We start from the raw sequence: 230686 nt of genomic DNA on the forward strand, positions 1-230686 counted from the left end.
AGTTTTCCAACTGTTGTAATCAACAATTTAGAACGCTGTTCATCAGTGAATGTGACATTCTTCAACGAGCTAGCTGCAACAGCTACACGTGTATGAAGATGTACATATCCATTTTGATAGGCTAGAAGGGCTTCGTCAGTATCTTTGAAGACCATACCTTCTCCGATAGCACCTTTACGCTCAAGTGTGAGGTAGTAGTTACCAAGCACCATATCCTGAGATGGCGTAACAACAGGTTTTCCATCTTTCGGGTTCAAAATGTTTTGAGCAGCAAGCATTAAGATACGAGCTTCAGCTTGAGCTTCAGCAGATAATGGTACGTGAACCGCCATTTGGTCACCGTCAAAGTCAGCGTTGTAGGCTGTACATACAAGTGGATGCAGACGAATTGCGCGGCCTTCCACAAGTGTAGGTTCAAACGCTTGAATACCAAGTCTGTGAAGAGTTGGTGCGCGGTTTAGTAAGACTGGATGCTCACGAATCACTGATTCTAAAACATCCCAAACTTCCGGCTGCACACGCTCAATCTTACGCTTCGCACTCTTAATGTTGTGAGCTAATCCTTTTTCAACAAGCTCCTTCATCACGAATGGTTTAAATAATTCAAGAGCCATTTCTTTCGGAAGTCCACACTGATACATTTTCAAATGTGGTCCTACGACGATAACGGAACGTCCAGAATAGTCAACACGTTTACCAAGCAAGTTTTGACGGAAACGTCCTTGTTTCCCTTTCAGCATGTGAGAAAGAGATTTCAATGGTCTATTTCCTGGTCCTGTTACTGGTCGGCCTCTACGTCCATTATCAATCAAGGCATCGACAGCTTCTTGAAGCATACGCTTCTCGTTCTGTACGATGATGCTTGGCGCGCCAAGATCTAATAAACGCTTCAGACGATTGTTACGGTTAATGACACGACGATAAAGGTCGTTCAGGTCAGAAGTAGCAAAACGTCCACCATCAAGCTGAACCATTGGACGTAATTCTGGTGGAATCACCGGAAGTACATCAAGGATCATCCAAGATGGCTTATTTCCTGAGTTACGGAAGGCTTCCAACACTTCAAGGCGTTTGATCGCACGTGTACGACGCTGTCCTTGAGCTGTTTTCAGCTCTTCTTTGAGTGTATCTACTTCTTTCACAAGATCAATGTCTTGAAGAAGTTTGTTAATCGCTTCTGCGCCCATAGCTGCTTGGAACGTATTACCGTATTTATCTAAATAAGCACGGAATTCTTTCTCAGAAAGAAGTTGTTTCTTCTCAAGCGGAGTGTTGCCCGGATCTGTCACGACGTAAGAAGCGAAGTAAATCACTTCTTCTAACGCACGTGGTGACATATCAAGAACAAGACCCATACGGCTTGGGATACCTTTGAAATACCAAATATGGGAAACTGGGGCAGCCAGTTCAATATGCCCCATTCTCTCACGACGGACTTTTGCCCGTGTTACTTCTACACCACAACGGTCACATACAACACCCTTATAACGAACGCGTTTATACTTTCCACAATGACATTCCCAGTCTTTTTGCGGTCCGAAGATACGTTCACAAAAGAGACCATCTTTTTCAGGTTTCAGTGTACGATAGTTAATCGTTTCAGGCTTTTTCACTTCACCAAAAGACCAAGAACGGATTTTATCAGGTGATGCGAGACCGATGTTCATATACTCAAAATTGTTCACATCTAGCAAGGGGCCTACCTCCCTTTTAATCTTCGGGTTATACCCTAGTCACTTGCTCTAATCGTTTCTGCTATTCTTTTGTGACTGCGTCACGTTCAAGATCGACAGGTGCGAGGTCTGCAGCATCTTCGTCATTAGATAACGCTAATCCGTCTGCTTTCTTCGTTTCCTCATCGTCTTCTAAATCTCTCATTTCTATCTCTTCTTCATCGCCAGATAGGATTTTCACATCCATACCTAAACTTTGAAGTTCTTTAATTAATACTTTGAATGATTCAGGGACACCTGGTTCAGGTACGTTATCCCCTTTGACGATGGCTTCGTATGTTTTCACACGACCCACAACGTCATCCGATTTAACAGTTAAGATCTCTTGAAGTGTGTATGCTGCACCGTAAGCTTCAAGTGCCCATACTTCCATCTCTCCGAAACGCTGTCCGCCAAACTGTGCTTTACCACCAAGTGGCTGCTGCGTAACAAGTGAGTATGGTCCAGTTGAACGTGCGTGAAGTTTATCGTCAACCATGTGAGCCAGTTTGATCATATACATGATTCCGACAGATACACGGTTGTCGAATGGTTCACCAGTTCGACCATCATAAAGGACTGTTTTCGCATCACGGGACATACCTGCTTCTTCAAGCGTTTCCCACACATCTTCCTCACGAGCACCATCAAATACTGGTGACGCAATGTGGATGCCTAGGTAACGTGCAGCCATACCCATATGAAGCTCAAGTACCTGACCGATATTCATACGAGATGGTACCCCTAGAGGGTTTAACATGATATCAATCGGTGTTCCATCTGGAAGATACGGCATATCTTCTTCTGGAAGGATTTTAGAGATAACCCCTTTGTTACCATGTCGTCCGGCCATTTTGTCACCTTCAGAAATTTTACGCTTCTGAACGATGTATACGCGGACTAACTGGTTTACACCTGGAGGTAATTCATCTCCATCTTCACGGTTAAAGACTTTGACATCGTGAATGATTCCGCCGCCGCCGTGTGGTACACGTAGAGACGTATCACGCACTTCACGAGCCTTTTCACCGAAGATTGCATGTAATAGACGTTCTTCAGCTGTCAGTTCTGTTACACCTTTAGGCGTTACTTTCCCTACAAGAAGGTCTCCGTCTTTTACTTCTGCACCAATACGGATAATTCCACGTTCGTCAAGGTTGCGTAAAGCATCTTCCCCAACGTTTGGAATATCACGCGTAATTTCTTCTGGTCCAAGCTTTGTATCACGAGCTTCTGATTCATATTCTTCAATATGAATAGACGTGTAGACGTCATCTTTTACAAGGCGCTCACTCATAATGATCGCATCCTCATAGTTGTAACCGTCCCAAGTCATGAAGCCGACCATGACGTTACGTCCTAGAGCCAATTCACCTTTTTCCATAGAAGGACCGTCTGCAAGGATTTCTCCTTTCACGACCTCATCTCCAACACTTACGATTGGACGCTGGTTGTAGCAAGTCCCTTGGTTAGAGCGGACAAATTTCAGCAAGCTGTATTTGTCTAGGTTTCCTTTGACTTTTTGTCCGTCAACATCTTCATAACGGCGAACCCAAATATTCTTCGCTTCAACACGTTCTACGACACCTGGGTAACGGCAGATAACAGCAGCACCAGAGTCTTTACCTGATACATACTCCATACCTGTACCAACAATCGGTGATTCCGGCTGCATCAAAGGCACAGCCTGACGTTGCATGTTCGCTCCCATTAGAGCACGGTTAGAGTCATCGTTTTCTAAGAATGGGATACATGCTGTCGCTGCAGAAACAACCTGCTTAGGCGAAACGTCCATGTAGTCAACGCGGTTTCGAGGCACAACGGTGTTTTCCCCTCTGAAACGAGCGATAATGTTATCATCGATAAACGAACCATCTTCAGCTAACTGAGCGTTCGCTTGTGCTACAACGTAGTTATCCTCTTCATCAGCAGTTAAGTAATCAATTCTCGGTGTCACTTTACCTGTTTCAGGGTCAACCCGGCGGTAAGGTGTTTCAATAAAGCCAAAACGATTCACTTTCGCAAATGAAGATAGAGAGTTGATCAAACCAATGTTTGGACCCTCTGGTGTTTCAATTGGACACATACGGCCATAGTGAGAATAGTGAACGTCACGAACTTCCATTCCTGCACGCTCACGTGTCAAACCACCCGGTCCAAGCGCTGACAGACGACGTTTGTGCGTCAATTCAGCAAGCGGGTTTGTTTGATCCATGAACTGAGAAAGCTGAGAGCTACCAAAGAACTCTTTGATAGAAGCGATCACAGGACGAATGTTGATCAGCTGCTGAGGCGTGATCGTGTTTGTGTCTTGAATTGACATTCTTTCACGAACAACACGCTCCATTCTGCTTAAACCAATACGGAATTGGTTTTGCAGAAGCTCACCTACAGAACGCAGACGACGATTACCAAGGTGATCGATATCATCTGTGTCACCTACTCCATGAAGAAGGTTAAAGAAGTAGCTGATCGATGCAATGATGTCAGAAGGCGTGATATTTTTCACAGTTTCCTCTACATATGCATTTCCGATCACGTTGATCACTTGTTCGCCTTCTTGATCAGTCGGTGCATAAATCTTGATAGATTGAAGTTCTACTTCATCCTCTACTACGCCGCCATTCGGATATAGCTTTCTAAATCCGATGCCGTTTTCTAAGTATGGAAGAACTTTATCAAGCACTCTTCTATCTAAAATTTGACCTTTTTCTGCTAGGATTTCACCTGTTTCAGGATCAACTAGCGTTTCAGCCAATTTTTGATTGAATAGTCTATTTTTAATATGAAGCTTCTTATTAATCTTGTAGCGTCCAACATTTGCTAGGTCATATCTCTTCGGATCAAAGAAGCGAGAGTCTAGCAAGCTTTTCGCATTTTCAACAGTTGGCGGCTCTCCAGGACGAAGACGCTCGTAGATTTCGAGAAGGGCTTTATCGGCATTCTCTGTATTGTCTTTTTCCAACGTGTTGCGTAAGTATTCATTCTCGCCAATGAGGTCAAGAATCTCTTGATCAGAGCTAAAGCCGAGAGCACGCAAAAGAACCGTAACCGGCAACTTACGTGTGCGATCGATGCGTACATAGACTACATCCTTCGCATCAGTTTCGTATTCTAACCATGCGCCACGGTTTGGAATGACAGTCGCAGTAAAACCTTTTTTACCGTTTTTGTCTACTTTACCACTGAAATATACACTTGGAGAACGTACTAACTGAGAAACGATTACACGTTCCGCACCATTAATAATAAAAGTACCTGTGTCAGTCATGATTGGGAAATCACCCATAAACACATCTTGGTCTTTTACTTCTCCAGTTTCTTTGTTAATTAAACGAACTTTTACTCTTAGTGGAGCAGAGTAAGTTACATCACGTTCTTTTGATTCTGCTACAGGATACTTAGGATCCCCTAGGCTGTAATCAATGAATTCAAGAGAAAGGTTACCAGTAAAATCCTCAATTGGGGATATATCTTGAAACATCTCTCTAAGACCCTCATCAAGAAACCACTGATAAGAAGAGGTTTGAATTTCAATGAGATTTGGTAATTCTAACACTTCGCTTATGCGTGCGTAGCTTCTGCGCTGGCGGTGTCGTCCATACTGAACTAGTTGACCTGTCAACTGATTCACCCCTCAAATCATGCGTATTATATGTGTAAAAAGTATTTCTGTCTTTCAAATGTCAGTAAAGAAATACTTTTACAAGACAAAAGAAAAAAGGGTTTCTAAAATAAGAAAACCACATCCAAAAACAAATACCGATTTTATTAGTTTTCCCAAGTATGCATAATTTATACAAAATAGTTGTTTTTTAAGCCTATCAAGCAAAATATACACATTGGCATTTTATAATGTTAACACAGCTAGGAAACTGCGTCAAACTTTTTTAGCTTTGATAATATAGTAGCCCTTTTTTTTCATAACGACCGTGACTTCTCCAAAAAGCTGCTCTAATTTCTCAATCGCAGATGGTCCACCTTGCTTTTTTTGAATAACCACCCACAACTCACCTTCCGGCAATAAATGATCAGCACTTTTTTCAAAGATCGCATGTACAACTTTCTTCCCTGCCCGTATTGGGGGATTGGTCAGTATAGAGGCAAAAGCAGCTGATGAATGAACATTCGAGAACAAATCACTTTGATAGATGCGGACATTATCAATGCGATTATGTTTAGCGTTTTCCTTTGAAAGTTCGACTGCTCTTTCGTTCACATCAATCATATGAATGGTGCGGCCTGTCATTTCGTTTGCTAACGATAGGCCGATCGGTCCATAACCGCAACCGACATCTAAGACGTCGCCATCCAAGTCAGGTTCTTCAAAAGCTTCAATTAAAAGCCTTGAACCATAGTCGACTTCTTTCTTAGAAAACACTCCACTGTCACTTGTAAAAGTAAAGGTACGGTTTCTCAAGGTGAAGTCCCATGTCTGTTTATCGCTTTTCACTGATGGCTTTTCCGTATAATAGTGGTCACTCATGGTGAATGGACCTCCTCTGGATTCAATCGTTTCAGGAGATTAGAAAAGAAAAAGCCCGCCAGTAAAAGCGAGCTTTCCCAAAAGATTAGGCGAAGATTACTTAACTTCTACAGAAGCGCCAACTTCTTCAAGCTTAGCTTTAAGTTCTTCAGCTTCTTCTTTAGCAATACCTTCTTTAAGTGGTTTTGGAGTGTTGTCAACAAGTTCTTTAGCTTCTTTCAAGCCAAGACCAGTGATTTCACGTACCACTTTGATTACTTTGATTTTTTGGTCTCCAGCACCAGCAAGTACTAGATCAAAATCAGTTTTTTCTTCAGCAGCAGCACCGCCACCAGCAGCTACAGCTACAGGAGCAGCAGCAGTTACGCCAAATTCTTCTTCGATTGCTTTTACTAAGTCGTTTAACTCAAGTACAGTTGCTTCTTTAACTGAAGCAATGATTTCTTCGATATTTAAAGCCATTTGTAATTCCTCCATTTTAAGTTTTTTTACGTCAAGTACGCATTAAGCGCCTTGTTCTTCTTTTTGTTCTGCAACTGCTTTAGTAGCAAGAGCAAGGTTACGAACTGGAGCTTGAAGAACGCTAAGCAACATAGAAAGTAAGCCTTCGCGAGACGGAAGTTCCGCAAGAGCCTTCACTTCTTCTACAGTCGCTACGTTTCCTTCGATAACACCAGCTTTGATTTCTAAAGCTTCGTGGCTTTTCGCAAAATCGTTGATGATTTTCGCAGGTGCGATAACATCTTCGTTACTGAATGCGATAGCGTTTGGACCTGTTAAGAAATCGTTTAAACCCGTTAGTTCAACTTGTTCAACTGCGCGGCGAGTCATAGTGTTTTTGTAAACTTTGAATTCTACGCCAGCTTCACGAAGCTGTTTACGAAGTTCAGTCACTTCAGAAACTGAAAGACCACGGTAATCTACGATTACAGTAGACACACTGTCTTTAAATTTAGAAGTAATTTCATCAACGACAACTTTTTTAGTATCGATTGCATTGCTCATGGTTACACCTCCTGTACATTCTTTGTGTAACACTTATACCGATCAGGCCATCACGTTCCTAACGAACGGTTCTCCATATAAAAAGCCTCCATTAAGACATGGAGGCTGTATATACAAGCATACGTTAACGTAAGACTGTGACATATACACCTCGGCGGGTTATTTAAGCCATAAGGCCCCTGCTGTCTACGGTATAAATGGACATTATTTTATTTTACAACATTTTGATATTATCAAAATGGTTGTGATAAGTCAAGAATTATTTAGCAGAGAAAGAAGATGGGTCCACTTTCACGCCAGGGCCCATAGTAGATGTAACAGAAACGTTTTTCACGTATACACCTTTAGCCGCTGCAGGTTTTGCTTTAAGGATTGTGTCATAGATTGTTGCAAAGTTCTCAACAAGCTTTTCGTCCTCGAAAGAAACCTTTCCGATTGGCGCGTGGATGTTACCAGCTTTATCAACGCGGTATTCAACTTTACCAGCTTTGATTTCATTGATTGCTTTTTCTACTTCGAATGTTACAGTTCCTGTTTTAGGGTTTGGCATAAGACCTTTTGGTCCAAGTACACGACCGATCTTACCAACTTCACCCATCATGTCAGGTGTCGCAACGATGACATCGAAATCGAACCAACCTTGTTGGATTTTAGTGATGTAATCAGAATCTCCAACGTAGTCTGCTCCAGCAGCTTCTGCTTCTTTTGCTTTTTCGCCTTTAGCGAACACAAGAACACGTTGAGTTTTACCAGTTCCGTTAGGAAGTACAACTGCACCGCGGATTTGTTGATCGTTTTTACGAGGGTCTACGCCCAAACGAAAAGCAACTTCTACAGTCGCATCAAATTTCGCTGTATTTGCTTTTTTTGTAAGAGAAACGGCTTCAGCTACATCATACGCTTTTGTACGATCGATTAGCTTAGCAGCTTCTACATACTTTTTACCTTTTTTAGCCATTATAAAAATCCTCCTTATGTGGTTTTAGCGGAATAACCTCCCACGAATAAGGGTTGCGAACTTGTCAAAACCAAACTCGCAACCCAACAAGACAAAAAATTAATCTTCGATGACAATACCCATACTGCGTGCAGTACCTTCAACCATGCGCATAGCTGATTCAACGCTAGCAGCGTTTAAGTCAGGCATTTTTGTTTCCGCGATTTCGCGTACTTTATCACGCTTAACAGTTGCCACTTTATTACGGTTAGGTTCACCAGAACCAGACTCAATACCAGCTGCTTTTTTAAGTAATACTGCAGCAGGTGGAGTTTTAGTAATAAATGTAAATGAACGGTCTTCAAAAACCGAAATTTCAACAGGAATGATAAGACCAGCTTGGTCAGCTGTACGAGCGTTAAACTCCTTACAGAATCCCATGATATTAACACCGGCTTGACCTAGTGCAGGTCCAACTGGTGGAGCTGGGTTAGCTTTTCCAGCAGGAATTTGCAATTTAACAACTTTTACTACTTTTTTAGCCACGAGACACACCTCCTTAAAGTCCGTGATGTGGTAATAGGGGAATCCCCCTCCCACTCAACAACTTCATTCTTTATATGAATGACGAAATAACTAGCTAGCGATCTTGAGTGAACTCAAGACGTACCTTTGCTATATTACCACTTCTATACACTCATTTCAAGCTCTTTTGAATTACAATTTATCGATCTGTGTGAACTCAAGTTCAACAGGTGTTTCTCTACCAAACATATTAACGAATACTTTGACTTTGCTTTTATCGTAATCAATCTCTTCGATAGAGCCTGTGAAGTTAGCAAATGGTCCATCGATGACTTTGACTGTTTCTTTTAGTTCAAAGTCGATTTCTGTCTTGCGCTCTTCAAGTCCCATTCTCTTCAGAATGGTTTCCGCTTCGCCTGGCAGCAGCGCTGTCGGCTTAGAACCTGAGCCAGCTGATCCAACGAATCCTGTCACACCTGGTGTATTACGAACGACATACCAAGAGTCGTCAGTCATGACGATTTCTACTAGCACATATCCAGGGAATACTTTCTTTTTGACGACTTTTTTCTTACCGTTTTTAAAATCCGTTTCTTCTTCTTCTGGTACGACGACGCGGAAGATTTTATCCTGCATGCCCATTGATTCAACACGCTTTTCCAGATTTGCTTTTACTTTGTTTTCATAGCCAGAGTACGTATGCACAACATACCAATTCTTTTCCATTTTCGTTCAGGACTATTCAGTCCTTCCCTCCCCACATTTCGTAATGTCTATTTGACGAATCTCGAGTACCGGTAAATATTTTCAAGCAATTGAAAAAACCCGTAAAACGGGTTTTTTGGCAAGTCATATTATGATCTATTATAGCACGTTCAGCAGACCATTATTCAAGTATTAATGAATTAATTCGATTAATTGTGAGATTCCTATATCAAGAAAAGAGAAAAAGATGGCAAAAAATACGACTGTTAGAATAACAGTGATCGTGTAGCGGACCATTTCGTTTTTCTTTGGCCAGCTGACCTTTTTCATTTCTTTCCCGACACTTTTTAAGAAACTGATAATACGCATGTAAAAGACCTCCACAGATTAAAGAACGCAAATCCTACTTCGTTTCTAAATGTGTTTTATGTGAATTACAAGTCTTGCAATATTTCTTCACTTCTAATCTTTCAGCTGCTGAAGCAACACTTTTCATTGTCGTATAATTGCGGCTTCCGCAGTCTTTACAGGCTAGAGTAATCTTTTTCCTCATATTTACACCTATTTTCTCGACATCATTTCCTTAGTACCTTATCACAGTGTCGAAAAAGCTGTCAATATAGGTTTGATTAGAGACTGATCTCGCGCAGTTCTAAATATTTCTCTAATTTTCTCTTTACTCTTTGAAGTGCGTTATCAATTGATTTCACATGACGGTTTAAATCTTCAGAAATCTCCTGATAAGATCTGCCATCAAGATAAAGCACAAGTACCTTTCTTTCCAGCTCGCTTAGTAATTCACCCATTTTCATTTCAATATCATCAAATTCTTCTTTGCTAATGATTAAATCTTCTGGGTTAAGCGCTTTAGCGCCGGAAATGACGTCCAATAATGTTCTGTCCGATTCTTCATCGTATATCGGCTTGTCTAATGATACATAGGAATTTAACGGGATATGTTTTTGGCGAGTAGCTGTTTTAATTGCGGTGATAATTTGGCGGGTAATACATAATTCTGCAAAAGCCTTAAATGAAGTAAGCTTGTCCTCTCTGAAATCGCGGATAGACTTATAAAGTCCGATCATTCCCTCTTGGACAATGTCCTCTCGATCCGCTCCAATCAAGAAATAAGATCTTGCTTTCGCACGTACAAAGTTGCGGTATTTCGTTATTAAATAATCTAGCGCATCACTATCTCCGACATGAACCCTTTCAATGACTTGTTCATCTTCCAACTGGCAAAATTGCTCTCTGATGGACTTACCCTTGCTGTTGTTTAGATTCACTTCGATCCCCCCGACCGCACCTAGATAGCAATATTATACAATAATGGTTGAAATATCGTCAAGCTATTCCAAATTCCCCCGCCGCCATTTTTCAAACGTTTTCAATACATCTTCTGACAATTCAATTTTGGATGAAGGTTTATCCGACATAATCTTTTTGACACGCGTTTCAATTTTTCGTTCAATCACTTCTATCTCTCTTAAAAGCTCTCGAGCCGACTTACGAAGTGCACCCTGTCCAAAAATGGCCCATTGTTCTGTATAATCAGAGGTCGCCACATGAATTTGCGTCCGAATATTATTCAAATCTTGAGCCAGCTTTTCAATCCGCTCATCAGCCGTTTCATTCTCTCTCGTAAAGATGACCTCTACTCGGTGGTTTGTCCGCTTTTTTTCGATTCCTTTGACCATATGGGCATCGAATACAACAATGACTCGATACCCTGTATATGCTTGATATTCTGCTAAATGTTGAATCAGCACGTCTCTGGCTTCTTCAAAGCTGTTTTCCTTTAAGTGCTGCAAACGAGGCCATGCACCTATCATGTTGTACCCATCGACTAAGAGGATGTCCATCTCTATTCTCCTAACGGATAACGTTTTCGATAAACTTCATACATCAATAAACTAGCTGCAACGGATGCGTTTAATGAAGTGACCTTCCCGGCCATTGGCAATTTAATCAGAAAATCACATTTTTCCTTGATCAATCGGCCAATTCCTTTTCCTTCACTGCCAATCACAAGGGCGAGAGGCATGGTGCCATCAAATTGTCTGTAGTCCTGCTTAGCAGACGCATCTGTTCCTGCGACCCAGATTCCTCTTTCTTTCATCTCATCAAGAGCTCTTGAAAGATTGGTTACTTTCGCGACAGGGATATGTTCAATGGCCCCAGTGGATGCCTTCGCAACAGTTGTCGTCAAGCCAACCGCTCGTCGTTTTGGAATGACAATCCCATGTGCACCAACAGCATCTGCCGTACGCATAATCGACCCTAAATTATGCGGATCTTCAATTTCATCTAAAATAATGAAAAATGGCTGTTCGTTACGCTGTTCGGCAATTTGATACAGATCGTCCAATTCCGCATATTCATATGCTGCTACTTGTGCAACGATTCCCTGGTGCTGTCCTGATACCATCTGATCAAGCTTTTTCCTCGGAACATACTGAATGGTGATATTTTGCTTTTTAGCGAGTTCAATGACCTGCTGGGCTTGTCCTTTTACAGTGTTTTCTGCCATCCAGAGCTTGTACAACTCTCGATCTGACTTCAGTGTTTCAATCACTGCATTTTTCCCAATCACATAATCATGTTGCTGACTCATTTGTCTTCCTCCCTGACGTTCCGATTTCAATCGCCTGACTAATCAGCTCTTCTAAGCGTTCGTCCTGCTTTTCAATAAACAAATAACCCATGAGCGCTTCAAACGCTGTACTATAACGATACGTTTGAACGTCTGTGTTTTTAGGCACTGTGCCTGATTTTGCATTTCTTCCTCTTTTCAGCACCGCTTCTTCCGCTTCTGTGAAAAAGCCCTTCTGCTGCAGCTCAAATAAAATGGCGGCCTGAGATTTAGCTGAAACGATCTTACTTGCTCGTTTATGAAGTTCATTTGGTTTGGTCGCCCCCGTTTGGAGGAGGTGATGCCTCACATATACTTCAAAAATGGCATCACCCATATAAGCAAGCGCCAGTCCGTTCAACTGTTTTCCGTCTTTCAGCTTTTCAAAATTCAACATGACCTACTCTCCTCTTTTCCAGCGCGTACCTTGAGGAGTATCCTCCAATACAATATTCATGCTCTTTAACTGGTCACGAATTTGATCAGACAATGCGAAGTCACGATTTCTTCTAGCTTCATTCCGCTTCTCGATTAACGCTTCTACCTCTTCGTCAAGCGTGTGCTTTTCTTCTAATGAAAATCCAAGGACGGATGTGATTTCTTGGAACAAGCCAATAAATGCTTTGATCACTTCTTCAGAAGTATGATCATGTTCCATGTAGTAATTCGCCTGCTTCGCTAGTTCAAATAAAACAGAGATGGCATTTGCCGTATTGAAGTCATCATTCATTTCAGAAATAAATGTCGCACGCTGTTCTTCAATCTTTGTCAGCCATTCGGCGTTATCCTCTGTTAAATTGGTACTGCTCTCAAGGCGGTGATGCAGATTAGCATAGGATGTTTTCAGTCTGTTAAACGCACTCTTTGTACTTTCTAATAAATCAATTGAGTAATTAATGGGATGACGATAGTGAACAGATAACATAAAGAAGCGAAGCACATCTGGATCCTGTTCTTTAATAATGTCATGCACCAGCACAAAGTTACCAAGCGATTTTGACATTTTTTCATTCTCAATATTAATATACCCGTTATGCATCCAATACTTCGCAAAAGGTTTCCCTGTCAAAGCCTCGGATTGCGCAATCTCATTCTCGTGGTGAGGGAACGTTAAATCCTGTCCGCCCGCATGAATGTCGATCGTATCGCCCAAATATTTTTTGACCATGGCCGAGCACTCAATGTGCCAGCCTGGACGTCCTTTGCCCCATGGGCTATCCCACGAGATTTCCTGATCCTTTGCAGCCTTCCATAAAGCAAAGTCCAGTGCGTCTTTTTTCTTTTCACCTACACGAATGCGAGCACCCGTCTTCAGTTCATCAATTGATTGGTGAGAAAGCTTTCCGTAGCCTTCAAAAGAACGTGTGCTGTAATATACGTCACCATCCGCTTCATAGGCGTATCCTTTTTCGATCAACGTAGCGATAAACGCAATGATATCATCCATATTTTCCGTCACTCGCGGGTGAAGGTCTGCCTTTTTGCAGCCGAGTGCACTGACGTCCTCAAAGTATGCTTGAATAAATCGATCAGCAATCGTTGGAACATCTTCCCCTAATTCATTGGCTGCTTTGATGAGTTTATCATCCACATCCGTAAAGTTTGATACAAAGTGCACATCATAGCCGCTGTATTCTAAATACTTACGTACTGTGTCATATACAATGGCCGGTCTGGCATTCCCGATATGAATGTAGTTGTAGACGGTTGGTCCGCACACATACATTTTGACCTTTCCTGGTTCAAGCGGGACAAACGCTTCCTTCTTACGTGTCAATGTATTATAAATATTGATTGTCATGATTGTTCTTCCTTTCTGCTCAATGAAGCCAGCTCACGTTTTAGCTTTTCCATTTCTCGCTCCAATTCTTTGAAACGATCAGAAACTGGATCTGGCAAATCTTGATGATTGAGATCACGATTGATTTTCTTTCCATTTTGAACGACCACTCGCCCAGGTATACCTACAACGGTGGAATGGTCTGGGACGTCTTTTAACACAACAGACCCCGCACCAATCTTGGACCCTTTTCCAACGGTAATGGAACCAAGCACCTTAGCACCAGTCGCAATCAGGGCATCGTCTAAAATGGTCGGATGACGCTTTCCCTTTTCTTTCCCTGTTCCCCCTAAGGTCACGCCTTGGAAAACGGTGACGTTATCGCCAATTTCACATGTTTCTCCAATCACGACGCCCATGCCGTGATCAATGAAGAACCGTCTGCCGATTGTCGCTGCTGGATGAATTTCAACCCCTGTGAAAAACCGGCTGACCTGAGAAATGACCCGCGCAATAAAATAGAGCTTACGCTTATAAAATGCGTGCGCGATACGATGAGCCCAAATCGCATGAAGCCCTGAATAGGTTAGCACTACTTCAATATAGCTTCTAGCAGCAGGATCTTGATCAAACACAGTATCAATATCTTCTTTCAGCATTTTGAAAAACACATGCTCCCCCCGTTCTTCCCCATCAATCTCTCTTAGGACTTGCTCTCTTTTTTTGGACAAATAAAAAAACGCCTCTGCCATATGACAGAGACGTTTTGAAAACGCGGTTCCACTCTGTTTAGAAAGCCTCTTATCACAAGCTTTCTCAACTCAATCCCATAACGGAGGGTACCGCCCTTGCATACTAACCTGCGTGTTCCTCAAGGGTCTTGAGGGTGCATTTCCAACGTCTGCCCATAAGTCTCTTTCAGCCGATGAAGACTCTTTCTGTGATGGACGAAAACATTGTACTTCTCCCTCGCAACGATTTTCCTTATATTTGTTTAATACGGTTTAATACCGTTTCTTTACCTAGCAGTTCAATACTTTGTGGAAGCTCTGGGCCATGCGTTTGTCCTGTGACAGCCACACGAATTGGCATGAATAGTTTCTTGCCTTTATGCCCGGTTTCTTTTTGTACCGCTTTAATGGCCGCTTTGATTTCATCAGATGTGAAAGACTCAAGACGTTCAAGCTGACCTGCAAACGAGGCCATCACTTCTGGCACCTGCTCCTCTGCAAGAACTTCCTTTGCCTCTTGATTATACTCAATTTGCTCCTTAAAGAACAACTCTGTTAACTCAACAATTTCTGCTCCGTAGCTCAATTGCTCATGATATAGAGAAATGAGTTTGCGTACCCATGTGTTTTCTTCTTCTGTCAGCTGCTCGCTTACTTTGCCTGCCTTTTGAAGATGTGGAAGTGTTAATGCCACAACTTGATCGAGATCAAGTGCTTTCACATATTGGTTATTCACCCATTTTAGTTTATGCATATCGAATAGAGCTGGTGACTTAGAAAGTCGATTGACATCAAAAATATCGATGAATTGCTCTTTTGTAAATAATTCTTCTTCGCCGACTGGAGACCATCCAAGTAATGCAATGAAGTTAAACAGAGCTTCTGGTAAATAGCCCAAGTTCTTATATTGCTCGATGAATTGAATAATGGATTCATCACGCTTACTTAATTTCTTGCGGTTCTCGTTTACAATCAGCGTCATATGTCCGAACAGCGGAACATCCCAGCCAAATGCATTGAAGACCATGATTTGTTTAGGTGTATTCGAAATATGATCCTCTCCGCGAAGAATGTGAGTCATTTTCATCAAATGATCATCCACTGCTACAGCGAAGTTATAAGTCGGTGTACCATCTTTCTTCACAATGACAAAGTCACCAATGCCGTCAGTTTCAAACGAAATATCACCTTTGACCATGTCGTTAAATTTGATCATTTCTCCTTTTGGAACACGGAAGCGAATGCTTGGCTCTCTTCCTTCAGCAATGAGCTTGTCCTCTTCTTCTTTTGATAAATGACTGCATTTACCAGAATATCGAGGCATTTCACTGCGGGCGATTTGTGCTTCACGCTCTTCTTCTAGTTCTTCAGCCGTACAATAGCACTTATACGCCAAATCCTTCTCTAGCAGCTCATCATAATATTTTTTGTAAATGTCATTACGCTCTGATTGTCTATAAGGACCGTAGCCGCCATCTTTATCAATGCTTTCATCCCAATCAATACCGAGCCACTGCAAATGACGAAGCTGGCTTTCTTCTCCGCCTTCTATATTACGCTTTTGATCTGTATCTTCAATTCGAATAATAAATTTGCCGCCTTGGCTACGTGCGAACAAATAGTTGAAAAGAGCCGTTCTAGCATTCCCAATATGTAAATGACCAGTTGGACTCGGTGCATAACGAACACGCACTTCATTTCCCATGAGTTTAACTTCCTTTCATCTGCATCATGTTGCCTGACACCATTTTTTATAAACGTATTTTATCATCAAAACCCATTCTCATCAAAATGGATTTTACTTTTTCTGAAGAAGCACTGTTGCCTGAGAGGCAATTCCTTCGCCTCTTCCTGTAAATCCAAGTTTCTCTGTCGTTGTTGCTTTGACATTCACCTGTGTGACATCCGCCTCAAGGGCTTCCGCGATTTTCTCACACATTGGCTGAATGTATGGTGCCATCTTTGGCTTTTGCGCCATAATGGTACAATCGATATTCACAAGTGTATAGCCTTTTTCTTTCACAAGTGCCCATACATGCTGAAGTAACTTAAAAGAATCTGCATCCTTAAACTCTGGATCCGTGTCTGGGAAATGTCTACCGATATCTCCTTCAGCAATCGCACCAAGGCAGGCATCTGCCACAGTATGAAGCAGTACATCAGCGTCTGAATGCCCAAGCAGTCCCTTTTCATAAGGAATGGTCACACCGCCGATAATAAGAGGCCTTCCCTCTGTTAATTGATGTACATCAAAGCCTTGTCCTATTCTAAACATGATCTAGTACCCTCTTTCCGCATCCATAATTGCCTTGGCAACCAATAAATCATCCGGTGTTGTCAGTTTAATATTGGTATAGTCTCCTTGGACAATATACACATCCTCACCGTGTAATTGTTCAACAAGGCTGGCGTCATCTGTTCCAAGAAAGCCTGTCCGCTCCGCATATTCATGCGCCTCTTTTAAAATAGAATGACGAAAAGCTTGTGGGGTCTGGACTGCCCACAAGCTCTGACGTTCAATGGTTTGTTCCACTCTGCCTTCTTGAACGCGTTTGATTGTGTCTTTCACTGGTACCGCTACGACTGCGGATCCTTTTTCAATCGCTGCTTTAACGAGCAAATCAATCTGTGTATGCTTAATAAAAGGCCTTGCACCATCATGAACAAGCACGATGTCCGCATCTTGCACAGCCTTCAATCCTTCATATACACTTTGCTGCCGTTCTTCACCGCCAGTGACAAGTGAAACAGGCGTTTGAAAAGCGTGTACCTTTAGTAGCCTTTCAAAGTCACGACGCTCCTCTTCATTGATCGCTAAGATCATGCGTTTGCATTGCGCGTGAGCGTCAAACACCTTCAGTGTGTGGATGATGACCGGCATTCTTTTCAACTCAATAAAAAGCTTATTGCGGCCGGCCTTCATTCGCTTCCCCTGCCCCGCAGCCGGAATAACTACTTCATAATACATGTTCGTTCTCCCTTTAGAGCGCCTTCTCCAGAAGTTTTGGCTTCGCAAAAATCATTCTTCCAGCAGCAGTTTGCAGCACACTTGTGACCAGCACATCAATGTCTTTCCCAATGTAATTGCGCCCTTCTTCAACCACAATCATCGTACCGTCATCTAAGTAAGCAACACCTTGGTTATGCTCTTTTCCATCTTTAATGACCTGTACCTTCATTTCTTCCCCAGGCAACACAACCGGTTTGACCGCATTGGCTAGATCATTGATGTTTAACACTGCTACTTTTTGAAGTTCGCATACTTTATTTAAATTAAAATCATTTGTCACAACAACACCTGAAGTTAACTTAGCGAGCTTCACAAGCTTGCTGTCAACCTCTTGAATGTCTTCGAAGTCACCCTCGTAAATTTCAACTTTGATATCCAATTCTTTTTGAATACGATTTAAAATATCAAGCCCTCTTCGGCCTCTATTTCTCTTTAATACATCAGATGAGTCTGCAATATGCTGCAATTCCTCTAGCACAAATTGAGGAATGACCATGACTCCTTCTAAGAATCCAGTTTGGCAAATATCTGCGATTCTTCCATCAATAATAACACTTGTGTCTAAAATTTTCAGCTTTTTATCTTCTATTTCAGGTTCGTCATCAGCCGCTCCTTTTTTCTTGCTGACCTTTGCAGATCGAGAGAACAGCCCCATCATTTCATCCTTCTTCTTAAACCCTACCTGAAATCCAAGGTATCCTAAAAAGAAAGCCAGGAAAATCGGAATAATGGTACCAAAAATATGATATGGGATATTGTTTAGCGGGATCACGTTTACAATAAGATATGCTAGAATAAGTCCAAATACTAAACCGAAACTTCCAGATATAAGATCAGGAAGAGGCGCCTTCAATAGAGAATCCTCGATCCATTTCACCCAATTAACAACATAGCCTGTGCACCATTTACCGATGATAAAAAACACAGCGGCTCCTATTAGTGCTGAAGAGTAAGCATTTGTTACGAAAGGTATGTCCTTTACATTTAACAGCAGAAATAACTCTGGAATAATAAAAATCCCCACAACTGCACCGAAAATGATAAAAAACGCCTGAACGATTCTTTTTAACATACCTTCACCTCCTTTATTTTCCATCTGTCAATCCACCTTCACCTGACATTGATATATGTTTAAGTTTCCTATTATGATAAACAGAAAACAAAAAGCATCATTAATATACCCATATTCATCCATTTTTAACCGTGATTGAGAAAAATTTCTCGTTTTATAGCTGTCGGTCGATATAATGTTTTTCTTGCAGTCTTTTTAATCCTTTTTTTATCTTTTTCGCTCTTACTTCTCCAATTCCTTCTACTTCATCCAATTCTTGCACATCTGCTTCCATAATTCGATCTAACACACCAAACGCTTCAACCACGTTTTCAACGATTGGCATAGGCAGTCTAGGGATTTTGTGAAGTAATCTGTACCCTCTTGTGTACACATAATCGTCAATATTTGTAGATGCTGGATAGCCGAGTAACTTGTACAAAATGGCATCATCTAAAAGTTCAAAGCTAGACATATCTTGGAGCTGTTTAAGCAAAACATATGGATCTTTGATTTTTTCTTTCACGTAATCTTTAATAAATAAGGCCGCTTCCTGCTCCATATCTGTAATCAGCTCATTGACCTGCAGACGAATCAAGTGTCCTTCTGTTCCGAGCTCTTTGATATACATATTGATTTCATTTTTGATTCTAAGCACCATTTCATAGCGATGCAATACAGATAATACATCACCAAAGGTCACAAGCTCTTCAAATTCAAGGGCACTTAACGCAGAAATGGCGTGATCTAAAATGGTTTTATATTTTTCAAGCGTTTGTATGGCTTGATTGGCCTTTGTTAAAATAAAACCAATATCTTTCAGCGTATAACGACGATTCCCTTGGTATAAGGTAATGACGTTTCTCCGTTCAGAAATGGCAATGATTAAGCAGCCTGTCTGCTTGGCTACACGCTCAGCTGTTCGGTGCCTCATGCCGGTTTCTGATGAATGAATGGTTGCATCTGGCATTAGCTGTGTATTCGCATACAAGATTTTTTGACCAGAATCGCTTAAAATAATGGCCCCATCCATCTTCGCCAATTCATATAAATGTGCTGGGGAGAATGCGGAATTAATATGAAATCCGCCATCTACCACACTTTTTACTTTGTCGTTATAACCAACAACAATCAGTCCGCCAGTATTGGCTCTCAGGACGTTTTCAATCCCTGCTCGCAAAGGTGTCCCTGGTGCCACAAACTGTACGATATCTAAGAGATCGACTTCTTTCGCTCCTTTTTTCTCTTTTTCCATTTCTATGCTCCCCCTAGTGAAATACGAAGTGCCTCCGCTACATTTTCTACACCGACTAACTCAATCCCTCTCGGCTTTTTCCATCCATCTATATTCGCCTGAGGAATAAACATTCGCTTAAATCCTAGTTTAGCAGCTTCCTGCACACGCTGTTCAATTCTTGAAACTCTTCTGACTTCTCCCGTCAGACCAACTTCTCCTATAAAGCAATCCGCTTGGTGCGGCGCTGCGTCTTTAAAGCTTGATGCAATACTGACGGCAATGGCCAAATCAATCGCTGGTTCGTCAAGCTTTACACCACCTGCGACCTTTAAATATGCATCTTGATTTTGCAGAAGCAGCCCTACACGTTTTTCTAACACAGCCATGAGCAATGACACACGATTATGATCAAGGCCTGTGGCCATTCTCCGCGGGTTTCCAAAGCTTGTCGGCGAAATTAATGCTTGTATTTCCACAAGAACGGGTCTTGTTCCTTCCATTGAGGCAACAACACACGATCCAGATACACCTGCTGACCGCTCTTCTAAGAAGATTTCTGATGGGTTTAAAACTTCTGAGAGCCCTTCCTCTCTCATTTCAAAAATCCCTAATTCATTCGTTGAACCAAAACGGTTTTTTACCGCTCGTAAAATGCGAAACGTATGGTGCCGCTCCCCTTCAAAATAAAGAACCGTATCCACCATATGCTCTAACAGGCGCGGGCCTGCAATCGAGCCTTCTTTGGTCACGTGACCAACGATAAAAATCGGAATACCATTCGTCTTAGCAATTTTCATCAGCTGTGCTGTGCATTCCCTCACCTGAGAAACAGATCCAGGTGCTGACGTAATATCGCTTTGATAAACGGTTTGAATTGAATCCACCACCACAAAAGCGGGTTTCATCTCTTGTATAGCAGACGTTATATACTCCATATCGGTTTCAGCCAAAACATGTAAAGAGGCACTTTCAATGCCAAGGCGGTCCGCTCTAAGCTTCGTTTGTTTAATCGATTCCTCACCAGATATGTATAACACATTCTGATTCTTGTCTGAGAGCTGTGCTGAAACTTGTAATAATAGTGTGGACTTTCCAATCCCAGGATCACCGCCAATAAGAACGAGAGAGCCTTTGACAATTCCACTTCCTAATACTCGGTTAAATTCTTCTAAATTCGTTTTAATTCGGGGTTCTTCGGATGTTTCAATGGCAGATATAGGTGAAGGTTTTTGAATGGTTTGAACAGAATGATTAAAAGCACTTCGACGGTTTGCCGGCTCTTTACGAACGACCTCTTCTGTCATACTGTTCCACGTGCCGCAGCCTGGACATTTCCCCATCCATTTGGCTGACTCATAACCGCACGATTGGCATATAAATTTTGATTTTGTCTTAGCCATAGATTGAAGAATACAACTCCTTATACTGGTCAGAAAATAAGTAAAGGGAGGCATACAATTTACTGGTATGCCTCACGCTTTTTTCTTACTATATTAGTTCGTAGCAGCCGTAGCTTTTACGACAATTTCCCCATCTTCTACATCTAATACAATATGTTGACCCTTTTCAATATTGCCCTTCAGCAATTCCTCAGAAAGTCGATCCTCAACGTGCTTTTGAATCGCTCTTCTTAACGGACGAGCACCATACTCAAGGTCTACGCCTTCCTCAGCAATCTTCGCTTTTGCTGCTTCCGTCAATTCGATTGAAAGGTCTTGCTCTTTTAATCGTTTTGTTAATTGATCAGACATGAGAGACACAATCTCTTTTAGATGTTTCTTTTCAAGTGAGTGGAAGACAATGATTTCATCAATACGGTTGATGAACTCTGGTCTAAACGCACGTTTCAACTCGCCCATCACTTTGCCTTTCATATCTTTGTAATTTTGACCTTCATCCTGCACGTTAAAGCCAACATATTTATTGCGCTTCAATTCACTAGCTCCAACGTTTGAAGTCATGATCAAAATTGTATTTCTAAAGTCAACAGTACGTCCTTTAGAATCAGTGAGACGGCCATCTTCTAACACTTGCAGTAAGATATTAAACACATCAGGATGCGCCTTTTCAATCTCATCTAACAGCACGACAGAATACGGCTTTCTTCTCACTTTTTCAGTCAGCTGGCCGCCCTCATCATAGCCAACATAGCCTGGAGGTGATCCAACAAGTCTTGAAGTAGAGTGTTTTTCCATGTATTCAGACATATCAATACGGATCATCGCTTCTTCATCACCGAAAATAGACTCGGCGAGTGCTCTTGCAAGCTCAGTCTTACCAACACCTGTTGGACCTAAGAAAATAAAGGAGCCAATCGGACGCTTCGGATCTTTTAGACCAGCACGGGCACGTCTCACTGCTTTTGCTACAGCGACAACCGCTTCATCCTGTCCAATGACGCGGGAGTGGAGCAATTGTTCCATATTTAGAAGCTTATCTGTTTCCGTTTGGGCAATTTTTGAAACAGGCACTCCCGTCCAGCTAGAGACAACCATCGCAATATCATCTACAGATACCTCTGAATTCTCTTGTCCCTGCTTTTCTTTCCACGATTTCTTTGTCACTTCTACTTTTTCACGCAAGCGCTGCTCTGTATCACGAAGAGAAGCTGCTTTTTCAAATTCCTGACTTTGAACAGCCGCATCCTTTTCCTTACGAACTTCATCCAGCTTTTGCTCAAGTTCCTTTAGGTTCGGCGGTGTTGTGAAAGAACGCAAACGGACTTTCGAACCTGCCTCATCAATTAAATCAATCGCCTTATCTGGAAGGAAACGATCAGAGATATAACGGTCAGAAAGCTTTACCGCCGCTTCAATGGCTTCATCTGTAATCGACACACGGTGATGTGCTTCATAACGGTCTCTAAGCCCTCTTAAGATTTGAATACTTTCTTCAACAGACGGTTGATCGACTTGAATTGGCTGGAATCGGCGTTCAAGCGCAGCATCCTTCTCAATGTATTTACGGTACTCATCTAACGTTGTAGCCCCGATACATTGAAGCTCACCACGTGCCAAGGATGGTTTCAGAATATTAGACGCGTCAATCGCACCCTCTGCTCCACCTGCACCGATCAGTGTATGAAGCTCATCAATGAAGAGAATGATATTTCCAGCCTGACGAATTTCGTCCATGACTTTTTTCAAACGATCCTCGAATTCCCCGCGATATTTCGTTCCCGCAACTACGGTTCCCATATCAAGTGTCATCACTCGTTTATCACGAAGGATTTCAGGCACTTCGTTGTGAATAATTTGCTGCGCCAGACCTTCTGCAATGGCTGTTTTACCAACACCAGGCTCCCCAATCAGCACAGGGTTATTCTTTGTTCTTCTACTTAAGACCTCAATAACACGTTGAATTTCTTTGCTTCGTCCAATGACAGGGTCCAAGCTGTCCTCTTTCGCAATAGCCGTTAAGTCTCTTGCAAGACTATCTAAAGTTGGTGTATTTGCATTGCTATTAGATCCTGCCGCAGATGCACCCGTTTCATTGCTGCCAAGAAGCTGCAATACTTGCTGGCGTGCTTTATTTAAGCTCACTCCGAGGTTATTTAAGACACGGGCAGCTACACCCTCTCCCTCGCGAATAAGACCTAAAAGAATATGTTCTGTCCCTACATAGGAATGACCAAGCTTTCTTGCTTCATCCATAGAAAGCTCAGTGACCTTCTTCGCTCTAGGCGTATAATGAGGAATCGCTTGAGACACCTCTTGCCCTCTTCCAATCAAGCTCTCGACTTCTTTTTGGATTTTATCTGAAACAAGGCCCAGTGCTTCTAATGCTTTTGCGGCGATGCCCTCACCTTCACGTACAAGACCAAGTAAAATGTGCTCTGTTCCAATATTCTTATGGCCAAGGCGAATGGCTTCTTCTTGTGCAAGTGCTAATACCTTTTGAGCTCTTTCAGTGAATCTTCCAAACATCATATCGTTTCATCCTCCTGTCCATTCCTATGCATTTCTAGACGCAGCCTTTCTCTAATAATGGCTGCTCGTTTTATATCTCTTTCATTTGGTTCCAAGGCTCCCCCTGAATATTGCTGCAGGAAGCCAGGCTGTGTCAAAATCATGAGTTCATTCAGTATATTACTTGAAAGCCCCTTAATGATACCTAAATCTATTCCAAGCCGCACATCTGACAAACACTTCGCCGTTTCCTTGGATTCAATCATGCGGCAATTGGCCAAAATCCCCAAGGAACGGTACACTCTGTCCTCAAGTTCAATTTTAGACGTTTGATATAATGCTTTTCGTGCAGATCGCTCTTGCTCAATAAGCTGTGCCGTCACACTATTCAAATCATCGACAATATCTTCTTCTGATTGACCAAGTGTCATCTGATTTGAAATTTGAAAGATGTTCCCTATTGCTTCGCTACCCTCACCATAAATTCCTCTGACCACAAGACCTAATTGATTAATTGCAGGAATAATACGATTCATTTGTCTTGTCAGAGCCAATGCCGGCAGGTGCATCATGACTGAAGCCCTAATACCTGTACCTACATTGGTCGGACAGCTCGTTAAGTATCCTCGCTTTTCAGAAAACGCATAATCGACTTGCTCTTCAATCCAGTCGTCTATCTGATTAGCCACTTTTAGTGCATTAGCCAGCTGGAATCCTGGGAACAAGCATTGAATACGAATATGGTCTTCTTCATTCAGCATCACACTGATTTCTTCATTTTCTGAAAGCAAACAGCCGCCAAATCTTGATTCAGCTAAATGGGGGCTAATCAAATGCTTTTCAACAAGTACCCTCTTGGCCAAAGGCTGCGTTTCATTCATTCGAATCAGAACAAAATGTCCAATGTCCTTTACTTTCTGGCTCGCAAACTTTTGCTCGAATTGCTGGAGAACAGCTTCAGCCTCCTCCTGAGAAAACTGAGTTGGGAAACGAACATGCTCTAGATTGCGTGCCAGCCGAATACGACTGCTTAGAACAATGTCACTTTCTGGTCCTTTTTGTTTCATCCACTGACTTAATGCGTCTTGAATAAAATGTTGGAGCGACATGTCGTTATTCTCCCTCCCTCTGCTGAGATTGCTCATGCTCTAATGCACGAATTTGATCTCGAACTTCCGCTGCTTTTTCGAACTCTTCCTGTTCAATCAGCTGCTTCAGCTCTTGCTGCATTAACTCAAGTTTCCGGCGAACATGCAGACTGCCGGCAATCCGTTTAGGGATTTTTCCATTATGGACTGTATTTCCACTATGGACTTTTCGCAGAACAGGATTTAAATACTGATCAAATGTTCCATAACATTCTGAACAGCCAAAACGGCCTGTTTTTCTGAACTGCTGAAAGGTTAAGCCACACTTAGGACATTGATCCACTTCTCTCGCTTCTTGAAAAATAGATGATCCTTTATTAGCACTTGTGGTAAAGCTAGGATCAATATTCAATAAGCCCGATAATAAGTTGTGAATCGAGAAACCTTGGTTTCCACTCATAGCATATGAATCACTGTTTTCTTTTGCACATTGTTCACATATGTGCATTTCTTGTTTTTCTCCATTTATAACTTTCGTAAAGTGAAAAGTGGCTGGTCTCTCATTGCATTCTTGACAAATCAATCTTTTCACCCGCTTTACTTTAATTTTAAAGCATTTAACATCGCTTTCATCATCCTAGCCCGCAGTTCATCTCGTTCAGGTAAATCAATGTGTAGAACAGAACGGTCCATGACACTAATCATCATCTTTGCTTCTCTTTCGGATAAAATGTTGTTTTCAACAAGACGCATGATGATATGATCAGATGCAGCTTGTGATAAACGATGACGTATTTGGGAAATGATGTTGTTCAATAAATCGATTTCATCATTCATTTTGACTTTAATGATTCGGATATAGCCACCGCCGCCACGCTTACTTTCGACGATATAACCTCTTTCGCTCGTAAAGCGTGTATTGATAACATAGTTAATTTGTGAAGGTACGCATTGAAACTTATCTGCAATCTCATTGCGTTTAATTTCTAATATTTCTCGACCATTCTGATCCAAGACTTCCTTCAAATACTGTTCGATGATATCAGAAATATTTTGTGCCACTCCGCCTCCTCCTCCATTGACTTTGACTATATTTGACTTTAATCTTACTATAAATTTTTTCGGTCGATTTTTCAAGATAATCGCTCAACTAACAATATTATTTCCACATTTATCTGGTGCCAAACCTTCCAAAAACACAAAAAAGACCAGTTCCAGACGGAACTGATCCTTAGAAAAGCTTGGCGGCGTCCTACTCTCACAGGGGGAAACCCCCAACTACCATCGGCGCTGAAGAGCTTAACTTCCGTGTTCGGTATGGGAACGGGTGTGACCTCTTCGCTATCGCCACCAAACCTGATGGAGAGAATGTTCTCTCAAAACTAGATAACAATGTTCATGCTTCACATTAAATATAGGTTAAGTCCTCGATCTATTAGTATCTGTCAGCTCCACGTGTCACCACGCTTCCACCTCAGACCTATCAACCTGATCATCTTTCAGGGATCTTACTTCCTTGCGGAATGGGAAATCTCATCTTGAGGGGGGCTTCATGCTTAGATGCTTTCAGCACTTATCCCGTCCGCACATAGCTACCCAGCGATGCCCTTGGCAGAACAACTGGTACACCAGCGGTGCGTCCATCCCGGTCCTCTCGTACTAAGGACAGCTCCTCTCAAATTTCCTGCGCCCGCGACGGATAGGGACCGAACTGTCTCACGACGTTCTGAACCCAGCTCGCGTACCGCTTTAATGGGCGAACAGCCCAACCCTTGGGACCGACTACAGCCCCAGGATGCGATGAGCCGACATCGAGGTGCCAAACCTCCCCGTCGATGTGGACTCTTGGGGGAGATAAGCCTGTTATCCCCGGGGTAGCTTTTATCCGTTGAGCGATGGCCCTTCCATGCGGAACCACCGGATCACTAAGCCCGACTTTCGTCCCTGCTCGACTTGTAGGTCTCGCAGTCAAGCTCCCTTGTGCCTTTACACTCTGCGAATGATTTCCAACCATTCTGAGGGAACCTTTGGGCGCCTCCGTTACATTTTAGGAGGCGACCGCCCCAGTCAAACTGCCCACCTGACACTGTCTCCCTGCCCGATAAGGGCAGCGGGTTAGAAGGTCAATACAGCCAGGGTAGTATCCCACCGATGCCTCCACCGAAGCTAGCGCTCCGGTTTCCAAGGCTCCTACCTATCCTGTACAAGCTGTACCAACATTCAATATCAGGCTGCAGTAAAGCTCCACGGGGTCTTTCCGTCCTGTCGCGGGTAACCTGCATCTTCACAGGTACTATAATTTCACCGAGTCTCTCGTTGAGACAGTGCCCAGATCGTTGCGCCTTTCGTGCGGGTCGGAACTTACCCGACAAGGAATTTCGCTACCTTAGGACCGTTATAGTTACGGCCGCCGTTTACTGGGGCTTCAATTCGCACCTTCGCTTACGCTAAGCGCTCCTCTTAACCTTCCAGCACCGGGCAGGCGTCAGCCCCTATACTTCGCCTTACGGCTTCGCAGAGACCTGTGTTTTTGCTAAACAGTCGCCTGGGCCTATTCACTGCGGCTTCTCGGGGCTTTAACACCCTAAGAAGCACCCCTTCTCCCGAAGTTACGGGGTCATTTTGCCGAGTTCCTTAACGAGAGTTCTCTCGATCACCTTAGGATTCTCTCCTCGCCTACCTGTGTCGGTTTGCGGTACGGGCACCTCTCACCTCGCTAGAGGCTTTTCTTGGCAGTGTGGAATCAGGAACTTCGCTACTAAATTTCGCTCGCCATCACAGCTCAGCCTTCACGGGAAACGGATTTGCCTATTTCCCAGCCTAACTGCTTGGACGCGGATATCCATTACCGCGCTTACCCTATCCTCCTGCGTCCCCCCATTGCTCAAATGGTGAGGAGGTGGTACAGGAATATCAACCTGTTGTCCATCGCCTACGCCTTTCGGCCTCGGCTTAGGTCCCGACTAACCCTGAGCGGACGAGCCTTCCTCAGGAAACCTTAGGCATTCGGTGGACGGGATTCTCACCCGTCTTTCGCTACTCATACCGGCATTCTCACTTCTAAGCGCTCCACCAGTCCTTCCGGTCTGGCTTCACAGCCCTTAGAACGCTCTCCTACCACTGTTCGTAAGAACAGTCCGCAGCTTCGGTGATACGTTTAGCCCCGGTACATTTTCGGCGCAGAGTCACTCGACCAGTGAGCTATTACGCACTCTTTAAATGGTGGCTGCTTCTAAGCCAACATCCTGGTTGTCTAAGCAACTCCACATCCTTTTCCACTTAACGTATACTTTGGGACCTTAGCTGGCGGTCTGGGCTGTTTCCCTTTCGACTACGGATCTTATCACTCGCAGTCTGACTCCCAAGGATAAGTCATCGGCATTCGGAGTTTGACTGAATTCGGTAACCCGGTAGGGGCCCCTAGTCCAATCAGTGCTCTACCTCCGAGACTCTTACCTTGAGGCTAGCCCTAAAGCTATTTCGGAGAGAACCAGCTATCTCCAGGTTCGATTGGCATTTCACCCCTACCCACACCTCATCCCCGCACTTTTCAACGTGCGTGGGTTCGGGCCTCCATTCAGTGTTACCTGAACTTCACCCTGGACATGGGTAGATCACCTGGTTTCGGGTCTACGACCACGTACTCATGCGCCCTATTCAGACTCGCTTTCGCTGCGGCTCCGCATCTTCTGCTTAACCTTGCACGGGATCGTAACTCGCCGGTTCATTCTACAAAAGGCACGCCATCACCCGTTAACGGGCTCTGACTACTTGTAGGCACACGGTTTCAGGATCTATTTCACTCCCCTTCCGGGGTGCTTTTCACCTTTCCCTCACGGTACTGGTTCACTATCGGTCACTAGGGAGTATTTAGCCTTGGGAGATGGTCCTCCCGGATTCCGACGGAATTTCACGTGTTCCGCCGTACTCAGGATCCACTCTGGAGAGAATGACATTTCAGTTACAGGGCTGTTACCTTCTCTGGCGGGCCTTTCCAGACCTCTTCGCTTATATCATTCCTTTGTAACTCCGTATAGAGTGTCCTACAACCCCAAGAGGCAAGCCTCTTGGTTTGGGCTGTTCCCGTTTCGCTCGCCGCTACTCAGGGAATCGCATTTGCTTTCTCTTCCTCCGGGTACTTAGATGTTTCAGTTCCCCGGGTATGCCTTCTCATACTCTATGTATTCAAGTATGGATACTACTCCATTACGAGCAGTGGGTTTCCCCATTCGGAAATCTCCGGATCAAAGCTTGCTTACAGCTCCCCGAAGCATATCGGTGTTCGTCCCGTCCTTCATCGGCTCCTAGTGCCAAGGCATCCACCGTGCGCCCTTTCTAACTTAACCATTTCTTACTTTAGAAAGAATCACTATGTGTGATGAACTTTGCATTGCATTCAATGTGAATGTATTACTTATTGTTATCTAGTTTTCAAAGAACAATCCTGTCTCGCTAGAGACATGTTTTGAAGGAATGATCCTTCAAAACTAAACAAGACCAAAACGCACACTGCTCCATATATCCTTAGAAAGGAGGTGATCCAGCCGCACCTTCCGATACGGCTACCTTGTTACGACTTCACCCCAATCATCTGCCCCACCTTCGGCGGCTGGCTCCATAAAGGTTACCTCACCGACTTCGGGTGTTGCAAACTCTCGTGGTGTGACGGGCGGTGTGTACAAGGCCCGGGAACGTATTCACCGCGGCATGCTGATCCGCGATTACTAGCGATTCCAGCTTCACGCAGTCGAGTTGCAGACTGCGATCCGAACTGAGAACAGATTTGTGGGATTGGCTAAACCTTGCGGTCTCGCAGCCCTTTGTTCTGTCCATTGTAGCACGTGTGTAGCCCAGGTCATAAGGGGCATGATGATTTGACGTCATCCCCACCTTCCTCCGGTTTGTCACCGGCAGTCACCTTAGAGTGCCCAACTGAATGCTGGCAACTAAGATCAAGGGTTGCGCTCGTTGCGGGACTTAACCCAACATCTCACGACACGAGCTGACGACAACCATGCACCACCTGTCACTCTGTCCCCGAAGGGAAAGCCCTATCTCTAGGGTTGTCAGAGGATGTCAAGACCTGGTAAGGTTCTTCGCGTTGCTTCGAATTAAACCACATGCTCCACCGCTTGTGCGGGCCCCCGTCAATTCCTTTGAGTTTCAGTCTTGCGACCGTACTCCCCAGGCGGAGTGCTTAATGCGTTAGCTGCAGCACTAAGGGGCGGAAACCCCCTAACACTTAGCACTCATCGTTTACGGCGTGGACTACCAGGGTATCTAATCCTGTTCGCTCCCCACGCTTTCGCTCCTCAGCGTCAGTTACAGACCAGAGAGTCGCCTTCGCCACTGGTGTTCCTCCACATCTCTACGCATTTCACCGCTACACGTGGAATTCCACTCTCCTCTTCTGCACTCAAGTTTCCCAGTTTCCAATGACCCTCCCCGGTTGAGCCGGGGGCTTTCACATCAGACTTAAGAAACCGCCTGCGAGCCCTTTACGCCCAATAATTCCGGACAACGCTTGCCACCTACGTATTACCGCGGCTGCTGGCACGTAGTTAGCCGTGGCTTTCTGGTTAGGTACCGTCATGGTGCAAGCAGTTACTCTTGCACTTGTTCTTCCCTAACAACAGAGCTTTACGATCCGAAAACCTTCATCACTCACGCGGCGTTGCTCCGTCAGACTTTCGTCCATTGCGGAAGATTCCCTACTGCTGCCTCCCGTAGGAGTCTGGGCCGTGTCTCAGTCCCAGTGTGGCCGATCACCCTCTCAGGTCGGCTACGCATCGTCGCCTTGGTGAGCCGTTACCTCACCAACTAGCTAATGCGCCGCGGGTCCATCTGTAAGTGACAGCCGAAACCGTCTTTCATCCTTGAACCATGCGGTTCAAGGAACTATCCGGTATTAGCTCCGGTTTCCCGGAGTTATCCCAGTCTTACAGGCAGGTTACCCACGTGTTACTCACCCGTCCGCCGCTAACATCCGGGAGCAAGCTCCCTTCTGTCCGCTCGACTTGCATGTATTAGGCACGCCGCCAGCGTTCGTCCTGAGCCAGGATCAAACTCTCCGAGGTATGCAGGATGCATATCACACATGCGTTGCTACACGATGTAGCGAACTTAGCATGTGATCATTTCCTGCCTCGTCAGTTTGACTGACTACCTATGATGTTTCATAGGATTTTTTTATTAAAACTCGAATTAACAGGTACGTTTTGTCTTGTTTAGTTTTCAAAGATCATATTGGTGGAGCCTAGCGGGATCGAACCGCTGACCTCCTGCGTGCAAGGCAGGCGCTCTCCCAGCTGAGCTAAGGCCCCATAAAAAGATGGTCGGGAAGACAGGATTCGAACCTGCGACCCCTTGGTCCCAAACCAAGTGCTCTACCAAGCTGAGCTACTTCCCGATCTTAATGGCGCGCCCGAGAGGAGTCGAACCCCTAACCTTTTGATCCGTAGTCAAACGCTCTATCCAATTGAGCTACGGGCGCTTATTTCATAATGCCGAGGGCCGGACTTGAACCGGCACGGTAGTCACCTACCGCAGGATTTTAAGTCCTGTGTGTCTGCCAATTCCACCACCCCGGCGTGGATGGTATAAGCGGAAGACGGGATTCGAACCCGCGACCCCCACCTTGGCAAGGTGGTGTTCTACCACTGAACTACTTCCGCATTACAGGATTTCTTTATGTTGTTTGGCTATGCGGGTGAAGGGACTTGAACCCCCACGTCATAAAGACACTAGATCCTAAGTCTAGCGCGTCTGCCAATTCCGCCACACCCGCATGAACATGGTGAGCCATGAAGGACTCGAACCTTCGACCCTCTGATTAAAAGTCAGATGCTCTACCAACTGAGCTAATGGCTCGCTTTTAAAGCGACTTGTCTATCTTACCATATGAAAGTGGTGCCGGCAAGAGGACTTGAACCCCCAACCTACTGATTACAAGTCAGTTGCTCTACCAGTTGAGCTACACCGGCTTTATCTATCCTAACATTATGTAAGAATAAATATGGTGGAGGATGACGGGCTCGAACCGCCGACCCTCTGCTTGTAAGGCAGATGCTCTCCCAGCTGAGCTAATCCTCCATATTGTGTCGTTTCGAATGTCTCTCGATCTGACAAATAGTATTATATAACGATAAGATATTGTTTGTAAAGACTTTTTTAAAATAATTTTTGGATTTATTTTAAAGTTGTTTCTTTCATCTCTTCGTTAAGGCACCTAAAGAAGTTTACCACTTGTCTTATCATTTTAAAAGTCTTTTTTTCATTTTTTTATGTTTTTTGCTCTGATGAGGCTCTGCCGTTGTCAAAACATCATTTCAAAAGCTGTCATATGTTTGTTTCTATTCAGAATATCCTCGCATATAGCAGACTCAGCGATCAATTTCTTTTATTATTTTATTTTTCCGAGAAAATATTTTCGTATCAATGATGATCGCCATCACTACGTTTCAAAAAACCGTCTTATCTCATTTTTTCTGTTCCATCAAATGCTGGATGGACTTAGCACCATTATTAAAGTTTTAACAAGAGATACAAGCTAGTACGAACTCATCCTGTGCCTCCTCTCATTAGCAATAATAGATGACCTGTGTTCTCTTTGAGGAACTTAATGTTCTATTGGCACTATACTGCAGTTTTCTTTGTCTGGCTGCCGAACGGGAGAATCCTTTTTAGACATTTTATATTTTTGAGATTGACCATTAACAAGTTGAACTGCGGGCTTAGATGCTAAAAACAATGTTATCCGCTTTGAAATCAAAGTGTAGAGGAAGAAATAATATTTATCAAGAATGCAATGAGAAACCTGTCACTTTTCAATAGATACAGAAGCAAATTTCACGAAACACAAAAAAGACCAGTTCCAAATGGAACTGATCCTTAGAAAAGCTTGGCGGCGTCCTACTCTCACAGGGGGAAACCCCCAACTACCATCGGCGCTGAAGAGCTTAACTTCCGTGTTCGGTATGGGAACGGGTGTGACCTCTTCGCTATCGCCACCAAACCTGATGGAGAGAATGTTCTCTCAAAACTAGATAACAATGTTCATGCTTCACATTAAATATAGGTTAAGTCCTCGATCTATTAGTATCTGTCAGCTCCACGTGTCACCACGCTTCCACCTCAGACCTATCAACCTGATCATCTTTCAGGGATCTTACTTCCTTGCGGAATGGGAAATCTCATCTTGAGGGGGGCTTCATGCTTAGATGCTTTCAGCACTTATCCCGTCCGCACATAGCTACCCAGCGATGCCCTTGGCAGAACAACTGGTACACCAGCGGTGCGTCCATCCCGGTCCTCTCGTACTAAGGACAGCTCCTCTCAAATTTCCTGCGCCCGCGACGGATAGGGACCGAACTGTCTCACGACGTTCTGAACCCAGCTCGCGTACCGCTTTAATGGGCGAACAGCCCAACCCTTGGGACCGACTACAGCCCCAGGATGCGATGAGCCGACATCGAGGTGCCAAACCTCCCCGTCGATGTGGACTCTTGGGGGAGATAAGCCTGTTATCCCCGGGGTAGCTTTTATCCGTTGAGCGATGGCCCTTCCATGCGGAACCACCGGATCACTAAGCCCGACTTTCGTCCCTGCTCGACTTGTAGGTCTCGCAGTCAAGCTCCCTTGTGCCTTTACACTCTGCGAATGATTTCCAACCATTCTGAGGGAACCTTTGGGCGCCTCCGTTACATTTTAGGAGGCGACCGCCCCAGTCAAACTGCCCACCTGACACTGTCTCCCTGCCCGATAAGGGCAGCGGGTTAGAAGGTCAATACAGCCAGGGTAGTATCCCACCGATGCCTCCACCGAAGCTAGCGCTCCGGTTTCCAAGGCTCCTACCTATCCTGTACAAGCTGTACCAACATTCAATATCAGGCTGCAGTAAAGCTCCACGGGGTCTTTCCGTCCTGTCGCGGGTAACCTGCATCTTCACAGGTACTATAATTTCACCGAGTCTCTCGTTGAGACAGTGCCCAGATCGTTGCGCCTTTCGTGCGGGTCGGAACTTACCCGACAAGGAATTTCGCTACCTTAGGACCGTTATAGTTACGGCCGCCGTTTACTGGGGCTTCAATTCGCACCTTCGCTTACGCTAAGCGCTCCTCTTAACCTTCCAGCACCGGGCAGGCGTCAGCCCCTATACTTCGCCTTACGGCTTCGCAGAGACCTGTGTTTTTGCTAAACAGTCGCCTGGGCCTATTCACTGCGGCTTCTCGGGGCTTTAACACCCTAAGAAGCACCCCTTCTCCCGAAGTTACGGGTCATTTTGCCGAGTTCCTTAACGAGAGTTCTCTCGATCACCTTAGGATTCTCTCCTCGCCTACCTGTGTCGGTTTGCGGTACGGGCACCTCTCACCTCGCTAGAGGCTTTTCTTGGCAGTGTGGAATCAGGAACTTCGCTATATTTCGCTCGCCATCACAGCTCAGCCTTCACGGGAAACGGATTTGCCTATTTCCCAGCCTAACTGCTTGGACGCGGATATCCATTACCGCGCTTACCCTATCCTCCTGCGTCCCCCCATTGCTCAAATGGTGAGGAGGTGGTACAGGAATATCAACCTGTTGTCCATCGCCTACGCCTTTCGGCCTCGGCTTAGGTCCCGACTAACCCTGAGCGGACGAGCCTTCCTCAGGAAACCTTAGGCATTCGGTGGACGGGATTCTCACCCGTCTTTCGCTACTCATACCGGCATTCTCACTTCTAAGCGCTCCACCAGTCCTTCCGGTCTGGCTTCACAGCCCTTAGAACGCTCTCCTACCACTGTTCGTAAGAACAGTCCGCAGCTTCGGTGATACGTTTAGCCCCGGTACATTTTCGGCGCAGAGTCACTCGACCAGTGAGCTATTACGCACTCTTTAAATGGTGGCTGCTTCTAAGCCAACATCCTGGTTGTCTAAGCAACTCCACATCCTTTTCCACTTAACGTATACTTTGGGACCTTAGCTGGCGGTCTGGGCTGTTTCCCTTTCGACTACGGATCTTATCACTCGCAGTCTGACTCCCAAGCATAAGTCATCGGCATTCGGAGTTTGACTGAATTCGGTAACCCGGTAGGGGCCCCTAGTCCAATCAGTGCTCTACCTCCGAGACTCTTACCTTGAGGCTAGCCCTAAAGCTATTTCGGAGAGAACCAGCTATCTCCAGGTTCGATTGGCATTTCACCCTACCCACACCTCATCCCCGCACTTTTCAACGTGCGTGGGTTCGGGCCTCCATCAGTGTTACCTGAACTTCACCCTGGACATGGGTAGATCACCTGGTTTCGGGTCTACGACCACGTACTCATGCGCCCTATTCAGACTCGCTTTCGCTGCGGCTCCGCATCTTCTGCTTAACCTTGCACGGGATCGTAACTCGCCGGTTCATTCTACAAAAGGCACGCCATCACCCGTTAACGGGCTCTGACTACTTGTAGGCACACGGTTTCAGGATCTATTTCACTCCCCTTCCGGGGTGCTTTTCACCTTTCCCTCACGGTACTGGTTCACTATCGGTCACTAGGGAGTATTTAGCCTTGGGAGATGGTCCTCCCGGATTCCGACGGAATTTCACGTGTTCCGCCGTACTCAGGATCCACTCTGGAGAGAATGACATTTCAGTTACAGGGCTGTTACCTTCTCTGGCGGGCCTTTCCAGACCTCTTCGCTTATATCATTCCTTTGTAACTCCGTATAGAGTGTCCTACAACCCCAAGAGGCAAGCCTCTTGGTTTGGGCTGTTCCCGTTTCGCTCGCCGCTACTCAGGGAATCGCATTTGCTTTCTCTTCCTCCGGGTACTTAGATGTTTCAGTTCCCCGGGTATGCCTTCTCATACTCTATGTATTCAAGTATGGATACTACTCCATTACGAGCAGTGGGTTTCCCCATTCGGAAATCTCCGGATCAAAGCTTGCTTACAGCTCCCCGAAGCATATCGGTGTTCGTCCCGTCCTTCATCGGCTCCTAGTGCCAAGGCATCCACCGTGCGCCCTTTCTAACTTAACCATTTCTTACTTTAGAAAGAATCACTATGTGTGATGAACTTTGCATTGCATTCAATGTGAATGTATTACTTATTGTTATCTAGTTTTCAAAGAACAATCCTGTCTCGCTAGAGACATGTTTTGAAGGAATGATCCTTCAAAACTAAACAAGACCAAAACGCACACTGCTCCATATATCCTTAGAAAGGAGGTGATCCAGCCGCACCTTCCGATACGGCTACCTTGTTACGACTTCACCCCAATCATCTGCCCCACCTTCGGCGGCTGGCTCCATAAAGGTTACCTCACCGACTTCGGGTGTTGCAAACTCTCGTGGTGTGACGGGCGGTGTGTACAAGGCCCGGGAACGTATTCACCGCGGCATGCTGATCCGCGATTACTAGCGATTCCAGCTTCACGCAGTCGAGTTGCAGACTGCGATCCGAACTGAGAACAGATTTGTGGGATTGGCTAAACCTTGCGGTCTCGCAGCCCTTTGTTCTGTCCATTGTAGCACGTGTGTAGCCCAGGTCATAAGGGGCATGATGATTTGACGTCATCCCCACCTTCCTCCGGTTTGTCACCGGCAGTCACCTTAGAGTGCCCAACTGAATGCTGGCAACTAAGATCAAGGGTTGCGCTCGTTGCGGGACTTAACCCAACATCTCACGACACGAGCTGACGACAACCATGCACCACCTGTCACTCTGTCCCCGAAGGGAAAGCCCTATCTCTAGGGTTGTCAGAGGATGTCAAGACCTGGTAAGGTTCTTCGCGTTGCTTCGAATTAAACCACATGCTCCACCGCTTGTGCGGGCCCCCGTCAATTCCTTTGAGTTTCAGTCTTGCGACCGTACTCCCCAGGCGGAGTGCTTAATGCGTTAGCTGCAGCACTAAGGGGCGGAAACCCCCTAACACTTAGCACTCATCGTTTACGGCGTGGACTACCAGGGTATCTAATCCTGTTCGCTCCCCACGCTTTCGCTCCTCAGCGTCAGTTACAGACCAGAGAGTCGCCTTCGCCACTGGTGTTCCTCCACATCTCTACGCATTTCACCGCTACACGTGGAATTCCACTCTCCTCTTCTGCACTCAAGTTTCCCAGTTTCCAATGACCCTCCCCGGTTGAGCCGGGGGCTTTCACATCAGACTTAAGAAACCGCCTGCGAGCCCTTTACGCCCAATAATTCCGGACAACGCTTGCCACCTACGTATTACCGCGGCTGCTGGCACGTAGTTAGCCGTGGCTTTCTGGTTAGGTACCGTCATGGTGCAAGCAGTTACTCTTGCACTTGTTCTTCCCTAACAACAGAGCTTTACGATCCGAAAACCTTCATCACTCACGCGGCGTTGCTCCGTCAGACTTTCGTCCATTGCGGAAGATTCCCTACTGCTGCCTCCCGTAGGAGTCTGGGCCGTGTCTCAGTCCCAGTGTGGCCGATCACCCTCTCAGGTCGGCTACGCATCGTCGCCTTGGTGAGCCGTTACCTCACCAACTAGCTAATGCGCCGCGGGTCCATCTGTAAGTGACAGCCGAAACCGTCTTTCATCCTTGAACCATGCGGTTCAAGGAACTATCCGGTATTAGCTCCGGTTTCCCGGAGTTATCCCAGTCTTACAGGCAGGTTACCCACGTGTTACTCACCCGTCCGCCGCTAACATCCGGGAGCAAGCTCCCTTCTGTCCGCTCGACTTGCATGTATTAGGCACGCCGCCAGCGTTCGTCCTGAGCCAGGATCAAACTCTCCGAGGTATGCAGGATGCATATCACACATGCGTTGCTACACGATGTAGCGAACTTAGCATGTGATCATTTCCTGTCTCGTCAGTTTGACTGACTACCTATGATGTTTCATAGGATTTTTTTATTAAAACTCGAATTAACAGGTACGTTTTGTCTTGTTTAGTTTTCAAAGATCATTTTCGTTATCGCTCGGAAGCGACTTTAATATCTTATCATTTTGTCTTGGTTAAAGTCAAGAAGTTTTTTCAATTTCTTTTTTAACCTTGTTGCTGTTTTGCGGCAACGAATAATAATATACCACCTGAATTCTCTTCTTGCAATAGTTTTTATAAAAAAAGTTTCATTTTATGAAAAATAAAAAGCGCCACAGTTAAAATGGCGCTTTTGTTGATGTATTAACGGTTTCTCATTTGAGGGAAAAGCAGTACATCTCTGATTGATGGAGAGTTTGTTAGTAGCATGATTAATCGGTCGATACCGATTCCTAGTCCGCCGGTTGGCGGCATTCCATATTCCAATGCTTCAACAAAATCGTCATCCATGAGATGCGCTTCGTCATTTCCTTCTTCACGTTCTTTTAATTGAGCTTCAAAGCGTTCTCTTTGATCGATTGGATCGTTCAGCTCTGTGAATGCATTTGCGTGTTCACGGCGCACAATGAATAGCTCAAAGCGGTCCGTGAAGCGCGGATCTTCAGGGTTTTTCTTAGCTAATGGAGAAATCTCGACTGGGTGTCCGTAAATAAAGGTAGGCTGAACCAGCGTTTCTTCTACTTTTTGCTCGAAGAACTCATTGATAATATGTCCTACTGTCATGTTTTTCGTGATTTCAATACCGTGATCAGCAGCATGCTGTTTCGCTTCTTCTACAGACATCTCCTGCCAGAAGTCTACACCTGTTGCTTCTTTGACCGCTTCAACCATATGAAGTCTCTTCCACTCTGGTTTTAGATCAATTTCATCTTCACCATATTGAATCGTTGTTGTCCCTAACACCTCTTGGGCAATATGAGCAATCAGGTTTTCGGTTAAGTTCATGATGTCTTTATAGTCTGCGTATGCTTCATACAGCTCGATCATTGTAAATTCCGGGTTATGACGAGTAGATACCCCTTCGTTACGGAATACGCGGCCAATCTCGTATACTTTCTCTAGGCCGCCGACAATGAGACGTTTTAAATGCAGCTCGATCGCAATACGCATATAAAGCGGCATATCAAGTGCATTGTGGTGAGTAATGAAAGGACGAGCTGATGCACCGCCAGGGATGCTATGCATTGTTGGTGTTTCAACTTCTAGGTATCCTTTAGAATCTAAGTATCTTCTCATTGATTGAATGATTTTGCTTCGCATGATGAACGTCTGCTTACTTTCTGGATTGACAATTAAGTCAAGGTAGCGCTGACGATAGCGTTGTTCTACATCTTTTAAGCCATGATATTTATCAGGAAGCGGGCGAAGTGCTTTTGTGAGAATCTCAAATCCGGTTGCTTTAATTGAAAGTTCTCCCACATTCGTTTTAAATACTGTTCCTGTCACACCGATGATATCGCCTAGGTCTGAGCTCTTGAATAGTTCGTAAGCTTCTTCCCCTACACTATCTTTACGCACATAGATTTGAATTTGTCCTTCTAAGTCTTGAATGTGCGCAAAGCCAGCTTTCCCTTTTCCGCGCTTTGTCATCATACGACCTGCGATTGTGACTTGAACCGCTTTTTCTTCTAGGTCTTCTTTTGAAAACTCGTCATATTCAGCAATAATTTGCGCAGATTGATGAGAACGGTCATATCGTTCACCGAATGGATCGATACCTTCTTCTCTCATTTTATTCATTTTGTCACGTCTAACTTGAAATTGGTCATTTAATTCTTCGTTATTAAGCCCTTCATTACTCATTTATATCACTCCAATAATGTATTTTGCAGAGAAAAGCAGAAAAACTGCCAGTATGCACTAGCAGTGAGCTACAAAAAGAAAGATAGAGTTATCCTACTTTTATTCTTTGAAGCTCTTTTGCCTCGGCTTCGATCGTAAAGTCATCAAGAACTTGTACAAGCTCCGCTCTCGTTTCACTTTGATTGATTTGGTTTCTTACGTCTGCATTGCCTCGCACACCTTTTAAGTACCATGCTGCATGCTTTCTCATTTCTCTGACAGCGACATGCTCACCTTTCAGATCAATGAGTCTGTCTAAGTGAAGTTTGCACACTGACATTTTTTCACGTATGTTTGGTTCTTCTTTCAGTTCTCCCGTTTCTAAATAATGAACCGTCCGGTAAATCATCCACGGGTTTCCTAGTGCGGCTCTTCCGATCATCACAGCATCCACACCGGTTTCATCAAGCATACGTTTTGCATCTTGAGGGGTTTTGACGTCTCCATTCCCGATAACAGGAATTGAAACAGATTGTTTTACTTCTTTCACGATATCCCAATTCGCTGTTCCTTCGTACATTTGCACACGGGTCCGTCCGTGAAGTGCAACGGCTTGTCCGCCTGCTCTCTCAACAGCACGGGCATTTTCGACAGCGAAAACATGGTCTTCGTCCCAGCCCATTCTCATTTTGACAGTAACAGGTTTATCTACAGCTTCTACGACAGCAGATACCATTTCATAAATCTTGTTTGGATCAAGCAGCCATTTTGCTCCTGCGTCACATTTCGTGATCTTCGGTACAGGACAGCCCATGTTGATATCAATGATGTCTGCCGTTGTATGCTGGTCGACAAACTTTGCCGCTTCTACAAGTGTGTCTTTTTCTCCTCCAAATATCTGAAGGCTCAACGGCTTTTCACGTTCATCAATGTACAGCATACCCATCGTTCTGGCATTATTAATCAAGATCGCTTTATCACTGACCATTTCAGCGCAGACTAAGCCCGCTCCAAACTCTTTCACAGTGAGTCTGAAAGCAGAGTTACACACACCAGCCATCGGTGCGAGCACCACTTTGTTTTTAATCTCGATATCTCCGATTTTAAACATCATGTCCCCTCCTTTCCTCTTCAATTATTGGTGAAAGTTCTTCCACCGTTATATTTAAAGCATCTGCTATTTGACCAACCATTTGGTTTGTTGGTAATCGATTGCCTCGCTCAATTTCTCCTAAGACAGAGACAGAGATACCCAGTCTTTTGGCGAACCCTTCCTGAGTATACCCTTTTAGCTTACGGTATGCACGAATTCTTCTACCCCACATGTCTTTTTCCATATGCTTACACCTTCTTGGTCTGTTACGGCGTTTATCTGAACTTCGCCGATTTCTGGGCAAATCTCACTCATCGGAACAAGAACGAATAAACGTTCGTACATTCTAGGATGTGGAATCACAAGTTGTTCTGTTTCAATATTTTCACGATTATAAAGTAAAATGTCAAGGTCAGCCGTTCGTGGACCCCACCTCACTTCTCTTGTTCTACCTAACTCTTGTTCGATTTTTTGAGTAAGAGCCAAGAGTTCATTTGGACGAAGCGAGGTGGAAATCTTCACTGCCATGTTTAAAAAGTCATCTTGATTTTCGTAGCCTACGGGTGTTGTCTCATATATAGATGAAATTAATTCCACTTGAACATCCGGATGTTCGTGAAGTTTTTTGACAGCTTCTTTTAGGTAGGTTTCTTTTTTTCCTATGTTTGAGCCTAAGGCGATATATGCTGTGTTGTTCATGCGCGCGATCTCGTCATTTCAATGGCAACGGACTGATAGTGTCCTGGAATTGGCGGATCTGGCTTAATCACTTTTACTGTACATTCCTGAACTGCTGGAAAGTCTGTTAACACTTGGTTTGCAATTCTTTCTGTCAGTGTTTCAACGAGGTTCACCGGCTCACCTTCTACAATGTTTTTGCAGATGTTGTAGAGCTCAGCATAGTTAATGGTCTCATTCAGGTCATCCGTTTGTCCTGCCTTACTTAAATCAAGTGAAGCTGTCAGGTCCACACGAAAGCGCTGGCCTAGTTTATTCTCTTCTGCAAATACGCCATGATAGCCGTAAAATTCCATTCCGTTTACATATACTTTATCGATGATAAGCGCCTCCCTTATTCAGCATGGCATCCATCATTTTTGCCATTCTTGCGATTTCTTTCACATCATGTACTCGGACCATTGCACTGCCCTTTTGAATCCCTAGACAGACCGTTGCCCCCGTTCCTTCAGTACGTTCTTCAGGCGGAAGGTCTAAGACTGCCCCTATAAATCGTTTTCGAGATGTTGCTAGAAGCAGTGGATAGCCAAGGCGGCAAAAATGTTCAAGTTCATTCATGACCATCAGGTTGTCTGTTTTATTTTTCGCAAATCCTACACCTGGGTCTAATATAATCATGTCATCACGGACACCCGCTTGTTTGACGATTTGAACACTTTCCTTCAAATCTGCGATCATATCTGAAATCAAATGTGTGTAATTCCGCTCTGGTCGATTGTGCATTAAGATAATTGGCACGTTGTGCCTCGCTGCCACATGCGCCATTTGAGGATCAGCTTTCGCCCCCCATACATCATTAATGATTGAGGCTCCTGCCTTCACCGCCTCATCTGCGACATGGGCTTTATACGTATCAATAGAAATAGGTATGTCCAATTCTTTTGTGATCTTCTCAATGACAGGAATGACCCTTGAAAGCTCCTCTTGCTCTGAGACAAGCGACGCTCCCGGCCGAGTCGATTCTCCGCCAATATCAATAATATGCGCCCCATCTTCCACCAGCTGCTTAGCATGAGCCAGCGCTTTATCGATTTGATTGAATTTTCCTCCATCTGAAAAAGAGTCAGGTGTGACATTTAAAATGCCCATGACCAATGTCTTCTCTTCATAACTAAGGGTATGGTGCTTGGCTTGTATGATTTTAGGCTGTTTTATCACTTGTTGTGTCATTGTGTCCACCTACTCTTTATGTTCTAGACGTTCTTTTGTATATTGTGTTCTCAGCTTTGTTGAGATCGTTCGCTTGTTTTTTGGCAGGATGATGTCTCCGATACTCTTAAAGGGCACAATTCCTTGAACCGAATTGGTCATCCACGCCTCATCAGCTGACAGCAAGTGTGAGAGTGTAAACCTTCCTTCTATTAGCGGAATCCCCAAAGCGTGCAGTGTTTCGATACAATACCGGCGGGTGATCCCATTTAAAATACCTGTATCAAGTGAAGGTGTATACACCGCATCTTCTTTTCGCCAAAATAGATTCGACGTAATCCCTTCTGCCACATCATCTTCTTTTGTTAAAAAGATGCCCTCTACCGATGGATCATTCCCTACTTCTCTTTTAGCCAGCAAGTTGTTCATGTAATGATGCGACTTAAGCCGCCTTAGACCTTCTGGTGTGTTTCTTCTTGTGTCAAGAGTGACTCCCTGCTTTTCATCTAATATAGATTCAGGCCGGAATGGAGAGATCATTACAAAAATGACAGGCTCCTTATAAGGGTCTGCAGAAAAGCCATTACCTCTGCCCGCAGAAACATTGAAGCGAATTCTCGCATGACCATCGGCTATACGATTTTGAGTTAATAATGTATGAATGATGTCGAGTACAAATGGTTTCTCTATTGTGGATTCGATGCAAAGGTCGAGTAATGCTTGATTGAGCCTTTCAAGATGCCAATCTAACAGGAAGACTTGTCCCGCCAGGCTGGTAAATGTTTCAAATACACCGATGCCATATAGAAAACCATGATCAAAAGGAGAAAGAGTCGCGTCTTTCTCCTCTATATACTGACCGTTCAGGTAAATGATCATGCGTTTACTTCATTCCCCTTTTTACGATAGGTTTCAATGAAATTCTTGAGCATTTCTTTACCGAAGGACGTCATAATCGATTCGGGATGGAACTGAACACTTTCAATTGGCAGTTCTTTATGGCGAATGGCCATGAGTTCGCCTTCCTTTGTGCTGGCTGTTCTGATAAAGCACTCAGGCAGCGTCTCGTCTTTGACAATTAATGAATGATATCTCGTTGCGACGAGTGGATTTTGGAGTCCAGTGAAAACTCCTTTGCCGTCATGTTCAATCTCTGACGTTTTTCCGTGCATTAACCGCTCTGCGCGAACCACATCTCCACCAAATACTTGTGCAATGGATTGATGACCTAAACACACACCAAAAATCGGAATCTTCCCAGCAAAATGCTTAATCGCTTCCATACTAATTCCCGCTTCATCCGGACTGCATGGTCCTGGAGAAATCATCAGAAAGTCTGGCTTAAGCTGTTCGATTTCTTGAATGGTGACTTGATCATTTCGTTTCACAATCAACTCTTCTCCAAGCTCACCTAAATACTGGACCAGGTTGTACGTAAATGAATCATAGTTATCAATCATTAATATCATACTCTGCTCACCTCTAACTCAAAATAGTCTCTTCTTTGCTCAACTGTAATGCTTTTTTCACTGCATAGGCTTTTTTAATGGATTCTTTAAACTCGTGTTTTGCTACAGAATCAATGACAATGCCCGCACCTGACTGCATGAAGGCTTTGCCCTCTGTACAATAAGCCGTACGAATGACGATATTGAAGTGCATATCTTGATTGAATCCAAACCAGCCTATAGATCCAGTATAAAGCCCACGTCTTGTTGGCTCAAGTTCTTCTATGATTTCCATTGTTCTCACTTTTGGCGCACCTGTGATTGTTCCGCCTGGGAATACAGCTCTCATGACATCGACCGCATCACAATCATCACGGAGTTCCCCTTGTACATTCGAGACAATGTGCATCACGTGTGAATATTTCTCAATGGCCATGAATTCGTTCACCTGTACGGAGCCGTAAGTAGACACTCGGCCAAGGTCATTCCGCTCAAGATCAACGAGCATGACATGTTCTGCGCGTTCTTTTTCATTTTCAATGAGTTCTTTTGCCAGCGCTTGATCCTCTGCGTCGTCCTTGCCTCGTGATCTTGTGCCAGCAATCGGTCTTGTTTCTAGATGAGTGCCTTTTTTCTTAATAAGCAGCTCTGGAGATCCACAAACAATCTGGAAATCTGGCGTGTGCAGATAGGACATATAAGGAGATGGGTTCACTTGACGTAATGTTTTGTATAAATGATATGGGTGCGTATGAAGCTGTTCATCTTGTCTAATGGACAGGTTCACTTGGAACACATCACCGCTAGCGATATATTGCTTAATTTTCTCTACAGCTTCCCCGAAAGCTTCTTCAGTAAAAGGCGCAGCCGGTACAAATTCCGAAGAAGACACGTTGACAGGTGAATGATGTGCTGATTCTTCTGATGTGCTTGTCCAGCTTCGCTTCCATTCTTCTAGTCTTTGATGAACTTCACTCACAGGTTCGTCTCCCTCTGTATGAGTGATCAGCCAGAGCACGTTTTCTTTATGATCAAAGACCGCAACATCATTAAACACGAGAAAATACAGATCCGGTGTTTTGAGATCATCAATTGACAGCATTTTAAAATGCTCGATATATCTTGCATAATCATAGCTTAAAAACCCAATCGCTCCGCCTTGAAAGTCAGGATATTCCTCATTCGTTTCCGTTTGAAGGGTTTGAAACCAATCTGCAAAGGCTCTAAATGGGTCGCCTTCTTTGAACAGAACCTCATCTTGATAATGAATGGTTGTCATTCCATCTTTCCCTTTCGCTTTAGCGATCGGGTGAATGCCAGCAATACTGTATGCTCCGCCACGTGCACTTTCAAGAAGAACATGGTGCGTTTCACGCGCCGTTAATTGTTCGTATCTTTTCAAGAATGCATCTTTCGTAAAAGGAATTTTGATGCCCATCGGCCTGCGTTGTGTCATGTTATCATCCTTTTTCATTTTCATTAATCTTATTGTAATGCAATCCTATTTATTTAGAAAATAGTATTTGCTTTCCATCTTCAGAATTCATGAAAAAACCCCAGCAAATGCTGGGGTGTATCGTTTAATCGAATTGATAAAGAGGAGTACTGAGGTAACGCTCTCCGTTACTTGGGATGATCGCTAGAACCTTTTTCCCTTTACCAAGCTTCTTCGCTGTTTGAAGCGCTGCGTAAATGGCTGCTCCTGAAGAAATACCGCCAAGGATTCCTTCTTCTTTTGCTGCCTTTCTTGAAAGCTCAAATGCATCTTCGTTTTTCACTTGGATAATGCCGTCATAAATTTCCGTGTTCAAGATGGAAGGCACAAATCCTGCTCCAATTCCTTGGATTTTATGCGGACCTGGCTTTCCTCCTGATAATACAGGGGAATCTGTTGGTTCTACCGCATAAAGCTGAATAGATGGGATGGCTTCTTTCAGAACTTCACCAGCACCCGTAATCGTTCCGCCCGTACCAACTCCTGCAATAAATGCATCAAGCTCGCCATCAAACTGTTCAAGAATTTCTTTCCCCGTTGTGCGGCGGTGAATTTCAGCATTAGCTTCGTTGCTAAACTGCTGCGGCATGAAATAACCATGCTCTTCAGCGAGTTCCTCTGCTTTTTTGATCGCACCTTTCATTCCTTCAGCACCTGGTGTTAATACAAGCTCTGCACCATAAGCACGTAATAGGTTGCGGCGCTCCTGACTCATGGTATCAGGCATAACCAAAATCGCATTGATTCCTTTCGCTGCGGCTACCATTGCGAGGCCAATTCCTGTGTTTCCACTTGTTGGCTCAATGAGCGTGTCGCCAGCTTTTAATTTACCTTTCGCTTCAGCATCCTCGATCATAGCTAACGCAATACGATCCTTTACACTGCTGCCCGGATTCATATATTCGAGTTTCAAGTAGACATCCGCACTGTCTTCATCTACTATACGGTTTAATTTAACGACTGGTGTATTTCCTATAAGTTCAAAAATTGAATTTGCAATACGAGCCATCACTAACACCTCTATCTCCGAGTAATTTTATTGTATTAATATTAAATTATCAATTTCGAAAAATTTTGTCAATGCTTTTAGTCCTGCTCTCCATCGTAAAACCATGTGACGTTTGCTTCTTTCCACAGGGTTTTGACATTCGCCTTTTCACCTAGATCTTCCATTGCGATCTGTCTTTTGATCTGATCTTTGACCTCTTTATAAGAGAAGGAGCGGCCATTTAATTTTTCTTTTAATTGTATGATGGCATAGCCATTTTTGATCTTTATTGGCTCTTTCGTCCATTCATCTAGTTGAAGCTTTTGGGCTTCTTGTATGTATAGGGCCGGGATGCTCTCTTGTTCTTCTGTCACAAACCCAAGATCTCCACCGTAAGGAGAGGTATATCGGTCGATGGATCGTTCAGCTGCCACAGCTTCGAAGCTAGATCCTCCTTTTAAATCCTTCAATACACTTTCTGCCTCGTCCTTTGTCTTCACGACAATATGGCGAATACGGTATGAGTCATCATATTGATATAAGTCCTTATTTTTTTCATAAAAGGATTTGGCTTCTTTTTCAGAGACGACCGCATCTCTTGTTAAGAGCTGCTCTAATAAAATTTGATAACGAATCTGCTCTTTCCATTCCTTTTCACTCGTATGACCATCTTCGTAGAAATTATTAGACACCGCTTTAAGCATCAACAACTCACGATTGATCTCTTTTGAAGACACCTCCAGCTTGTTTTCTTTCGCAAGCTGATTGACTACCTTCTGATTAATCATTTGTTCAAGTGTTGCCTTTCCATAGCGGTCTTCCATTTTCTTTAACCATTCTTGACGTGTTACCTTCTCTTTTCCAATGGACGCGATTTCTTCACCGCTCTTGCCGTTTGAAGAAGCCTGCGACATTTGTGACTTTGTTAATACATATGCAATGACAACGGCATTGATCATGAGCAAAACGAGGATAAATGTCCATACCACTCTTGCTTTCAGTCTCATCTTTCGTCTCCTTTCCATTCTAAAAAGAAAACCCGCTGCTTAGAGCTTAGCGGGTCATTTCTTCACGTAGCTCTTCTAGCTCTTCTTTTGTAAATACATACGTTTCGTTACAAAAATGGCATTGAGCTTCTGCTTGTCCGTCTTGTTCAATCATATCGTCAATTTCGTTTTGTCCTAGGCTGATAATGCCATTAGCAAACCGTTCTTTTGAGCAGTTACAAGAGAATTCGACAGGTACAGTTTCTAAGATTTGAGGTTTTTCACCGAGCACTTCTTCTAAAATTTCTTCGGGGGTCATTCCTTTTTCAATGAGTTTAGAGATCGGTTCGATGGTCGATAATCGCTGTTCGAGTCTATCAATGACAGCGTCTTCTGTTCCAGGCAGCAATTGAATGATGAAACCGCCTGCTGCGAGGATCGAGTTATCTGGATTTACAAGAACACCTACACCTACAGAGGACGGTACTTGCTCAGATGAGACGAGGTAATAAGTGAAGTCATCTCCAATTTCACCTGAAACGATTTCTGTTTGTCCTGTAAAGTGTTCCTTCATTCCGATATCTTTGACAACACTTAATGTTCCATTTGTTCCAACAGCACGTCTGACATCCAGTTTACCATGTTCATTTAAGTCAAAGTGAACTTGTGGGTTTGAGACATATCCGCGCACCTGACCTTTTGCGTTTCCATCAGCGATGATGGCTCCGATTGGTCCACCGCCTTCAATTTTGACAGTTAGCTTATTCTCGCCTTTCAGCATAGCTCCCATCATGACTGTAGCTGTCATGGTTCTGCCAATTGCTGCTGAGGCAGTTGGCCACGTATGGTGTCTTCTCTGTGCTTCGTTGATTGTATCTGTTGTGTTTGCAGCGTATGCACGGACTTTCCCGTCATATGCTAACGCTTTAACTAAGTAATCCATTTCGATTAAACCTCCTATATTACACCGACACGGTTACGTTCATAAATTAATTGAAGTCCTTTTAATGTTAGGAACGGATCGACAACATCAATACAGTCTGATTCCTTTCCAATCAATGTAGACAAACCGCCTGTTGCAATAACTTTCGGTGTTTGTTTGGCTTGCTGCTTCATCCGTTTCACTATTCCCTCGACTTGGCCAACGTATCCATATAGAATACCTGATTGCATCGCACTGATGGTGTTTTTTCCAACGATATGATCCGGGCGGACGATTTCAATTCTTGGCAGCTTAGCCGCTCTTGTATATAAAGCCTCAGTTGAGATGGTAATACCCGGTGCAATGGCTCCACCCATGTATTGTTTTTGTTCATTGATATAGCAGTAAGTTGTCGCTGTTCCAAAGTCTACCACAATGAGAGGTGCACCATATAGATGAATGGCTGCTACCGCATTGACAATTCGATCGGCGCCGACTTCCTTTGGATTGTCACACATGATGTTTAATCCCGTCTTCATTCCAGGCCCTACGATTTGGGGTGTAATGTGAAAATACTTTTCACACATTCTTTCTAGTGCAAACATCATTGGCGGGACAACAGATGAGATGATAATCCCTTCTATTTGGTCAAACATCAGCCCTACATAGTCGAATAAGGACCTGATCGACATACCAAATTCATCTTCTGTTTTATGACGGCTTGTTTCAATTCGCCAATGGTAGTTCAATTCGCCATTATGATAAACACCTAAAACGGTATTTGTGTTTCCTACATCTATCACGAGTAACAACTTCATCACCACTTTGAATAGTTTCTCAAAAAGAGCATTTTTCGACTTTCTATCATACCATACACGAATGGAGTTCCATTTGTAAACAATTCGAAACCGATCCATTCATGAATCGAAATAAAAAAAGCCGCCGGTGATCCCGACAGCTTTCACAGAAGGAGATTAGATCTCCTCATCTTCTTTTTTCTTGATGTTGACTTTCACATCATCGTTTTTCTCTTCGTCATCTGCGTATACACGCTCTGGAAGCTTTCCAGTTTCGTAAAGAGATTTAATTTGCTCAGCATCTAATGTTTCAACTTCTAGAAGAGCTTGTGCGATGATTTCTAGCTTATCTTTATTCTCAGTGAGAATTTGTTTCGCACGTTCGTAGCTTTCTTTAATGAAACGCTGAATTTCTTGGTCAATTTCGTAAGCGATCGCTTCACTATAATTCGGCTCGTTGTTGAAATCACGGCCAAGGAATACTTGACCTCCTTGTGATTGACCGAATTGCAGCGGACCAAGTTTATCAGACATACCAAATTCTGTTACCATTCTTCTTGCAATGCTTGTTGCACGCTGGAAGTCGTTGTGTGCGCCTGTACTTACTTCACCAAACGTAATTTCCTCTGCAACACGCCCGCCGAGCAAGCCGACAATTTTATCAAGAAGCTCTGGCTTCGTTTGGAAATAACGGTCTTCTTTCGGAAGCATGACCGCATATCCGCCTGCCTGACCACGAGGAACGATCGTTACTTTATGCACCATGTCTGCTTCGTCAAGGACAAGTCCAATGACGGTATGACCCGCTTCATGGTATGCCACGATATTACGTTCTTTCTTCGAAATGACGCGGCTTTTCTTCGCCGGCCCAGCGATGACACGGTCAGTCGCTTCGTCGATATCACGCATATCGATTTTCTTTTTGTTTTGACGGGCAGCAACGAGCGCTGCTTCGTTTAGTAAGTTCTCAAGATCTGCTCCAGAGAACCCTGGTGTTCTGCTTGCAATGGCTTTCAAGTTAACTGTATCATCAAGCGGTTTGTTTTTCGCATGAACCTTCAGTACTTCTTCACGGCCAATGACATCTGGGCGGTCAACCGTAATTTGACGGTCAAAACGTCCCGGACGCAGCAACGCAGGATCTAGGATATCTGCACGGTTCGTCGCAGCAATGATAATAATACCTTCGTTAGCACTAAAACCATCCATTTCAACAAGAAGCTGGTTAAGCGTTTGTTCACGCTCATCATGACCACCGCCAAGACCTGCTCCACGCTGACGACCTACTGCATCAATCTCATCAATAAAGATTAAGCAAGGTGCATTCTTTTTCGCATTTTCAAACAAATCACGTACACGTGATGCACCGACACCGACGAACATCTCGACGAAGTCAGAACCACTGATGCTGAAGAAAGGAACGCCTGCTTCTCCTGCAGATGCTCTCGCAAGCAATGTTTTACCTGTACCTGGAGGTCCTACTAGTAAAACCCCTTTAGGGATTCTTGCGCCAAGCTCCGCAAATTTACGAGGATCCTTCAGGAATTCAACCACTTCTACGAGCTCTTGCTTTTCTTCATCCGCACCGGCAACATCTTTAAATTTCACACGTTTCTTCTCTTCTGTGTAAAGCTTTGCCTTACTCTTACCAAAGTTCATGACACGGCTTCCACCGCCTTGAGCTTGGTTCAATAAGAAGAAGAACAGGATAAAGATGATGATAAACGGAATGATGGTTGTCAGAACTTGCAGCCATCCATTTGTTTCAGGTGCTGGTTCTACTTTTACATCTGTATTCTTCAGCGCACTGTAAATTTGGTCAACACCTTGACCATCTGGAACATGGGTAATGAAGTATTCATCTTTTTTCGCGCCATTTAATTGACCACGAATTTCATAAACCCCTCTTACAGGCTGGATGGAGATACTCTCCACTTTTCCCGCACTTAGATTTTGCGAAAATTTGCTGTAAGACATGTTCTCAGGCTTTTGATTAGGGGACCCTAAATAACTCACAACCCCTATCACAAGTAATAAAATAAGTATATAAAAAATCGTATTACGAAAAACCCGATTCATTCCTTACCTCCTCCCACAGTAAGCACAACTATGTTCAATAGTATCATAGAAAATCATTCCAACACAACCAATAACCTCATGTATACGTATGCTGATTAGCCTTCGTAAACAGATGGTTTTAACACTCCAATATACGGGAGGTTTCGGTAACGTTCAGCGAAATCCAATCCATAGCCGACAACAAATGCATCTGGTACTTCAAACCCAACATAATCTGCTTTGATGTCTGCTTTGCGGCCGCTTGGTTTATCAAGCAACGTCACAATTTTGATGGAGTTTGCTTTACGGTATCGGAAAAGCTCTACCAGATAGCTCAAAGTTAACCCACTGTCGATGATATCTTCCATAATTAGAATATCTCTTCCTTCAACAGAAGTATCTAAATCCTTAATGATCTTCACTTCTCCAGAAGATACGGTAGATTTTCCGTAGCTAGATACATCCATAAAATCGAGCTCTAAATATGTATCAATGTGTTTGATCAGGTCTGCCATGAATGGAAGAGCCCCTTTCAAAACACCAATAGCCAGGGGAAATTTACCATCATAATCGCTGGTTAATGTTGCGCCCAGTTCCTTTACTTTTTGCTGGATCTCTTCTTCTGAGATCAAAATCTTTTCAATATCTTGTTTCATGCTTTTGCTTGCCCCCTACAAATTTTCGTGCTGTCTATATTGTAATACAATGAGATCGCTGTTTGTCATATCAATTTCTTCAAAAACGGATTTTTTCAGACCTGGGATCCAGATGATTTGATGATCCGAGTCAGTGACGATCGGCCAGCTGTCTCTTTCTGCAAGAGGCACTTTTTTATCAATAAATATATCTTTCACCTTTTTTGATCCATTCATCCCTTTAAGTTTGATTCGATCACCTTTTTTTCGTGAGCGAATGATCAAAGGGAATCGAACATGATCTTTTTGAAGCAAGAAAAAATGGTTCCCGTTCCGTGCATCCTTCGGAACATGATTTGATACCACGATAGACTGTCCATTCGGGAGAAAAAGTTCTTCGCCGATCTCACCCTTTAAAAGATGAGCATAAGACTGATCTATGACTAGCGAGCGTTCAAAGGTAAACATACAGTGATCATAAGATTTGACAGCTTGTAAACCTTTTGGCAGATCTAATGATCCAGACGGTTGATCAGTATGAGATAACCAGTCCAAAGTCCCTAGAATATGCTGGTTTGAAAACGCTGATTGAGTGTTTTCATAAAGATAGTTTAATATTAGTTGAATGCCTCTTCTTTGTAAAGGCAAAGGCAGGTCAAGCAAAGGCTTCGTTTTGATCTCAATTTGCTTAGGCGTTTGACTCGTAATGACTTGGTTCATTTGCTTCTTTGTTAATGCCTGCAAGTAATGCTCATCCTCAGTCAGCATGTCACTTACAAACTGAAAGCTTTCATGCACATGAGGTGCCTCTTCTTTTAACACGGGAAGAATGTGTCTTCTTATCCGGTTTCTCAAGTAGTCATCTGTGTGATTGCTTTGATCAATGACATAGGGAACATGTTCTTTTTCGCAAGCTGTGAGCACGTCGTCCTTAGAATATCCAATGAGCGGACGAATGAGCCAACCTTCTTGAAAAGGACGTTTTGCTTGAATACCTGCGAGCCCTATTCCAACAGTCCCTCTTGTCAGCCTCATCATCATTGTTTCTACTTGATCGTCTCCATGATGTGCAAGCGCTATAAATTGAGCGTTGTACTGTTCCATCAATTGACGAAAGAAAGCATATCTGCACTCTCTTGCAGCTGCCTGTTTGTTTAAGCGGTTTTCTTTTGCATATTGGGTGACCTGTATGCGTGCCGATTCAAAAAGGATCTCATGCTCTTTACAGTACGCTTCAACAAATGCCAAATCAGCAAAGGATTCTTCTCCTCTGAACATGTGATCTACATGGGCTGCAATCAGCTGAAAGGAACCTTTTTGACGCTTGTTTAGTTCATGCAGCAAGAGCATAGAATCTGGTCCGCCAGAAACCCCGACAATGACTGTCGTATTTTCAAGGGAAACATCATGTTTTTTCAAAAAAGATTCAATTCTATTCACAACTTCCTCCTCACAAAGAGCAGGTAATTTAAAGATATACATATCCTATCACTTTCAGTAGCTCCAAGCAAAGAAGAAGCCTGCTTTTTTACAGCTCTACAACAGGAATAAAACCACATATGCACAGTAAAGAGCGAGTACACTGCAAACGATGAGAATGGTTTCAAAAAGTCCGCCTGATTTTTTGCGTACTGATGTTCTTTTCGACGAAGCCACTCTCGATCGTGAAGTCACCTGCTGGTTTTGATGAACAGCAGGCTTTTGTCTGTTTGGCTGCGTTTGCTTCTTTTGGCGTGTTTTGCTTGAAGCAAGCAGCTGGCCTTCTCTCAGCATCGCACGTTTCATATCTTCCGCTGATAGATACTTACCTTGAAGAGCAGCCTTTAACACCCTCTCATATCGCTTTAATAAAGGTTGTCCCTCAATAGCCCGATAAAGCTGTTTTTCTGGTTCTGTCCCTTTTTTGAATTCTTTTTTATAGGCACAGTTCACCATGATCATACTTAAGGCAAATAGATCATAAGATGGTTCTGCTTTTCTTGTACCGAATCCCCAGTAGCCGCGGTCAAAAAACTCTGTATACTCCTTAATTGCCCTTCCTGCCTTCGTTGTTCCTCCAACATCAATACATCGAATCGTGGCTGGGGGACCTGAAACGATGAGATTATCAGGTTTCAAGTCACCGAATATCCAGCCTTCTTTATGTAGGTGAGACAGGTTAGACAAAAGTTGAATCATAAGAACAATGATCCACTCATCGCCTTTTTGTTTCACAAATTCGAGCAGTAACGGTCCTCTGACATACTCCATCACATAAAACGAACGCTTTTGTAACATGCCAGGATAAAGGGCATCATCCATATCATAAAAAGAAGGCCCCATGGTTTTCACAGGAGCCTTTGAAAAGGATTTTAATACATTGACTTCAGATGCAATGAGCATACTGTCATCACTCACTTTAAGGGCCACTTGCCCATTTGGCGATTCGGCCAGATAGACAACACCGTTCGCCCCTTTTCCCAGCTCTTTTACAATGCGGTAATGATGGTGATGCCATTTCCCTTTGATCATCGTACCTAGCGGGATGTTAGAAGCCGAATTCATCATCATGCTCTTCCTTTGCTTCAAGCAGCCCTTTACGTGAACGAACTGATTTGAAATGCTGAAGTGCTTCTCGGATTGCTGGCCCAGTTGGTGTAATCCCTCCGGTAGTCAGCTTTGGAAAAATAGATGATAACGAATCGAACCGAGGCGTCCAGTTCAACACAATTTCTGCATCTGAGTGTTTCCCGGGAAATACACACATCCCAAACTGATTTTCACCAATTCTCGAATTTAAACTAATAGAGAGATCAATCAGTGCTTCTTTGACAGTTGGCAGCTTCGGTTTCATACTTGCACTTGTATCTACAAGCACGAGCACTTGAAGATGAACAGTCTCACCTAACTCATCGACAACTTCCATCACTTCTCCACGCTTATCTGGCGGAAGCTCTTCAATTTCAGTATCTTTGCCAAGAATTTGCTGCAATTCTTTATTCACAACACCTTGTAACGTTTGTGTCATCGCCTTTTTTGTGACCATTTGTACCGTTTGAGACAATTGCTGGACGTAGACAACCTGATGGATGCCTCCGCCTGCGAGAGCGATCCCCTCTACTTCTTTCATCGCTTCATGATCGTGTCTGTTTTCTTCCATAATGCCAATGACATTGACTGTGATCCCTTGTTCCTTTGCCAATGCGGCAATCGCAAGTGGGTCTTCCCCATGATTTGAGCAGCCATCTGTAATCAATAAGATTTGGTTTACGTGACCTTTTCGCATCTTCATTCCTCCTGGGATTGTAACTGAATGCTTATATCCCCATCATCGCCAGAAGAAATTCATATTATACGATATGTTAAGAAATCTCTTGTTTCTCCAGATAGAATGTACCTGTCGGAATGGATGCCCATTTTGGTGTGTTATGGTCGAGCCTAATGACGACAACCGTCATATCGTCATCAATTTGACCTGATCTTGTTCGAATGACTTCCTCCATTAATAAATCAGCAATCTCTTGTGGATCCTCTGTTTTAAAACTCTTCATTTTTCGTTTGACCCATAAATCATGATTTTCGATATGCTTTGGCCCTTCAAAAATACCATCGCTCATCATGATGAGCAGATCTCCAGCCTTCATCTGTTCACTCACAACCTCTAATTCGAACTCATCAATAATGCCAATAGGCAAGTTGCTGGCTTGTACTTTCATCACTTGATCACCCCGTTTAATAAAGCTAGGGGTTGAACCAATCTTTAGAAACTTACAGCTTGCATCCTGTAAATCAATGATTGATAAATCTAACGTTGAGTAGATTTCATCTGTCGTCCGTAAAGATAAAATGCTATTAATCGTTTTAATCGCCACTTTTTCATCGATACCAGACGCCAAGATTTTTTCTAACAGCTTGATCGTTTCATTGCTTTCAAAGTGAGCTCTTGCTCCATTTCCCATCCCATCACTAATCGCTGCGGCATATTTACCTGCCCCCAGCTCCATCATACTGTAGCTGTCTCCAGATACTAACCCTCCGCCTTTCGCTGCATGCGCTACGCCTGTAGCCACTCGATACGATTTAGCTGAACCAAATACAACATGACAATAGCCTGTTGGATGCTCGGCGCATTGCTCTGTTTTCACTAAAATCTGTTCTTCTAAAATATCTGAAAGCATTGGGGCGATGATTTTTTCGCATTCCCCATGACCTTGGCAATACGGGATTCTCATTTCTATATCGACATTCCCCTGTTCTAAGCTATAGATTTCTACTTGCTGAATCTCAATGCCAAAATGCTGAAGTGCTTCTATCATCTGCTCTTCCTGAATAAAATGCTGTTCTCTTTCTCGTTTTATTTCCCGGGAAAAATCCTCCATGACTTGTGAGACCCCCATAAGCTGTTCTGCCACAAGACGCCTGCTGTCTTGGACCTTTTTCTTCAAGGTCTGGTTCGCTTTGTAGTAAGCGATCTCCTCTTCAATCAATTCTTCGACATGCTTTGATTTTGAGCAGTGCTGACTGAATTTCTTTTTTAACTTCCGGTTATGCTCATACGTTTTTTCATCAGATTCATGCATAACTTGTTTCATGAGTTCATAGGTTGTATCAAAGTTCTGCACCCAGCATTTATTTTTCTTATAGCACGTTTGACAGGATCGTTCTGTGATCGTACTTAAAAAAAGATCTACATCCTCTTCCTGCTTCTTCTCCTCAGGAATGGACTCGTAAAATGTCGCAAAACTCTCAGACAGCGCATGAAATACATGAGAAAATTGATCTACTTTTTTGGCTGTCACATCTCGTACTTTTCTGGCATATTGCTGCTGTTCCTGCACATGCTCTACCGTACCAGGAATATATTTTGCCACCTTGGACGTCACCGACTGCGGTGTGAGCAGAAACAGCGCAACTGCGATGAGTGATTCATATAGCGTAGTCATGAGCCCCGCTGACCCTTCTCCGTAGAGGGAGATCAGTAAAGAACCTACAATTAAGCCAATGGCTGCTCCTGCCTTCTTTCCTTCTTTTAATAATCCGCCTAATAAGCCTGAAAAGGCAAGAAGACTCATCTGATAAAGGTTGCCAATGTTGGCGAGACCGAGAATTAAACCAGTGACTACCCCCACCGTACAACCAATACTGGCCCCGCCAATAAAGGCAAAAGTCAGTACTACATATCGCGACAAAATATGCTCTGCCTGCATCCCTTGATAGGTAATGCCTGCTAGGCCTGTCAAAACCGATGCAATTAAAATCATAAAACAAATGATTTCTTCGACCTTTAAAGAGTGTTTTATTTTCCTGACTGTAAAAATAGGGAGACTTTGCAGGAAAATCAGTGTCAGGATGAAGGCTAGTCCTGCTTCGACCCCAGCCATCACATAGTCATAGCTTTGTACAGCACCCTGCTCTAAGTAAACAAAAGCTCCCCTAGTCATCAGCATCGAAAGCACAATCACAACCGGTAATGTTTTCACCGGGTCTTTGATGATGAAAGACGCCACTTTCGACATGATCAGGAACACGATCAATGACGCAAACACGAATAGTGCATTTTGAGGTGATATCGTCATCGCCCCAGCGAGTAAAGCAAGACAGGCAAGCATGGCCTTATCCCTTTTAATGAGCAGCATGGAGCCAAAGAAAGGCAAAGCAAACGGCATAATTTCAGATAAGATAAAGGCTCGTCCTAATAAAAAGCCAAGAACAACATAAATAAACCCTTTATAGAAAAAAAGAGAATGTGTATGATGAAGAAACAGGTTTTTCATCTTTTTCAAACCTGCACTGATTCTTTCAAACCCGGCTCCAGTTAAATCAGTTCTTCTTTCTAGTTTTTCCATCTTCTCATCCCCCACCTAATATTCGTTGCTTGTCATTATAGCGAAGGTGAAAAAGAAATTTTGTCAAAAGAAGTTGTCGTTTCCATAAAACGTTCGACGCTTTATTCGTCAAAGAGGCATACTTTCATGAAAGTCGATGTCTTTCATCAGAATCTTACGGAAGCACAAAAAAACAGCTTTCTATAGAAAGCTGTTTTGAAGATGACCCGTACGGGATTCGAACCCGTGTTACCGCCGTGAAAGGGCGGTGTCTTAACCGCTTGACCAACGGGCCTTGCTTAATGTTCTATTTAAAAGGATAGCGGCGGAGGGGATCGAACCCCCGACCTCACGGGTATGAACCGTACGCTCTAGCCAGCTGAGCTACACCGCCATAATGAAATATGCGCTAAGAAGCACAAGAACTATAATACAAAGGATTCGCTTGTCCGTCAATAGAAAGTTTTAAATTAAATGGCGAAATCTCAAAAAACGTTGTATTTGTATCGAAAGAAAAGCACCCACTGAACAGCAGGTGCTTTGTTGTGAAAAATATATAGAAAGCAGCAACAAGTTAACCTCTTCTTGCTCCGCGCCCCCCACGTTTTGATTCCGTGTTTCGTTTTAAAGATGTTAAGCGATCTTCGCTATCTTTTAAGAATTTGTTCATTTTTTGCTCAAACGATTCCTTCGGACGGAAATCATTTCTGCTCGGTCTTGATTGTTGTTGAGGACGATCTTTTGCTTTTTTAATGGACAAGCCGATTTTACCGTCTTTTTCAACGTTAATCACTTTCACTTCAACTTGTTCACCGACTTTTAAATGCTCATTAATATCTTTTACATAGTTATCGGCTACCTCACTGATATGAACGAGACCAGTTGAACCGCCTGGCAACTCCACAAAAGCTCCAAAATTTGTAATGCCCGTAACTTTCCCTTGTAACTTGCTGCCAACTTCAATCGACATAAAAAAAGTGCTCCTCCTTAGACTTATAAAAAAATCTCATTTGTTCAATTATACATAAACTGAATTTTAAGTGTCAACAAGGCTAATCGCTCTTATTGCCCACATCAAAGATTTTTTCGCCTTTTTTGGACATATAATAGTCCCGTCGTGCCAGTTCGAGTACGTATTCTTTGCTTTTCAGCTTCTTAATTTCATCAGAAATATCTTCCTGCTTTGTTTGTAATTGCTTCAATTCTTTTTCTAGCGCAACCTTCTTCTCTTCTTTTTCTTTCAATGCAGACGATTGCGACCAGAGGGCACTTGTCACCAAGACAGCAAACATGAGCACGATCACACCAAACACGGTCAGCCTTCTAAGGAGTCCGCGGCGTTTGCGTTTTAGGCGCTGTGCTTGCTGTTCCATTTGTTTTTGATAATCGTTTTGAATTTGTGCGATATTTCTTTTTCTCTCGTTCAAGGATGAAGGCCTCCTCTCTTACTTTGTCCAGAATTGTTTCCATTTCGTTTTGATGATACGAGATAATTTCTTGATCCCTTGTAAAATTCCTGCTCCTTTTGAGAAAAACAACCTTAATGATGTTCGCCATTTTTCGGGAATCCGATGAATAATGGTCACATTGAGTAACCAAATAAGCGGATAACAAACAATTGACAGCACCTTCCACACGAGTCGAAATGTAAAATGAACAAGACGTAAGAGCGAGTGGAACAAGAACAGAATAGCACTTATGACCAATGTAACGATCCAGCGAATTGGCTGGAAGACGATCAACATGATCAGCCTTTTCAAGACGAGAACAGTCTGATTTATACACATCATCATAAACTTGAGGATGCTGATATACAGCTGTTTCATCAATGCCTGGTACATCGAGAAACCTAAAGCAACAGCTAGAAAAATATAAAACCTGAATTCTCCCTCATTTGTGAGCAGCAGCACATAAAAGAATAAGAGCCCCTGCACCATCCAAAAAATGAGATCGTGAATGACCAGAAGCCATTTTGCTGTTTTTTCCCGATTCACAAACAGCTTGTACGTATCCAGCGATGCGCCCAGCCAGATGCCCATCGCCGCCATCGAAAGCATCGTATAAAACTGGACTGTCAGCGTCATTTAAACAGCTTGCTAAAAATCCCTTTAGCTTTCTCCCCGTGCTGTTCATCTACATAGATTAAGTCAAAGACACGCCCTTTGATGGACACTACACCTTTTTCTACGTCTAAGTTTTTCATTTGCAGATTTTCTCCGCGAATGGCGAGAACCCCCATGACCGTCTCAAGCAGAAACTCTTCATTATCGAAGCTTTCTACTTGTTTGACCCCGGTAATATCTAAATGCTTTCTGTTGCGCATTGTGATATTGTGCTCCGCTTCTGATGACAGCTTCGTGCCTTGAGGTTGATTATAATATTGATTCATTTATACATCCCCCATATCTCATACTTGCATTGTTACTGCATTGTATGTGACAGGCGGGATATTTAGAACAAGCCCTATTCTGCTGTTTTCTCTTCTTTCAGCACGGTATACATGCCAGCAGCTTCTTCTTTTTTCGTTGTGTCCTTTAACTCGTTGACTTGAACGGTCACAAGCTTTTGACCAAAACGGATTTGAAGCTCGTCCCCTTCTTTGACGTCAGAGCTGGCTTTCGCCTGCGTTCCATTAATGGAAATTCTACCTTGATCGGCTACTTCTTTTGCCAATGTTCTTCTTTTGATCAAACGAGACACTTTTAAAAATTTATCTAGTCTCACGTGTGTTCACCTCTTTCAATGCGTTTGGCATCGTTCCACAGTTCGTCCATTTCTTCTAGCGTCATGTCCTCTAGTGAACGTCCCATGTCCTTTGCTTTTTGTTCGATATGCTGAAAGCGCCGCATGAATTTTGTGTTAGCAGATGAGAGAGCCGTTTCAGGCTCTAGCTGATAGAACCTACCTATGTTGACGAGAACAAACAAAAGATCTCCAAATTCATCTTTCATGTGCTTTGTTGCACCTTCCTGCGTCTTCTCTGCCACTTCCACAAGGAATTCCTGCTTTTCTTCTTCGTATTTGTTCCAAATATCTTCTACTTCTGTCCAATCGAAGCCCACCTTAGCAGCTTTCTTTTGGAGCTTATAGGCTTTTGTTAGAGCGGGAAGTGTCGCTGGGATGGACTGCAAAATAGATGCTGCCCGCTCCGGCTTCTCCTGCTGCTTAATTTTTTCCCAGTTGGCTACCACATCTGATGCTTCAGACACATTCGTATCACCAAACACATGCGGATGTCGTCGAATCATCTTTTCTGTCACCTGCTGGATGACGTCATCAATTGAGAAATAGCCATCATCTTCACCAATTTGAGCATGGAGTAAAACTTGAAGCAGCACATCTCCAAGCTCCTCTACCATATGATCTGGGTCGTCTTCATCTATGGCTTCAAGCAGCTCATAGCATTCTTCAATTAAGTAAGGCTTGAGCGACTCATTGGTTTGTTTTTGATCCCACGGACAGCCGCCTGGTCCCCTTAATGTACGAATGACTTCGCGGAAAGTGTCAAATTGTTGATAGAGCAGCTTTTCATCTTGAATCGGAGGTACATAAACACTCGTTAAGTTATTTATCGACACATCTCGATCAAGTTCAAATAAAGGAACAGCTTTCAGCTGCTCCTGACTGCTTCCCGCCGCAGTCACGATGTAGACTTCATAATCGTCTGGCAATTTTTCCATAAGTGTGAGCTTCACATTGGAAGCTGTCATTTGATCATACACCTGACAGATCAGCACGTGCTGGGTGAACTTCAGATCATCCGCTTTCATATCCCCTGCATCAACAAATTGCAGCCCTTCAATCGGGTCAATTTGCAGTAAATTAAAGGTCGCATCTAGAAAACTTTGTCCACCAGCAACATACACCTCAACCCCGCGCTCCTTCTGCTGCGAGACGAGCAGCTGCACTGTCTTTTCCGCTACAAACGGGTGTCCTGGTACTGCATAGACAATATCTTTTTCCGCAGCCTCTGCGAATAGAATATCTGTGATTTCCTCATACACCGAATCAAACTCATCGTGTTTTTCATAAATCTCGTCAAAAAAGATCAGAGACGGGACCTCCTGCATCAACTCTGCTGTGAGCGGATGATCCTGTGTTCTCATGTATACTTCTTTCGCCTGCTTCAACTGCTTATATACACCGAGCGTCAGCTGATCCATGTCGCCTGCCCCAAGACCGACGACTGTCATCTTACCTGCCATTTTGATTCCCTCTCATCTGTTTAAAATATAAAATCTTTTCTCCTAATGGAATGAGTCTCCATTCCTCGTCCGTAAATACTTCTAGCTTAAGAATACTATATAAAAAGGCGAAACCACCAATAAAAACTGATGTCAGACTCTCCAAAACGGAAAACGGACGTTTTTCAAAGGGAATGACCCAAGAAAACAATACCTGATATCCTATTAAAACGATGGCCATAAAAGCCGCTGATAAAAGAATTTTTACCGGGAACAGCTCTCTGATTGAAATCCATCCTTTATGCTTCAAATAAACCGCATTGAGCACAGCCGCGGCGAAAAAACCACAGACAGTTGACCATGCAGCACCGTAAATACCGAATACCGGGACAAGGGCAAGCGTCAGCCCCCATTTCACCATCACACTCAGAATCACCACAACAGCTGGATACACGGTATGCCCTAGTCCTTGAAGTAAAGCTGTTTGCGTGATCGCAATCGACGTAAATGCGATTGATATACAAAATATTTGCAGTGCGCCTGTCCCTAAGTCATTACGAAAAAGCATTGTATTGACTGACGATAAAATACAAATAAGCCCGACTGCCGAACCAATTCCCAGCACCGCCGTTGTCTTAAACGACGTACGAACTTTTTGACGAATCGCTTCGTGCTGTCCTTTCCTCAAAGCTGACGACAAAAATGGAACAAGAGAGGTTCCGATACTAATCGCAAACACCGTCCCTAGTTGCAAAAATGGCTGACCTCGGTCATACACGCCTTTTGCCGCCTTTGCAGCCGTTTCACTCAATCCCTCGCTGCGCAGCAAAGCATAGAGGTGAAAGGCATCAATCATTTGCATCCATAGGATAAGCAAACCACTCACACAAATCGTCAATGTATACAGCACCAGACTCTTCAGCACATCTTTTTTCCGCAGCGCAGCCTGTTTGAATATCTTGCCCGATGCAGACCGCTTTCGATAGGTCAGCCAAAGGAAAAGAAGGAGAATGAGTGAGGCCGCACTTCCCGCTATAGAGGAGAACACCGCACCCGCTCCTGTTTCATAAAGCGAATAGCCGTGTCTCACAAAATAAAAGGATAAAACAAGCAGGACGCCTACTCTGATTAGCTGCTCAACCAATTGGGAGACCGCAGTGGGAAGCATCATGCCGTCACTCTGAAAAACACCCCTCAGCATAACGGTAAGCGGCAAAAATAGAAAAACAAACGCACTCATCTGGATGAGCAAAATTAATTGGCTGTCTGCCATGAGGTTCGCAATGCTGCCTGCTCCTATGTATAGACAAAGAAATAAGACCAAGCTCAGGAAAGTGATATACACCAAGGATACCCTTGTAATGATTCGGCGATTCTCTTCACCATGCTCGCTCAAGAGCTTGGACACCATGACAGGAAACCCTGTTGTTCCGAGCATGATCGCAATGCCAAGAAAGGGATACACCTGCTGATAAATATAAAAACCTGTGTCTCCTACGATGTTTTGAAAAGGGACACGATATACGGCACTTAGTACCTTTGATAACAAGCCTGCGATGGTTAAAATCACCGCACCTTGTAAAAGCCGATGCGACTGATTCACAGCATTTTTCATGGATGACTCCTTTATGTTCAATCAAAAAATAGATCTGCATTTAAACGCACTCATTATATCATACGTCAATCACAAGCCGTTTCTTTCTAAGGAGTAGACGACACATTCGCCCTTTTGTTTCACCTATATAAAAAACGCCGATAAAATCAAATGATTTTATCGGCATTCTTCGTTTCATCAAAATGATATAGAATTATTAGACCTAATGTTCCATTTGACGGGCTAAGAAGCCAGCTGCCGTTTCTGCCGCTTTATGCTCCACTTCCCCCATTGAACGCTCTTTAGAAAATAAGACGACGGCGCCAATTGGATCTCCGTTTGCAACAATAGGTGCAATGGTATAAGCAGATACGTCATCATCAATACCATCGACAAGTTGAATCTCTTTCTTGCTGTCCTCTAACACAGAATTTCGCTGATCTATAGTTCGTTCAATTAAGTCACTAATGGATTTGTTTAAGTATTCTTTTTTCGAACTGCCAGATACAGCAATATACGTATCACGATCACAGATGAGGATGGAATGGCCCAAACTGTCGAATAATGCATCAGCATATTCCTTCGCAAAGTCTCCTAGCTCACTAATCGGTGAATACTTCTTCAAAATCACTTCTCCATCGCGGTCGACAAAAATCTCAAGCGGATCTCCTTCCCGGATACGCAATGTTCTGCGAATTTCCTTCGGTATAACCACTCTACCTAAATCATCGATACGGCGTACAATTCCAGTTGCTTTCATTCACTGCTGCCTCTCTTTCGTTTGATGATGTGTTGGGTGAATGGAACAAAAGCGTCCACTTTATGCAACATTCACCACTTGACCCTGAGTTTAGTATCCGTCACATCAAACGTAATATACATGAGAGACCAACAAAATTTTATGAAGATGGAATGGTTTCTTTTTTCACATCTTGAAGACCTCGAAGCATACGAAGAACCATCTCAAGCCACTCCTCGGTTTTCTTCCCTTTCGTTTGGACAGAAATAATCAGCTTGCTGCCTTCCATTCCAAGACCGATATCACGTCCATATTGGCTGCCGAGCTCAAATAATTTTTGACCATCGATTTCACTGCTTGCTTTCTCATCAAGGGTGAGTCTGACAATCCCTTTCTCCATCTTGATCAGCTCGACACGTTCTTGCACAGCGTACACTTTCATCGTCGCGATCGTGAACAAATCAGCCACTTCTTGCGGATATTCACCGAATCGGTCAATCATTTCTTCTTGAAGCTCTTTCCGTTCTTCAATGGAACTAATCGCTCTAAACTGTTTATACATCTCGATCTTTTGCTTGCCATCCGAAATATAGCTATCTGGAATATAGGCATCAATTTGGAGGTCAATTTCCGGCTCAAATTTTTCTTGAGCAGTCGTATCGCCCCTTCTTTCTTCAATCGCTTCTTTCAGCATTTGAGAGTAAAGATCGAATCCAACAGAATCAATAAATCCATGCTGCTGTGCACCAAGTAAGTTACCTGCTCCACGAATCGTTAAGTCACGCATCGCAATCTTAAATCCTGATCCAAGCTCAGTGAATTCTTTAATGGCCTGAAGTCTTTTCTCTGCTACTTCAGAAAGCACTTTGTCTTTTCGATAAGTGAAATAAGCATAAGCAACACGATTCGAGCGCCCAACTCGTCCTCTTAACTGGTACAGCTGAGAAAGCCCCATTTTATCTGCATCATGTACAATGAGCGTGTTCACATTTGGAATGTCTACGCCCGTTTCAATAATCGTTGTACTGACGAGTACATCCGATTCACCTTCAAGGAAATTGATCATGACGGATTCCAGCTCGTTCTCACTCATTTTCCCGTGTGCATAGCTAACTTTCGCGTCTGGAACGAGCATTGAGATTTCATCCGCTTTCCGTTCAATGTCCTCCACACGGTTGTAAAGGAAATACACTTGGCCACCTCGTGCTAGTTCCCGCTCTATCGCCTCTCTGACTAAAGCGCCATTGTACTCGACAACATAGGTTTGAACAGGAAAACGGTTTTCAGGCGGCGTTTCGATAACGGATAGGTCACGTACGCCAAGCATTGACATATGGAGCGTACGCGGAATGGGCGTTGCCGTTAATGTCAGTACATCAATATTGGCTTTCATTTGCTTAATTTTCTCTTTATGCGTCACACCAAAGCGCTGCTCTTCATCAATGATCAACAGCCCTAAATCCTTGTAGACGATGTCTTTTGAAAGAAGACGGTGTGTCCCGATGACCATATCAATCGTTCCGTTTTTCAGCCCTTTTAATGTTTCTGTTGTTTCTTTTCGTGTACGGAAGCGGCTAAGTTGAGCGATTTTGACAGGGTAGTCTTGGAATCTGTCCATAATCGTGTCAAAATGCTGCTGCGCTAAGATCGTTGTTGGTACAAGGAGTGCTACCTGCTTCCCGTCTGCAATGGCTTTGAAGGCCGCTCGAATCGCCACCTCTGTTTTTCCATATCCCACATCTCCACAAAGCAGGCGATCCATTGGACGCTCCCGCTCCATGTCTTGTTTGATTTCATGAATCGAACGAATTTGATCTTCTGTTTCTTGGTAAGGGAACGCAGATTCAAACTGGCGCTGCATCTCATGATCAGGCGAGAAGGCATACCCTTTGCTCGCTTCACGTTCTGCATACAGCTTAATGAGATCATCTGCAATGTCCTGAACAGATGATTCCACTTTTTTCTTTACGCGTTTCCAGTCACTGCCGCCCAATTTGTACAGCTTGGGCTCTTTTCCTTCAGATCCTACATACTTCTGCACCTGATCAATTTGTTCAACCGGTACATAAAGCTTGTCGCTTCCTTGATAATGAATATTTAAATAATCCTTATGAATGCCGCCGATTTCAAGCGTTTCAATTCCTAAATACTTACCGATCCCGTGGTTAATGTGCACCACATAATCGCCCACTTGAAGCTCTGAGTAGCTTTTGATTCGCTCTGCGTTCGTCAGCTTTTGCTTGCGTGCCTGCTTCTTCACACGTTTCTTGAAAAGCTCACCTTCTGTGATGACTGCAATTTTTGATAAAGGCAGTTCAAAGCCTGTTTGCAGCTCACCTTGTAAAATATACACTTGCCCGCTTACAAGCTCAGCGTCCGGTTTGGCAAGAGCCGCTTCAATGTCATAATCATGTAAGACAGATGACAGCTTCTCTGTGCGCTCTTCATCCGCACCTAAAAAGACAACCGTATAATTCTGCTTTTTGTAGCGTTCGATTTCGCTTGCAAGCACATTCATCTGCCCATGGAAATTCTGCATTTGCTTACTAGATACATTGACGATATTTTGCGGATTCGTCTGCTGAACATGTCTCAAAAACAAGGAATAGTACAGAATCGATCTTGATTGCTGATTGATCAGCTCTTGGAATGGGAAGGAAAGTGTTAAATCATGCAGAATGTTCCCTTCTTCAAGCAGACCAATTGTCCAATCTGCTTCTTCCTGTTCAAGCTGTTCTTCCATCTCCTGAATTCTGCTGATTTCATCTAGAATAATAATCGTATCCTGCGATGTATAATCTAGCAAACTAGCAGGCTTTTCATAGAAATAGGACAGGTACTTCGTCATTTCTTGTGTCACAATGCCTTCTAGCAGCTTCTCTCGATCAGCAGAAATATTTTGATGCAGCAGCTCTTTTTGTTTATCAGAGTTGAATTTCTTTAAGCTTTTCGCAAGTCCTTCGTCAAGCTGTTCAATCGCTCTCACTCGTTCTGGACCTCTTACAATCAGCTCTTTCGCTGGACCAATATTGATTTCCTGAAGGGACTCCAGTGAACGCTGCGTGTCAGAGTGGAAGGTCCGAATAGAGTCCACTTCTGTATCAAACAGCTCAATACGAATCGGATGATCTTCCGTTAACGCATAAATGTCAATGATTCCTCCGCGCACACTAAAATCTCCAGGCGCAGCAACCATAGATGTCCGGTCATAACCAATTTGAACAAGCTGTTTTGAAAACGCCTCCAAATCAATTTCTTCACCGATCTTTAAATGGATCTGACTCTCCTTCCAGAGTTCAACTGGCGGAAGCATTCTACGCACCGCGGCTACCGGAGCAACGACGATCGGGTTTTCTCCATTTGCAAGCCGATTCAGGACATCAAGACGCTGTGCTCTAAGCTCAGGACTTGCCACAGCAATCTCAGATGCAATAAGTTCATTGACAGGATAAAGAAGAACTGAGCGATCCGGCATCACACTTGTGAGATCATCTGTCACCTTCTGCGCCTGATATAAGTTGTGGGTCACAATAAACATCGGCCGCTTTAGTTCGTCTGATATGGTGGCTGTAAATAAAGATCTGACGGAGCCTGATAATCCGGCGAGCAGCTGTTCTTTTAACCCTTCCTTTAGCCCATTAAAAATGGACTGAAAATCATCACTTTGTTTGATAAATGTTTGTATGTTTTTCATTTGGCTCCTCCTCCCTGCTTGTTTAAAACAGAAAAACGCTTTGGTCTAATATCTACACCAAAGCTTTTTTATTGAATAAAGGTATGATACTGATGGTAATCAGGATTTCTTTCGAGCGCCTCTTGGCAATCCTCACAAATGGTTTGTACATGTAAATCACCATTTTCCCTATAAGAAATCATATCGTTTCTTTCCTCATTTGTTAAGTGATGAAATCCAAGTGCTTCACTTTGGACAGCAGATTCATCTAGACTGCCAACCTTTACACCACAGTGCCGGCAGTAATAGTGCAAAGCCATACGTGATCCTCCCATGCTGAGATTTTATGATCAGTATGTGCTTTGCTTATCATTCTTATACCTTCTTGTTAAAATCATTCATCACTTCTAAAAATGGCTTTGTTAAAGCCGCCTCACAAGCCTCAACAGACGCTTGAATAGCTGATGAGATGTCAGGCTGTTCCTCATCAGAGAATCGTCCTAGTACGTAATCGACGACCTTCATGCCGTTTTGCGGCCGGCCAATGCCAATGCGAAATCGGTCAAACTCAGGTGAACCTAAATGCTGAATCAACGATTTGATTCCATTATGTCCGCCTGCACTTCCCTTTGTACGCAAACGAATCCGCCCAGTTGGCAAATCAAGATCATCATAGATGACCTTCAAATTCTCAAGGGGAATATCATAATAATCCATCAGCGGACGCACGCATTCCCCTGATAAGTTCATATATGTAAGAGGCTTAACAAGTAGAACCTTTTGCCCCGAAACAAACCCAGTTCCATATTGTCCATGGAATTTTGATTGATTTAATGGGATGTCCCATTTTTTTGATAGTTCATCTATTGTCATAAACCCGACATTATGTCTTGTTTTTTCATATTCTCTTCCTGGATTGCCCAATCCGACGAACGCAATCATGAAACCAACAACCTCCTTTGTCGCACATGCACACGCCTAAAAAATGAGCCAATGTGATTGCCTCATCCAAAAACGTATGAATTCTTTTCATTCTAGCACAAAAGACGCAACCGCGGGAGGGTTACGTCTCTAATTGACCAGTTATTCTTCGTTGTCGTCTTTTTCTTTAATTGCCTCAGGCTCTTGCGTTTCATCTTCGCTATCTGGCTCTGGAACCTTGGATTGCTGAGGCGGTAAGATAGAAGCAACAACTTCTTCTGGATTATTATTAATTTGATACGTAGACTGAACAGGCAGATCACCGACTGTTAGTACGTCATTTACTTCTAAGTTTGTAATATCAGCTTCGATATTTTGCGGGATATCCTTTGGTTTCGCTGTAATAGATAACTCAAATAGTGGCTGCTGAAGCACACCGCCATCTTTTACACCTTTGGATTCACCAATGAGTTGTACCGGTACATCTGCCTCGATTTCCTGCTGTAAGTCGACCACTTGGAAATCGGCGTGGACGAGCTCATTTTTAAGCGGATCTGTTTGTAATTCTGTGACCATCACAGATTTTGTTTCACCGCCAACATCTAATGTGATGATTGTATTTTTCCCTTCATCACGTAATGTCTTTAATAAATCAATGCTGTCTAATGAAACAGCTAGGTTGTCTGTATTTTTTCCGTATATGACACCAGGAACATGTCCTGAATGACGGATTTTTTGCAGTGTGGAACGTTTGAAATCAGTTCTTTTATTTGCTTTTAAAGTTGCCATATTCAGCACCATCCTATTTCTTTTTTGTCACTACTTTCATAAATACCCATAACTGAATCATTTTAAACATGTTTGGCTTTCATTTATTAAAGCAAAAAGACCCTAAGTTTATCCCTAGGGCCTTTTTGATAAGAGAATTAGCTGAAAAGGTAGCTAACAGATTCTTCTTCATGCACACGGATGATGGCTTCTGCAAGCAAAGGCCCAACTGAAAGTGGAATGAATTTATCTACTTTCTTGTCATCTGTTAAGTGAATACTGTTGGTGACAACCAATTCTTTGATTTTAGAGTTTGTGATGCGTTCTACCGCTGGTCCAGACAATACTGGGTGAGTACAGCAAGCATATACTTCAGCCGCTCCATTTTCAACGAGCGCATTTGCTGCTAGTGTAATCGTTCCAGCTGTGTCAATGATATCATCAATGAGAATCGCTGTTTTGCCTTCGATGTTACCAATGATGTTCATCACTTCAGCAACGTTTGGCTTCGGACGGCGTTTGTCGATAATGGCGATTGGCGCTTTCAGGCGGTCTGCCATTTTACGTGCACGCGTCACACCACCGTGGTCTGGAGACACGACGACGATATCATTCAAGTTTTTCTGTTCGAAATAGTTTGTTAAGATTGGCACTGCCATTAAGTTATCGATTGGAATATCAAAGAAACCTTGGATTTGCGGCGCATGCAGGTCAAGTGCAATCACACGTGTAGCACCTGCTGTTTCTAGTAAGTTTGCAAAAAGCTTCGCAGTAATCGGCTCACGAGGTTTTGCCTTACGATCTTGACGTGCGTATCCATAATAAGGGATGACAATGTTGACAGTTTTCGCAGACGCACGTTTTAGGGCATCAACCATAATAAGCAGTTCCATAATGTGCTCATTCACTGGCGCACTTGTTGATTGAATGACATAACAGTCACAGCCGCGAATACTTTCTTCAATATTAATTTGGACTTCACCGTCACTAAAACGTTTAACAGAGCTCTTTCCTAGATCAACTCCGATACGCTCGGCAATTTCTTTAGCAAGTTCAGGGTTTGAATTCAAAGAGAAAATCTTTAAATTCGCATCAGCATAACGATTAGACATGGTAAACCTCCGGGTATTTGGATTATTTTTTATGAATATTTTTCACATAATCTTCTTTATTGACTTGTCTTGCTCTAGCAATAGACAGTGCATCCTGCGGAACATCTTCTGTTACCGTTGAACCGGCTGCAACATATGCCCCTTTTCCGACAGTGACTGGTGCAACGAGATTTGAATTGCAGCCAATAAAGGCGCCATCTTCAATCTTTGTTAAGAATTTGTTCTTCCCATCATAATTAACTGTAATGGATCCACAGCCAAGGTTTACATCCGTTCCGACCTCTGCATCTCCAATATAGCTTAGGTGAGACGCTTTGCTTCGGTCACCGAAAACCGTTTTCTTGATTTCGACAAAATTCCCGATCTTCACTTCATTGCCAATTTTCGACAATGGGCGAATATGAGCAAACGGTCCAATTGTCACATCTACTCCAACTTCACTATCGCAGACAACAGATTGCTTAATCACTGTCCGATCTCCGATTATGCTATCAACAATTTCAGTATTCGGCCCAATTGTGGCGTCTGTACCAATTTTTACATTCCCTTTGATAACCGTCCCAGGATAAATGATTGTATCTTCACCGATGACAGCATCTGGCGAGATATACGTGTTCTCAGGATCAATCAAGGTCACACCATTCTTCATATGCTGATGATTAATACGGCGCTTCATGAATTGCTCTGCTTGTGATAGAGCGATACGATCATTGACTCCAAGTGTTTCTTCAAAATGCGGTGTTTGATAAGCTGCAACTGTTTGCCCTTCATTTTTTAAAATCTCAATGACATCCGGCAAATAGTATTCACCCTGTGCATTTTCATTTGACACCTGCTCAATCACACGGAAGAGATCTTCATTTGAAAAGCAATAGGTCCCGGTATTAATTTCATTCACTTGACGTTCCGCATCATTTGCGTCTTTATGCTCCACAATTTTCACAACAGCACCGGTTTCATCACGAATAATACGACCATAACCTGTCGGGTCTTCCGCACGCGCTGTTAAAATAGTGACTTTCGCTTGATGCTTTTGATGCTCGCTTAGCATGGCTTCCATTGTTTCCGCTGTCAATAATGGCGTATCTCCACAAATGACAATGGTTGTTCCCTTTTCCTTTGCGAGAAACGACTTTGCTTGTTTGACGGCATGTGCTGTTCCCAGCTGTTCTTCTTGAAGTGCATATTCACTTCTATCCCCAAGCTGCTCTTTGACGTCCTCTGCCCCATGACCGACAATCGTCACTAGCTTGGCTAAAGAAAGCTTTAACACTTCATCAGCCACATGCTCGACCATTGGCTTTCCGCAAACTGGATGAAGTACTTTGTATAGCTTTGACTTCATTCTTGTTCCTTTTCCCGCTGCTAAAATCACTGCGAACCGCTTATCCATTGATTGGCCTCCAATATCCCTATTATCCATAGAAAAATATATCCTAAATAAGGACTGATTTCAAGGATACAAGAGGAAGTACAATAATTTTCTAACGGTTCAAAACCAGAAGAAATATGAGGAAAAACGCAAAAAAGACAGCATTTAAAAGAAACATTCCATTTTCTCTTAAAGCTGTCTTTTTAGATTCACATATGATTAAGAAGCCCCAGCTTCTTCATATTCAATTGTTTCTTCTTCTTCGCCTAAGCGATGATATTCATTTAAAACAGCATCCTGGATTTTACCCCGAGTGCTTGAGTTAATTGGATGTGCAATATCACGAAACTCTCCATCAGGCGTGCGTTTGCTAGGCATTGCAACAAACAACCCATTATTTCCATCAATCACACGAATATCATGAACAACAAATTCGTGGTCCAGCGTGATGGATGCAATCGCCCTCATGCGACCATCGGTATTCACGCGGCGTAATCTTACGTCAGTAACTTCCACAGTAGTTCACCACCTTTTCCCAATATAAAAGCATTAATTAGGTATTCAACGATTGTAGTGATTCTCCTGCTCTTTTTTTAAACTTTTTTTGAAATATCGGGATATTTATACATTTTTTGTCATTTTGATGACGGCGCTTACATTTTCTGTGCAAAAAAAGACATCATGATGATGCCTTTTCGTGCATAAAATCAAACCAAGCGGCTTTTATTGAGACTGCCTGTTTATTTCACTAATGCGACCACTTCAATTTCTACAAGCGCATCCTTTGGAAGTCTTGCTACTTCTACACATGAACGAGCTGGCTTATGCGTATGGAAGTATTCACCGTACACTTCATTCACTTCAGCGAATTGTTCCATATCCTTAATGAAAACCGTTGCTTTCACGACTGTTTCAAAGGAAGCACCCGCTGCTTCAAGGACGGCTTTAAGATTATGGAACACTTGATGTGTTTGTTCTTTAATATCTCCATTTACAAAATCTCCAGCTGGCGTTAATGGAATTTGGCCTGAGCTGTAAAACATGTTATTGACGATGATTCCTTGAGAGTAAGGTCCAATGGCTGCTGGTGCGTTTTTCGTTTGAACAACTTTTGTCATATCAATCTCTCCCATTCAAATACATGTTTGATTTAATGCTTAAGCTTTCGAATGAAAAAACTCGTGAAAATTGCCTTCATTGATCTCAATGATCTTCTGCTTCATATCAATCGTTGAAAGTTTTAATAGCGATACATATTCATCAACCAGGCGTTCATCTACGCCCTCATCTTCTAAAAGAACACCGATCCCTGCAACATTCGCATTAAATTCCTCAAGCAAATTCATCATGCCATTAATGGTTCCGCCCGCTTTCATAAAGTCATCAATGATCAGGACATTCGATCCTTTATCTAAGCTTCGCTTTGCAAGTGACATGGTTTGAATACGGTTAGAAGAACCTGATGCGTAGTTAATACTAACAGTCGATCCTTCGGTTACCTTATTGTCTTTTCTCACGATCACAACAGGCACATTTAAATAACCTGCAACAGAATAGGCAATTGGAATGCCTTTCGTCGCAACGGTCATGACCACATCAATCGCACGATCCGCAAAGATGGTCGCAAAAAGCTTACCGATTTTCGCAAGAATTGATGGATTCCCTAAAACATCGGTTAAATATAAATAACCGCCAGGAAGCACACGTTCAGGAGTTGATAAAGCCTCTCCGATATCGTTTACTACTTCGTCTGCTTCTTCTAGGTGAATCTTTGGAATATATTTCACTCCGCCAGCAGCACCAGGTACAGTAAGCAAAGTTCCTATTCCCTGCTGCTCGAAGGTCTGTTTGATAATCGTTAAGTCTTCACTAATGGAGGACTTCGCAGATTGATATCGTTCTGCAAAAAATGTTAACGGCACTAGTACGTGCGGGTTTGTTAGCAAATAATTTGTTAAGTCCACCAATCTGCCGCTTCGACGAAACTTCATGAACTTACCCCCAGAATCCGAATAATTTATGAATAATATAACTTAATATACGGATTTAATCAAGGGCATTTTGTTCGCCGATCAATCGGACAGCGTAAACTTGATCACAAAATCCTCTCAGTCCGTTATATATTCTTTGCACCTTCGATTCATATTGAATCAAGCCAAACACAGTGGGTCCGCTACCACTCATTAATACAGCATCTGCTCCGAAACGTTTCATCTGTCTCTTAATCATATCGACTTCTGGATACATCTTTAATGTTACAGATTCCAGAACGTTACCGAGTGAGTTACACATCTCTTTATAATCTTTCGCTTCAATGGCTTCAATCATACGCTGTACATTTGGGTGTTCTACTTTGCTTGCGTCATATTGTCTGTAGACCTCAGCTGTAGATACCCCTATCACCGGCTTCGCTAAAATCACCCAGCAATGCGGTGGTGTCGCAATATGTTTCAGTTTCTCTCCACGTCCTGTTGCTAGCGCTGTCCCTCCGTGTACACAAAAAGAGACATCTGAGCCGATCTCCGCTCCAAGCTCAGCTAGTTCATCTAACGTAAGATTTAACTTCCACAAACGGTTTAAGCCGCGAAGTGCTGCAGCGGCATCACTGCTGCCCCCAGCTAAACCTGCTGCGACAGGAATTGCTTTTGTGATGACAATCGATACGCCTTTTTGGATACCGAATCTCGTTTTTAGTAATTTAGCCGCCTGATAAGCCAAATTCCGTTGATCATCCGGCACAAACCGATTATGAGATGATACACGGATTTCGTCTTTGTCCAGCTCCGTCAGCTCTAGTCGATCTGCAAGATCTATTGTTGTCATCACCATCTCCACTTCGTGATATCCATCCGGTCTTTTTCCATGAACATCAAGTGAGAGATTAATTTTTGCCGGTGCTTTTTCTAAAATACGCAAACATTTCACCTACTTCTCCATCTAAACATAAGTATCAATATTGTATCACATTTGATGGTTCTGATGAATATTGGCTTTTACGCCTTAGCACACTTCATTTTCAACAAAAAAGGCCAGAGACACCCAAGGTATCCCTGACCAGTTCTTTATCGTTGATTCTCATCCTGAGCCATGTGCTGTTGAGCTAATTCGATGGCACGTTTGACCATATTACCTGCGTCACGCGCGCGAATGTCTCCCCAGCCCCCATTTTTGACGGTATCATAAAATCCAAGATCCTTCGCCAGCTCGTATTTGAACTCTTCTGACATAATGCCTCGGCGTCTACCCAAACGAAACAGCCCCTTTAGTCGAGAATTCGAATCATTGCCACTGAGGTCGTGGCTTTCTTATTTTGTATCGAACCCTTTCTTTTACCCCTTTCAAATAATGGACAGAGTCCCATACGAAAAAAGGCAAAACAAAAAGCAGTAAACAAGAAGTTTACTGCCCATTAATAGGCGACTGAGCTAGCGGTATCATCGAACGTTAATTCGACCGTCTCAGTCAGTATATCTGCATAACTGTAAGAAACTCTTTCAAACGAATTCTCATCTTGATCTAATTGAATCACAAAAACAGAAGGGTACGTTTCAGCTAAAATGCCCGAACGCTCAATTGTTTTTCGGCGGCCTCCGTTAGCCTTTAACGTCAAACGTTTACCTAAGTTACCATCAAGCGATCTTTTGATGTCGGACAAAGTCTTCGCCATTGCATCCACCTCACTGAGATAATTATACAACAACGGCCCATTTTTGTCAAATAAAAATTAAATTATATCAACCAACACGAGCCATTGTCAACAAAATATTTTTGACAAACTTCTACCTTTTCTTCTCCCTATTTTTCTCAAATTCCGGTGAATTATGTATTGATATGAAATTTCTTTTAGAACATAAAAAAAACCAGACTGAAATCAGTCAGGTTATGTCGATTCATGGTCTCTTTTATATGGCATACCTACCCTTAAAACACCCCTCGTTTCAATTCCTCCGAGGCCTTTTTCTCTTGTTAACGTATTTCGGAGCACATCCCACACGTTGATTCGATCTACAAATGGAGTGAAGCTGATCTTCGCAACAATATAGACGGGATCGAGTGCATGGATGTTAACACGTGAGGGTGAGCTTGCAAAATTAGCACCAGCTTGGATTAATGATTCAAAATGAGATTGACAGGCTCCTGCAAAGATCACGAGCTGATCTAAATGTGGAACCTTCCTTCTTGCCTTTTGAACCGTTTCAACAAAATGACGAGAATGACGATATGCACCGATATCTTGTACGCCGCCCTTTTGCTTGGAATATGCATCATGTCCTGTGATGACCAAAATATCAGGTCGATATTGATCAATTAACGAGTCAATCATGCTTGGCATTTTCTTCTCGTGGCAATGCACACCATACACAGGTACACCAATTCTCTCATATACATCTAAGCATTTCTTTAAGTATGAAGCATCTCCATCTAAATGAAGGACCTTTCCTGGCATGTGAAAATACTGTTCCTGATGCTGATATTGTCCAGACGTATAATACTCTTGTTTTTCACGAAGCAGCTGATAATCCTGCCTGAGTAAGTCGAGCGATTCGTTAATTTTCCGTTCATCGTCCTTCTCTCTTGTCAGCTGCTCCTCTTTTTGAATCAAGACCAAGTCTGACATCTTTGCATCCGCAATCAGCCTTACTTCATTCCCATGCAAAATGGCGGTGGCTTCGTGCTGGTCTGTCTCATCAATTCGAATAATACGAAACATAATATCCATCTGATAGGATGCCCTCGTCACCATATCTCCTATTTGAAATTGCATGCTTTTCACTCCACAATCAGGCTCATATCCTGTTGGTATCGTCTTGCGCTAAACATGTTCGTCTTTCATGTGTGTTGTTCTTTCTAGCCTATGCCCGAACAGCTGAAGTGGTGAAAACCAAAAGAAAAAAGCCCTTAAAATAGGGCTTTGTGTAGAACGTTCGATAAACGGGCAAATTCATCAATGGATAATGATTCACCGCGGCGCTTTCCATCAATCTCGGCTGTTTGTAGCGCTTCTTCAATGATGGCTTTATGCTTCTTACCATCAGGCAGATTGTTCATCAGATTATTCATCAATGTTTTCCGGCGCTGGCCAAAGCTCGCACGAATCAATTGAAAGAAAAACGCATCATTGTCTACTGAGACAGCAGGTGTTTCACGAACGGTTAGTTTGATAACAGCTGAATCCACATTTGGCTGTGGGACAAAAACCGTTTTCGGCACAACCATCACTGTTTTCGCTTCCGTATAAAATTGAACCGCAATAGACAACGAGTTATATTCCTTTGATGAAGGGGCAGCTGCCATCCGATCTGCTACTTCTTTTTGCAGCATGACCACAATCCCTTTTAATGGAAGGTTTTCTTCAAGCAGTTTCATAATAATCGGTGTTGTCACGTAATATGGAAGGTTTGCTACGACCATGACTTCTTTACAGTCAGCAAACTGTTCTTCCATCACCTTTCTTACATCCGCCTTCAACACATCTTGATGAATGATGGTGACATTATCATATGGAGAAAGCGTGTCGTTTAAAATCGGCAATAGGCGCTGATCAATTTCGAACGCTGTGACTTTTTTTGCCCGCTTAGCGAGCTGTTCTGTCAATGCACCGATACCAGGCCCAATTTCAATCACGCCGGTCTCATCCGTAATCTCTGCATGATCGACAATGCGATCCAAAATATTCGTATCAATTAAAAAGTTCTGTCCTAAGCTCTTTTTAAAAGAGAAACCGTACTTCTTCAGTATTTCCTTCGTTCTGATGGGTGTCGCAATATCTTTATTCATCGGCTTCCTCCTGCATGACGGTCTTTAAGGCCGCAATAAAATCCTGTTTGGTTATTTGAAACATGTGAAGGCGCTTTTGCAGCTGCTTCGCATTGGTATATCCTATATTTAAAAGCACACCTAGTCGTTCACGGCGACGTTTCGATGCATCGCTTCCGATAAGGCCTGCGTCAAATAAGTCGTCTAATGTAATGTCGCTCTCGGATTCTTCCATTTCCTCATGGACATGGGCAAGACAATCCCGAATACTGTCCAAGGAAGCATGTTCGACACCAATTCCTTTGTCCCGCTTCGCTTTTGCAAGGTGTTTTGGCAAAAAAGCGTGCTTACAGCCAGGAACCGCTTCTGCGATGGTTTTACGGATCTTCTCACCAGGAAAATCAGGATCTGTTAAAATAATGACCCCTCTCGTCTTTTGAGCAAGGCGCACTTGTTGAATGACGGCATCGCCAATGGCAGATCCGTTTGTCTCGATCGTATCTGCATCAACCGCCATCTTCACTCTAGCAGTGTCATCACGACCCTCCACCACAATAATTTCTTTGATTTTCATTTATTCCTCCGCTTGCAAAAACAATCTACATTTTTTTGTCAAAAAATGAAACCTTCCATGCTGTTTTTGCGTCTAATTAATTAGAAAACAGTGCTTCTATTATAACCAAAAAAACAGAGGGTGCGCAAAGCCCTCTGTTCATATAAATGATTTGATGCGTTTATTTGAGCACTCTAATTTTCACTCGTTTATTTCCCCATTGATAAGCTGCCGACTTACTTGGAACGAACACATCAATTTTATTTCCTTTTATAGCAGATCCAGTGTCTGACGCAATGGCATATCCATAGCCTTCCACATACACTTTAGAGCCTAGCGGAATGACACTCGGATCAACTGCTATAACCTTTGCACCTGGATTTGCTTTTAAATTATAACCTGTAGACGTTCTGCCCGTACATCCAGCACAGCTCGCTGTATAGGCTGTTGACGCCACATAAAACTCTTTTCCTGACGATTCATTACTTCTTGAAACCGCAGGGGACGCTTTAGGCTCCTTCTTGGACACTTGTGTACCAATGGCCACTAAACGATCCTTACTGTCTTTTTCAGTTACTTCTTTCATTAATTCTTTAGACACCACTTTGCCGTTTTCTTTCACAATGGCATAGTGCTTCTTCAATTTACCTTCTTCACCTTTTTCAAGTACCTTCTCTTTTCCTTGTTCTAGAGATTGATCCTTTTTATGTTTGGTATCAAAAGCAATTTTCTCTTCCACTACATCGGTGACTTTTTCCACCCGAGTGATCTGAACATCTGCGCTTTTTTTAGAAAGACTGCTATGTAACGCAGGTTTGATCTTATCGTGCTTCTTGAGCCTCAGCTCTTGTTGCTTTAAAAAGTCAGCGACCGTAGTCGAAGTGGTCCACACTTTTTTATCCTTCCCTCCATCATTTAAGCTGACCTGAAAGGCCTGCTGAACCACAAGATCCATATTCTTTTTAATCTTGTCATTCTTTCCTGGAGTGACTTGATCGTGCTCCCCAATATCTATCTTCTCATTCTTCAATAATGCTCCAACCGTCTGATCTGTTGTCCATATCGTTTTCTTTTTCCCATCTAGGGTAAGATGAACCGGTATAGCCGCATCATACACAATGTTCATGTTGTCTTTAATCTTTGTATTTAGACTTGGAGAGATATGATCCTCCGCCCTGGTCCTTATTCCAAGGTCTGAAAGCAGCTGTGCTACTGTCTCTTCATGTGTACGAATTGTCTTCTCTTTGCCATTGATTGAAATGGTAATAGACTGCTTAGTGAACTCATGCGCACCGTAAGCCGTCCCAGTTCCAGCTAAAAGCAAGCAAGCGACTAACAATAAAACCTTGCTTTTTCCTAGCCTGACAGAAAACAGATTTTTCATTTTTTGTACGATGAAAAACGCCTCCTTCTCCTCGGAGAGATTATATAGAGTATCTCAAAACCTGTCAACCCTTCCACCCACTGTACAAAAATGCACGATTGTAAACCTATTATGGGAGATTTATGGAAGGAAGGGAAGAAAGACTTATCGACAACTTATCCTATGAGGAGGCGCAAACGTGTAGAACTTTTTGGTTATGTTTCACCAATGGACAAGCTTAAACAAGGATTGACATCATATACTGTCAGTTTATACGGAAAACTTTTTTCGCATTTTCTGTTGTCAATTCAGCAAGCTCTTCAAAGCTGATGTCTCGTAATTCCGCAATTTGTTCTGCGATATATTTCACATAGCTCGGCTCATTGCGTTTCCCTCTAAATGGCGCCGGAGTTAAATACGGACAGTCTGTTTCAATCAATAGACGATCACTTGGTATGTCCTTTACAACTTCCTTCGGTTTTTTGGCATTTTTAAATGTCACAGGTCCACCGAATGAAATATAAAAGTTCATTTCCATACACGCTTTTGCAATTTCAAGGCTTCCTGTAAAGCAGTGCATAATACCTCCAACTTCCGCTGCTCCCTCTTCTTTTAAGATCGTCACCACATCTTCCGTAGCGTCACGGTTATGAATGATGATTGGCAAGTTCACTTCCTTTGCAAGAGCAATTTGACGTCTAAAGACTTCTTTTTGCACATCTTTTGGCGACTTGTCCCAATAGTAATCTAGACCCATCTCTCCAATGGCTACGACCTTTTCATGTTGAGATAATTCTTTGATCCAAGCCAAATCTTCATCTGTCATATCAATGGCATCAACGGGATGCCAGCCGATAGCAGCATAAATAAAGTCATACGCCTCAATTAATTCCATCGCTCTCGTAATGGTTGGTCGATCAAACCCGACTACCACGATTTTCTCTACCTTTTCACTTTTTGCTCTTTCAATCACCTGTTCTAAGTCTTCTTTATATTGTTCAGCATTTAAATGGGCATGTGTATCAAATAACATCGTTGATGGCTCCTTTCGACAATTCCCCTAAAAAACAAAAGGTGTTCGACGAAATGTTACACGTGGAACACCTTTGTTGATTTATAAAATTTTTGTTCCATTTGCTAGAGATTGATCCACTTCAAGAACCTGCAATTTACCACCAGTTTCTCCGGTTAAAATCATTCCCTGGGAAATTTCCCCTCTCAACTTAACCGGCGTGAGATTCGCTACGCAAACGAGCTTTTTCCCTACCAATTCATCTGGCTGATAATGCTTGGCAATCCCTGAAACAATTTGTCTTTTTTCAAATCCAAAATCAAGCTGAAGCTTTAAGAGACGATCAGCTTTTTTAACTGGGGCTGCTTCCAATACTTGTGCGACCCGGAGATCGACTTTCGAAAAATCATCAAATGCAATTTCAGCTCCCAGCTCTGGTAATTCTGTTTCTTCTATTTCAATCTTCTCTTCTTCTACCTTAGGTGCACTTCCTTGCATTTTCTCTTTAATGTATGCCACTTCTTCTTCAACCTCTAAACGAGGGAACAATGGCTCACCTTTTTGCACCGTCGTTTTTTGGATCGCACCGAAAGAAAGAATGCTTTCCCAGCTTTTGAGTTTTTCATCTTCAACTCCAAGCTGGAAGAAGATTTTCTCTGGTGTTTTTGTTAAGAATGGTGTTAATAGCACTGCTGTCATTCGAAGGGACTCTGCTAAATGGTACATCACAGAATGCAGTTCTTTTCGTTTTGTTTCATCCTTCGCTAACACCCATGGAGCTGTTTGATCAATATATTTATTCGTTCTGCTGATTAATGTCCAAACATTTGAAAGAGCCACCGAGAATTCGAGGTTCTCCATCGCTTCTTCATAAGCTTTCACCGTTTGTTCAGCCACAGCCTTCAGTTCTTCATCAAACTCATTGATAGGACCCTTATAGCTGCTTAATGTACCGTCAAAATATTTTTGCACCATCGCCACTGTGCGGTTAAGCAAGTTGCCTAAATCATTGGCAAGGTCATAGTTTACACGTTCCACGAATCCTTCGGGTGTAAACACACCGTCAGCGCCAAATGGGACTTCACGAAGCAGATAATAACGAAGGGCATCAAGACCATAGCGGTCAATTAATGTGACCGGATCTACGACGTTCCCTTTTGATTTAGACATTTTGCCATCTTTCATCAGAAGCCAGCCGTGTGCGAAAATTTGTTTCGGCAGCGGCAGATCAAGTGCCATCAGCATAATCGGCCAGTAAATGGTATGGAAACGTACAATTTCTTTCCCTACAAGGTGCACGTTGGCAGGCCAATATTTTTTATATTTTTCATCCTGGTCGGTTCCATAGCCAATCGCTGTTAAATAGTTGAATAGCGCATCAATCCATACATAGATGACGTGTTTCGGATTATTAGGTACTTTAATGCCCCAATCAAAGGTTGTTCTTGATACAGCTAAATCCTCTAATCCCGGTTTAATGAAGTTATTGATCATTTCATTCTTTCTTGATTCAGGCTGAATGAACGATGGGTTCTTTTCATAATAGTCCAGTAAACGATCCGCATACTTGCTCATACGGAAGAAATATGACTCCTCTTTAATCAATTCAACAGGGTGTCCACTGTCTGGGCTTTTCCCGCCAATGACTTCCCCTTTCTCATTTCGCTCAATATCAACAAGCTGTGTTTCCGTATAGAACGTTTCATCAGGAATACTGTACCAGCCCTCATATTGATCTAAATAGATATCTCCTTGATCAAGCAGCTTTTGGAAGACTTGTTCAATGATTTTCGTATGTCTTTTTTCCGTTGTACGAATGAAATCATCATTTGAAATGTCGAGTTTCTTCCATAAAGATTTAATATCTGCAACGACTGGATCTAAATACTCAATCGGTGTAATATTTTGTTCTTCAGCTTTTTGCTGAATTTTTTGTCCGTGCTCATCTGTACCAGTTAAATACATCACATCATAGCCTTGAAGACGTTTATAACGAGCCAGGGCATCCCCTGCCACCGTCGTATAGGCATGTCCAATATGTAATTTTCCGCTCGGATAGTAAATAGGTGTTGTCAGATAAAACGTTTTTTTCTTTTCCGGCATGTCGGAACCTCCTGCGTGTGTAAATGTCAAAAACTCCCGCCCAATGGACGAGAGCGGTTATCATTACTTGATTAAAATGTGGCAGATCATTTCATTATGTTTTGAACTTGTGCTTTCTCTATGATACCATCTTAGCCTTTAAGATCAAGCATATATACATAGAAGAGAATGAAATGATCGAAAAAGATGAGTTTTTCGAAAAAAACGACAAACCGCTCGACATTTTGTCGAATATTGTCGTATGATATCTATTTCCAGATTTACAATTGTCTAAATTAGGGCAAAAGTCTCGTTAATCTGTTATCGTCATTTATCATATTTTTATTGATGAAGTTCAAAAAATCCTTATAAACCAAGAGTTTCACGGTCCTTTAACTTTAAGAGTCATATTTTACAAACAATAGTAAACAAAATGATTGACGATTTATGGAAACCTTGTTATGCTAGGAATGTAAGGAATTTGTCGAATAATGACGAAGATAATATTATATTAAGAATAAGAACTTTTTGGGAGGAGAATGAAGATGAAATCTACAGGTATTGTACGTAAAGTTGACGAATTAGGGCGCGTGGTGATTCCAATCGAACTTCGCCGTACGTTAGGAATTGCTGAAAAAGACGCTTTGGAAATCTATGTTGATGATGAAAAAATTATCCTAAAAAAATATAAGCCAAATATGACTTGCCAAGTAACAGGTGAAGTATCAGACGATAACCTTAAACTTGCTAATGGTAAATTAGTTCTTAGCCGTGAAGGTGCAGAGCAAATCATTAACGAAATCCAAAATCAACTTCAATCACAAAAATAAGTTTCATATAAAAAGGTTCTTGCACCGTTTGCAAGAACCTTTCTTTATTGTTCAATATGATAAGCATCGTATAGTGTGCGCTTTGGCACACCACGTTCGACTGCTGCACGTTTTATGGCTTCCTTCGACGTTAATCCTTCCTCTATGTAATGGATCACGTGTTCTTTTTCAGATAAGGACTTCCACCAAGCTTCTTCATTCAGCTCTTCTTCATCCTGATCATTCCCTTGTACAACAAGACAGAACTCACCTCGGATTTGATGCTCCGCCGCCCATGTCAGCACGTATTCTAAATCTCCACGAATAAACTCTTCGAATTTTTTCGTCAGTTCTCTCGTAATGGCAATATTTCGGTTTCCCCATACTTCCTTCATCACAGTCAGCGTTTCTTTTAACCGGTGGGGCGCTTCATAGAAAATAATCGTTTCTTTTCGTTTCTTCAATGCTTCCAGTTGTTTTTTCTTTTCCTTTTTTTGTCGATCAAGAAAACCGTAAAAGAAAAATGGCTGTGGTGCGATCCCTGATGCAATGAGCGCCGTTAGTGCTGCGTTTGCACCAGGTAACGGAATGACATAGCCTCCGATGCTTGTAAAGTCTCGAACCACTTCAGCTCCTGGATCAGAAATCGTCGGCAAACCCGCATCGCTCACGAGTGCAATATTTTTTCCTTCTTTTAACCATTCGATTAACTTGTGGCCGCTGCTCTCTTTATTATGCTCATGATAACTCGTTAACGGTGTATCAATTTCATAGACGTGACAAAGCTTTTTCGTTTGTCTCGTATCTTCTGCGGCAATATAGTCTACATCTTTTAACGTTTGTATCGCTCGAAACGTCATATCTTCTAAGTTCCCAATCGGGGTTGGAACGAGATAAAGAATGCCCATCTCTGATTGACCATCAAAGCTTTTCTGTGTCTTGTTCATGTGCCGCCTCCTTTTTCATTCGCATGTCCTCTATATACATGTCTTTCTTTCGACGTGTCCAAGTCTTAAAACGATATTCCTGCTGCATGGCTTCTCTTTTGGTTGGAAAGCATTCATGGTAATAAAGCTCGACCGGCCGTCTCGCTCTTGTATACTTTGCACCCTTTCCGCTATTATGGGTAGTCAGTCTTTTTTGTAGATCATTTGTATACCCAGCATACAAACTGCCATCTGCACATTTCAATACATAGAAGTAATGATTATGCTTCTCCATACAGTATCGTCCTGATTTCTTCTGTATACTCTTGGTCTTCTCCATAAACAAAAAGCGGTGGCAGGATTTTCAAATCTGGTTTTCCATCCTTTATGCCTTCTACTAAGATGGTATTGGCTTCTTTTCCTTGTTTAGGGTAAACAAATTGAATTCGTTTTGGCTCAATTCGGTATTTCTTCATCATTTCAACAATTTCAAGCAACCGTCCAGGGCGGTGAACCATTGCCAGTTTGCCCCCTTGCTTCAGCAACGTGGAAGAAACACGAATGACATCCTCTAATGTACAATGAATCTCATGTCGTGCGATCGCCAAATACTCATTTTCATTGATTTCATCCTTAGAAGGCGTTTTAAAATATGGCGGGTTACATGTAATCACGTCTACTTTGTGGTTTCCGTACCGTTTTGGCATATCATTCAAATCACCATGAATCAATTCAATCTGATGCTCTAGTTGATTATGCTCAACAGACCTCTTGGCCATATCAAAAAGGCGCTCTTGAATTTCAACCCCTGTAATAGAAGCTTTAGATCGAGTCGAGAGCAGCAATGGAACGATGCCATTTCCTGTACAAAGATCGATGATCTCCCCTTTTTGAATCGGCACATACGCAAATTTTGCTAATAATACCGCATCCAATGAAAAGGCGAACACTGTTTTACTTTGAATAATTTTCATATCTTCTGCAAGCAAGTAGTCTAAACGTTCATCTTCTCTTAACGAAACCATGATGTATCCTTTCTTTTCCTGTGAAAAAGGCTCCCGATTCAGCGGAAGCCTTTTCTCATTTTTTATTTAAAAATGACAGACAGAACAAACAGTCTCCCTCTTTGCGAATGCTCCCATAATGTACATTACAAATATGGAAGCCCTCCTGATATAACCGAGCCAGGTTATCATGACCTTCTCCTATATCAGAATGACTTGGCTTCTGGGCAGGATCATCCCCCGCCTCAGACGATTTGTCTCGATCGGATTGATCCAGACGTTCACGCAAATGCTGATTCTCCATCTGAAGCTGATGATTTTCTTCAATCACTTCACCAATATGATTTTTCAAATCACCTAGCTGTCGATAAAGAGAACCGATTTGTTCTTCTAGATTAATCACCGTATCAAATAGTTCCTTTTTATCCAAGGTGGCACACCTCGTTACTCAGTTGTTTGTGCAGATACAACGCCTTCTTGTAATAATTCTTCCCAAGTATATTCTATCACTTTTTCTTGCCCGGTTAATTCAACTTGCAAAATTCGTTCTAAAATATTGAGCCCTACTACCTTTGCAGAGCCATTAGACGTCTGAATCGTTTCACCGATATCCGGTAATTGTTCTTTTGCTGTTTCATACTCATCATTCTCATATTTCAAGCAGCACATCAAACGGCCGCAAAGTCCTGAAATTTTCGTAGGGTTTAACGAGAGGTTTTGATCTTTTGCCATTTTAATGGACACAGGTTCAAAATCTCCTAAGAATGTTGAACAGCAAAGCATTCGTCCACAAGGACCAATACCACCCAGCATTTTCGCCTCGTCTCTTACACCGATCTGGCGAAGTTCAATTCGCGTCTTAAAGATAGATGCAAGATCCTTCACCAGCTCACGGAAATCGACTCTGCCGTCCGCTGTGAAATAGAAGATGACCTTGTTTCTGTCAAATGTAAATTCGACATCGACTAGCTTCATTTCCAGGCCGTGTTCACTGACCTTCTGAAGACATGTATCAAAGGCTGCCATCGCTGCTTCTTTGTTCTCCTCAACGATGAGCCGGTCACGTTCATCAGCTACACGAATCACCTTACGCAAAGGGAGCACCACATCATGTTCATCTACTTTTTTATTCGCGATGACCACTTGTCCGTACTCAACACCTCTGACCGTTTCTACAATGACACAACTATCATTTTCTATATGAAATCCATTAGGATCGAAATAATAGATTTTGCCCGCTTTTTTAAAGCGAACACCAATTACGTTGTACAAGCTTATCCCTCCTGCAACATCAACACCAATTGCTCCATTAGCCCTTGGGCATTCACGTTGGATTGAAGTCTCTTTTTCGCTTCTAATACAGCGAGGATCTGATTCGTCACCATCTGCTGTGTGGAATGCAGCGCGTGCTGCTTCATTGTCTGGAATAAGTCTTGATAAATGACTTTATCTTCATTTCCTATTTGAATCGACAATACATCACGATATATAAATAAAAGCATATCCAGACCTGTTTCTTGAAGGTCTTTCTCTTTGAAAAAAGGCACCCATTGATCTTGTATATAAAAAAATGCATGTTCTTTTCGCTGGTGTAAGACTTCATACAATTTTATCACTTTCGCTCTAGACTCTGCAAACTGATCATTTCGACTTAATTCGAGTGCTTCTGCCAAATTATTGGTTAAATTCGACAAAAGCCTTGCAAGATGCTGAGATACACCTTCCTGTAAAAGCTGCTGCTCTAAGGATTGTGGCTGAAGCGGCTGAAAGCTAAGCATCTGACACCTTGAAATAATCGTATCCAGCATTTTATGCGATTGCTCAGTGATTAAAACCGCCATCGTTTCCCGGTTAGGCTCCTCTAGGAACTTTAATAAACTGTTCGCGGCATTGACCGTCATTTTGTCCGCATGAAGAATGATATACATTTTTCGGTGCGACTCTACACCTGCTTTTGTAAATTCCTCCTGCAAAGCCTGCACTTGCGCTTTCTTAATTGATTGGCCATCAGGCTGCACTAGATGTAAATCTGGATGGTTACCAGACTGAATCCTTTTGCAGTTTTGACAGGACTCACATGGTTTCACTCCTGCTTCCAAGCAAAAAAAGCTCTTAGCCAAAAGCAGCGCAGCATCTAGCTTTCCTGTCCCTTTCTTCCCTTCAAATAAATAAGCATGAGCCAGTCGGTCTTTATCAATACTATTAAAAATCAGCCGCATGACGCGCGGCTGCAAATCATTCATGTCATCCCAGCTAATTGCCATGTTATCACTCTCTATGTGTAAAGGTTAATCAATAAACCTTTTATTTCTCCAATACGTTCAAGCAAATCAAGAGAGGGCTTCTCTTGATTCATCATATCCTCTGTTAATTCAATAAGTTTTTCATCTAATGCTTTGACTAAAGCAAGTGTTCGCGTGTTGCCATAAAGGTCAAAGCTCCTTGATGTCTCTATATTTAATCCATTATCGACTGTCTCTTTCACAAAGCGCTTCACCAGCCCTTTAAATCTGGCTAAATCCTTTAGATTTCGTGACTTTGTCAGCTTTTTACCGAACACTTCGATATCACTCAGCATGACGGTCAGCTGCTCTAAACGCATCTTTCCGCTTTGTGTTTCCATAGATGATTTAAATGAAGAGGAAGTTTGGCTTCCTTTCATCGCCTGAAGTTCACGTTTTTCCAAAAGCAGCCGCATATCTTGATTAATTTTCACAGCAACCCATCCTTAAAATTGATGAAATTGTTCAACTGGTAGAACAAAGACTGTGGCTCCACCAACTTCAACTTCAACAGGGTATGGTACGTATGAGTCAGCATTTCCACCCATTGGCGATACAGGTGCGATCATTTGATCACGTTTACGGCAATTTTCCTTGATAAGCTGCAATGCTTTATCTACTCTGACATCATCACAACCAATGATAAAAGTCGTATTTCCAGACTTTAAAAACCCGCCAGTTGAAGCTAATTTTGTCACGCCGAATTGATGTTCAGTCAATATCTTCAACAACTTGCTGCTATCTTGGTCCTGTACAACGGCAACAATTAATTTCATTTGATTGGCCTCCTTCGTTTTAGGCACAGGTGACATGCCGATGTCTTCCTCTATATTATAACAACGATTGGGAATCAGGTCATATTTGATTTTTCTTTAATGTGTCCTGAATCAACTGAAGGACTTCTTCAAAGACATCCTGTATCGGCAGAGACGCATCTACTACACGGAATCGTTCTGGTGATTGCGCAATGAGCAATTCATAACCTTCTCTGACCCGCTGGTGGAAATTCAGCGTCTCCAAATCTAATCGATTTTTTTCTCTTCCTTGATTGGCGTTAATTCGCTTTAGACCTTCCTCCGGTGTAATGGAAAAGTAAATGGTCATTTGCGGCATCGTGCCATTAATGGCAAACTCGTTAATTGATTTGACTTCTTCAATTCCAAGCCCTCTCGCATAGCCTTGATAAGCAAGGGAGCTGTCTACAAAACGATCACATAAGACAGTGTCCCCGCGCTGCAATGCCGGTTCTACTTTCTCAGCCAAATGCTGCCTTCTGGCTGCTGCATAAAGCAATGCCTCTGTTTTTGCGTCCATTTTTGTATTGTTTTCATTTAAAATGACTTCACGAATCTGCTCTGCAATGTCAATACCGCCCGGCTCACGTGTTGCCATCACTGCATATCCTTGGCGTTCCATTTCTTCGTATACTTTTCGAATCACTGTCGTTTTTCCAGCACCCTCCGGCCCTTCAAACGTAATAAACATACCGCTCATAGTGTCTCCTCTTCTATATAAACATATAATTTTCTTTGGTGAATCACCTGACTTGCTTGCACATGAACTTGATGCCCTAGCAAACGGCTTAACGTCGCAATTTGATTTGATTCAATCGGTTCTCCCTTAATCATCAAAGGAATGCCAGGCGGATAAGGAATGACCGATTCTGCACTGATCCGGCCTGCTGCTTTTTCGAAAGGAACGACTTCTACACCTTGCTTTTGCTGATCGTCGTCTATTAAGGCCGATCCCTTTTGAAGCTGCTCTTTTTTTTCAAGCAATAAATCACTTTGCTGAAGAGCCCGCTTTATGGTTGTAAAAGGAATATCCTTTGTCTGTCCTAGACCAAAAACGAGTAAGACTTGATGTTCATCCGCAAGCTCTGGATGAACATCCACCGATTCAAGCACCTTTTTTAGTTCATAGCCTGTCAGCCCTTTTGTTGAACGAATGACGCATTTTAATGGATCAGTAGATAACGAGTCAGACTCGACCACTTCGAGACTAGGTATCCTGTTAAACTGTTCTTTCAGCCTTGTCAGCCCTCTTATGATTCCGTCCACATTCCCTTTTCCCTTGATCTCCTCCACATAAGCTCTCGCCAGATCTAACGAGGCCATAATTGGATAAGATGGAGAACTGCTTTGAAGCATCGTTAACAATGTCTTCATACGCTTCGCATCGATCCGATCTCCTTGAAGATGGAGATAAGAACCCATCGTCATCGCAGGCAGGGTTTTATGTGCTGATTGTACCACCACGTCTGCTCCGTAGGAAAGGGCAGATGGAGGAAAGGCACCGCCTAATACAAAATGCGCGCCATGCGCCTCATCAACCAAAACAAGGATGCCCGCTTCATGACACATTTGAATCAGCTTTGATAAATCAGCTGCATGTCCGTAGTAGTTCGGATACGTCAAAACGATTACTCGGCAGTTAGGATGTTGCGCAATGGCTTTTTCGACTGTTTTGTCAGTAACATGGGTTGGGACGTGCAAGTATGGATCGCTCTCAGTTTCTACTATAATAGGCGTTGCTCCTGCAAGCTCAATCGCATGGAAAACAGACTTATGACAATTTCGCTGAACAAAAATCTCGTCTCCAGTACGGCATGCCGCCATCACCATCGCCAAATTTCCAACTGTTGTACCATTCACAAGGAAAAAACTTTGTTTTGCCCCATATAACTTTGCCAACAAGTCCTCTGCATCTTCTATCACACCAGTCGGGTGATGGAGGTCATCTAGACCTTCAAGCTCCGTTACATCCAGCTGAAGAATGGATGCATAGTAGGACCGTGCCTCATCAAAAAAGACATCTCCATTGTGATGTCCTGGAACGTGAAAAGAATAGGGCTTCTTTTCCGCATGTTGTGATAATGCTGTATATAAAGGTGTTTTCAAACAAATCGACCCTTTTCACTTAAACGATATCTTATGTCTATTATAACGTTCAAACAAGTGAACTGAAAGGTGGATTCTCATTCCTTTATTGGTTTATGATTCACCAGCTTCTGCTCTGCCTCGTACATGCTATTTTTTAATTGAGCTCGCTCTTGGCTTCCATGTTCTTTCACCTGTAACGTTTCCTGTAATGTTTCGGCTAATTGGAGTTGAACCTTTTTCAGCGCATCTATCGGCGTTAATGAGGCGTCTTCAAGAAGCTGTCCTTGCTGCTTGGAGACCTTTTCATACGTTTGCTGAATACGCTGCTCAAGCGCTGAATTGGCTCGCTGCTGAATATGAGTAAACGCAATCGACATTTGGTTGATCCATAAAGGAATCGATGCGGAGACAGTTGATTGAATATGGTTGGCTAATGTATGGTTTGTATGCTGTATCATTCGAATTTGAGCATTACATTGCAGAGCAATTTGACGGCTTAACAGCAAATCATACTTCCTTTCTTTCAATCTCTCCATATATTCTTCCTCATTGACTTCCTGACTCATCAATTGCTCCTCTAATGTCCGATCATTTGACCGTTTCGTTCCTGATAGGGCCTGCTGCTGCTCTAAAAGTGCCAATTTTGCTTCAACTGCTGCAACCTGTAACGTCATCTCTTGAAAATATGATTGATTTTCTTCAAATAAACGCTCTAATAACTTATGGTCGGAAATCAATACGCCCCTTGCGTATCGGAGTCTCGCTGACAATCTCTCTATCTGTGCTTCGGCTTGTTTAAATCGAGAAATGATCTCCTGTGTAGAACGTCTTTCTCGCTGAAACAGCCTTAAAAAAAAGCCCCGTTTCTTTGGCAGCAAATCCTCTGGTTCCACTAAATGCAGCTGCTGTAAAAAAGCCTCAAGAATGTCTCCTATTTGATCAATATCTTTTTTCTCAACATATTGCATCATTTGCTTTGATTGTTCTAATAATCGTTCCTGCACACGTGTGCCATAGAAAAGCAGTTTTTGTGGATGATCAGGAATCTTTTCAGCACGCTGTAAAGCCTCCTGTTTTTCCTCATCAGATAAGGTATCAAACACCCGAAACTGAAGATCTGTAGTAGATGGTGATGGTGGTGTGACTGGATCTTCTGGTTTCATCTGAGTTTGACTCCTTTCATCTATTTTTTGATCATTTTATCGGCCACTTCAAGTTCGATATGAAGTGCTTCTATGTCTCTTCCTAAAATTTGCTGTAAATCATTCGTCAATTGTTTTTGCAGCTCGGTCAGTGTGACTCGAGTCTGGCTTAGTGTCATTTCAAGCTCATGACTGCGATTAGGCTGATTATACAGCAGTGCATATTTTTCAGTTAATTCAACAACAGAATCCAAACTTTCGAAATAAAATCGCTGAGCATCATAAAATCGGTTCGGCTCCTTTTTGGTTATCGTATAAATGCGGCGCGCAAGCCGAAGGATTTCATAATTATGTTTGATCGTCTGTACGTTCTTCACAGCAAATAAAGCTTTCTTCAAACGAACCAGCTTTTGCCCTGCTTCTTTCAAGTGCTGTTTAATATATACATAATCACTGCGAGACAATCCATGTTTCTTCAAAAATAACTGGAAGGCAGCCCATCGACTCCCTGCAAACATCACACCCCACCCAATCATCGCATACAGTATCGACAATCCAACATGGTGATGGAAAACCGCAATACTGACAGTTAAAATCACCAGCGAAAAAAAAGTAGAGAGAACGGCCCATATAAATGTATAAAAAATTGATTTCATGTTCATCGACTCCTATGAATAATCAGGCTCTCTGTTTATCTTATTATTTATTACGGTTGATGTCCAAACTAAGTTCCAAAAAACAGGCCCCATCCTCCATAGGTCATAAAAAAAGACCATCTAATGGTCTATGAATACAAAGGCGGTGTATGAAGATTTTTAAGCTTTCTTACATAGTCGGCATAGCTAGGATCCGAGGTCGATGTAGAAATTAACTTTCGCTCACAATCTTGGCACAAAAACTGATGATATAAATAAATTCCCTTTGTTTTTTTCTCTTCACAAATCAAACAAATCGCTTCTCGCTCTTTTTTGCTCATTGTGACACCTCCACTTATAGCTTCAGTATGCCCTAGCGCTTTCAATTGTATACAAAATTAAGAATGTTTTAGATGGTAGTTTAGTATATGTATCCATACCAGATCGAGTGTTTGTTCCTTTTTTAAAACACAAAAAAGACCAGTTCCAAATGGAACTGATCCTTAGAAAAGCTTGGCGGCGTCCTACTCTCACAGGGGGAAACCCCCAACTACCATCGGCGCTGAAGAGCTTAACTTCCGTGTTCGGTATGGGAACGGGTGTGACCTCTTCGCTATCGCCACCAAACCTGATGGAGAGAATGTTCTCTCAAAACTAGATAACAATGTTCATGCTTCACATTAAATATAGGTTAAGTCCTCGATCTATTAGTATCTGTCAGCTCCACGTGTCACCACGCTTCCACCTCAGACCTATCAACCTGATCATCTTTCAGGGATCTTACTTCCTTGCGGAATGGGAAATCTCATCTTGAGGGGGGCTTCATGCTTAGATGCTTTCAGCACTTATCCCGTCCGCACATAGCTACCCAGCGATGCCCTTGGCAGAACAACTGGTACACCAGCGGTGCGTCCATCCCGGTCCTCTCGTACTAAGGACAGCTCCTCTCAAATTTCCTGCGCCCGCGACGGATAGGGACCGAACTGTCTCACGACGTTCTGAACCCAGCTCGCGTACCGCTTTAATGGGCGAACAGCCCAACCCTTGGGACCGACTACAGCCCCAGGATGCGATGAGCCGACATCGAGGTGCCAAACCTCCCCGTCGATGTGGACTCTTGGGGGAGATAAGCCTGTTATCCCCGGGGTAGCTTTTATCCGTTGAGCGATGGCCCTTCCATGCGGAACCACCGGATCACTAAGCCCGACTTTCGTCCCTGCTCGACTTGTAGGTCTCGCAGTCAAGCTCCCTTGTGCCTTTACACTCTGCGAATGATTTCCAACCATTCTGAGGGAACCTTTGGGCGCCTCCGTTACATTTTAGGAGGCGACCGCCCCAGTCAAACTGCCCACCTGACACTGTCTCCCTGCCCGATAAGGGCAGCGGGTTAGAAGGTCAATACAGCCAGGGTAGTATCCCACCGATGCCTCCACCGAAGCTAGCGCTCCGGTTTCCAAGGCTCCTACCTATCCTGTACAAGCTGTACCAACATTCAATATCAGGCTGCAGTAAAGCTCCACGGGGTCTTTCCGTCCTGTCGCGGGTAACCTGCATCTTCACAGGTACTATAATTTCACCGAGTCTCTCGTTGAGACAGTGCCCAGATCGTTGCGCCTTTCGTGCGGGTCGGAACTTACCCGACAAGGAATTTCGCTACCTTAGGACCGTTATAGTTACGGCCGCCGTTTACTGGGGCTTCAATTCGCACCTTCGCTTACGCTAAGCGCTCCTCTTAACCTTCCAGCACCGGGCAGGCGTCAGCCCCTATACTTCGCCTTACGGCTTCGCAGAGACCTGTGTTTTTGCTAAACAGTCGCCTGGGCCTATTCACTGCGGCTTCTCGGGGCTTTAATACCCTAAGAAGCACCCCTTCTCCCGAAGTTACGGGGTCATTTTGCCGAGTTCCTTAACGAGAGTTCTCTCGATCACCTTAGGATTCTCTCCTCGCCTACCTGTGTCGGTTTGCGGTACGGGCACCTCTCACCTCGCTAGAGGCTTTTCTTGGCAGTGTGGAATCAGGAACTTCGCTACTAAATTTCGCTCGCCATCACAGCTCAGCCTTCACGGGAAACGGATTTGCCTATTTCCCAGCCTAACTGCTTGGACGCGGATATCCATTACCGCGCTTACCCTATCCTCCTGCGTCCCCCCATTGCTCAAATGGTGAGGAGGTGGTACAGGAATATCAACCTGTTGTCCATCGCCTACGCCTTTCGGCCTCGGCTTAGGTCCCGACTAACCCTGAGCGGACGAGCCTTCCTCAGGAAACCTTAGGCATTCGGTGGACGGGATTCTCACCCGTCTTTCGCTACTCATACCGGCATTCTCACTTCTAAGCGCTCCACCAGTCCTTCCGGTCTGGCTTCACAGCCCTTAGAACGCTCTCCTACCACTGTTCGTAAGAACAGTCCGCAGCTTCGGTGATACGTTTAGCCCCGGTACATTTTCGGCGCAGAGTCACTCGACCAGTGAGCTATTACGCACTCTTTAAATGGTGGCTGCTTCTAAGCCAACATCCTGGTTGTCTAAGCAACTCCACATCCTTTTCCACTTAACGTATACTTTGGGACCTTAGCTGGCGGTCTGGGCTGTTTCCCTTTCGACTACGGATCTTATCACTCGCAGTCTGACTCCCAAGGATAAGTCATCGGCATTCGGAGTTTGACTGAATTCGGTAACCCGGTAGGGGCCCCTAGTCCAATCAGTGCTCTACCTCCGAGACTCTTACCTTGAGGCTAGCCCTAAAGCTATTTCGGAGAGAACCAGCTATCTCCAGGTTCGATTGGCATTTCACCCCTACCCACACCTCATCCCCGCACTTTTCAACGTGCGTGGGTTCGGGCCTCCATTCAGTGTTACCTGAACTTCACCCTGGACATGGGTAGATCACCTGGTTTCGGGTCTACGACCACGTACTCATGCGCCCTATTCAGACTCGCTTTCGCTGCGGCTCCGCATCTTCTGCTTAACCTTGCACGGGATCGTAACTCGCCGGTTCATTCTACAAAAGGCACGCCATCACCCGTTAACGGGCTCTGACTACTTGTAGGCACACGGTTTCAGGATCTATTTCACTCCCCTTCCGGGGTGCTTTTCACCTTTCCCTCACGGTACTGGTTCACTATCGGTCACTAGGGAGTATTTAGCCTTGGGAGATGGTCCTCCCGGATTCCGACGGAATTTCACGTGTTCCGCCGTACTCAGGATCCACTCTGGAGAGAATGACATTTCAGTTACAGGGCTGTTACCTTCTCTGGCGGGCCTTTCCAGACCTCTTCGCTTATATCATTCCTTTGTAACTCCGTATAGAGTGTCCTACAACCCCAAGAGGCAAGCCTCTTGGTTTGGGCTGTTCCCGTTTCGCTCGCCGCTACTCAGGGAATCGCATTTGCTTTCTCTTCCTCCGGGTACTTAGATGTTTCAGTTCCCCGGGTATGCCTTCTCATACTCTATGTATTCAAGTATGGATACTACTCCATTACGAGCAGTGGGTTTCCCCATTCGGAAATCTCCGGATCAAAGCTTGCTTACAGCTCCCGAAGCATATCGGTGTTCGTCCCGTCCTTCATCGGCTCCTAGTGCCAAGGCATCCACCGTGCGCCCTTTCTAACTTAACCATTTCTTACTTTAGAAAGAATCACTATGTGTGATGAACTTTGCATTGCATTCAATGTGAATGTATTACTTATTGTTATCTAGTTTTCAAAGAACACGTTGGTGGAGCCTAGCGGGATCGAACCGCTGACCTCCTGCGTGCAAGGCAGGCGCTCTCCCAGCTGAGCTAAGGCCCCGATTTATAGAAGATGGTGGGCCTGAGTGGACTCGAACCACCGACCTCACGCTTATCAGGCGTGCGCTCTAACCAGCTGAGCTACAGGCCCATCTTTCATATCGAAGATATGATGTTGTAGGATCTTTTCCAAGTTCCTTCAAAACTAAACAAGACCAAAACGCACACTGCTCCATATATCCTTAGAAAGGAGGTGATCCAGCCGCACCTTCCGATACGGCTACCTTGTTACGACTTCACCCCAATCATCTGCCCCACCTTCGGCGGCTGGCTCCATAAAGGTTACCTCACCGACTTCGGGTGTTGCAAACTCTCGTGGTGTGACGGGCGGTGTGTACAAGGCCCGGGAACGTATTCACCGCGGCATGCTGATCCGCGATTACTAGCGATTCCAGCTTCACGCAGTCGAGTTGCAGACTGCGATCCGAACTGAGAACAGATTTGTGGGATTGGCTAAACCTTGCGGTCTCGCAGCCCTTTGTTCTGTCCATTGTAGCACGTGTGTAGCCCAGGTCATAAGGGGCATGATGATTTGACGTCATCCCCACCTTCCTCCGGTTTGTCACCGGCAGTCACCTTAGAGTGCCCAACTGAATGCTGGCAACTAAGATCAAGGGTTGCGCTCGTTGCGGGACTTAACCCAACATCTCACGACACGAGCTGACGACAACCATGCACCACCTGTCACTCTGTCCCCGAAGGGAAAGCCCTATCTCTAGGGTTGTCAGAGGATGTCAAGACCTGGTAAGGTTCTTCGCGTTGCTTCGAATTAAACCACATGCTCCACCGCTTGTGCGGGCCCCCGTCAATTCCTTTGAGTTTCAGTCTTGCGACCGTACTCCCCAGGCGGAGTGCTTAATGCGTTAGCTGCAGCACTAAGGGGCGGAAACCCCCTAACACTTAGCACTCATCGTTTACGGCGTGGACTACCAGGGTATCTAATCCTGTTCGCTCCCCACGCTTTCGCTCCTCAGCGTCAGTTACAGACCAGAGAGTCGCCTTCGCCACTGGTGTTCCTCCACATCTCTACGCATTTCACCGCTACACGTGGAATTCCACTCTCCTCTTCTGCACTCAAGTTTCCCAGTTTCCAATGACCCTCCCCGGTTGAGCCGGGGGCTTTCACATCAGACTTAAGAAACCGCCTGCGAGCCCTTTACGCCCAATAATTCCGGACAACGCTTGCCACCTACGTATTACCGCGGCTGCTGGCACGTAGTTAGCCGTGGCTTTCTGGTTAGGTACCGTCATGGTGCAAGCAGTTACTCTTGCACTTGTTCTTCCCTAACAACAGAGCTTTACGATCCGAAAACCTTCATCACTCACGCGGCGTTGCTCCGTCAGACTTTCGTCCATTGCGGAAGATTCCCTACTGCTGCCTCCCGTAGGAGTCTGGGCCGTGTCTCAGTCCCAGTGTGGCCGATCACCCTCTCAGGTCGGCTACGCATCGTCGCCTTGGTGAGCCGTTACCTCACCAACTAGCTAATGCGCCGCGGGTCCATCTGTAAGTGACAGCCGAAACCGTCTTTCATCCTTGAACCATGCGGTTCAAGGAACTATCCGGTATTAGCTCCGGTTTCCCGGAGTTATCCCAGTCTTACAGGCAGGTTACCCACGTGTTACTCACCCGTCCGCCGCTAACATCCGGGAGCAAGCTCCCTTCTGTCCGCTCGACTTGCATGTATTAGGCACGCCGCCAGCGTTCGTCCTGAGCCAGGATCAAACTCTCCGAGGTATGCAGGATGCATATCACACATGCGTTGCTACACGATGTAGCGAACTTAGCATGTGATCATTTCCTGCCTCGTCAGTTTGACTGACTACCTATGATGTTTCATAGGATTTTTTTATTAAAACTCGAATTAACAGGTACGTTTTGTCTTGTTTAGTTTTCAAAGAACTTGTTTACCGCTTCAGAAGCGACTAGAACATCTTAACATCTCCAAATTGTTAGTGTCAACAACTTTTTTTGTTATTATGTTTTTTTGTTTCTTCGTCATCAGCGACGTATATTAATTTACCACCATATATAATCAAAGTCAACAATATTTCGCATTAAATAATAAACTTTTCAATTACGACTAAAGCCGCTACGCCTGGAACGCCCAATAAACCACTAATTCCGCTCGTTACAGGATTAATGGAGACATGAAGCCCTAAGCTCTCACCGAATAAATTGAGGCAAAATAAAAAAAGAGCACCTGCTACAAATTTAACTCCGATAAGTCCTAACCATTTGAATGGATTCGCTTGAACACCTGACATAAACAACAATAATACAGCTAGCAGAATTGAACCAATCACAATAACAGGTTCCATAATCCTCTCATCTCCTCTTCATATGAATAGTACAAGCATATGAGAGGACTATGTAAAATAGACCTGCTATCTCCAGTTGTTTAAACGTATATTCCTCTTTTTCGCTTCTCTAAGATAGAAAAAGTACTTTGCTTGAGCAAGCTTTAATTCGAATAGAATGTCCGGTGAAGGCTCAACGCTGTTTGCGACAAGCTTTTTTTGTCTGTTCCATTCTTCCTTTTGCTTAAAAAGCTGTTGAATTAATTTCTCATCGAATTCTTTTCGAATTGATTTTCTGCGAAGAAAACCCATGTACCGTACTTCTCCTTCCTACATCTCACGTCTGCCTTCTAGAGCCTTAGAAAGTGTGACTTCATCCGCATACTCTAAATCTCCACCTACTGGGAGTCCGTGAGCAATACGAGAGAGTTTAATTCCTGATGGTTTCAACAATCTAGAGATATACATGGCTGTCGCTTCTCCTTCAATGTTTGGGTTGGTTGCAAGAATGACCTCTGTTACTTGATCGTCTTGCAATCTTTTTAATAGATCAGGGATTTTAATATCCTCTGGTCCAATCCCGTCCATTGGTGAAATGGCACCATGAAGCACATGATATAAGCCGTTGTATTCTTTCATTTTTTCCATTGCAATCACATCTTTTGGATCCTGTACTACACAGATAACCGATTGATCTCTTCTTGTATCTTCACAAATATAGCAAGGATCCTGATCAGTGATATGGCCGCAAACAGAACAATAAGTTAAATTACGCTTTGCATTTACAAGCGCCTTCGCAAAATCTAGTACGACATCTTCCTGCATACTAAGAACAAAAAAAGCCAGACGGACCGCGGTTTTAGGTCCGATTCCTGGCAATTTCATAAAGCTATCAATCAGCTTTGATATTGGTTCAGGATATTGCATTTTCAGTTATTCCTCCTAGAATAAACCTGGCATGTTCATTCCTTTTGTGAATTGACCCATTGTTTCATTTGTTAGCTCATCAACTTTTTTCAATGCATCATTTGTCGCTGCAAGCACAAGGTCTTGAAGCATATCGATGTCTTCAGGATCAACAACTTCTTCATTAATTGCTACATCCACGACTTCTTTTTGTCCATTCACTTTTACAGTGACCATACCGCCACCTGCCGTACCTTCAAGGACTTTTTCTGCAAGCTCTTCTTGAGCCTTAGCCATATCCTTTTGCATTTTTTGCATTTGTTTCATCATTTTTTGCATATTTCCCATTCCACCGCGCATATGAACACCACTCTCTTTCAATTTGTTAATCTTTAATTTCAATCAAATCGGTTCCTACTAACTTCTTTGCTTCCGCAATTAATGGATCCTCTTCAGCAGAAGCGGCCTGACCATCTGCCTGTTCATCCGGCTGATGATCTCTTAAAAATTCTTCTCTTATTTTACCCCATTGAGCGTCAGGAACGCCAACTAATTCCACTCTTTTTCCTAGCATAGATTCTAGCAGTTGCTCAAGGTTGGTCCGAACACCACTTTTATCTTCAGCCACCATCTTACAATGTATTTCAAACTTAAATTTTAAAACAAAGGCATGAGATGCAGCCGCAACAGGTTCACTGTCTGTTAATAGCGCAGCGTGAGATACCTTATTTTGCTGTTTCAATTGGGCAAGAAGCTCTCCCCATTTGCCTTTTATTTTTTCTAGCTCCGGCCGCTTCGCTTCTTTTAAAATCTCATGAATGCGGCCGACAGGTGCACGATAGCCATTTTTGTTACTCGTTTGCGGTCGAGGGGCTTCCCTTTTTTCTTGAGGGCTTTGAGCCTGAGACATCGGTACACCCTCAGCTCTTAGCCTAGAGAGCTCCTGTTCCAGTCTGTCTATTTTATCCGTTAACGCTGTTAAATCAGAATCAGCATAAGATGGTGTCGCACCAGCCGTTGACTGGCAAAGCTTCACAACAGCAACTTCAAAGAAAATTCTTGGATGATTTGTCCATTTCATTTCTTGATGGCTCTTATTCAGTACTTCAATCGTCTCATAAAGAAACTGAGGTGTCACACGTTCTGAAAGCGAAACGAACTTTTCGTCGACCTTGACTTTTTCAAGGACACCTTCAAGGTCTGGTGCTGTTTTATAAAGAAGCATATCTCTAAAGTAAAAGATCATATCCTCTATTAATTTTGCAGCATCTTTCCCCTGTTGAAGCAATTCATTTAATGTATCTAACGCTATCGCGATATTTTGTTCGAAAATCGCTTCAGCAAGCTGACTAATGAAATGCTGAGATACAGCACCTGTAATGAGTAGTGCATCATCAATTGTCAGCTGTTCACTACTAAATGAAATCGCTTGATCCAAGAGGCTTAGTGCATCACGCATACCACCATCTGCTGCACTAGCAATAATCTCGAGTGAACCCTCTTGTACATTTAGGCTTTCTGCATCTACAATTTTCTCCATTCTTCCAACAATATCTTTTGTCGTAATCCGTTTGAAATCAAATCTCTGACACCTTGATATGATGGTAAGAGGAATCTTATGAGGCTCTGTGGTAGCCAAAATAAAGATACAATGAGCTGGCGGTTCCTCTAGCGTTTTAAGGAGTGCATTAAATGCCCCAATAGAGAGCATATGTACCTCATCTATAATATAAACCTTATATGTAACCGCTGAAGGAGCAAATTTCACTTTATCACGTATATCTCGGATTTCATCTACCCCATTATTCGAGGCAGCATCTATTTCAATCACGTCTGAAATCGAACCGTTTGTAATTCCTCTACAAGCATCACATTCATTACATGGTTCACTAACAGGTGACTTTTCACAGTTCACTGCCTTTGCAAAGATCTTGGCAGCACTTGTTTTACCTGTTCCTCTAGGACCTGAAAATAAGTAAGCATGAGAAAACTTTTTCTGCAAAAGGGCATTTTGCAACGTTTTTGTGATGTGTTCTTGTCCAACAACATCCTCAAAAACTTGAGGTCTGAACACTCGGTATAAAGCTTGATAACTCACAAATACGCCCTCCTCCATTTATCATCATTTTCATTATACATGAAGCAACGATCAATTCAAAAGTACACCTTTATTTTCTAATAAACGAAAAAGGGCGTTCCATGTAAAGATTCTTTACTTTTCTCGAATGAAAAACGTATTTTCCAAATTTCTGACATGACTCGTCAGACCAACAAGAACACCAGTTCTCTTTGTGGTTGTTGAAAAAATAGCTCACTTCAAAAAAGACTTTTTCGCTATTTGTTTAAACAAAGCAAAAGATGTATTCTTTCAACAGCAACAAAAAACTCACCTAGATAAACTAGATGAGTTACATTTAATATTGATTTACCGTGCACCTTCTGTCGATTCGCTACCCCAAGCGTTACTTAAACAGTTAGCTCGGCCCAGGCAACCCTGCGGCACATGAGAGATTTCACTTAATGCTGCTTCCTTCCGGACCTGACATGGTTCATGAATTCCCATTGCGCAGGACCCAGACGTCAACACCACTTATTTAAGGCAGACCTTGAAGTAAACGAACCTCGAGAAGGGATTCGGCCTCGCTAGAGCGGATTGCGAGTACAGGGCACCGCTACCTCCCCGCTTAGCACGGCAAAATGAATATTAAATTGTTAATGACGCAGACATAAGTATACCTTCTTACTGCTGAAATTGCAAACGACATCCATTCATTTACTTTTCGCCTGCTTCTTACGCTGACGGAGGTCTCGAAAGAACTGACTTAACAGCTCACCACATTGATTTTCAAGCACACCACCAACGACTTCAGACTGATGATTGAATCGCTCATCATCCAATAAATTCATTAAAGTACCTGCACATCCACCTTTAGGATCATATGCGCCAAAAACGACCTTTTTCACTCTAGAAAGTACAATAGCGCCTGCACACATTGGGCATGGTTCAAGCGTAACGTAAAGTACAGCATCTTCTAGACGCCAGCTTCCGATCGTTTTACACGCTTCATCTATGGCAAGTAATTCTGCATGGGCAATGGATCGCTGCTCACTTTCCCTTAAATTGTGAGCACGGCTAACAATTTGATCATCAAGAACGATAACGGCACCGATTGGCACTTCTCCTATTTGTCCTGCTTTCAAAGCTTCAGAAATGGCTTCTTGCATAAACTGTTCATCTTTCGTCATGGCACAGCTCTCTTTTCATGTTTTTTTAAAGGATATTGAGGTTAACATATTACCACAATCTTTTGAAGGGGGTCTTATATTGTCAAAGCACCAAAAGGCGCTGCTTATTATCGACATGATCAATAATTTTGATTTTGACATGGGACATGTGCTCGCTGAAAAAACAGAGCATATGACCAATAAAATTTTAGCCCTTAAACAGCACGCTTTCAAGAAAAATTGGCCAATCATCTATATCAACGATCACTACGGACTCTGGAAGGCTGATATTCAAGCTGTCATACAAACATGTAAAAACGAAAGAAGCGCCCCTATTTTAGAGCAAATGGCACCATCAAACGATGATTACTTCTTAATAAAACCTAAACACTCTGCCTTCTATGGTACAGCACTAGAGACACTCCTAAATGAACTAGGTATTCAAGATCTTATTTTAACTGGAATTGCTGGAAACATTTGCGTTCTGTTCACCGCAAATGACGCTTACATGCGAGAATATAACATGATTGTACCTAAAGATTGTATTGCTTCAAACGATGAGAGAGATAACGAGTACGCTTTAACGATGATGGAGAACGTTCTTCTTGCAAATATCACAACTGCTAAAGAGATCACGAATGAAAATCAAACATGATTTATCCATCACCCTCATAAATTGTTAGCAATAACAAAGGGGGCGTTGACTATTCAAATTTATGTTGTCAAAAGAGGAGATACTTTAAATGAAATTGCCATGCGCTATAAAACAACAGTAAATGAAATTATCCGTACCAACGACATCGAAACACCTAATCAACTTGTCGTTGGACAAACAATTGTAATTCCAATTAGAGGTCAATTCTACGAAGTTAAACAAAATGACACACTTTATCAAATTGGGAAGAAATTTCAAATTTCAGTGGAAGAATTGGCACGAGTGAATCGGATTCGACCTGAAGCGATACTGCCTATTCGTTTCTTGCTTTATATTCCACAAAGACCGAAAAGAAACATTAATTCTAATGCTTATATTGAACCACGTGGAAATCAAGTGAGCGAGAATTTAAAACAAGCAGCCAGAGAGGCATCTCCATATTTAACGCACCTAGGCGCCTTTAGTTTTCAAGCGCAAAGAGACGGAACACTTCGAGAACCGCCGTTAGATCAACTACCTCAGATTGCCACTCAAAACAGAACTGTATTATCCATGGTGGTCACAAATCTAGAGAATGAAAAATTTAGTGATGAACTTGGACGAATTCTTTTAACAAACCAATCTGTCAAAACGACATTTTTAAATGAAATCGTCCGCGTTGCTCAAAAGTATCAATTAAAAGAAATCCATTTTGACTTTGAATATTTACGTCCTGCTGATAAAGATGCCTATCTTCAATTTTTAAGAGAGGCAACCACTCGTTTTCACCAACAGGGATGGACCATTTCCGTTGCACTTGCCCCTAAAACAAGTAGTGAACAGAAGGGAAAGTGGTATGAGGCTCATGACTATGAAGCGATCGGTAAGATCGTCGATCATGTTGTGTTGATGACCTACGAGTGGGGATACAGCGGCGGGCCTGCACAAGCCGTTTCTCCGATTGGACCTGTCCGTCAAGTCATTGAATATGCACTGACTGTCATCCCAGCCAATAAAATTGTGATGGGTCAGAATTTATATGGGTATGATTGGACTCTTCCTTATGTTCAGGGTGGCCCTATCGCCAAAGCTGTCAGCCCTCAACAAGCAATCGCAATTGCTAGAGAGAATAATGTATCCATTCTATACGACGAAACAGCACAAGCACCTTATTTCCGCTATACCGATGCCAACAACAAAGAGCATGAGGTTTGGTTCGAAGACGCAAGGTCCATTCAAGCCAAGTTTAATCTCATCAAAGAGTTAAACTTAAATGGGATAGCTTATTGGAAATTAGGTCTATCTTTCCCACAAAACTGGCTCTTGTTATCAGATCAATTTAATATTGAAAAAAGAACGACAACGTAATTCATTCGCTCTATCTCTCAGAAGGGGTATGGTACAATATACATTGGTTTGACAACTTTACAGATAGAGGAGAACGCCTATGTATCCTGCCCCTTTTATTGCAGTGGAAGGCCCAATCGGAGCCGGAAAAACAACTTTGGCTACAATGCTTTCGAAGGAATTTCAATTCCCTTTAGTGAAAGAGATTGTAGAAGAAAATCCATTCTTAGATAAATTTTATGAAGATATGGAGCAATGGAGCTTTCAGCTTGAGATGTTCTTTCTATGCAATCGGTTTAAACAGTTAGAATCTATAGAAGAAAACTATGTGAAAAAACAGCAGCCGATCGTCACTGATTATCATGTCTATAAAAATATGATATTTGCAGAAAGAACCTTATCAAAAAAACACATGGATAAATACAGAAAGATCTATCACTTGCTAACAGATGATCTTCCTAAACCCAATGCCATGATCTATATAAAAGCCAGCCTTCCCACCTTACTGAATAGAATAAAGATGAGAGGACGCTCTTTTGAAGAAGACATTGACCCAGCGTATTTAAAGACCCTGATTGAAGATTATGAGCTGGCCATTGAACATTTAAAACAAACTGAGCCAGAGCTTCCTATCATTACAATTGAAGGAGATCATACAGACTTCGTTTCCTCACAGCAAGATTACCAGCAAATTTTACAGAACATAAAGGAGCAAGTGCTATGAAAAATATCGAAATTCCAAAAGATGCGGTCATTACAATTGCCGGGACAGTCGGTGTCGGAAAATCAACCATGACGAAAACAATAGCGGACAAGCTAGGATTTCAAACCTCTCTTGAGAAAGTAGATGATAATCCATACTTAGAGCCTTTCTACTCAGATTTCCAACGATGGAGTTTTCATTTACAGGTCTATTTCCTAGCTGAACGCTTTAAGGAGCAGAAGAGAATCTTTGAGTCGGGTGGAGGATATGTACAAGATCGGTCCATCTATGAGGACACTGGCATTTTTGCTAAAATGCATGCTGACAAAGGCACAATGTCAGAGGTAGATTATGAAACGTATACGAGTCTATTTGAGGCAATGGTGATGACGCCTTATTTCCCTCATCCTGACGTCCTTATTTATTTGCATGGGGATTTAGATCATATATTGCATCGTATCGAAGAGCGCGGAAGAGAAATGGAAACTCAAACCGATCGAGCATATTGGGAAGAAATGTACACTCGATATACAGAATGGATTGAACAATTTGATCTGTGCCCAGTGATTAAAATTAATATCGAAGATTATGACTTATTTCATGATGAAAGCTCACTTGATCCCATTCTTCACGAAATTGCTTCTGTTATTCAAAAAAATCGTTCTAAAACAAAATAAAAAAACCGCTGCATTTCGAATGCAGCGGTTTGACAATTTCCAATTTTTATGCTTGCGTTTCAATTCAACTAAGGTAAAATCAATATGGCGGAGGAAGAGGGATTCGAACCCCCGCGGGCTTTGACACCCCTGTCGGTTTTCAAGACCGATCCCTTCAGCCGGACTTGGGTATTCCTCCGTATCGACAAGAGTTAATATATCATATCATCTTATTTGAAGTCAACATCTTTTCAAAAAAAATTAAAAGGTTATCCTGACTTGATCAATATCATAAAAAAACAACCCACTAGGGACTGACCCCCGTTTTTGAGACAGGGATCAAAACACCTTTACGAAACAGCCAGTTGCCGATAGTTTATCGGTGATTGGTTGTTTAGTTTCGTTTGAATACGAATGTTGTTATAATAATAAATGTATTCTTTGACAGTGCGTTCTACGATGGTGTTCGTAGTTCGATCAATCCTGTTAAGATAGAACGTTTCAGACTTTAGTGAGGAATGAAACGATTCGATGGAGGCATTATCAGCGGGCGTCCCTTTACGGGACATGCTCATGGTAATGCCTTTCTTATGAACAGCTTTCTGATACTCGTAAGATGTATACACAGAACCTTGGTCGCTATGTAACACGCAGTTCTCAGGCAGTGATGGGAGCTGATTAAGTGTGTTTAAGATAAAGTCTGTGTCCTGCTTATCACCAATATTAAAAGCAATCACTTCTCCATTATATAAATCCAATATACTGGAAAGGTACAATTGTTTCTGTCCATAAGGCAAATACGTGATGTCCGTTACTAGTTTTTCAAGAGGGCGATCAGACTGAAAGTTCCGATCCAGTATATTACCAGCCACGGCATAGGGCTGTCCATTCTTCTTACGCTTTTTCATTTTAACTCGGCACTGCCACTGGTTTTTCTGCATGATACGTTGAACAGTTTTATGGTTAATACGCATGCTCATTTTTAGTATGGCGGTGATTTTTCGATAACCATATCGATACTTGTGCTCTCGGCACAACGTGCCGACCTGTTTCTCTAGTTGTCTTTTAGAGTGATTCTGAGTCAGATCCTTTTTCCATCTATAGTACGAAGTGCGTGAGATACCTAAATGGAAACAGATGTCCTGTATCGTCATCGTTTCGCACAATTCTTCTACCAGTTTGATTGACGTTTCCTTATCAACTTCCTTTCCAATTCGTTGTACTTTTTTAAAACTTCATTCTGTTGACTCAAATAGCGATTTTCTGCCTGAAGTCTCTCTAATTCGGAAGAGTACTCAGGACCCTTTCCATAGGTATATTGTTTTCCAACAGGCTGTTCAAACCGGTGTGTATCCCCAGCCTTATGCCACCTCACCCATGTCTGAACCTGCGTCTTATTCTTGATATTCAATTTTTGCATAATCTCTTTCATAGGTACGCCTGCCAATCTCATTTCTACAGCCTTCTGTTTGACTTCAACCGGATAACTCACTCTTGTCCCCATAGAAAAAACACCTCCATGTTTTATTTCGGATCACAACGATCCATTTTCAAACTTGAAGGTGTTTTTTATTTGTCTCATCTGATGGGGTCAGTCCCCTAGAGGCTGCTTTTTATATTCTGTAAATATAAATACATTATAAAACGACACCTTCACCAAAAATATCTGGAATTTGCAGAAGTTCGAAGATATCTTTCACTTCTTTCTGAACATGAGAAATGGTAACTTTTGTCCCTTTTTCTCCAAGTGATTGGACTGTATTCATTAAAAGTCCAATACCAGATGAGTCAACAAAAGGTACTTGCTCGAAGTTTAAGTTAACTGTTTGATAAGTTTCTAAAAGCGGGAGAAGTTGCTCATCAAAAATTTCGGTACTATCAATGTCAAGATCCCCCTGAATTTTGACTTCAAGATCCCCATTTTTTTCTTCTGTTGAATATATAATCATGACGCATTCCTCCAAGAACTAATTAATAATGTAGTACGAGCTTTCCATCTCTATCCAGTCGAGCACAAACGTTGTCAGTTGTTTGATTAAAAATGTGTTTCATGGTTCCAAGTTGAATGACGGTGCCTTCCATGGCCTTTTTGATGATGATTGTTTGATCGTCTGGAACAGAAATAAGAGTTGGTCTTCCACTTTCTGCACCGACTTCATTCACTTCTACTCCCAATCTTCCATAGGCCTCCCCTCCACGAATATTACCGCTGATCATTAATTTGCCTCCTGAATGAATTTTGGAGTTCACCGTTCCTTGTCCATGTACCATGATATTGCCGCTACAATATAATTGGCTGTTTAAAACATTAGGAATCGCAATATACGTGTTAGAATCTACTGTGTCCTGACTTTGTTCGTAGAGTTCTTTCATTTTTAATGTTAAATCTTTTATTCTATCTATAGATATCACTTCTTTGGTGATTGACAGAAATAACTGCGTCATCGCCAAAGATACCTCTTTCCAGTCATCATCGAACAGGTCATTTTCATTTTGGCGTACCATCTCGACATAATTTTTAGCTCTCAACTGAAAATTCTTAAACTTCTTTTCGAGCAGTATACGAATCAATGGCTGCAATCCACCTCTTGCGAAATCACTTGATTTGAATCCTGGTGATAAGGTTAGCTGCTTGATGACAGAAATAATCTGTTCTGTATCTCGATAAAGAATTCCTAGCAAATCGCCTAGCTCAACTACTAAAAGATTGTTTTTGCCCGCTGAAACTTCGGAACTAATGATGTTACTATAAGTGACGATCGCTCCAGCGGAAGTGATTGTAGCGTTTGTAATGGTCTTATGAACCGTTACGTCCCCTTCTGCTTTCACAACCATCCGTTCATCCACTTCACCAAAAATTTCAACGTCTCCTTTAAACCGAATATTCCCTGATGCCAAATCGACATTCCCTTTATGAATCAGTTTTGGAAGAATAGCTACTCGAACCAATTTACCCCGTTTTTCTAACAGAGGACGTCCAGATAAAGTCGCGACTATTTTGTCATCTACCACGTTTATACCATTACCCGCACGCACGGTAATTGGATGTGTCTGTTTTGCCGGAAGCGGCTCATTGGTAACGGTATAACCCATTTTTCCAGGTTCAGGAGGATGGATGATTGCCACCACCTGTCCTCGTTCCACACTTGAAAGCGTCTTGGTTTCACGAAAATCTACTCGACCACCTGTTGTCTCCTTAGGTCCTTCATCTATATCGTCTACATTCACTTTTAACTCAACCCAACCATCTTTTCCTGGCTGTGCTTTAATCCCTTCAGCAATGAGAAACGTTCCTTCAGTATTGGTCTGAGTTGCTTTGATGATTTCATCTTGATAAAAACCATGGATCACTCGTAGTTCTTCAAGCTTCTTCATAATATCAGCATATTGTAGAGTGTTGACAATCTCTTTCTTTTCTTCTACCTTAAGATCAATATGTTGTTCGGGCGCAGTATCTTTAATTGATCTTCTAAGCGTATATCCAGGATCTATCTTCAATTCTACTATTAATTTACTAGCATCCATCTTGATGGACCAGCGGGTTTCTCTTGCTTCATCTTCCACTTTCACAGCATAGTTGTTCGCTTCTGAAACAATGAGTGTTTTGTCTTTTACAAGTTGATTATCTTTAAATAATTGAATACCTTCTCCAATGGTAACCATTGGAAAATTGTTAGGGGAAGATTTGCATTTAAGTTGACCTTCTTCCACCCATACTTTTCCTGATAATTCCTCCATTTGAAGTTTTCTCTTTCTATATATCTCAAGCTCAGATAATGGAGATGATTCCTCCTCAATTCCCTTTTCAAATTCCGGTAACGGAGACTGTTCATTTTCAATCATTTTTTCAAACTCATCCAACACATTCAGTTCAGGTTTCGGGGTTTTTGCGGTCATCCGTGTCAATTTGACAACAGCTTGTTTTCCTAAAATGCCCATGAACCCCTTGGTCTCTTGCTGAAGTATTTCAATATTCACTTCTTGTTTTGTCGCATCCATTAGTTCGAGCCCAATCGAGATGGCTTCCTTTATATTTTTCCCTTTTGATATGATGTTTTGCACAAAATCACCCCCGTTTATTTCCTACATTTAGATGCATTCAGACTGGGATTGTCTGATTGTTCTCTTTCAACTTTTAAAATGACCATTGTGATATCATCTTTCTGCTGCGTACCATTAGTAAATTGATGAATTGAATTCATCACGCATTTCTCTATCTCACTCACAGGCTTTTTCTGATTCTCAGTTAACGTTTCAATCAATCGTTCGATCTGATACTGCTCACTGCTACCATTTTGGGCTTCTACAATTCCATCTGTATAAAAAAAGATCGTATCGTGGTCACCAAGTTTTATAGATTCTTCTTGGTACACTTGATTCGGAAGGCCTCCAACCATTATTCCTTTTGTTCTCGGAAGTTCAGAGACCTTTTTTGTTTTAGCACTTATCCACAACGGAATATTATGACCGGCATTCGCATACGTCAGTATTCTCGTATTCGGATTCCAATCTGCACAAAATAACGTAACAAATGACTTTAGAGCACGTAAATCCTTATAAATTGCCTGATTCATCGCCGTAAGGTTATCACCTGGTCCTTGAGTTCTTTCGGCAGCACTTCGAAAAGCACCACGAGTTAGAATCATGAGCATTGCTGCGGGAATGCCTTTTCCCATCACATCTCCAATCACAATTCTTATTTTCCCATTCAATAGCGGATAAAAATCATAATAATCACCGCCTATTAGCCGTGCAGGTACCGTTGAACCAACTACTTTTCCTCCTGCGAAAGAAGGAACCTCCCCATTGAGGAGAGTCGATTGAATGTTTCGCGCCATATTTATTTCACGCTGGAGCGTTCGATCTTCAGCATCTTGCTCTTTTTTCTTATGGGAGCTTTTTAGTTTATTCATATACGACTAAACAACCTCCCCGTTGAGGGCTTCTAGAATCTGATACAGCCCGACCATTTCAAACACTTGATGTGTGAGTTCATCAACACCTTGTAGCCGCAAAGTAAAATCTTTTTCTTGTGATAGATATATCGCATTCATGATTGAACCTATTCCAGTAGAATCAATGAAATCTAGCCCACTGAAATCAATCACTAGCAGTTTAACCATTGTCATATCCTCTAAGAAAGGGTCAATCGAACCTGTCGTAGAGATGTCCAATATACCGTGTAAATACAAAGTAGTCGTCGATTCATGCACTTCTTTTTTAATTTGTAATCCGGTCACCAGTATCTCCTCCTTATAATTTAAATTTGCCCATATAATCAAGTAGTGACCTAGAAATATCTGATAACTCACTCGCCTGTTCATGCAGCGATTGAATAAGGTCAGAAAGTGTAATTGTCATATCTGTTGTAGCTGCCGTTTTATCTTTTGCGATTTTCTTAAGCTCATCCACTTTATCTAGTATCTCTTTTACATTTCCTTGTTGAGGTGCATTTTTCATAAAAGTTCCTATTTCATCAAGGAAATTCATGATTTCATTTAGCTGTTCTCTGGACTTAATCGTTGATTCCGTCGATAATGTATACATTTTTTCTACAGAATTAGACGCTTCCGATTCAAGCATCACAGATAGTCGTTGAGTCTTGTTAGCTTGTTCTCGGGTGTCAGTGATCAGTTTATTAAGTTTATCTACCATCCGATTCGTGCTTTTAGATAAAACCTCTAGTTCACTGCCGTCTTTGATCTCACTTTTCACCGTCAAATCCCCTTCTTTAAGTGAGGCAATCTGCTTTTCAATCTTTTGAATATTTTCATATATTCGGTTAAAAAATCTAGCTGTTAAAAGGAAGAGCACGACAAGTGATGCAAGACCGGAAATAATGAGAATGATTGAATAACGGTAAAGAGGTCCACTCATTTTGTTATAGTCGAGTGCAATATAAATAACACGATTTTCATTCAAAGGGATAAACATTTTATACAATTTTTTATCTTTCACAGTCTCAATTAAAGTTTGCGTTTTCAAATTGGATTGTGTCAGCATTTGCGTATCTTTCTCTGTGGCAAATTTAAAATTTCCAGCTTCGATTTTTTTTAATGGAGGATATATTTGCTTTTCAAGAGAAGGGTTAGCAATTACTTTTGGATTCAAGACGCCAATTTCTTCAACAAATTCACTGTCTTTCACCAATTTCTTGATTTCTGTGTCAGGTCCCACATTCTCCATGTAGTGATTGACTTCATTCGCTTCTATAAACGGGTTAATAATAAAATCAGTTCCCTCTTCATAGTAGTATGCATATTTGAAAAACTTTGATTGATCAGTGTGAGAAGCTGATTTGGCAATTGGCAATACAAGTGTATATGGATTGGTATACGTAGCTCCCGGTACTTCAGGTAATTTACCGCTCATCAAGAGCTTTCCAACTTCGAAGTACCCATATTCTTTAAAACTAAAGCCAATCTCTGCTTTCTGGGTCGATTGAATGGCAACAAAATCGTCTGGTGTCTCTTTTAAAATTGAAATTCCAGCTAATCCGAGCTTTTTTTTGATTCGATTTAATTCATCTTGTTTGATTTCTTTTGCCTTTTTCCCCTTTAAAAGAGTACCGATATGACTCGCATAAGAAACCAACTTTGAATCAATCTGGTTTTCAATTGTAGATGTTGCCAAGTCCGTTTGTTCTAACCCTCTTATCATTGTATTTGCTACTGCTGTCGCCTGAATATGTGACTGTTTAACGATTTGCTCTTTCATATAGTAAAGTTGTGCTAGTCCAGATATGATGGCGATGATAAACAAAATGGAAAGCACTTTTATTAGGAATTGTTTCCTTAAGGTGATCTTTTTACCTTTCATCATTGCTCCTCTTTCATGTTGAATTCTCCTGAAAACCAGCTACAGGCAATGTCTCTTATTTCTTTTAGCTTGTGATTGCATACATGTCCTTCTTCTTTATATTCAACCAACCATTTTTCAGACGAAATATTTTCATAAAGTCTGCTAAACTCATTTTTGGTGATCATCATATCCTGACTTCCGTAAAAAACAAGTACAGGTGCTCTATACTTGATGTCATCGAATTTTGGAATCGATCTTTCTGTTTCCTCTTCGTCGTTGTCATCTACTATGCATGAACATTCCATACGTTTCATGAAATAACTAGGCATATTCATCCGCTCTAGTTCTACTGCTGGACTAACAGCTACAACTTTATCTACATTTTTATTAGAGCTCCCGTATAGCACCCATGATGCTGCTAGGCTTGTTCCAAATAAATAGATAGGCAGATGAGGATAGGTTTTCTTAGCATGATCGATCACTTGATGAATAAAATTCTCCCATCTGGCTCTTGTTCCGATTACACCATTCACCATAAACGTCTCTCCCTGACCAGGGCCATCAAAACTCATAGTGATAAACCCCTTTTGCAAGAAATCCTTTTCATACAAATAAAGCTCTTCCTTCGTTGAATCGATAGGGTTTACAATGATGATGACCCCTTTTTGGTTTTTCGGAACCCTAATTCGGCCAGAACAAATGATATGATTTTTTAATAACAGTTTCTGATACACTGTTGTTGTATCTGAAAGAGAATCTGCTTTCCTCATAAAATCTAAACTTTTTTGATACCAACCCATTTTAGCGTCTGAGTAAGAGGGATCGATCCAATAGTTTAGAATGTAATAAAGTGCTGCTTGGCGATAATTCTTTTCCGCTTCCCTATAGTTTTGTAGCACTTCCAATTCTCTTCCTCTTTTTTCTTTGTCTTCTGCAAGCTTTGACCATGTCGTATACCATCCTTCTAAAGAATGGATATCGGATCTGGCCCCTTGCAGATCATTTTCATCTAAACCATGCACGAGCCATCTTTCCCAAAAAACATCAAATAATCTTGCCGTTTTCAATGTTCGATGAATGGTTTTTGAAATGACAACGGAATCCATCTTTATCATTCATCTTCACTCCTTTTAAAATATGATAGGGATAGGCAGTGTGCTCTATCCCTCTACCTTTACATCCCCTGAAAATTCTTCTCTATTAAAAGATAGAATGATCGTGGAGCCTTCAGATGTCGTATACAAAGAAACCTGTTTTGACATTTTCATCATTAATGTAAAGCCTTGTCCCATTGATTTCTTAGTAGAATAACCAGCAAGCAATGTCATCTTAGGTAGTTCTTTTAGTGAAAATCCGGGTCCGCGATCTTCAATGATAAACCGAATTTCATTTTGATCTTTATCCTCTATAAGTGTCATCTTTCCTTCTTCACCGTGCTTAATTGTGTTGGTAATGGCTTCTGAGAGAACAAGCAGCCATCCCATAGTCGTAGAATTTTTATACCCCATGGCTTCAAGGCTATCCCGAGCCATATGGCGACAGTTCGGAATATCAGAAAGCTGTTTGATTTCTCCTTCACAAAATATCCTGCCTTTTTTAAAACCTACGAGGTCCTCTTCTGAAGCCAGAAGAAATTTCCCTTGAGTAGAAGCCAAGATGACATCTCTGTATACTTTCCATTCTTCCCACATGGAGGACTGAGGTGCGGGTCCACTTTTTTCAGGTGCTAACAAATCTTCTTTAAATATTTCATAGGCCTTTAACATCGCATTTTGAAAATTGGCCTTAACATTCATCCTTAAAATGTTCTCTCGTATATTGTGATCTTTCTCTTTTGCCCATGTCAGCATCTGTTCGCTCATAAAAAGAAAGTATTCTTGTCCATCGCTTTCCTCATCACACACAGAACGCGCCAGAGATTTATAAAATACATCCTCACCATCTGCCACCTTTGTACCTGTGTAGTAACAAAGTTTTCTGGCGAGAAACCCCCTCTTCGTTCGATACTCAACCTCTTTATATGAAAGATCGAGGGGAAGAGACTGAAATCCTCTTTCAACCGTGTGATCTTTGAACACTTTATCTATCAGCCGCCTCATAAAGCTCCCTCCCTATAGAATGCCTAATGGTGGCATAATCGTGATTTCATCAACGTATGCACCTGGAGGCTGAGCAATTAAGCCGAGTAGATAAGCTGCCACCGTTTCAGTCGGAATCATAGCATCGAGATCTGGTTTTGGTTCAATGTTTTCCCAAAAATCACTACTGACAGCGCCGGGAATGATGGCCGTTACCTGCACACCATGCTTCCTCCATTCAGCTTGCATCACTTTCGTTAAACCAAGCAAACCAAATTTAGAAGAGGAATATCCACCACAGTTTGGAAGAGCCGTTGTACCTGCTACAGATACAAGATTGATGATATGACCATTTTTTCTTTCTACCATATGTTTTCCTATACATTTGGACATGAGAAAAGATCCTCGTAAATTGGTTGATATCATTTGATCAAATGCTTCAATGGACGTATCAAGAATACTGTCAAATACACCCAATCCTGCACTGTTAATCAGGACATCAATACAACCAAATTCATGAATAGCCCTTGCTGCAAATTGTTGAACAGACTGTTCATCCCTTACATCAAGCGGTAGTTCGAGTACGTTTTGTCTACGTTTTTCTTGATAATTACGACTTCCAAGTACAAGATTTGCTCCCTCATTTTCAAGGAGAAGAGCCGTTTTCTGTCCTATTCCTTTACTGGCACCTGTGATTAAAATTGTTTTACCTTTTAATCGTTCATCATGCGCCATACTTCATATCCTCTTGTGGGCCGCAATATTCAAAGTAATTCTTTTCTGTTTCATAAAGACCAATCTTAAATAAATTAGTCAGTTGGGGAGATAACAGATCCCAAATTACGACAGCTACATTCTCAGACGTCGGATTCAGGTCTTTAAATTCTTCCGTATCTAAATTCAAATGTTTATGATCAAATTTCTCCATGATCTCTTTCTCTACGACACTGTCGATGTCACTTAAATTTGCGATCATTCCTGTCACTGGATCAGGCTCCCCGTTTACAGTGACTTCTAAATAATAGTTATGACCGTGACCGTATGGATTGTTGCACTTCCCGAAGAGTTCCTGATTTTCCTCTTCGCTAAGTTGTTCACTATGCAAACGGTGTGCTGTACAGAAATGATATTTACGTGTTAATCGGACCATTTGTCCATCCTCCTTTTCGGAATATAAAAAGTTGTTTTCATGAAGGCGAATTTTATGAATCTGACAGTGATCGATTTTCCCGTCTAAAGATTCCCAAAGATAGGTTGCGATATTTTCAGTTGTAGGAATGTGATGTTTAAAATAATCGTTCTCCATGTTCAGAAATTTCCCATCTAGATTTTCAGCTACAAATGATTTAACTACCTTATCAATATCTGTGATATTCACGACAATCCCGGATTGTCTATTAAGTTTCCCTTTGACCATTACTTCAAGTGTATAATCATGGCCGTGTCCGTTTGGGTTACTGCAAGGGCCAAATACTTGCTGATTATATTCATCACTCCATTCTTTCACCCTATAGGAATGAAGTGATGAGAAATACATCTTCCTAGATAAATAAAGCATGTGATACCCTCCTTTTAATCTCTTATCAAAGCCTGCTCAAACTCATGAACCAAAGATTGTTGTTCTTTGAATAAACCTTTTTTAATAGTTGTGACTGTGGAACTACCTGGTTTTTTCACTCCCCTAGCGCACATACATAGATGTTGTCCTTCCACACTTACGATAACGCCTTCTGGCTGCAAGACATTCATAATGGCATTCGCCATTTGTTGTGTCATACGCTCCTGAACTTGCGGGCGCTTTGAAATCAATTCGACCAGCCTTGCAAATTTGCTTAATCCTACGACTCTCCCTTTTGGAATATAGCCAATATGTGCTTTTCCAAAGAACGGTATAAGATGATGCTCACAAAATGTGTAATAATTGATGTCTTTGACAACTACCATACCTTCATATTCTTCTTCAAATGTTGTTGTTAAAGCCGTTTCAGGATCTACTCCGATCCCTTCAAACACTTCTTTATACATTTTTGCTACTCTCTTCGGTGTATCACGTAAACCCTCTCGAGTTGGATCTTCCCCGAGCAATTCCAGCATGTTTCGAATCTGATCCTCCAATAGACCCATTCTCAAATCATCATTCATAGTACTTTCCTCCTATTTTTTACGCACAAAAAAGACCCGACTAAAAGATTGTCGAGTCTCTCTGAAGAGGAGTAGCAATTTGTCATGCTATTCCTCTCACTTCTCAATCCTTTTTCGGTAACCCGGCGATCGTAGCTTTTCAGCCTTAGACCCGTAGCTTTGCGTCCTTATCTTTCAACAAGTTTGCCATTATCGAAGGTATTCTTCTCTAATATATTTATTTATAATTTTATAGAGACGTTAGAACACGTCTTTTTATTCAATCGCTCTATCTCCCTTGGCACTAAAATCATCAATTCAACTACTATGACAAAAAACAGCAATTAATAGGTATAAAATCCTGTTTAATCTTATTTTTAAAATAGGCCTATAATCCCATTATCCGATCAATTATAGAAATAATCAAGAAAAAATTGATTTTTTTAGTTTTTTTTTAAAAAAATGCAAAACTGACTTCATATATTTATTCTAGATTTTTCTCCATATCTCATCTTTCCCTTCATTTAGCACAAAAAAAAGATCGTCAATTCAATGACGATCTTTTTTAAAAGGCATAGATATTCATGCTCATTATATTAGGTTGCAATGATTCTCACGTGATGATTGATCTATTTCGTATCCTGTCTAATTTCTTCAATAAAATGATTCATCTCTTCTTTAAAATCATTTAATGATTCGATAATCTTAGTAAAGTCTGTCACTTGTTTGGCCTGTTCGTTTGTTGAGCTGCTGATTTGTGAGATGTTTTCAGACAAAGTTCCTATGCTGTCTTGGATTTCTTTTAAAAATGTATTAATGGTTTCAGCTGCTTCCTTCGATCCATCTGATAACTTACGTACCTCATCTGCAACAACAGCAAAGCCTTTTCCATTTTCACCTGCTCTTGCCGCTTCAATTGCAGCATTGAGCCCTAGCAGGTTTGTCTGTCTCGCGATCCCGCCAATGGTTTTGACGACTTCTTCAATATTCGCCGATTTCTCTTCTGCTCTTCCAGCCTGCTCGCTTATTTCTAAGCTCGTAGCAGCCAGCTCTTGTGAATGTGCAGCAATTTGCTCAATTCCACCTTGTAGTTCTTTCGCTACTTTATTGATATGTTCCATATAGCCGCTTAATTGCTTTTCACGATGATGTGAAAAAGCCACTAAAAAAGAACCAATCACCTTTTTATCTTCATCAAAAATAGGATAACCTTTTACAGCAATTTCATAGCCATATAAAGACTCCGGTAAATAACCGTCGTATTCTTGTCCACTTAATGTTGTCGCCACGTTTTGGTCTTCTGGGTTCAATGGGTCCCCTGCTTTAATGCCAAAATCTACTGTACTCGACGGGTAATAACAAAGCACCTTTTCTGTATCAGAGATGCAGAAAAGGATACTGTCATCTAGAACTTTTCTGAGTAAATGCGCCATTTCAACATAATAGTCAAGCCTATTCAAGATTATTCCTTCTTTCCTAGAAGCTTTTAGTCTTTTTATCGGCTTATTTTATAAAAGCTGTAGAAGTTTAGGTAAAAAGAATAAGATGCCAAGGCGGCATCTTATTTGATCACATCTTTATTACCCATATAAGGACGTAGTACTTCAGGAATAATCACTGTTCCATCCTCTTGTTGGTAGTTTTCTAAAATGGCTGCCACTGTTCTTCCTACCGCTAAACCAGATCCATTTAATGTGTGGACGTGTTCTGGCTTTGCTTTAGGTTCTGGGCGGAAACGAATATTTGCTCGTCTTGCTTGGAACGCTTCGAAATTACTGCAAGAAGAAATTTCACGATACGTATTTTGGCTCGGAATCCATACTTCGATGTCGTATTTCTTCGCAGCTGTGAAACCTAAGTCTCCCGTACACATGCTCATGACACGGTATGGCAGGTTCAATAATTGAAGAACTTTTTCTGCCTGATTTGTTAGTTTTTCTAATTCTTCATAAGACTCTTCTGGTCTGACAAATTTCACGAGCTCTACTTTGTTGAATTGATGCTGACGAATGAGTCCTCGTGTATCTCTGCCGGCAGATCCAGCTTCAGATCTAAAGCAAGCACTGAATGCTGCATAATTGATTGGTAGCTGATCCCCTTCAAGGATTTCGTCACGGTGCATGTTGGTAATTGGCACTTCAGCCGTTGGAATGAGGAAATAATCTTCTTCCCGAATTTTAAAAGCATCCTCTTCAAATTTTGGAAGCTGTCCAGTCCCCGTCATGCTTGCTCTGTTGACCATGTAAGGTGGAAGTACTTCAGTAAAACCAAACTCATCCACATGTAAATCGAGCATAAAGTTATAAAGTGCACGCTCTAAACGTGCGCCCAGTCCTTTATAAAAAACAAAGCGGCTTCCTGTCACTTTTCCTGCTCGTTCAAAATCCAAAATATTTAGCTCATCTGCTACGTCCCAATGCGGCTTTGGCTCAAATGAAAATGCTGGCTGTTCGCCCCATTTTCTCACTTCAATGTTGTCGTCTTCTGTTTCACCAACTGGTACAGAGTCATGAGGGATATTTGGAATGGAGAACAGGATGGTTTTCAGGCTTTCCTCTACTGTTCTTAATTCATCATCCAGCTTCTTAATCTCATCGCCTACCTCGCGCATTTCTTGAATAATGTGATCGGCGTCTTTCTTTTCTCTTTTTAGAACAGCCACTTGCTGTGATACTTCATTTCTTCGGCTCTTCAATTCTTCTGTTTTACCGATTAATTCTCTTCTTTTTTGATCCAGCTCACCAAATTTATCAAAATCCGCCAAATCTTCGCCTCGGTGTGCTAATTTTTCTTTGATTTGATCAAAGTCCGTGCGCAGTTGTTTAATATCCAGCATGTGTTACACTCCTTTTTTTATCGAAAAATAAAAAGAGCCCTCATCCCATGAAAGGGACGAGAGCTCTCGCGTTGCCACCCTGATTGAAAACATGCAAAAGCATGCTTTCCTCTTTCCTCTATAACGGCATCACCGTAAATGCTTACTTCTCGTGTTTCAGCATTTCGCTCAAGGATGGATTCAGAATGCATCTTTCACCGATTCACACCAACCATCGGCTCTCTGAGAAAGAGGGGCTTCTTACTATTTCCCGTCAACGCTTTTTCGATCTTTGATTGTGATTTTAATGTACTATAAGTTTTATCTCTTTTCAACCGTTTTATACAGCTTGCTTCGTTTTGTAGGACTTCACCATCTCAACAAACAGCTTTGTTAACCGGGGGTCGTCTGTCAGCTCTGGATGAAAAGAGCAACCTAAAATATTGTTTTCTTTCGCCATTACAATCCTGCCATCGTACTTAGCCATGATCTCTACGCTGTCATCTGCGCTGATAATATGAGGCGCACGGATGAACACCCCTGTAAACGGTGCATCCAGCCCTTTCACTTCTACATCTGCTTCAAAGCTGTCTACCTGTCTGCCAAACGAATTACGAGCAACAGATACATTTAACAGTCCAAGATGAGCATCTTCTCGATCTTCTATATGTTTTGCCAGCATAATCAAACCAGCACATGTCCCAAAAATCGGTTTCCCTTGAGCTGCGAACGCTTTGATCGGTTCAATAAATTGGTACGTATCCATGAGTCTTCTCATCGTCGTACTTTCTCCACCAGGGATAATCAGACCGTCAACAGTTTCTAGCTCCTCTACTCGTTTGATGACCTTTCCCGCTGCGCCACAAGCTTCAATCGATTGAATATGCTCTCTCACCGCTCCTTGAAGCCCTAGTACACCAATTGTTAGCATGTTCATTTGCGCTCCCTTACTTACCAGCCACGTTCTTGCATACGTTCTTCTGGCAGTAGATTTGAAATTTCAATTCCTTTCATAGCTGTTCCCAGCTCTTTAGACAGTTCTGCAATGAGACGATAATCTGTGAAATGAGTCGTTGCTTCTACAATCGCTTTTGCGAATTTAGCAGGATTTTCTGATTTAAAAATTCCTGATCCGACAAATACACCATCTGCCCCTAGCTGCATCATTAACGCCGCATCAGCTGGTGTCGCAACGCCTCCAGCTGCAAAGTTCACGACTGGCAGCTTGCCGTCTTTTTTAATCTGAAGCAATAATTCATAAGGTGCTCCCAGATTCTTTGCTTCAGTCATCAGTTCATCTTCACTCATCGCCGCTACTTTTCGAATTTGAGCGTTGACCTTTCTCAAATGACGTACAGCTTCTACAATGTTTCCTGTTCCTGGTTCACCTTTTGTACGCAACATGGATGCGCCTTCTGCAATACGGCGGGTTGCTTCGCCTAAATCACGACATCCACATACGAAAGGTACTGTGTATTCCTTCTTATTTAAATGGAATTCCTCATCTGCGGGCGTTAGCACTTCACTTTCATCAATATAATCGACACCAAGTGCTTCAAGAACACGAGCCTCCACGATGTGGCCGATACGTGCTTTTGCCATGACTGGAATCGTTACTGCATTCTGCACTTCTTCCACGATTCTTGGGTCTGCCATACGGGCAACACCGCCTGCTGCACGGATATCAGCTGGCACTCGTTCTAGCGCCATCACTGCCACTGCACCTGCTTCTTCTGCGATTTTTGCCTGCTCAGCATTGACGACATCCATAATGACGCCACCCTTTTGCATTTCTGCCATTCCACGTTTTACTCGTTCAGTTCCCTTATTGCTCACAATTGTTTCCTCCCATTTGTCTATTCGATTGATTCAACATCTTTATCATACAAGCGAGGTAGTATAACAATAAAGAGAATAGTATAACAATTCAATTAGCTGATAAAAAAGGATAAACCTTTATATATCAAGGTTTTAAAGCTATAAAGGTATCATTTTCTCTTTTAAGTGTGATTTACATGCTATAATGCAACTATAACAATCCAACACAATGTATAACAATTTTGCACTCATTGGAGGATTCTCATGCATATTGATATCCATCGACACTCAGATACATCTCTTTCAAATCAGATTTACTTTTCCATTATTGATCACATTCAATCTGGACTTCTTCAGCAAGGAGATAAGCTGCCAACTGTACGTGATTTAGCAAAACAGCTCAATGTGAGTCTTGTCACGGCAGCAAAGGCATATACACGGCTTAAGGACGACGGATATTTAACGACTGTACAAGGGAAAGGAACATTTGTAGATGAACTGCAAGAGCACACAGACACCCCTGTTCAACCATCTACTTCTTTCGATTGGCAATTGTCGATTCCAGATTATTTACCAAGGTCTCAATTCGCTCAGTATCACTATGTAGAAGAAGCCATTAACCTTTCTTCCTCTATGATTGATCCTGGTCTTTTACCTAACCGTTATCTAGAAAAAGAAATGCAGCATGTACTGGCACGCCATCCTCAAATTATGTCGAAATACGGGGAAATACAAGGTGATCTTCAGCTTCGTCAGGTCATTCAATCTTTTTTAGAAAAATTAGATGTGCCTTCTACTCCTGACAATATTCTTGTGACGAGTGGTTCTCAGCAAGGGCTTGATTTAGTAGCCCGGACGTTCATCGGACCGGACGATGTCGTCGTCATGGAGGCACCAACCTATCCAGGCGCGATTGACGTCTTTATGGGCAGAGGGGCAAGAATCATTACAGTTCCTGTAGATCATGAAGGAATGAACATGAAGCAGCTGCAAAGCATTTGTGATAAATATAAACCGAAGCTCATCTATACAATTCCTACTTTTCACAGTCCAACAGGCGCCAGTATGTCCATGAAACGAAGAAAACAGCTTCTCTTATTGGCACAAAGCATCGATTGTCTTATCGTAGAAGATGATCCCTACCGTGAACTTTATTTTGAGAAAAAGCCGCCGGCTCCTATTAAAAGTCTGGATCACGATGGACATGTCATTTATTTAAGAGGCTTAAGTAAGACATTGGCTCCAGGGTGCAGAATTGGAATTATTACAGCGTCAGGTTCTATATTTAACCGTTTACTTGCTGCAAAGGCCAATAATGATTTAGGCAGTCCACTTCTCACACAGAAGGCCATTTTACCGTTTCTCACATCGAAGAAAATGATTGATCATACAAAAAAATTAAGAACAGCCTTGAAGGTCAGACGTGATTTAATGATGGATGTTTTAACGAAGCATGCGCCAAAGGACGTCACTTGGCAAATTCCTCAGGGCGGGCTCAATTTGTGGCTCAGCTTTCCTTCCTGGGTCGATACACGTGCATTGTTACATGAGGCACGAAAGAAGCAAATTACCTTCCTGCCAGGCTCTGTCTGCTATCCTGGGGAACCAAAACAGAATTATATCCGCCTCAGCTTTTCATATGTGAATGAAAAGGCACTGACTGAAGGGGTGGAAAAGCTATGTGGTATTTTTCAGCAAGCCTTGTCCACACCTCATAACCACAAACAGTCCCTTTTCTTTTAATATAAAAAAAACTGCCCTCCATGTAGACTGACATAGCAGAATGAGACACAAATAAAACACCCTTATTAGGCTGACATGCTACCAAATGTTTTTGGTGCGTGGTAGCCTAATTTTTCTTGGATACGCTCTTCATTATCATATTTGATGTAACGGTCGACTCGTTGCCTGACATCTTTTTCTGATATAGAGTTGAATTTAGTAAACATAAATTCCTCTGATTTTAAGCTAGAATGGAATGATTCAATCACTGCGTTATCCCAACAGTTACCTCGCCTAGACATACTGCTTGTGAGGTTCCTTGCCCCCAGCTCCTTTTGATATGCATACGAACTGTATACACTCCCTTGATCTGAATGTACAAGTACACCTTTAGGCAAATTCCTTTTCTCTAAAGCTGCCCTCAATGTGTCCAATATGAGTGATGTCTGTTGGTGATCATCTAGGGTATAGGCAACAACTTCGTTGTTGTACAAATCCATAATGGTCGAGAGGTAGAGCGTTCTCGGTCCATACTGAATATAAGTAATATCTGTTACCCATTTTAAATTCGGATGTATTGCAGTGAAGTTTCGATTTAATATATTTGGGGCAATGACGACAGATTCCCCTTGTGATTTCCATTTCCTTTTACGCTTCACACGACATTGAAGATGGTATTTTTGCATGATGCGCTGTACAGTATTTCGGTTTCGTTTGATATCATATGACACTGAAGCAGCTTTCGGATTTTACGGTGGCCGTACCGGAACGACGTTTCGGTGCATAAGGAAATAACAGCCTTCTCCACTTGTGATTTTTTACATATTCCTTCGGGTACCCAACGATAATAGGTCGATCTGGCGATCTGCAAAATACTTAAGACAGACGTTACTGTATAGTTCTTCCGTAATCCCTCGATCAAACACAAGGCTACTCCCTTTTCAACTCCTCTACGATCTCCAAATACTTTTTTAGAATGTCATTCTCCATCTTAAGGTGTTCAATCTGCCTATTCACTTTTTCCTCTTTGGATACATTGTCAGGTCCATGCCCAAAGCTATATTGTTTTCCAATTGGCTGATCGAATCGATGTAGCTGATTTCCTCGATACCACTTCATCCATGTTTTAATCTGAGATACATTCTTTATATGATATTTATCCATAATTTGTTGATTGGTAAACTGTCCGCTTAATTTATCTTTTACAACCGCCCATTTTATTTCAGCTGAATATCTGTTTTTTTTCATAAAAAATACCCTCCAAATTAGCACTTAGTTTAAGTGTACCACTTGAAGGGTGTTTTTTTATGTCCCATTTGACTAGGTTAGTCTAATGCATGAGAGCAGTTTTTTATTAGAACCAACCTTTTACTGTGTCAACGATTCCGCCCCAAATGCCGGCGAAAAATCCACCTACACCGCGCATTGCAAGGATAAACCAGTTTGCTTTTTCATCGCCTGTTTTCGTCACAAGCTCGACACCTGATTGGTCTTTATTCAAATAGCCGTAGTCCTTCTCATCACCAGAATAAGAAGTCGTCAGCATGCCAACTTTCGTTCCTTTTTTAATAGGAGCTTCTAAGTTCTTTTGATCAAAATTCACTTTTGCTTTATAGCTCTTCTCGTCTCCATTTTTGACTGGCACAGAGAAAGCTTCTTTCGTGACAACGGGCACTTCTTTATCTTTCCCTTTATCGACTTCGATGTTTTCATGTCCTTTGATCTGTTGACCTTTTTTGTACATTTCTTTCATCGTAAAGTTTTTAAAAGCATAGTCGAACAGTTTTTTCGCCACGTCGAAACGAGCTGTATGAAGATTACCTTTTGCATTCAGAATAACTGCGATCACGCGCATGTCACCGCGTTTTGCTGTACCTGTGAAGCTAGAACCTGCTGAATCAGTAGAGCCTGTTTTCAGACCGTCTACTCCTTCATATTCTTTCACAAGTCCTTTCAGCATGAAGTTCCAGTTTGGCATGTCCATTTCATCATCTGTGCCTTCTCTGAACTTTGTTTTTGCGATGCTTGCTGTTTTAAGAATTTCTGGATGGTCTTTGATGAGATGCTGTGCAAGCAATGCCATATCCTTTGCAGATACTTCACTTTCTTCATTAGGACCCGTACCCTTTGGCTGTTTGCCATGCAAGTCTTTATTTTCTAGTCCAGTTGCATTCACGAATTTGTAATTGGTTAAACCAAGTTCTTTCGCTTTTGCGTTCATTTTTTCAACAAACTTCGATTCTGAACCAGCGATCACCTCTGCTAAACCAATTGCTGCGGCATTTGCTGAATAGATAGCCGTTGCTTGATAAAGTTCTTTCACTGTATACGAGCCGTCTTTTCTCAAAGGAACATTTGATAAACTGCGATCCTGAGAAATTTCGTACACATAATCATCTGGCGTATATGTTTGATCCCATTTCACTTTGCCTTCAGAAATAGCCTCTAGCAATAGATACTCTGTCATCATCTTTGCCATACTTGCAATAGGCAGTCTTTGTTCTGCGTTTTTACTATAAAGAATTTTACCTGTAGAAGCTTCAATAAGGATGGCTGCTTTCGCATTCACATTGAATGGATCTTCAGCCGCTTTTGCTTTGGACATTGGTGTAAACGCTGTAACAATCAATGTCAGTGCAAGGATAGAGACCATAAGCTGTTTCAACATCTTGCTGTTCAATCGTCATACCTCCGTATTCATCTTTTTTCGACGTTTTTCATATATATTTAATCCACAAGGGCTTATTTCAACACAACAGTATAAATTTTATCACAATAAAGACAAAAAAAATAGACAGAGTCATAGACCCTGTCAAATGTAATTTGATTGTCACAATTTATCAAGAAATTGTGTAGTTTGGTGATTCTTTTGTAATTTGTACATCATGTGGATGGCTCTCACGAAGACCAGCACCAGTCATGCGAATGAACTGAGCTTCTTCTCTAAGTGAGCGTAAGTCCTTTGTTCCACAATAGCCCATACCAGAACGAATTCCGCCAACAAGTTGGTACACAGTATCAACAACTGGTCCTTTGTATGGTGTACGGCCTTCGATACCTTCTGGAACGAATTTTTTATTATCTTCTTGGAAGTAACGATCTTTACTGCCTTTTTCCATTGCAGCCACAGAACCCATACCGCGATAAACTTTGAAGCGTCTACCTTGGAAAATTTCTGTTTCTCCTGGGCTTTCAGATGTACCAGCAAGAAGGCTTCCTAACATAACAGCATGTCCACCAGCGGCTAATGCTTTCACGATATCACCTGAATATTTAATTCCACCATCTGCAATAATAGCTTTACCATGTTTTCTTGCTTCTGTTGCACAGTCATAGATCGCTGTGATTTGTGGCACACCAACACCTGCAACAACACGTGTTGTACAAATGGATCCTGGTCCGATACCAACTTTCACAATATCTGCTCCTGCTTCAAACAATGCTTTTGTTGCTTCAGCTGTTGCAACATTACCAGCAATGATGTTAAGAGAAGGATACGTTTCACGGATTTTCGATACAGTGTCTAGGACACCTTGAGAATGACCGTGTGCTGTATCAATAACAATCACATCAACATTGGCTTCTACTAATTTTTTCACACGAGTCATGGTATCGCCAGTGACACCAACAGCGGCACCAACAATTAAACGGCCATGTGCATCTTTAGAGGAGTTAGGGAATTCAATCACTTTTTCAATATCTTTGATGGTGATGAGACCTTTTAACGTTCCTTCGTCATCTAAAAGAGGTAATTTTTCAATTTTATATTGCTGTAGGATTTTTTCAGCTTCTTCTAATGTTGTTCCAACAGAAGCTGTCACAAGTTCCTCTTTTGTCATCACGTCGCTAATCTTCATTGAATAATCCGAAATAAAACGAAGGTCACGGTTCGTAATAATCCCAACAAGCTTTTGATCCTGTTCGTTATTGACAATCGGTACACCAGAAATACGATATTTACCCATTAAATGTTCTGCGTCGAATACTTGATGATCTGGTGTTAAGAAAAATGGATTGGTAATAACGCCACGCTCTGAGCGTTTTACTTTGTCCACTTGTTCTGCTTGCTGCTCAATGGACATGTTTTTATGAATGATTCCAAGACCACCTTGACGTGCCATTGCAATCGCCATTTGTGATTCGGTCACAGTGTCCATTCCCGCACTAATAATCGGAATGTTCAGCTTTAAAGTGCTTGTTAACTCAACTGATAAATTGACGTCGCGCGGAAGCACCTCAGATTTTGCTGGAACAAGCAACACATCGTCAAACGTCAAACCTTCTTTTGAAAATTTACTTTCCCACATTAGTAAATCCCCCTCTTTTCGGCAAAATATTATATGTAGATTATCAACTAGGAAACAGCATGTCAAGGAAGCAACAAACAGTTGCAATTTTTAGAAAATAATTAGAGAGTTGAGGAAGAAGATGAACAGTTCAGGATGGAAGGATTTAAAACGTTTTTACTCACTCGAAACTTCCCAAAAGTTTCTATTTCAACAGTACGAGAAACGGAACATTCAGGATGCAAATCAACACGCCTATAAAAACTGTGAACGATTTATTTACTTTTTAAAGCATGGCCATACATTTTATGACCAAGCCGCATCAGCTCCACTTGAACTAAAACCGATTTTATTATTTTATGGAATGGCACAGCTGTTAAAGGCATGTTTACTGACAGTAGATCCCTACTATCCATCTCAAACCTCTGTCTTAGCTCACGGTGTAACCTCAAGAAAAAGAAAGAAGCAACATTATCGTTTTAGTGAGGATGAAGTAAAGATTCAGCGAAACGGATTATGTATGCATGTATTAAAGCACTTATTTCATTTAAATGGTCTTGAAGATGAGCGATTTACGATGATCAATCTCCTTTCAAAAATACCAGAAATGAGTCATGTTCTTGAGTTCCAAAAGCAGCCCTCAACATTAGTGAAGGTAGAACAAGCAAATGGCATGTTGATTCAAGACCATATTCCATTGCTTTATAACATGTCGGCTGAACGCTTTATTGAATATTTTGAGTTTCATACAAGTTGGAAGCTTAAACAGAGAGAAGCAAAGAAACTGACATTTGACGTATTTTCAGAAGAAAATCCTGCTCTTGCTACTCATCTTCATTATGATTTAGAAATGAATCAGTGGTTTATCCCATCAACACGAGATGCCTTTTTAGGGATTCCTGAGATCATCAGCCATTACTTGTTAATGTATAACCTCAGTATGATTGCCCGCTACGAAACAGAATGGTGGTACGAGCTTTTATCTCAATACATTAGTGATGATTACGTCATGATTGAACGCTATATGGAGATTGCAGAGGACAAGTTTCCAGCTTATATCATGATGCTGCTAGAAGAAAACACAAAAAAGACCAGTTCCAAATGGAACTGATCCTTTTCCAAATGGAACTGATCCTTAGAAAAGCTTGGCGGCGTCCTACTCTCACAGGGGGAAACCCCCAACTACCATCGGCGCTGAAGAGCTTAACTTCCGTGTTCGGTATGGGAACGGGTGTGACCTCTTCGCTATCGCCACCAAACCTGATGGAGAGAATGTTCTCTCAAAACTAGATAACAATGTTCATGCTTCACATTAAATATAGGTTAAGTCCTCGATCTATTAGTATCTGTCAGCTCCACGTGTCACCACGCTTCCACCTCAGACCTATCAACCTGATCATCTTTCAGGGATCTTACTTCCTTGCGGAATGGGAAATCTCATCTTGAGGGGGGCTTCATGCTTAGATGCTTTCAGCACTTATCCCGTCCGCACATAGCTACCCAGCGATGCCCTTGGCAGAACAACTGGTACACCAGCGGTGCGTCCATCCCGGTCCTCTCGTACTAAGGACAGCTCCTCTCAAATTTCCTGCGCCCGCGACGGATAGGGACCGAACTGTCTCACGACGTTCTGAACCCAGCTCGCGTACCGCTTTAATGGGCGAACAGCCCAACCCTTGGGACCGACTACAGCCCCAGGATGCGATGAGCCGACATCGAGGTGCCAAACCTCCCCGTCGATGTGGACTCTTGGGGGAGATAAGCCTGTTATCCCCGGGGTAGCTTTTATCCGTTGAGCGATGGCCCTTCCATGCGGAACCACCGGATCACTAAGCCCGACTTTCGTCCCTGCTCGACTTGTAGGTCTCGCAGTCAAGCTCCCTTGTGCCTTTACACTCTGCGAATGATTTCCAACCATTCTGAGGGAACCTTTGGGCGCCTCCGTTACATTTTAGGAGGCGACCGCCCCAGTCAAACTGCCCACCTGACACTGTCTCCCTGCCCGATAAGGGCAGCGGGTTAGAAGGTCAATACAGCCAGGGTAGTATCCCACCGATGCCTCCACCGAAGCTAGCGCTCCGGTTTCCAAGGCTCCTACCTATCCTGTACAAGCTGTACCAACATTCAATATCAGGCTGCAGTAAAGCTCCACGGGGTCTTTCCGTCCTGTCGCGGGTAACCTGCATCTTCACAGGTACTATAATTTCACCGAGTCTCTCGTTGAGACAGTGCCCAGATCGTTGCGCCTTTCGTGCGGGTCGGAACTTACCCGACAAGGAATTTCGCTACCTTAGGACCGTTATAGTTACGGCCGCCGTTTACTGGGGCTTCAATTCGCACCTTCGCTTACGCTAAGCGCTCCTCTTAACCTTCCAGCACCGGGCAGGCGTCAGCCCCTATACTTCGCCTTACGGCTTCGCAGAGACCTGTGTTTTTGCTAAACAGTCGCCTGGGCCTATTCACTGCGGCTTCTCGGGGCTTTAACACCCTAAGAAGCACCCCTTCTCCCGAAGTTACGGGGTCATTTTGCCGAGTTCCTTAACGAGAGTTCTCTCGATCACCTTAGGATTCTCTCCTCGCCTACCTGTGTCGGTTTGCGGTACGGGCACCTCTCACCTCGCTAGAGGCTTTTCTTGGCAGTGTGGAATCAGGAACTTCGCTACTAATTTCGCTCGCCATCACAGCTCAGCCTTCACGGGAAACGGATTTGCCTATTTCCCAGCCTAACTGCTTGGACGCGGATATCCATTACCGCGCTTACCCTATCCTCCTGCGTCCCCCCATTGCTCAAATGGTGAGGAGGTGGTACAGGAATATCAACCTGTTGTCATCGCTACGCCTTTCGGCCTCGGCTTAGGTCCCGACTAACCCTGAGCGGACGAGCCTTCCTCAGGAAACCTTAGGCATTCGGTGGACGGGATTCTCACCCGTCTTTCGCTACTCATACCGGCATTCTCACTTCTAAGCGCTCCACCAGTCCTTCCGGTCTGGCTTCACAGCCCTTAGAACGCTCTCCTACCACTGTTCGTAAGAACAGTCCGCAGCTTCGGTGATACGTTTAGCCCCGGTACATTTTCGGCGCAGAGTCACTCGACCAGTGAGCTATTACGCACTCTTTAAATGGTGGCTGCTTCTAAGCCAACATCCTGGTTGTCTAAGCAACTCCACATCCTTTTCCACTTAACGTATACTTTGGGACCTTAGCTGGCGGTCTGGGCTGTTTCCCTTTCGACTACGGATCTTATCACTCGCAGTCTGACTCCCAAGGTAAGTCATCGGCATTCGGAGTTTGACTGAATTCGGTAACCCGTAGGGGCCCCTAGTCCAATCAGTGCTCTACCTCCGAGACTCTTACCTTGAGGCTAGCCCTAAAGCTATTTCGGAGAGAACCAGCTATCTCCAGGTTCGATTGGCATTTCACCCCTACCCACACCTCATCCCCGCACTTTTCAACGTGCGTGGGTTCGGGCCTCCATTCAGTGTTACCTGAACTTCACCCTGGACATGGGTAGATCACCTGGTTTCGGGTCTACGACCACGTACTCATGCGCCCTATTCAGACTCGCTTTCGCTGCGGCTCCGCATCTTCTGCTTAACCTTGCACGGGATCGTAACTCGCCGGTTCATTCTACAAAAGGCACGCCATCACCCGTTAACGGGCTCTGACTACTTGTAGGCACACGGTTTCAGGATCTATTTCACTCCCCTTCCGGGGTGCTTTTCACCTTTCCCTCACGGTACTGGTTCACTATCGGTCACTAGGGAGTATTTAGCCTTGGGAGATGGTCCTCCCGGATTCCGACGGAATTTCACGTGTTCCGCCGTACTCAGGATCCACTCTGGAGAGAATGACATTTCAGTTACAGGGCTGTTACCTTCTCTGGCGGGCCTTTCCAGACCTCTTCGCTTATATCATTCCTTTGTAACTCCGTATAGAGTGTCCTACAACCCCAAGAGGCAAGCCTCTTGGTTTGGGCTGTTCCCGTTTCGCTCGCCGCTACTCAGGGAATCGCATTTGCTTTCTCTTCCTCCGGGTACTTAGATGTTTCAGTTCCCCGGGTATGCCTTCTCATACTCTATGTATTCAAGTATGGATACTACTCCATTACGAGCAGTGGGTTTCCCCATTCGGAAATCTCCGGATCAAAGCTTGCTTACAGCTCCCGAAGCATATCGGTGTTCGTCCCGTCCTTCATCGGCTCCTAGTGCCAAGGCATCCACCGTGCGCCCTTTCTAACTTAACCATTTCTTACTTTAGAAAGAATCACTATGTGTGATGAACTTTGCATTGCATTCAATGTGAATGTATTACTTATTGTTATCTAGTTTTCAAAGAACACGTTGGTGGAGCCTAGCGGGATCGAACCGCTGACCTCCTGCGTGCAAGGCAGGCGCTCTCCCAGCTGAGCTAAGGCCCCGATTTATAGAAGATGGTGGGCCTGAGTGGACTCGAACCACCGACCTCACGCTTATCAGGCGTGCGCTCTAACCAGCTGAGCTACAGGCCCATCTTTCATATCGAAGATATGATGTTGTAGGATCTTTTCCAAGTTCCTTCAAAACTAAACAAGACCAAAACGCACACTGCTCCATATATCCTTAGAAAGGAGGTGATCCAGCCGCACCTTCCGATACGGCTACCTTGTTACGACTTCACCCCAATCATCTGCCCCACCTTCGGCGGCTGGCTCCATAAAGGTTACCTCACCGACTTCGGGTGTTGCAAACTCTCGTGGTGTGACGGGCGGTGTGTACAAGGCCCGGGAACGTATTCACCGCGGCATGCTGATCCGCGATTACTAGCGATTCCAGCTTCACGCAGTCGAGTTGCAGACTGCGATCCGAACTGAGAACAGATTTGTGGGATTGGCTAAACCTTGCGGTCTCGCAGCCCTTTGTTCTGTCCATTGTAGCACGTGTGTAGCCCAGGTCATAAGGGGCATGATGATTTGACGTCATCCCCACCTTCCTCCGGTTTGTCACCGGCAGTCACCTTAGAGTGCCCAACTGAATGCTGGCAACTAAGATCAAGGGTTGCGCTCGTTGCGGGACTTAACCCAACATCTCACGACACGAGCTGACGACAACCATGCACCACCTGTCACTCTGTCCCCGAAGGGAAAGCCCTATCTCTAGGGTTGTCAGAGGATGTCAAGACCTGGTAAGGTTCTTCGCGTTGCTTCGAATTAAACCACATGCTCCACCGCTTGTGCGGGCCCCCGTCAATTCCTTTGAGTTTCAGTCTTGCGACCGTACTCCCCAGGCGGAGTGCTTAATGCGTTAGCTGCAGCACTAAGGGGCGGAAACCCCCTAACACTTAGCACTCATCGTTTACGGCGTGGACTACCAGGGTATCTAATCCTGTTCGCTCCCCACGCTTTCGCTCCTCAGCGTCAGTTACAGACCAGAGAGTCGCCTTCGCCACTGGTGTTCCTCCACATCTCTACGCATTTCACCGCTACACGTGGAATTCCACTCTCCTCTTCTGCACTCAAGTTTCCCAGTTTCCAATGACCCTCCCCGGTTGAGCCGGGGGCTTTCACATCAGACTTAAGAAACCGCCTGCGAGCCCTTTACGCCCAATAATTCCGGACAACGCTTGCCACCTACGTATTACCGCGGCTGCTGGCACGTAGTTAGCCGTGGCTTTCTGGTTAGGTACCGTCATGATGCAAGCAGTTACTCTTGCACTTGTTCTTCCCTAACAACAGAGCTTTACGATCCGAAAACCTTCATCACTCACGCGGCGTTGCTCCGTCAGACTTTCGTCCATTGCGGAAGATTCCCTACTGCTGCCTCCCGTAGGAGTCTGGGCCGTGTCTCAGTCCCAGTGTGGCCGATCACCCTCTCAGGTCGGCTACGCATCGTCGCCTTGGTGAGCCGTTACCTCACCAACTAGCTAATGCGCCGCGGGTCCATCTGTAAGTGACAGCCGAAACCGTCTTTCATCCTTGAACCATGCGGTTCAAGGAACTATCCGGTATTAGCTCCGGTTTCCCGGAGTTATCCCAGTCTTACAGGCAGGTTACCCACGTGTTACTCACCCGTCCGCCGCTAACATCCGGGAGCAAGCTCCCTTCTGTCCGCTCGACTTGCATGTATTAGGCACGCCGCCAGCGTTCGTCCTGAGCCAGGATCAAACTCTCCGAGGTATGCAGGATGCATATCACACATGCGTTGCTACACGATGTAGCGAACTTAGCATGTGATCATTTCCTGCCTCGTCAGTTTGACTGACTACCTATGATGTTTCATAGGATTTTTTTATTAAAACTCGAATTAACAGGTACGTTTTGTCTTGTTTAGTTTTCAAAGAACTTGTTTGTCACTCTCTCAAAGCGACCACTTAAATATATCATATATCTCTATTAACAGTCAATGTTTTTCTTGAAAAACATTTTATTTTTTTAAGAAGTTTTGCTGTGAAAGAGATAAAAAATAGAGCCTCTTTTTGCTCCTTTGAAAGATTAACACATATCTATGAAAAAAGCATTATAAATTTCAAAAAAAATCATGTTTCTTCAAAAAAAATAAAGCCGGTGAAAACCCGGCTTTATTTTTACTCAGATTGCTCTTGATCTGACTCTACATTTTCTATGTTTTCTTCAGTGTTCTCTTCAGTGCTTTCTTCATCGTCTTCTTGTGATTGTTCAACTAATGCCACTGTAGCGACATGTTCATCATCACCTAGACGGATCAGGCGGACACCTTGAGTGACTCGGCCTGTTGTGGAGATATCTGAAACGGCCATACGGATGATGACACCGCTGCCTGTAATGATCATTAAGTCTTCTTCAGCTTCAGCGTTAGTCGCCTTCACTGCAACAAGCGGACCGTTGTTGTCAGTGATCTTGCATGTTTTAAGACCTTTACCGCCACGGCTTTGAACACGATATTCTTTTTCAGGCGTTAATTTACCATAACCTTTTTCAGTTACGATCAATACGTTTGCATCTGGCTCAAGGATTTCCATTCCAACGACGATGTCGTCTTCAGAAAGTGTGATCCCTTTAACCCCAGCTGCCGTACGTCCCATTTCACGAACATCTGTCTCGTCGAAACGAATGAGCATGCCCTTTTTCGTTCCGATGATGATTTGTTTTTCACCATTGGTTAAACGAACGGCCATCAGCTCATCTTTTTCACGCAGGCTCAGTGCAATCAAACCGTTGTTCCGGATGTTTGCAAATTGAGACAATGATGTTCGTTTTGATACACCGTGTCTTGTTGTAAAGAAGAGATACGAATCTTCATCAAATTCGCTCACCGGAATGATGGCGTTAATCCACTCTCCCTTTTCTACTTCAAGAAGGTTAATAATCGGAATTCCTTTGGCTGTTCGTCCGAATTCAGGAATCTCATATCCCTTCGCTCGATAGACCTTCCCTTTATTAGAGAAGAAGAGAATCGTATCGTGCGTAGATGTTGAGATCAGCTGTTCAACGAAATCATCCTCGTTGGTTCCCATTCCTTGGACACCTTTACCGCCTCTTTTTTGACTGCGGTATGTTGATGCAGGTAGGCGTTTAATATAACCATTATGAGTCAGCGTAATCACAATATTTTCAACAGGAATCAAGTCCTCGTCTTCGATTGTTTCTATACCCGCTGTCACAATTTCTGTTCGACGCGTATCATTGAAGCGTTCTTTGATTTCTGTTAATTCTTCTCTAATGATTTCAAGAACTTTCTCATTATCTGCTAAAATGGCTTTCAATTCAGCAATCAATTCAACAAGTCCTTTGTATTCATCTTCTATTTTCTCTCTCTCTAAACCAGTCAGACGCTGGAGTCGCATATCGAGAATAGCCTGTGCTTGTTTTTCAGACAAGGTATAGTTTTCCATCAAACCATTTCTCGCGATTTCAGCAGTTTGAGAGCCTCTAATTAAAGCAATGACCTCATCTAAGTGATCAAGAGCGATTCTTAAGCCTTCTAAAATATGAGCTCTTGCTTCTGCTTTACGCAGCTCATACGCTGTTCTTCGACGAATGATCACTTTCTGATGTTCGAGATAATATTCAAGACATTGTTTGAGAGACAAAACTTTCGGCTGTCCATCAACAAGTGCAAGCAAGTTAATACCGAATGACGTTTGAAGTGTTGTTTGTTTATAAAGATTGTTTAATAGAACATGAACATTCGCATCTCTTCTAAGTTCAATGACAATACGCATTCCATTACGGTCAGATTCATCACGAAGATCTGTAATGCCATCAATCTTTTTATCGCGTACAAGGTCCGCAATTTTTTCGATCAAACGAGCTTTATTGACCTGATAGGGAATTTCATTGATGACGATTCGTTGTTTACCGCTAGATGTTTCTTCGATGTCTGACTTTGCACGTAATGTAATAGAGCCACGCCCGGTTTCATAAGCCTTACGAATACCGCTTCGGCCAATGATTTGTCCCGCAGTTGGGAAGTCTGGGCCTGGGATAATCTCCATTAATTCTTGCGTTGTGATTTCTGGGTTTTGACTGACTGCCAGTACCCCATCAATGACTTCACCTAGTTGGTGAGGCGGGATGTTGGTGGCCATCCCAACAGCGATTCCTGTTGCTCCGTTGACTAATAAGTTCGGGAATCTAGCTGGCATGACGACTGGCTCTCTTTCACTGCCATCGTAGTTATCTTGATAGTCAATCGTGTCCTTTGTGATATCACGCAGGATCTCCATTGAGATTTTAGAAAGACGTGCCTCGGTATAACGCATCGCGGCTGCACCGTCTCCATCGACTGAACCAAAGTTTCCGTGACCTTCAACCAGCATATTCCGATAGTTGAAATCTTGCGCCATCCGAACCATTGCTTCGTATACAGCGCTATCACCGTGAGGGTGGTACTTACCAATAACTTCCCCAACGATACGTGCAGATTTCTTAAATGGTTTATCACTTGTCATACCTAGGTCATTCATCGCATACAAAATTCTTCGATGGACGGGCTTCAATCCGTCTCGTACATCTGGTAATGCACGCGAAACAATAACACTCATTGCATAATCTAAAAAGGACGTACGCATTTCTTGACTAATATTCACTTCACGTACATTTGGTGTATGTTGTTCACTCACTATAAGAACCTCCCTTTACGTATCACATGAAATAAATTATGTGGGAGTAAAATATGTATTTATCTTCTCAAGACTATTCTCCATTATATCAATAATCTTGCCTTTATACACATTTATTTACTAGAAAATCAGCGAAACGTGGAAAACCAGGACATTCGTTTCACGCCCCTGTTTCTTGAAAAACAACCTTATTCCAAACAAGAAATAAGGTTGTTCTTAAGGGGGTACCTATCTAAATATCAAGATTTTTCACGTATTGTGCATTTTCTTCGATAAAGTTTCGTCTCGGCTCTACTTTATCTCCCATTAGCATTTCAAATGTCTCATCAGCATCGATTGCATCCTCAAGCGTGACTTGAAGAAGTGTTCTTGCGTCAGGATCCATTGTTGTTTCCCAAAGCTGAGAAGCATTCATCTCTCCAAGACCTTTATAGCGCTGAAGTCCAGGCTTTGGTGTTTGAGGCAGTGTCTTTAACAGCTCATCTAGCTGTTTATCGTTATACACGTATTCAACACGTTTTCCTTGCTGCACTTTATATAAAGGCGGCTGCGCAATGTACACATAACCGTTTTCAATGATTTCACGCATGTAACGATAGAAGAATGTTAAGAGCAGCGTTCGGATATGCGCTCCATCAACATCGGCATCTGTCATGATCACAATTTTGTGATAGCGTGCTTTCTCTAAATTGAAGTCTTCTCCGATTCCAGTCCCAAGCGCTGTAATCATTGAACGAACCTCGTTGTTAGATAGAATTTTATCTAATCGTGCTTTTTCAACGTTTAGGATCTTCCCTCTTAGCGGTAAGATCGCTTGGAAGTGGCGATCACGACCTTGTTTAGCAGACCCGCCCGCAGAATCTCCCTCTACGATATAGAGCTCAGAGATGGAAGGATCTTTAGAAGAACAGTCTGCCAGTTTTCCAGGCAAACTGGAGACTTCAAGTGCACTTTTACGTCTTGTAAGCTCACGTGCCTTTTTGGCAGCCATTCTTGCACGAGCTGCCATCAGTCCTTTCTCCACAATTTTCTTCGCGGCATCAGGATTTTCTAATAGAAATTTTTCTAATGCTTCAGAGAAAAGAGAGTCTGTAATGGTTCTCGCTTCTGAGTTCCCAAGCTTTGTCTTCGTTTGTCCTTCGAACTGAGGGTCTGGATGTTTGATCGAAATAATCGCAGTTAAGCCTTCTCTCACATCTTCACCGCTCAAATTCGAGTCTCCATCTTTGAATACGCCATTTTTACGAGCATAATCATTGATGACACGTGTCAGACCCGTTTTAAAGCCCGCTTCGTGTGTTCCGCCTTCATACGTGTTGATATTGTTGGCAAAAGAATAGATATTGCTTGTATAGGAATCGTTGTATTGCAGCGCAACTTCAACAGTAATTCCGTCTTTTTCACCCTCGATGTAAACCGGTTCTTCATGAACGACTTCTTTCGAGCGATTTAAATGTTCTACATAGCTCTTAATTCCGCCTTCGTAGCAGTATTCGTTTCTACGTTCTTTGCCTTCACGTAAGTCTTCAATAACGATGTTCACGCCTTTTGTTAAGAAAGCTAACTCACGTACACGATTGGCCAGTGTATCGTAATCAAATTCAGTGGTTTCAGTGAAAATTTCTGGGTCTGGCACAAAATGAGTGGTTGTCCCCGTTACGTCTGTTTCGCCAATGACCTTTAAATCTCCAACTGGCACGCCGCGTTTGAATTGCTGATAATGAATTTTTCCATCACGGTATACTGTCACGTCTAAGGTAGTAGATAACGCATTTACAACAGATGCCCCTACACCATGCAGACCGCCAGATACTTTATAACCGCTGCCATCGAACTTACCGCCAGCGTGAAGAACAGTCATAATGACCTCTACGGCAGGACGTCCCATTTTCTCATGAATCCCAACAGGAATCCCGCGGCCGTTATCTTTCACTGTAATGCTATTATCTTTTTCGATTTGCACTGTAATGTCTGTACAATACCCAGCTAATGCCTCATCAATACTGTTGTCGACAATTTCCCATACAAGATGGTGAAGTCCTTTTGCATTGGTTGACCCAATGTACATTCCTGGACGTTTTCTAACAGCTTCTAGTCCTTCGAGCACCTGTATCTGATTTTCATCATAACTATTATGTTGCTGTTCCATTGCCACGTACATTCACCTACACTTTTCTTAAACGATATATTTATATGAATTGAGCTTTTAGACTTCAATTTCAATCACAAATGAAGCACGTTTTTTGAGCGTGCTTGAGGAAAGAGGAGAGTAATACACGGATTCAGTTGTGACGACGATGGATTTGGGTGTTCCTTGTGATAACGAAATGATTTGCTCCTCTTGTTTTTGAAGAAATTCCTCTACGACAGAAGATGACCTCATTTTGTAATCAACAATTGCGACAATCTCTCGTGTAGAAACAACACAATCATCACCTAAATGAATATACAAGACTCACACCTCATTTATCAGTCAATTACTTTTCCACTGGCTACTCTGAAAATTTCCGCTTCTTTCAGGGTGGCGTGATCAATGCCTTCAACACTTGTTGTGGTGACGAAGGTCTGTACACGTCCCTGAATGGTATGGAGCAAATGAGACTGTCTGTAATCATCAAGTTCAGATAACACATCATCGAGTAGAAGAATTGGGTATTCACCGATTTCTTCATGGATCAGATCAATTTCTGCCAGCTTTAGTGAAAGAGCTGTTGTTCTTTGCTGCCCTTGAGAGCCATATGTCTGAACATCACGACCATTCACAAAGAAAAGAAGGTCATCTCTGTGAGGTCCCCACAGCGTCACCCCTCGGTCTATTTCTCTGTCTCTTAATTTTCGAAACGATTCTTCATAGCTATTCTTTATTTTCGACAAGTCTGACGCTTCTGATACCTCTATCGCCGTCTGGTATTGGAGCGTGAGTGTTTCTAGTTCTCTAGAAATCCCAAAATGCAACGGCTGCGCCCATTTTTCAAGTTGTTTCGTAAAAGTAAGTCGTCTTTTGACAACCTTCGCTGCCGCATCAATCAATTGCTCTGTTAAAACCTCCAGCATCGCTTGATCTGTTTGCTTTCTTGTTTGCAATTGTTTCAAGTAATGATTTCGCTGAGAGAGGATTTTTTGATAGAGCGATAAATCATGTAAGTAGACAGCAGAAACTTGTCCAATCTCCATGTCGAGGAACCTTCTGCGGATTTGCGGGCTGCCTTTCACAAGACTGAGATCCTCTGGTGCAAACATGATGGTGTTTAAAGCACCAACATAATGACTGAGTTTCTGTTGTTCAATATGATTGACTTTTCCCTTTTTTCCTTTTTTTGAGATCACAAGCTGCATGGGGAGTGGACCGTTTTTTTTGATGACTCTACCTTCTATTTTAGCATAGTCTTCGTCCCATCGGATAAGTTCTTTATCATTTGACGTACGATGAGACTTTGCCATCGACAATACATAGATTGCTTCCATCAGGTTCGTTTTACCTTGGGCGTTCTCACCGATCATGACATTCACCTTATTGTCGAATTGAAGCTCGGTGTGTTCATAGTTTCGGTATGAAGTTAACGCCAGACTTTGAATGTACATGTATTGTCACCCGTTTCTAATTCACAACTTGAAATGTGCCATAACCTTCTATCTCGACAACATCTCCTGGGTATAATTTGCGCCCCCGTCTATTATCTGGCTCTTGATTAATGAACACCTCATGTTCACTCAAAAACCACTTCGCCATCCCGCCAGATTGAATGACTTCAGCTAATTTCAAAAACTGCCCTAATGTAATCATTTCTGTTTCAATGGTTATAAGATTAGGCATTGTATCGACCTCTTTCAATATCACTAATATCTAATTGTACTAAAAAACAAGACAAGAAGGAAAGGGGGAAAGCGAACTGTGATGAAAGAAAGCATGGGAAACGAGAAGAAAAGCTGCTGTGCACTCACACAGCAGCCATTTTAGATTGATTTAATATGTTCTCACCGGAAGAATTAATTGCAAGATAGAATCATCATTCGGTGTGCGCAAAAGAAATGGTCTCATTGCGCCAGTGAAGCTTACATGAATATCTGTTCCCTCTAATACTTTTAAAGCATCAAGCATATATTTCGGACTGAAGGAAATTTTTAGGTCTTCCCCCTTAATTTCATCGGCTTCAACAGTTTCAACCACTTTACCGATTTCCGGCGAATTAGAAGAAATTTCAAGACTTTGCGCAGGATCAGCAGACAGCTTCACGACGTTATTACGTCCCTCTCTTGCTAAAAGCGAGGCGCGATCAATGGCTTGAAGAAACTCTTTCGTATTCACGACTACATCCGTTTTACTTTCTTGCGGGATCAGGCGAGCTGTATCTGGATAGTTCCCATCCAGCAACCTTGAGAAGAACAGTACGTTCTGTGCTTTAAAGAGAACTTGTGTCTCTGTAATGACGATGCTCACAAGGTCTTGTACATCATCAAGAATTTTACTGAGTTCTGTTAAACTTTTCCCTGGAATGACCACATTATACGAGCTATCCTCGTTAATATCTAATTTCGCTTTTCTTAAAGCGAGACGATGGCTATCCGTTGCAGTGCATATTAATTCACCCTTTTCGACCTTCCAGTTTACACCTGTCAAGATAGGTCGTGTTTCTGAGGTGGACACTGCGAAAACGGTTTGGCGAATGAGGTTTTTAAGCAAATCTGTTGGAATCTGAAATGCATGATGCTCTTCAATTTGTGGCAGATGCGGATATTCTTCAGCATCTAAGCCATTTAAATTAAATTCTGCCGAACCAGAGCGGATGATTGTTAGATGATTTTGTTCTACCTCAATTTCGACAGTAGACATTGGCAGCTTCTTAACGATTTCGCTAAAGAAGCGGGCCTGCAGCACAATACTTCCTGGTCGATCAATTGTAATGACTTCTAAATCTCCATCTCTTTGAGGAATAAAAGATTCAATTGAGATATCAGAGTCGCTCCCTGTTAAAGATACCCCTTCATCAGATGCAACAATTTTAATTCCCGTCAAAATAGGAATCGTCGTTCTAGAGGATACGGCCTTTAATACATCTTGGACACTTTCAACAAGACGATCTTTTTGAATCGTGAATTTCATAGTGGTCCTCCTAATTTTTCTTAGTGACATGTATATATATTTATTTAATAAAAATAGTAGAAGTAATAGTAGGGCTTGTGAATATGTGGATAAGTCGGTAAAAAGAAAGGAAAGACAGCCTATCCACATGTGGACAGACTGTGTATGACTATGCTGAAGTTATTCACATTTTCCCGTACTAACAATATCAGCGTATTTATTTTAATTGTTCTTTGATCTCTTTCACATGCTGCTGAAGTTGTTCATCTTCAACGATTAATTTCGAAATTTTCTCGTGAGCATGAATGACAGTCGTATGATCTCGTCCGCCAAATTCTTCTCCAATTTTAGGTAGAGAGGAATCGGTCATTTCTCTAGAGAGGTACATGGCAATTTGTCTTGGATAAGCAACTGATTTCGTACGTTTCTTCGCTTTGAAATCCTCTAATCTAATATTAAATTGCTGTCCTACAATTCTTTGAATATCTTTAATCGTAATAACCCTTGGTTTCGATGAAGGAATGATATCTTTTAGAGCTTCAGCTGCTAGATCAGCATTAATGTCTTTATTAATTAAAGAAGAGTAAGCAACGACACGAATCAAAGCACCCTCCAGCTCACGGATATTGCTGTCGATTTGATTGGCAATATAAAGCATGACTTCATTCGGAATGTCTAAACCTTCTGCCTTTGCCTTTTTTCGTAAGATCGCGATACGTGTTTCTAAATCTGGCGGGGTAATGTCTGTAATTAAGCCCCATTCGAATCGAGAGCGTAATCTGTCTTCAAGTGTCGGAATTTCTTTTGGCGGCCGGTCACTAGAAATGACGATTTGCTTACTTTCTTCGTGAAGTGTGTTGAATGTATGGAAAAACTCTTCTTGTGTTTGTTCTTTTCCTGCTAAAAATTGAATATCATCTATCAAAAGCACATCTACATTCCGATAGCGATTACGAAAGTCGACTGCTTTGTTGTCTCGGATTGAGTTGATAAATTCATTTGTAAATTTTTCAGATGATAGATAGACCACTTTTGCTGATGGATTATGGTCTATGACGTAATGACCAATTGCATGCATCAAGTGAGTCTTTCCTAAACCAACGCCCCCATAAATAAAGAGCGGATTATATGCTTTTGCTGGTGCTTCTGCGACTGCAAGTGAAGCGGCATGAGCAAAACGGTTACCTGAACCAATAACAAAAGTGTCAAATGTATATTTTGGATTCAGCATATTTTGTGGAATTTCAACAGGTTCTTCTTTCGACATTTTTTTGATTGGAGACTTTGGCATTGCTTCCTCTTCGTCCTGATTTTGAGGAATAATGAATTTGATGCTGAGCTCTTCGCCTGTCAGTTCATAGATGGTATCTGCAATTAAGTGAAGATATCTTGACTCCAGCCAGTCTCTAGCAAATTCATTAGGTGCAGTGATAGTCAGCGTATCTCCTTGAAGAGAATGTGCTTTTGTCGACTTCATCCATGTTTCAAAACTAGGTTTGCTCAATTTTGTCTCAATTTTTTGAAGTGCTTTATTCCACAGATCCAAAATATTTTCCATAAGGCTTCTCCCCCCTCCTTTTCTTTTTAAAATGACCAGTATCAAACTGTTATAGAACACGAAAAAGAGAAAATGGTCAAGACCATTCGTGCACATATTTTGTTGAAAACAATTAATATAGTAGAAAAACGTCTTTTCGACAAATTACACAAGTTGTGGATAAACAATTCAACAAGCTGTGTAATAACTTTCCACAGGTTATCCACAAATTGTGGATAATATAAATAGGTCAGATAAGTAATTAAGAGTTAAAACACAAATATAATATCAAAATAAACAAGATGGTGCAATGGGTGTTGCAAACTTATCCACATACTTTACATCCTGTTGAAAAATAATTATCCACATAGGTGATTTGTGTGAAAAAAATGTCGATAATGAGTGTGGATAGTCTAAATATGCTAGAAAAATATCCACACCCTTGTTGAGAAGGTCTTTTAGGAAGAAAAAAAGAATAAAATGCTGGAAACTGAAAAAGAAGGTTTCTTCGCTTGATAACTTGTGTTATGCTAATAAGGTTGATAATAAGAGTTTTATCATTGATATTGACAATCGATGGGTTACACAAATATAATGAGTTAGACTGTCTTAAACAGCTATTCCTCAGGGAGGTGTCATAAATGAAAAGAACGTTTCAACCAAATAACCGTAAGCGTAGTAAAGTTCATGGCTTCCGCAGCCGTATGAGTTCTAAAAACGGACGTCTAGTTTTAAAGCGACGCCGCAGCAAAGGTAGAAAAAAATTATCAGCTTAGGCCACTGAATAATGTCAGTGGTCTTTTTTACATAAAATCGTAAATGAACTGTCAGTTTTTATCGGAGTGGAAGAAAACATGAAGAAGCGAAACAGGCTAAAAAAAAATGAAGAGTTTCAAAAAGTGTTCAAAAAAGGTCAATCAATGGCGAACCGCCAATTCGTTATTTATCAGCTGGATCAACCAAATCAAGATGAGCTGCGTTTAGGATTGTCTGTCAGTAAGAAGATAGGTAATGCAGTGATACGAAATCGAATTAAACGACTGATCCGCCAAGTGTTTTTAGAGGAAGGTCATAAGTTAAAGCAAGAAAAAGACTACATAGTCATTGCACGAAAACCAGCAAGCGAATTGACCTTTGAGGAAACTAAGAAGTCTCTCCAGCATTTATTTAGAAAATCCGCTGTTTATCAACAACAACCGAAAAAGTCTTCGTAATAGAAACTTTCGTTGAATCAATTTTTAAAAGCGCTTCCTTCATCTAGTGAATTAAAATGAAACCACCACTTTGTAATGAAAAAATGTTACCATACTGATTAGGTGAGTCACTTTCGTAATCAATTCCAACTTAAATAAAGTTTGAAGTAATGGGAGGAATCTTGTTGAAAAGGCGATTATTACTAATATTTAGCTTGATTGGTGTGTTGGTTCTATTGGCAGGATGTACACAAATCAATGAACCAATTACATCAGATAGTAAGGGATTCTGGAATTCTTATATTGTTTACCCGCTATCTCAATTAATTACGTACATGGCAAACTTGACTGGTGAAAACTATGGTGTAGCGATTATTATCGTGACCATTTTGATCCGTTTGCTCATTTTACCATTAATGATTAAACAGTTAAGAAGTACAAAAGCAATGCAAGCACTGCAGCCAGAATTGAAGAAGCTTCGTGAAAAATATAGCTCAAAAGATCAAAAAACGCAGCAGCAGCTCCAACAGGAAACAATGGCTCTTTTCCAAAAGAATGGTGTAAACCCATTAGCAGGGTGTTTCCCAATTTTGATTCAAATGCCAATCCTCATTGGTTTTTATCATGCGATCATGAGAACAGCTGAAATCAAAAAACATACTTTCTTATGGTTTGACTTAGGTAGTCCAGATCCATTATTCCTATTACCGATTATTGCGGGTGTAGCTACTTTTGTTCAGCAGAAGCTGATGATGGCTGGAAACCCTTCGGACAACCCTCAAATGGCGATTATGCTTTGGGTTATGCCGATCATGATCGTTGTATTTGCCATCAGTTTCCCGGCTGCACTTTCACTGTACTGGGTTGTAGGTAACATTTTCATGATCATTCAAACATTGGTCATTCGAACACCTCAAGTACAAGTTGATACAAAAGAAAAAGCCGGCGGGAATAAAAAATGAAGGAAATAACTGCTGTCGGTCGCACAATCGAAGAAGCAGTAGATTCCGGACTTAAACAAATTCAGCTACTACAAGAAGAAGTAGATATCACAATAGTAGATGAAGGTAACAAAGGCTTTTTAGGATTATTCGGTAAAAGACAAGCTGTTGTCAAATTGGTAGAAAAGAAAGATGCTCTAAAATTAGCCACACAGTATTTGGATAGAATTGTTAAATCAATTGATCCTAAAGCAAAAATTGTGTCGAAAAAAGAATCGAAAAAGATTTCTTTCCACATTGATGGAGACAAAACGTCATTAATGATTGGGAAAAGAGGACAAACGTTGTACTCTTTAGAAACATTGGTACAGTTAGTGTTTAATCGTTATTCCGATCAGTATCATCATATTACGATTGATATTGGAGATTATCGGAAGAAACGTCAAGAAGCACTCGAACAATATGCCATCAAGACGGCAAACCGTGTTTTGAAAACGAAGAGAAAGGTTCATTTAGAGCCTATGCCTTCAAATGAACGAAAAGTCGTTCATGATACGATTGCCGCATTTTCTAAAGAACTCGCTACGGCATCTGAAGATACAGGCAGCAAACGTCATGTTGTTGTGATGTATAAAAAATAGCAGAAAGGCTAAGATTCAGCAAAGCTGGATTTTAGTCTTTTTTTATTGAAAAATACTCTTTCTATAGAAGATTCATCCTCAATTTCTAAAAAATTAGTGTATGAATTGCGTGGAAAATGTTATTTTCCGCAGCTAGTAACGGGATCAAGACGTTTTAATTTATTGGATTTAGGTGTAAGATGTGAAGACAAGTTTAGAACGTCGTTATTCACATGTGGATAAGTTAAGTGTTAAAATAGACAGGGTGCAAAGCTGTGGATAATTAGATGTGGGGCACTTTCGCTTCGCATTCATTTGTGGTATCTTTAAATTTTGGATTAAGCGTTTTTGATATAGAGATGGACAACGTCCATTTAATAGATAAAAGACTGTCTATTAAGCAGAGAAAGAGGTGAACGTTCGGTGGATACAATTGCAGCAATTTCTACGCCAATGGGTGAAGGGGCAATTGCAATTATTCGTTTAAGTGGGCCTGATGCGGTACAGATTGCTGATCGTATGTATAAGGGGCCTAAGGAGAAAAAACTTGTATCGGTGGATTCTCATACCATTCATTATGGTCATATTGTGGATTCGAGTACTGAGCAAGTGATAGAAGAGGTCATGGTGTCTGTTTTAAGAGCGCCAAAAACATTTACGAGAGAAGACGTTATTGAGATTAACTGCCATGGCGGAATTGTGACGGTCAATAAAGTATTGCAGCTTGCTTTAAGAGAAGGAGCAAGGTTAGCGGAGCCAGGTGAGTTTACAAAACGTGCTTTCTTAAATGGGAGGATCGACCTTTCACAAGCAGAGGCAGTAATGGACTTGATTCGTGCAAAGACAGACCGTGCGATGAATGTAGCGATTACTCAAATGGAGGGACGTCTCTCCGGTTTGATTAAACGACTCCGTGGTGAGATATTGGAGACACTTGCCCATGTTGAAGTGAATATTGACTATCCAGAGTATGACGACGTCGAAGAAATGACACATCGAGTCTTAGTTGAAAAGGCGACATCTGTGAAAAAGGAAATTGAATCGCTGCTAATGACTTCGCAGCAAGGGAAAATTCTACGTGAGGGCTTATCCACTGTTATTATCGGAAGGCCGAATGTTGGGAAGTCATCCTTGTTGAATAGTCTTGTACAGGAAACAAAGGCGATTGTGACGGATATTCCTGGAACAACGAGAGATGTCATCGAGGAATATGTGAATGTAAGAGGTGTACCTCTCCGTCTAGTAGATACTGCGGGTATACGTGAGACTGAGGACATAGTTGAGCGTATAGGAGTTGAACGATCAAGACAGGTCTTAAAAGAAGCTGACCTGATTTTACTTGTGCTCAATTATAGTGAGGAATTATCTGAAGAAGATATTAAGCTTTTTGAGGCTGTCTCAGGTATGGATGTCATTGTGATTATAAATAAGACAGATCTTGAGCCTAAACTCGATGTAGAAAAGGTCAAGCAGTTAGCAAAGGATCGTCCAGTCGTGACGACAGCATTATTACAAGAAAAAGGGATTGATGAGCTCGAAATGGCGATTCAATCATTATTCTTCACAGGTTCAATTGAAAGTGGAGATTTAACGTATGTGAGCAATACGAGGCATATTGCGCTCCTTCAGGCAGCAAAACAATCCATTGAGGACGCTCTTGAAGGAATTGAAATGGACGTACCGATCGACATTGTTCAAATAGATTTAACGCGCTGCTGGGAGCAGCTAGGTGAAATTATTGGGGATGCTGTTCATGAAAGCTTAATTGATCAGTTATTCTCTCAATTCTGTTTAGGAAAGTAAAGGGAGGAACATAAGAAATGGGTTATGAAGCTGGCCAATATGATGTAATCGTCGTCGGTGCCGGTCATGCTGGTGTTGAGGCTGCTCTTGCTTCTGCAAGACAGGGCGCCAAAACACTTGTATTGACCATTAATCTCGATATGGTTGCTTTTATGCCATGTAATCCGTCCGTAGGTGGTCCCGCAAAAGGGATTGTCGTCAGAGAAATTGATGCGCTGGGCGGAGAAATGGCACGAAATATAGATAAGACGCATATTCAAATGCGCATGCTGAATACCGGGAAAGGACCTGCTGTCCGTGCGTTAAGAGCGCAAGCAGATAAGTTCCAATATCAGCACGAAATGAAAAAAACAATGGAAAATGAACCAAACCTGACAATGTTGCAAGGTATGGTAGATCATTTAATTGTAGAAGATGATCAATGTAAAGGTGTCGTGACTCAAACAGGCGCGAATTATCGTGCGAAAGCGGTTGTCCTAACGACAGGAACTTTCTTAAAAGGCCGCATTATTTTAGGGGACCTTTCTTATTCAAGCGGTCCTAATAACCAGCAGCCTTCCATTAAATTATCGGATCATCTAGCAGAATTAGGATTCGATTTGGTTCGTTTTAAAACAGGAACACCGCCTCGAGTGAACAGCCACTCGATTGATTATAGTAAGACAGAAATTCAACCAGGTGACGAGGTACCACGTGCGTTTTCCTATGAAACTGTTGAATATATTACAGACCAATTGCCATGCTGGTTAACATACACGAGTTTAGAGACACATCAAATTATTGATGAGAATCTTCACCGTTCTCCAATGTATTCAGGTATGATTAAAGGAACTGGTCCGAGATATTGCCCTTCCATTGAAGATAAGGTGGTTCGTTTTAATGATAAACCGAGACATCAAATTTTCTTAGAGCCAGAGGGCCGTAATACGCAAGAGGTGTATGTTCAAGGCTTATCTACAAGTCTTCCAGAGGATGTACAGCAGCGTATGCTTTCAACCATCCCAGGACTTGAAAATGTACAAATGATGCGGGCGGGTTATGCGATCGAGTATGATGCGATTGTGCCTACACAACTTTGGCCGACACTTGAGACGAAGAAAATTTCCGGTTTATATACGGCCGGCCAAATTAATGGTACGTCTGGTTATGAGGAAGCAGCAGGTCAAGGAATTATGGCAGGGATTAATGCAGGAAGAAAAGCATTGGGTAAAGAAGAAGTCATTTTAAGCCGATCTGATGCATATATCGGTGTTCTCATTGATGACCTTGTCACGAAGGGGACCAATGAACCTTACCGCCTGTTAACCTCTCGCGCAGAGTATCGTTTACTTCTACGTCATGACAATGCTGATTTAAGATTAACTGAACTTGGATATAACATTGGTTTAATTTCTGAAGAAAGATATCAAGCATTCATGCAGAAAAAAGAAGCTATTGAAGCAGAGAAAAAACGTTTATATTCTGTCATCATTAAACCGACAGCAGAAACACAAGAATATATTCGTTCACTTGGCGGAAGTGAATTGAAGGACGGGATTCGTGCAAGTGATTTGATGAAACGTCCAGAGATGAACTATGAATCTGTTGTGAAACTAGCGCCTGCTGAAACACCGCTTCCTGCTGACGTGTGTGAGCAGGTAGAGATTCAAATGAAATACGAAGGTTATATCGAAAAGTCGCTCCAACAAGTTGAAAAGCTGAAAAAGATGGAGAACAAAAAGATTCCGGATCGAATCGATTATGATGCCATCAAAGGGATTGCAACTGAAGCGAAACAAAAGCTGAAAGAAGTCCGACCGCTTTCTGTTGCACAGGCTTCTCGTATTTCAGGCGTTAACCCTGCTGATATTTCTATCCTTTTAGTGTATTTGGAGCAGGGACGTATTGCGAAGATAGCAGAGTAGAAAGGATGTCGGCATGAACATTGATCAATTTACAGCAGCACTAGAGGAGAAAGGGATCACTCTTTCTCCAGTGCAGCTTGAACAATTTGAAACATACTTCCGCATGCTTGTAGAATGGAACGGGAAGATGAATTTAACGTCCATTACAGAAAAGGAAGAAGTGTATTTAAAGCATTTTTATGATTCGATATCAGCAGCATTTTTTATTGATTTTCACAATGTGACAACGATTTGTGATATTGGAGCTGGTGCTGGTTTTCCAAGCATTCCTCTTAAAATTTGTTTCCCTCATCTACATGTGACCATTGTTGATTCTCTTCAGAAACGCATTACGTTTCTCAATGAGTTAGCAAAAGGGTTAAACTTACAAGATACTACTTTTTATCATGATCGTGCGGAAACCTTTGGCCAACGTAAGGACCAGCGTGAAAGCTACGACCTTGTCACTGCTAGAGCGGTTGCGCGTTTATCTGTCTTGAGCGAACTCTGCCTGCCCCTTGTGAAGAAGGACGGATTGTTTGTGGCATTAAAAGCATCTGCAGCTGATGAAGAAATGCAAGCAGGAAAAAAAGCCGTCACTGTCCTTGGAGGAGAGGTTGTTGAAAAGCATTCCTTTGTTCTTCCTTTAGAAGAAAGCGAACGGAACATCATTGTCATTGAAAAGAAAAAGCAAACACCAAAAAAATATCCTAGAAAACCAGGAACACCTAATAAATCACCAATAGAAGGTTGATCATGTAAAAGGTCGGTTTTTCTTCAATATTTAAGATTTTACAGAAGGAAAAAACATGAGAAAATAGAATTATAAAAAGGTAGTTTTTAAAGGTGGTGTAGGTTCATGAAGCATTCACTCTCACGCTTCTTCGGGCTTGGTGACAAAGAACATCCTGAGCATGAAACCGAATTAGAGGCAGAGATTGCTGAGCATGATACATTAAAGGAAGAGATACAGGAGCTCCCGGTCGACACAATTATGCCAAACCGTTTTCAGCCACGCACCATTTTTTCACAAGAAAAAATACAAGAGCTGGCCACGACGATTCATACCCATGGCATTATTCAACCGATTGTTGTTAGACCAACAGAAGAAGAAGGAAAATATGAACTGATCGCCGGCGAAAGACGTTGGAGGGCGGTACAAACTCTTCAATGGGAGAAGATCCCCGCTATTATAAAAGATTTTACTGATACGGAAACGGCATCTGTGGCATTGATTGAAAATTTGCAAAGGGAAGAGCTATCTGCAATTGAAGAGGCTCATGCTTATGCACGTCTTTTAGAGCTTCATGATTTAACGCAAGAGGCGCTTGCTCAGCGTTTAGGTAAGGGACAATCGACAGTTGCAAACAAATTAAGACTTTTAAAGTTACCTGAAGAGGTACAACAGGCTATTTTGGAGAAGAAAATCTCTGAGAGACATGCACGTTCACTTGTACCCCTAAAGCTGCCAGAATTACAAATCACGCTATTGCAGGAAATCATCGAAAAGCAGCTGAATGTGAAACAGACTGAAGAGCGTGTAGTGAAAATGCTTGAACAAAAAACAGATCGCAAACCGAAGCCAAAACGCAAGGCATTTAGCCGTGACACACGAATTGCGATGAATACCATTCGGCAGTCTCTCCACATGGTAGAAGACAGCGGACTTAAAATAAATACCGAGGAAGAAGAATTTGAGGAATATATCCAATTAACCATTCGAATTCCTAAATAGAAAGCAGCTGATGAGATCCACTCGTCAGCTTTTTTTGTATGCCTTTCTTCTAAATGCATCATATTTACTTATTATTCATTAATTGGTAAAATATGATTTTCATAGTAGAAAGGAGGTGACATTTAACTGATGAAGTTGAAAAAGACTATTTTTTCTATTATCTGTTATTTACTATTCTCTTTTTCTCTTTATTCAAATGAAACGACCGTATTTGCTGTGAGTACGTCAGCGAGACAGGATGCTCATTCAGATGGTGAAACGATCACGAAGGAAGAACTGAACGTTCTGAAGAAAAAAGGCGTGGTTTCTAAAGATGTGACGGTTCAACAATTAAATCTGGATCAGGGGTCTCAGGGTGATGCGATCGATGTGATCACGGCTGATGATGCTTTGAAAAACTATGGCTTACGGCAAAACAAACAGGATGAGGTGGTATCTGATGAAAAGCCGCATACTGTTCGCCATCTTTTAGGTAAGCCGTATCCTGGTACCGATATTATGCCTCAAAAAGGGGATATATTGGTGACAAGCACTGGTGCTTTGAATGGTCTAATTGGTCATGCAGGTATCGTCATTAACGAGAAAAACTATGCATCTATTCCTGGGTTTAGACAGCATCCAAATATTGATTCCATCCATAGCTGGTTTCGTTATAGTGCCAATACAAAGGTGATACGGGTCAATCATCAGGAAAAGGCGAGTCTAGCAGGGGATTGGGCGCACGATTATGTGAAAGACCATCCGAAGGCTCGATATTCGATCACAATGTCTATTCAATCGTTGGACCCGACGTATTGTTCAAAGATTGTCTGGCAGGCCTACGCCAAAACAGGTGATGCTGTTGGTCATGCGACATTTACCATTAAGGCGCCCTATGGATTTTTGAAAAAGAAAAACTATAAAACAGTGACCCCTAAAGTCATTGTGAGCGAAGGACGTAAAATTGGCGGGTTACATTTTTGATATGGATCTCCCTCACTTTTAATGAAAGTGAGGGGTTTTTTATATATATTCATTCCTCTTAAAAAATATATTAATATACCTTTTGTGTGTATTTTCATTCATCCGTCCATGTACGAAAATAGATATTCACCGACGAATTTATAATGGAGAAACAAAAAAAGCAAACGTTTCATACTTTTTTTGATAGAATAGAAAGTATGAATGAATGAGAAACTTGTTAAGTTGAAAGTGGGTGACATCGTGGGGAAAATCATAGCGATTACCAACCAGAAGGGCGGCGTTGGGAAGACGACGACTTCTGTTAATTTGGGTGCGTGTTTAGCATACATAGGAAAACGAGTGTTGTTAGTTGATATTGATCCGCAGGGCAATGCCACGAGTGGTATTGGGATTGAGAAGGCCGACGTAGAGAAATGTGTGTACGATATTTTAGTTGATGATGCAGATGTACTTGATGTGATTAAGACGACAGAGGTCGAAAATCTTGATGTCATTCCTGCGACAATACAGCTTGCAGGGGCTGAAATTGAGCTTGTGCCTACGATCTCACGTGAAGTGAGGCTGAAGAGAGCACTTGAATCTGTTAAGCAAAATTATGATTATATGATTATTGACTGTCCTCCATCACTTGGATTACTGACGATTAATGCGTTAACTGCATCCGATTCCGTTTTAATACCGGTTCAGTGTGAATATTATGCGCTTGAAGGATTGAGTCAGCTGTTAAACACAGTTCGTCTTGTGCAGAAACATCTAAATACCGATCTTGCCATTGAAGGTGTCTTGCTGACAATGCTTGATGCAAGAACAAATCTTGGGATTCAGGTTATTGAAGAAGTGAAGAAATACTTTAGAGACAAAGTCTATCAGACCGTCATTCCGAGAAATGTGAGACTGAGTGAAGCGCCTAGTCACGGGAAGCCTATTATCTTGTATGATCCACGTTCAAGAGGTGCAGATGTCTATTTAGACTTAGCAAAGGAAGTGGATGCGAATGGCTAAAGGTCTTGGAAAGGGTATTAATGCACTATTTACAAACGTAGACTCAAATGAAGAAACTGTCGAAGAAATCAAATTAAAGGATTTACGTCCGAATCCGTATCAGCCGAGGAAAACATTCGACGATGATGCATTGTCTGATCTCAAAGAATCAATTCAGCAGCACGGTGTTTTACAGCCAATTATTGTTCGAAAGTCGATTAAAGGATATGACATTGTAGCAGGAGAGCGACGTTTCAGAGCAGCACAACAAGCTGGCCTGACAACGATTCCTGCGATTGTCAGAGAATTTTCAGAAACGCTGATGAGAGAGATTGCGCTTTTGGAAAACTTACAGCGCGAGGATTTATCTCCTTTAGAGGAAGCGGAAGCCTATGCCTCCTTGCTGGAACATTTAAGTGTGACTCAGGAGGAATTAGCGAAGCGGCTAGGGAAGAGCAGACCGCATATAGCGAACCATCTTCGTCTATTGACATTACCAGAAGAAGTGCAAAAACGAATTGCGGATGGAACGTTATCCATGGGACATGGACGCACATTGCTTAGCTTGAAAAATAAGAAAAAGATTGCGCCTTTGGTAAAGAAAATCGTGGACGAGGGGTTAAATGTACGTCAGGTTGAGAAGCTTGTTCAGCAATTAAATGAAAATGTTCCACGTGAAACAAAGAAAAAAGAAGCACCAAAGGATCGAGTGTTGAAAGAAAGAGAGTCCTTCTTACAAAATTATTTTGGTACTTCAGTGACGATCAAAAAACAGAAGAAAAAAGGGAAAATAGAGATTGAATTTCTCTCAAATGAAGATTTAGAAAGAATTCTTGAATTACTGTCTGCGAGAGAATCATCCGAGTGACCATCTTGATATGAGATGGTCTTTTTTATATTCTCCCAGTGATATTTTGAATAGGACTGAAGAGAGAACGGCTTTTTTCTCTTGTCCAATCCATTTGATCAATGTGAGATAGACTTTCAGAAAGTGTATTGGCCATAGACATGACAAGATGAAGACGTGTATTTTGGAGAACGAAGTATTCCATAAACCCACTCACGTTGACAATCCCATTGATATGAATATCTCCTACCTCCGGGAGCTCCTTTTGCACACCTGCCCCAGGCTTTAACGGTCCTTCTCCAATTTGGAACGAACCTACACTTTTCACTCTTCCTAAGCAGGCATCAACCGCTACGATAAATGGATGTTTATGAGCTTGTTCAATTTCGGCGAGCTTTTCCTTTAAATTGACAGCGTGTACTGGGTCAGAGAGGGTTCCGTATACATGAAGCTTTTTCAAATCGAGACCTGAAAGCTTTGTTCCAACAAGTGGACCTAGAGAGTCGCCAGTTGAGCGGTCTGTTCCAATGCAGACGATGGCAACGGGTCTTTTCCCTGCTTTCTGAAGATGCGAGAATAAAATACTTTTAAGCTGCTGAATGGCATTTGTATCCGTATGGGACACGTATTCTTTCACCCTATTTCTAAAAAAAAGACCGTTCTTGCTATTCATAGGTCTCACTTCCTTGTCATAGTAGTTAGTAACAGTATACGGAAACAAGCTTAATTCTATACCTATGAGGTGATGATTGTGTGGAAGGCTGGTTCAAGGTGGACACTTTTAATATTAGGAAGCTTAATAGGAGCGGGATATGCTTCCGGTCAAGAAATTTGGCAGTTTTTTGGCCTTGATAGTGGACTAGCCATTCTACTGTTTACGCTGATGTTTATGCTGTCTACCTATGTGGTGTTAAAAATTAGCTATGAGGTGCGTGCCGATCACTTTGTGCCAGTGCTAGAGCGGCTTGTAGGTCCATGGCTGGCTAAGGTGTATGACATTTTAATTGTCCTTTATTTATTCACGACCACAACGGTCATGATTGCTGGCGGCGGGGTCACACTTGAGATGTATCATGTGCCATTTTGGATTGGAATCGGAGCGTTTTGTTTCTTTTCATTTATGATTTTTTTCTGGGACGTGAAAGGGCTCTTATCTGTGAATGCTTTCATTATACCAATTTTGGTTGTGGGGCTCATCTATGCGTTTGTTTTTTATTATATGAATCATGATCATATGTGGAGAATTGATTTCGGTCAGCAGTACAATTGGCCTGCCAGTATTGTCTTTGCCTCTTTGAATATATTATCTGTTGTGGCGGTGCTGTCTTCGGTTGGAAAAGAAATGAAGGGGCTTGGAGAAGCCAAGGTTGCGAGTATACTAAGCGGTTTGATTTTTGGCGTCATCTCTTATGTATATAATGAAATACTGGTCGATATTTCTGGCAGTCTTTCAGCAGAGGGAATTCCTTTGTTTACAGTATTAGAGGGGGCGCCAACGTCATTGTTTGTGTTTATGACCATTGTCCTTTGTTTAGCCATTTATACAACAACAGCTGCGGGTTTATTTGGGTTATCCAGCCGGATGCTCTCTTTTGTACGAATGCCTCGATGGTTTATTGTATTCGTTATGCTTCTTTTGATGGCGCCTTTAACCTCGCTAGGATTTGCTGATTTGATTGCTTTTTTGTATCCGATTTATAGCTTGTTAAACCTTTATTTGCTCGTTTGTTTAATGCTGTATCCGATTTTAAGTAAAAAGATATTCTCTCGGTCTAAAAATTATATTGATAAAATAAAATAAGCACCTCTCTTACCAAGAGTAGTGCTTATTTGATCCGAATGGAATCGATGGCTTCTTTGATATCGTCATATACGGGCATGTGCTGAAGACGCTGAAGACGTTCCTCTAATTCTGAGATGGCTTGTCCCTTTAAATGCTGGGATAGATGTTGTTTGACAATGGTTGTCTGGTTCATCATATCCTCTGTTTTGGACAATTGGTACTCCAAGTGCACGCGGGTGTTTGCCAATTCGTCATGCAGCCGCATTTTCAGCAATCGCTTTAAATCCTTTCTCTGTCCCTCTCTGCGCATAGCCTGGATGGCGGCAATTTCTTCAGGAGATTGCGATTGTGCTTGAGGTGCGGACTGATTTTCGAATACAGACATCGAGCGGTGGGCACTCACATTTTGCAGAAAACGCTGGGCGTCACTAGGAGGTTTATTTTGGTTGATCATACGTTGACTCCTTTCTTACCGAATACCCATTTGCATCGCAAGGCGTCGATCTGCCTTGGCATAGTCATCACCCATTGTGTACATATGTCTTGAAAGGGTAGAAAGTTCTTGTTCATAGTCTCTCAGGGTGTACAAGGCATTCAGTTGTTTTTCATGTGAATAAAAGGATGAATGGTGCTGCTCCATCCTGACTTCTTCTAACAGTGATTCTACATCGCTATGACTTAATAGATCATAGTGGCCAAAGCCAACAAGGCCTTTGAGCTCTTGTTTTACATGATGGACAGCGTCTTTTACACTTTCATCGATCCCATCTATTTTTTCAAATATCGTTTGCACCTCATGATCAATAATGCTTTGTAGGTCATACGATGAATTTTTTAGTAAATGGGATTTTATGATAATTTCAAGCCCGTTTTGTGCATATGCACGGCCTGAATTGATTTCTTGCAAAAGCATGGTCGTAAAGCTTGTATTGTGATCAAGCTGTTCATCTAAAATACGAGCAGCTCCATTCGAATGGAATGAATACCCATTTACCTTGAAATCTCCTGATACGAGAGCTAAAAATGCATTTGTATCAAATGATGGGTTCCATTCTATATTCATAGACGCAAAAGCTGATTTTAAAAAGGTGTCCATTTCTCTTTTGTTATATTGATTGGAGTCTTGGACTGTGCCTTGGTCCCGAGGCGGTACAGTGTACTTCACTTGTCCAATCCCATGATCGTGGCGATTAAGTAAACCTACGTAATGATTGGGTTGAATATATTCCGTGAGAACATGAGTATATTTTCCTTGCAGCGCCTGTTGCTGAATCATTGGAGACAGGCTGCTCCATATATTTGGGCTATCAAATGTGATCGCTTTTTTGACAGCTGGCTGTTCTGTCGCAATATAAGCACAAACAGCACCGGCAAGAGCTTGTCCAGTGAGATAGATGGCTGCATTTGGGTGCTTCTGACAGACTTGCTCAATGTATTCTTTTCCTTTAAAAAAGACATGATCTTGATTCCCAGCCAAGGACTTCCTTTCAATGGGATAGACATAATCCGTTTTGAGCAATGAAAGGGCGGCCGTGTGAACATCTTGTGAGGATGTGACCTTCATTTGCTTTGGCAGCGGACAGTGAAAAGCGACAATATATTCATCTGAACGCTCATGCTGCATTGTTAAACCATATAATTGATGATCGATTTGTAGAAAATCGTGGACAGTGAGCGTTTGCTGACCTATTTCTATCGTATGGTGCTGCTGGTAATTGTCTGCGTTTCCAGCATGATCGGATATGATTTTATATTCTTTATCGGTTAATCTATCCTTTCGATTGACCATCGTACCTGCTCCCTCACTTAACATTTATGCAGATATCATAAATCAAAAAATATGGAAAAACCACAGCGTTCTACCAATAAAAACCTTTTGGCCTACAGTGTTTGTGACAATATTGAAAAAAAGCGGAGTTTAAGTAACTATCGGTCACAAATAAAATGATCTAAAAGGAGTATTTTTTTATAAAAAAAGAACGGGACTGACGCAAGAAAGTATCTCTTTATTTTGTTCATTGCTCTCCGTCACCGTTTTTTTGTACAATAGATTCAATGAAGTGAGCAAGAGAGGTGAAGGCTGATGGCAGACAAAGCGTTTGGGTTACATGACGTCGTTGAAATGAAAAAACCCCATCCATGTGGTGCCAATCGGTGGAAAGTCATTCGTTTGGGCATGGATATTCGCATTAAATGCGAAGGGTGCGGGCACAGCGTGATGATCCCAAGAAGAGATTTTGAACGAAAAATGAAGAAAATTCTCGTCAAGCATGAAGAGCCGACTGCTTAAGTAGGCCTCATGCTTTTTTTAATTAAATTTGTCTTTTGTATAGAGAAACAGATGCAATATTCCGTTTTAAAGTTCTGATTTAGTCTTTTTGGTGATGTTTCTACTATTGAAAATACATAATGGTTAGCTTGTCTTTTCATGTAAACCTACTTATAATTGCTCTAGGTTCATATTACGCAGTATAACGAGCACGTTTCATATAGAGGAGATGAAAGAATGGCTTTAACAGCTGGTATTGTTGGCTTACCTAACGTCGGGAAGTCAACGCTATTTAATGCAATTACACAGGCTGGAGCGGAGTCTGCTAACTATCCGTTCTGTACCATTGATCCAAACGTCGGAATTGTAGAAGTTCCAGACGAACGTTTACAAAAGCTGACAGAATTGGTGCGGCCGAAAAAGACAGTTCCGACTGCTTTTGAATTCACTGATATTGCTGGTATTGTCAAAGGTGCCTCTAAAGGTGAAGGGTTAGGAAATAAATTCCTTTCTCATATTCGCCAAGTAGATGCGATCTGTCATGTGGTAAGAGCTTTTGCCGATGATAACATTACACACGTATCAGGTAAGGTTGATCCAGTATCAGATATTGAAACGATTAATTTAGAATTGATTTTGGCTGATCTAGAAACGGTTGAAAAGCGATTAACTCGTGTGAGTAAGCTTGCGAAACAAAAGGACAAGGAAGCTGTAGCTGAATTTGAGATTTTGACGAAGCTAAAGGACGCGTTTGAAGCTGGGAAATCTGCAAGATCTGTAGAATTTACAGATGAGCAGCAAAAGCTTGTGAAACAGCTTCATTTACTAACGTCTAAACCCATTCTTTATGTAGCAAATGTGAGCGAGGATGAAGTTGCGGATCAGGACGGTAATGAATATGTGCAGCAAATTCGTGAGTTTGCCTCTGGCGAAAATGCTGAAGTGATCGTTGTTTGTGCTAAGATCGAGTCTGAAATTGCAGAGCTTGAAGGAGAAGAGAAGCAGATGTTCCTTGAAGAACTCGGCATCAAAGAATCAGGACTAGATCAGCTGATTAAAGCGTCTTATTCACTTCTAGGCTTAGCTACGTATTTCACAGCAGGTGAGCAGGAAGTACGTGCCTGGACATTTAAAAAAGGAATGAAGGCACCAGAATGTGCTGGAATTATTCACACGGACTTTGAGCGTGGATTTATTCGTGCTGAAACGGTTGCTTATGAGGATTTACTAGCTGGCGGAAGCATGTCTGCTGCGAAAGAGGCAGGGAAAGTTCGTTTAGAAGGTAAAGAATACGAAGTGAAAGATGGAGACGTCATTCATTTCCGTTTTAACGTATAGGTTCTTGTCATAGACCAAGTGATTTGTTATAATATACAATTGTGAGTAATATAATTTATTGCTCCTTGCCCGTTTAGGGCCGCTTAGACCAAAAGGAGGTGCAATCAGATGAGAAAGTACGAAGTTATGTACATCATCCGCCCAACAGTTGACGATGAGGCTAAAAAAGCAGTTATCGAGCGTTTCAATAACGTGTTAACTTCTAACGGTGCGGAGATCACTGGAACAAAGGATTGGGGTAAACGTCGTCTTGCATACGAAATCAACGATTTCCGTGACGGTTTCTACCAAATCGTAAACGTTCAATCTGACGCTGCAGCAGTTCAAGAATTTGACCGCTTAGCTAAGATCAGTGACGATATCATTCGCCACATTGTTGTGAAAGAAGAAGAATAAATCATTGAAATATATATCTAAAGGTGGTCTTTCAATATGCTAAACCGTGTTGTATTGGTCGGAAGACTAACAAAAGACCCTGAGCTTCGCTACACGCCTAATGGTGCGGCTGTAGCCACGTTTACTCTAGCGGTGAATCGTACGTTTACGAATCAATCTGGAGAGCGTGAAGCCGATTTCATTAACTGTGTTACTTGGAGAAGACAAGCCGAGAATGTGGCTAACTTCTTGAAAAAAGGAAGTCTTGCCGGTGTAGACGGTCGCTTGCAGACAAGAAACTATGAAAATCAGCAAGGACAGCGTGTCTTCGTGACAGAAGTTCAAGCTGAAAGTGTTCAATTTCTTGAGCCGAAAAGTGGCGGTGCTGGTTCAGGTGGATACAGCGGCGGTGGCAATAGCGGAGGCCAGTATTATGGCGGCAGCCAAAACGATCAGAATCCATTTGGAAATGAACCAAATCAAAGTCAATATGGCAATCAAAACAACCAAAATCGTAATCAGGGGAATAGCTTCAATGATGACCCATTTGCGAATGACGGTAAACCGATTGACATCTCCGATGATGATTTGCCATTCTAATTGAACTGAAAAAATAACTAAAGGAAAGGTGTGAAAACAAATGGCAGGTGGACGCAGAGGCGGTCGTGCGAAACGTCGTAAAGTATGTTTCTTTACTTCTAACGGTATCACGCACATCGATTACAAAGATGTTGATCTTCTTAGAAAGTTTGTTTCTGAGCGTGGTAAAATTTTACCTCGTCGTGTAACAGGAACTAGCGCTAAGTATCAACGTAAATTGACTTTAGCGATCAAAAGATCACGTCAAATGGCATTACTTCCATACGTGACTGGTGAGTAAGTCGTTGACTTAAAAGCGAAGAGCCTTGAGCTCTTCGCTTTTTTTATTAAATAAAATAGATCAAAAGAAAAGCAGGTCTGCTATTTGTATAGTGACCCTGTTTTTTTAAAAAGAAAAAACAAAAATCGTTGACATTTATTTAAAAACATCATATCCTTAATTCGAGATAAATATATTTTTTTGGTTTAATATCTCGAATTCGAGATAATATAAAGGCATCAGTTAAGACATAATGAATAGAGTTACTTGTATTAGGAGGTCATTAGAGGTGAAGAAAACAGAAGGAATTCACCATATTACAGCCATCGTGGGTCATCCTCAGGAGAACGTTGATTTTTATGCAGGTGTTTTAGGTCTCCGTCTTGTGAAGAAGACCGTGAATTTTGATGATCCTGGCACCTATCATTTATATTTTGGGAATGAAGAGGGATCTCCAGGTACCATTATTACGTTTTTCCCTTGGCCAGGCGCACAAAAGGGACAAATTGGAGCAGGCCAAGTCGGTGTGACAACCTATGTCGTACCGACAGGCGCGTTCTCTTTCTGGAAGGAACGTCTTGAGCAGTTTGATGTTTCTTATCAAACGGTTGAACGCTTTGGTGAGGCCTTTCTCTCATTTGAAGATCCGCACGGCTTGTTGATTGAGCTTGTAGAGCGTGAGGAAGGAAAGCCAAATGAGTGGACATTTAATGGGGTCACTCCAGATGCAGCGATTAAAGGGTTTGGGGGAGCTATTTTATTCACATCACAGCCGGAGCAAACAATGCAGCTGTTAGAGCAAACGATGGGGCTTGAACGAGTCGGCGAAGATGAGGGTTATGTGAGATTCCGTTCGTTCGGTGATATTGGGAATGTTATTGATGTGAAAAAGACACCTGTTGCACGAGGCCGTATGGGCGTGGGTGTTGTACATCATATTGCGTGGAGAGCAACAGATGATCAGGATCAATTAGATTGGCAAAGACATATTGCGCAAAGCGGGTACCAAGTGACACCTGTGCAAGACCGAAATTACTTCAATTCCATTTATTTTCGAGAGCTTGGCGGCATATTATTTGAGATTGCGACCGATCCCCCAGGTTTTGCACATGATGAATCTGTGGAAACAATGGGTGCAGCGTTGAAACTGCCGCCGCAATATGAGGAGCAGCGCAGTCAGATTGAACAAATCGTGCTTCCGATTGAGGTAAGAGAAATAAAAGGGAAAGGAGATTCATGATGAAGCATCTTTTTCAAAAAGGAAAGAATGAACAAAAACCGGTCCTGCTCCTGCTGCATGGAACTGGCGGGACAGAACATGATTTATTGCCGCTTGCAGAGGTGGTAGATCCTGACGCATCTGTTCTTAGTGTAAGAGGAAATGTGTTAGAAAACGGCATGCCGCGCTTTTTCAGGCGTTTGGCAGAGGGTGTTTTTGATGAGCAAGATTTAATTGAGCGTACAGAGGAATTATATACATTTATCGGGGAAGCAGCAGATAAGTATGGATTTGATCGTCACAATGTTGTAGCCATCGGCTATTCAAACGGGGCGAATATTGCTGGAAGTCTGTTATTCCATTACGGAGATGCGCTGAAAGGAGCGATCCTGCATCATCCAATGGTCCCAAGACGAGGGGTTTCATTACCTTCATTAGTGGGGAAACAAGTCTTTATAGCAGCTGGTGAAAATGATCCAATGTGCCGTCCAGAGGAATCTCAGGAACTGGAGCAACTGCTTCAGGAGGCGGGAGCATCCGTAACGCTTCATTGGGAAAATCGTGGACATCAGCTAACGAGAGAAGAAGTCGATGCTGCGGCATTGTGGTATCGTCGTCAATTTAAATAAGGTGGGGAATACAGGTGGGATTTTTACAGAAGCTTTTTGGGCAAACCAAACAAAAGGAGATGGAACAAGTGGAAAACGTAAAACTAGCGATTATTTATTATAGTTCAACAGGTACAAACTATCAGATGGCGAAATGGGCTGAGGCTGGTGCGAAAGAAGCTGGCGCTGAAGTCAAAATATTAAAGGTTCCTGAATTGGCACCAGAATCAGTTGTTGCATCAAATCCAGCATGGAAAGCACATTTAGATGAAACAAAAGATGTCCCTGAGGTTCAGTTAAGTGACTTAGAGTGGGCAGATGCCATTATTTTCAGCATGCCGACACGTTTCGGTAACTTACCGGCTCAAATGAAGCAATTCTTAGATACAACAGGCGGTTTGTGGTTCCAAGGCAAATTGGCAAACAAAGCAGTGAGTGCGATGACATCTGCACAAAATCCAAATGGCGGACAGGAGCAGACAGTTCTAAGCCTTTATACAACCATGTTCCACTGGGGAGCTATTATTGCCGCTCCTGGATACACAGATGATTCCCTATACGGCGCAGGGGGTAACCCTTACGGTGTGAGTGTCACTGTGGACCAAAATGGCAAGATTCAAGAGGATGCAGAAGCTGCCGTGAAACATCAGGCGAAACGTACAGTGAATGTGGCAGAATGGATCAAAAAAGGTCAAAACGCTTAATAGATGTATAAAAAAAGAATGCAGCCTTGCGGGACTGACCCCCGTTTTTGAGACAGGGATCAAAACACCTTTACGAAACAGCCAGTTGCCGATAGTTTATCGGTGATTGGTTGTTTAGTTTCGTTTGAATACGAATGTTGTTATAATAATAAATGTATTCTTTGACAGTGCGTTCTACAATGGTGTTCGTAGTTCGATCAATCCTGTTAAGATAGAACGTTTCAGACTTTAGTGAGGAATGAAACGATTCGATGGAGGCATTATCAGCGGGCGTCCCTTTACGGGACATGCTCATGGTAATGCCTTTCTTATGAACAGCTTTCTGATACTCGTAAGATGTATACACAGAACCTTGGTCGCTATGTAACACGCAGTTCTCAGGCAGTGATGGGAGCTGATTAAGTGTGTTTAAGATAAAGTCTGAGTCCTGCTTATCACCAATCGTAAAAGCAATCACTTCTCCATTATATAAATCCAATATACTGGAAAGGTACAATTGTTTCTGTCCATAAGGCAAATACGTGATGTCCGTTACTAGTTTTTCAAGAGGGCGATCAGACTGAAAGTTCCGATCCAGTATATTACCAGCCACGGCATAGGGCTGCCCATTCTTCTTACGCTTTTTCATTTTAACTCGGCATTGCCACTGGTTTTTCTGCATGATACGTTGAACAGTTTTATGGTTAATACGCATGCTCATTTTTAGTATGGCGGTGATTTTTCGATAACCATATCGATACTTGTGCTCTCGGCACAACGTGCCGACCTGTTTCTCTAGTTGTCTTTTAGAGTGATTCTGAGTCAGATCCTTTTTCCATCTATAGTACGAAGTGCGTGAGATACCTAAATGGAAACAGATGTCCTGTATCGTCATCGTTTCGCACAATTCTTCTACCAGTTTGATTGACGTTTCCTTATCAACTTCCTTTCCAATTCGTTGTACTTTTTTAAAACTTCATTCTGTTGACTCAAATAGCGATTTTCTGCCTGAAGTCTCTCTAATTCGGAAGAGTACTCAGGACCCTTTCCATAGGTATATTGTTTTCCAACAGGCTGTTCAAACCGGTGTGTATCCCCAGCCTTATGCCACCTCACCCATGTCTGAACCTGCGTCTTATTCTTGATATTCAATTTTTGCATAATCTCTTTCATAGGTACGCCTGCCAATCTCATTTCTACAGCCTTCTGTTTGACTTCAACCGGATAACTCACTCTTGTCCCCATAGAAAAAACACCTCCATGTTTTATTTCGGATCACAACGATCCATTTTCAAACTTGAAGGTGTTTTTTATTTGTCTCATCTGATGGGGTCAGTCCCTTGCCGCTGCATTCTTTTTTCATTAATAAGGATCTGAAGGTGTGCTGTTGTTGATCGCATCGTTTACAGCCTGTGCCACGCCTGTTGATCCAATTGGTCCGCTTGGTTCCTCTTGTTTGAAGGCTTTTAAGCCATCGGCCACACGTTTTCCATAGTCAGGATCAGCTTTTGTAAAGTTTTCGATCATTTGGTCTTGGATGTCTTTTTGGCAGGTAGCTAAGGTGTTGACTAAGTTTTTAATCAGTTCCTCACGTTCCCAATCATTGAAGCGGCGATAGGTTTCTCCCGCTTGTCCGAAATTGTTCGGGCGGTCAATGGCTTCTCGTTTGACTTCACCCTCTACAAAAGGCGTATGATCCTTTCCATCTTGCTGCGCTTCTTTTAATCCTCCGAGAATGGACGGTTCATAATTCACATGGGGGTTTTGTCCTTTTCCTTGATCCACATGATATTCCATTTGCCCATCTCGCTGATTGGTGGCAACATTCTTTTTCGGGGCATTGATCGGCAGCTGTAAATAATTTGGCCCGACACGATATCGCTGCGTATCAGAGTATGAGAAGGTACGTCCTTGCAGCAATTTATCATCTGAGAAATCTAATCCGTCTACAAGAACCCCCGTCCCAAAGGCAACCTGTTCCACTTCTGCAAAATAATTTTCTGGATTTTTGTTTAGCACCATTCGTCCGATCGGTTTCCATGGATAATCATCCTTGTACCAGAGCTTTGTCGGATCTAGTGGATCAAAGTCTAGATGGGGGTGGGTGTCATCTTCCATGATTTGCGCGTATACTTCCCATTCAGGATGATCCCCTTGTTCAATGGCTTCATATAAATCCTGTGTGGCATGATTAAAGTTTTCCCCTTGAATGGCTTGGGCTTGTTCTTGTGTCAGGTTCCGAATCCCTTGCTTCGGTTCAAAGTGATACTTGACCAGTACTGCTTTTCCTTCATGATTCACCCATTTATAGGCATGGACGCCAGAGCCTTGCATGTGCCGGTATGTGGCAGGAATACCCCATGGTGAGAAGAGAAATGTCACCATATGTGTTGCTTCAGGTGATTGTGAAACGAAATCAAAAATGCGCTCTCCATCCTGACGATTGGTGACAGGGTCAGGCTTAAAGGCATGAACCAAATCAGGGAATTTCAAAGCATCTCGAATAAAGAAAATTTTGAGATTGTTCCCAACGAGATCCCAGTTGCCGTCTTCTGTATAAAATTTGATCGCAAATCCCCGCGGATCGCGTAAAGTTTCTGGTGAATGTCCGCCGTGAATAACAGAAGAGAATCGAACGAAGACAGGGGTCTTTTTTCCTTTATCTTGAAATAATTTGGCTCTTGTATAAGTGGAAATGGGTTCGTCACCGAATGTACCGTAGGCTTCAAAGTATCCGTGTGCGCCGGCACCTCGTGCGTGAACGACACGTTCAGGGATGCGTTCACGATCAAAATGACTGATTTTCTCTAGGAAATCGTAGTTTTCAAGCGTAGTCGGTCCTCTATTCCCAACGGTTCTCATGTTTTGATTATCTGTTACCGGGTGACCTTGTCGATTCGTCAAGGTTTCTTCTGACTCTGAAGATGATGTAGGCTGTTGTTCTTCTTTCAAGGTAGAATCCCTCCTTCAATTTCTCCCTAACAATATGGCCATGTTGCTCCCTATTTCATACAAGGATTGATATAATGAGTGAAAACTTTTATGAGGAGCGGACCTAATGATTCGATTGCACTGCCTTCACGCACATCCATCTAATATTTCTTACATTGACGACGCTTTCTATGACACAGGATTTGATCTGCATCACATCGTCGATTCATCATTTATGGAACGGGCCAAACAAGATCCCGATTTTGATGTTCACAAGCAGCAAACCTATGCCATCAGCAGCTTGATGCAAGAGCGGGAGGCGGATCTGATCTTATTAACGTGTACTCAATACATTGCGGCATTGGGGGATCAGCAGCACTTTTTTAAACAACCGATTGTTCCGATAGATGAGCCGTTATTCGAGCAGATTTGTGAGAAAAAAGGGACGCTTCAGTTAGTGTTTTCAAACCCAGATACAGTAGAAGGCACGATGAATCGGCTGTATTCATATGCAACAGAGCGGGAAAAGCAGGTTGAAGTAGAAATGGTTGTGATGGAGGATGCCTTTCATCTTTGCCTAGATGGTCATATGCAAGCTTATGACGAGCGAATCAAGGAGCAGCTGAAAAGATGTATGAAGCAAAAAAACGGAGATATTTGTGTGATGCAGCTCTCGATGGTTCACGCTGCCCAGCAGGTGGAGGAGGAGACAGGCATTTCTATCATTCATCCGCTGTCTCCACTAAAATCCTTTGTTCATCAAACAATAGCGGCTACGAAAGAGTGAACCCAACAGGTTCGCTTTTTTTGTATAGAAAGATATACTTTGACATGGTAAAAATAATCGAGCGCAAACTATTTTGAAAGAGTGCACGTCTATCCGATGTAAGAAATAACAGATGCGCATTTAAGATAAAGGAGCTCTTTGTAAAATGAAGAAACGAAAAATAGACGATCAATTTGCGGATTACGTCATGGAGCATAAACACAGTTTTTATCGGTTGTCCTATAGCTATGTCAAAAACCCGGAAGATGCGATGGATGTCGTTCAAGAGGCTATTCATAAAGCACTCAAATCTGTCCACCGACTAGAGGATGCAAGCAAAATGCATAGCTGGTTTTATAAAATCGTCGTGAATGCTGCGCTAGACTTTTTACGAAAGAAGAAGCGGGTGCAGGTGACAGATGATGACACACTTGAATTCTTATCAAAGGGCGAATCGGATGTCTATGAGGATCAAGATGTCAGACTGGCCATAGAAGATTTGCCGGAGATGTATCGGGTCATCATTATATTGAGATTCTTTGAAGATTTAAAACTAGAGGACATTGCTCATATTCTCGAAGAAAATGAAAACACCATTAAAACAAGATTATATAAGGCGTTGCGGCTTTTAAAAGTAGAATTATCCCAGGAGGAAATATAAATGGATAAGCATTTGGAACAGTTAAAAGAGGGATATTTAGAAATACCTATCCCGCCAGAATATGATGCTATGGTTGAACGAACATTGAAGCGAAAAAATAAAAGACTACACTTTCAGCAATGGGCCATTGGACTCGCCGCTGCGGCTGCTCTTTTTGTGACCACTGTGAATGTCAGTCCACAGGCAGCAAGAGCGATCTCAGAGGTACCTGTCATTGGTGAGCTTGTGAAAGTCGTGACGTTCACAGAATTTAAAAAGAGCAATCAGGGAACAAATATTGATCTCAAAACACCACACGTTTCAGGGCTTGGGGACGGGACATTACAAGACAGCCTGAATCAAAAATATTTAGCTGAAAACAAAAAGCTGTATCAAGATTTTGAAAAGGAAACCAAGGGCTATCAAAATGGCCATTTGAGTGTGGAGAGCGGGTATGAAGTGAAAACGAACAATGATCAAATTCTCTCAATAGGCCGGTACAAAGTGACCACTGAGGCTTCAGCGGCAGAAGAAATGACGTACGATACGGTTGATAAGAAGAACCATGTACTCCTTACATTACCAAGCTTGTTTAAAGATGAGCGTTATATTGATGTAATTAGTGAGAACATTAAAGAACAAATGAAAAAACAGATGAAAGAGGATTCCAATAAGATTTACTGGATCGGCAAAGAGGATATGGACCCATTTAAGAAAATCCAGCCGGAACAAAGCTTCTATATCAATTCGAAAGGCAAGCTCGTGATTTCCTTCAACGAATATGATGTGGCGCCTGGCTACATGGGGGTGGTTGAATTCACGATTCCAACAAGTGCTCTAAAGGATATTCTCGTCAGTGATGTATATATTCATTAAAAAGAAGACATACAAAAAAGGCTGCTGAACGGGGGTCAGTCCCCGGGTCAGCAGCCTTTTTTTATTGATTAAGAAAGAGCGTCCGTAAGTGCAGGCACGACTTGTTTCTTTCTTGATACGACACCTTTGAGTAATGCCGTGTTGTTTTCAAGCTTGACGTTAAATGCTTTTTCTACTTTTGCTGCTTCAGCACCAAGTGCAAGCGCAAGAGAGTCATTTTCTAGAATGTCTGTGATCACTAGAACAAATAGATCAAGGCCTTTCGCTGTAATGACTTCATTGATTTTTGCTTCAATGTCAGCTTGTCTTGCTGTGACTTCAGCGATATCCACTGTATTCACTTGAGCAATTTCGACTTTGCTGTTCCCAAGTGCAAATTCTTTTGCATCAAGTGTGATTAATTCTTGAACCGTTTTTTGGCTTAGGTCAGCGCCTGCTTTCAGCATGTCTAAACCGTATACTTCAGGGTCAACTCCTGCGATTTTTGCCAGCTCATGCGCAGCATCAATATCTTGCTGTGTGCATGTTGGGGATTTGAAAAGTAAGGAATCAGAAATGATCGCAGATAAAAGCAAACCAGCGATTTCTTTTTCGATTGTGACTTGATGCTCTTTGTACATTTTGTTTAAGATCGTTGCTGTACAGCCAACTGGCTCAGCACGATAGTAAAGAGGTTCACTTGTTTCAAAGTTGGCAATGCGGTGATGGTCAATGACCTCGGTTACTTGTACTTGATCAATATCGCTTACACTTTGCTGGAATTCGTTATGATCGACAAGAATGACTTGTTTTGTTTCGTTGGCAGCCGTTTCAATAAGACGCGGTGCTTCTTGTTTAAAGAAATCTAATGCATATTGTGTTTCTCCATTGATTTCTCCAAGTCTGACAGCTTCTGCCTCAGTGCCGATTTTGTTTTTTAGATCAGCGTAAGCGATAGCAGAGCAAATCGTGTCTGTGTCAGGATTTTTGTGTCCGAATACGAGTGTTTTTCCCATGTGAATTCTCCTTCTTACATTTATTGATGATGTTTCTATTCTAACAGCTTTTGACCTTGAATTCAGGGTTTATAGCTAAGAATAATCTAAAAAATTGTAACATGCTGTCTGAAAACTTGCATGCACTCATCCATATAAGTGTTCCACGTGAAACGTTCCGAGAATAGCCTGCATTTTACTTGCGATTTGCCGCTATGGTAAAATAAAGGTTGGGGCAAGATATGACGGAGCTTACATCGCACGTATACATAGAAGTACACATTGAGCAAGATATAGACAAATGATTGGATAGAGGTGAAGGTGTGAAACAAACAAAAGCGTTAGTAGAAGGCGCTATCATGATCAGCATTTTTGCGGTGATGACGTTGTTTTATTTGTATGTGCCGCTATTATCCATTATTTTCTGCCTAGCTGCTCCGATTCCGATCATTCTCTATACAATCAGGCATGGCTTGAAAAAAGGAATTGCGGCTGGCGCTATTGGCATAGTGATCAGCTTTTTAATTGGGTCTATTAACGGGCTGATGAGTGCACCAATACTGATCGCTGTCGGAATAGGAATGGGTGTTTTCTACAGCAGGAGGCAGCCAGGTAATGCCATCATTACCGGTGCGCTGATTTATTTATTCAGTTTTCTCATCTACTTTGTCGTCAGTGTCCAGCTTTTCCAGATAGATATACTTGGTGCTGCTAAAGAATCAATTGACCAAATGATGCCGATGGTAGAGAGTGTCTTAAAGCAATCCGGCGCTTCTGAACAGGACATAGCGAAACAACTCAAGCAGTTTAGAGAGATGCAGGATACGGCATTAAGTGCTTTACCTGTCACGCTGCTTATTTTTGTCACGATGGTGTCTTTTGTGAATCATTGGTTCGTTCGTCCCTTGCTCAAACGGTTTGTTCCAGACATGCCCGTCCTGAAGAAATTTAAGGATATGCGTCTGCCAAAAAGCATGGTATGGTATTATTTACTCACACTGCTTTTGATGCTGATTCAGTCAGAGAAAGGCAGCTTTTTATGGCTCGTGCAAACGAGTGCGTTTCAAATTTTATATATACTGGTGCTTATTCAGGGCTTTTCTTTTATCTTCTATTATTGCCACGAAAAAAACATCTCAAAAGCGGTACCCATTTTCGCTGTCGTGTTAACGGTTTTCTTTCCGCCGATCGGTGTGATTGTGCGAATTATAGGGATTGCTGACATAGGCTTTGATTTAAGAGAAAAAGTAAAAAACAAATAATTCACTCTGAATGTTGAGGAGTTGATATCAGTGCCAAGCTTCTATAGAAAACCTGTCATCAAGTATCCGATCTTCGCGTTAATTGTTCTTGCGGTGGTCACAGTCCTCCTCAACCTTTATTTTAATTGGATCATAGGAGCGGTTGGTCTTTTAGTCCTTGCAGGTGTGCTTTACTTCTTAAAGTGGGCAGATACGCAAGTGCAAAAAGAGATTGATTCATATATTTCAACATTATCCTATCGAGTCAAAAAGGTTGGAGAAGAAGCATTAATGGAGATGCCAATTGGTATTATGCTGTTTAATGACCAGTATTATATCGAATGGACCAATCCATTTCTCGCTTCGTGCTTTCATGAAAGCACACTTGTCGGCAGATCCTTGTACGATACATTTGAGTCAATTGTGCCTCTGATTAAACAAGAGGTCGAGACAGAGAATGTGACGCTGAATGACCGGAAATTCAAAGTCATTATTAAACGGTCCGAGCGCCTTTTATATTTCTTTGATGTCACGGAACAGGTGCAGATTGAAAGGCAGTACGAAAATGAACGAACGGTGTTATCGTATATCTTTTTAGACAATTACGACGATGTCACGCAAGGTCTTGATGATCAAGTGCGCAGCGCCATTAATAGTGAAGTGACATCGCTGTTAAACAATTGGGCACAAGAATATGGCATTTTCTTGAAAAGAATTTCATCTGAACGATTTATGGCGGTATTAAATGAGAGCATCTTAGCAGAGCTTGAAGCGTCGAAGTTCTCCATTTTAGACGAGGTTCGTGAGAAAACAGGGGCACATAGCGCAACGCTTACCCTTAGTATCGGAATCGGTGCGTCGGTTCCATCTTTAAAAGAGCTTGGAGCGCTTGCCCAATCGAGTCTTGACCTTGCCCTCGGACGAGGCGGGGATCAGGTAGCCATTAAACAGCCGAATGGGAAAGTGAAATTCTACGGCGGGAAAACCAATCCAATGGAAAAACGGACACGAGTGCGCGCGCGGGTTATTTCTCATGCATTAAAAGAAATTGTATCTGAAAGCGGTAATGTCATGATCATGGGGCATAAGTTTCCCGATATGGACTCAATTGGTGCATCAATTGGTATTTTAAAGGTCGCTCAGGCCAATGGGAAAGAAGGCTATATCGTCATTGATGCCAATCAGATTGGGGATAGTGTTCAACGCTTAATTAGTGAAATTAAGAATTATGAAGAGCTTTGGTCACGTTTTATCACACCAGAGGAAGCCATGGAGCTTGCAAAGGATGATACATTGCTGGTGGTCGTCGATACACACAAGCCGTCTCTTGTCATGGAAGAACGACTGCTCAATAAAATTGAAAATGTCGTTGTCATTGATCACCATAGACGTGGTGAGGAGTTTATCCGTGATCCTTTACTTGTCTATATGGAGCCTTATGCTTCATCTACAGCAGAACTTGTAACAGAGCTGTTAGAGTATCAGCCGAAGAAATTGCGGATTAACATGATTGAGGCCACCGCCCTTCTTGCTGGGATCATTGTGGATACGAAAAGTTTCTCACTGAGAACAGGGTCAAGAACTTTCGATGCAGCTTCTTACCTGCGTGCAAAGGGGGCAGATCCTGTCCTTGTACAAAAGTTTCTCAAAGAAACCGTCGATCATTACATCAAACGGGCAAAACTCATTCAGCATACAGAGCTGTATCAAAACCAGGTAGCGATCGCTTCATTGCCGTCTGACAGCTCTGAATATTATGATCAAATTACGATTGCACAGACAGCTGATTCTCTCTTGTCAATGAGTGAGGTGGAAGCGTCATTTGCTGTCGCTAGACGAGATGACGACACCGTATGCATTAGTGCAAGATCATTAGGGGATATCAACGTTCAAATTATTATGGAAGCATTAGACGGCGGCGGTCATTTGACTAACGCTGCGACCCAGATTTATGGTATAACCATTGAAGAAGCGGTAGAGAAGTTAAAAGCTGCCATAGACGAATATTTCGAAGGAGGGGTTCAAAGATGAAAGTGATCTTTCTAAAAGACGTAAAAGGCAAAGGGAAAAAAGGCGAAGTGAAGAATGTAGCTGACGGATACGCTCACAACTTTCTCATCAAACAAGGGTTAGCTGTTGAAGCAACTCCAACGAACCTAAGTGCATTGGAAGGGCAGAAAAACAAAGAGAAAAAGAATGCCATCCAGGAGCTTGAACAAGCGAAACAACTCAAAGAAACACTTGAGGCGTTAACAGTGGAACTCACTGCAAAATCAGGTGAAGGCGGTCGTCTGTTTGGATCGATTACAAGCAAACAAATCGCTGATAAATTGCAAAAAGATCATCAAATCAAACTCGATAAACGCAAAATCGAGCTGAATGATGCGATTCGTGCGTTAGGATACACAAATGTACCGGTGAAGCTTCACCCAGAAGTACAAGCAACGTTAAAGGTGCATGTGACAGAACAAGCATAAACAGAACAGACCCCGTCTCCTCGTGAGACGGGTTCTGTTCTGTTTAAGAAGGATCGGATATAGAGACATTTCGCCCGGCACGCATGCCTGATAAGAACATGAAGAATAAAATGACGATAAAGATGATAATGGATGGTGTCCATGAATGGCTGAAATCAAAGAGAATACCGATCATGGAAGGGCCAATAGCGGCTAATAAATAACCGAGAGACTGCGCCATTCCAGAAAGGGCAGCTGCTTGTTCCATATGGGTAGTCCGTAGTCCAATAAGTGTGAGGGCAAGACTAATACTGGCCCCTTGTCCAATCCCGATCAATAAGACAGAGATCACAAGAATAGGCGTAGATCCTCCGAGAAGAAGACCGATCATGCCTAATAAATAAACGAGCACAAGGCCGCACACAAGCGGTCTTTGCGTTTTTAATTTTTCTGCAAAAACGGGTGTTAAAAAGGTCGATGGCAGACCAGCGAACTGCATAATAGACAGCATCCATCCAGCTGTTGAGAGGTTCATGCCATGAGATGTCAAAATATCAGGAAACCATGCAATGCTGCTATAGAAAAGAAATGATTGCAAGCCCATAAAAAAGGTCACCTGCCATGCGACACGTGAACGCCAAATCGGCTGCTCTGTGAGCGAAATGCTTTTCGTAGCTGCTGTGTTCTGATGAAGAAGCTGAGGCGCCCAAAACATCATGGCCACAAGCGCAAGTCCAGCCCAGACAAGAAATGACGTATTCCAGCCGCCGGGCAACGCATGACTGAGCGGAACACTGACACCTGATGCAAGTGCAGCAAAGACGGACATCGAGGTTGTATACACGCTTGTCATCAATCCAGCATGTGCAGGGAATTTATGCTTCACGAGCCCCGGTAAGAGCACATTACAAATCGCAATTCCTACGCCGACTAGCGCCGTTCCCATCATTAAAAAGGTGATTGTGCCAAACGAACGAATGACAATCCCAAAGAGCAGGACAGCAAGCCCAAGCCAAAGTGTTCGTTCATTCCCAAGACGTTTTCCCATTTTAGGTGCAATGGGAGATAGCAATGCGAATGAGAGCAGTGGTAATGTCGTGAGGAAACCAGCAAGTCCATTTGAAAGCTGTAAATCGGAACGAATGGCGCCAATCACAGGGCCAACGGACGTAATGGCAGGGCGCAGGTTAAAGGCAATGAGTAAAATCCCGGCAATCAGCAAAATGGTTTGCCCTGTACTGCGAGGATGTCTGTTTGATTGTTCTAGTGGTTGTTCCATAAATATAAACTCCTTTATGTCTTTAAGAAGAACGATCTTTCTTCTGTTCAAGCTCCGCTAATTTAGCTAATAAAATATGCTGCGGCATATGCATGATTTGTTCAATCGGCACATTGAGTGATGCGGCAAGCTTCTGTGCGGTATCGGCTGAGATTTGTAAAGGTCTCATATGTTAACCTCCCTTTTCCAATCTATACGATTCAATATATCATATATGAAGATAGCTCTATAAGTAACTAGGGAACAATTTTTTATCATGGAGGGAATATGATGAAAATTCACAAAGTGGATGATGTACCAAAAAAAATGATAATAGATTTTTTTAGAGCACACTGGGGAAGTACAGAAATGGTCATTTCGAGTGGAGTTTATGATTGTCGCGCATTAGATGGATTTATTGTTATCAATGAAAATGGAGAAATCACGGGGGTCATTACATACGTAAAAAAGGGTCAGGAATGCGAGATCATCTCAATAGATAGCATTATAGAAGGTAAAGGAATAGGGACCGCATTAATTCAGGAAGTCGAACAACTTGCTACTAAAGAAAAATGTAAGCTCATGAAGCTTGTCACAACAAATGATAATTTATCCGCATTAAAGTTCTTTCAAAAAAGAGGCTTTGTTTTGTCCCACATCATCAATCATGCAGTTGAGAAAGCACGAATGCTAAAACCAGAGATTCCGTTAATTGGATATCACGGGATACCAATTAGGGATGAAATCGTTTTGATCAAGAGATTGTGCAGAGAAGAGTAAAAGCCTAAAGTGAAACACTCTTGATTCCTTAGACGAACTAGATCATGATGACTGTCTTTTGTAAACTTGTTCATTTCTTTCGTTTAACTTCCCATAGATAGACATATTTTGGAGACGAGGCTTGTTCCAAAAAAGGATAAAGTTCATCTGAGAATCAGCTTTTATCGATCTTTTCTTTTAACAGCTCTATGATGAGTTCATTTTGTTTTTCAATTCTTTTTAAACTTTTCTCAATCATGGTACTTGATAAGAAAAGCACAATTAAAATGGCAATCCCCACAAATAGCAAATAAAGCCCTCCTCAACTTGAAAAATCAATTTCATACTTCTATGTCATTCTTGTTTTGTTGAGGGAATCCTTCAAATATGTTTAGAAAGACAGACATAAACAAGGCGCTGTGATCGTTTTGTCATAGCACCTTGTTTACAGTTGATTTTTATACATGATTCAAGCCCTCGTTTAGTGAACTTCAGCCAATGTCATATAAAGCCCCATTTTCATAACCAATAGATAGCACCAAATCGGGGATAGAATCAAACCCGTTTTTGGCTAAAGCAAATAGTTGTGCCCCGTAATGTGAAGCGGCAATGCGGGCATTTTCTGCTGTGTATGGGTTTTTCAGAAGTTCTTCTTTGTAGATATCAAAAATATTCGCTCCGGTATCCGTTACAAATTGACCGTTTACAATGCTTAAATCTTTTAAATTGTAGCCTGTCACCGTTTTGATTTGATTGACAAGGTGGAACTTTGCAAGTGAATCCGGCGTGAATTGAGTCGAATCATCATTTCTACTTTTCATAATATGAAAAAATAGTTCTCTTGTATTGTTACTTGTATTTAATATGTCTTCTATTTGTTTGATCAGTGATTCATCAGTTGCTCCACTCACCACTAATTTGAAATGATTTGGGTCAATGGTAAAAGTTAAATTGGCGTTTTTAGGAATGTTCAAACCATTGGTAGAAAACAAAGCTTGCAGTTGTTCATTCACCTTTTGACGATTTAATAGTTTCTTTTCTACACTTTCTTGGGTAGGATCGTACCGTTTTTCATTACGGAAGATAGCATCATTGAAGTCATATTGTCCGCCTTTATTATTCCTTGCCCAACTCATTTCCATCGTATAAGCAGCTTCTCTCTCCACTTTAGTTAGATCACTTCTGAAATAAGAAGAGTATGGATTTCGATACTTATCATATATATGACTCTGAGGATCTTTGAATCGTTTATTTTGTTCATTTATTTTTTTGTATTTTTCATCTAATATTTTCATCCGTCTATCAGATTCGGTCATCACTTCATTTGTACTTTTAATAGCTGATTGGCCTTTAGAATCTATTTGGTTCAGATTGTTCGAAGAACTGGCTGTATATGACGTATTAATATTCATTTTGATTCTCCTTTTTTAAGAAAATAGTGATTATTAAATATATCGGCAATTCAGTTAAAATTTGTTAGTTTAATGTCGATATAGTAATTATTACAAGGAGGGTTAATATATGACAATTACTATCTTTAAACGTTTATTATTACCAGCATTATTATTGGCGCTTGTTACTAGTTTTTTTGCACCTACTTCAGCGGAAGCAGCAATTACGGGGAATAACAGTCCTAACACTGCAAGTTCAATGGGATATTGGAAAAATAGTCGTTCAGACACGACAATCTTACCTGAAGGTGAAAATGAAGCGTATTATCAGTTTACGATCAATAAAGGGGAAAGAGTTTATGTCAGAAGTTCGTATAATAAGCAATATACAGGGATGAATATCGAGGTGTATAATTCGAAATATTCTAGGACAGGATCCGAAGTTATAAATCCTGATTCAGTAACGCCTTTTATTTTTGCAAATACTGGTGACGTGACTTCAACTTCAGAAACTTATTTTGTGAAAGTAACCCGTGGTACATATACCGGTAACATGTATTTTACTGTTTCCATTCAAGATCGTATTAAATCTGGAAATGGGACATTCAATTTTACAGGGACTGCTACGAACTTAGGGAATTCTTCTTTAAATTTTTTAGGAGTTGACTCTTCAGTCATTACAATGGATTTAACGAATAATTCCACAGTTCCTAAACGCGCTGTAGTTAAATCAATTACGACAACTAGCACTCAAACGCCCAACCAAGGGAATGTCACACACAAACTGATGGCTAGTGAAAGTGATATGTGGTATCAATCCCTTTATTCATCTGCAACAAGTGGTTCTTATCGTATTTCTCTAGAAGATCAACTGAAAGTCGCTCAAAAATGGAGCTTTAAATACAATGCAAAAGCTACAGCGAGATCTACTATGAGCAATGTCAAAGCCGATATCCGTTACGAATATGATGTCACAGACGGGTTCTAATCGTTTGAATTAAAAATGAGCTCAAACATTCATGATGAGTGCAAGTGTTAAAGAAAATAGATCGAAAAAAGGCAAGGTGTATTGCGCTTTGTCTTTTTTGTTACGTCCAGATTCATGCGTTTAGTTTTTCATCCATCTACTTCTCCCCATATATAAAAAGACACTGTTCAATCATTTCTCCTCATGGTAATTTTGACTATAGTCGATGTTTTTCACTTTTTTATTGCTGAAAATGTTAAAATGATGAGTAGCGTATTTTTTTATGAAAGGACGGTGCTTGGCATGACGGAACTTCTCGATGACCGGCTGCCGCCGCAAAATATAGAAGCCGAGCAGGCCGTATTAGGTGCTGTTTTTTTAGAACCATCTGCGCTAACGCTCGCTTCTGAAGTATTAATTCCAGAGGATTTCTATAGAATGTCGCATCAAAAGATTTACAATGCGATGCTTGTACTTGGTGATAGAGGGGAACCGGTCGATCTTGTCACGGTGACATCAGAACTTGCCAATACAGACTTACTAGAAGAGGTAGGCGGAATTTCGTATTTAACGGATATTGCAAACTCTGTTCCAACTGCTGCAAACATTGAATACTATGCAAAAATTGTAGAAGAAAAATCCATTTTAAGACGTTTGATCCGTACAGCGACAACCATTGCACAGGATGGGTATACGCGTGAGGATGAAGTAGAAGATCTATTGAGTGACGCTGAAAAAACCATTATGGAAGTGGCTCAGCGTAAAAACTCAGGGGCTTTTCAAAACATTAAAGACGTTCTTGTTCAAACATATGATAATATTGAACAGCTTCATAACCGAAAAGGTGATATTACAGGGATTCCAACGGGTTTCTCAGAGCTTGATCGGATGACAGCTGGATTCCAGCGAAATGACTTGATTATTGTAGCGGCTCGTCCGTCAGTAGGGAAAACAGCCTTCGCCTTGAACATTGCACAAAACGTCGCAACCAAGACAGATGAAAGTGTCGCCATCTTTAGTTTAGAGATGGGTGCTGAACAGCTGGTCATGCGTATGCTTTGTGCAGAGGGGAATATCAATGCACAAAACCTAAGAACCGGTAATCTGACTGAAGAGGACTGGGGTAAGCTGACAATGGCGATGGGCTCGTTATCAAACAGTGGGATTTTCATTGACGATACACCAGGCATTAGAGTAAGTGAAATTCGTTCGAAATGCCGCCGTTTGAAGCAAGAAAACGGGCTTGGCATGATTCTGATTGACTACTTGCAGCTGATCCAAGGAAGCGGACGATCAAGCGATAACCGTCAGCAAGAGGTATCTGAAATCTCTAGGGCTTTAAAGTCACTCGCAAGAGAACTTGAAGTGCCAGTCATTGCCCTATCTCAGCTTTCCCGCGGGGTAGAGCAGCGTCAGGACAAACGTCCGATGATGTCTGATATTCGTGAATCAGGAAGTATTGAGCAGGATGCTGATATTGTGGCATTCCTTTATCGTGATGATTACTACGACAAAGAATCAGAGAATAAGAACATTATTGAAATTATTATTGCGAAACAGCGTAACGGTCCAGTTGGCACGGTATCACTAGCGTTCGTCAAAGAATATAACAAATTCGTCAACCTGGAAAGAAGGTTTGACGATGCGGGTGTTCCGCCTGGTGCTTAAAGCCCAGCTCAAGAAGCTGGGCTTTTTTTTGATCCATCTACATCGAAAGAATGACTGAAAAACCATCGAAATGAGGAGGAGAGGGAGAAAAAGAGAGCGTATACTAAAAGGAGAAAAGGAGTGATAACGGATGAAATTTCAACTGTTCGAAGCCGCTCAATTACGCATCGCACGCCCCACCGTCAACATGAAAGAGGCTGTTTCCTTTTATGAAGAAGGTTTAGGGCTTAAACGAATAGGCTCATTTGATCAGCATGAAGGGTATGATGGGGTCATGCTTGGGCTTCCTCACCAGCATGTCCATCTAGAAATCACAAAGCATGAGGAGGAAGAGACCCTTCCCATTCCGCATCCTGAGCAGCTGCTTGTGTTCTATATTCCTGATGAAGATGAGTTTCAGCAGATGAAAGAGAAGCTGATCACATTTGGCGGACGCCGCGTGATCTCTGCTAATCCGTACTGGGATCGAGGAGGAGTGACCATTGAAGATCCAGATGGATATCGAGTGGTGCTCATGAATACAGAAGGCATTACACCTGTTTAAAAAAGACTCCCACGACCGGGAGTTTTTTAGTTGGTTGATAAAGGGCTGTCTGCTTTTCTTCAATGATGTCAGAAAAAATTTCGATCATCCCAGCTTCGCCTTAATCCCGCATGTTCTACCATGCAACATGTACCGTTTCTATCAGCATTTGCAGGAGCATAGAGGGTCAGACAGCCATTTTAAAGAAGTTGCAGGGTCAAAGCCTGACCCGCCAATTTGTGATTTCTGTTTATGTTGGAACAGCTGAGGAAAGGTAGACCCCATTCACCGGACGTCATGGCAAGCCCAATGATTCAAATGACTAAAAATCAATAAGCAGTGTGAAACGATAAAACAGTTGTTTTGCTCGAAATCTCCCTTTTTAAGCGTGGAAGGAGCCATTAAAGCGCTTTTCTTCACATGTAAAACGAACAAAATTTGATTTCGAGATATTAATGTTCGGATTTCGCGTTGACTTTTTCGTTGTGCATTGATAAAATAAATGTGTTTGAAAGAGATAACGTTTTGAAAGGTTAACGGAGGTGCACGATATGTCTTCAGTAGTCGTAGTAGGTACGCAGTGGGGTGACGAAGGGAAAGGGAAAATTACCGATTTCCTTTCAGAAAATGCAGAGGTGATTGCCCGTTATCAAGGGGGAAACAATGCAGGTCACACAATCAAATTTGATGGAGTGACTTACAAGCTACACCTCATTCCGTCTGGTATTTTTTATAAAGAGAAAACTTGCGTCATCGGTAATGGAATGGTGGTTGATCCTAAAGCGTTGGTCACTGAGCTTGCGTATCTTCACGAACGGAATGTGAGTACAGATAACCTCAGAATCAGCAATAGAGCCCATGTCATTCTGCCTTATCATTTAAAATTGGACGAGGTAGAAGAAGATCGGAAAGGGGCTAATAAGATCGGTACGACGAAAAAAGGAATTGGACCAGCTTATATGGACAAAGCTGCCCGCGTCGGAATCCGCATCGCAGATCTATTAGACCGTGAAGTATTTGAAGAGAAGCTTGCACGTAATCTAGAAGAGAAAAATCGTCTTTTAGAGAAAATGTACGACACAGAAGGCTTCAAAATTGAAGATATTTTAGATGAGTATTATGAATATGGTCAGCAAGTGAAAAAATATGTCGTGGACACATCTGTTGTATTGAACGATGCTCTAGATGAAGGCCGCCGTGTTCTTTTTGAAGGGGCACAAGGCGTTATGCTTGATATCGATCAAGGGACATATCCGTTCGTGACGTCATCTAACCCAGTGGCTGGAGGCGTGACGATTGGTTCTGGTGTAGGTCCTACGAAAATTCAACATGTGGTTGGCGTATCAAAAGCTTACACAACTCGTGTTGGTGATGGCCCATTCCCGACAGAACTTCATGATGAAATTGGCGATCAAATCCGTGAAGTTGGCCGTGAATACGGTACGACAACTGGCCGCCCGCGCCGTGTTGGCTGGTTTGACAGTGTGGTTGTCCGTCATGCGCGCCGTGTGAGCGGAATTACAGATTTATCTCTTAACTCCATCGACGTACTGACAGGGATTGAGAAATTGAAAATCTGTGTCGCTTATAAATTAAACGGAGAAATCACTGAAGAGTTCCCAGCAAGTCTAAAGGAATTAGCGAAATGTGAACCTGTCTTTGAAGAAATGCCAGGTTGGACAGAGGATATTACAGGTGTGAAGAATTTAAGTGAACTGCCTGCAAATGCCCGCCATTATTTAGAGCGCATTTCACAATTAACAGGTATTCCACTTTCTATTTTCTCAGTCGGACCAGACCGTTCCCAAACGAACGTTGTCCGCAGCGTGTACCGTCCATCATTATAGACTGATCAGACACCAGTAAAATCACACATTTTACTGGTGTTTTTTTGTTTAAATGTTCCTTAATTTCAACGGAACGGACTTCCCGTCATTACCAAAATATGATAACTGTATAAAAGGGAAGGAGCGTTCTAGTGAAAGAAAGAATACGATTATTAGATATTTTACGAGGTTTTGCGATATTAGGCACATTGGGTACGAACGTCTGGTTTTTCGCATACGCAGGGGATACCTTTGCAACAGATCAGATTGCGGATGAATATGAGAATGGCAGTTTTCTTGAAAGTCTTGTCTCTATGTTCGTTTATGGCAAAATGCTATCGCTGCTCACGATCATGTTTGGTGTAGGGCTAGAGCTGAAATATCAGCAGGCGAAAAGAAAAAATACGACTTGGCCGGGTACATATTTATGGATTCTTTTATTTTTATTGATTGAAGGCTTTGTCCATTTTGCGCTAGTGATGGAATATGATGTGCTCATGAGTTACGCCATCACGGGTTTGCTTGTGGCGTTTATTGTCCGTGGAGGGAGTCGGCGCATCAAAAAAGGCATGATTGTCTCGGGTGTCATTCATTTGTTGGTGACGGCTTTTCTCGTTGTATTTTCTTTCTCTGAATTGGAAACTGAATCCTATGACGAGAGCAGTGAACCAGCGTACGAAGAACAACTGCCGGAGACATGGATATCTCAAGTTCAAGACCGATTACAGCACTTTTTGATGTACCGAGAAGAAGCAATCTTTATTATCCCAATGAATACCTTTTTGTTTTTATTAGGTGTGCGGATGATGAGAGCCGGTGTATTTTATGCAAATGAGCGTGGGCAAACTCTGCGGAAAACATTGTTCAGAATGGGTTTGTGGATTGGACTGCCGCTGAATGCGCTCGTCTTCGTACCAAATGAAATAGTGGAATTCGTGGTGCGCTATGTGTTCTCTCCATTCCTTTCTATTTTCTATATCGCTGTCATGGCGAAGCTTTTGGCGCGAACGGAATCTTGGTTCATGTGGACTTGGTTTGAATATGTAGGGAAAATGGCACTTAGCTGTTACATCCTGCAAAATGTCATCTGCTCTATCCTTTTTTACAGCTGGGGATTGGGGCTTGGCGGTCAAATCAACGCACCTCTCATCGTCTTGGCATGGCTGTTGATCTCCTTGCTGCAAATTGCCATTTCGGCATGCTGCTTAAACGTCTGGCGAATGGGACCAATGGAATATATTCGATCGCGGGCACTTCGCCGGGTGACGATGAAGAAAGCATCATAAAGGAGATAGACTCAATGTTTTTTAAAAAAATGACGAAAAGAGAAGAAGTGAACGCACATCAAGCAGCAGTGCCGGCGTTTGTTTTTTATCTTCTGGCATTAGGAGGACATGCGTTGTACGCTTTTTTTCAAGGTGACAGACCACCCGTCACGTTTGTGATTTTAATGGCGGGTCTCCTTGTGTTTTTCGCCGCAGATTGGCTATTTAACAAAAGACATTCATAAAAAAGAAGCCCTCTTGATGAGAGCTTCTTTCTTATTTTAGGCTTTTATATTGGCCTTTTAAGTTTTTGCGAATGTATTGAATGATTTTGCGCAGTTCGTTGGCATGCGGTCTGCCAAACGGACTTGTTTGTCTTTGTTGATAGAGGACTTGCCCTTTTTCATTTAATAAGAAGTAGGCAGGTTCTCCGTGCACCCCATGATCTTCGTATGGGGCATCTTCCCCGTGATAGAAGACTTCATAGGCTTTTAATGAAGTGAGGTCTTGGTCAGACATGACTGGGAAAGAAAGTCCCTCTTTGTCTGCAAGTTCCTTCAAGTTTTCAGGGGTATCCGTTGAAATCGTCATTAAGTGAATATCCTTGTCTTGAAAATAGGATTGCTGTTTTTCCAGCTCTTTTAATTCCTCTACACATACCGGGCACCAAGATCCTCTAAAGAAAACGATCAGATGCCAGCTTTGGTGCTCCTCTAAATGTTTGTAAAAATCAATGTGATCGCCCTGTACGGTTGGCAGTGAAAAATCAGGCATTTTGTCTCCTAATTTAAATGAACTCATCCTGTGCTTCCTCCTTTTTCAATCATCATGCTGTTTGTACCTTGTATAACCATTTTCGATTGGAAGCAAACGTTTCTGTGTGCTGAATAGGAATTGACCATTCATAGAAAGGATTCATTGAAGGCGATTGCAGGAATAGGTAGTTCGACAGAAGAGATACAGTCCAACACTTTTTTAAAAAAAATGTCGAAAAACGTATTGCCATATGTAATGACTCTATGATATTATAAATCTCGTTGTTGCAAAGGTCTCTGAAACTTGTTAGCATGCGATGTTCCAGCTTTTTAAAGCGATTGGTTTGGCGCAATACAGCTTCTTCAGATTCACTTTTCACAAACCGAGAGCCATTAGCTCAGTTGGTAGAGCATCTGACTTTTAATCAGAGGGTCGAAGGTTCGAGTCCTTCATGGCTCACCATGTGTTGGCCCGTTGGTCAAGCGGTTAAGACACCGCCCTTTCACGGCGGTAACACGGGTTCGAATCCCGTACGGGTCATTGATTTACTTTAGCGTTAAGCTAAATTTTTCCTCACTTGCTTGAAGGAGCACCACGATTGCTTTTTCGGGCAAGTTACTGAGGTCCGGTAGTTCAGTTGGTTAGAATGCCTGCCTGTCACGCAGGAGGTCGCGGGTTCGAGTCCCGTCCGGACCGCCATTTATACATATTCATCTTTTTGATGATGGCTCGGTAGCTCAGTTGGTAGAGCAACGGACTGAAAATCCGTGTGTCGGCGGTTCGATTCCGTCCCGAGCCACTTCCAAACGCATCTGCAATCGCAGGTGCGTTTTTATTATGAAAAGAAGGCATAAAAAGGGAGAAGCCGGACCTAGGTAGGGCCCGGCTCCATAAGAAGAAGACGTTACATGTATATAGACGATTGACGATTGGAAAAGTTTCAATAAAAAAGGAAAAAGTCATCAAATTTTTTGAACAGGGTCCTTCTTATCCAACGTTTACTAGAAAAGAAAGCCGTTATTATTTTTAACTTTGCCTCGTAAAACGTTATAATAGACAGTGAGCCTTTTTTTCACAAATGAAAAAGGCATAATGAGACATGCAAAATCGAATGATATAGATGCTAAACATGCAGGAGGAAATCACAATGGAAAAAAAGATTCTTGTCGTAGATGATGAAAAGCCGATTGCGGATATATTGGAATTTAACTTAAGAAAAGAGGGCTATGAGGTTCATTGTGCGTATGACGGAAATGAAGCCCTTGAAATGGTAGAAGAAATGAAGCCGGACATCATTTTGCTCGACATCATGCTGCCAAACAAAGATGGCGTTGAAGTATGCCGCGAAGTGCGAAAGAAATATGATATGCCGATTATCATGCTGACAGCAAAAGACTCTGAAATTGATAAGGTCATCGGTCTTGAGCTTGGCGCAGACGATTATGTCACAAAGCCATTCAGCACACGCGAGCTGCTTGCACGTGTAAAAGCGAATTTAAGAAGACAGACTGCTACTCCTCAATCGGAGGAAGAATCTGAATCAAATGATATCGAGGTTGGATCACTTGTCATCTATCCAGATGCGTATGTCGTGTCTAAGCGTGACGAAACGATTGAATTGACGCATCGTGAGTTCGAATTGCTTCATTACTTAGCGAAACATATTGGACAAGTCATGACACGTGAGCACTTACTGCAAACGGTTTGGGGCTACGATTACTTTGGAGATGTCCGTACAGTAGACGTGACAGTCCGCCGTCTTCGTGAAAAAATTGAAGACAACCCTAGCCACCCGAGCTGGATCGTGACAAGACGAGGCGTCGGCTACTATTTAAGAAACCCAGAGCAGGACTAAGATTCTTATGAGTAAAGTAGGTTTTTTTCGCTCGATTCACTTTAAATTGACCTTGATTTATGTGCTGCTGATCATTGTCGCCATGCAGATCATTGGCGTGTACTTTGTGAAGCAGCTAGAGCAGTCCTTAATTAATTCATATGATAATTCCTTGAATCAGCGAATCTACTCGTTATCGTATTACCTAGAACAAGATTCATCGAAAAGCAAGGCAGAATTAAAAGAGGATGCTCAAAAGATATTAAACGATTTTAACAATAAAGATGAGTCTAATGAAATTTCTGAAGTCAGTTATATTGACGAAAGCAGAGAGGTTATTGCCTCTGTGAACAACGGAAATCAAGAGATTGCCGGTAAGAAAATCACCGATCAAATCATTAGCCGTATTTTTGCGGTCGGCAAAGACTATGAAAAGAAGTTTTATGACCCAGAATCAAATAAACGGGTGCGTATTTCAGCGACAGCCGTGAAAAATGAGAACCAAGAGACAGTTGGCGTGATATATGTGGTCTCTTCTATGGAAAGTGTTTTTAACCAAATGCGGACGATCAACACCATTTTGGCGACTGGTACACTGATCGCACTTGGGACAACCGCTCTCCTTGGTATCTTCATCTTCAGAACGATCACACACCCAATTTCGGATATGAGAAAGCAAGCGATCGAACTCGCCAAAGGGAACTTTTCCAGAAAGGTTCGAAAGTATGGACATGATGAAATTGGGCAGCTTGCGACGACTTTTAATCATCTGACGAGAGAGCTGGAGGAAGCGCAGCTGATGACGGAAGGGGAGCGGAAAAAGCTTTCTTCTGTCATTGCCTATATGACAGATGGTGTCATCGCAACGAATCAAAACGGCGCCATTATTCTATTAAACAGCCCGGCATTAGAGCTTTTGAATGTTTCACGTGAAACAGCACTAGAGATGCCGATTACGTCCTTACTTGGTTTAGAGGACACTCATACATTTGAAGATTTAGTCGAAAATCAAGACTCCATGCTGCTAGAAATTGAACGCGAAGATCAGCTGTCAGTTTTGCGTGTTAATTTCTCAGTCATTCAGAAAGAGCATGGGAAGATTGATGGTTTAATTGCGGTCATTTATGACGTAACAGAGCAGGAGAAAATTGATGCTGAACGCCGTGAATTCGTGGCGAACGTATCGCATGAGCTGCGCACACCGCTCACGACGATGCGAAGCTACCTTGAAGCACTCGCTGAAGGGGCGATTGGTGATAAAGAGCTTGCACCAAGATTCCTCAGTGTCACGCAAAATGAAACAGAGCGCATGATCAGGCTTGTCAATGACCTGCTTCAGCTGTCTAAGTTCGACAGCAAGGATTATCAATTCAACCGGGAATGGACGAATTTTATCAGGTTTATCTCGCTCGTCATTGATCGTTTTGAAATGACGAAGGAGCAGCATGTCGAATTCATCCGCAACCTGCCGCAGCGTGAAGTGTATGTTGAAATTGATCAAGATAAAATCACACAGGTGCTCGATAATATCATTTCCAATGCCTTGAAATACTCACCAGAGGGTGGACACATTACGTTCACTGTCGATCTCGATGAGGAGAAAGGTCTTGTGTTATTCAGCGTCAAAGATGAAGGAATCGGTATTCCGAAGAAGGATATGGATAAAATCTTTGAACGTTTTTATCGAGTGGATAAAGCGAGAACAAGAAAGCTTGGCGGAACCGGCCTAGGCCTTGCGATTGCAAAAGAAATGGTTCAGGCTCATGGCGGAGATATTTGGGCTGACAGCATTGAAGGAAAAGGAACAACGGTAACCTTTACCCTTCCGTACAATGAAGAACAAGAGGATGATTGGGATGAAGCGTGAGACCTTTAAAACCATTATATTGACAATCCTAATTGCGATCAGTCTTGTGTTTACGTGGAATATCTGGATGTTCCAGCCCGTCATGCAGGACCAGGCAGATGCCGGCACACAGGTCGTGGAAACGAAGAAGATTTCAAGCGACGAGCCTCGAAGTCTCATTGATGTCGTAAAGCCGCGTGAGATGTTCATCCATTCGAATGGTGAGCACTTCAAAGTGGATCAAAAGGAACTCTTCCAAAACTTTTGGAATGATGTGAGCCTGTGGGATGTTAAAGAGATTTCCGACGTGTCGGATCAATATTCCGAGCAAAGATTTAAGAATTTCTTCTATGGACGAGGAGGACAAGGGAAGACATTGGATCTTGTGTTCAATGATTCGATCCCGATTGATATTTTCCAAGCCCTGTTTAAATGGCCGAATAAATCCATTGAATATAACTCGTTTGATCGAATGATTGTGCCGTTCTCCCAGCAGGATAAGGCCAATAAGAAAGTCTATTTGGTCTCATACAGCAAGGAAACGGTGCTTGAGCTGACGATTGAGTCGGCCAACTATCGTAATCTGATGGATAGCATCGCAGCTGCTCAAAACGAGATGCCGCGCTATGATCTTTATACATTCTCTGCGAATTCGAAACGAGATTTTCTCCTGCCGCAGAAACAAAAGCAGCTTGAAGCGAAAATGTTCTTTATCGAAACGATTAAGACAAGCAAATTCAAGGACGCTTTGTTTACAGACCCAAGTCTTGTTGGGGAGGAGTCTAATTTAAACCGGACGGTGTATACAGATGGAACAAGTCGTCTTGAAGCCAATCAAAAAGACCACCGCATCCAATATCAGCACCGCAATATCAATTCCAGTAACGTATTCCAAACGGGGGATTTGATCAAGCGGAGCGTGAAGTATTTCAATGATACCGGAAGCTTTACCGATGATTATCAATACTTTGGCATCAACAGCAACCAGCAGCTGTCCTTTAATATGTTTATGGATGGTCTGCCGATCGTTAACAGCACAAAGCATCCATTTGGAATGACCTCCCTTGAAGTACAATGGGCGAATGATGACATCTTGAGTTACAAGCGTCCAAACTACATTCTTGGCAACAAAGCGAGTCAGAGTGAACAGGTTAAGCTGATGAACGGGACAGAGTTGAAGGACTTGATCACCAAGCAGACGAAATATGATGACTTGGAGAAAATTGAACAGATTTTCCCTGCCTATCAAGCAACGTCAACGGCATCAGATCAGGATGAAGCGATGTTTGTCTGGCTGGAGCCAGTATGGTGCATGAAATATAACGGCAAAACCGTGATTTTATCGAAGGATCTGTTGACAGAGGGGAGCGAGAAGAATGGAGTGGAATAAGACCAAAACGATCTTTATCCTAGCCTTTCTCGTTCTGGATATCTTTCTTGGTTTTCAATACTTTGAAAAACGATCAACCGATCATTTCGCAATTATCGAAAAAACGGATACGCTGGAAGAAATGAAGGCAGACGGAATCAAATATGGCAATCTATCAGATGAAGCGAAGATTGGCTACCGTATTACAGCTGAGAAGAAGCAATATACGAAGAAGGATGTGGACGGTTTAGCTGATCAAAAGGCGAAAAGCACATTCCCGAAAACAGAGAAAGATGATCCTGTCACGCTGCTTGAAATGACCTTCAATAAACCAGTCGCATTGCCTAAAAAAGACATGAGTACAGCAGCGACAAACCTCGTGAACCAGCGCTTGCTGGATGGAAAGAATTATAAGCTCTGGAGCATTGATGAAGAGACAGGTGAAATCGTCTTTTTCCAAACGTATAAAGGGAAATACATCTTCCAAGAAGGTCTTGATGACAATGAAACCATCGGAAAAATCACATTGGATTTGAACGATCAAAACGAAGTCGTATCGTATCAGCAGTCGATGGTGACATCCATTAATGAAGTGAGAAAAGAAACGCTTGTCCCGGCGCTTGAAACCGTGAAGGACTTGTATACACAAAACATGCTGAGCCAAAACACGACCGTGAAAAAAGTGGAACTCGGCTACTATACGCAATATCCAGGTGCAAGCACTCAAGTCATGGTTCCTGTATGGCGAGTGGAGCTTGAAGGCGTAGCAGCTGGTTCAAAGAAAAAAACCGAGGAAGAGTATTTGATCAATGCCATTGATGGCTCAACACTTGATCATATAGAGAAAGATGACAAATCTTCAATGGAGTGAGAGAACATGAGCTTGCAGTTCAGTGTACTAGCGAGCGGAAGTACGGGGAACGCTTTTTATTTAGAAACAGACAAGCATGCCTTTTTAGTAGATGCGGGCTTAAGTGGCAAACAGATGGTCGAGCTGCTTGGTCAAATTGACCGTAAGCCTGAAGACTTGGACGGAATTTTTGTGACACATGAGCACTCTGATCATATTAAAGGGCTCGGTGTCATGGCAAGAAAGTACAAGCTTCCTGTCTATGCAAATGCGAAAACATGGAAGGCGATGGAGTCACATATTGGGAAAGTGGATACGGACCAGAAGTTCCACTTTGATATGGAGACCGTTCAATCGTTTGGCGGTCTTGATGTTGAGTCATTTGGCGTGTCACATGATGCGGCAGAGCCTATGTTTTACGTGTTTCATTATGGTGGGCGTAAGCTTGCCCTCATGACGGATACAGGCTATGTGAGTGATCGCATGAAAGGGATTATTAAATCAGCTAATACGTTCGTATTTGAGAGCAACCATGATGTCGGCATGCTGCAAATGGGACGCTACCCATGGAGTATTAAACGCAGAATTTTGAGCGATGTCGGACACGTATCCAATGAAGATGCGGCTCTTGCCATGACAGATGTGATTGGAGATGCCACCTCACGCATTTATTTGGCTCACCTAAGTCAAGACAACAACATGAAGGACTTAGCCCGTATGGCGGTTCAGCAGACGCTTGAAATGAAGGGCTTTGTTGTAGGGGATGGCTTTGATTTATATGATACGGACCCGAAAAAAGCAACCCCGCTTTGCGCCGTATGATTTTTATAATCGTATGATTAAGATAAGAGCTTCTTACCAACACTATATACATCATCTATTCACTGAAAGGAAGGAAACGTAGTGGATTATCGCGATGTAGAGTGGAAGCCGAGACGAAGCAGAAAAGGATATTTCCTATCTGGTTTGATCGGTGTATTGGTAGGAGCTTTTTTAATGGGATTCTTTTTCCCTTATGTATCTGGACAGAGCGGCAGTCCATTCAGATGGCAGTCCGCCGGAGATCAGCAAGCATCAGAAGGCACTTTAAAGACCGTCAATGTAAACGTCAATGATGCGGTGACAAAAGTGGTGTCGAGTATGTCGGATACGGTTGTCGGTGTGATTAACATCCAAAAGTCTAGCTTTTGGGAAGAAGGCGGAGAAGCAGGCAGCGGGTCAGGTGTGATTTATAAAAAAAGGGGTGACACCTTTTATATCGTGACCAACCACCATGTCATCAAAGGCGCTAACCAGCTTGAAGTGAGCCTTCAGGACGGAACAAGGATTGGGGCAAATCTTGTCGGAAGCGACCAGCTCATGGATTTAGCTGTACTCACAGTCAAAAGTGATAAGATCAAGAAAACTGCCGCCTTCGGCAATTCAGACCATGTGAAACCAGGTGAGCCTGTTATCGCCATTGGAAATCCATTAGGGCTTGAATTTGCAGGCTCCGTCACACAAGGTGTGATTTCTGGAACGGAGCGTGCGATCCCTGTTGATTCTAATGGCGATGGACAGACGGATTGGAATGCGGAAGTTTTGCAAACAGATGCGGCCATCAATCCTGGGAACAGTGGTGGAGCCTTGATCAATATGGACGGCAAAGTAATCGGCATCAATTCAATGAAAATTGCCGAATCAGAAGTTGAAGGGATTGGGCTGTCCATTCCAGCGAATCTGGTCATCCCTGTCATAGAGGATTTAGAGCGCTATGGTGAAGTCAAACGTCCGTACCTTGGGGTTGGCATGAAATCACTCGCAGATATCGCGAGCTATCATTGGCAGGAAACGTTGAAACTCCCAGCGAAGATCACAACCGGGGTCGTCGTGATGAGTGTCGAGCCTTTGTCCCCAGCAGGAAAAGCGGGACTAAAAGAGCTAGATGTCGTGACTTCATTTGATGGCAAGGATGTAGAAAATATCGTCGATCTGCGTAAATATTTATATCAAAAGAAAGTCGGCGACAAGGTAAAGGTGCAATTTTACCGAAGCGGAAAGAAAAAATCAGTAGAGATCAAACTCTCCCAAACTGATCGATTCGGAGGCTAGCCAGTTCCTATAGGGGACTGGTTTTTTTGGCATGCTCGGCATATGATAAAGGAAAGGGGGAGGTACGATTGGTCACATTACAGCCGATGTCACAGACGGATTATGACGCTTTGATAGAGGAAGCCATTAAACGGTACGCAGAAGAAAAGGTGCTGGCAGGGACATGGGATCAGGGAGAGGCGCAGGAGAACGCAGAGGAACAATTTAATCGGTTGCTTCCTGAAGGCCTCCAGACAGAGCATCATGAGCTGTGGACCTTCTTACATGGAGAAGAAGCCATTGGGTGGGTCTGGCTTTGCTATGATCCAAATCACCCTCAACATGAAGGATTTATTTATAATTTTATTTTGTTTGAAGCTTACCGAGGAAAAGGGTTTGCGAAGCAGGCCATTGCAGCGTTAGAAGCGCAAGCAAAGTCATTAGGTGTGCAAAAACTATCTCTGCATGTCTTTGCTCATAATCAAATCGCCCGCTCACTGTACGAAAAGACAGGATTTGCGGAAACCGGCATTTACATGAGCAAACCTTTATAAAAAAGAAAAAGTACCGTGCGGAAACCGGGACTGACCCCCGTTTTTGAGACAGGGATCAAAACACCTTTACGAAACAGCCAGTTGCCGATAGTTTATCAGTGATTGGTTGTTTAGTTTCGTTTGAATACGAATGTTGTTATAATAATAAATGTATTCTTTGACAGTGCGTTCTACGATGGTGTTCGTAGTTCGATCAATCCTGTTAAGATAGAACGTTTCAGACTTTAGTGAGGAATGAAACGATTCGATGGAGGCATTATCAGCGGGCGTCCCTTTACGGGACATGCTCATGGTAATGCCTTTCTTATGAACAGCTTTCTGATACTCGTAAGATGTATACACAGAACCTTGGTCGCTATGTAACACGCAGTTCTCAGGCAGTGATGGGAGCTGATTAAGTGTGTTTAAGATAAAGTCTGTGTCCTGCTTATCACCAATATTAAAAGCAATCACTTCTCCATTATATAAATCCAATATACTGGAAAGGTACAATTGTTTCTGTCCATAAGGCAAATACGTGATGTCCGTTACTAGTTTTTCAAGAGGGCGATCAGACTGAAAGTTCCGATCCAGTATATTACCAGCCACGGCATAGGGCTGTCCATTCTTCTTACGCTTTTTCATTTTAACTCGGCACTGCCACTGGTTTTTCTGCATGATACGTTGAACAGTTTTATGGTTAATACGCATGCTCATTTTTAGTATGGCGGTGATTTTTCGATAACCATATCGATACTTGTGCTCTCGGCACAACGTGCCGACCTGTTTCTCTAGTTGTCTTTTAGAGTGATTCTGAGTCAGATCCTTTTTCCATCTATAGTACGAAGTGCGTGAGATACCTAAATGGAAACAGGTGTCCTGTATCGTCATCGTTTCGCACAATTCTTCTACCAGTTTGATTGACGTTTCCTTATCAACTTCCTTTCCAATTCGTTGTACTTTTTTAAAACTTCATTCTGTTGACTCAAATAGCGATTTTCTGCCTGAAGTCTCTCTAATTCGGAAGAGTACTCAGGACCCTTTCCATAGGTATATTGTTTTCCAACAGGCTGTTCAAACCGGTGTGTATCCCCAGCCTTATGCCACCTCACCCATGTCTGAACCTGCGTCTTATTCTTGATATTCAATTTTTGCATAATCTCTTTCATAGGTACGCCTGCCAATCTCATTTCTACAGCCTTCTGTTTGACTTCAACCGGATAACTCACTCTTGTCCCCATAGAAAAAACACCTCCATGTTTTATTTCGGATCACAACGATCCATTTTCAAACTTGAAGGTGATTTTTATTTGTCTCATCTGATGGGGTCAGTCCCACCGTACGGTACTTTCTTATGAGGAGATCATGGCATCTTGAGCCGTGACTCGGTATAGATCTACTTTGCACTTCACGAAAGCACGGATGATGGCTGGGACTTGGGCTTCTGAGCGAATCAACAATGAGGTCTCGTCATCACTGATCACAAGGTCTGTTCCCACACTTTGTAAGTACTGCGTGAGAACAGGCCTCACCTCATCATCAATCCATGCATGCTTGAAAATGGCACGAATGGTTGAGGACGTGACGGTTTTCTCTTGAGGATGAGTACTTGGGGACACTAATTTACCTTCAGAAATGAACGCAGTTTTCGTACAAATATGATTGGTGAACCTTGGCTCATCTGCTGTTAAAAAGACGGTTTTTCCTTCAGACTTTAACGATTCAATGACCTGCTGAATCTGCAAGATAGAATCTGAATCAATATTGGCAAAAGGCTCATCTAGTAAAATAAAGTCAGGGCGATGAGCGATGGCCTGCGCCATTCCAAGCCGCTTCTTCATACCAGGTGTAAAGGCACCGACCTTTTCTTGATGATAGCGATGTAAACCAACGAATTCGAGTAATTCTTCATAGTAGCTCGTTTTCTGGCGTGTGCCAGTAATTTTTGATAAATAGGCAATATGCTCAATAGCGGTAAGCGATTCATATAAATCCGTATATTCCGGCAGAACACCGATGTGATGCCGTACTTTTTTTAACGAAGACATGTTCATCATCATAAACGTGCCAGAGGTGGGGCGAGAGATTCCTGTAATGATATTAAAAAAGGTCGTCTTACCAGCACCCTTCGGTCCAATGAGGCCGAAGATATCCCCTTGATGGATATCAAGATCAATATGGTCTATTGCGACTTTTGTCCGATATTTTTTTGTCAGCCCTTTTGTATGTAGCATTTAGACATCCCTCCTCTGAAACAGCAGTGCAGTTCCAATGAGTAAGACAACTGTCAATGTTGCATTCATCAGCACATAGGTCAGCGGTTCACTCCAGCGCGCATAATAATAAGGTGTCACGTATTGGAACCAATGGATCAACCGTTCTGAAGAAAGAACAGACATCATACTGATGATCGGAAAAAGAAAGGAAAACAACATACCAACAAACATCGATTTCTGTGGTGTTGGAAAGAGCATGGACAAAAACAAAGCACAGGAGATGCCAACACTGATAAACGTTAATATTTTTAAGGCATCAGAGAACAGAAAACGATGTGAAATCACCGTATTTAATATATATGTGGTCATAATGCAACTGAGCCAAAACAGCATCAGCCCAAGATATTTCCCGATGACAATGTTCAAACGGGTCGTTTTACTGACGAGAAAACGAATGGTTTTCAAATGAATTTCGCGACTCAAAATATCATGAGACAATAAAAAAATAAGGAAGAAACCAAATAAAGAAATCACTAGTTCATTCCCAATGGAATAAGGGTCCTTTGCATCTTCCCATTTCCCTTGATAAGCAGCTATAAATGGAAGACTTGATACAAAAGTAGATAAAATAAAAATAATAACAATTGTTAAAATGGATTTTGTGCTTTTGAAGAGCTGCTTAAATTCATTCATACAGATGGTCCACACACACTGTACCTCCCTTCATCTTTATTATAACGCTAGAAAAGAAAGACACCATATCTCGCTCTTTAACATTTGTTTAAATTTTATAAAAAGAAGACTTTTCCAGTAAGACTTGATTCATTTTTAAAAATGTTCAGAAAAATATCTTGATTTCTAAAAACACATCATGTATGATAGCTTTAATTCAAAATAGTTGAACAGGCAATGACGAGAGAAAGTACAATCATCAATTTTTCCACAGAGAGCTTCGGCAGCTGAAAAGAAGCAAAAATAATGATTCGAAAAATGGTCTCTGAGCCTCGTACTGAACATATCTTTGATATCAGTAGGTTACGACGAGAGTTGGTACTCGTTATCAAAACCACAGTATATGAGCCAAATTGGAGCTTTGTACTTGTAGAGGCTGTTTAGCGCGAGCAAACAGTAAATAAAGGTGGTACCACGAGACAAATACCTCGTCCTTATGATTCATAGATAAGGATGGGGTATTTTTTATTTTCCACTTTTTTCATACAAATGTTCAAATGTTCCACGTGAAACACCACAACCATTTTTTCAAATGAAAGGGAGATTAACATGAGTGAACATGCATTGGTTTTACAATCAGATTTCGGTATTGATGACGGAGCGGTCAGCGCAATGTACGGAGTCGCAAATACAGTGAGCAGCAGCATCCGCATTTTTGATTTAACTCACAACATTCCCCAATATGACATTTGGGAAGCGTCTTATCGCTTACTTCAGACGGTCACATATTGGCCGGAAGAAACGGTTTTCGTCTCCGTTGTTGACCCGGGCGTTGGATCAGAGCGCAAGAGTCTTGTCGTCAAAACAACAAGCTCCCACTATATCATCACACCAGATAATGGGACACTGACGCACGTTGCGCAGGATATTGGTATTGTGGAAGCCCGTTATTTAGATGAAACCATCAACCGGCTGCCGAAGTCGGGCAAATCACATACATTCCATGGAAGAGATATTTACGCCTATACAGGCGCAAGAATTGCTTCAGGTGTGATTTCCTTTGAAGAGGTTGGGCCAAAGGCGGATATAGAGGATATTATTCATCTTCCAGTTGTAAAGGCTTATGCGGAAGAAGAAGTGATCACAGGGACGATTGATATTTTAGATGTGAGATTCGGCAACCTATGGACAAACATTCATCATACGTTATTTGAAAAGCTTTCAATCAATTATGGGGATGCAATAGAAGTTACCATTGCCAACGGGCCGAAAAATGTGTATAAAAATATCATGACCTATGGACGATCTTTTGCCGATTTAAAGGTAGGCGAACCACTCGTATATGTCAATTCACTCGATCATTTAGGCGTGGCGATCAATCAAGGGTCATTTGCAAAGGCTTATAATATCGGTACAGGCACAGGATGGCGCCTTTCGATTCGCAAAGCTCCGCGCATTATATACGAATAAGAGGAGGAAAACATCATGTCAGGTAAACATCTTTCAACGAAAACTGTCGTTGCCATCGGAATTGGTGCAGCCGTCTTTGTCATTTTAGGACGCTTTGTCTCCATTCCAACTGGAATTCCGAATACACAAATTGAAACATCGTACGCATTCCTTGCGTTAATGGCTGTATTATTTGGTCCTGTTGCAGGCGCACTGATTGGTTTTATTGGCCATCTCATTAAAGATGCCACTACATTTGGTCCTTGGTGGAGCTGGATTATCGTTTCGGGTATTGTTGGTTTATTGATCGGCTTCATTTCAAACCGTTTAAAAATAGAAGAGGGAGACTTTGGCTGGAAAAAGATCGCGTTCTTCAACGCCGTACAAGCTGGCGCACAGGCGTTAGGCTGGTTTGTCATTGCCCCTGTCCTCGACATTGTGATCTATGCAGAACCTGCGAATAAAGTGTTTGTTCAAGGCATCGTGGCAGGAGTTTCGAACATCATCACAGTCGGTGTACTTGGAACCATCATCATTGCGGCTTATGCGAAAACGAGAAGCAAAAGCGGCAGCCTATCGAAAGAAACATCATGAAGCAAGGTGGAACACATAAATGAAGAAACCGATGATTCAATTCGAACATTTCGGATTCAAGTATCGCAGTCAGTCAGAACCGACATTGAAAGATATCAACCTGACCATCTATGAAGGAGAAAAAGTCCTCATCGCAGGCCCGTCTGGATCGGGAAAAAGCACACTAGCCCATTGTATCAATGGGCTAGTTCCTGCGTCTTATAAAGGGTCTATGGAAGGAAGTCTTCACATCGGCGGGAAAGATGCAGAGAAAGAGAACATTTTCTCACTCTCACAGCTCGTCGGAACAGTGCTGCAAGACCCTGATGGACAATTTATCGGGCTGACTGTAGGAGAAGATATCGCGTTCACACTAGAAAATGATCAAGTCACACGCGAAGAAATGAAAACACGTGTCGAGAAAGCGGCAAAATTAACAGAGGTAGACGGCAAACTGGCATCATCCGTGCATGAGCTGTCAGGCGGTCAAAAACAACGTGTCGCTATCGCAGGCGTACTTGTCAACGATGTCGACATTTTGCTGTTTGATGAACCACTGGCAAGCCTTGATCCCGCTACAGGTAAAGAAGTGATCGATCTCATTGACCGTCTGCAAAAAGAAACGAAAAAAACGGTCGTGATGGTGGAACATCGATTGGAAGACGTCCTCTTCCGCCATGTCGACCGCATCATCGTTGTCAATGACGGCACGATTGCAGCGGATATGACACCAGATGAATTGCTCGCCTCAAATGTATTAGAAGCGGCGTATTTACGTGAGCCTTTATATGTGAGAGCGATGAAATATGCAGGAATTCCGATTGCAGCAGGAGATCAGATCGCTAATTTACAGCATCTCACCTTAAATGACGAGGCAAAAGAGAAAATCGAACAATGGATGGAAGCATCTGAGCCATCAGTCGAGCAGAATGAAGCGCCGGATTTACTAGAAGTGCGTGAGCTGAGCTTTGATTATCCGACAAGACCAAACACGCTGAGCAACATCTCTTTTACCGTCAAAAAAGGAGAAATGATCAGCATCGCCGGTGCCAATGGCGCAGGCAAGACGACACTATCCAAGGTGCTCTGCGCATTTGAAAAGCCAACAAAAGGGACAATCCTTTTAAATGGCGATGACATCACAGGAGACACCATCAAACAGCGCTCCGAACGAATCGGTGTCGTCATGCAAAACCCAAATCAAATGATTTCTAAACAAATGATTTTTGATGAAGTCGCATTAGGACTCGTTTTAAGAGGTGTACAGGAAGACGAGATCAAGGAACGTGTGGAGCGGGTTCTGAAAGTGTGCGGACTGTATCCATTTCGGAACTGGCCGATCTCAGCCCTCAGCTTTGGACAGAAAAAACGCGTCACCATTGCATCTATTCTTGTGTTAGAGCCAGAAATCATCATCCTAGACGAGCCAACCGCCGGACAGGATTTTAGACATTACACAGAAATGATGACGTTTTTAGAGCAGCTAAACAAACAAGGCGTCACGATTCTAATGATCACCCATGATATGCATTTAATGCTCGAATACACAACAAGAACCATTGTCATTTCAGATGGAGAAAAGATCGCAGATGATACACCTGCCAAAGTGCTGACAGATCAGTGGCTTGTCCAAAAGGCGAGTTTAAAGGAAACGTCGCTGTATGAACTGGCGCTGAAAGCAGACTGGCCAAATCCAAATGAACTCGTGGATCGTTTCATTGAGGTTGACAGAAAGGAACGAATGACATGGCTGTAGATATGCTGTCTTATATCGATCGCCCGTCGCCGATTCACCGGCTGACAGGGGCAACCAAACTCATTTGCTTTATCCTCTGGTCATCCGCAGCGATGCTCACATATGATACAGGCGTATTAGTGTTTATGCTAGTTGCCAGTATCGTGTTCTTTCAGCTATCAAACGTACGATTTCGTGATATCTCTTTCGTAGTGATTGTCTTGGCGATTTTTCTTGTCATCAATAACATCGCCATTTACGTCTTTGCGCCCCAGCAAGGTGTCGCCATCTATGGAGCGAAGCACGAGCTCTTTCACATTGCAGGCTGGTATAATGTCACACTTGAACAGCTTTTCTATCAATTGAACATTACACTGAAATACGTGACTGTGATGCCAGCGGCGCTATTGTTTATTGTCACAACAAATCCAAGTGAATTCGCCTCATCACTCAGCAGAATTGGGGTCAGCTACCGGATTTCGTATGCGGTAGCGATTGCTTTGCGCTATATTCCAGATATTCAGCGTGATTTTCGCACGATTGCCATTTCTCAGCAAGCAAGAGGCATTGATTTATCGAAGAATGAAAAACTGGGGAAACGAATCAAAAATGCGCTGTCGATTGTGATGCCGCTGATTTTCTCCAGCTTAGAGCGGATTGAAACGATCAGCAATGCGATGGAGCTGCGCGGATTTGGAAAGCATAAAAAGCGCACATGGTATACGGCGAAAGACTTTCAAAAAGCAGATTATGCCGCGCTATTGTTTGTTGGCGTGGTGCTGGTCGTGTCGCTTGTGATTACATTTGTTAGAGGAACGAGATTTTATAATCCGTTTTGATAGAAGGAAGCCTTCACAGGAGTGGAGGCTTTTTTGCTTCGTTTGTGGATAAAAGGTGTGGAAAATGGCAAAACACTATTAACATGTGAATAAATCGGTTATATTGAACAATGAGCGAAATACTTGTGAATAACCAGACAACATATTGGAGGAATCAGAAACTTATGAACAAATCACTTTATGCTTGCGCAGAACATATAGAAACTGTATTAGACATGTACATAGATGATCACGAAACACCGCCAGAATTCAGAAAAATCGAACATACACACAGCTTATCCACAACCTGTGAATTGTGCGATGAACCTGCAATATATATAGTGGGGAACGAATGATCGGACACAAAATACACAAATTTTATCCACAATTGTTGATAACTTATATGAATAACTTGTTCTTAAGGTGGGGATGACCTGTGAATATATCAATTATCACAGTAGGAAAATTAAAAGAGAAATATTTAAAGCAAGGCATAGCCGAATACACAAAACGATTACAGGCCTATGCAAAAATCGACATCATTGAGCTCCCAGACGAAAAAGCACCCGAACACCTCAGCGAGCAAGACATGAAAATCATCAAAGACAAAGAAGGCGAACGCATCCTAAGCAAAATCAACCCAGACGCCCACGTCATCGCCCTCGCCATCGAAGGAAAAATGAAAAGTTCCGAAGAATTAGCCGATACAATAGATAAGCTGGCAACATACGGAAAAAGTAAGGTGTGTTTCGTCATAGGTGGGTCGCTTGGCTTAAGCGACGCTGTGATGCAGCGTGCGAATGAGAAGCTGTCGTTTTCGAAGATGACGTTTCCGCATCAGTTGATGAGGTTGGTGTTGGTGGAGCAGATTTATCGGGCGTTTCGGATTGTGCGGGGGGAGCCTTATCATAAGTAAATGCAAAATTGTTGTAGGTAAGGTGGTAATTCTTTTTATTCGAAGCAGGTCTTGAAAACGTGTGTTCATTATCCGTTTCTCGATATAACGAGTAAATTATGTGTAGTTTAAATAAAACAACTCCAATTATATGCTCTAAATAATTCTGGATCTATCTATTTGTCTAATTGAAATATTAACAATTGTAGTAATTGCTTTTGATATTGTCTAAGTATCTTCTTATAAATCAATAGGAATTTTATAGTAACAAGGCTAAAAACAATAGCCAAGAAATGTTTGATAAAAGTAATGGGTTAGTTAACTAAGAGTTAATTAGCCTACCAAAAGCTCATTGGCGCACTGACGATATAATATACTAAAATAAGTACCAGGTAGTACATAGTACAATAAGTATTAAAATAAAAGAGAATATTGTTTGTAACAGCTGATGTTAGGAATTATTGTAAAAGTTGTGTGAAGGAAATTTTATGGGATGCCTTACATTTGAAAGATATTTTGATGGGGGTTTTTTGTAATGAAGAACAAAATTTCAGCTGTCGTAATCGAACTATTAAAAGAGGCACTATGCAGTATATACTGGTATAAAAGTAACTTGAGGAGCTTTTTAAGTAACTGTATAAATGACCCTGCTATTATTAATCGTTCAGACTGGAACGGATATAAAAGACAAATTGTCTCGGATATTATTGATGAACTATGTAGTGATCAGGAAAAGTACTTGGGTGATATCAGAAGACTAATACACGAAGTGATCAAGATGGATAGTTTTCGTCACCTAGAACAACTTGAAGATGGAAAAAGAAAGGCAGGGAGAGCAAAGCAAGCTGTTGCTGATCTTAAAAGGTTAATAGAAGATCAAACACAGAGAATTAAAGAGGAAGAAGAAATTAAAAGGAGAAGACTTGAAAACCTGGAAAAAATCAGATCAAGTCAAGCAGTATTTAATAAACTAGATGAAATTAAGACAAATTATTTTAGGCTTGTTACTTCTCAGGATTATCAAAAGAGAGGCTTTGAACTTGAGAAAGTTCTATACGACCTATTTGAACTATTTGATTTAGATCCTAAAGCTTCATTTAGAAATATTGGAGAACAACTTGATGGAGCTTTTTCTCTAGAAGGTACTGATTATTTGTTTGAAGCCAAGTGGAAGAATCAATTATCGGATTCCTCAGATTTAGACAGTTTTGCTGGAAAGATTAATAGAAAACTTGATAATACTTTAGGTTTATTCCTATCTATAAATGGATTTTCCGAAGATGCTGTTAAAATACATTCCGTAAGCCGTAGTACCATACTATTAATGGATGGCACCGATCTTATGGCTGTGCTGGAAAATCAAATAGATTTTGTATCTTTAATTATAAGAAAGAGAAGGCATGCGGCACAAACTGGGAATATATATCTTAAAAGTAGTGAGGTTGTATGATTTTTAATTAATATATTTAAGAAGAGCTCTTGGCTCTATTTATGCAAAAATAAAACTTGTAAATAGGGTTAGTTTTTAATTAATTGATCTTAAATTGATGAAAAATGAAAGTTTAAATTTTCTCAATTCAATTATTACTAAATCTTATAGTTAAATCCTTCATTTGGAAATGTTGTGCATGAAGAGGGACAAGCTTAGTATTTAAAATTAATTTCAGACGTTTTAGGCAATGTAATGTATCTAATACAACTAAATATAGATACAACCTACTGATGGAATAAATTTAATATTTTTAACTAAAGCTCTTAAATTAATCTAAGAGCTTTTTGATTTTAAGATTTCCTCTATTTTATAACTAGCACCCCCTCTTTGCTAAAGAAAAGCTATATATTGTATTATACATCATTTAAAACACCCAAATTATTCCGATATATGATGTATAAGGATAATAGAGGGGTGTTAGTATAAATGGCAATTACATTACCAGAAACTATTAAAAATACTGCTACTGCAGGAGAACGAATTTTATTTCGAACATTAAAGGAATATCTACCCGAAGAGTATATTGTACATTATGAGCCTAATATCAATGGGTTTAGACCAGACTTTGTGATAATCGGTCCTGATTTAGGAGTATTAGTTCTAGAAGTAAAAGATTACACCAAAAATACAATAAGAGAGCTAAACGACAATACCTGGGGCATTTTAAATTCTTCTGGTGATTTACATAGAGTGAAGAGTCCCCTAGTTCAATCAAGAGAGTATGCTTTTAAAATAAAAGATATGCTTGAGAAAGACATTGATTTAATCAATACAGAAGGGAAATATCAGTTTAAATTAAAGTTTCCTTATGGTTATGGTGTCGTCTTCACTAGGCTTCATGAAGAACAACTTTTAAAAAATAAAGTATATGAGGTTATTGATCCACATTTTATTTTATCGCGTGATCAGATTGATCCGGATAATGATCATTTTGATCCTGAGATCTTAATAGAAAAATTGTTTGATATGTTTCATGTGCCTTTCAAGTTATATACACCACTATCATCTGACGAATTAGAAAGGATTCGTTATCATCTATACAAAGAAATACGCGTTGGGGCAGATGTTGAACCAGTCCCATACCAAGAAAAACTGTTATTATCTTTTCGAAACATCAAAACGATGGATCTGCATCAAGAAAACTTGGCTAAACAGATTGGGGATAAACATCGGCTAATTAGAGGAGTAGCAGGAAGCGGTAAAACCTTAATCTTAGCGACTCGAGCAAAAATGTTAGCAGAACAACATCCGAATTGGAAGATATTAATACTCTGTTACAATGTAGCTTTGAAACAAAATATTAAACAAATGATTCATTCTAAATTTACAGGACCAGATGATTTTCTGACATCCGATCGTAGAAAAACACCAAATTTAAATAATATACAAATATTAAATTTTCATCACTGGATTAAAAAAGAGCATGGTATTTCAGAACTTGAAATAGATGATTACATTGAAAAAATAGAAAATGATGCTTTAACTCCTGTAAAGTATGATGCCATTTTAATTGATGAAGGGCAGGACTTTGAAGGGAGCTGGCTGCATCTCATCAGCTTATGCTTAGATCAAGAGACGCAATCTTTACTTTTAGTAGAAGATAGAGCGCAAGATATCTATCGGAAAAGTAGAAGCTATGTGAAAGATACGGGCCTTGATTTTAGAGGTAGATCTAGAATCTTAAATATAAATTATCGTAATACGTCACAAATTGTGGATTTTGGATGGAAATTTTACGATAGCCATAGAGCTTTAGATCTTAAATTAAAACAAGAACAGACAGAGACAATCGAAATCATCCCTCCAAAAAAGACGAAACGTAAAGGGCCAGAGGTAGAGCTTTTAAGATGTAATACCTTTAAAGAAGAAATAGAGGAGATTACTAAACAAATAGTGGATCAACATAATGAAAAGAACATACCTTACTCTGAAATGGCCATTTTATATCGTATAAAGGGATATAATAACCATTATATATCAGCGATTCAATCGGAATTTCAAACAAAGAATATTCCTTACAATTGGATAACTGAAAATGGTGCAACCAAACATAAGTTCAATCCAGAGGAAGAGACAGTCAAAATTTGTTCTCTCGATAGTAGTAAAGGTCTTGACTTCCACTCAGTTTTTATTGTGAAGGCTGATCTAATGCCATTAAAGTATGAAGAGGATCAAGAAAAAGAAGTGTCTTTAATGTATATAGGAATGACTCGTGCTAAAGAGTATCTATCAATATCTTATTCAGGCGTATCTTCGTTTACTCAGTATTTTGAAGATATAAAGAAAAAAGAGCCGACATTTAATAAATAATATTTTGAAAGTAAAAGGTGCGGGAATTATTCATTTCTCATACCTTTTTTCATGTAAGAAGAAAAGAAGACTCTTTTTAATAAATATCGTATTATATATAATGAAAACTTAGTTCAAGAAACGATTACAGCAGGTATTGGGAACGATCACATATTCAATCTACAATTACTAAAAGGAGACTTCCATGAATTTCAAAGCCGACTTTAAACATGAAATACGTAACGTAATAAAAGACGTAGAAAAAGAAATAAATAAAACATGGAAAATTGAATATAAAGGGCATTCTATAGAAATTACAAACCAAATAAAAGAAGAGCAACTAATCATTGATGGTGTGACAGTTGATAAAAAACAACGAAAAACTGTATTGTCTCATATAATTCCATATTCAAAATTGTCAGGGATATTGGAACTTCAAGATGGTACAAAACACAAAGTGTCCGTTAAACTTGGTGGGTATGTACGATTTCGTTGTATGGTGAAGGTAGATCACGAAACAGTTTTAGATGAATCAAAGAAGATAGACCTTCTACCATGGGATCATAAAGAGAGAATCGTTCCCTTTATTCAACAACAAATTCAATCACATCATAAAATAGTAGACGACCGTTTACCAGATGAAGACTTTTTATTTGACGAAAATGAACCACGATTGGCTCCAGGTTTATCCGATCATTTTGTAGATGAACGACCTGCCCCTTTTTATGTGAAGAAACTATTGAAGCTTTTTGAAATACAACTGAATCATCCTACAAACGAAACTAGAAAAAAAACATATGAAAAAATCATTTCTAACAATATGGCGAGCCGCAGCAGTGAGTTAATTGAACGATTTCAGCAAACGCAATGGGATGAGTCTCTTGTACAGCAAGAAGCGTTATGGCTTCTTGAACATGCAGCGCATCGGGAGGTCGTCAAATTTGCAGTCATGATACTGGGATGTACAAACTGTGAAAAATACAAAGAGCTTTTATTCACAATAGGTATGCATGAAGAATTTACTTCTTATGTCGTGTTTGCATTGAAGAATGGCACAATTCAAGGAAACGAACATGTTTGGCGTCTTGCAAAGTCCGTCGATGGATGGGGGAAGATTTCGGCTGTTGAGCAATTGGAAGCATCGACGCCAGAAATAAAACGATGGCTCCTAACAAAGGGCTGCGAAAATACAATCATGAATGAATACTTAGCTTATACTTGTGCTCTTAATGGTGATCTGGAAATTGCTTTATCTGAAGATGAAATTTCCAAAGAATTATATGATGGAGCGAGTCTCATCATTCAAGCATTATTAGAAGATGAGGTTTCTATCTACGGAATCGATGAGTATTCAAATGCAAGCTCAGTTCTCTGCCGATTTATTCACCATGCTCATAAACACTGCCAAACAATTGAGGACTTTTATCCAATATTGAAAATAAATGAGTTTTTAAATGATGATCAAGAGATTTGGGAAGACCGATTGAATGATTCATGGAAACAGGACGATTATAAGGCTATCCAGGAAGCTGTTCAACCGTTTATCAATGACAGTAGATGGCCAAAGCTTGCAATCGATTCGTTACACCAGGGTTTTAGCTCCCAAGCACTTGAAATCGCTCTCTTTTATCGTTTAGATGTCATTGAGCATCTATTTGCTTTACTTGAGAAAGACCCGGCAAATAGTGAAATATACTATGCTGTGATGGACACAAATCATCATCAGCATATTAGAGAGCTTTGTACATTTGCAGAAGCACATTTATCGTTATCAAGTCTTTCAGATGATGAAGTGGCTTGTCTACAATATATTGTGCAAGATTTATATGAACACGAAGGTGTAGGATTACCATTGATTCAAGCTGCACTTAGATCAGATGATGGAAATTTACAGTATCATGCTTTAAGTGTATTAAAAGAATGGTCTCCTTTGTATTCGCAGCAAGCGGGCACAAGGGAATTGATTGAACATATTGCTGTGAAGACAAAGGATAAGGAAGATCGAAAGTTAGCCAAATACTTATTAAAGAAATAGGATTCGGTTTACCTTCGCACTAAAAGTATAAAATTTAAATATTAGAAAGCAGGCACACCATGCACACAATCAAAAAAATAGGCAAAACATTCTCCTAAATCACACCAGTATCAAGAACCGACCGCCCCATCCTAGGCATGGTCGAAGGCAATAACAAAACATTAATGATCGATGCTGGCAACTCAGAAGATCATGCGGAATATTTCATCCAAAAAACTTTAAAGCACGAGAACCCCACGCCTGATATGGTTGCCCTCACGCATTGGCATTGGGATCATATTTTTGGTCTGCCGGCGTTGCCTCATGCGGTTACAATTGCTTCTGCAAAAACCAGAAAGGAAATGGAGAAGCTTCTTCCGTTTTCTTGGTCAGATGAGGCGATTGATGAGCGGGTGAGGGAAGGAACGGAGATTGAGTTCTGTGCGAAGGCCATTAAGGAAGAATATCAGGATCATCGAAATATTCAGGTCGTTTTACCGGATGTCACGTTTGATCGTCGGATGGAGATTGATCTTGGCGGGGTCACTTGCGTCGTGCAGCATGTTGGGGACGATCATGCCGCAGATTCAGTGATCGTGTATGTGAAAGAAGAGAAAATCCATTTTCTTGGTGATTGCATTTACGAAAATGTATGCTGAAAACGTACATTATACGGTGAAAGAAATCTTGCGTCTTTTAGATGAGTTAGATGCTTTTGATGCCGAAACGTATATTCTTTCACACCAAAGGCCGTGGACAAAAGAGGAGTTTCGTCAGGAAACAGGCAAGCTGAGGATGATGGCGAAATATACTGATTTTTGTGGTGGAGATAAGCAGAAAATTATGAATGAATATGAAAAATACGTAAAAAGAGAACTGAAAGAAGATAAATTAGAAACCATTGCTTACTTTGTCAATGGCCATTAAATAATTGAGTTAACTAAACGAAAAATTCTCGTTTGAGAGAAATAGCTCAAACGGGAATTTTTTCATTACTATAGCAAACCTACAACATCTTCTTCATCACGTACTGTGACAGACATGTGTTTGGCATTCATAATAATGACATAATCCCAAGTAGGTTTGATGGCTCTAAAATGACCATTTTCTTTTCATTATTTCTCCTTTTATCATCGCTAATATTTCTATTATAACCTGAGACTGACACTGTTTTTTGTACATTCTATTTTTTGGTATAATCAGATATAGGACGGCTCAATTTATTGAACTTAATCGGAGGTACAGATGAAACAACTTTATATGAAACAGAAAGTATTTAGTCTCAGCGGCAGGTTTACCGTCAAAGATCAGCAGGAGAATGATGTGTACGTAGTCGAGGGAAGCTTTATGAAAATGCCCAAGACGTTCACCATTCTAAATACAGAACGACACGAAATCGCTGTGATTACGAAGAAAATGTTTAGTTTTTTACCGAAGTTTTTAGTAGAAGTTGGTGGAGAAGAGGTATTGACCATCAAAAAAGAGTTTACATTCTTTAAAGCCAAATATTCAATTGATGCTGCAGGAATCGAAGTACACGGTAACTGGTGGGATATGCATTTTCAAGTGCTGCAAAGCGGCGAAGTGATCGGTCAGGTGAAGAAGGAATGGTTTACTTGGGGGGATAGTTACAAGGTTGATATTTTGAAAGAAGAGATGGAGCCTGTGATGATTGCATTGGTTGTTGCGATTGATTGTGTGAAAGCGGATGAAGCGGCGTCTAGGTCTTCGTCGACGACAATGAATAATTAATTGGAGGGTTTAAAGTTGGACAATCTCACCCGCATTTTAAGATTAAGAGATGCAGAGATATGGGAGTATGAATTTCTCGATAATAAAGACATCATCGTTTATTTCTCGATTACAGATTTAAATAGAAAAGCAACGATTCATGATAACCCTCTGGCCACTCAAGAAGAACTGGATGAAAGAGATAATTACATATCAATGGATGTGCACAGCCATCTAGATCTCAAGAAAACGCTAGCAGAAGATATATTCGATGATTTTATCACCAATATCTCAGCTTTAGTAGAGCATATGCATGATTTTCACAATGCGCATGTTTTTATTCACATGCATGTTCATGACAAAATCGAATTAACAGATTTTCAGTTAGAAGAAGATGAAGAGATGCATGGCGATGAAAAAGAACAACTCTATACATTTAAACGTTTATGGATTCAGCAGGCATGTTTTCAATTGGTCGAACAACAATTAAATCGAAAAATCACAGACATGTCTAACAGTAGGTTTTGCCAAGATCTAAAGTGAGGTGAGCAAACGAATGACATTCCCATACAAAGTATTTCAAACAGTCGTCGAATGCGGCAGTTTTACAAAAGCTGGTGAGAAGCTTGGGCTGACGCAGTCTGGGGTGAGTCATAATATGGCGAAGCTTGAGTCAGAGCTTGGGATTGTGCTGCTTCATCGGAATCGAAACGGGCTGTCGCTGACAGATGCAGGTGAACGAGTGATGCCCCATATTCGCCAAATCATTCATCATGCGTCATTGCTTGAGCAGGAGGCGGCGTTGATTCAAGGGATGGAAGTGGGGAGTATTAAGATCGGCACGTTCTCTAGTTTTTCTTCAAAAATGCTTCCGCAGCTGATTCATCGTTTTACGAAAAGTTATCCCAATATCCAATTGGAGTTATACGAAGGCGGCTATGAAGAGATTGAAGAGTGGATCGCATCTGGCACAGTTGATCTTGGGTTTTTAACACAGCCATCTAGAGATTTGGAAACTGTTCCACTGTTTCAAGATGAATTGGTGGTGCTCATGCAAGAGGGTCATCGTTTCCATACAAAGAAGGTAATGGAAGTGGCTTCGTTCCAAGATGAACCATTTATTATGCCAAAAGCGGGCTGTGATCAACTCATTAAGAAAATATTAAAAGAAAGAGGCGTAAAACCCCATGTTTTGTTTGAGATTGGGGACAACAATACGATCATCTCTATGGTTCAGGAAGGTCTTGGGCTCACGATCATTCCAAAGTTGATGTTGCCGCCTCAGGTGCCTCAGGCAAACGTAATTCCACTTGAGACCCGTGTTTATCGCGAAATCAATATGGCGTTTAAATCTTTTAACGCGGCCTCTCCCTCTACTAAAAGATGGATTGAAACGGTCAAAGATCATTTTAAATAGATTCAGCTTGAACGAGAGTCTCTATTCAAGCTGATCAATTTATAGCGTGATCGCCCCACGAATGGTAATAACCGCTGCACCTGCTACTTTAATGACCGGCTTTGCTTCATTCGGAATGACCGTGATACGAAGCAATCCTGGTCTGCCGATTGCATCACCTTGAGCAATACGCAGATGAGTGGTTTCTTGCTGAGGAATGATCCCTTCCAAATACAGATATCCGGCTAATGCTCCGTTTGCTGCTCCCGTTACAGGATCTTCGGGTATGCCAATTCCAGGTGCAAAATCCCTTGTATAAAGATCACAGTCTTTTGTGGATTGAAACGTATAAAGATGAGTCGTTGTGATATTCTGCTCTTTATTCATTTTTCCTAAAGCTGCTAAGTTTGGTGCTGCTTGATCAATGTCATTCTGGTGTTTCAGCGGAACCAGAAGATGCCAGTTTCCGGTGTTTGCTAATTTTATAGGATAGGATGGATCAATCCTGTCACTGTTTATACCGAGCATGTCACTAAGCTCTTCTACATCGATGATAAAATCTTGCGTCTTTGGCGTGACCTGTGTCATCTCGACATTCACAACTTTGCCATTCTCTTCGTGCCATACAACGGGAACATGGCCGATCTTTGTTTCTAACACAACCCCTGATTTTTCTTTAGCCATCCCTAGCTCCGTCGCTAAAAGCCAAGTCAACCCAACCGTCGCATGCCCGCAGAAATTGACCTCTTCCGTTGGAGTGAAATATTTCACTCGATAATCGGCTTTCTCATCATGTGCCGGCAGCAAGAAAACGGACTCGGGTAAGTTCAACTCCTTGGCGATATTCTGCATCTCATCCTCCGTTAACCAATCCCCATCCAACACCACCCCAGCGGCATTACCTCCAAATTTCTCAGTTGTAAACGCATCGACATGATACACCCTAATATCTTTCATCTGACGAATCCTCCTAACCATGTTGTTATGTTCATCATAAATGTGTAGGATGCATTCGTAAAATGAATCTTTTGAATGTGATGAATTGGAATTGTTCATGTAATATCAAACAACTAGGCGGTAAGGCTGAAAAAAATAATGATAGTTCAAAAGGCAGGTTCAAAGAGAATCTGCTTTTTGTAGTATGCTTGAACAAAACAAAAAGAAAGCGAGGGGGTCAGCATCGCTTTAGGAGGATATATCAATATTGGATTGGTATTCTATGATGACATTCATTTAACAACCACTTTCCACCAACTGATTGACTATTTAACAAAGAAAGGCATTTCAATAACGAAAGTAAAGTTTAGTCAAGACGCTAATGGCGAAGCATGGATCGAACATGATATAAAAGAGAATAAAATCAAAAACAATTGCTTGGAAGGCTATTATACAGAATTTGAATTGGAGGGAACATGTCTAAAACATACAACCATGAACATACAAAAAGAAGCTGGTTTTGTGGGATTCGTTCTATATTTAAAGTGGACAGAGGTTGTTTCACATGATGTCGTTCGTATTCAACAGGAGATCGTACAGTGTCTTGTAGAACTTTATCATACTCTTCCGTTTGAGTATGCATTCATTGGTCATGAAATGGAAGTCGAGATTCATCCAGATGATGTTGAAAAGAGTCTGCAAGAACATCATGTTTTTCCAGTTGTTCTTATAGGTAAAGGGGATTATTTAGTCACTTTTTATGGTGATACTGCCATTGACGGGCTAACTACTCAAGAGAGAGGGAAGAAATATTTAAAGGTTAAAAGAGAACAGTAGAAAAGCCTCCTGAATGTCTCAGGAGGCTTTTTCCATCCATCACCCATAATAATTATTCGCCTGAATAAAAAATTGGGATTGCATGTAGTTATATGTGATTTTCGAGAAGTCGAAGGGCTGGCCGTTAGTGAGATGAAAGACGGTTTCGACACGAAGAGCAGGATCGTCTTGTTTAAGTCCGAGGTGCTTCGCTTCAGTTTCGTTTAGTTTGCCAACTTGCAGGTACATGTCAGAAAAGCCCACTTTAAGACCAAGGCCTTCACTAATAAATTTAAATACAGAATCGGCTGCAATTTCTGTGTTGAGGTAAGGAATAATGGTTTTCCGGTAATAGGACTCTTCTAAACATAAAGTTTGTCCATTGATGTAACGAATGCGTTTAAGGTAGAAAACATCCTCATCTGGTTCAATGTTTAAATTCAGCGCAGCTTCTTCTGGCGGTTTGACGGTATCTAACGTGAGAACTTCTGATGTCAGTTGAAATTCCTCTAAATCTTTTTTGAACCCTTGGTTGGATAAAAGGCTGATATAGCCTTTGCGCCTGTGCCTTCTCACAAAGATGCCGCTGCCCCTCACCTGATAGACAATCCCTTTTCTTTCGAGTAAATCTAATGATTTGATAATTGTACTTTTGCTCACAGCAAATTGATTCATGAGCGTCTCAAGCACAGGGAGTTTGTCTCCTTGCTGCAGCTCATGTGTGACAATATATTTTTCAATATCGCTCGCAATTTGTTGATACTTTAACATAGCCATTCCTCTTTGTTTTCACGATTTATTGTCTTTGTATTATAGCACATCCCGATTTCTCTTTGATATGCAAACTCAAATTATATATGTATTGATAAATTGTACCGGTATAATTATAATGTACATATACTAGTAGTGATAAAGGGGGGTTTTATATGTCAAAAGTGAGGGATTATCAAAAGCTTGCAGAAGACATCTTAGAAGCAGTTGGCGGAGAAGAAAATGTGGTGAGTGCTGCAAGATGCGCCACGAGGCTGCGTTTGGTGCTGAAGCGTTCTAATCCAAAGGCAAAAGAAGCAGTCAACGCCATGCCTGGTGTCATTACAGTGGTGGAAAACGGTGGTCAGTTTCAGGTTGTGATCGGTCAGCATGTAGGTGAGGTATATGAGCATTTTTCCAACCTTGTTCAGCTCCAAACGTCGGATGATGATCAGCCGAATGAAAACAAAGGAACGATACTGAATCGGGTCATTGCGACCATGTCCGCTGTGTTCGCGCCATTTGTGTATATTTTAGCCGCAGCTGGTATTTTACAAGGTGCACTTATCTTAATAAATTTGATATTTCCAAGCTTCTCGAAAACAGGCACTTATGAAGTGTTTAGCTTTATTTCTTGGGCACCGTTTACGTTCCTGCCTATTTTTATTGCGATAACTGCAGCCAAGCATTTCAAAACGAATATGTATATCGCGGTTGCTTGTACAGCTGCGCTTGTCAGTCCTTCTTGGACAGAGATTGCTGGACGTGTAGCATCAGGGGAAGGTGTGACCTTTTTAGGGATTGCTTTATCTGAAACGGTTTATACATCATCCGTCTTGCCACCGCTTTTCTTAGTATGGATTCTTTCATATGTAGAAAAATTCTTAAACAAACGAATTCATGAAGTCGTCAAACCGCTATTTGTCCCATTTTTATGTATGGTCGTCATGGTTCCGTTAACTATTCTATTAATCGGTCCTCTTTCGACAGCAGGTGCAAATGGAATTGCAAACGGATACAATGTCTTAGCTGAAAATGTACCAGCTCTGGCAGGGGCCATTATCGGCGGTTTCTGGCAAGTACTCGTGATTTTCGGTGTTCACTGGGGCATCACGCCAATGGTACTTGCGAACTTTGAACAATATGGACGTGACTCTTTTCAGGCATATCAAACCATCGCTGTTATCGCTCAAGTCGGTGCTGTGCTGGGAGTTATTTTAAAAGCAAGAAATCGGGAAACACGGAAAGTTGGGGTTTCAGCTGGAATCACAGGACTCTTCGGTATTACGGAGCCTGCGATTTACGGTGTCACCTTACGTTTTAAAAAGCCGTTTATTTTCGGGTGTATTTCAGGAGCGGTCGGTGCCGTTGTAGCCAGCTTCTTTACGCCTTATTACTTTGCATATGCAGGGCTGCCTGGCCCGCTGACCATTGTGAACGGAATCAGTGCAGATTATCCAACGTCTATCATTGGTATTTTGATTGGTGTGGCCATTGCGCTGATTTTACCAGTTGTGCTTATTCAAATGTTCGGATATGGAGAAGATACAGTAGAGCAGTCAGCTGGTGAAACATCTGTTAAAGATCAAGACGGAGAAACGCCAAATACTTTTATGAACAATGAAGAAATGATCACGGCTCCACTTACAGGAAAGGTGCTTTCGTTATCTGAAGTGCCAGATGCCGTATTTAGCTCTGGAGCGATGGGGAAAGGCTTTGCCATTCATCCGACCGATAACAAACTGTTTGCACCGTTTGATGGCAGTGTCGTCATGCTTGCACCAACAAAACATGCGATTGGTCTGCGTTCTGAATTTGGTGTAGAGTTACTTGTTCATGTAGGAATTGATACGGTCTCTCTAGATGGATCGGCATTTACACTCAATATCAAAGAAGGCGACAAGGTGAAAAAGGGTGACTTGTTGATGACATTTGATCAGGAAGCAATTGAAAGCAAAGGATTACAAATAATCACACCTGTTATCATTACCAATACCCAAGCATACGAAGATGTAATTGTAGAGGAACGTTCGACATGTCAGCCAACTGACGTCATGATGACAATTGTGAAATAGGAGGAATAGATAATGACTTTACCAAAAGATTTCTTATGGGGCGGGGCATTAGCCGCTCATCAATTCGAAGGTGGATGGAATGCAGCTGGCAAAGGGCCGAGTGTTGTAGATGTGATGACAGCAGGTGCTCATGGTGTCCCAAGACAGATCACGGAAACGATAGAAGAAGGAACTTTTTATCCAAACCATGAAGCCATTGATTTCTACCATCGTTACAAAGAAGATATCGCCATGTTTGCTGAAATGGGATTAAAATGCTTGCGAACATCGATCGGCTGGAGCCGAATTTTCCCTAAAGGGGATGAAGAAGAGCCGAATGAAGCAGGCTTACAGTTTTATGATGATGTGTTTGATGAGCTGATTAAACATGGAATCGAGCCTGTCATTACACTGTCTCACTTTGAAATGCCCCTTCATTTGGCAAGAGAATACGGCGGATTCCGAAGCAGAACAGTCGCTGAATATTTCGCGAAATTCTCGGAAGTATGCTTCAATCGTTACAAGGACAAGGTTACGTACTGGATGACATTTAATGAAATCAATAACAAAATGGACGTCAACAACCCGTTGTTCCTTTGGACAAATTCAGGGGTATCTGTCAAAGAAGGCGAAAATGCCAAAGAAGTCATGTATCAAGCGGGACATCATGAATTGCTTGCAAGTGCATGGGCAGTGGCAAAAGGAAAAGAGATCAATCCGTCCTTTCAAATTGGAGCGATGGTGTCCCACGTGCCAATTTATCCATATTCCTCAAACCCAGAGGATGTCATGCTGGCAGAAGAATATATGAGACAGCGCTATTTCTTCCCAGATGTCCAAGTGCGTGGCTACTATCCAAGCTACGCGTTAAAAGAATTTGAGCGCGAAGGCTATCACATTCCATTTGAAGAAGGCGATGAAGAAAGTTTAAGAAAAGGAAAAGTAGATTACCTTGGCTTTAGCTATTATATGTCAACAACGGTCAAAAGCGATGCAGTATCTGATCACAACGGAGACATTGTCAATGGAGCACTGCCACATGGTGTAGAAAATCCGTATATCAAATCAAGTGACTGGGGCTGGTCCATTGATCCGACAGGTTTAAGGTATACATTGAATCGTTTTTACGATCGCTATCAAATCCCGCTATTCATTGTGGAAAATGGCTTTGGGGCCATTGATCAAGTGGAAGAAGACGGTTCTATTCATGACCCAGAGCGAATTCAATATCTCGCTTCTCATATTCAAGCACTGAAAAAAGCGATTGAATATGACGGTGTGGACCTCATCGGCTACACACCTTGGGGCATCATTGATATCGTGTCATTCACAACCGGTGAAATGAAAAAACGCTACGGCATGATTTATGTTGACCGCGATAACGAAGGTAATGGTTCAATGAAGCGTCTTAAAAAAGATTCGTTTACTTGGTATCAAAACGTCATCGCAACGAATGGTGAAGAAGTGTAATAAAGAAATGACTGGCCCGGATGAGCGTGGGATGCGCTTGTTCGGGTTTTTTTATTTCCTATGCTTCAATGTGGCCTGAATACAAAGAAAAAAGAGAGTGATCACAATAAAATAATTCATTGGATTGTGGAAGACATTGATACTAAATGCTAATTGAAGAAGAATCCAAAAACCGAATATCACTGTAACAGCTGGGATGATTTTTTTATACACATTGATTCTCCTTTCGAGAGTAGTTTGTTTTTAGGTGGCATTGTCTCATATCATTGTAGAGATGAAAAGAGAGAAAGATATTAATAGGTTCTATTGCACTATTTGGTATAATTGGTCTATAAAAACGATAAATGGTAGATAAAGAATAGGAGTTGTTGAAATGAATCAAACTCTGCAAATGGGTGCCAATACCGTACTAAACTCTCCAAAGGGGCAATTATTCATCAGTTATGAAGTGTCATCTGCAATTGATATTTCTTTAACGGCGTTTCTCTTAACAGATTCAGATCTAGTTCAAGGAGATAATGGCATTATTTTTTACAATCAGCCGGAGAGTACTACGGGTGTCGCAACACTTTTACCAGCAGAGATATCAGATCAGTTGAAAAGACATCAATTGAATTTTGATATGAGCAAAGTGCCTGTCGGAATCACAAAGATGGCTATTACACTAACAGAGGATCGAGGAATCGGCTTTTCTCATGTGAAGAATCTGCAAGCAGAAATTCGAACAGGTGATGAGGTGCTATACCTAACACCAGTAAGCTTTACAAATGAAAAGGGTATTGTCGTAGTAGAGCTATACATAAGAAATAGTGAAACGAAAGCACGATCCATCTGGCGTGGCTTCGATTCTGGATTGGAAGGGCTATGCAAGCTTTATGGGGTGGAGGTTGAACCTGATGAACAGGGTGTTTCTACATCTCCTCCAATGGTTTCTGAAAAACAAATTAATGAGCCTGCTCCAATAAACACAGCCGCTAAAGAGAAAGTCGCTGCACCTATTAGCTTAGAGAAAGTTCAAGGTAAAATTAGTCTAGACAAAGGTCATAAACCGATCATCATTGAAAAAACACCAGAGATCACGGCTACAGTATCTTGGGAGTCTGGAACCGATTATGATATTTACGCGTTGGTCTATACGAAGTCAGGAAAACAAATAGATGTGGCCATGTTTGGCGCAAAAGGTGTTCCCGCTCTCAAAAGTTACGGTAACGGGGCTGTTGAGCATATGGGAGATGTCGGTAGAGATCGTGAATCAATGAAAACAGAAGTCATTAAACTAAGGTTAAATGATGATATCCTTGCAGTGGTACCCGTTGTTTACTCTGCTCAATCAAATGGCACAGGTTCTTTCTATAGATATAGAGTGTCTATGAGTATCGATAATCATCAAGGAACGTCTGTCACGATTCACGCGAAACATGCAAATGACAATGATCGAATTTATTCTTGTGTTCCAGGTATACTTCAAAACACAAATGATGGCGTGATCATCCGTCCCCTAGAGCTTTACAGTAAACCAAACTCTGAGCGTAGACCGAAGTTAAAAATGAAATATTCAAATGAGATCGATGTTTTGATGGATAAAGGACCAATCAATGACTATAAGTAACGTGAACATGTGGCTAGACAGAGTATAATGAACTGTCTGGCCTTTTCTATATCTCTACAATGGATAAACTCGTTTATCCAAATGAGAGGGTAAATTGAATAGAGAGTCCATTCCATTTTTTATGTCATTTAGCCTATTTTTCCGTTTTGGAGGTCACGGTAAAATAGACTTTATGATCAATAATGGAGGGAGTGGCTTCTTCTGGGCAAGATACTTGATGCAAAAGCACTAACCAGTGCCATGGATACAAGGGCAAAACACTATCAGGAACTCCGCGAACAAATGATAGATTTAAAAAAGGCATTACAAGGTGTTGCCAATCTCGGTGACGACTTCACTGGAAAAGGTGCCGATAACATTAAAAGCTTCTACAAAGAACTCGCCGGAAATGTGGACATGTTTATTAGCTTTATTGATAAACAAAAAGCCTTTCATGAAGGTGTTTCTGGGACACTTGATGATACAAACTTTGGCGGCGACACCTTTGTAGAAGAACACTTTTTAGACAACGCTGTACATATGGGAATCAAAAATGCCAAAAGTATTGTAAAGGATCAAAAAAAGGCACTCAAAACGATTTTTCAAGATGTTGATGACCTCATTTCTCTGGAGGTATTTGATAGTAAAACTTTTGACGAAAAGATTGCTGATGCGGAAGATGAACGGAAGAAAACGGTTAAAGATTTAATAGAACTTGATCAAAATCTAAAAGATGAATATGCTTTGTCAGAGACTGAGGAGAAGGCTACAATGGCATTGTACGCAGAAATGATCAATGCCACAAATGACGGAAAATCCATTTCTCCTATGAATTTTGACAAGAAAGCGTATCAAAATAGCGAAATCTACAAGGCAAAAAGCGATATTGAGAAGCAAACTTCTGAATATCTAAAAATCAAAAAAGATCAAGAAGAAGCCCGCAAGATCGCAAAGAAACAAGAAGCGCTCGCCAACCGTCCGTGGTATGAAAAAGCTCTTGATTACGGAGGAAATATCGTCAATGAACTGACAGGCGTAAACGATGCAAAACGTGCCGCAACAGGTGTCGATCCGATCACAGGTGAAGAACTCACCTCAGGACAGCGAGTCGCCGCAGGAGGCATGGCAGCAGCAGGATACATCCCGATCGTCGGTTGGGCAGGACGCATTTTCAAAGGCGGTAAAGCCGTTTATAAAACGACTCAAGCCACGTCCGCCGCAGTCAGAGCAGTCGACATCTATAAGACGTCACAAAAGTCCTTTGATGCTTTAAAAACATCGCAAAAAGGCTTATACGGTCTTACTGCGACCAACGGCTTCAGCGAAGCGATTACGGGTCGAGACATGTTTGGAAATAAAGTCTCGAAAGAACAGCAGGAAGCGAGTATGAATGCGGCTTTGGGGATGCTTTTGCCGTTTGGAGCGAAAGGATTTCATGGGAAGATGGGGATTAAAGGAGATAAAATTGAACATCCGGTAATAGATAGTAAAAGGGTCGGGAGTGCGTTGAAAAAGCCAGATGGTCAACATGGTTTCAATGATATAATTGACAATTACACACCATTGGCTAAAGAGTTTGATTTGGTCGGTGGTGATAAAACAAAGGTTAAGCTGTATCAAATAGAGGGTGGTATGAAATACTATGGCTATAAGGATGTTTATAATAAAGATTTGCGAATAATTGAAAGAGTGTTTTCGGTTAAAGATCAAAATGGTATTTTTGAGTGGATTGTCGATCCAAATAAGGGAGTTACTCATAGAAGGTTTATTCCAGAAGGTGAAATTACAGGATTGCCCAATCAAAATCCTAAGAGATAGGAATGAAGAGAAATGAAATATTCTATAGAGGTCTTAAAAACATATAATATTCACTATGATTGGAAAACTATATATGTAGGAATTAGGCTAGATTTGATCTCATACAAAGAAATAAGCAAGTATGCAGTGGAATACTTATCTAATCATACTGAATGTGAAAATTCTTTAATCCTAGAATTAGCTTGGGGTGCTGGCGATCCAGATGAGGATTATAGAAAACTCCAAATGATATTAGTAGAATTATACAATGATTTGATAGAAGAAGAATCTAGCCAATGGGACATTGAAAAAAGGAAATGGAGATATGGTATAACGTCTCACTTAAAAGAAAAAAATAAGAAGTCACCTGAAGAGTTATTGGATGAATTGTGTGAAGTATACGCTGATTTTGGTTACCCTGAGGATATGGAACCATTTATTCATTATATGCCTCCTTCAGATGGTTATAATCCGTTACTATATTCAAAAGAAGAGAATATAAATAGATTAGTATCTTTTTTTGAAGAGTTTTTACAAAAAGAAAAAGCAGTTGTCTAATTCGGGCAATTTTAATTACTGATTAAAGGTGACTAATGAAAATAAAACTTGAATTCGAACAAAAAGTTACAAACTACTATAAGTGGTTAGATCAAAAAATAAATGAACTTAAACAGTTAAGTGTATATAGTATTAATGGATATCACTTTTTAGATGATGGTGGAATTAAGACTTTTCAAAGTTATTGTCAAAATGAACTAATCGAAATTTTTAACGGTCAATTAACTAATTACCATTTTTATATCTTTCTGAGTAAGAAAGTAACTGATGTACATTCGCGAATAGAGAGATTCCGAAAAGTATGGAAATCGATTGATTCGGAAATAAATACTTCAGGTTTTGAAAAGGGGCCAGAATTACTTTTAGATGAACAAAGAAATCAATTTTATGTCAGTATGGCCAAAGTACCTCAACCTGATTTAGATAAGGCATTGCGAATAATGGATCAGTATCAATCTAGTTTCATGATTGCCAGTAGAAGGGATTCTATGCTCTCAGAGGAATCTATAAAAGATTTGTTTTACTCAGGATTGGATCAGAATAGTCATGAAGTAGATTATCAAGCGCTTTTTTTTGAAGTATGGTTTGAATAGTGAAATTATCTTTAGATGGGGATCTGTTCTAAATGAGGCCGAATTGGCAATGATTTTAAATCAAGATCATACCCAGAAAATACAGGAGCGAATACAAAGCCATTCATAGTATCTCAAAAAGAGAATAATCCGTAATATTTTAAACAATCCCCACATTTGGGACTTGCCCTCCCGTTTTTGTGAGACTGGGAGCAAAACACCGTATGAAACAGCCAGTTGTCGAAACTCTTTCGGTGACTGGTTGTTTCATTTCCATTGAACTCGAATATTGGTATATGTATTTTATAAAATCGTTGTGTAGTGATTGTCAGATGGTGAAGATGATAGAACCCTTCTGATTTTAAATTGGAGTGGAAGGATTCGATGTGGGCAACTTGTTTATGAAAGCGATGATGCTCCCCATAATGTGTAATATTCTTAATTCCTAGCTTATAATGGAAGGTTAGCTGCAAGTCTGTTGTGAGTTGTTCGCATCTATGAATGAAGATGCATTTTAACAAATTAATTAATTATCTAATAAGGTATTTATCGTAAGGATAAATACAAAATGGAAAGGAGATGTTGAACTGGCTAATATGAATAAAAACCAAAAAATAAAAATCGAAACCTTAAAAAGAAAAAGCAGAAGAAAGCACTTAATAAACGAATTAAGCTATATGACACTTCCAGAACCCCCTTTTTTGGAGGTCGAAGAGAATCAATTTTTTTGTCAGAAGGTATTTACTTTCCTGCAATCGAGAGAACATAAAAGTCAAATACATGGAGACAACTATCTAGAGCATATTGAAAAGTCTACACAAATGTTAAATGAAATGGTCGGGAGGATAAAAGAAACTCCTAAACAAGGGAGATTGTTTTTTTTCCGAGATCATGAAATTGAAGCGCTTTTAGTGAATGTGGATGAAGTGTTTCATCATTTAAATCAACTTCTTGAGCAAACCAAATTTTTAAGTGGATACGGAGATTTCATTTTAATAGCAGAGGATTTTCATTTTGGATTATGCATAGAGCGTACAGAATATTTTTATGAGTTTAGTTTTTGGGGAATGTGAGTTTAGATCAAGCTTCATTTCAAAAAATGACAGGGATTTTTCTCTATCACCATTTCCCTCAAATTTAAGCAATTCACTATCATTACCTTTCACATTCATATAAAATAAGACCTAGTGAAAATTTGAAGAAATGCTTGATAAATGAAGGGCATGTAAGCTGTGAGCTGCATGAGATGATGAGATGTTTGCATGTGAAGGTTGTGAAGCTGTTCCTCCTCACGCATGAGATCTTGTAAGCAAAGCCATTATTTGTCACTTCATTGCAATGGTGTTGAGGGGTGTGTCAGTATGAGGAATCCGTATTTGAGAACGGCTTCTAGTCTTTATATCAATTATTTTTTATTAGGTATGGTCAATATTATTTTGGCTTCGAATATGCCGTTTTTAATCAAACAATTAAATACCGATAGTGCAGGGGTTAGTTATATGATATCCGCACTTGGCATTGGCAGGGTGCTCACGTATGGTCTTTCAGGTGTGCTGTCAGATCGTTTTGGGCGAAAGCCGGTGATTTTGGTTTCAGGTGTGCTGATGGCGGTGTTCCTCATTGGAATCCCATTGTCTCCAAATTATCAAATCGCCTTTGCGTTTGCGATTTTGGCAGGGGTGGCGAATTCGGCAATGGATGCAGGAACGTACCCAGCGTTAATGGAGGCTTTTCCGCAAAACTCGGGATCTGCGAATGTGATGGTGAAGGCTTTTATTTCGATTGGGGCGACCATCCTGCCACTGGCTATTTTCTTTTTAGCGGAGCATGATTTGTTTTACGGGATTGCGTTTTTTGTTCCTGCTTTTATCTATCTTGTGAATGTTTTGATGCTGTGGACATTGCCATTTCCCAATCATCGCAAAGTGGAGCAAGTCCAGGTGATGGAGCATGAGGAGCTGCCGCGTTTCTCGTCAGAGCCTACGTTTTGGAGGGAAGGGATCGCACTCATTGTGATCAGCTTTACGTCAAATGGTCTCTACGCCTTGCCGCAAATTTGGCTTCCTACGTACGGTGAGGAAATATTGGGGATGGCTTCTGGCAGTGCTGTGAAGCTGCTTAGTTACTATAGCATGGGTGGTTTGCTGTCTGTGTTATTGCTCACATTTCTTTTGCGCCGCATTGTTCGTCCGGTGACAGTGCTACTTGTCTATCCGATCATTACACTTGTCTCCATCTGTGTGCTATTGGTCGTGAAGTCTCCAGTCATAGGGACCGTTAATGCATTTGTACTTGGCTTTTCAACTGCGGGTGTCTTTCAGCTGACGTTAACGGTGATGGCTGAGTTCTTCTGGAAGAACAAAGGAACGATGACAGGGATTATCTCAACAGCAGGCGGGGTGTCGGCCATCGTCATCCCAGTCGTAACTGGTTTAATCGAAAGCCATTCGACCATATTACAGATCTTTATGTTTGATGCTGTTGTGGCGGTTGCCGCTATTATCGGGGCAATGTACATTCTGTATCGCTACCGTCGTATCATGATACATGAATAAAAAAGACGACTTCCTAAGAAGGAGGTCGTCTTTTTTATATGTTTCGTTTAGAAACGGTCGTTTTCAAACAGAATCTGTTTCACTTGCTCAACTGGCATATCTTCTCCAGTAAAGAGTTTGTATGCAAGAGCACCTTGCCATAGCATCATGCCAAGACCGTTAATCGTTTTGGCGCCAGCTTCCTGTGCTTGAGCAAGAAGCTTTGTTTTTTGCGGGTTGTAAACGACATCTGTCACGATTAAGTCTTTACGCAGTACATCAAGTGTATCATCAATGATGCTGAGCTCATCTAATGGTTTCATGCCAAGGCTTGTTCCATTCGCTAAGATCGCACTTTCAGCTACTTCACGACGGAAAGCGTCTTTGTCTTCAAGTGGGAAAAGGTTAGCTTTGACACCAAATGATTTCATTTCGTTGTTGATGTAATTTGCATTTTCTTCTGCTTGAACAAAGTATTGATCATTACGAGCAAAAATACTAATTTCACGAATACCTGATTGTGCAAGCTGAATGGCAATCGGTGTTGCGGCGCCGCCTGAGCCAACGAGTGTAACCTTTTGTCCAGTTAGTTCAACGCCATGTTCAATCAAGTTTCTCACGTAACCAAGACCATCTGTGTTGTAGCCAACCAGCTTACCATCTTTGTTCACAACCGTGTTGCTTGCACGTGTATATTTCGCAGAATCATCTAGTTCATCTAAGTAATCCAATACTTTCATTTTGTTAGGCATCGATACGTTAAATCCAGCTGCACCCATCGCTTTCATTCCGTTTACAGCTGCTTCTAGCTCATCATTTCCTACTTCAAAGGCTAGGTAAGCATAGTTGATCCCTGTTAATGTATAGCCAAGGTTGTGCATCCGTGGTGACAGGCTGTGTCCGATTGGTGTCGCAAGAAGACCGACTAATTTTGTTTTTCCATCAATATTACGTTCATGTATGTTTGTCATAATTGACATCTCCTTTAATTATCTAAACAATTTTTTCATACGTCCTAGAACAAAGACTGCTAACAATACGCTAATGACCGCAATGATCATATCGAAGAATAAAGTCATTTTAATATCGTACGTGCTGACGAGTCCGCTAGTAATCAGCGGAACAAGAATAAACGCTGAGCTTGCCGCAATGTTGACGTATGATGAAGCCGTTGCTTTGTTTGTAGGGAATAATTTCATCATAATACTCATAGACAGTTGGAAGATCCCTGCTGTAAATAATCCTAAGAAAAAGGTACTCACAATGACAATACCGTACGTTTCGATTTGAAATAGTGAAAGCATGGCAAGGAATGCCCCAATTGGGTAAATAATGGCAACCATAATCGGCGAAATATATTTATCTAGTACGATTGAAAGCAATAGAACAGACACAAGTGCACCAATACTAAAATAAGAAAGAAGCTGTGTTGCTTGTCCAGTGCCAAGCCCAATCAATTTTAACCCGAGCTGTGGAAGCCACGTCTGCCATACCACAAACAATGCAGTAGATGTGAAACCCATGAGTACAACAGCTAAGCCTTCACCAAACATTTTAGGTTCTGCCTTCATCTGCTCCTGTACTGGAAGGTTATTTTGAGAAACAGCTTGCTTGTGATTTGGGAACGGCATAAAGAGCAAGTAAATTCCTACAAGTAAATAAAGAAGTCCTAGTCCAAAGAATGCCCAGCCCCAGAAGATATCATGTGCAACAAGGAATGCCAAGATAAATGGAAGAACAGTTGCACCGATTGAAACGGATGCTTTTACTAATACAGAAGCTGAACTTGCTTTTTTAGGAAATGATTCTGTCAGAGCAGGATATGTCCCTGAATCAAGCAATGAGTTTGCAATCCCTGCGGAAATCGCAAAGATAAAAGCTAATGTATAATTGGTAGTCGTTGGAATCCCAATTAAGAATAATAAGTATAGAAAGTTTCCTGTAATAATGACGGGTTTACGTCCCCAGCTGTCTGCCAGCCGGCCAGAGAAAAAGAGAGCAAGCAGTTTCCCAATTCCGATTGCCGATACAAGCAAGCTGATTTTCGGAATATCCACATGGTAGCGTTCAGATAAGCTTTCCATGTTTGATGCGACAATAATGTTGATCATGCCTAGCATGAAATAGTTTAAATACATGCCAAGTGATGATTTAATATATGGATTTTTCATGTTCCCACTCCTATATTTGAAACCCTTTGAGGGTCAAATTTTCTTTGTTATCCTTTGTTATTTCCTTAAAAGTAAATAATATTAAGGCCATCACAACACCCCTTGTGTGATTAATGAAAAAATAATGAATATTCATCTGTTTTTCAAATAAGTACATCGTTCTACTAGAATATAAAAAATGATAACAGTTATGATAATAAAATGGCATTTCATGACTTGATCAGAATCAAAAAACTTCATTTTCAACCGTCGTTACTAAAAAATAATGATATGTCCAAATAAGTATAACGATATACTAAAAGAAGCAACGAGATAAATATACTCCTGCGTTTAAAATGTGTCAAGTTTATGACTTTGTGATTTAAAAAAAGAAAAATGTAACAAAGAAATAGTTGACTTGGTCAATAAAAAAAAGAAGAATTGCGAAGCCATTCTCCTTTCTTTGTGTAGACAAATCCTCACATTTGGTGGCAGTTCTGTGTACCAATGCTCGTCCTTCCTTGACTTCAAAGGTTTTCAGGTCACGCTGATGCGAAAAAAAGGGCTAAAATCAACATTCATTTTAGCCCTTTTTCTATTCATGAGGATGTAGATGTTTCTCTAATATGAAGTTGTGGCTTTAAGATCAATCGCTGGAACTCTTCATCCTGCCCGTTCATTTTATGATATAAAAGGTTCGCTGCTTTTACCCCGATGGATCGCGGGAATGATGAGACAGTGGTGAGCGGTGGGTGATACATCTCCGCTTCAGGAATATTATCAAATCCAACAACGTCGATGTCTTCACCAGGCTTGATATCGCGTGCTGACAATTCTTGAATGACCCCAAATGCGACTAAGTCGCTAAAACAAAAAATAGCAGTAGGCGGATTGGGCTGATCCATGACTTGGGCAAGTGCTTCTTTCCCGCCTTCACGGGTAGGTTCGATATCGATAATAAGAGATTCATCAATTGTTATGCATTCCTCGTCATGGGCTCTTTGGAAACCTTTCATTCGTTCAATCCAAGTCGATGAGGACTTGATTCCGCCTAAGAAGGCAATGCGTCGATGTCCTTTTTGAAGCAGGTGATGTACTGCCATCCAAGTACCTTGTTCATAATCAGCGCCGACATAATCACAATGGACATCCGCTAATTCACGGTTTGCCAGTACTTTTGGGGTGCGTATGTTGTTTAACTGTTTGACCGTCCGTGTAGAGCTTTTCGAAGCGGGATTTAAGATGATTCCGCCAACTCGGTGCTCTACCATGGTGGAAATGAGCCGTTCCTGTTTATCGACACTGTCAAAGGTTGTCCCAAGCAAAACGGTATAGCCAAGTGATTCAAGTGTGGTTTGCACGCCGATTAAAAATTCAGAAATAAAGGTGTTTGAAATATCTGTAACGATCACACCGACAATATTTGAGCTTTTTGACCGCATGTTGGCGGCGACGCGATCATACACGTACCCTAAATCTTCCATGGATTGCAGCACTTTTTTTCGAGTTGCTTCTGAGATTCTAGGGTTGTTGCGAACAACGAGTGAGGCCGTTGAAGTCGATACACCGGCACGCCGGGCGACTTCCTGTAATGTGACACGCTGCTTGTTCATTTTTTTCATTTTATCTTCACCAACTTCAATGAATTGCCTACCTTTGGTTCATGATCAAGATGGATTTCTCCATCAAACGAGCCGAACATTCTTAGTTTTATTATACCTTAATCAGGGGGTGTTGATGAAGTGATGTCATATTGCATTGTCAAATAGGGGGGATAAAAGTTTAAAAAGATGACCATTGACAGCTTTCTTCTAGAGGCGTAAAATATAAAATTATTCAGATATAGAAACATTTTAAGTAAATATCGAAAGCTATGATTGCTATGGGTCACACTATGGCAGGAGCAGCTTCTGGAGAGACCGCATGTATGTGCGGCGCCGAAGGGTTCACAATCTCAGGCAAAAGGACAGAAGAGTACGAAATATTGTATTTGTGATGCATGGATGTTGCCATGTATTGCTTTTCTCTATTTTGCTATTCTTTTATGACCATGAGATTGGAGCGCATCCAATCTCTTTTTTTATGGACTTTTTGAGCGTTCATTATTTCAGTATAGGATCGTGTCGTAGGAGGGCGTTGACATTGGCACAGCAAGAGTTAAAACGAGATTTATCAAACCGCCATGTACAGTTGATTGCAATTGGCGGAACCATCGGAACAGGGCTGTTTTTAGGCTCTGGAAAGGCGATTCAATTGGCAGGACCGTCAATCATTTTTGCCTATTTAATTGTCGGAATGGCTATCTTTTTTGTCATGAGGGCACTTGGAGAATTGCTCTTATCGAAGACGGGCTATCAATCCTTAACGGATATTGCAGAGGACTATCTTGGCCCATGGGCTTCCTTTGTGACAGGGTGGACGTATTGGTTTTGCTGGATAATGACAGCGATGGCTGATGTCATTGCGGTCGGGGTATATGTGCAGTATTGGTTTGACATTCCGCAGTGGATTCCCGCCATTATTTGTTTATTGATTTTACTAGGGTTTAATTTACTAACGGTGAAGCTTTTTGGAGAAATGGAATTTTGGTTTGCACTGATTAAAGTGATGACGATTCTACTGTTAATTGGTGTTGGAATGGTCCTGTTAATCATTGGTTTTCAAACAGATGCTGGACCTGTGACGGTCACAAATCTTTGGTCACACGGCGGGTTATTTCCACATGGTGTCACAGGCTTCTTACTGTCATTCCAAATGGTGATTTTTGCGTATGTGGGAGTGGAACTTGTCGGTGTATCCGCAGCAGAAACGGCGAATCCTCAAAAAAATATCCCATCTGCGATTAATAAAATTCCATTAAGAATTCTCTTTTTCTATGTGGGTGCGATCTTTGTTTTATTATGTATCAACCCATGGACCGAGCTTGGTGCATCAGAAAGTCCTTTTGTGAAAACCTTTGGACTCATTGGTATACCAGTAGCAGCGGGGATCATTAATTTTGTCGTCCTGACGTCTGCGGCTTCCGCTTGTAATAGCGGTATGTTCTCAACGAGCCGAATTTTGTATAATCTCAGTCACCAAAAGCAGGGACCGGCTTCCTTTGGCCGTTTGAATAAGCATGCTGTCCCAAGTAATGCACTGTTTGTTTCAACGATCGTCGTGTCTGTAGGGGCTCTTTTAAGCAAGCTGATTCCAGAACAAGCTTTTGGAATTGTGACAACGATCAGTGCGATTTGTTTCATTTGGGTATGGAGTATTATTTTAATATGTCACCTGAAATATAAAAAAACACGTCCCGAACTGCATAAGGCGTCTACCTTTAAAGCGCCATTTACACCTTTTGTGAATATTGTTGTTCTGGTGCTTTTTGCAGCCATTCTCGTGATCATGCTCTTCGCTGACGCAACACGCCCAGCGCTGTTATTGACACCAGTATGGTTTGGGTTCTTATTTTTGATTTATGCACGAAAGAAACGTCGATCAGCATCATGAACGAAAAAAGCACAGCCTTCTCCAGTGGCTGTGCTTGATCTATTTACCGATTTCTAATTTTCAACATATAATGTGCATTCAAAATGATCAGAACGAGTCCAATGATGATGATCGAAAAGAGCTGAGAGTGATTGGCTCCAAGAGAATACACAATCAAAATAAACATGGCACCGGTCAATAAAATATTCATCATTTGATGGGTGTGAAATAGCCCATCCAGCATCACATGTTTTTCCCCTTCATCAGAAATGGCGAGTAGCTTTTTGCCATAATCCTTATCGGATGGACTTGGCAGAGGACGATTAGGGTAGACGAGTTTTAGAACAGAGAGCGCAACATACGAACTGATAATGGTGATGATAAACAAAGCGGCATTGATAAGAATAAGCCAGAGTGGCTGCTCAGTCACGATGGCCATACCAATGGCAATAATGGATAAAATGGTACTCACCGTATTAGCTAACGTTACATCAGTAAAAGTTCGATACTGTTTTGCTTCCAGTTCATCCTCCTCATCACCAGATACCGAAAGTGATACTCTTTTCTTCATACGTGAAATGCCTGAAACACAATAAATGATCAATAGGATAGTCAATCCAGTCATGACAAGAGTCGCTTCAAATGCAGCAGCAAGAAGTGTCATCTCAAATTCGGCTGCCAGCAAACAGTAAGCACCGAGAAAACCAAGGAGAGCACCTAACAACATTTTGTATATGGTTTTCATGTGAGTTCATCCTCCTCAAATAGAAAAATACGTTCAATGGGTTCCTGAAAAATACGAGAAAGCCTCATAGCAAGTAAGAGAGACGGCATCAATTCATCTCGTTCCATTAAGCTAATGGTCTGGCGGGAAACCTTTGCTCGTTTCGCAAGCTCAGTCTGATTTAAACCATCACGTGCCCGCAGCTCTTTTAGACGATTTTTCATTCTGTCACCTCAGCTCTGATTAAAATCTTCTCCTAATTGTAAAGTATCATATTCATTTTGACAAGTATAGTTGTCAAAATGATAAAAATAATTGTCAGAAAGATCGCCTTTATTCAAAAGGGAATCAATGATACGCTATTGAAAAGAGAAACGAAAACAGGTGATGCCCATGTTCATTGATCAATTAAAAAATGACTTACATCAATCACAGCCGCTATTTATCGGAGAAGAGACAGCGTTCAAAGCGGCAGTCCTTGTCCCTTTGGTGCAAGTAAACGGGGAATGGCACGTTTTATTTGAAGTGCGATCATTGACGATGAGAAAACAGCCTGGCGATATTAGCTTTCCAGGAGGCAAACTTGACGGCGGCGAAACCGCACAAGAAGCTGCACTGCGAGAAACCTATGAAGAACTAGGCATTCCGCCCGAGTCAGTCAACATGCTTGGACAGCTCAGTCCTTATATTGCCTCTCCATCCTTCGTGGTGTATCCATATGTCGGGATCATTGATGAACAACAGGTCAAACATTCCTATAATCAAGAGGAAGTGGAGGAGACCTTTACTGTGCCTCTATCATGGCTCTGCCAATATGAGCCGTACTTACACCATGTATCGGTTCAGCCAACACCAGGCGAGGACTTCCCTTATGAAAAAATCATGAATGGTGAAAAATACAGCTGGGGCAGTCGCTTGATTGAGGAGTGGTTTTATGATTATGAGCGCTATACCATTTGGGGATTAACAGCCCGTATATTAAAGCATTTTGTGACTGTTGCAAAAAGAAATTCCTAGAGAACTCAGCTCTAGGAATTTCTTGTATAAAGACGCTCTTTTGCGGTTTCTTTCCCTTTTCCAATTGGGATGGTGGTTCTAGCTTGGCTCAATCCATATGAAGGAATGTTCACGTAGATAGATTCATATGAGCCGGCTTGAATTTGATACGTTTCATGATAAATTCCAACTGCATCATTATTTCGTGCTCTTTGGTTAAATCCTTTCCAAGCAGCCAAATGCTTCTCCTTTCCACGCACCAATCAATTCCAGCTTGGGCCACTCTTTTTCCATAATCTAACGTAAACAGCCAATACTTCGCATCAGCTTCATCTGGATACAGCTCTTGAATGTTTTGTTCAATTGAAACGTATGTCTCATAACGGATACGGAGCTGCCTCTCATAATCCTGTAAAAGCGCTATTAGCTGTCACGAAAGAGGAATATAAAAAACAAGCTAAAGCATTTAAAAAGAAGGTAGAAGAAAAGAAAAAATAGGTGATCTTAAAGCAGATGAGTGAATCAACTTATCTGGTTTTTTATGAATTTTTGATGAATGATAAGATGAACTTACGTATCTTGCGGTACATATTCACCGCCTCATTTCTTATCAAGAACTAAAATAAATATGGACCACTTGCCTTGTGATGAGGCAAGTGGTTTTTTGGGTTGTATCGGTTTATGTTCCGATAGGTCGCTCTGTTGGACCAGGATTTGTATCATGTAACGAATTGTAAGACACCGTTTGTCCGACAACAACGATGACTAAAGCGAAAATGAGTAAACTCATTTTTTTCATCATCATTCCTCCATTCGAGTGTGGTTTGTTCCATGTGATAGGCGTCCTTTAAAAAGAGATATGCCTGTTGAATG

At 41.9% G+C, this 230686-nt stretch carries 204 protein-coding genes, 20 tRNA genes, 12 rRNA genes, 1 other RNA gene, 6 pseudogenes, 2 riboswitches and 4 other annotated features (2 of these 249 only partly in view); of the genes and pseudogenes, 75 read left to right on the forward strand and 168 right to left on the reverse strand.

The window, feature by feature from the left end; translation table 11 throughout:
- The 88 genes and pseudogenes from rpoC to metG all read right to left on the reverse strand — a co-directional run.
- Positions 1 to 1694, reverse strand: partial view of a DNA-directed RNA polymerase subunit beta' gene (gene rpoC, locus GPA07_RS00375; protein ID WP_008356513.1) — the beginning only. Its footprint begins 1906 nt before the window's first position; the window shows 1694 of its 3600 coding nt (coding positions 1-1694); the start codon lies at positions 1692 to 1694; the stop codon falls past the left edge of the window.
- Positions 1695 to 1755: 61 nt separating this feature from the next.
- Positions 1756 to 5337 carry a DNA-directed RNA polymerase subunit beta gene (rpoB, locus tag GPA07_RS00380; RefSeq protein WP_157291861.1) on the reverse strand — a complete coding sequence of 1194 codons (3582 nt, stop codon included), beginning with the start codon at positions 5335 to 5337 and terminating at the stop codon, positions 1756 to 1758.
- Positions 5338 to 5592: 255 nt separating this feature from the next.
- Positions 5593 to 6198: a class I SAM-dependent methyltransferase gene (locus GPA07_RS00385; RefSeq protein ID WP_157291862.1), complete on the reverse strand. Its 606-nt coding sequence runs from the start codon at positions 6196 to 6198 to the stop codon at positions 5593 to 5595.
- A gap of 96 nt (positions 6199 to 6294) precedes the next feature.
- On the reverse strand, positions 6295 to 6660 hold the full coding sequence (rplL, locus tag GPA07_RS00390; RefSeq protein WP_008345418.1) for a 50S ribosomal protein L7/L12: 366 nt from the start codon (positions 6658 to 6660) through the stop codon (positions 6295 to 6297).
- A 42-nt stretch (positions 6661 to 6702) separates the two neighbouring features.
- Positions 6703 to 7203, reverse strand: a complete 501-nt coding sequence (gene rplJ / locus GPA07_RS00395) for a 50S ribosomal protein L10 (protein ID WP_008356507.1) — start codon at positions 7201 to 7203, stop codon at positions 6703 to 6705.
- 69 nt (positions 7204 to 7272) lie between these two features.
- Positions 7273 to 7413: a sequence feature (ribosomal protein L10 leader region), on the reverse strand.
- Between the two features lie 49 nt (positions 7414 to 7462).
- Positions 7463 to 8161 carry a 50S ribosomal protein L1 gene (gene rplA, locus GPA07_RS00400; RefSeq protein WP_008356505.1) on the reverse strand — a complete coding sequence of 233 codons (699 nt, stop codon included), beginning with the start codon at positions 8159 to 8161 and terminating at the stop codon, positions 7463 to 7465.
- Between the two features lie 99 nt (positions 8162 to 8260).
- Complete coding sequence (gene rplK, locus GPA07_RS00405; RefSeq protein ID WP_003216956.1) at positions 8261 to 8686, reverse strand: 50S ribosomal protein L11; 426 nt, start codon at positions 8684 to 8686, stop codon at positions 8261 to 8263.
- Positions 8687 to 8857: 171 nt separating this feature from the next.
- The gene (nusG, locus tag GPA07_RS00410) at positions 8858 to 9391 is read right to left on the reverse strand and encodes a transcription termination/antitermination protein NusG (RefSeq protein ID WP_034323246.1); all 534 of its coding nucleotides are present in this window, start codon (positions 9389 to 9391) and stop codon (positions 8858 to 8860) included.
- Between the two features lie 171 nt (positions 9392 to 9562).
- Positions 9563 to 9739 (reverse strand): preprotein translocase subunit SecE, encoded by a 177-nt coding sequence (gene secE, locus GPA07_RS00415; protein WP_008345422.1) that lies wholly within the window; start codon positions 9737 to 9739, stop codon positions 9563 to 9565.
- Positions 9740 to 9773: 34 nt separating this feature from the next.
- Positions 9774 to 9923: a 50S ribosomal protein L33 gene (gene rpmG / locus GPA07_RS00420; protein WP_008356502.1), complete on the reverse strand. Its 150-nt coding sequence runs from the start codon at positions 9921 to 9923 to the stop codon at positions 9774 to 9776.
- Between the two features lie 76 nt (positions 9924 to 9999).
- Complete coding sequence (gene sigH / locus GPA07_RS00425; protein ID WP_008345424.1) at positions 10000 to 10656, reverse strand: RNA polymerase sporulation sigma factor SigH; 657 nt, start codon at positions 10654 to 10656, stop codon at positions 10000 to 10002.
- A 63-nt stretch (positions 10657 to 10719) separates the two neighbouring features.
- On the reverse strand, positions 10720 to 11232 hold the full coding sequence (rae1, locus tag GPA07_RS00430; RefSeq protein WP_008356499.1) for a ribosome-dependent mRNA decay endonuclease Rae1/YacP: 513 nt from the start codon (positions 11230 to 11232) through the stop codon (positions 10720 to 10722).
- A gap of 2 nt (positions 11233 to 11234) precedes the next feature.
- Positions 11235 to 11984 carry a 23S rRNA (guanosine(2251)-2'-O)-methyltransferase RlmB gene (gene rlmB, locus GPA07_RS00435; protein ID WP_071168233.1) on the reverse strand — a complete coding sequence of 250 codons (750 nt, stop codon included), beginning with the start codon at positions 11982 to 11984 and terminating at the stop codon, positions 11235 to 11237.
- Complete coding sequence (locus GPA07_RS00440; protein ID WP_008345428.1) at positions 11968 to 12399, reverse strand: Mini-ribonuclease 3; 432 nt, start codon at positions 12397 to 12399, stop codon at positions 11968 to 11970. Before GPA07_RS00440 ends, rlmB begins: the two co-directional genes overlap by 17 nt.
- A gap of 3 nt (positions 12400 to 12402) precedes the next feature.
- Positions 12403 to 13803: a cysteine--tRNA ligase gene (cysS, locus tag GPA07_RS00445; RefSeq protein ID WP_071168234.1), complete on the reverse strand. Its 1401-nt coding sequence runs from the start codon at positions 13801 to 13803 to the stop codon at positions 12403 to 12405.
- Positions 13800 to 14453: a serine O-acetyltransferase gene (gene cysE / locus GPA07_RS00450; protein ID WP_034738454.1), complete on the reverse strand. Its 654-nt coding sequence runs from the start codon at positions 14451 to 14453 to the stop codon at positions 13800 to 13802. Before cysE ends, cysS begins: the two co-directional genes overlap by 4 nt.
- An 83-nt stretch (positions 14454 to 14536) precedes the next feature.
- Positions 14537 to 14766: a binding site (T-box leader), on the reverse strand.
- Complete coding sequence (gltX, locus tag GPA07_RS00455; protein ID WP_157291863.1) at positions 14767 to 16218, reverse strand: glutamate--tRNA ligase; 1452 nt, start codon at positions 16216 to 16218, stop codon at positions 14767 to 14769.
- Positions 16219 to 16311: 93 nt separating this feature from the next.
- Positions 16312 to 16788: a 2-C-methyl-D-erythritol 2,4-cyclodiphosphate synthase gene (gene ispF, locus GPA07_RS00460; RefSeq protein ID WP_007496273.1), complete on the reverse strand. Its 477-nt coding sequence runs from the start codon at positions 16786 to 16788 to the stop codon at positions 16312 to 16314.
- A gap of 3 nt (positions 16789 to 16791) precedes the next feature.
- Positions 16792 to 17481, reverse strand: a complete 690-nt coding sequence (ispD, locus tag GPA07_RS00465) for a 2-C-methyl-D-erythritol 4-phosphate cytidylyltransferase (protein ID WP_008356486.1) — start codon at positions 17479 to 17481, stop codon at positions 16792 to 16794.
- A 13-nt stretch (positions 17482 to 17494) separates the two neighbouring features.
- Positions 17495 to 18595, reverse strand: a complete 1101-nt coding sequence (locus GPA07_RS00470; RefSeq protein WP_157291864.1) for a PIN/TRAM domain-containing protein — start codon at positions 18593 to 18595, stop codon at positions 17495 to 17497.
- Positions 18596 to 18749: 154 nt separating this feature from the next.
- Positions 18750 to 19829, reverse strand: coding sequence for a DNA integrity scanning diadenylate cyclase DisA (disA, locus tag GPA07_RS00475; RefSeq protein WP_008356482.1), 1080 nt, complete (start codon positions 19827 to 19829; stop codon positions 18750 to 18752).
- Positions 19830 to 19831: 2 nt separating this feature from the next.
- Positions 19832 to 21211 carry a DNA repair protein RadA gene (gene radA, locus GPA07_RS00480; protein WP_071168236.1) on the reverse strand — a complete coding sequence of 460 codons (1380 nt, stop codon included), beginning with the start codon at positions 21209 to 21211 and terminating at the stop codon, positions 19832 to 19834.
- 93 nt (positions 21212 to 21304) lie between these two features.
- Positions 21305 to 23740, reverse strand: coding sequence for an ATP-dependent protease ATP-binding subunit ClpC (gene clpC, locus GPA07_RS00485; protein WP_008356478.1), 2436 nt, complete (start codon positions 23738 to 23740; stop codon positions 21305 to 21307).
- Positions 23737 to 24828, reverse strand: coding sequence for a protein-arginine kinase McsB (locus GPA07_RS00490; RefSeq protein WP_008356475.1), 1092 nt, complete (start codon positions 24826 to 24828; stop codon positions 23737 to 23739). The genes clpC and GPA07_RS00490 overlap by 4 nt, the downstream gene beginning before the upstream one ends.
- 4 nt (positions 24829 to 24832) lie before the next feature.
- A complete protein-coding gene (locus tag GPA07_RS00495) occupies positions 24833 to 25390 on the reverse strand; it encodes a protein-arginine kinase activator protein McsA (protein WP_034738425.1) in 558 nt (185 codons plus the stop codon).
- A gap of 14 nt (positions 25391 to 25404) precedes the next feature.
- The gene (locus tag GPA07_RS00500) at positions 25405 to 25869 is read right to left on the reverse strand and encodes a CtsR family transcriptional regulator (RefSeq protein ID WP_008356472.1); all 465 of its coding nucleotides are present in this window, start codon (positions 25867 to 25869) and stop codon (positions 25405 to 25407) included.
- 177 nt (positions 25870 to 26046) lie between these two features.
- Positions 26047 to 26162 (reverse strand): 5S ribosomal RNA (gene rrf / locus GPA07_RS00505).
- Positions 26163 to 26222: 60 nt separating this feature from the next.
- Positions 26223 to 29153, reverse strand: a 23S ribosomal RNA gene (locus GPA07_RS00510).
- Positions 29154 to 29335: 182 nt separating this feature from the next.
- A 16S ribosomal RNA gene (locus GPA07_RS00515) occupies positions 29336 to 30884 on the reverse strand.
- A 170-nt stretch (positions 30885 to 31054) separates the two neighbouring features.
- Positions 31055 to 31130 (reverse strand) — tRNA-Ala (locus GPA07_RS00520).
- Positions 31131 to 31139: 9 nt separating this feature from the next.
- A tRNA-Pro gene (locus GPA07_RS00525) sits at positions 31140 to 31216 on the reverse strand.
- 7 nt (positions 31217 to 31223) lie between these two features.
- Positions 31224 to 31300 (reverse strand) — tRNA-Arg (locus GPA07_RS00530).
- 11 nt (positions 31301 to 31311) lie between these two features.
- Positions 31312 to 31397: transfer RNA gene (locus GPA07_RS00535), tRNA-Leu, on the reverse strand.
- A gap of 12 nt (positions 31398 to 31409) precedes the next feature.
- Positions 31410 to 31481 (reverse strand) — tRNA-Gly (locus GPA07_RS00540).
- A gap of 30 nt (positions 31482 to 31511) precedes the next feature.
- Positions 31512 to 31594: transfer RNA gene (locus tag GPA07_RS00545), tRNA-Leu, on the reverse strand.
- A 7-nt stretch (positions 31595 to 31601) separates the two neighbouring features.
- Positions 31602 to 31677: transfer RNA gene (locus GPA07_RS00550), tRNA-Lys, on the reverse strand.
- A gap of 37 nt (positions 31678 to 31714) precedes the next feature.
- Positions 31715 to 31790 (reverse strand) — tRNA-Thr (locus GPA07_RS00555).
- A gap of 33 nt (positions 31791 to 31823) precedes the next feature.
- Positions 31824 to 31899: transfer RNA gene (locus tag GPA07_RS00560), tRNA-Val, on the reverse strand.
- An 806-nt stretch (positions 31900 to 32705) separates the two neighbouring features.
- Positions 32706 to 32821: ribosomal RNA gene (rrf, locus tag GPA07_RS00565) — 5S ribosomal RNA — on the reverse strand.
- 60 nt (positions 32822 to 32881) lie between these two features.
- Positions 32882 to 35806 (reverse strand): 23S ribosomal RNA (locus GPA07_RS00570).
- 182 nt (positions 35807 to 35988) lie between these two features.
- Positions 35989 to 37537 (reverse strand): 16S ribosomal RNA (locus GPA07_RS00575).
- The 16S, 23S and 5S rRNA genes sit together here with 9 tRNA genes alongside, the layout of an rRNA operon.
- Before the next feature lie 386 nt (positions 37538 to 37923).
- Positions 37924 to 39423 carry a lysine--tRNA ligase gene (gene lysS, locus GPA07_RS00580; protein WP_008357370.1) on the reverse strand — a complete coding sequence of 500 codons (1500 nt, stop codon included), beginning with the start codon at positions 39421 to 39423 and terminating at the stop codon, positions 37924 to 37926.
- An 88-nt stretch (positions 39424 to 39511) separates the two neighbouring features.
- Positions 39512 to 40513: a tRNA dihydrouridine synthase DusB gene (gene dusB, locus GPA07_RS00585; protein WP_008357372.1), complete on the reverse strand. Its 1002-nt coding sequence runs from the start codon at positions 40511 to 40513 to the stop codon at positions 39512 to 39514.
- Entirely contained in the window at positions 40506 to 40739 is a 234-nt protein-coding gene (locus tag GPA07_RS00590) for a helix-turn-helix domain-containing protein (protein WP_008357374.1), read from the reverse strand. Before GPA07_RS00590 ends, dusB begins: the two co-directional genes overlap by 8 nt.
- Positions 40691 to 41194, reverse strand: coding sequence for a 2-amino-4-hydroxy-6-hydroxymethyldihydropteridine diphosphokinase (folK, locus tag GPA07_RS00595; protein WP_008357376.1), 504 nt, complete (start codon positions 41192 to 41194; stop codon positions 40691 to 40693). Before folK ends, GPA07_RS00590 begins: the two co-directional genes overlap by 49 nt.
- The gene (gene folB / locus GPA07_RS00600; RefSeq protein WP_034738726.1) at positions 41191 to 41553 is read right to left on the reverse strand and encodes a dihydroneopterin aldolase; all 363 of its coding nucleotides are present in this window, start codon (positions 41551 to 41553) and stop codon (positions 41191 to 41193) included. The genes folK and folB overlap by 4 nt, the downstream gene beginning before the upstream one ends.
- Complete coding sequence (gene folP, locus GPA07_RS00605; protein WP_157291865.1) at positions 41546 to 42403, reverse strand: dihydropteroate synthase; 858 nt, start codon at positions 42401 to 42403, stop codon at positions 41546 to 41548. Before folP ends, folB begins: the two co-directional genes overlap by 8 nt.
- 9 nt (positions 42404 to 42412) lie before the next feature.
- On the reverse strand, positions 42413 to 43261 hold the full coding sequence (gene pabC, locus GPA07_RS00610) for an aminodeoxychorismate lyase (protein ID WP_008357383.1): 849 nt from the start codon (positions 43259 to 43261) through the stop codon (positions 42413 to 42415).
- On the reverse strand, positions 43258 to 43851 hold the full coding sequence (gene pabA / locus GPA07_RS00615) for an aminodeoxychorismate/anthranilate synthase component II (protein WP_008357385.1): 594 nt from the start codon (positions 43849 to 43851) through the stop codon (positions 43258 to 43260). The genes pabC and pabA overlap by 4 nt, the downstream gene beginning before the upstream one ends.
- A 13-nt stretch (positions 43852 to 43864) precedes the next feature.
- Positions 43865 to 45286 (reverse strand): anthranilate synthase component I family protein, encoded by a 1422-nt coding sequence (locus GPA07_RS00620; RefSeq protein ID WP_008357387.1) that lies wholly within the window; start codon positions 45284 to 45286, stop codon positions 43865 to 43867.
- Positions 45287 to 45410: 124 nt separating this feature from the next.
- Positions 45411 to 46334 carry a cysteine synthase A gene (cysK, locus tag GPA07_RS00625; protein ID WP_157291866.1) on the reverse strand — a complete coding sequence of 308 codons (924 nt, stop codon included), beginning with the start codon at positions 46332 to 46334 and terminating at the stop codon, positions 45411 to 45413.
- A 77-nt stretch (positions 46335 to 46411) separates the two neighbouring features.
- Positions 46412 to 47320 carry a peptidyl-prolyl cis-trans isomerase gene (locus GPA07_RS00630; RefSeq protein WP_157291867.1) on the reverse strand — a complete coding sequence of 303 codons (909 nt, stop codon included), beginning with the start codon at positions 47318 to 47320 and terminating at the stop codon, positions 46412 to 46414.
- A 46-nt stretch (positions 47321 to 47366) separates the two neighbouring features.
- Complete coding sequence (hslO, locus tag GPA07_RS00635) at positions 47367 to 48242, reverse strand: Hsp33 family molecular chaperone HslO (RefSeq protein WP_008357393.1); 876 nt, start codon at positions 48240 to 48242, stop codon at positions 47367 to 47369.
- Between the two features lie 14 nt (positions 48243 to 48256).
- Complete coding sequence (locus GPA07_RS00640; RefSeq protein WP_008357395.1) at positions 48257 to 49033, reverse strand: type III pantothenate kinase; 777 nt, start codon at positions 49031 to 49033, stop codon at positions 48257 to 48259.
- 162 nt (positions 49034 to 49195) lie between these two features.
- Positions 49196 to 51097 carry an ATP-dependent zinc metalloprotease FtsH gene (gene ftsH / locus GPA07_RS00645; RefSeq protein WP_008357397.1) on the reverse strand — a complete coding sequence of 634 codons (1902 nt, stop codon included), beginning with the start codon at positions 51095 to 51097 and terminating at the stop codon, positions 49196 to 49198.
- Positions 51098 to 51192: 95 nt separating this feature from the next.
- The gene (gene hpt, locus GPA07_RS00650) at positions 51193 to 51732 is read right to left on the reverse strand and encodes a hypoxanthine phosphoribosyltransferase (RefSeq protein WP_008357399.1); all 540 of its coding nucleotides are present in this window, start codon (positions 51730 to 51732) and stop codon (positions 51193 to 51195) included.
- Positions 51729 to 53151, reverse strand: a pseudogene (tilS, locus tag GPA07_RS00655) (tRNA lysidine(34) synthetase TilS). The gene hpt and the pseudogene tilS overlap by 4 nt, the downstream one beginning before the upstream one ends.
- A gap of 96 nt (positions 53152 to 53247) precedes the next feature.
- On the reverse strand, positions 53248 to 54255 hold the full coding sequence (locus tag GPA07_RS00660; protein ID WP_157291868.1) for a protein kinase domain-containing protein: 1008 nt from the start codon (positions 54253 to 54255) through the stop codon (positions 53248 to 53250).
- Positions 54239 to 54976 carry a vWA domain-containing protein gene (locus GPA07_RS00665; protein ID WP_071168243.1) on the reverse strand — a complete coding sequence of 246 codons (738 nt, stop codon included), beginning with the start codon at positions 54974 to 54976 and terminating at the stop codon, positions 54239 to 54241. The genes GPA07_RS00660 and GPA07_RS00665 overlap by 17 nt, the downstream gene beginning before the upstream one ends.
- A gap of 76 nt (positions 54977 to 55052) precedes the next feature.
- Positions 55053 to 57536 carry a stage II sporulation protein E gene (spoIIE, locus tag GPA07_RS00670; RefSeq protein WP_071168244.1) on the reverse strand — a complete coding sequence of 828 codons (2484 nt, stop codon included), beginning with the start codon at positions 57534 to 57536 and terminating at the stop codon, positions 55053 to 55055.
- Positions 57537 to 57738: 202 nt separating this feature from the next.
- Positions 57739 to 57810 (reverse strand) — tRNA-Glu (locus tag GPA07_RS00675).
- Positions 57811 to 57835: 25 nt separating this feature from the next.
- A tRNA-Met gene (locus tag GPA07_RS00680) sits at positions 57836 to 57909 on the reverse strand.
- Positions 57910 to 58089: 180 nt separating this feature from the next.
- Positions 58090 to 58485 carry a S1 domain-containing RNA-binding protein gene (locus GPA07_RS00685; protein WP_008357409.1) on the reverse strand — a complete coding sequence of 132 codons (396 nt, stop codon included), beginning with the start codon at positions 58483 to 58485 and terminating at the stop codon, positions 58090 to 58092.
- 82 nt (positions 58486 to 58567) lie between these two features.
- Positions 58568 to 58942 (reverse strand): FtsB family cell division protein, encoded by a 375-nt coding sequence (locus tag GPA07_RS00690; RefSeq protein ID WP_007496186.1) that lies wholly within the window; start codon positions 58940 to 58942, stop codon positions 58568 to 58570.
- Positions 58943 to 58960: 18 nt separating this feature from the next.
- Positions 58961 to 59599, reverse strand: coding sequence for a spore cortex biosynthesis protein YabQ (gene yabQ / locus GPA07_RS00695; protein ID WP_071168245.1), 639 nt, complete (start codon positions 59597 to 59599; stop codon positions 58961 to 58963).
- Positions 59596 to 59904 carry a sporulation protein YabP gene (gene yabP, locus GPA07_RS00700; RefSeq protein WP_008357415.1) on the reverse strand — a complete coding sequence of 103 codons (309 nt, stop codon included), beginning with the start codon at positions 59902 to 59904 and terminating at the stop codon, positions 59596 to 59598. Before yabP ends, yabQ begins: the two co-directional genes overlap by 4 nt.
- 74 nt (positions 59905 to 59978) lie before the next feature.
- Positions 59979 to 60239, reverse strand: a complete 261-nt coding sequence (locus GPA07_RS00705; RefSeq protein WP_008341839.1) for an RNA-binding S4 domain-containing protein — start codon at positions 60237 to 60239, stop codon at positions 59979 to 59981.
- Positions 60236 to 61720: a bifunctional methyltransferase/pyrophosphohydrolase YabN gene (mazG, locus tag GPA07_RS00710; protein ID WP_157291869.1), complete on the reverse strand. Its 1485-nt coding sequence runs from the start codon at positions 61718 to 61720 to the stop codon at positions 60236 to 60238. Before mazG ends, GPA07_RS00705 begins: the two co-directional genes overlap by 4 nt.
- Entirely contained in the window at positions 61710 to 63314 is a 1605-nt protein-coding gene (locus GPA07_RS00715; protein WP_157291870.1) for a putative polysaccharide biosynthesis protein, read from the reverse strand. The genes mazG and GPA07_RS00715 overlap by 11 nt, the downstream gene beginning before the upstream one ends.
- Positions 63315 to 63516: 202 nt before the next feature.
- A complete protein-coding gene (gene spoVT / locus GPA07_RS00720; RefSeq protein WP_008357424.1) occupies positions 63517 to 64053 on the reverse strand; it encodes a stage V sporulation protein T in 537 nt (178 codons plus the stop codon).
- Positions 64054 to 64192: 139 nt separating this feature from the next.
- Positions 64193 to 67726, reverse strand: a complete 3534-nt coding sequence (gene mfd, locus GPA07_RS00725; RefSeq protein ID WP_008357426.1) for a transcription-repair coupling factor — start codon at positions 67724 to 67726, stop codon at positions 64193 to 64195.
- Positions 67727 to 67794: 68 nt separating this feature from the next.
- Positions 67795 to 68025 carry an anti-sigma-F factor Fin gene (locus GPA07_RS00730; protein ID WP_003217967.1) on the reverse strand — a complete coding sequence of 77 codons (231 nt, stop codon included), beginning with the start codon at positions 68023 to 68025 and terminating at the stop codon, positions 67795 to 67797.
- Positions 68026 to 68080: 55 nt separating this feature from the next.
- Positions 68081 to 68647 (reverse strand): aminoacyl-tRNA hydrolase, encoded by a 567-nt coding sequence (gene pth / locus GPA07_RS00735; protein ID WP_008357429.1) that lies wholly within the window; start codon positions 68645 to 68647, stop codon positions 68081 to 68083.
- A 141-nt stretch (positions 68648 to 68788) separates the two neighbouring features.
- On the reverse strand, positions 68789 to 69415 hold the full coding sequence (locus GPA07_RS00740; RefSeq protein ID WP_008357431.1) for a 50S ribosomal protein L25/general stress protein Ctc: 627 nt from the start codon (positions 69413 to 69415) through the stop codon (positions 68789 to 68791).
- A 137-nt stretch (positions 69416 to 69552) separates the two neighbouring features.
- On the reverse strand, positions 69553 to 70506 hold the full coding sequence (locus tag GPA07_RS00745) for a ribose-phosphate diphosphokinase (RefSeq protein ID WP_008357434.1): 954 nt from the start codon (positions 70504 to 70506) through the stop codon (positions 69553 to 69555).
- 22 nt (positions 70507 to 70528) lie between these two features.
- On the reverse strand, positions 70529 to 71899 hold the full coding sequence (gene glmU, locus GPA07_RS00750; RefSeq protein ID WP_071168249.1) for a bifunctional UDP-N-acetylglucosamine diphosphorylase/glucosamine-1-phosphate N-acetyltransferase GlmU: 1371 nt from the start codon (positions 71897 to 71899) through the stop codon (positions 70529 to 70531).
- Between the two features lie 198 nt (positions 71900 to 72097).
- A complete protein-coding gene (gene spoVG / locus GPA07_RS00755) occupies positions 72098 to 72394 on the reverse strand; it encodes a septation regulator SpoVG (RefSeq protein WP_008357439.1) in 297 nt (98 codons plus the stop codon).
- Positions 72395 to 72618: 224 nt separating this feature from the next.
- Positions 72619 to 72996, reverse strand: coding sequence for a 2-iminobutanoate/2-iminopropanoate deaminase (gene ridA / locus GPA07_RS00760; protein ID WP_008341860.1), 378 nt, complete (start codon positions 72994 to 72996; stop codon positions 72619 to 72621).
- A gap of 39 nt (positions 72997 to 73035) precedes the next feature.
- Positions 73036 to 73869, reverse strand: a complete 834-nt coding sequence (purR, locus tag GPA07_RS00765; protein ID WP_008357442.1) for a pur operon repressor — start codon at positions 73867 to 73869, stop codon at positions 73036 to 73038.
- Positions 73870 to 73924: 55 nt separating this feature from the next.
- Positions 73925 to 74794, reverse strand: a complete 870-nt coding sequence (gene ispE / locus GPA07_RS00770) for a 4-(cytidine 5'-diphospho)-2-C-methyl-D-erythritol kinase (RefSeq protein WP_008357445.1) — start codon at positions 74792 to 74794, stop codon at positions 73925 to 73927.
- A gap of 146 nt (positions 74795 to 74940) precedes the next feature.
- Positions 74941 to 75126 (reverse strand): small, acid-soluble spore protein, alpha/beta type, encoded by a 186-nt coding sequence (locus GPA07_RS00775; RefSeq protein ID WP_008357447.1) that lies wholly within the window; start codon positions 75124 to 75126, stop codon positions 74941 to 74943.
- A gap of 161 nt (positions 75127 to 75287) precedes the next feature.
- The gene (veg, locus tag GPA07_RS00780; protein WP_003217979.1) at positions 75288 to 75545 is read right to left on the reverse strand and encodes a biofilm formation stimulator Veg; all 258 of its coding nucleotides are present in this window, start codon (positions 75543 to 75545) and stop codon (positions 75288 to 75290) included.
- 213 nt (positions 75546 to 75758) lie between these two features.
- Positions 75759 to 76643, reverse strand: coding sequence for a sporulation peptidase YabG (yabG, locus tag GPA07_RS00785; RefSeq protein ID WP_008357449.1), 885 nt, complete (start codon positions 76641 to 76643; stop codon positions 75759 to 75761).
- Positions 76644 to 76777: 134 nt separating this feature from the next.
- Entirely contained in the window at positions 76778 to 77656 is an 879-nt protein-coding gene (rsmA, locus tag GPA07_RS00790; RefSeq protein ID WP_008357451.1) for a 16S rRNA (adenine(1518)-N(6)/adenine(1519)-N(6))-dimethyltransferase RsmA, read from the reverse strand.
- Positions 77649 to 78209, reverse strand: coding sequence for a ribonuclease M5 (gene rnmV, locus GPA07_RS00795; RefSeq protein WP_008357453.1), 561 nt, complete (start codon positions 78207 to 78209; stop codon positions 77649 to 77651). Before rnmV ends, rsmA begins: the two co-directional genes overlap by 8 nt.
- A gap of 160 nt (positions 78210 to 78369) precedes the next feature.
- Positions 78370 to 79572, reverse strand: a complete 1203-nt coding sequence (locus tag GPA07_RS00800) for a G5 and 3D domain-containing protein (protein ID WP_157291871.1) — start codon at positions 79570 to 79572, stop codon at positions 78370 to 78372.
- 244 nt (positions 79573 to 79816) lie between these two features.
- Positions 79817 to 80584 (reverse strand): TatD family hydrolase, encoded by a 768-nt coding sequence (locus tag GPA07_RS00805; RefSeq protein WP_008357458.1) that lies wholly within the window; start codon positions 80582 to 80584, stop codon positions 79817 to 79819.
- 81 nt (positions 80585 to 80665) lie between these two features.
- Positions 80666 to 82666, reverse strand: coding sequence for a methionine--tRNA ligase (gene metG, locus GPA07_RS00810; RefSeq protein ID WP_157291872.1), 2001 nt, complete (start codon positions 82664 to 82666; stop codon positions 80666 to 80668).
- A gap of 518 nt (positions 82667 to 83184) precedes the next feature.
- Here metG and GPA07_RS00815 point away from each other — a divergent pair.
- Positions 83185 to 83475: a transition state genes transcriptional regulator AbrB gene (locus GPA07_RS00815; protein ID WP_087975202.1), complete on the forward strand. Its 291-nt coding sequence runs from the start codon at positions 83185 to 83187 to the stop codon at positions 83473 to 83475.
- A 44-nt stretch (positions 83476 to 83519) separates the two neighbouring features.
- On the opposite strand, the gene rsmI is transcribed toward GPA07_RS00815, so the two are convergent.
- The 25 genes from rsmI to tadA all read right to left on the reverse strand — a co-directional run bounded on the left by rsmI (position 83520) and on the right by tadA (position 102565).
- Complete coding sequence (gene rsmI / locus GPA07_RS00820) at positions 83520 to 84401, reverse strand: 16S rRNA (cytidine(1402)-2'-O)-methyltransferase (RefSeq protein ID WP_071168252.1); 882 nt, start codon at positions 84399 to 84401, stop codon at positions 83520 to 83522.
- The gene (locus GPA07_RS00825; RefSeq protein WP_008357464.1) at positions 84376 to 84675 is read right to left on the reverse strand and encodes a GIY-YIG nuclease family protein; all 300 of its coding nucleotides are present in this window, start codon (positions 84673 to 84675) and stop codon (positions 84376 to 84378) included. Before GPA07_RS00825 ends, rsmI begins: the two co-directional genes overlap by 26 nt.
- The gene (locus GPA07_RS00830) at positions 84662 to 85405 is read right to left on the reverse strand and encodes a tRNA1(Val) (adenine(37)-N6)-methyltransferase (RefSeq protein ID WP_071168253.1); all 744 of its coding nucleotides are present in this window, start codon (positions 85403 to 85405) and stop codon (positions 84662 to 84664) included. Before GPA07_RS00830 ends, GPA07_RS00825 begins: the two co-directional genes overlap by 14 nt.
- A gap of 55 nt (positions 85406 to 85460) precedes the next feature.
- Entirely contained in the window at positions 85461 to 85814 is a 354-nt protein-coding gene (yabA, locus tag GPA07_RS00835; protein WP_008357468.1) for a DNA replication initiation control protein YabA, read from the reverse strand.
- A gap of 14 nt (positions 85815 to 85828) precedes the next feature.
- Entirely contained in the window at positions 85829 to 86656 is an 828-nt protein-coding gene (locus GPA07_RS00840) for a competence/sporulation regulator complex protein RicT (protein ID WP_007496230.1), read from the reverse strand.
- A gap of 2 nt (positions 86657 to 86658) precedes the next feature.
- Complete coding sequence (gene holB, locus GPA07_RS00845) at positions 86659 to 87648, reverse strand: DNA polymerase III subunit delta' (RefSeq protein ID WP_008357472.1); 990 nt, start codon at positions 87646 to 87648, stop codon at positions 86659 to 86661.
- A gap of 11 nt (positions 87649 to 87659) precedes the next feature.
- The gene (locus tag GPA07_RS00850; RefSeq protein ID WP_008357474.1) at positions 87660 to 88100 is read right to left on the reverse strand and encodes a YaaR family protein; all 441 of its coding nucleotides are present in this window, start codon (positions 88098 to 88100) and stop codon (positions 87660 to 87662) included.
- 12 nt (positions 88101 to 88112) lie between these two features.
- Entirely contained in the window at positions 88113 to 88442 is a 330-nt protein-coding gene (locus GPA07_RS00855) for a cyclic-di-AMP receptor (RefSeq protein WP_071169204.1), read from the reverse strand.
- 79 nt (positions 88443 to 88521) lie between these two features.
- Positions 88522 to 89160 carry a dTMP kinase gene (gene tmk / locus GPA07_RS00860; protein WP_157291873.1) on the reverse strand — a complete coding sequence of 213 codons (639 nt, stop codon included), beginning with the start codon at positions 89158 to 89160 and terminating at the stop codon, positions 88522 to 88524.
- On the reverse strand, positions 89157 to 90566 hold the full coding sequence (locus GPA07_RS00865) for an aminotransferase class I/II-fold pyridoxal phosphate-dependent enzyme (protein WP_157291874.1): 1410 nt from the start codon (positions 90564 to 90566) through the stop codon (positions 89157 to 89159). The genes tmk and GPA07_RS00865 overlap by 4 nt, the downstream gene beginning before the upstream one ends.
- Before the next feature lie 77 nt (positions 90567 to 90643).
- A complete protein-coding gene (locus GPA07_RS00870) occupies positions 90644 to 91711 on the reverse strand; it encodes a toxic anion resistance protein (protein ID WP_157291875.1) in 1068 nt (355 codons plus the stop codon).
- A 20-nt stretch (positions 91712 to 91731) separates the two neighbouring features.
- Positions 91732 to 92346, reverse strand: coding sequence for a 5-bromo-4-chloroindolyl phosphate hydrolysis family protein (locus GPA07_RS00875; protein WP_008357484.1), 615 nt, complete (start codon positions 92344 to 92346; stop codon positions 91732 to 91734).
- A gap of 128 nt (positions 92347 to 92474) precedes the next feature.
- Positions 92475 to 92666, reverse strand: a complete 192-nt coding sequence (locus GPA07_RS00880) for a sigma factor G inhibitor Gin (protein ID WP_008357486.1) — start codon at positions 92664 to 92666, stop codon at positions 92475 to 92477.
- A 170-nt stretch (positions 92667 to 92836) separates the two neighbouring features.
- Positions 92837 to 92952: ribosomal RNA gene (gene rrf, locus GPA07_RS00885) — 5S ribosomal RNA — on the reverse strand.
- Positions 92953 to 93012: 60 nt separating this feature from the next.
- Positions 93013 to 95942: ribosomal RNA gene (locus GPA07_RS00890) — 23S ribosomal RNA — on the reverse strand.
- A 98-nt stretch (positions 95943 to 96040) separates the two neighbouring features.
- A tRNA-Ala gene (locus GPA07_RS00895) sits at positions 96041 to 96116 on the reverse strand.
- Between the two features lie 13 nt (positions 96117 to 96129).
- A tRNA-Ile gene (locus tag GPA07_RS00900) sits at positions 96130 to 96206 on the reverse strand.
- Positions 96207 to 96301: 95 nt separating this feature from the next.
- Positions 96302 to 97850 (reverse strand): 16S ribosomal RNA (locus tag GPA07_RS00905).
- A 320-nt stretch (positions 97851 to 98170) separates the two neighbouring features.
- Entirely contained in the window at positions 98171 to 98434 is a 264-nt protein-coding gene (locus GPA07_RS00910) for a pro-sigmaK processing inhibitor BofA family protein (protein WP_008360286.1), read from the reverse strand.
- A gap of 66 nt (positions 98435 to 98500) precedes the next feature.
- Positions 98501 to 98725 carry a YaaL family protein gene (locus GPA07_RS00915; protein ID WP_008360288.1) on the reverse strand — a complete coding sequence of 75 codons (225 nt, stop codon included), beginning with the start codon at positions 98723 to 98725 and terminating at the stop codon, positions 98501 to 98503.
- 18 nt (positions 98726 to 98743) lie between these two features.
- Positions 98744 to 99340, reverse strand: coding sequence for a recombination protein RecR (recR, locus tag GPA07_RS00920; protein ID WP_003218094.1), 597 nt, complete (start codon positions 99338 to 99340; stop codon positions 98744 to 98746).
- Positions 99341 to 99355: 15 nt separating this feature from the next.
- Positions 99356 to 99679 (reverse strand): YbaB/EbfC family nucleoid-associated protein, encoded by a 324-nt coding sequence (locus tag GPA07_RS00925; protein ID WP_008342011.1) that lies wholly within the window; start codon positions 99677 to 99679, stop codon positions 99356 to 99358.
- Between the two features lie 25 nt (positions 99680 to 99704).
- Positions 99705 to 101417 (reverse strand): DNA polymerase III subunit gamma/tau, encoded by a 1713-nt coding sequence (dnaX, locus tag GPA07_RS00930; protein ID WP_157291876.1) that lies wholly within the window; start codon positions 101415 to 101417, stop codon positions 99705 to 99707.
- Positions 101418 to 101747: 330 nt separating this feature from the next.
- Positions 101748 to 102012, reverse strand: an RNA gene (gene ffs / locus GPA07_RS00935) — signal recognition particle sRNA large type.
- 76 nt (positions 102013 to 102088) lie between these two features.
- Entirely contained in the window at positions 102089 to 102565 is a 477-nt protein-coding gene (tadA, locus tag GPA07_RS00940) for a tRNA adenosine(34) deaminase TadA (RefSeq protein WP_157291877.1), read from the reverse strand.
- Between the two features lie 79 nt (positions 102566 to 102644).
- Between tadA and GPA07_RS00945 the strand changes: the two genes are divergently transcribed.
- From GPA07_RS00945 to GPA07_RS00960, 4 genes are all read left to right on the forward strand, one after another.
- Positions 102645 to 103199, forward strand: coding sequence for a cysteine hydrolase family protein (locus GPA07_RS00945; protein WP_071168257.1), 555 nt, complete (start codon positions 102645 to 102647; stop codon positions 103197 to 103199).
- A 99-nt stretch (positions 103200 to 103298) separates the two neighbouring features.
- Positions 103299 to 104546: a glycoside hydrolase family 18 protein gene (locus tag GPA07_RS00950; RefSeq protein WP_232532132.1), complete on the forward strand. Its 1248-nt coding sequence runs from the start codon at positions 103299 to 103301 to the stop codon at positions 104544 to 104546.
- A gap of 79 nt (positions 104547 to 104625) precedes the next feature.
- Positions 104626 to 105249 carry a deoxynucleoside kinase gene (locus GPA07_RS00955; protein WP_008360301.1) on the forward strand — a complete coding sequence of 208 codons (624 nt, stop codon included), beginning with the start codon at positions 104626 to 104628 and terminating at the stop codon, positions 105247 to 105249.
- The gene (locus GPA07_RS00960) at positions 105246 to 105905 is read left to right on the forward strand and encodes a deoxynucleoside kinase (RefSeq protein WP_008360303.1); all 660 of its coding nucleotides are present in this window, start codon (positions 105246 to 105248) and stop codon (positions 105903 to 105905) included. Before GPA07_RS00955 ends, GPA07_RS00960 begins: the two co-directional genes overlap by 4 nt.
- Positions 105906 to 105990: 85 nt before the next feature.
- On the opposite strand, the gene GPA07_RS00965 is transcribed toward GPA07_RS00960, so the two are convergent.
- From GPA07_RS00965 to pdxS, 16 genes and pseudogenes are all read right to left on the reverse strand, one after another.
- Positions 105991 to 106083: transfer RNA gene (locus GPA07_RS00965), tRNA-Ser, on the reverse strand.
- Between the two features lie 151 nt (positions 106084 to 106234).
- A protein-coding gene (locus GPA07_RS00970; RefSeq protein ID WP_145939420.1) for an IS3 family transposase occupies positions 106235 to 107388 on the reverse strand; the annotation gives its coding sequence in 2 pieces (ribosomal slippage) (positions 106235 to 107115 and positions 107115 to 107388; 1155 coding nt in all).
- 133 nt (positions 107389 to 107521) lie between these two features.
- The gene (locus GPA07_RS00975) at positions 107522 to 107833 is read right to left on the reverse strand and encodes an STAS domain-containing protein (RefSeq protein ID WP_008360304.1); all 312 of its coding nucleotides are present in this window, start codon (positions 107831 to 107833) and stop codon (positions 107522 to 107524) included.
- A gap of 22 nt (positions 107834 to 107855) precedes the next feature.
- On the reverse strand, positions 107856 to 109946 hold the full coding sequence (locus GPA07_RS00980; RefSeq protein ID WP_071168260.1) for a FapA family protein: 2091 nt from the start codon (positions 109944 to 109946) through the stop codon (positions 107856 to 107858).
- Between the two features lie 14 nt (positions 109947 to 109960).
- Positions 109961 to 110797 (reverse strand): PP2C family protein-serine/threonine phosphatase, encoded by an 837-nt coding sequence (locus tag GPA07_RS00985; protein ID WP_008360307.1) that lies wholly within the window; start codon positions 110795 to 110797, stop codon positions 109961 to 109963.
- A gap of 6 nt (positions 110798 to 110803) precedes the next feature.
- Positions 110804 to 111124 carry an STAS domain-containing protein gene (locus GPA07_RS00990; RefSeq protein WP_008360310.1) on the reverse strand — a complete coding sequence of 107 codons (321 nt, stop codon included), beginning with the start codon at positions 111122 to 111124 and terminating at the stop codon, positions 110804 to 110806.
- Positions 111125 to 111137: 13 nt separating this feature from the next.
- A complete protein-coding gene (locus tag GPA07_RS00995; protein ID WP_008360312.1) occupies positions 111138 to 112703 on the reverse strand; it encodes a methyl-accepting chemotaxis protein in 1566 nt (521 codons plus the stop codon).
- Positions 112703 to 113800 carry an alpha/beta hydrolase gene (locus GPA07_RS01000; protein WP_157291879.1) on the reverse strand — a complete coding sequence of 366 codons (1098 nt, stop codon included), beginning with the start codon at positions 113798 to 113800 and terminating at the stop codon, positions 112703 to 112705. The genes GPA07_RS00995 and GPA07_RS01000 overlap by 1 nt, the downstream gene beginning before the upstream one ends.
- A gap of 45 nt (positions 113801 to 113845) precedes the next feature.
- The gene (locus GPA07_RS01005) at positions 113846 to 114784 is read right to left on the reverse strand and encodes an ATP-binding protein (RefSeq protein ID WP_008360315.1); all 939 of its coding nucleotides are present in this window, start codon (positions 114782 to 114784) and stop codon (positions 113846 to 113848) included.
- A gap of 12 nt (positions 114785 to 114796) precedes the next feature.
- Entirely contained in the window at positions 114797 to 115498 is a 702-nt protein-coding gene (locus GPA07_RS01010; RefSeq protein ID WP_071168261.1) for an SDR family oxidoreductase, read from the reverse strand.
- Positions 115488 to 116321, reverse strand: coding sequence for a 6-carboxytetrahydropterin synthase (locus GPA07_RS01015; protein WP_157291880.1), 834 nt, complete (start codon positions 116319 to 116321; stop codon positions 115488 to 115490). Before GPA07_RS01015 ends, GPA07_RS01010 begins: the two co-directional genes overlap by 11 nt.
- 14 nt (positions 116322 to 116335) lie before the next feature.
- Positions 116336 to 116905, reverse strand: coding sequence for a GTP cyclohydrolase I FolE (gene folE / locus GPA07_RS01020; protein ID WP_071168263.1), 570 nt, complete (start codon positions 116903 to 116905; stop codon positions 116336 to 116338).
- Positions 116906 to 117018: 113 nt separating this feature from the next.
- Positions 117019 to 117103: riboswitch (cyclic di-GMP riboswitch) on the reverse strand.
- 410 nt (positions 117104 to 117513) lie between these two features.
- Positions 117514 to 117849: pseudogene (locus GPA07_RS19080) on the reverse strand (methyl-accepting chemotaxis protein); the annotation flags it as partial.
- A 596-nt stretch (positions 117850 to 118445) separates the two neighbouring features.
- Positions 118446 to 119720, reverse strand: a complete 1275-nt coding sequence (gene serS / locus GPA07_RS01030) for a serine--tRNA ligase (RefSeq protein WP_008360325.1) — start codon at positions 119718 to 119720, stop codon at positions 118446 to 118448.
- A 49-nt stretch (positions 119721 to 119769) separates the two neighbouring features.
- Positions 119770 to 119986: a binding site (T-box leader), on the reverse strand.
- A gap of 53 nt (positions 119987 to 120039) precedes the next feature.
- Positions 120040 to 120630 carry a pyridoxal 5'-phosphate synthase glutaminase subunit PdxT gene (pdxT, locus tag GPA07_RS01035; protein WP_157293129.1) on the reverse strand — a complete coding sequence of 197 codons (591 nt, stop codon included), beginning with the start codon at positions 120628 to 120630 and terminating at the stop codon, positions 120040 to 120042.
- Positions 120631 to 120650: 20 nt separating this feature from the next.
- Positions 120651 to 121535 (reverse strand): pyridoxal 5'-phosphate synthase lyase subunit PdxS, encoded by an 885-nt coding sequence (pdxS, locus tag GPA07_RS01040; protein ID WP_071168266.1) that lies wholly within the window; start codon positions 121533 to 121535, stop codon positions 120651 to 120653.
- A gap of 246 nt (positions 121536 to 121781) precedes the next feature.
- On the opposite strand from pdxS, the gene pdxR reads away from it, so the two are divergent.
- On the forward strand, positions 121782 to 123260 hold the full coding sequence (pdxR, locus tag GPA07_RS01045; protein WP_008360331.1) for a MocR-like pyridoxine biosynthesis transcription factor PdxR: 1479 nt from the start codon (positions 121782 to 121784) through the stop codon (positions 123258 to 123260).
- Between the two features lie 65 nt (positions 123261 to 123325).
- Here the strand turns inward: pdxR and GPA07_RS01050 are convergent.
- The 3 genes and pseudogenes from GPA07_RS01050 to guaB form a co-directional block, all read right to left on the reverse strand.
- A pseudogene (locus GPA07_RS01050) lies at positions 123326 to 124487 on the reverse strand (IS3 family transposase).
- A gap of 106 nt (positions 124488 to 124593) precedes the next feature.
- Positions 124594 to 125919 (reverse strand): D-alanyl-D-alanine carboxypeptidase family protein, encoded by a 1326-nt coding sequence (locus GPA07_RS01055; RefSeq protein ID WP_008362145.1) that lies wholly within the window; start codon positions 125917 to 125919, stop codon positions 124594 to 124596.
- Positions 125920 to 126079: 160 nt separating this feature from the next.
- Entirely contained in the window at positions 126080 to 127546 is a 1467-nt protein-coding gene (gene guaB, locus GPA07_RS01060; protein ID WP_008362147.1) for an IMP dehydrogenase, read from the reverse strand.
- A 121-nt stretch (positions 127547 to 127667) separates the two neighbouring features.
- Here guaB and GPA07_RS01065 point away from each other — a divergent pair, with 121 nt between their 5' ends.
- On the forward strand, positions 127668 to 128636 hold the full coding sequence (locus GPA07_RS01065) for a YaaC family protein (RefSeq protein WP_157291881.1): 969 nt from the start codon (positions 127668 to 127670) through the stop codon (positions 128634 to 128636).
- Positions 128637 to 128668: 32 nt separating this feature from the next.
- Here the strand turns inward: GPA07_RS01065 and rrf (GPA07_RS01070) are convergent.
- The 12 genes from rrf (GPA07_RS01070) to dnaA form a co-directional block, all read right to left on the reverse strand.
- Positions 128669 to 128784 (reverse strand): 5S ribosomal RNA (gene rrf / locus GPA07_RS01070).
- Between the two features lie 60 nt (positions 128785 to 128844).
- Positions 128845 to 131769: ribosomal RNA gene (locus GPA07_RS01075) — 23S ribosomal RNA — on the reverse strand.
- A gap of 98 nt (positions 131770 to 131867) precedes the next feature.
- Positions 131868 to 131943, reverse strand: a tRNA-Ala gene (locus tag GPA07_RS01080).
- 13 nt (positions 131944 to 131956) lie between these two features.
- A tRNA-Ile gene (locus GPA07_RS01085) sits at positions 131957 to 132033 on the reverse strand.
- 95 nt (positions 132034 to 132128) lie between these two features.
- Positions 132129 to 133677: ribosomal RNA gene (locus GPA07_RS01090) — 16S ribosomal RNA — on the reverse strand.
- 407 nt (positions 133678 to 134084) lie between these two features.
- Positions 134085 to 136601 carry a DNA gyrase subunit A gene (gene gyrA / locus GPA07_RS01095; RefSeq protein ID WP_157291882.1) on the reverse strand — a complete coding sequence of 839 codons (2517 nt, stop codon included), beginning with the start codon at positions 136599 to 136601 and terminating at the stop codon, positions 134085 to 134087.
- A 232-nt stretch (positions 136602 to 136833) separates the two neighbouring features.
- Complete coding sequence (gene gyrB, locus GPA07_RS01100) at positions 136834 to 138750, reverse strand: DNA topoisomerase (ATP-hydrolyzing) subunit B (RefSeq protein WP_008360922.1); 1917 nt, start codon at positions 138748 to 138750, stop codon at positions 136834 to 136836.
- 57 nt (positions 138751 to 138807) lie between these two features.
- Positions 138808 to 139053 (reverse strand): extracellular matrix regulator RemB, encoded by a 246-nt coding sequence (gene remB / locus GPA07_RS01105; protein ID WP_008360920.1) that lies wholly within the window; start codon positions 139051 to 139053, stop codon positions 138808 to 138810.
- Positions 139054 to 139070: 17 nt separating this feature from the next.
- Positions 139071 to 140183, reverse strand: a complete 1113-nt coding sequence (gene recF / locus GPA07_RS01110) for a DNA replication/repair protein RecF (RefSeq protein ID WP_157291883.1) — start codon at positions 140181 to 140183, stop codon at positions 139071 to 139073.
- 16 nt (positions 140184 to 140199) lie between these two features.
- Entirely contained in the window at positions 140200 to 140415 is a 216-nt protein-coding gene (gene yaaA, locus GPA07_RS01115) for a S4 domain-containing protein YaaA (RefSeq protein WP_008360916.1), read from the reverse strand.
- A 150-nt stretch (positions 140416 to 140565) separates the two neighbouring features.
- Entirely contained in the window at positions 140566 to 141702 is a 1137-nt protein-coding gene (gene dnaN / locus GPA07_RS01120; RefSeq protein ID WP_008360914.1) for a DNA polymerase III subunit beta, read from the reverse strand.
- Positions 141703 to 141898: 196 nt separating this feature from the next.
- Positions 141899 to 143239, reverse strand: coding sequence for a chromosomal replication initiator protein DnaA (gene dnaA, locus GPA07_RS01125; protein WP_008360911.1), 1341 nt, complete (start codon positions 143237 to 143239; stop codon positions 141899 to 141901).
- Between the two features lie 620 nt (positions 143240 to 143859).
- On the opposite strand from dnaA, the gene rpmH reads away from it, so the two are divergent.
- From rpmH to GPA07_RS01180, 11 genes are all read left to right on the forward strand, one after another.
- Positions 143860 to 143994, forward strand: coding sequence for a 50S ribosomal protein L34 (gene rpmH / locus GPA07_RS01130; RefSeq protein ID WP_008360908.1), 135 nt, complete (start codon positions 143860 to 143862; stop codon positions 143992 to 143994).
- Between the two features lie 78 nt (positions 143995 to 144072).
- Entirely contained in the window at positions 144073 to 144432 is a 360-nt protein-coding gene (rnpA, locus tag GPA07_RS01135) for a ribonuclease P protein component (RefSeq protein ID WP_008360906.1), read from the forward strand.
- Between the two features lie 158 nt (positions 144433 to 144590).
- Positions 144591 to 145373: a YidC family membrane integrase SpoIIIJ gene (gene spoIIIJ / locus GPA07_RS01140; RefSeq protein ID WP_145939430.1), complete on the forward strand. Its 783-nt coding sequence runs from the start codon at positions 144591 to 144593 to the stop codon at positions 145371 to 145373.
- On the forward strand, positions 145370 to 145993 hold the full coding sequence (gene jag / locus GPA07_RS01145) for an RNA-binding cell elongation regulator Jag/EloR (RefSeq protein ID WP_008360902.1): 624 nt from the start codon (positions 145370 to 145372) through the stop codon (positions 145991 to 145993). Before spoIIIJ ends, jag begins: the two co-directional genes overlap by 4 nt.
- A gap of 402 nt (positions 145994 to 146395) precedes the next feature.
- On the forward strand, positions 146396 to 147775 hold the full coding sequence (gene mnmE / locus GPA07_RS01150; protein WP_157291884.1) for a tRNA uridine-5-carboxymethylaminomethyl(34) synthesis GTPase MnmE: 1380 nt from the start codon (positions 146396 to 146398) through the stop codon (positions 147773 to 147775).
- A 17-nt stretch (positions 147776 to 147792) separates the two neighbouring features.
- Complete coding sequence (gene mnmG, locus GPA07_RS01155; protein ID WP_008360898.1) at positions 147793 to 149679, forward strand: tRNA uridine-5-carboxymethylaminomethyl(34) synthesis enzyme MnmG; 1887 nt, start codon at positions 147793 to 147795, stop codon at positions 149677 to 149679.
- Between the two features lie 13 nt (positions 149680 to 149692).
- The gene (gene rsmG, locus GPA07_RS01160; protein WP_157291885.1) at positions 149693 to 150412 is read left to right on the forward strand and encodes a 16S rRNA (guanine(527)-N(7))-methyltransferase RsmG; all 720 of its coding nucleotides are present in this window, start codon (positions 149693 to 149695) and stop codon (positions 150410 to 150412) included.
- A gap of 105 nt (positions 150413 to 150517) precedes the next feature.
- Positions 150518 to 151393: a nucleoid occlusion protein gene (gene noc, locus GPA07_RS01165; RefSeq protein WP_008360893.1), complete on the forward strand. Its 876-nt coding sequence runs from the start codon at positions 150518 to 150520 to the stop codon at positions 151391 to 151393.
- Positions 151394 to 151522: 129 nt separating this feature from the next.
- A complete protein-coding gene (locus GPA07_RS01170; RefSeq protein ID WP_157291886.1) occupies positions 151523 to 152356 on the forward strand; it encodes a C40 family peptidase in 834 nt (277 codons plus the stop codon).
- A 240-nt stretch (positions 152357 to 152596) separates the two neighbouring features.
- A complete protein-coding gene (gene soj / locus GPA07_RS01175) occupies positions 152597 to 153358 on the forward strand; it encodes a sporulation initiation inhibitor protein Soj (RefSeq protein WP_008360890.1) in 762 nt (253 codons plus the stop codon).
- A complete protein-coding gene (locus tag GPA07_RS01180) occupies positions 153351 to 154205 on the forward strand; it encodes a ParB/RepB/Spo0J family partition protein (RefSeq protein WP_008360886.1) in 855 nt (284 codons plus the stop codon). Before soj ends, GPA07_RS01180 begins: the two co-directional genes overlap by 8 nt.
- Positions 154206 to 154230: 25 nt before the next feature.
- Here the strand turns inward: GPA07_RS01180 and yyaC are convergent, their stop codons facing one another.
- The gene (yyaC, locus tag GPA07_RS01185) at positions 154231 to 154857 is read right to left on the reverse strand and encodes a spore protease YyaC (RefSeq protein WP_008359093.1); all 627 of its coding nucleotides are present in this window, start codon (positions 154855 to 154857) and stop codon (positions 154231 to 154233) included.
- A gap of 72 nt (positions 154858 to 154929) precedes the next feature.
- Here yyaC and GPA07_RS01190 point away from each other — a divergent pair, with 72 nt between their 5' ends.
- Positions 154930 to 155985, forward strand: a complete 1056-nt coding sequence (locus tag GPA07_RS01190) for a YkvI family membrane protein (RefSeq protein WP_082194749.1) — start codon at positions 154930 to 154932, stop codon at positions 155983 to 155985.
- Between the two features lie 25 nt (positions 155986 to 156010).
- Here GPA07_RS01190 and GPA07_RS01195 read toward each other — a convergent pair whose 3' ends face one another.
- On the reverse strand, positions 156011 to 156421 hold the full coding sequence (locus GPA07_RS01195; protein ID WP_157291887.1) for a hypothetical protein: 411 nt from the start codon (positions 156419 to 156421) through the stop codon (positions 156011 to 156013).
- 15 nt (positions 156422 to 156436) lie between these two features.
- Entirely contained in the window at positions 156437 to 157756 is a 1320-nt protein-coding gene (locus GPA07_RS01200; protein WP_157291888.1) for a hydrolase, read from the reverse strand.
- Between the two features lie 294 nt (positions 157757 to 158050).
- On the opposite strand from GPA07_RS01200, the gene GPA07_RS01205 reads away from it, so the two are divergent.
- From GPA07_RS01205 to wrbA, 8 genes are all read left to right on the forward strand, one after another.
- The gene (locus GPA07_RS01205) at positions 158051 to 158257 is read left to right on the forward strand and encodes a DUF951 domain-containing protein (RefSeq protein WP_008347561.1); all 207 of its coding nucleotides are present in this window, start codon (positions 158051 to 158053) and stop codon (positions 158255 to 158257) included.
- Between the two features lie 216 nt (positions 158258 to 158473).
- Positions 158474 to 159574 carry a redox-regulated ATPase YchF gene (ychF, locus tag GPA07_RS01210; RefSeq protein ID WP_008359102.1) on the forward strand — a complete coding sequence of 367 codons (1101 nt, stop codon included), beginning with the start codon at positions 158474 to 158476 and terminating at the stop codon, positions 159572 to 159574.
- Positions 159575 to 159682: 108 nt separating this feature from the next.
- Positions 159683 to 159970, forward strand: a complete 288-nt coding sequence (gene rpsF / locus GPA07_RS01215; RefSeq protein WP_008359103.1) for a 30S ribosomal protein S6 — start codon at positions 159683 to 159685, stop codon at positions 159968 to 159970.
- A gap of 36 nt (positions 159971 to 160006) precedes the next feature.
- Positions 160007 to 160549: a single-stranded DNA-binding protein SsbA gene (ssbA, locus tag GPA07_RS01220; protein WP_157291889.1), complete on the forward strand. Its 543-nt coding sequence runs from the start codon at positions 160007 to 160009 to the stop codon at positions 160547 to 160549.
- Between the two features lie 40 nt (positions 160550 to 160589).
- Complete coding sequence (rpsR, locus tag GPA07_RS01225; protein ID WP_008359105.1) at positions 160590 to 160829, forward strand: 30S ribosomal protein S18; 240 nt, start codon at positions 160590 to 160592, stop codon at positions 160827 to 160829.
- 232 nt (positions 160830 to 161061) lie between these two features.
- A complete protein-coding gene (locus tag GPA07_RS01230; protein WP_198303833.1) occupies positions 161062 to 162048 on the forward strand; it encodes a ring-cleaving dioxygenase in 987 nt (328 codons plus the stop codon).
- Positions 162045 to 162656 carry an alpha/beta hydrolase gene (locus GPA07_RS01235; protein ID WP_157291891.1) on the forward strand — a complete coding sequence of 204 codons (612 nt, stop codon included), beginning with the start codon at positions 162045 to 162047 and terminating at the stop codon, positions 162654 to 162656. Before GPA07_RS01230 ends, GPA07_RS01235 begins: the two co-directional genes overlap by 4 nt.
- Positions 162657 to 162715: 59 nt before the next feature.
- On the forward strand, positions 162716 to 163339 hold the full coding sequence (gene wrbA / locus GPA07_RS01240; protein ID WP_051009120.1) for an NAD(P)H:quinone oxidoreductase: 624 nt from the start codon (positions 162716 to 162718) through the stop codon (positions 163337 to 163339).
- A 70-nt stretch (positions 163340 to 163409) separates the two neighbouring features.
- On the opposite strand, the gene GPA07_RS01245 is transcribed toward wrbA, so the two are convergent.
- Together GPA07_RS01245 and katX are read right to left on the reverse strand one after the other, a co-directional pair.
- A protein-coding gene (locus tag GPA07_RS01245; protein WP_157291892.1) for an IS3 family transposase occupies positions 163410 to 164563 on the reverse strand; the annotation gives its coding sequence in 2 pieces (ribosomal slippage) (positions 163410 to 164290 and positions 164290 to 164563; 1155 coding nt in all).
- Positions 164564 to 164680: 117 nt separating this feature from the next.
- Positions 164681 to 166180 (reverse strand): catalase KatX, encoded by a 1500-nt coding sequence (gene katX / locus GPA07_RS01250; protein ID WP_232532133.1) that lies wholly within the window; start codon positions 166178 to 166180, stop codon positions 164681 to 164683.
- Positions 166181 to 166376: 196 nt separating this feature from the next.
- Between katX and GPA07_RS01255 the strand changes: the two genes are divergently transcribed.
- The 3 genes from GPA07_RS01255 to GPA07_RS01265 all read left to right on the forward strand — a co-directional run bounded on the left by GPA07_RS01255 (position 166377) and on the right by GPA07_RS01265 (position 168531).
- Positions 166377 to 167036 (forward strand): hypothetical protein, encoded by a 660-nt coding sequence (locus tag GPA07_RS01255; protein ID WP_157291893.1) that lies wholly within the window; start codon positions 166377 to 166379, stop codon positions 167034 to 167036.
- Positions 167037 to 167181: 145 nt separating this feature from the next.
- Entirely contained in the window at positions 167182 to 167676 is a 495-nt protein-coding gene (locus tag GPA07_RS01260; protein WP_008359119.1) for an RNA polymerase sigma factor SigV, read from the forward strand.
- Positions 167677 to 168531 carry an anti-sigma-V factor RsiV gene (locus tag GPA07_RS01265; RefSeq protein ID WP_071168279.1) on the forward strand — a complete coding sequence of 285 codons (855 nt, stop codon included), beginning with the start codon at positions 167677 to 167679 and terminating at the stop codon, positions 168529 to 168531. It begins immediately after the preceding gene.
- Positions 168532 to 168599: 68 nt separating this feature from the next.
- Here GPA07_RS01265 and GPA07_RS01270 read toward each other — a convergent pair whose 3' ends face one another.
- Complete coding sequence (locus GPA07_RS01270; protein ID WP_008359122.1) at positions 168600 to 169526, reverse strand: manganese-dependent inorganic pyrophosphatase; 927 nt, start codon at positions 169524 to 169526, stop codon at positions 168600 to 168602.
- A 302-nt stretch (positions 169527 to 169828) separates the two neighbouring features.
- Between GPA07_RS01270 and GPA07_RS01275 the strand changes: the two genes are divergently transcribed.
- The 3 genes from GPA07_RS01275 to rplI are packed head-to-tail and all read left to right on the forward strand — an operon-like array spanning position 169829 to position 173223.
- Positions 169829 to 170767, forward strand: coding sequence for a YybS family protein (locus tag GPA07_RS01275; RefSeq protein WP_157291894.1), 939 nt, complete (start codon positions 169829 to 169831; stop codon positions 170765 to 170767).
- Positions 170768 to 170797: 30 nt separating this feature from the next.
- Positions 170798 to 172777 carry a DHH family phosphoesterase gene (locus tag GPA07_RS01280; protein ID WP_008359126.1) on the forward strand — a complete coding sequence of 660 codons (1980 nt, stop codon included), beginning with the start codon at positions 170798 to 170800 and terminating at the stop codon, positions 172775 to 172777.
- Positions 172774 to 173223, forward strand: coding sequence for a 50S ribosomal protein L9 (gene rplI, locus GPA07_RS01285; RefSeq protein WP_008359128.1), 450 nt, complete (start codon positions 172774 to 172776; stop codon positions 173221 to 173223). Before GPA07_RS01280 ends, rplI begins: the two co-directional genes overlap by 4 nt.
- Positions 173224 to 173266: 43 nt before the next feature.
- Here rplI and GPA07_RS01290 read toward each other — a convergent pair whose 3' ends face one another.
- Together GPA07_RS01290 and GPA07_RS01295 are read right to left on the reverse strand one after the other, a co-directional pair.
- Positions 173267 to 174481, reverse strand: a complete 1215-nt coding sequence (locus GPA07_RS01290) for a CynX/NimT family MFS transporter (protein WP_157291895.1) — start codon at positions 174479 to 174481, stop codon at positions 173267 to 173269.
- A 22-nt stretch (positions 174482 to 174503) separates the two neighbouring features.
- The gene (locus GPA07_RS01295; RefSeq protein WP_075612225.1) at positions 174504 to 174650 is read right to left on the reverse strand and encodes a YycC family protein; all 147 of its coding nucleotides are present in this window, start codon (positions 174648 to 174650) and stop codon (positions 174504 to 174506) included.
- Positions 174651 to 174751: 101 nt separating this feature from the next.
- On the opposite strand from GPA07_RS01295, the gene GPA07_RS01300 reads away from it, so the two are divergent.
- Positions 174752 to 175240: a GNAT family N-acetyltransferase gene (locus tag GPA07_RS01300; protein ID WP_157291896.1), complete on the forward strand. Its 489-nt coding sequence runs from the start codon at positions 174752 to 174754 to the stop codon at positions 175238 to 175240.
- A gap of 154 nt (positions 175241 to 175394) precedes the next feature.
- Here the strand turns inward: GPA07_RS01300 and GPA07_RS18975 are convergent, their stop codons facing one another.
- Both GPA07_RS18975 and GPA07_RS01305 read right to left on the reverse strand, forming a co-directional pair.
- The gene (locus tag GPA07_RS18975; protein WP_269779706.1) at positions 175395 to 175529 is read right to left on the reverse strand and encodes a hypothetical protein; all 135 of its coding nucleotides are present in this window, start codon (positions 175527 to 175529) and stop codon (positions 175395 to 175397) included.
- Between the two features lie 181 nt (positions 175530 to 175710).
- A complete protein-coding gene (locus GPA07_RS01305) occupies positions 175711 to 176631 on the reverse strand; it encodes a DUF4885 family protein (RefSeq protein ID WP_157291897.1) in 921 nt (306 codons plus the stop codon).
- Between the two features lie 109 nt (positions 176632 to 176740).
- Between GPA07_RS01305 and GPA07_RS01310 the strand changes: the two genes are divergently transcribed.
- From GPA07_RS01310 to GPA07_RS01335, 6 genes are all read left to right on the forward strand, one after another.
- Positions 176741 to 177598, forward strand: a complete 858-nt coding sequence (locus tag GPA07_RS01310) for a hypothetical protein (protein ID WP_157291898.1) — start codon at positions 176741 to 176743, stop codon at positions 177596 to 177598.
- Positions 177599 to 177880: 282 nt separating this feature from the next.
- Complete coding sequence (gene dnaB / locus GPA07_RS01315; RefSeq protein WP_003214779.1) at positions 177881 to 179245, forward strand: replicative DNA helicase; 1365 nt, start codon at positions 177881 to 177883, stop codon at positions 179243 to 179245.
- 130 nt (positions 179246 to 179375) lie between these two features.
- The gene (locus tag GPA07_RS01320; RefSeq protein ID WP_008359145.1) at positions 179376 to 179789 is read left to right on the forward strand and encodes a VOC family protein; all 414 of its coding nucleotides are present in this window, start codon (positions 179376 to 179378) and stop codon (positions 179787 to 179789) included.
- 530 nt (positions 179790 to 180319) lie between these two features.
- A complete protein-coding gene (locus GPA07_RS01325; RefSeq protein WP_071168286.1) occupies positions 180320 to 181615 on the forward strand; it encodes an adenylosuccinate synthase in 1296 nt (431 codons plus the stop codon).
- Positions 181616 to 181746: 131 nt separating this feature from the next.
- Positions 181747 to 182880 (forward strand): DUF418 domain-containing protein, encoded by a 1134-nt coding sequence (locus GPA07_RS01330; protein WP_157291899.1) that lies wholly within the window; start codon positions 181747 to 181749, stop codon positions 182878 to 182880.
- 14 nt (positions 182881 to 182894) lie between these two features.
- The gene (locus tag GPA07_RS01335) at positions 182895 to 183104 is read left to right on the forward strand and encodes a hypothetical protein (protein WP_008359151.1); all 210 of its coding nucleotides are present in this window, start codon (positions 182895 to 182897) and stop codon (positions 183102 to 183104) included.
- Positions 183105 to 183135: 31 nt separating this feature from the next.
- Here the strand turns inward: GPA07_RS01335 and GPA07_RS01340 are convergent, their stop codons facing one another.
- Entirely contained in the window at positions 183136 to 183660 is a 525-nt protein-coding gene (locus tag GPA07_RS01340) for a peroxiredoxin family protein (RefSeq protein ID WP_071168288.1), read from the reverse strand.
- A gap of 341 nt (positions 183661 to 184001) precedes the next feature.
- On the opposite strand from GPA07_RS01340, the gene GPA07_RS01345 reads away from it, so the two are divergent.
- The 11 genes from GPA07_RS01345 (at position 184002) to GPA07_RS01395 (ending at position 192138) form a co-directional block, all read left to right on the forward strand.
- Positions 184002 to 184077: transfer RNA gene (locus tag GPA07_RS01345), tRNA-Lys, on the forward strand.
- 6 nt (positions 184078 to 184083) lie between these two features.
- Positions 184084 to 184155, forward strand: a tRNA-Glu gene (locus GPA07_RS01350).
- A gap of 82 nt (positions 184156 to 184237) precedes the next feature.
- Positions 184238 to 184314: transfer RNA gene (locus tag GPA07_RS01355), tRNA-Asp, on the forward strand.
- Positions 184315 to 184341: 27 nt separating this feature from the next.
- Positions 184342 to 184414 (forward strand) — tRNA-Phe (locus GPA07_RS01360).
- Between the two features lie 348 nt (positions 184415 to 184762).
- Entirely contained in the window at positions 184763 to 185470 is a 708-nt protein-coding gene (gene yycF / locus GPA07_RS01365) for a response regulator YycF (RefSeq protein ID WP_008360147.1), read from the forward strand.
- Between the two features lie 7 nt (positions 185471 to 185477).
- Positions 185478 to 187316, forward strand: coding sequence for a cell wall metabolism sensor histidine kinase WalK (gene walK, locus GPA07_RS01370; protein WP_071168289.1), 1839 nt, complete (start codon positions 185478 to 185480; stop codon positions 187314 to 187316).
- Positions 187306 to 188685, forward strand: coding sequence for a two-component system activity regulator YycH (yycH, locus tag GPA07_RS01375; protein WP_008360143.1), 1380 nt, complete (start codon positions 187306 to 187308; stop codon positions 188683 to 188685). Before walK ends, yycH begins: the two co-directional genes overlap by 11 nt.
- Positions 188672 to 189535 carry a two-component system regulatory protein YycI gene (locus tag GPA07_RS01380; protein ID WP_008360141.1) on the forward strand — a complete coding sequence of 288 codons (864 nt, stop codon included), beginning with the start codon at positions 188672 to 188674 and terminating at the stop codon, positions 189533 to 189535. Before yycH ends, GPA07_RS01380 begins: the two co-directional genes overlap by 14 nt.
- Before the next feature lie 6 nt (positions 189536 to 189541).
- Positions 189542 to 190336 carry an MBL fold metallo-hydrolase gene (locus GPA07_RS01385; RefSeq protein ID WP_008360139.1) on the forward strand — a complete coding sequence of 265 codons (795 nt, stop codon included), beginning with the start codon at positions 189542 to 189544 and terminating at the stop codon, positions 190334 to 190336.
- A gap of 81 nt (positions 190337 to 190417) precedes the next feature.
- On the forward strand, positions 190418 to 191605 hold the full coding sequence (locus GPA07_RS01390) for a S1C family serine protease (protein WP_157291900.1): 1188 nt from the start codon (positions 190418 to 190420) through the stop codon (positions 191603 to 191605).
- Positions 191606 to 191691: 86 nt separating this feature from the next.
- Positions 191692 to 192138, forward strand: coding sequence for a GNAT family N-acetyltransferase (locus GPA07_RS01395; protein WP_442859326.1), 447 nt, complete (start codon positions 191692 to 191694; stop codon positions 192136 to 192138).
- 66 nt (positions 192139 to 192204) lie between these two features.
- Here the strand turns inward: GPA07_RS01395 and GPA07_RS01400 are convergent.
- From GPA07_RS01400 to GPA07_RS01410, 3 genes are all read right to left on the reverse strand, one after another.
- Positions 192205 to 193358 (reverse strand): IS3 family transposase gene (locus GPA07_RS01400; protein WP_157291902.1). Its coding sequence is split into 2 segments (ribosomal slippage): positions 192205 to 193085 and positions 193085 to 193358, totalling 1155 coding nucleotides; the frame shifts between segments, so codons are not numbered across the junction.
- 111 nt (positions 193359 to 193469) lie between these two features.
- Entirely contained in the window at positions 193470 to 194351 is an 882-nt protein-coding gene (locus GPA07_RS01405; protein ID WP_008360131.1) for an ABC transporter ATP-binding protein, read from the reverse strand.
- Entirely contained in the window at positions 194352 to 195041 is a 690-nt protein-coding gene (locus GPA07_RS01410) for an ABC-2 transporter permease (protein ID WP_008360129.1), read from the reverse strand. It lies immediately after the preceding gene.
- 192 nt (positions 195042 to 195233) lie between these two features.
- Positions 195234 to 195504: a binding site (T-box leader), on the forward strand.
- A 110-nt stretch (positions 195505 to 195614) separates the two neighbouring features.
- Between GPA07_RS01410 and GPA07_RS01415 the strand changes: the two genes are divergently transcribed.
- The 13 genes and pseudogenes from GPA07_RS01415 (at position 195615) to GPA07_RS01475 (ending at position 209418) form a co-directional block, all read left to right on the forward strand.
- On the forward strand, positions 195615 to 196475 hold the full coding sequence (locus tag GPA07_RS01415) for an SAM hydrolase/SAM-dependent halogenase family protein (protein ID WP_071168293.1): 861 nt from the start codon (positions 195615 to 195617) through the stop codon (positions 196473 to 196475).
- A gap of 15 nt (positions 196476 to 196490) precedes the next feature.
- Positions 196491 to 197048 carry an ECF-type riboflavin transporter substrate-binding protein gene (locus GPA07_RS01420; RefSeq protein WP_008360124.1) on the forward strand — a complete coding sequence of 186 codons (558 nt, stop codon included), beginning with the start codon at positions 196491 to 196493 and terminating at the stop codon, positions 197046 to 197048.
- A 19-nt stretch (positions 197049 to 197067) separates the two neighbouring features.
- Entirely contained in the window at positions 197068 to 198783 is a 1716-nt protein-coding gene (locus GPA07_RS01425; protein ID WP_157291903.1) for an ABC transporter ATP-binding protein, read from the forward strand.
- Complete coding sequence (locus tag GPA07_RS01430; protein ID WP_008360118.1) at positions 198774 to 199601, forward strand: energy-coupling factor transporter transmembrane component T family protein; 828 nt, start codon at positions 198774 to 198776, stop codon at positions 199599 to 199601. Before GPA07_RS01425 ends, GPA07_RS01430 begins: the two co-directional genes overlap by 10 nt.
- 164 nt (positions 199602 to 199765) lie before the next feature.
- The gene (locus GPA07_RS01435; RefSeq protein ID WP_008360116.1) at positions 199766 to 199936 is read left to right on the forward strand and encodes a CxxH/CxxC protein; all 171 of its coding nucleotides are present in this window, start codon (positions 199766 to 199768) and stop codon (positions 199934 to 199936) included.
- 80 nt (positions 199937 to 200016) lie between these two features.
- The gene (gene rlmH, locus GPA07_RS01440; RefSeq protein WP_157291904.1) at positions 200017 to 200496 is read left to right on the forward strand and encodes a 23S rRNA (pseudouridine(1915)-N(3))-methyltransferase RlmH; all 480 of its coding nucleotides are present in this window, start codon (positions 200017 to 200019) and stop codon (positions 200494 to 200496) included.
- Between the two features lie 514 nt (positions 200497 to 201010).
- Positions 201011 to 201925 (forward strand): hypothetical protein, encoded by a 915-nt coding sequence (locus GPA07_RS01445; protein ID WP_157291905.1) that lies wholly within the window; start codon positions 201011 to 201013, stop codon positions 201923 to 201925.
- A 468-nt stretch (positions 201926 to 202393) separates the two neighbouring features.
- Positions 202394 to 204277, forward strand: a complete 1884-nt coding sequence (locus tag GPA07_RS01450) for a 3'-5' exonuclease (protein ID WP_157291906.1) — start codon at positions 202394 to 202396, stop codon at positions 204275 to 204277.
- A 184-nt stretch (positions 204278 to 204461) separates the two neighbouring features.
- Positions 204462 to 206291, forward strand: a complete 1830-nt coding sequence (locus tag GPA07_RS01455; protein WP_157291907.1) for a hypothetical protein — start codon at positions 204462 to 204464, stop codon at positions 206289 to 206291.
- 98 nt (positions 206292 to 206389) lie between these two features.
- A pseudogene (locus GPA07_RS01460) lies at positions 206390 to 207197 on the forward strand (MBL fold metallo-hydrolase).
- Between the two features lie 318 nt (positions 207198 to 207515).
- Entirely contained in the window at positions 207516 to 208022 is a 507-nt protein-coding gene (locus GPA07_RS01465; protein WP_157291908.1) for an LURP-one-related/scramblase family protein, read from the forward strand.
- Positions 208023 to 208037: 15 nt separating this feature from the next.
- Positions 208038 to 208544, forward strand: coding sequence for a hypothetical protein (locus GPA07_RS01470; protein WP_025208302.1), 507 nt, complete (start codon positions 208038 to 208040; stop codon positions 208542 to 208544).
- A 13-nt stretch (positions 208545 to 208557) separates the two neighbouring features.
- Positions 208558 to 209418, forward strand: coding sequence for a LysR family transcriptional regulator (locus GPA07_RS01475; protein WP_157291909.1), 861 nt, complete (start codon positions 208558 to 208560; stop codon positions 209416 to 209418).
- 39 nt (positions 209419 to 209457) lie between these two features.
- Here the strand turns inward: GPA07_RS01475 and GPA07_RS01480 are convergent, their stop codons facing one another.
- On the reverse strand, positions 209458 to 210354 hold the full coding sequence (locus GPA07_RS01480; RefSeq protein WP_157291910.1) for a PhzF family phenazine biosynthesis protein: 897 nt from the start codon (positions 210352 to 210354) through the stop codon (positions 209458 to 209460).
- A gap of 252 nt (positions 210355 to 210606) precedes the next feature.
- Here GPA07_RS01480 and GPA07_RS01485 point away from each other — a divergent pair, with 252 nt between their 5' ends.
- Positions 210607 to 211170: an Imm64 family immunity protein gene (locus GPA07_RS01485; protein ID WP_157291911.1), complete on the forward strand. Its 564-nt coding sequence runs from the start codon at positions 210607 to 210609 to the stop codon at positions 211168 to 211170.
- Between the two features lie 39 nt (positions 211171 to 211209).
- On the opposite strand, the gene GPA07_RS01490 is transcribed toward GPA07_RS01485, so the two are convergent.
- On the reverse strand, positions 211210 to 211920 hold the full coding sequence (locus tag GPA07_RS01490) for a GntR family transcriptional regulator (RefSeq protein WP_017359955.1): 711 nt from the start codon (positions 211918 to 211920) through the stop codon (positions 211210 to 211212).
- 155 nt (positions 211921 to 212075) lie between these two features.
- Here GPA07_RS01490 and GPA07_RS01495 point away from each other — a divergent pair, with 155 nt between their 5' ends.
- The 8 genes from GPA07_RS01495 to GPA07_RS01530 all read left to right on the forward strand — a co-directional run bounded on the left by GPA07_RS01495 (position 212076) and on the right by GPA07_RS01530 (position 222493).
- On the forward strand, positions 212076 to 213974 hold the full coding sequence (locus GPA07_RS01495) for a beta-glucoside-specific PTS transporter subunit IIABC (protein ID WP_157291912.1): 1899 nt from the start codon (positions 212076 to 212078) through the stop codon (positions 213972 to 213974).
- 9 nt (positions 213975 to 213983) lie between these two features.
- On the forward strand, positions 213984 to 215423 hold the full coding sequence (gene bglA, locus GPA07_RS01500) for a 6-phospho-beta-glucosidase BglA (RefSeq protein ID WP_157293130.1): 1440 nt from the start codon (positions 213984 to 213986) through the stop codon (positions 215421 to 215423).
- A gap of 373 nt (positions 215424 to 215796) precedes the next feature.
- A complete protein-coding gene (locus tag GPA07_RS01505) occupies positions 215797 to 217032 on the forward strand; it encodes a TerD family protein (RefSeq protein ID WP_008347422.1) in 1236 nt (411 codons plus the stop codon).
- A gap of 240 nt (positions 217033 to 217272) precedes the next feature.
- On the forward strand, positions 217273 to 218829 hold the full coding sequence (locus GPA07_RS01510; protein ID WP_157291913.1) for a ribonuclease YeeF family protein: 1557 nt from the start codon (positions 217273 to 217275) through the stop codon (positions 218827 to 218829).
- 12 nt (positions 218830 to 218841) lie between these two features.
- Entirely contained in the window at positions 218842 to 219366 is a 525-nt protein-coding gene (locus GPA07_RS01515; protein ID WP_157291914.1) for a DUF2247 family protein, read from the forward strand.
- Between the two features lie 35 nt (positions 219367 to 219401).
- Positions 219402 to 219959, forward strand: a complete 558-nt coding sequence (locus GPA07_RS01520) for a hypothetical protein (protein ID WP_232532089.1) — start codon at positions 219402 to 219404, stop codon at positions 219957 to 219959.
- 575 nt (positions 219960 to 220534) lie between these two features.
- Positions 220535 to 221011 carry a YxiF family protein gene (locus tag GPA07_RS01525; protein ID WP_157291915.1) on the forward strand — a complete coding sequence of 159 codons (477 nt, stop codon included), beginning with the start codon at positions 220535 to 220537 and terminating at the stop codon, positions 221009 to 221011.
- Positions 221012 to 221299: 288 nt separating this feature from the next.
- On the forward strand, positions 221300 to 222493 hold the full coding sequence (locus GPA07_RS01530; RefSeq protein WP_008359953.1) for an MFS transporter: 1194 nt from the start codon (positions 221300 to 221302) through the stop codon (positions 222491 to 222493).
- Positions 222494 to 222540: 47 nt separating this feature from the next.
- On the opposite strand, the gene GPA07_RS01535 is transcribed toward GPA07_RS01530, so the two are convergent.
- From GPA07_RS01535 to GPA07_RS01545, 3 genes are all read right to left on the reverse strand, one after another.
- Positions 222541 to 223443: a shikimate 5-dehydrogenase gene (locus tag GPA07_RS01535; protein ID WP_008359952.1), complete on the reverse strand. Its 903-nt coding sequence runs from the start codon at positions 223441 to 223443 to the stop codon at positions 222541 to 222543.
- An 18-nt stretch (positions 223444 to 223461) separates the two neighbouring features.
- A complete protein-coding gene (locus tag GPA07_RS01540; protein ID WP_008359951.1) occupies positions 223462 to 224643 on the reverse strand; it encodes an MFS transporter in 1182 nt (393 codons plus the stop codon).
- A 578-nt stretch (positions 224644 to 225221) separates the two neighbouring features.
- Entirely contained in the window at positions 225222 to 226244 is a 1023-nt protein-coding gene (locus GPA07_RS01545) for a LacI family DNA-binding transcriptional regulator (RefSeq protein ID WP_157291916.1), read from the reverse strand.
- A gap of 278 nt (positions 226245 to 226522) precedes the next feature.
- Positions 226523 to 226602, forward strand: a riboswitch (glycine riboswitch).
- Positions 226603 to 226764: 162 nt separating this feature from the next.
- On the opposite strand from GPA07_RS01545, the gene GPA07_RS01550 reads away from it, so the two are divergent.
- Complete coding sequence (locus tag GPA07_RS01550; protein ID WP_157291917.1) at positions 226765 to 228114, forward strand: amino acid permease; 1350 nt, start codon at positions 226765 to 226767, stop codon at positions 228112 to 228114.
- 43 nt (positions 228115 to 228157) lie between these two features.
- On the opposite strand, the gene GPA07_RS01555 is transcribed toward GPA07_RS01550, so the two are convergent.
- Both GPA07_RS01555 and GPA07_RS01560 read right to left on the reverse strand, forming a co-directional pair.
- Positions 228158 to 228838, reverse strand: coding sequence for a DUF3169 family protein (locus tag GPA07_RS01555; RefSeq protein WP_157291918.1), 681 nt, complete (start codon positions 228836 to 228838; stop codon positions 228158 to 228160).
- A complete protein-coding gene (locus GPA07_RS01560; RefSeq protein ID WP_008359943.1) occupies positions 228835 to 229041 on the reverse strand; it encodes a helix-turn-helix transcriptional regulator in 207 nt (68 codons plus the stop codon). Before GPA07_RS01560 ends, GPA07_RS01555 begins: the two co-directional genes overlap by 4 nt.
- A 169-nt stretch (positions 229042 to 229210) precedes the next feature.
- Between GPA07_RS01560 and GPA07_RS01565 the strand changes: the two genes are divergently transcribed.
- Positions 229211 to 229834 (forward strand): NUDIX hydrolase, encoded by a 624-nt coding sequence (locus GPA07_RS01565; RefSeq protein ID WP_071168313.1) that lies wholly within the window; start codon positions 229211 to 229213, stop codon positions 229832 to 229834.
- An 11-nt stretch (positions 229835 to 229845) separates the two neighbouring features.
- Here GPA07_RS01565 and GPA07_RS01570 read toward each other — a convergent pair.
- The 3 genes and pseudogenes from GPA07_RS01570 to GPA07_RS01580 form a co-directional block, all read right to left on the reverse strand.
- Positions 229846 to 230061 (reverse strand): annotated as a pseudogene (locus GPA07_RS01570) (monooxygenase family protein); the annotation flags it as partial.
- A 62-nt stretch (positions 230062 to 230123) separates the two neighbouring features.
- Positions 230124 to 230237: pseudogene (locus GPA07_RS18725) on the reverse strand (PadR family transcriptional regulator); the annotation flags it as partial.
- 295 nt (positions 230238 to 230532) lie between these two features.
- Positions 230533 to 230686, reverse strand: the 3' end of a protein-coding gene (locus tag GPA07_RS01580) for a Rap family tetratricopeptide repeat protein (RefSeq protein ID WP_008359933.1). The gene runs 1025 nt beyond the window's last position; the window shows 154 of its 1179 coding nt (coding positions 1026-1179); its start codon lies off the right edge, out of view; its stop codon occupies positions 230533 to 230535.

The sequence above is a fragment of the Bacillus sp. ms-22 genome, assembly GCF_009759805.1.
In the GTDB taxonomy this organism is placed as follows: Bacteria; Bacillota; Bacilli; order Bacillales; family Bacillaceae; genus Bacillus; species Bacillus xiamenensis.

What these genes read in the sequence shown, in the direction of transcription:
- rlmB (WP_071168233.1), bottom strand. Translation starts at nt 11,984, where the DNA reads ATGAGTCAGCAACATGATTATGTGATTGGGAAAAATGCAGTGATTGAA.
- rpsF (WP_008359103.1), top strand. Translation starts at nt 159,683, where the DNA reads ATGAGAAAGTACGAAGTTATGTACATCATCCGCCCAACAGTTGACGAT.
- spoVT (WP_008357424.1), bottom strand. Translation starts at nt 64,053, where the DNA reads ATGAAAGCAACTGGAATTGTACGCCGTATCGATGATTTAGGTAGAGTG.
- pdxR (WP_008360331.1), top strand. Translation starts at nt 121,782, where the DNA reads ATGCATATTGATATCCATCGACACTCAGATACATCTCTTTCAAATCAG.
- GPA07_RS01530 (WP_008359953.1), top strand. Translation starts at nt 221,300, where the DNA reads ATGAGGAATCCGTATTTGAGAACGGCTTCTAGTCTTTATATCAATTAT.
- GPA07_RS00985 (WP_008360307.1), bottom strand. Translation starts at nt 110,797, where the DNA reads ATGAATAAACTAAAAAGCTCCCATAAGAAAAAAGAGCAAGATGCTGAA.
- cysS (WP_071168234.1), bottom strand. Translation starts at nt 13,803, where the DNA reads ATGACAATCAATATTTATAATACATTGACACGTAAGAAGGAAGCGTTT.
- folK (WP_008357376.1), bottom strand. Translation starts at nt 41,194, where the DNA reads ATGAACAACACAGCATATATCGCCTTAGGCTCAAACATAGGAAAAAAA.
- dnaB (WP_003214779.1), top strand. Translation starts at nt 177,881, where the DNA reads ATGACGGAACTTCTCGATGACCGGCTGCCGCCGCAAAATATAGAAGCC.
- rpmH (WP_008360908.1), top strand. Translation starts at nt 143,860, where the DNA reads ATGAAAAGAACGTTTCAACCAAATAACCGTAAGCGTAGTAAAGTTCAT.
- pth (WP_008357429.1), bottom strand. Translation starts at nt 68,647, where the DNA reads ATGATTGCGTTCGTCGGATTGGGCAATCCAGGAAGAGAATATGAAAAA.
- GPA07_RS01000 (WP_157291879.1), bottom strand. Translation starts at nt 113,800, where the DNA reads ATGATAAAGATGGATTCCGTTGTCATTTCAAAAACCATTCATCGAACA.
- GPA07_RS00440 (WP_008345428.1), bottom strand. Translation starts at nt 12,399, where the DNA reads ATGTTGAATTTTGAAAAGCTGAAAGACGGAAAACAGTTGAACGGACTG.
- GPA07_RS01430 (WP_008360118.1), top strand. Translation starts at nt 198,774, where the DNA reads ATGGCTGTAGATATGCTGTCTTATATCGATCGCCCGTCGCCGATTCAC.
- ssbA (WP_157291889.1), top strand. Translation starts at nt 160,007, where the DNA reads ATGCTAAACCGTGTTGTATTGGTCGGAAGACTAACAAAAGACCCTGAG.
- GPA07_RS00805 (WP_008357458.1), bottom strand. Translation starts at nt 80,584, where the DNA reads ATGTTATTTGATACACATGCCCATTTAAATGCTGAACAATATAAAGAA.
- GPA07_RS01290 (WP_157291895.1), bottom strand. Translation starts at nt 174,481, where the DNA reads ATGGAACAACCACTAGAACAATCAAACAGACATCCTCGCAGTACAGGG.
- GPA07_RS01010 (WP_071168261.1), bottom strand. Translation starts at nt 115,498, where the DNA reads ATGGCGCATGATGAACGATTAAAAGGTAAAACAATTTTAATCACAGGT.
- GPA07_RS01230 (WP_198303833.1), top strand. Translation starts at nt 161,062, where the DNA reads ATGAATAGAGTTACTTGTATTAGGAGGTCATTAGAGGTGAAGAAAACA.
- GPA07_RS00815 (WP_087975202.1), top strand. Translation starts at nt 83,185, where the DNA reads ATGAAGATGAAATCTACAGGTATTGTACGTAAAGTTGACGAATTAGGG.
- rsmG (WP_157291885.1), top strand. Translation starts at nt 149,693, where the DNA reads ATGAACATTGATCAATTTACAGCAGCACTAGAGGAGAAAGGGATCACT.
- veg (WP_003217979.1), bottom strand. Translation starts at nt 75,545, where the DNA reads ATGGCGAAGACTTTGTCCGACATCAAAAGATCGCTTGATGGTAACTTA.
- GPA07_RS01235 (WP_157291891.1), top strand. Translation starts at nt 162,045, where the DNA reads ATGATGAAGCATCTTTTTCAAAAAGGAAAGAATGAACAAAAACCGGTC.
- GPA07_RS01490 (WP_017359955.1), bottom strand. Translation starts at nt 211,920, where the DNA reads ATGTTAAAGTATCAACAAATTGCGAGCGATATTGAAAAATATATTGTC.
- GPA07_RS01255 (WP_157291893.1), top strand. Translation starts at nt 166,377, where the DNA reads ATGATTCGATTGCACTGCCTTCACGCACATCCATCTAATATTTCTTAC.
- pdxT (WP_157293129.1), bottom strand. Translation starts at nt 120,630, where the DNA reads ATGCTAACAATTGGTGTACTAGGGCTTCAAGGAGCGGTGAGAGAGCAT.
- pabC (WP_008357383.1), bottom strand. Translation starts at nt 43,261, where the DNA reads ATGATCATTTACCTGAACGGTCAGTATATAGAGGAGAAAGACGCGACT.
- yycF (WP_008360147.1), top strand. Translation starts at nt 184,763, where the DNA reads ATGGAAAAAAAGATTCTTGTCGTAGATGATGAAAAGCCGATTGCGGAT.
- gyrB (WP_008360922.1), bottom strand. Translation starts at nt 138,750, where the DNA reads ATGGAACAGCAACATAATAGTTATGATGAAAATCAGATACAGGTGCTC.
- GPA07_RS01305 (WP_157291897.1), bottom strand. Translation starts at nt 176,631, where the DNA reads ATGAATATTAATACGTCATATACAGCCAGTTCTTCGAACAATCTGAAC.
- GPA07_RS01475 (WP_157291909.1), top strand. Translation starts at nt 208,558, where the DNA reads ATGACATTCCCATACAAAGTATTTCAAACAGTCGTCGAATGCGGCAGT.
- rplJ (WP_008356507.1), bottom strand. Translation starts at nt 7,203, where the DNA reads ATGAGCAATGCAATCGATACTAAAAAAGTTGTCGTTGATGAAATTACT.
- GPA07_RS01425 (WP_157291903.1), top strand. Translation starts at nt 197,068, where the DNA reads ATGAAGAAACCGATGATTCAATTCGAACATTTCGGATTCAAGTATCGC.
- GPA07_RS00490 (WP_008356475.1), bottom strand. Translation starts at nt 24,828, where the DNA reads ATGTCGCTCCAACATTTTATTCAAGACGCATTAAGTCAGTGGATGAAA.
- GPA07_RS00925 (WP_008342011.1), bottom strand. Translation starts at nt 99,679, where the DNA reads ATGCGCGGTGGAATGGGAAATATGCAAAAAATGATGAAACAAATGCAA.
- GPA07_RS01310 (WP_157291898.1), top strand. Translation starts at nt 176,741, where the DNA reads ATGACAATTACTATCTTTAAACGTTTATTATTACCAGCATTATTATTG.
- gltX (WP_157291863.1), bottom strand. Translation starts at nt 16,218, where the DNA reads ATGGGAAATGAAGTGCGTGTTCGTTATGCACCGAGTCCAACTGGTCAT.
- noc (WP_008360893.1), top strand. Translation starts at nt 150,518, where the DNA reads ATGAAGCATTCACTCTCACGCTTCTTCGGGCTTGGTGACAAAGAACAT.
- yabG (WP_008357449.1), bottom strand. Translation starts at nt 76,643, where the DNA reads ATGCAATTTCAAATAGGAGATATGGTGACGAGGGCATCCTATCAGATG.
- dnaN (WP_008360914.1), bottom strand. Translation starts at nt 141,702, where the DNA reads ATGAAATTCACGATTCAAAAAGATCGTCTTGTTGAAAGTGTCCAAGAT.
- mnmG (WP_008360898.1), top strand. Translation starts at nt 147,793, where the DNA reads ATGGGTTATGAAGCTGGCCAATATGATGTAATCGTCGTCGGTGCCGGT.
- GPA07_RS01445 (WP_157291905.1), top strand. Translation starts at nt 201,011, where the DNA reads ATGAAGAACAAAATTTCAGCTGTCGTAATCGAACTATTAAAAGAGGCA.
- GPA07_RS01405 (WP_008360131.1), bottom strand. Translation starts at nt 194,351, where the DNA reads ATGCTACATACAAAAGGGCTGACAAAAAAATATCGGACAAAAGTCGCA.
- GPA07_RS01325 (WP_071168286.1), top strand. Translation starts at nt 180,320, where the DNA reads ATGTCTTCAGTAGTCGTAGTAGGTACGCAGTGGGGTGACGAAGGGAAA.
- GPA07_RS01540 (WP_008359951.1), bottom strand. Translation starts at nt 224,643, where the DNA reads ATGAAAAATCCATATATTAAATCATCACTTGGCATGTATTTAAACTAT.
- GPA07_RS00880 (WP_008357486.1), bottom strand. Translation starts at nt 92,666, where the DNA reads ATGAGCAAAAAAGAGCGAGAAGCGATTTGTTTGATTTGTGAAGAGAAA.
- GPA07_RS01190 (WP_082194749.1), top strand. Translation starts at nt 154,930, where the DNA reads ATGATTGTGTGGAAGGCTGGTTCAAGGTGGACACTTTTAATATTAGGA.
- GPA07_RS00910 (WP_008360286.1), bottom strand. Translation starts at nt 98,434, where the DNA reads ATGGAACCTGTTATTGTGATTGGTTCAATTCTGCTAGCTGTATTATTG.
- GPA07_RS01380 (WP_008360141.1), top strand. Translation starts at nt 188,672, where the DNA reads ATGGAGTGGAATAAGACCAAAACGATCTTTATCCTAGCCTTTCTCGTT.
- GPA07_RS01335 (WP_008359151.1), top strand. Translation starts at nt 182,895, where the DNA reads ATGTTTTTTAAAAAAATGACGAAAAGAGAAGAAGTGAACGCACATCAA.
- yabQ (WP_071168245.1), bottom strand. Translation starts at nt 59,599, where the DNA reads ATGACGCTGACAGTCCAGTTTTATACGATGCTTTCGATGGCGGCGATG.
- GPA07_RS00470 (WP_157291864.1), bottom strand. Translation starts at nt 18,595, where the DNA reads ATGTTAAAAAGAATCGTTCAGGCGTTTTTTATCATTTTCGGTGCAGTT.
- metG (WP_157291872.1), bottom strand. Translation starts at nt 82,666, where the DNA reads ATGCCGGAAAAGAAAAAAACGTTTTATCTGACAACACCTATTTACTAT.
- tmk (WP_157291873.1), bottom strand. Translation starts at nt 89,160, where the DNA reads ATGAGCGGTATGTTTATTACGTTTGAAGGGCCGGAGGGTGCTGGAAAA.
- spoIIE (WP_071168244.1), bottom strand. Translation starts at nt 57,536, where the DNA reads ATGGAAAAACTAGAAAGAAGAACTGATTTAACTGGAGCCGGGTTTGAA.
- GPA07_RS00960 (WP_008360303.1), top strand. Translation starts at nt 105,246, where the DNA reads ATGAAAAATATCGAAATTCCAAAAGATGCGGTCATTACAATTGCCGGG.
- walK (WP_071168289.1), top strand. Translation starts at nt 185,478, where the DNA reads ATGAGTAAAGTAGGTTTTTTTCGCTCGATTCACTTTAAATTGACCTTG.
- GPA07_RS01560 (WP_008359943.1), bottom strand. Translation starts at nt 229,041, where the DNA reads ATGAAAAATCGTCTAAAAGAGCTGCGGGCACGTGATGGTTTAAATCAG.
- GPA07_RS00915 (WP_008360288.1), bottom strand. Translation starts at nt 98,725, where the DNA reads ATGGGTTTTCTTCGCAGAAAATCAATTCGAAAAGAATTCGATGAGAAA.
- pabA (WP_008357385.1), bottom strand. Translation starts at nt 43,851, where the DNA reads ATGATATTAATGATTGATAACTATGATTCATTTACGTACAACCTGGTC.
- GPA07_RS01465 (WP_157291908.1), top strand. Translation starts at nt 207,516, where the DNA reads ATGAAACAACTTTATATGAAACAGAAAGTATTTAGTCTCAGCGGCAGG.
- recR (WP_003218094.1), bottom strand. Translation starts at nt 99,340, where the DNA reads ATGCAATATCCTGAACCAATATCAAAGCTGATTGATAGCTTTATGAAA.
- mfd (WP_008357426.1), bottom strand. Translation starts at nt 67,726, where the DNA reads ATGAAAAACATACAAACATTTATCAAACAAAGTGATGATTTTCAGTCC.
- GPA07_RS01515 (WP_157291914.1), top strand. Translation starts at nt 218,842, where the DNA reads ATGAAATATTCTATAGAGGTCTTAAAAACATATAATATTCACTATGAT.
- rplA (WP_008356505.1), bottom strand. Translation starts at nt 8,161, where the DNA reads ATGGCTAAAAAAGGTAAAAAGTATGTAGAAGCTGCTAAGCTAATCGAT.
- GPA07_RS01385 (WP_008360139.1), top strand. Translation starts at nt 189,542, where the DNA reads ATGAGCTTGCAGTTCAGTGTACTAGCGAGCGGAAGTACGGGGAACGCT.
- yaaA (WP_008360916.1), bottom strand. Translation starts at nt 140,415, where the DNA reads ATGCCTAATCTTATAACCATTGAAACAGAAATGATTACATTAGGGCAG.
- GPA07_RS00715 (WP_157291870.1), bottom strand. Translation starts at nt 63,314, where the DNA reads ATGAAAAATGCTGTGAATCAGTCGCATCGGCTTTTACAAGGTGCGGTG.
- dusB (WP_008357372.1), bottom strand. Translation starts at nt 40,513, where the DNA reads ATGTTTAAAATCGGAGATATCGAGATTAAAAACAAAGTGGTGCTCGCA.
- holB (WP_008357472.1), bottom strand. Translation starts at nt 87,648, where the DNA reads ATGGCAATTAGCTGGGATGACATGAATGATTTGCAGCCGCGCGTCATG.
- ridA (WP_008341860.1), bottom strand. Translation starts at nt 72,996, where the DNA reads ATGACAAAAGTTGTTCAAACGAAAAACGCACCAGCAGCCATTGGACCT.
- GPA07_RS00620 (WP_008357387.1), bottom strand. Translation starts at nt 45,286, where the DNA reads ATGACACAACGCAGGCCGATGGGCATCAAAATTCCTTTTACGAAAGAT.
- rpsR (WP_008359105.1), top strand. Translation starts at nt 160,590, where the DNA reads ATGGCAGGTGGACGCAGAGGCGGTCGTGCGAAACGTCGTAAAGTATGT.
- hslO (WP_008357393.1), bottom strand. Translation starts at nt 48,242, where the DNA reads ATGGATTACTTAGTTAAAGCGTTAGCATATGACGGGAAAGTCCGTGCA.
- GPA07_RS00630 (WP_157291867.1), bottom strand. Translation starts at nt 47,320, where the DNA reads ATGAGACTGAAAGCAAGAGTGGTATGGACATTTATCCTCGTTTTGCTC.
- serS (WP_008360325.1), bottom strand. Translation starts at nt 119,720, where the DNA reads ATGCTGGATATTAAACAACTGCGCACGGACTTTGATCAAATCAAAGAA.
- GPA07_RS01565 (WP_071168313.1), top strand. Translation starts at nt 229,211, where the DNA reads ATGTTCATTGATCAATTAAAAAATGACTTACATCAATCACAGCCGCTA.
- clpC (WP_008356478.1), bottom strand. Translation starts at nt 23,740, where the DNA reads ATGATGTTTGGAAGATTCACTGAAAGAGCTCAAAAGGTATTAGCACTT.
- GPA07_RS00685 (WP_008357409.1), bottom strand. Translation starts at nt 58,485, where the DNA reads ATGTCGATTGAAGTTGGCAGCAAGTTACAAGGGAAAGTTACGGGCATT.
- GPA07_RS00830 (WP_071168253.1), bottom strand. Translation starts at nt 85,405, where the DNA reads ATGGTTTCGTTAAGAGAAGATGAACGTTTAGACTACTTGCTTGCAGAA.
- GPA07_RS00825 (WP_008357464.1), bottom strand. Translation starts at nt 84,675, where the DNA reads ATGGAGAAGCATAATCATTACTTCTATGTATTGAAATGTGCAGATGGC.
- recF (WP_157291883.1), bottom strand. Translation starts at nt 140,183, where the DNA reads ATGTACATTCAAAGTCTGGCGTTAACTTCATACCGAAACTATGAACAC.
- GPA07_RS00385 (WP_157291862.1), bottom strand. Translation starts at nt 6,198, where the DNA reads ATGAGTGACCACTATTATACGGAAAAGCCATCAGTGAAAAGCGATAAA.
- GPA07_RS01435 (WP_008360116.1), top strand. Translation starts at nt 199,766, where the DNA reads ATGAACAAATCACTTTATGCTTGCGCAGAACATATAGAAACTGTATTA.
- rsmI (WP_071168252.1), bottom strand. Translation starts at nt 84,401, where the DNA reads ATGAACAAGACACAGAAAAGCTTTGATGGTCAATCAGAGATGGGCATT.
- GPA07_RS00730 (WP_003217967.1), bottom strand. Translation starts at nt 68,025, where the DNA reads ATGGCTTTGCACTATTACTGCCGGCACTGTGGTGTAAAGGTTGGCAGT.
- GPA07_RS01300 (WP_157291896.1), top strand. Translation starts at nt 174,752, where the DNA reads ATGAAAATTCACAAAGTGGATGATGTACCAAAAAAAATGATAATAGAT.
- GPA07_RS00745 (WP_008357434.1), bottom strand. Translation starts at nt 70,506, where the DNA reads ATGTCTAATCGTTATGCTGATGCGAATTTAAAGATTTTCTCTTTGAAT.
- GPA07_RS01265 (WP_071168279.1), top strand. Translation starts at nt 167,677, where the DNA reads ATGGATAAGCATTTGGAACAGTTAAAAGAGGGATATTTAGAAATACCT.
- GPA07_RS01555 (WP_157291918.1), bottom strand. Translation starts at nt 228,838, where the DNA reads ATGAAAACCATATACAAAATGTTGTTAGGTGCTCTCCTTGGTTTTCTC.
- GPA07_RS01455 (WP_157291907.1), top strand. Translation starts at nt 204,462, where the DNA reads ATGAATTTCAAAGCCGACTTTAAACATGAAATACGTAACGTAATAAAA.
- rae1 (WP_008356499.1), bottom strand. Translation starts at nt 11,232, where the DNA reads ATGGACATCCTCTTAGTCGATGGGTACAACATGATAGGTGCATGGCCT.
- GPA07_RS01395 (WP_442859326.1), top strand. Translation starts at nt 191,692, where the DNA reads ATGTCACAGACGGATTATGACGCTTTGATAGAGGAAGCCATTAAACGG.
- rsmA (WP_008357451.1), bottom strand. Translation starts at nt 77,656, where the DNA reads ATGAATAAAGATATTGCGACACCCATCAGAACGAAGGAAATACTGAAG.
- GPA07_RS00950 (WP_232532132.1), top strand. Translation starts at nt 103,299, where the DNA reads ATGCGCTATAAAACAACAGTAAATGAAATTATCCGTACCAACGACATC.
- GPA07_RS01200 (WP_157291888.1), bottom strand. Translation starts at nt 157,756, where the DNA reads ATGGTCAATCGAAAGGATAGATTAACCGATAAAGAATATAAAATCATA.
- glmU (WP_071168249.1), bottom strand. Translation starts at nt 71,899, where the DNA reads ATGGATAAGCGGTTCGCAGTGATTTTAGCAGCGGGAAAAGGAACAAGA.
- GPA07_RS01340 (WP_071168288.1), bottom strand. Translation starts at nt 183,660, where the DNA reads ATGAGTTCATTTAAATTAGGAGACAAAATGCCTGATTTTTCACTGCCA.
- hpt (WP_008357399.1), bottom strand. Translation starts at nt 51,732, where the DNA reads ATGAAACAAGATATTGAAAAGATTTTGATCTCAGAAGAAGAGATCCAG.
- nusG (WP_034323246.1), bottom strand. Translation starts at nt 9,391, where the DNA reads ATGGAAAAGAATTGGTATGTTGTGCATACGTACTCTGGCTATGAAAAC.
- GPA07_RS01195 (WP_157291887.1), bottom strand. Translation starts at nt 156,421, where the DNA reads ATGATCAACCAAAATAAACCTCCTAGTGACGCCCAGCGTTTTCTGCAA.
- rplL (WP_008345418.1), bottom strand. Translation starts at nt 6,660, where the DNA reads ATGGCTTTAAATATCGAAGAAATCATTGCTTCAGTTAAAGAAGCAACT.
- GPA07_RS00870 (WP_157291875.1), bottom strand. Translation starts at nt 91,711, where the DNA reads ATGAAACCAGAAGATCCAGTCACACCACCATCACCATCTACTACAGAT.
- GPA07_RS01170 (WP_157291886.1), top strand. Translation starts at nt 151,523, where the DNA reads ATGAAGTTGAAAAAGACTATTTTTTCTATTATCTGTTATTTACTATTC.
- GPA07_RS00590 (WP_008357374.1), bottom strand. Translation starts at nt 40,739, where the DNA reads ATGGAAAAAGACATGTGGGGTAGAAGAATTCGTGCATACCGTAAGCTA.
- GPA07_RS00995 (WP_008360312.1), bottom strand. Translation starts at nt 112,703, where the DNA reads ATGAAAGGTAAAAAGATCACCTTAAGGAAACAATTCCTAATAAAAGTG.
- GPA07_RS01450 (WP_157291906.1), top strand. Translation starts at nt 202,394, where the DNA reads ATGGCAATTACATTACCAGAAACTATTAAAAATACTGCTACTGCAGGA.
- yyaC (WP_008359093.1), bottom strand. Translation starts at nt 154,857, where the DNA reads ATGAATAGCAAGAACGGTCTTTTTTTTAGAAATAGGGTGAAAGAATAC.
- GPA07_RS01495 (WP_157291912.1), top strand. Translation starts at nt 212,076, where the DNA reads ATGTCAAAAGTGAGGGATTATCAAAAGCTTGCAGAAGACATCTTAGAA.
- mazG (WP_157291869.1), bottom strand. Translation starts at nt 61,720, where the DNA reads ATGGCAGGTAAGATGACAGTCGTCGGTCTTGGGGCAGGCGACATGGAT.
- GPA07_RS01420 (WP_008360124.1), top strand. Translation starts at nt 196,491, where the DNA reads ATGTCAGGTAAACATCTTTCAACGAAAACTGTCGTTGCCATCGGAATT.
- GPA07_RS01510 (WP_157291913.1), top strand. Translation starts at nt 217,273, where the DNA reads ATGGATACAAGGGCAAAACACTATCAGGAACTCCGCGAACAAATGATA.
- GPA07_RS01525 (WP_157291915.1), top strand. Translation starts at nt 220,535, where the DNA reads ATGAATAAAAACCAAAAAATAAAAATCGAAACCTTAAAAAGAAAAAGC.
- jag (WP_008360902.1), top strand. Translation starts at nt 145,370, where the DNA reads ATGAAGGAAATAACTGCTGTCGGTCGCACAATCGAAGAAGCAGTAGAT.
- GPA07_RS01270 (WP_008359122.1), bottom strand. Translation starts at nt 169,526, where the DNA reads ATGGGAAAAACACTCGTATTCGGACACAAAAATCCTGACACAGACACG.
- GPA07_RS01005 (WP_008360315.1), bottom strand. Translation starts at nt 114,784, where the DNA reads ATGAGGCGGCTGATAGATAAAGTGTTCAAAGATCACACGGTTGAAAGA.
- GPA07_RS01505 (WP_008347422.1), top strand. Translation starts at nt 215,797, where the DNA reads ATGAATCAAACTCTGCAAATGGGTGCCAATACCGTACTAAACTCTCCA.
- GPA07_RS01520 (WP_232532089.1), top strand. Translation starts at nt 219,402, where the DNA reads ATGAAAATAAAACTTGAATTCGAACAAAAAGTTACAAACTACTATAAG.
- dnaA (WP_008360911.1), bottom strand. Translation starts at nt 143,239, where the DNA reads ATGGAAAATATTTTGGATCTGTGGAATAAAGCACTTCAAAAAATTGAG.
- GPA07_RS00665 (WP_071168243.1), bottom strand. Translation starts at nt 54,976, where the DNA reads ATGCGAAAAGGTCACGTAAACCAAATCTTATTGATTACAGATGGCTGC.
- GPA07_RS01295 (WP_075612225.1), bottom strand. Translation starts at nt 174,650, where the DNA reads ATGAGACCTTTACAAATCTCAGCCGATACCGCACAGAAGCTTGCCGCA.
- folP (WP_157291865.1), bottom strand. Translation starts at nt 42,403, where the DNA reads ATGACACAACAAGTGATAAAACAGCCTAAAATCATACAAGCCAAGCAC.
- ftsH (WP_008357397.1), bottom strand. Translation starts at nt 51,097, where the DNA reads ATGAATCGGGTTTTTCGTAATACGATTTTTTATATACTTATTTTATTA.
- radA (WP_071168236.1), bottom strand. Translation starts at nt 21,211, where the DNA reads ATGGCTAAGACAAAATCAAAATTTATATGCCAATCGTGCGGTTATGAG.
- GPA07_RS00740 (WP_008357431.1), bottom strand. Translation starts at nt 69,415, where the DNA reads ATGGCAACTTTAAAAGCAAATAAAAGAACTGATTTCAAACGTTCCACA.
- GPA07_RS01535 (WP_008359952.1), bottom strand. Translation starts at nt 223,443, where the DNA reads ATGACAAACATACATGAACGTAATATTGATGGAAAAACAAAATTAGTC.
- GPA07_RS00955 (WP_008360301.1), top strand. Translation starts at nt 104,626, where the DNA reads ATGTATCCTGCCCCTTTTATTGCAGTGGAAGGCCCAATCGGAGCCGGA.
- disA (WP_008356482.1), bottom strand. Translation starts at nt 19,829, where the DNA reads ATGGAAAAAGAGAAAAAAGGAGCGAAAGAAGTCGATCTCTTAGATATC.
- GPA07_RS01260 (WP_008359119.1), top strand. Translation starts at nt 167,182, where the DNA reads ATGAAGAAACGAAAAATAGACGATCAATTTGCGGATTACGTCATGGAG.
- GPA07_RS00660 (WP_157291868.1), bottom strand. Translation starts at nt 54,255, where the DNA reads ATGAATTCGGCTTCTAACATCCCGCTAGGTACGATGATCAAAGGGAAA.
- ychF (WP_008359102.1), top strand. Translation starts at nt 158,474, where the DNA reads ATGGCTTTAACAGCTGGTATTGTTGGCTTACCTAACGTCGGGAAGTCA.
- tadA (WP_157291877.1), bottom strand. Translation starts at nt 102,565, where the DNA reads ATGACGAAAGATGAACAGTTTATGCAAGAAGCCATTTCTGAAGCTTTG.
- rnpA (WP_008360906.1), top strand. Translation starts at nt 144,073, where the DNA reads ATGAAGAAGCGAAACAGGCTAAAAAAAAATGAAGAGTTTCAAAAAGTG.
- guaB (WP_008362147.1), bottom strand. Translation starts at nt 127,546, where the DNA reads ATGTGGGAAAGTAAATTTTCAAAAGAAGGTTTGACGTTTGACGATGTG.
- wrbA (WP_051009120.1), top strand. Translation starts at nt 162,716, where the DNA reads ATGGAACAAGTGGAAAACGTAAAACTAGCGATTATTTATTATAGTTCA.
- rnmV (WP_008357453.1), bottom strand. Translation starts at nt 78,209, where the DNA reads ATGAAAATCAAAGAAATTATTGTGGTGGAGGGTCGTGATGACACTGCT.
- yabP (WP_008357415.1), bottom strand. Translation starts at nt 59,904, where the DNA reads ATGAATCAATATTATAATCAACCTCAAGGCACGAAGCTGTCATCAGAA.
- GPA07_RS01415 (WP_071168293.1), top strand. Translation starts at nt 195,615, where the DNA reads ATGAGTGAACATGCATTGGTTTTACAATCAGATTTCGGTATTGATGAC.
- GPA07_RS01015 (WP_157291880.1), bottom strand. Translation starts at nt 116,321, where the DNA reads ATGCTTTATTTATCTAGGAAGATGTATTTCTCATCACTTCATTCCTAT.
- GPA07_RS00855 (WP_071169204.1), bottom strand. Translation starts at nt 88,442, where the DNA reads ATGAAATTAATTGTTGCCGTTGTACAGGACCAAGATAGCAGCAAGTTG.
- GPA07_RS01545 (WP_157291916.1), bottom strand. Translation starts at nt 226,244, where the DNA reads ATGAAAAAAATGAACAAGCAGCGTGTCACATTACAGGAAGTCGCCCGG.
- GPA07_RS00975 (WP_008360304.1), bottom strand. Translation starts at nt 107,833, where the DNA reads ATGATTATATATTCAACAGAAGAAAAAAATGGGGATCTTGAAGTCAAA.
- GPA07_RS01180 (WP_008360886.1), top strand. Translation starts at nt 153,351, where the DNA reads ATGGCTAAAGGTCTTGGAAAGGGTATTAATGCACTATTTACAAACGTA.
- secE (WP_008345422.1), bottom strand. Translation starts at nt 9,739, where the DNA reads ATGCGTATTATCAGTTTCTTAAAAAGTGTCGGGAAAGAAATGAAAAAG.
- GPA07_RS00800 (WP_157291871.1), bottom strand. Translation starts at nt 79,572, where the DNA reads ATGAAAAATCTGTTTTCTGTCAGGCTAGGAAAAAGCAAGGTTTTATTG.
- yycH (WP_008360143.1), top strand. Translation starts at nt 187,306, where the DNA reads ATGAAGCGTGAGACCTTTAAAACCATTATATTGACAATCCTAATTGCG.
- lysS (WP_008357370.1), bottom strand. Translation starts at nt 39,423, where the DNA reads ATGAGTAATGAAGGGCTTAATAACGAAGAATTAAATGACCAATTTCAA.
- GPA07_RS01480 (WP_157291910.1), bottom strand. Translation starts at nt 210,354, where the DNA reads ATGAAAGATATTAGGGTGTATCATGTCGATGCGTTTACAACTGAGAAA.
- ispD (WP_008356486.1), bottom strand. Translation starts at nt 17,481, where the DNA reads ATGTATTATGAAGTAGTTATTCCGGCTGCGGGGCAGGGGAAGCGAATG.
- rpmG (WP_008356502.1), bottom strand. Translation starts at nt 9,923, where the DNA reads ATGAGGAAAAAGATTACTCTAGCCTGTAAAGACTGCGGAAGCCGCAAT.
- GPA07_RS00875 (WP_008357484.1), bottom strand. Translation starts at nt 92,346, where the DNA reads ATGAAATCAATTTTTTATACATTTATATGGGCCGTTCTCTCTACTTTT.
- GPA07_RS01320 (WP_008359145.1), top strand. Translation starts at nt 179,376, where the DNA reads ATGAAATTTCAACTGTTCGAAGCCGCTCAATTACGCATCGCACGCCCC.
- GPA07_RS01205 (WP_008347561.1), top strand. Translation starts at nt 158,051, where the DNA reads ATGGCAGACAAAGCGTTTGGGTTACATGACGTCGTTGAAATGAAAAAA.
- rplI (WP_008359128.1), top strand. Translation starts at nt 172,774, where the DNA reads ATGAAAGTGATCTTTCTAAAAGACGTAAAAGGCAAAGGGAAAAAAGGC.
- katX (WP_232532133.1), bottom strand. Translation starts at nt 166,180, where the DNA reads ATGAGAACCGTTGGGAATAGAGGACCGACTACGCTTGAAAACTACGAT.
- purR (WP_008357442.1), bottom strand. Translation starts at nt 73,869, where the DNA reads ATGAAGTTTCGTCGAAGCGGCAGATTGGTGGACTTAACAAATTATTTG.
- GPA07_RS01065 (WP_157291881.1), top strand. Translation starts at nt 127,668, where the DNA reads ATGAACAGTTCAGGATGGAAGGATTTAAAACGTTTTTACTCACTCGAA.
- ispF (WP_007496273.1), bottom strand. Translation starts at nt 16,788, where the DNA reads ATGTTTAGAATAGGACAAGGCTTTGATGTACATCAATTAACAGAGGGA.
- cysK (WP_157291866.1), bottom strand. Translation starts at nt 46,334, where the DNA reads ATGGCTCGTATTGCAAATTCAATTTTTGAACTTATAGGAAATACACCA.
- folE (WP_071168263.1), bottom strand. Translation starts at nt 116,905, where the DNA reads ATGAATGATGATTTGAGAATGGGTCTATTGGAGGATCAGATTCGAAAC.